General features: G+C 71.5%; 200 protein-coding genes, 1 tRNA gene and 3 pseudogenes (1 of these 204 cut by a window edge). 126 read left to right on the top strand and 78 right to left on the bottom strand.

What is annotated here, in order from left to right; genetic code table 11:
- Nucleotides 1-290: the 3' end of an SDR family NAD(P)-dependent oxidoreductase gene (locus ACIQNG_RS28015; RefSeq protein ID WP_401427123.1), read on the top strand. It extends 451 nt beyond the left edge of the window; the window shows 290 of its 741 coding nt (coding positions 452-741); the start codon falls outside the window, past its left edge; the stop codon is at nt 288-290.
- A gap of 50 nt (nt 291-340) precedes the next feature.
- Here the strand turns inward: ACIQNG_RS28015 and ACIQNG_RS28010 are convergent, their stop codons facing one another.
- Complete coding sequence (locus ACIQNG_RS28010) at nt 341-1471, bottom strand: mechanosensitive ion channel family protein (RefSeq protein ID WP_401488800.1); 1131 nt, start codon at nt 1469-1471, stop codon at nt 341-343.
- A 120-nt stretch (nt 1472-1591) separates the two neighbouring features.
- Between ACIQNG_RS28010 and ACIQNG_RS28005 the strand changes: the two genes are divergently transcribed.
- Nucleotides 1592-2191, top strand: a complete 600-nt coding sequence (locus ACIQNG_RS28005; RefSeq protein WP_401488798.1) for a dienelactone hydrolase family protein — start codon at nt 1592-1594, stop codon at nt 2189-2191.
- 25 nt (nt 2192-2216) lie between these two features.
- Here ACIQNG_RS28005 and ACIQNG_RS28000 read toward each other — a convergent pair whose 3' ends face one another.
- From ACIQNG_RS28000 to ACIQNG_RS27985, 4 genes are all read right to left on the bottom strand, one after another.
- On the bottom strand, nt 2217-3896 hold the full coding sequence (locus ACIQNG_RS28000; protein ID WP_401488796.1) for an alkaline phosphatase D family protein: 1680 nt from the start codon (nt 3894-3896) through the stop codon (nt 2217-2219).
- Nucleotides 3897-4027: 131 nt separating this feature from the next.
- Nucleotides 4028-4867: a thioredoxin domain-containing protein gene (locus ACIQNG_RS27995; RefSeq protein ID WP_401427132.1), complete on the bottom strand. Its 840-nt coding sequence runs from the start codon at nt 4865-4867 to the stop codon at nt 4028-4030.
- Between the two features lie 200 nt (nt 4868-5067).
- Nucleotides 5068-5760, bottom strand: a complete 693-nt coding sequence (locus ACIQNG_RS27990) for a hypothetical protein (RefSeq protein WP_401427134.1) — start codon at nt 5758-5760, stop codon at nt 5068-5070.
- Between the two features lie 99 nt (nt 5761-5859).
- On the bottom strand, nt 5860-7185 hold the full coding sequence (locus ACIQNG_RS27985) for a DUF2252 domain-containing protein (RefSeq protein ID WP_401427136.1): 1326 nt from the start codon (nt 7183-7185) through the stop codon (nt 5860-5862).
- A gap of 234 nt (nt 7186-7419) precedes the next feature.
- On the opposite strand from ACIQNG_RS27985, the gene dnaE reads away from it, so the two are divergent.
- Nucleotides 7420-10959: a DNA polymerase III subunit alpha gene (gene dnaE / locus ACIQNG_RS27980; protein WP_401488793.1), complete on the top strand. Its 3540-nt coding sequence runs from the start codon at nt 7420-7422 to the stop codon at nt 10957-10959.
- Between the two features lie 122 nt (nt 10960-11081).
- Here dnaE and ACIQNG_RS27975 read toward each other — a convergent pair whose 3' ends face one another.
- Nucleotides 11082-11246: a hypothetical protein gene (locus ACIQNG_RS27975; RefSeq protein WP_401427141.1), complete on the bottom strand. Its 165-nt coding sequence runs from the start codon at nt 11244-11246 to the stop codon at nt 11082-11084.
- Nucleotides 11247-11470: 224 nt separating this feature from the next.
- On the opposite strand from ACIQNG_RS27975, the gene ACIQNG_RS27970 reads away from it, so the two are divergent.
- The 4 genes from ACIQNG_RS27970 (at nt 11471) to ACIQNG_RS27955 (ending at nt 15752) form a co-directional block, all read left to right on the top strand.
- Nucleotides 11471-12736, top strand: a complete 1266-nt coding sequence (locus ACIQNG_RS27970; RefSeq protein WP_401488790.1) for an NYN domain-containing protein — start codon at nt 11471-11473, stop codon at nt 12734-12736.
- A 329-nt stretch (nt 12737-13065) separates the two neighbouring features.
- Nucleotides 13066-14040, top strand: coding sequence for an ABC transporter ATP-binding protein (locus ACIQNG_RS27965; protein WP_401427815.1), 975 nt, complete (start codon nt 13066-13068; stop codon nt 14038-14040).
- A 154-nt stretch (nt 14041-14194) separates the two neighbouring features.
- Nucleotides 14195-15019, top strand: a complete 825-nt coding sequence (locus ACIQNG_RS27960; protein ID WP_401427144.1) for an ABC transporter permease — start codon at nt 14195-14197, stop codon at nt 15017-15019.
- A 34-nt stretch (nt 15020-15053) separates the two neighbouring features.
- Nucleotides 15054-15752 (top strand): AAA family ATPase, encoded by a 699-nt coding sequence (locus ACIQNG_RS27955; RefSeq protein WP_401427146.1) that lies wholly within the window; start codon nt 15054-15056, stop codon nt 15750-15752.
- A 146-nt stretch (nt 15753-15898) separates the two neighbouring features.
- On the opposite strand, the gene ybaK is transcribed toward ACIQNG_RS27955, so the two are convergent.
- From ybaK to ACIQNG_RS27935, 4 genes are all read right to left on the bottom strand, one after another.
- A complete protein-coding gene (gene ybaK, locus ACIQNG_RS27950) occupies nt 15899-16429 on the bottom strand; it encodes a Cys-tRNA(Pro) deacylase (RefSeq protein WP_401427148.1) in 531 nt (176 codons plus the stop codon).
- A 118-nt stretch (nt 16430-16547) separates the two neighbouring features.
- Entirely contained in the window at nt 16548-17288 is a 741-nt protein-coding gene (locus ACIQNG_RS27945; RefSeq protein ID WP_401427151.1) for an LON peptidase substrate-binding domain-containing protein, read from the bottom strand.
- Between the two features lie 11 nt (nt 17289-17299).
- Nucleotides 17300-18319, bottom strand: coding sequence for a hypothetical protein (locus ACIQNG_RS27940; protein ID WP_401488787.1), 1020 nt, complete (start codon nt 18317-18319; stop codon nt 17300-17302).
- Nucleotides 18320-18620: 301 nt separating this feature from the next.
- Nucleotides 18621-20201, bottom strand: a complete 1581-nt coding sequence (locus tag ACIQNG_RS27935; RefSeq protein WP_401427155.1) for an oxidoreductase — start codon at nt 20199-20201, stop codon at nt 18621-18623.
- A 237-nt stretch (nt 20202-20438) separates the two neighbouring features.
- Here ACIQNG_RS27935 and hisD point away from each other — a divergent pair, with 237 nt between their 5' ends.
- The 10 genes from hisD (at nt 20439) to ACIQNG_RS27885 (ending at nt 28433) form a co-directional block, all read left to right on the top strand.
- Complete coding sequence (hisD, locus tag ACIQNG_RS27930; protein ID WP_401427157.1) at nt 20439-21764, top strand: histidinol dehydrogenase; 1326 nt, start codon at nt 20439-20441, stop codon at nt 21762-21764.
- Nucleotides 21761-22948 carry a histidinol-phosphate transaminase gene (locus ACIQNG_RS27925; RefSeq protein ID WP_401488784.1) on the top strand — a complete coding sequence of 396 codons (1188 nt, stop codon included), beginning with the start codon at nt 21761-21763 and terminating at the stop codon, nt 22946-22948. The genes hisD and ACIQNG_RS27925 overlap by 4 nt, the downstream gene beginning before the upstream one ends.
- On the top strand, nt 22945-23538 hold the full coding sequence (gene hisB / locus ACIQNG_RS27920; protein ID WP_401427163.1) for an imidazoleglycerol-phosphate dehydratase HisB: 594 nt from the start codon (nt 22945-22947) through the stop codon (nt 23536-23538). Before ACIQNG_RS27925 ends, hisB begins: the two co-directional genes overlap by 4 nt.
- Nucleotides 23535-23699: a hypothetical protein gene (locus tag ACIQNG_RS27915; protein WP_401427166.1), complete on the top strand. Its 165-nt coding sequence runs from the start codon at nt 23535-23537 to the stop codon at nt 23697-23699. Before hisB ends, ACIQNG_RS27915 begins: the two co-directional genes overlap by 4 nt.
- Nucleotides 23690-24337 (top strand): imidazole glycerol phosphate synthase subunit HisH, encoded by a 648-nt coding sequence (gene hisH / locus ACIQNG_RS27910; protein ID WP_401427168.1) that lies wholly within the window; start codon nt 23690-23692, stop codon nt 24335-24337. The genes ACIQNG_RS27915 and hisH overlap by 10 nt, the downstream gene beginning before the upstream one ends.
- A gap of 4 nt (nt 24338-24341) precedes the next feature.
- Nucleotides 24342-25187: a bifunctional 1-(5-phosphoribosyl)-5-((5-phosphoribosylamino)methylideneamino)imidazole-4-carboxamide isomerase/phosphoribosylanthranilate isomerase PriA gene (gene priA / locus ACIQNG_RS27905; protein WP_401488781.1), complete on the top strand. Its 846-nt coding sequence runs from the start codon at nt 24342-24344 to the stop codon at nt 25185-25187.
- Nucleotides 25184-25588: a RidA family protein gene (locus ACIQNG_RS27900; protein WP_401427172.1), complete on the top strand. Its 405-nt coding sequence runs from the start codon at nt 25184-25186 to the stop codon at nt 25586-25588. Before priA ends, ACIQNG_RS27900 begins: the two co-directional genes overlap by 4 nt.
- Nucleotides 25585-26340 carry an imidazole glycerol phosphate synthase subunit HisF gene (gene hisF, locus ACIQNG_RS27895; protein ID WP_401427174.1) on the top strand — a complete coding sequence of 252 codons (756 nt, stop codon included), beginning with the start codon at nt 25585-25587 and terminating at the stop codon, nt 26338-26340. The genes ACIQNG_RS27900 and hisF overlap by 4 nt, the downstream gene beginning before the upstream one ends.
- A 174-nt stretch (nt 26341-26514) precedes the next feature.
- On the top strand, nt 26515-27120 hold the full coding sequence (locus ACIQNG_RS27890) for an ArsR/SmtB family transcription factor (RefSeq protein WP_401488779.1): 606 nt from the start codon (nt 26515-26517) through the stop codon (nt 27118-27120).
- Nucleotides 27121-27173: 53 nt separating this feature from the next.
- Complete coding sequence (locus ACIQNG_RS27885; RefSeq protein WP_401488777.1) at nt 27174-28433, top strand: MFS transporter; 1260 nt, start codon at nt 27174-27176, stop codon at nt 28431-28433.
- A gap of 36 nt (nt 28434-28469) precedes the next feature.
- Here the strand turns inward: ACIQNG_RS27885 and ACIQNG_RS27880 are convergent, their stop codons facing one another.
- The gene (locus ACIQNG_RS27880; RefSeq protein ID WP_401488775.1) at nt 28470-29105 is read right to left on the bottom strand and encodes a TIGR03085 family metal-binding protein; all 636 of its coding nucleotides are present in this window, start codon (nt 29103-29105) and stop codon (nt 28470-28472) included.
- A gap of 178 nt (nt 29106-29283) precedes the next feature.
- Here ACIQNG_RS27880 and hisI point away from each other — a divergent pair, with 178 nt between their 5' ends.
- The 11 genes from hisI (at nt 29284) to lgt (ending at nt 38638) form a co-directional block, all read left to right on the top strand.
- Nucleotides 29284-29730 (top strand): phosphoribosyl-AMP cyclohydrolase, encoded by a 447-nt coding sequence (gene hisI / locus ACIQNG_RS27875; protein ID WP_401488773.1) that lies wholly within the window; start codon nt 29284-29286, stop codon nt 29728-29730.
- An 11-nt stretch (nt 29731-29741) separates the two neighbouring features.
- The gene (locus tag ACIQNG_RS27870; protein ID WP_401488771.1) at nt 29742-31259 is read left to right on the top strand and encodes an anthranilate synthase component I; all 1518 of its coding nucleotides are present in this window, start codon (nt 29742-29744) and stop codon (nt 31257-31259) included.
- A 36-nt stretch (nt 31260-31295) separates the two neighbouring features.
- On the top strand, nt 31296-31946 hold the full coding sequence (locus ACIQNG_RS27865) for a TIGR02234 family membrane protein (RefSeq protein ID WP_401427189.1): 651 nt from the start codon (nt 31296-31298) through the stop codon (nt 31944-31946).
- A 189-nt stretch (nt 31947-32135) separates the two neighbouring features.
- Nucleotides 32136-32408: an HGxxPAAW family protein gene (locus ACIQNG_RS27860; protein WP_401427191.1), complete on the top strand. Its 273-nt coding sequence runs from the start codon at nt 32136-32138 to the stop codon at nt 32406-32408.
- Between the two features lie 154 nt (nt 32409-32562).
- Nucleotides 32563-33027 (top strand): DUF2752 domain-containing protein, encoded by a 465-nt coding sequence (locus ACIQNG_RS27855; protein ID WP_401488768.1) that lies wholly within the window; start codon nt 32563-32565, stop codon nt 33025-33027.
- Between the two features lie 163 nt (nt 33028-33190).
- The gene (gene trpC, locus ACIQNG_RS27850; protein WP_401427195.1) at nt 33191-34000 is read left to right on the top strand and encodes an indole-3-glycerol phosphate synthase TrpC; all 810 of its coding nucleotides are present in this window, start codon (nt 33191-33193) and stop codon (nt 33998-34000) included.
- 21 nt (nt 34001-34021) lie between these two features.
- Complete coding sequence (trpM, locus tag ACIQNG_RS27845) at nt 34022-34348, top strand: tryptophan biosynthesis modulator TrpM (protein WP_401488765.1); 327 nt, start codon at nt 34022-34024, stop codon at nt 34346-34348.
- A gap of 157 nt (nt 34349-34505) precedes the next feature.
- On the top strand, nt 34506-35789 hold the full coding sequence (trpB, locus tag ACIQNG_RS27840; RefSeq protein WP_401427197.1) for a tryptophan synthase subunit beta: 1284 nt from the start codon (nt 34506-34508) through the stop codon (nt 35787-35789).
- Entirely contained in the window at nt 35786-36601 is an 816-nt protein-coding gene (gene trpA, locus ACIQNG_RS27835) for a tryptophan synthase subunit alpha (protein ID WP_401427200.1), read from the top strand. Before trpB ends, trpA begins: the two co-directional genes overlap by 4 nt.
- Before the next feature lie 129 nt (nt 36602-36730).
- Nucleotides 36731-37504 (top strand): DsbA family protein, encoded by a 774-nt coding sequence (locus tag ACIQNG_RS27830; protein ID WP_401488761.1) that lies wholly within the window; start codon nt 36731-36733, stop codon nt 37502-37504.
- Between the two features lie 108 nt (nt 37505-37612).
- The gene (gene lgt, locus ACIQNG_RS27825; protein ID WP_401488759.1) at nt 37613-38638 is read left to right on the top strand and encodes a prolipoprotein diacylglyceryl transferase; all 1026 of its coding nucleotides are present in this window, start codon (nt 37613-37615) and stop codon (nt 38636-38638) included.
- 100 nt (nt 38639-38738) lie between these two features.
- Here lgt and ACIQNG_RS27820 read toward each other — a convergent pair whose 3' ends face one another.
- From ACIQNG_RS27820 to ACIQNG_RS27795, 6 genes are read right to left on the bottom strand one after another with little or no spacing between them, the layout of a single operon-like run.
- Entirely contained in the window at nt 38739-39767 is a 1029-nt protein-coding gene (locus ACIQNG_RS27820; protein WP_401488822.1) for an aldolase/citrate lyase family protein, read from the bottom strand.
- Between the two features lie 14 nt (nt 39768-39781).
- Nucleotides 39782-40996 carry a CaiB/BaiF CoA transferase family protein gene (locus ACIQNG_RS27815; RefSeq protein ID WP_401488757.1) on the bottom strand — a complete coding sequence of 405 codons (1215 nt, stop codon included), beginning with the start codon at nt 40994-40996 and terminating at the stop codon, nt 39782-39784.
- A gap of 33 nt (nt 40997-41029) precedes the next feature.
- A complete protein-coding gene (locus tag ACIQNG_RS27810) occupies nt 41030-42394 on the bottom strand; it encodes an ADP-ribosylglycohydrolase family protein (RefSeq protein WP_401427208.1) in 1365 nt (454 codons plus the stop codon).
- Nucleotides 42382-43743, bottom strand: coding sequence for an ADP-ribosylglycohydrolase family protein (locus ACIQNG_RS27805; RefSeq protein ID WP_401488754.1), 1362 nt, complete (start codon nt 43741-43743; stop codon nt 42382-42384). The genes ACIQNG_RS27810 and ACIQNG_RS27805 overlap by 13 nt, the downstream gene beginning before the upstream one ends.
- Before the next feature lie 8 nt (nt 43744-43751).
- Nucleotides 43752-45197, bottom strand: coding sequence for an ADP-ribosylglycohydrolase family protein (locus ACIQNG_RS27800; protein ID WP_401488752.1), 1446 nt, complete (start codon nt 45195-45197; stop codon nt 43752-43754).
- Complete coding sequence (locus tag ACIQNG_RS27795; protein WP_401488750.1) at nt 45194-46396, bottom strand: ADP-ribosylglycohydrolase family protein; 1203 nt, start codon at nt 46394-46396, stop codon at nt 45194-45196. The genes ACIQNG_RS27800 and ACIQNG_RS27795 overlap by 4 nt, the downstream gene beginning before the upstream one ends.
- Nucleotides 46397-46758: 362 nt before the next feature.
- On the opposite strand from ACIQNG_RS27795, the gene ACIQNG_RS27790 reads away from it, so the two are divergent.
- The 4 genes from ACIQNG_RS27790 (at nt 46759) to ACIQNG_RS27775 (ending at nt 56562) form a co-directional block, all read left to right on the top strand.
- Nucleotides 46759-47490, top strand: coding sequence for a VIT1/CCC1 transporter family protein (locus tag ACIQNG_RS27790; RefSeq protein ID WP_401488747.1), 732 nt, complete (start codon nt 46759-46761; stop codon nt 47488-47490).
- 477 nt (nt 47491-47967) lie between these two features.
- Nucleotides 47968-52686 carry a glutamate synthase large subunit gene (gene gltB, locus ACIQNG_RS27785; protein WP_401488820.1) on the top strand — a complete coding sequence of 1573 codons (4719 nt, stop codon included), beginning with the start codon at nt 47968-47970 and terminating at the stop codon, nt 52684-52686.
- On the top strand, nt 52679-54142 hold the full coding sequence (locus tag ACIQNG_RS27780; RefSeq protein WP_401427218.1) for a glutamate synthase subunit beta: 1464 nt from the start codon (nt 52679-52681) through the stop codon (nt 54140-54142). The genes gltB and ACIQNG_RS27780 overlap by 8 nt, the downstream gene beginning before the upstream one ends.
- A gap of 662 nt (nt 54143-54804) precedes the next feature.
- Nucleotides 54805-56562 carry a cytochrome bc complex cytochrome b subunit gene (locus ACIQNG_RS27775; RefSeq protein ID WP_401488745.1) on the top strand — a complete coding sequence of 586 codons (1758 nt, stop codon included), beginning with the start codon at nt 54805-54807 and terminating at the stop codon, nt 56560-56562.
- 7 nt (nt 56563-56569) lie between these two features.
- Here ACIQNG_RS27775 and ACIQNG_RS27770 read toward each other — a convergent pair whose 3' ends face one another.
- The gene (locus ACIQNG_RS27770) at nt 56570-57625 is read right to left on the bottom strand and encodes an acyl-CoA dehydrogenase family protein (protein WP_401488743.1); all 1056 of its coding nucleotides are present in this window, start codon (nt 57623-57625) and stop codon (nt 56570-56572) included.
- Nucleotides 57625-58764 (bottom strand): acyl-CoA dehydrogenase family protein, encoded by a 1140-nt coding sequence (locus ACIQNG_RS27765; RefSeq protein WP_401488818.1) that lies wholly within the window; start codon nt 58762-58764, stop codon nt 57625-57627. The genes ACIQNG_RS27770 and ACIQNG_RS27765 overlap by 1 nt, the downstream gene beginning before the upstream one ends.
- A 70-nt stretch (nt 58765-58834) precedes the next feature.
- On the opposite strand from ACIQNG_RS27765, the gene ACIQNG_RS27760 reads away from it, so the two are divergent.
- The 3 genes from ACIQNG_RS27760 to ACIQNG_RS27750 are packed head-to-tail and all read left to right on the top strand — an operon-like array spanning nt 58835 to nt 61471.
- Complete coding sequence (locus ACIQNG_RS27760) at nt 58835-59626, top strand: SDR family oxidoreductase (RefSeq protein ID WP_401488741.1); 792 nt, start codon at nt 58835-58837, stop codon at nt 59624-59626.
- A gap of 15 nt (nt 59627-59641) precedes the next feature.
- Nucleotides 59642-60253, top strand: a complete 612-nt coding sequence (locus tag ACIQNG_RS27755) for a TetR/AcrR family transcriptional regulator (protein ID WP_401427229.1) — start codon at nt 59642-59644, stop codon at nt 60251-60253.
- Between the two features lie 60 nt (nt 60254-60313).
- Entirely contained in the window at nt 60314-61471 is a 1158-nt protein-coding gene (locus tag ACIQNG_RS27750; protein WP_401488738.1) for an acetyl-CoA C-acetyltransferase, read from the top strand.
- 66 nt (nt 61472-61537) lie between these two features.
- Here ACIQNG_RS27750 and ACIQNG_RS27745 read toward each other — a convergent pair whose 3' ends face one another.
- From ACIQNG_RS27745 to ACIQNG_RS27730, 4 genes are read right to left on the bottom strand one after another with little or no spacing between them, the layout of a single operon-like run.
- Nucleotides 61538-62584 (bottom strand): NAD(P)H-dependent flavin oxidoreductase, encoded by a 1047-nt coding sequence (locus tag ACIQNG_RS27745; protein ID WP_401488736.1) that lies wholly within the window; start codon nt 62582-62584, stop codon nt 61538-61540.
- Nucleotides 62584-63342, bottom strand: coding sequence for a CoA-transferase subunit beta (locus ACIQNG_RS27740; RefSeq protein ID WP_401488734.1), 759 nt, complete (start codon nt 63340-63342; stop codon nt 62584-62586). The genes ACIQNG_RS27745 and ACIQNG_RS27740 overlap by 1 nt, the downstream gene beginning before the upstream one ends.
- The gene (locus ACIQNG_RS27735) at nt 63339-64223 is read right to left on the bottom strand and encodes a CoA transferase subunit A (RefSeq protein ID WP_401488733.1); all 885 of its coding nucleotides are present in this window, start codon (nt 64221-64223) and stop codon (nt 63339-63341) included. The genes ACIQNG_RS27740 and ACIQNG_RS27735 overlap by 4 nt, the downstream gene beginning before the upstream one ends.
- 45 nt (nt 64224-64268) lie before the next feature.
- The gene (locus ACIQNG_RS27730) at nt 64269-65033 is read right to left on the bottom strand and encodes an enoyl-CoA hydratase family protein (RefSeq protein ID WP_401488731.1); all 765 of its coding nucleotides are present in this window, start codon (nt 65031-65033) and stop codon (nt 64269-64271) included.
- 218 nt (nt 65034-65251) lie between these two features.
- Here ACIQNG_RS27730 and ACIQNG_RS27725 point away from each other — a divergent pair, with 218 nt between their 5' ends.
- Entirely contained in the window at nt 65252-66010 is a 759-nt protein-coding gene (locus tag ACIQNG_RS27725; RefSeq protein ID WP_401427823.1) for an SDR family oxidoreductase, read from the top strand.
- Nucleotide 66011: 1 nt separating this feature from the next.
- Nucleotides 66012-67001, top strand: a complete 990-nt coding sequence (locus ACIQNG_RS27720) for an SDR family oxidoreductase (protein ID WP_401488728.1) — start codon at nt 66012-66014, stop codon at nt 66999-67001.
- 61 nt (nt 67002-67062) lie between these two features.
- Here the strand turns inward: ACIQNG_RS27720 and ACIQNG_RS27715 are convergent, their stop codons facing one another.
- Nucleotides 67063-67965 (bottom strand): hypothetical protein, encoded by a 903-nt coding sequence (locus tag ACIQNG_RS27715; RefSeq protein ID WP_401427243.1) that lies wholly within the window; start codon nt 67963-67965, stop codon nt 67063-67065.
- Nucleotides 67966-68080: 115 nt separating this feature from the next.
- Between ACIQNG_RS27715 and ACIQNG_RS27710 the strand changes: the two genes are divergently transcribed.
- From ACIQNG_RS27710 to pyk, 8 genes are all read left to right on the top strand, one after another.
- Nucleotides 68081-68806, top strand: coding sequence for a GNAT family N-acetyltransferase (locus ACIQNG_RS27710; RefSeq protein ID WP_401488725.1), 726 nt, complete (start codon nt 68081-68083; stop codon nt 68804-68806).
- An 11-nt stretch (nt 68807-68817) separates the two neighbouring features.
- Complete coding sequence (locus ACIQNG_RS27705) at nt 68818-69168, top strand: chorismate mutase (RefSeq protein ID WP_401427246.1); 351 nt, start codon at nt 68818-68820, stop codon at nt 69166-69168.
- 159 nt (nt 69169-69327) lie between these two features.
- Nucleotides 69328-69882 (top strand): two-component system response regulator, encoded by a 555-nt coding sequence (locus ACIQNG_RS27700; RefSeq protein WP_401488723.1) that lies wholly within the window; start codon nt 69328-69330, stop codon nt 69880-69882.
- A gap of 215 nt (nt 69883-70097) precedes the next feature.
- Entirely contained in the window at nt 70098-72599 is a 2502-nt protein-coding gene (gene pepN, locus ACIQNG_RS27695; protein ID WP_401488720.1) for an aminopeptidase N, read from the top strand.
- A gap of 202 nt (nt 72600-72801) precedes the next feature.
- Nucleotides 72802-74160 carry a pyridoxal phosphate-dependent decarboxylase family protein gene (locus ACIQNG_RS27690; RefSeq protein ID WP_401488718.1) on the top strand — a complete coding sequence of 453 codons (1359 nt, stop codon included), beginning with the start codon at nt 72802-72804 and terminating at the stop codon, nt 74158-74160.
- Nucleotides 74157-75551 (top strand): lysine N(6)-hydroxylase/L-ornithine N(5)-oxygenase family protein, encoded by a 1395-nt coding sequence (locus ACIQNG_RS27685; protein ID WP_401488716.1) that lies wholly within the window; start codon nt 74157-74159, stop codon nt 75549-75551. Before ACIQNG_RS27690 ends, ACIQNG_RS27685 begins: the two co-directional genes overlap by 4 nt.
- Nucleotides 75552-75596: 45 nt before the next feature.
- A complete protein-coding gene (locus ACIQNG_RS27680; RefSeq protein ID WP_401427256.1) occupies nt 75597-76298 on the top strand; it encodes an SIMPL domain-containing protein in 702 nt (233 codons plus the stop codon).
- Nucleotides 76299-76444: 146 nt separating this feature from the next.
- The gene (gene pyk / locus ACIQNG_RS27675; protein ID WP_401488714.1) at nt 76445-77875 is read left to right on the top strand and encodes a pyruvate kinase; all 1431 of its coding nucleotides are present in this window, start codon (nt 76445-76447) and stop codon (nt 77873-77875) included.
- A 5-nt stretch (nt 77876-77880) separates the two neighbouring features.
- Here pyk and ACIQNG_RS27670 read toward each other — a convergent pair whose 3' ends face one another.
- Nucleotides 77881-78660 (bottom strand): transcriptional regulator, encoded by a 780-nt coding sequence (locus tag ACIQNG_RS27670; RefSeq protein WP_401488712.1) that lies wholly within the window; start codon nt 78658-78660, stop codon nt 77881-77883.
- 106 nt (nt 78661-78766) lie between these two features.
- A tRNA-Leu gene (locus tag ACIQNG_RS27665) sits at nt 78767-78841 on the bottom strand.
- Nucleotides 78842-78940: 99 nt separating this feature from the next.
- On the opposite strand from ACIQNG_RS27665, the gene ACIQNG_RS27660 reads away from it, so the two are divergent.
- Nucleotides 78941-79624, top strand: coding sequence for an ANTAR domain-containing response regulator (locus ACIQNG_RS27660; RefSeq protein WP_401427263.1), 684 nt, complete (start codon nt 78941-78943; stop codon nt 79622-79624).
- 72 nt (nt 79625-79696) lie between these two features.
- Here ACIQNG_RS27660 and ACIQNG_RS27655 read toward each other — a convergent pair whose 3' ends face one another.
- The 7 genes from ACIQNG_RS27655 to ACIQNG_RS27625 form a co-directional block, all read right to left on the bottom strand.
- Entirely contained in the window at nt 79697-80413 is a 717-nt protein-coding gene (locus ACIQNG_RS27655; RefSeq protein WP_401488710.1) for an ABC transporter ATP-binding protein, read from the bottom strand.
- A complete protein-coding gene (locus tag ACIQNG_RS27650) occupies nt 80410-81339 on the bottom strand; it encodes an ABC transporter ATP-binding protein (protein WP_401488708.1) in 930 nt (309 codons plus the stop codon). The genes ACIQNG_RS27655 and ACIQNG_RS27650 overlap by 4 nt, the downstream gene beginning before the upstream one ends.
- Nucleotides 81340-81344: 5 nt before the next feature.
- On the bottom strand, nt 81345-83147 hold the full coding sequence (locus ACIQNG_RS27645) for a branched-chain amino acid ABC transporter permease (RefSeq protein ID WP_401427270.1): 1803 nt from the start codon (nt 83145-83147) through the stop codon (nt 81345-81347).
- A gap of 5 nt (nt 83148-83152) precedes the next feature.
- Entirely contained in the window at nt 83153-84082 is a 930-nt protein-coding gene (locus tag ACIQNG_RS27640) for a branched-chain amino acid ABC transporter permease (protein ID WP_401427272.1), read from the bottom strand.
- Between the two features lie 110 nt (nt 84083-84192).
- Nucleotides 84193-85425, bottom strand: a complete 1233-nt coding sequence (locus tag ACIQNG_RS27635) for a branched-chain amino acid ABC transporter substrate-binding protein (RefSeq protein WP_401488705.1) — start codon at nt 85423-85425, stop codon at nt 84193-84195.
- 1012 nt (nt 85426-86437) lie between these two features.
- Complete coding sequence (locus ACIQNG_RS27630) at nt 86438-86926, bottom strand: PaaI family thioesterase (RefSeq protein ID WP_401427276.1); 489 nt, start codon at nt 86924-86926, stop codon at nt 86438-86440.
- 66 nt (nt 86927-86992) lie between these two features.
- Nucleotides 86993-89272, bottom strand: coding sequence for an FdhF/YdeP family oxidoreductase (locus ACIQNG_RS27625; protein WP_401488703.1), 2280 nt, complete (start codon nt 89270-89272; stop codon nt 86993-86995).
- Between the two features lie 164 nt (nt 89273-89436).
- Here ACIQNG_RS27625 and polA point away from each other — a divergent pair, with 164 nt between their 5' ends.
- Nucleotides 89437-92163: a DNA polymerase I gene (gene polA, locus ACIQNG_RS27620; RefSeq protein ID WP_401488701.1), complete on the top strand. Its 2727-nt coding sequence runs from the start codon at nt 89437-89439 to the stop codon at nt 92161-92163.
- A gap of 304 nt (nt 92164-92467) precedes the next feature.
- Nucleotides 92468-92851: a hypothetical protein gene (locus ACIQNG_RS27615; RefSeq protein ID WP_401488699.1), complete on the top strand. Its 384-nt coding sequence runs from the start codon at nt 92468-92470 to the stop codon at nt 92849-92851.
- Nucleotides 92852-93254: 403 nt separating this feature from the next.
- On the opposite strand, the gene ACIQNG_RS27610 is transcribed toward ACIQNG_RS27615, so the two are convergent.
- Nucleotides 93255-94106 carry a DUF4184 family protein gene (locus tag ACIQNG_RS27610; protein ID WP_401488697.1) on the bottom strand — a complete coding sequence of 284 codons (852 nt, stop codon included), beginning with the start codon at nt 94104-94106 and terminating at the stop codon, nt 93255-93257.
- 429 nt (nt 94107-94535) lie between these two features.
- On the opposite strand from ACIQNG_RS27610, the gene ACIQNG_RS27605 reads away from it, so the two are divergent.
- The 3 genes from ACIQNG_RS27605 (at nt 94536) to ACIQNG_RS27595 (ending at nt 97771) form a co-directional block, all read left to right on the top strand.
- Nucleotides 94536-96302 carry a lytic transglycosylase domain-containing protein gene (locus ACIQNG_RS27605; protein ID WP_401488695.1) on the top strand — a complete coding sequence of 589 codons (1767 nt, stop codon included), beginning with the start codon at nt 94536-94538 and terminating at the stop codon, nt 96300-96302.
- 326 nt (nt 96303-96628) lie between these two features.
- A complete protein-coding gene (locus ACIQNG_RS27600; RefSeq protein ID WP_401427289.1) occupies nt 96629-96763 on the top strand; it encodes an SPW_0924 family protein in 135 nt (44 codons plus the stop codon).
- A gap of 21 nt (nt 96764-96784) precedes the next feature.
- Nucleotides 96785-97771, top strand: coding sequence for a DUF3068 domain-containing protein (locus ACIQNG_RS27595; protein WP_401488693.1), 987 nt, complete (start codon nt 96785-96787; stop codon nt 97769-97771).
- Here the strand turns inward: ACIQNG_RS27595 and ACIQNG_RS27590 are convergent.
- Complete coding sequence (locus tag ACIQNG_RS27590) at nt 97761-100637, bottom strand: ATP-dependent helicase C-terminal domain-containing protein (RefSeq protein ID WP_401488691.1); 2877 nt, start codon at nt 100635-100637, stop codon at nt 97761-97763. The two genes, ACIQNG_RS27595 and ACIQNG_RS27590, sit on opposite strands and share 11 nt — an antisense overlap.
- A gap of 4 nt (nt 100638-100641) precedes the next feature.
- Nucleotides 100642-101580: a class I SAM-dependent methyltransferase gene (locus ACIQNG_RS27585; RefSeq protein WP_401427826.1), complete on the bottom strand. Its 939-nt coding sequence runs from the start codon at nt 101578-101580 to the stop codon at nt 100642-100644.
- A 275-nt stretch (nt 101581-101855) separates the two neighbouring features.
- Here ACIQNG_RS27585 and rpsA point away from each other — a divergent pair, with 275 nt between their 5' ends.
- Nucleotides 101856-103352: a 30S ribosomal protein S1 gene (gene rpsA / locus ACIQNG_RS27580; protein WP_401427295.1), complete on the top strand. Its 1497-nt coding sequence runs from the start codon at nt 101856-101858 to the stop codon at nt 103350-103352.
- Between the two features lie 128 nt (nt 103353-103480).
- On the opposite strand, the gene ACIQNG_RS27575 is transcribed toward rpsA, so the two are convergent.
- Nucleotides 103481-104491 (bottom strand): right-handed parallel beta-helix repeat-containing protein, encoded by a 1011-nt coding sequence (locus ACIQNG_RS27575; protein WP_401488689.1) that lies wholly within the window; start codon nt 104489-104491, stop codon nt 103481-103483.
- A 194-nt stretch (nt 104492-104685) separates the two neighbouring features.
- Here ACIQNG_RS27575 and ACIQNG_RS27570 point away from each other — a divergent pair, with 194 nt between their 5' ends.
- The 3 genes from ACIQNG_RS27570 to ACIQNG_RS27560 all read left to right on the top strand — a co-directional run bounded on the left by ACIQNG_RS27570 (nt 104686) and on the right by ACIQNG_RS27560 (nt 106899).
- Entirely contained in the window at nt 104686-105624 is a 939-nt protein-coding gene (locus ACIQNG_RS27570) for a PAC2 family protein (RefSeq protein ID WP_401427300.1), read from the top strand.
- A 47-nt stretch (nt 105625-105671) separates the two neighbouring features.
- Nucleotides 105672-106283 carry a dephospho-CoA kinase gene (coaE, locus tag ACIQNG_RS27565; protein WP_401488687.1) on the top strand — a complete coding sequence of 204 codons (612 nt, stop codon included), beginning with the start codon at nt 105672-105674 and terminating at the stop codon, nt 106281-106283.
- Between the two features lie 235 nt (nt 106284-106518).
- Nucleotides 106519-106899: a tetratricopeptide repeat protein gene (locus tag ACIQNG_RS27560; protein WP_401488685.1), complete on the top strand. Its 381-nt coding sequence runs from the start codon at nt 106519-106521 to the stop codon at nt 106897-106899.
- A gap of 120 nt (nt 106900-107019) precedes the next feature.
- On the opposite strand, the gene ACIQNG_RS27555 is transcribed toward ACIQNG_RS27560, so the two are convergent.
- Nucleotides 107020-107346, bottom strand: a complete 327-nt coding sequence (locus ACIQNG_RS27555; RefSeq protein WP_401488684.1) for a DUF6343 family protein — start codon at nt 107344-107346, stop codon at nt 107020-107022.
- Between the two features lie 146 nt (nt 107347-107492).
- Here ACIQNG_RS27555 and ACIQNG_RS27550 point away from each other — a divergent pair, with 146 nt between their 5' ends.
- From ACIQNG_RS27550 to ACIQNG_RS27540, 3 genes are all read left to right on the top strand, one after another.
- Nucleotides 107493-108419 carry an acyltransferase domain-containing protein gene (locus ACIQNG_RS27550; RefSeq protein WP_401488682.1) on the top strand — a complete coding sequence of 309 codons (927 nt, stop codon included), beginning with the start codon at nt 107493-107495 and terminating at the stop codon, nt 108417-108419.
- 111 nt (nt 108420-108530) lie between these two features.
- Entirely contained in the window at nt 108531-109214 is a 684-nt protein-coding gene (locus ACIQNG_RS27545; RefSeq protein ID WP_401488680.1) for a class I SAM-dependent methyltransferase, read from the top strand.
- 259 nt (nt 109215-109473) lie between these two features.
- Nucleotides 109474-109977, top strand: a complete 504-nt coding sequence (locus ACIQNG_RS27540) for a DoxX family protein (protein WP_401488678.1) — start codon at nt 109474-109476, stop codon at nt 109975-109977.
- 163 nt (nt 109978-110140) lie between these two features.
- Here the strand turns inward: ACIQNG_RS27540 and ACIQNG_RS27535 are convergent, their stop codons facing one another.
- Complete coding sequence (locus tag ACIQNG_RS27535) at nt 110141-110710, bottom strand: RNA-binding S4 domain-containing protein (RefSeq protein ID WP_401488677.1); 570 nt, start codon at nt 110708-110710, stop codon at nt 110141-110143.
- A gap of 702 nt (nt 110711-111412) precedes the next feature.
- Here ACIQNG_RS27535 and ACIQNG_RS27530 point away from each other — a divergent pair.
- The 3 genes from ACIQNG_RS27530 to ACIQNG_RS27520 all read left to right on the top strand — a co-directional run bounded on the left by ACIQNG_RS27530 (nt 111413) and on the right by ACIQNG_RS27520 (nt 115456).
- Complete coding sequence (locus ACIQNG_RS27530; protein ID WP_401488675.1) at nt 111413-113014, top strand: M20/M25/M40 family metallo-hydrolase; 1602 nt, start codon at nt 111413-111415, stop codon at nt 113012-113014.
- Nucleotides 113011-114540 (top strand): YfcC family protein, encoded by a 1530-nt coding sequence (locus ACIQNG_RS27525; RefSeq protein ID WP_401488673.1) that lies wholly within the window; start codon nt 113011-113013, stop codon nt 114538-114540. Before ACIQNG_RS27530 ends, ACIQNG_RS27525 begins: the two co-directional genes overlap by 4 nt.
- Nucleotides 114541-114754: 214 nt before the next feature.
- On the top strand, nt 114755-115456 hold the full coding sequence (locus ACIQNG_RS27520; protein WP_401488672.1) for a uracil-DNA glycosylase: 702 nt from the start codon (nt 114755-114757) through the stop codon (nt 115454-115456).
- A gap of 59 nt (nt 115457-115515) precedes the next feature.
- Here the strand turns inward: ACIQNG_RS27520 and ACIQNG_RS27515 are convergent, their stop codons facing one another.
- A complete protein-coding gene (locus tag ACIQNG_RS27515) occupies nt 115516-115929 on the bottom strand; it encodes a RidA family protein (protein ID WP_401488670.1) in 414 nt (137 codons plus the stop codon).
- Between the two features lie 314 nt (nt 115930-116243).
- Between ACIQNG_RS27515 and ACIQNG_RS27510 the strand changes: the two genes are divergently transcribed.
- From ACIQNG_RS27510 to ACIQNG_RS27490, 5 genes are all read left to right on the top strand, one after another.
- Nucleotides 116244-117032 carry a nucleotidyltransferase domain-containing protein gene (locus ACIQNG_RS27510; protein WP_401488668.1) on the top strand — a complete coding sequence of 263 codons (789 nt, stop codon included), beginning with the start codon at nt 116244-116246 and terminating at the stop codon, nt 117030-117032.
- A 48-nt stretch (nt 117033-117080) separates the two neighbouring features.
- Complete coding sequence (locus ACIQNG_RS27505; RefSeq protein WP_401488666.1) at nt 117081-118217, top strand: hypothetical protein; 1137 nt, start codon at nt 117081-117083, stop codon at nt 118215-118217.
- A gap of 11 nt (nt 118218-118228) precedes the next feature.
- Entirely contained in the window at nt 118229-119581 is a 1353-nt protein-coding gene (locus ACIQNG_RS27500) for an amidohydrolase (RefSeq protein WP_401488816.1), read from the top strand.
- A gap of 251 nt (nt 119582-119832) precedes the next feature.
- On the top strand, nt 119833-120522 hold the full coding sequence (locus ACIQNG_RS27495) for a DUF899 domain-containing protein (protein WP_401427333.1): 690 nt from the start codon (nt 119833-119835) through the stop codon (nt 120520-120522).
- 150 nt (nt 120523-120672) lie between these two features.
- The gene (locus ACIQNG_RS27490) at nt 120673-120861 is read left to right on the top strand and encodes a hypothetical protein (protein ID WP_401427336.1); all 189 of its coding nucleotides are present in this window, start codon (nt 120673-120675) and stop codon (nt 120859-120861) included.
- A gap of 117 nt (nt 120862-120978) precedes the next feature.
- Here the strand turns inward: ACIQNG_RS27490 and ACIQNG_RS27485 are convergent, their stop codons facing one another.
- From ACIQNG_RS27485 to ACIQNG_RS27475, 3 genes are all read right to left on the bottom strand, one after another.
- Nucleotides 120979-122841, bottom strand: coding sequence for an ABC transporter ATP-binding protein (locus ACIQNG_RS27485; protein WP_401488814.1), 1863 nt, complete (start codon nt 122839-122841; stop codon nt 120979-120981).
- Nucleotides 122842-123269: 428 nt separating this feature from the next.
- The gene (locus ACIQNG_RS27480) at nt 123270-123647 is read right to left on the bottom strand and encodes a hypothetical protein (RefSeq protein ID WP_401427830.1); all 378 of its coding nucleotides are present in this window, start codon (nt 123645-123647) and stop codon (nt 123270-123272) included.
- Between the two features lie 62 nt (nt 123648-123709).
- A complete protein-coding gene (locus tag ACIQNG_RS27475; RefSeq protein ID WP_401427339.1) occupies nt 123710-124351 on the bottom strand; it encodes an ATP-binding protein in 642 nt (213 codons plus the stop codon).
- Nucleotides 124352-124900: 549 nt separating this feature from the next.
- Here ACIQNG_RS27475 and ACIQNG_RS27470 point away from each other — a divergent pair.
- Nucleotides 124901-125761 (top strand): helix-turn-helix domain-containing protein, encoded by an 861-nt coding sequence (locus ACIQNG_RS27470; protein WP_401427342.1) that lies wholly within the window; start codon nt 124901-124903, stop codon nt 125759-125761.
- Complete coding sequence (locus tag ACIQNG_RS27465; protein WP_401427344.1) at nt 125762-126037, top strand: DUF397 domain-containing protein; 276 nt, start codon at nt 125762-125764, stop codon at nt 126035-126037.
- A gap of 243 nt (nt 126038-126280) precedes the next feature.
- Here ACIQNG_RS27465 and ACIQNG_RS27460 read toward each other — a convergent pair whose 3' ends face one another.
- A complete protein-coding gene (locus ACIQNG_RS27460) occupies nt 126281-127993 on the bottom strand; it encodes a PLP-dependent aminotransferase family protein (protein WP_401488663.1) in 1713 nt (570 codons plus the stop codon).
- 47 nt (nt 127994-128040) lie between these two features.
- On the opposite strand from ACIQNG_RS27460, the gene ACIQNG_RS27455 reads away from it, so the two are divergent.
- Complete coding sequence (locus ACIQNG_RS27455) at nt 128041-128565, top strand: carboxymuconolactone decarboxylase family protein (RefSeq protein ID WP_401488661.1); 525 nt, start codon at nt 128041-128043, stop codon at nt 128563-128565.
- Between the two features lie 95 nt (nt 128566-128660).
- On the opposite strand, the gene ACIQNG_RS27450 is transcribed toward ACIQNG_RS27455, so the two are convergent.
- Together ACIQNG_RS27450 and ACIQNG_RS27445 are read right to left on the bottom strand one after the other, a co-directional pair.
- Nucleotides 128661-130148, bottom strand: a complete 1488-nt coding sequence (locus tag ACIQNG_RS27450) for a glutamate synthase subunit beta (RefSeq protein WP_401427353.1) — start codon at nt 130146-130148, stop codon at nt 128661-128663.
- Nucleotides 130149-130505: 357 nt separating this feature from the next.
- On the bottom strand, nt 130506-130985 hold the full coding sequence (locus tag ACIQNG_RS27445) for a DUF1772 domain-containing protein (RefSeq protein ID WP_401488812.1): 480 nt from the start codon (nt 130983-130985) through the stop codon (nt 130506-130508).
- Between the two features lie 339 nt (nt 130986-131324).
- On the opposite strand from ACIQNG_RS27445, the gene ACIQNG_RS27440 reads away from it, so the two are divergent.
- From ACIQNG_RS27440 to ACIQNG_RS27430, 3 genes are all read left to right on the top strand, one after another.
- A complete protein-coding gene (locus tag ACIQNG_RS27440) occupies nt 131325-131957 on the top strand; it encodes a uridine kinase (RefSeq protein ID WP_401427356.1) in 633 nt (210 codons plus the stop codon).
- Between the two features lie 94 nt (nt 131958-132051).
- Nucleotides 132052-132462 (top strand): PPOX class F420-dependent oxidoreductase, encoded by a 411-nt coding sequence (locus ACIQNG_RS27435; RefSeq protein WP_401488660.1) that lies wholly within the window; start codon nt 132052-132054, stop codon nt 132460-132462.
- Between the two features lie 151 nt (nt 132463-132613).
- Entirely contained in the window at nt 132614-133042 is a 429-nt protein-coding gene (locus tag ACIQNG_RS27430; protein WP_401427362.1) for a CBS domain-containing protein, read from the top strand.
- Between the two features lie 183 nt (nt 133043-133225).
- Here the strand turns inward: ACIQNG_RS27430 and ACIQNG_RS27425 are convergent, their stop codons facing one another.
- Nucleotides 133226-134353, bottom strand: coding sequence for a magnesium and cobalt transport protein CorA (locus tag ACIQNG_RS27425; RefSeq protein ID WP_401427364.1), 1128 nt, complete (start codon nt 134351-134353; stop codon nt 133226-133228).
- A gap of 256 nt (nt 134354-134609) precedes the next feature.
- On the opposite strand from ACIQNG_RS27425, the gene ACIQNG_RS27420 reads away from it, so the two are divergent.
- Entirely contained in the window at nt 134610-135404 is a 795-nt protein-coding gene (locus ACIQNG_RS27420) for a methyltransferase domain-containing protein (protein WP_401488810.1), read from the top strand.
- Between the two features lie 187 nt (nt 135405-135591).
- On the opposite strand, the gene ACIQNG_RS27415 is transcribed toward ACIQNG_RS27420, so the two are convergent.
- From ACIQNG_RS27415 to ACIQNG_RS27395, 5 genes are all read right to left on the bottom strand, one after another.
- On the bottom strand, nt 135592-136512 hold the full coding sequence (locus ACIQNG_RS27415; protein ID WP_401488657.1) for a carbohydrate kinase family protein: 921 nt from the start codon (nt 136510-136512) through the stop codon (nt 135592-135594).
- Nucleotides 136509-137420 (bottom strand): pseudouridine-5'-phosphate glycosidase, encoded by a 912-nt coding sequence (locus ACIQNG_RS27410; protein WP_401488656.1) that lies wholly within the window; start codon nt 137418-137420, stop codon nt 136509-136511. The genes ACIQNG_RS27415 and ACIQNG_RS27410 overlap by 4 nt, the downstream gene beginning before the upstream one ends.
- A 105-nt stretch (nt 137421-137525) precedes the next feature.
- Nucleotides 137526-138752, bottom strand: a complete 1227-nt coding sequence (gene fdhA / locus ACIQNG_RS27405) for a formaldehyde dehydrogenase, glutathione-independent (RefSeq protein ID WP_401488654.1) — start codon at nt 138750-138752, stop codon at nt 137526-137528.
- A gap of 149 nt (nt 138753-138901) precedes the next feature.
- Nucleotides 138902-139456 (bottom strand): methylated-DNA--[protein]-cysteine S-methyltransferase, encoded by a 555-nt coding sequence (locus tag ACIQNG_RS27400; protein WP_401488653.1) that lies wholly within the window; start codon nt 139454-139456, stop codon nt 138902-138904.
- Nucleotides 139457-139555: 99 nt separating this feature from the next.
- A complete protein-coding gene (locus tag ACIQNG_RS27395; protein WP_401488651.1) occupies nt 139556-140440 on the bottom strand; it encodes a glycerophosphodiester phosphodiesterase in 885 nt (294 codons plus the stop codon).
- Between the two features lie 367 nt (nt 140441-140807).
- On the opposite strand from ACIQNG_RS27395, the gene ACIQNG_RS27390 reads away from it, so the two are divergent.
- From ACIQNG_RS27390 to ACIQNG_RS27365, 6 genes are all read left to right on the top strand, one after another.
- Nucleotides 140808-141773 carry an MHYT domain-containing protein gene (locus tag ACIQNG_RS27390; protein WP_401488649.1) on the top strand — a complete coding sequence of 322 codons (966 nt, stop codon included), beginning with the start codon at nt 140808-140810 and terminating at the stop codon, nt 141771-141773.
- 102 nt (nt 141774-141875) lie between these two features.
- Nucleotides 141876-144032 (top strand): excinuclease ABC subunit UvrB, encoded by a 2157-nt coding sequence (uvrB, locus tag ACIQNG_RS27385; protein ID WP_401488647.1) that lies wholly within the window; start codon nt 141876-141878, stop codon nt 144030-144032.
- Between the two features lie 191 nt (nt 144033-144223).
- Nucleotides 144224-144802, top strand: a complete 579-nt coding sequence (locus ACIQNG_RS27380) for a TerD family protein (protein WP_401427384.1) — start codon at nt 144224-144226, stop codon at nt 144800-144802.
- Between the two features lie 344 nt (nt 144803-145146).
- Nucleotides 145147-147123, top strand: coding sequence for a TerD family protein (locus ACIQNG_RS27375; RefSeq protein ID WP_401488645.1), 1977 nt, complete (start codon nt 145147-145149; stop codon nt 147121-147123).
- Nucleotides 147124-147561: 438 nt separating this feature from the next.
- Nucleotides 147562-148569, top strand: coding sequence for a TerC family protein (locus tag ACIQNG_RS27370; protein WP_401427389.1), 1008 nt, complete (start codon nt 147562-147564; stop codon nt 148567-148569).
- 463 nt (nt 148570-149032) lie between these two features.
- Nucleotides 149033-150133 (top strand): calcium:proton antiporter, encoded by a 1101-nt coding sequence (locus ACIQNG_RS27365; protein WP_401488643.1) that lies wholly within the window; start codon nt 149033-149035, stop codon nt 150131-150133.
- A 91-nt stretch (nt 150134-150224) separates the two neighbouring features.
- On the opposite strand, the gene ACIQNG_RS27360 is transcribed toward ACIQNG_RS27365, so the two are convergent.
- Entirely contained in the window at nt 150225-151532 is a 1308-nt protein-coding gene (locus ACIQNG_RS27360) for an MFS transporter (RefSeq protein ID WP_401427395.1), read from the bottom strand.
- A gap of 71 nt (nt 151533-151603) precedes the next feature.
- Nucleotides 151604-152686 carry a S66 peptidase family protein gene (locus ACIQNG_RS27355; protein ID WP_401488641.1) on the bottom strand — a complete coding sequence of 361 codons (1083 nt, stop codon included), beginning with the start codon at nt 152684-152686 and terminating at the stop codon, nt 151604-151606.
- A gap of 117 nt (nt 152687-152803) precedes the next feature.
- On the opposite strand from ACIQNG_RS27355, the gene aroQ reads away from it, so the two are divergent.
- Entirely contained in the window at nt 152804-153262 is a 459-nt protein-coding gene (gene aroQ, locus ACIQNG_RS27350) for a type II 3-dehydroquinate dehydratase (protein WP_401488639.1), read from the top strand.
- Between the two features lie 106 nt (nt 153263-153368).
- On the opposite strand, the gene ACIQNG_RS27345 is transcribed toward aroQ, so the two are convergent.
- Nucleotides 153369-154025 (bottom strand): MBL fold metallo-hydrolase, encoded by a 657-nt coding sequence (locus ACIQNG_RS27345; protein ID WP_401427403.1) that lies wholly within the window; start codon nt 154023-154025, stop codon nt 153369-153371.
- Between the two features lie 151 nt (nt 154026-154176).
- Nucleotides 154177-154965 carry a maleylpyruvate isomerase family mycothiol-dependent enzyme gene (locus ACIQNG_RS27340; protein ID WP_401488637.1) on the bottom strand — a complete coding sequence of 263 codons (789 nt, stop codon included), beginning with the start codon at nt 154963-154965 and terminating at the stop codon, nt 154177-154179.
- A 222-nt stretch (nt 154966-155187) separates the two neighbouring features.
- On the opposite strand from ACIQNG_RS27340, the gene uvrA reads away from it, so the two are divergent.
- Entirely contained in the window at nt 155188-158388 is a 3201-nt protein-coding gene (uvrA, locus tag ACIQNG_RS27335) for an excinuclease ABC subunit UvrA (protein ID WP_401488636.1), read from the top strand.
- A 90-nt stretch (nt 158389-158478) separates the two neighbouring features.
- Here uvrA and ACIQNG_RS27330 read toward each other — a convergent pair whose 3' ends face one another.
- Nucleotides 158479-159063: a YceI family protein gene (locus ACIQNG_RS27330; RefSeq protein WP_401488634.1), complete on the bottom strand. Its 585-nt coding sequence runs from the start codon at nt 159061-159063 to the stop codon at nt 158479-158481.
- 100 nt (nt 159064-159163) lie between these two features.
- On the opposite strand from ACIQNG_RS27330, the gene ACIQNG_RS27325 reads away from it, so the two are divergent.
- Nucleotides 159164-160042: a helix-turn-helix domain-containing protein gene (locus ACIQNG_RS27325; RefSeq protein ID WP_401488632.1), complete on the top strand. Its 879-nt coding sequence runs from the start codon at nt 159164-159166 to the stop codon at nt 160040-160042.
- A gap of 22 nt (nt 160043-160064) precedes the next feature.
- Here ACIQNG_RS27325 and ACIQNG_RS27320 read toward each other — a convergent pair whose 3' ends face one another.
- Together ACIQNG_RS27320 and ACIQNG_RS27315 are read right to left on the bottom strand one after the other, a co-directional pair.
- The gene (locus ACIQNG_RS27320) at nt 160065-160976 is read right to left on the bottom strand and encodes a carbohydrate kinase (RefSeq protein ID WP_401427410.1); all 912 of its coding nucleotides are present in this window, start codon (nt 160974-160976) and stop codon (nt 160065-160067) included.
- Nucleotides 160973-162163, bottom strand: coding sequence for a LacI family DNA-binding transcriptional regulator (locus ACIQNG_RS27315; RefSeq protein WP_401488629.1), 1191 nt, complete (start codon nt 162161-162163; stop codon nt 160973-160975). Before ACIQNG_RS27315 ends, ACIQNG_RS27320 begins: the two co-directional genes overlap by 4 nt.
- A 530-nt stretch (nt 162164-162693) precedes the next feature.
- Here ACIQNG_RS27315 and ACIQNG_RS27310 point away from each other — a divergent pair.
- Nucleotides 162694-163125 (top strand): Rieske (2Fe-2S) protein, encoded by a 432-nt coding sequence (locus tag ACIQNG_RS27310; protein WP_401488628.1) that lies wholly within the window; start codon nt 162694-162696, stop codon nt 163123-163125.
- Nucleotides 163126-163181: 56 nt separating this feature from the next.
- Here the strand turns inward: ACIQNG_RS27310 and ACIQNG_RS27305 are convergent, their stop codons facing one another.
- Entirely contained in the window at nt 163182-164138 is a 957-nt protein-coding gene (locus ACIQNG_RS27305) for a hypothetical protein (protein ID WP_401488626.1), read from the bottom strand.
- A gap of 370 nt (nt 164139-164508) precedes the next feature.
- On the opposite strand from ACIQNG_RS27305, the gene uvrC reads away from it, so the two are divergent.
- The 11 genes from uvrC (at nt 164509) to pgi (ending at nt 179344) form a co-directional block, all read left to right on the top strand.
- Nucleotides 164509-166638 (top strand): excinuclease ABC subunit UvrC, encoded by a 2130-nt coding sequence (gene uvrC / locus ACIQNG_RS27300; RefSeq protein ID WP_401488624.1) that lies wholly within the window; start codon nt 164509-164511, stop codon nt 166636-166638.
- Nucleotides 166635-167705, top strand: coding sequence for an RNase adapter RapZ (rapZ, locus tag ACIQNG_RS27295; protein ID WP_401488623.1), 1071 nt, complete (start codon nt 166635-166637; stop codon nt 167703-167705). The genes uvrC and rapZ overlap by 4 nt, the downstream gene beginning before the upstream one ends.
- Complete coding sequence (gene yvcK, locus ACIQNG_RS27290) at nt 167702-168784, top strand: uridine diphosphate-N-acetylglucosamine-binding protein YvcK (RefSeq protein WP_401488622.1); 1083 nt, start codon at nt 167702-167704, stop codon at nt 168782-168784. Before rapZ ends, yvcK begins: the two co-directional genes overlap by 4 nt.
- Nucleotides 168775-169764, top strand: a complete 990-nt coding sequence (whiA, locus tag ACIQNG_RS27285) for a DNA-binding protein WhiA (protein WP_401427428.1) — start codon at nt 168775-168777, stop codon at nt 169762-169764. The genes yvcK and whiA overlap by 10 nt, the downstream gene beginning before the upstream one ends.
- A 547-nt stretch (nt 169765-170311) precedes the next feature.
- Nucleotides 170312-173290, top strand: coding sequence for a M14 family zinc carboxypeptidase (locus ACIQNG_RS27280; protein ID WP_401488620.1), 2979 nt, complete (start codon nt 170312-170314; stop codon nt 173288-173290).
- 209 nt (nt 173291-173499) lie between these two features.
- On the top strand, nt 173500-174507 hold the full coding sequence (gene gap / locus ACIQNG_RS27275) for a type I glyceraldehyde-3-phosphate dehydrogenase (RefSeq protein WP_401427432.1): 1008 nt from the start codon (nt 173500-173502) through the stop codon (nt 174505-174507).
- 166 nt (nt 174508-174673) lie between these two features.
- A complete protein-coding gene (locus ACIQNG_RS27270) occupies nt 174674-175885 on the top strand; it encodes a phosphoglycerate kinase (RefSeq protein WP_401488618.1) in 1212 nt (403 codons plus the stop codon).
- Between the two features lie 6 nt (nt 175886-175891).
- Nucleotides 175892-176668: a triose-phosphate isomerase gene (gene tpiA, locus ACIQNG_RS27265; RefSeq protein ID WP_401488616.1), complete on the top strand. Its 777-nt coding sequence runs from the start codon at nt 175892-175894 to the stop codon at nt 176666-176668.
- A gap of 167 nt (nt 176669-176835) precedes the next feature.
- Nucleotides 176836-177063 (top strand): preprotein translocase subunit SecG, encoded by a 228-nt coding sequence (gene secG, locus ACIQNG_RS27260; RefSeq protein WP_401427438.1) that lies wholly within the window; start codon nt 176836-176838, stop codon nt 177061-177063.
- Nucleotides 177064-177267: 204 nt separating this feature from the next.
- A complete protein-coding gene (locus ACIQNG_RS27255) occupies nt 177268-177603 on the top strand; it encodes an RNA polymerase-binding protein RbpA (RefSeq protein ID WP_078637775.1) in 336 nt (111 codons plus the stop codon).
- Nucleotides 177604-177691: 88 nt separating this feature from the next.
- Nucleotides 177692-179344 carry a glucose-6-phosphate isomerase gene (pgi, locus tag ACIQNG_RS27250; protein WP_401488613.1) on the top strand — a complete coding sequence of 551 codons (1653 nt, stop codon included), beginning with the start codon at nt 177692-177694 and terminating at the stop codon, nt 179342-179344.
- A gap of 173 nt (nt 179345-179517) precedes the next feature.
- Here the strand turns inward: pgi and ACIQNG_RS27245 are convergent, their stop codons facing one another.
- The 3 genes from ACIQNG_RS27245 to ACIQNG_RS27235 form a co-directional block, all read right to left on the bottom strand.
- Nucleotides 179518-181800 carry an FtsX-like permease family protein gene (locus ACIQNG_RS27245; protein WP_401488612.1) on the bottom strand — a complete coding sequence of 761 codons (2283 nt, stop codon included), beginning with the start codon at nt 181798-181800 and terminating at the stop codon, nt 179518-179520.
- A 4-nt stretch (nt 181801-181804) separates the two neighbouring features.
- Nucleotides 181805-182533 (bottom strand): ABC transporter ATP-binding protein, encoded by a 729-nt coding sequence (locus tag ACIQNG_RS27240; RefSeq protein WP_401427837.1) that lies wholly within the window; start codon nt 182531-182533, stop codon nt 181805-181807.
- 68 nt (nt 182534-182601) lie between these two features.
- Complete coding sequence (locus ACIQNG_RS27235) at nt 182602-183117, bottom strand: PadR family transcriptional regulator (protein WP_401427446.1); 516 nt, start codon at nt 183115-183117, stop codon at nt 182602-182604.
- 112 nt (nt 183118-183229) lie between these two features.
- Here ACIQNG_RS27235 and ACIQNG_RS27230 point away from each other — a divergent pair, with 112 nt between their 5' ends.
- From ACIQNG_RS27230 to ACIQNG_RS27215, 4 genes are all read left to right on the top strand, one after another.
- The gene (locus tag ACIQNG_RS27230) at nt 183230-184504 is read left to right on the top strand and encodes an ABC transporter substrate-binding protein (RefSeq protein WP_401488610.1); all 1275 of its coding nucleotides are present in this window, start codon (nt 183230-183232) and stop codon (nt 184502-184504) included.
- A 193-nt stretch (nt 184505-184697) separates the two neighbouring features.
- Nucleotides 184698-186026 carry an ABC transporter substrate-binding protein gene (locus ACIQNG_RS27225; protein ID WP_401488608.1) on the top strand — a complete coding sequence of 443 codons (1329 nt, stop codon included), beginning with the start codon at nt 184698-184700 and terminating at the stop codon, nt 186024-186026.
- 6 nt (nt 186027-186032) lie between these two features.
- Nucleotides 186033-187394: an ABC transporter permease subunit gene (locus ACIQNG_RS27220; protein WP_401427453.1), complete on the top strand. Its 1362-nt coding sequence runs from the start codon at nt 186033-186035 to the stop codon at nt 187392-187394.
- Nucleotides 187391-188230, top strand: a complete 840-nt coding sequence (locus tag ACIQNG_RS27215) for a carbohydrate ABC transporter permease (RefSeq protein WP_401427455.1) — start codon at nt 187391-187393, stop codon at nt 188228-188230. Before ACIQNG_RS27220 ends, ACIQNG_RS27215 begins: the two co-directional genes overlap by 4 nt.
- A gap of 87 nt (nt 188231-188317) precedes the next feature.
- Here the strand turns inward: ACIQNG_RS27215 and pgl are convergent, their stop codons facing one another.
- Genes pgl through tkt form a run of 5 tightly spaced genes read right to left on the bottom strand, consistent with a single transcriptional unit; the run spans nt 188318 to nt 194971 of the window.
- Entirely contained in the window at nt 188318-189100 is a 783-nt protein-coding gene (pgl, locus tag ACIQNG_RS27210; RefSeq protein ID WP_401427457.1) for a 6-phosphogluconolactonase, read from the bottom strand.
- Nucleotides 189097-190161: a glucose-6-phosphate dehydrogenase assembly protein OpcA gene (opcA, locus tag ACIQNG_RS27205; protein WP_401488606.1), complete on the bottom strand. Its 1065-nt coding sequence runs from the start codon at nt 190159-190161 to the stop codon at nt 189097-189099. Before opcA ends, pgl begins: the two co-directional genes overlap by 4 nt.
- Nucleotides 190158-191705: a glucose-6-phosphate dehydrogenase gene (gene zwf / locus ACIQNG_RS27200; protein ID WP_401488604.1), complete on the bottom strand. Its 1548-nt coding sequence runs from the start codon at nt 191703-191705 to the stop codon at nt 190158-190160. Before zwf ends, opcA begins: the two co-directional genes overlap by 4 nt.
- 4 nt (nt 191706-191709) lie before the next feature.
- Nucleotides 191710-192828 (bottom strand): transaldolase, encoded by a 1119-nt coding sequence (gene tal, locus ACIQNG_RS27195; protein ID WP_401427464.1) that lies wholly within the window; start codon nt 192826-192828, stop codon nt 191710-191712.
- Between the two features lie 34 nt (nt 192829-192862).
- Complete coding sequence (gene tkt, locus ACIQNG_RS27190) at nt 192863-194971, bottom strand: transketolase (RefSeq protein ID WP_401488602.1); 2109 nt, start codon at nt 194969-194971, stop codon at nt 192863-192865.
- Nucleotides 194972-195332: 361 nt separating this feature from the next.
- On the opposite strand from tkt, the gene ACIQNG_RS27185 reads away from it, so the two are divergent.
- From ACIQNG_RS27185 to ACIQNG_RS27170, 4 genes are all read left to right on the top strand, one after another.
- Nucleotides 195333-196301 (top strand): heme o synthase, encoded by a 969-nt coding sequence (locus ACIQNG_RS27185; protein ID WP_401427468.1) that lies wholly within the window; start codon nt 195333-195335, stop codon nt 196299-196301.
- Nucleotides 196302-196473: 172 nt separating this feature from the next.
- Nucleotides 196474-196830, top strand: a complete 357-nt coding sequence (locus ACIQNG_RS27180) for a hypothetical protein (RefSeq protein ID WP_401488600.1) — start codon at nt 196474-196476, stop codon at nt 196828-196830.
- 91 nt (nt 196831-196921) lie between these two features.
- A complete protein-coding gene (locus ACIQNG_RS27175) occupies nt 196922-198028 on the top strand; it encodes an amidohydrolase family protein (RefSeq protein WP_401488598.1) in 1107 nt (368 codons plus the stop codon).
- Between the two features lie 110 nt (nt 198029-198138).
- A complete protein-coding gene (locus tag ACIQNG_RS27170; protein WP_401488597.1) occupies nt 198139-198882 on the top strand; it encodes a nucleotidyltransferase domain-containing protein in 744 nt (247 codons plus the stop codon).
- On the opposite strand, the gene ACIQNG_RS27165 is transcribed toward ACIQNG_RS27170, so the two are convergent.
- The 4 genes from ACIQNG_RS27165 to ACIQNG_RS27150 all read right to left on the bottom strand — a co-directional run bounded on the left by ACIQNG_RS27165 (nt 198837) and on the right by ACIQNG_RS27150 (nt 203036).
- Nucleotides 198837-199949, bottom strand: a complete 1113-nt coding sequence (locus tag ACIQNG_RS27165) for a heme A synthase (protein WP_401488808.1) — start codon at nt 199947-199949, stop codon at nt 198837-198839. The genes ACIQNG_RS27170 and ACIQNG_RS27165 overlap by 46 nt on opposite strands.
- Before the next feature lie 220 nt (nt 199950-200169).
- Nucleotides 200170-200940 carry an ABC transporter permease gene (locus tag ACIQNG_RS27160; protein ID WP_401427477.1) on the bottom strand — a complete coding sequence of 257 codons (771 nt, stop codon included), beginning with the start codon at nt 200938-200940 and terminating at the stop codon, nt 200170-200172.
- Nucleotides 200937-201860: an ABC transporter ATP-binding protein gene (locus ACIQNG_RS27155; RefSeq protein ID WP_401488595.1), complete on the bottom strand. Its 924-nt coding sequence runs from the start codon at nt 201858-201860 to the stop codon at nt 200937-200939. Before ACIQNG_RS27155 ends, ACIQNG_RS27160 begins: the two co-directional genes overlap by 4 nt.
- Nucleotides 201861-202148: 288 nt before the next feature.
- A complete protein-coding gene (locus ACIQNG_RS27150; RefSeq protein ID WP_401488593.1) occupies nt 202149-203036 on the bottom strand; it encodes an aminoglycoside N(3)-acetyltransferase in 888 nt (295 codons plus the stop codon).
- A 382-nt stretch (nt 203037-203418) separates the two neighbouring features.
- Here ACIQNG_RS27150 and ACIQNG_RS27145 point away from each other — a divergent pair, with 382 nt between their 5' ends.
- The 14 genes from ACIQNG_RS27145 (at nt 203419) to ACIQNG_RS27080 (ending at nt 214784) form a co-directional block, all read left to right on the top strand.
- Entirely contained in the window at nt 203419-204225 is an 807-nt protein-coding gene (locus ACIQNG_RS27145; RefSeq protein ID WP_401488591.1) for a helix-turn-helix transcriptional regulator, read from the top strand.
- Nucleotides 204222-205643, top strand: coding sequence for a Fe-S cluster assembly protein SufB (sufB, locus tag ACIQNG_RS27140; protein WP_401488590.1), 1422 nt, complete (start codon nt 204222-204224; stop codon nt 205641-205643). The genes ACIQNG_RS27145 and sufB overlap by 4 nt, the downstream gene beginning before the upstream one ends.
- Before the next feature lie 209 nt (nt 205644-205852).
- On the top strand, nt 205853-207037 hold the full coding sequence (gene sufD, locus ACIQNG_RS27135) for a Fe-S cluster assembly protein SufD (protein WP_401427488.1): 1185 nt from the start codon (nt 205853-205855) through the stop codon (nt 207035-207037).
- Complete coding sequence (locus ACIQNG_RS27130) at nt 207034-207354, top strand: non-heme iron oxygenase ferredoxin subunit (RefSeq protein ID WP_401427490.1); 321 nt, start codon at nt 207034-207036, stop codon at nt 207352-207354. Before sufD ends, ACIQNG_RS27130 begins: the two co-directional genes overlap by 4 nt.
- 7 nt (nt 207355-207361) lie before the next feature.
- The gene (gene sufC, locus ACIQNG_RS27125; protein ID WP_401488587.1) at nt 207362-208126 is read left to right on the top strand and encodes a Fe-S cluster assembly ATPase SufC; all 765 of its coding nucleotides are present in this window, start codon (nt 207362-207364) and stop codon (nt 208124-208126) included.
- Nucleotides 208123-209379 carry a cysteine desulfurase gene (locus ACIQNG_RS27120; protein WP_401427495.1) on the top strand — a complete coding sequence of 419 codons (1257 nt, stop codon included), beginning with the start codon at nt 208123-208125 and terminating at the stop codon, nt 209377-209379. The genes sufC and ACIQNG_RS27120 overlap by 4 nt, the downstream gene beginning before the upstream one ends.
- 16 nt (nt 209380-209395) lie before the next feature.
- Nucleotides 209396-209884 (top strand): Fe-S cluster assembly sulfur transfer protein SufU, encoded by a 489-nt coding sequence (gene sufU, locus ACIQNG_RS27115; protein ID WP_401427498.1) that lies wholly within the window; start codon nt 209396-209398, stop codon nt 209882-209884.
- A complete protein-coding gene (locus tag ACIQNG_RS27110; RefSeq protein ID WP_401427500.1) occupies nt 209881-210213 on the top strand; it encodes a metal-sulfur cluster assembly factor in 333 nt (110 codons plus the stop codon). The genes sufU and ACIQNG_RS27110 overlap by 4 nt, the downstream gene beginning before the upstream one ends.
- A 149-nt stretch (nt 210214-210362) precedes the next feature.
- On the top strand, nt 210363-210683 hold the full coding sequence (locus ACIQNG_RS27105) for a DMT family transporter (RefSeq protein WP_401488584.1): 321 nt from the start codon (nt 210363-210365) through the stop codon (nt 210681-210683).
- Nucleotides 210683-211237 (top strand): TetR/AcrR family transcriptional regulator, encoded by a 555-nt coding sequence (locus ACIQNG_RS27100; RefSeq protein WP_401488582.1) that lies wholly within the window; start codon nt 210683-210685, stop codon nt 211235-211237. The genes ACIQNG_RS27105 and ACIQNG_RS27100 overlap by 1 nt, the downstream gene beginning before the upstream one ends.
- A gap of 53 nt (nt 211238-211290) precedes the next feature.
- Nucleotides 211291-212280 carry a 2,3,4,5-tetrahydropyridine-2,6-dicarboxylate N-succinyltransferase gene (gene dapD, locus ACIQNG_RS27095; RefSeq protein WP_401427506.1) on the top strand — a complete coding sequence of 330 codons (990 nt, stop codon included), beginning with the start codon at nt 211291-211293 and terminating at the stop codon, nt 212278-212280.
- 283 nt (nt 212281-212563) lie between these two features.
- Nucleotides 212564-212806 (top strand): hypothetical protein, encoded by a 243-nt coding sequence (locus tag ACIQNG_RS27090; RefSeq protein WP_401427508.1) that lies wholly within the window; start codon nt 212564-212566, stop codon nt 212804-212806.
- A gap of 203 nt (nt 212807-213009) precedes the next feature.
- Nucleotides 213010-213561 (top strand): SigE family RNA polymerase sigma factor, encoded by a 552-nt coding sequence (locus tag ACIQNG_RS27085; protein WP_401488580.1) that lies wholly within the window; start codon nt 213010-213012, stop codon nt 213559-213561.
- Nucleotides 213558-214784, top strand: coding sequence for a WD40 repeat domain-containing protein (locus ACIQNG_RS27080; protein WP_401488578.1), 1227 nt, complete (start codon nt 213558-213560; stop codon nt 214782-214784). Before ACIQNG_RS27085 ends, ACIQNG_RS27080 begins: the two co-directional genes overlap by 4 nt.
- A gap of 84 nt (nt 214785-214868) precedes the next feature.
- On the opposite strand, the gene dapA is transcribed toward ACIQNG_RS27080, so the two are convergent.
- Nucleotides 214869-215846: a 4-hydroxy-tetrahydrodipicolinate synthase gene (gene dapA / locus ACIQNG_RS27075; protein WP_401427514.1), complete on the bottom strand. Its 978-nt coding sequence runs from the start codon at nt 215844-215846 to the stop codon at nt 214869-214871.
- A gap of 201 nt (nt 215847-216047) precedes the next feature.
- Here dapA and ACIQNG_RS27070 point away from each other — a divergent pair, with 201 nt between their 5' ends.
- From ACIQNG_RS27070 to ACIQNG_RS27060, 3 genes are all read left to right on the top strand, one after another.
- Nucleotides 216048-216740, top strand: coding sequence for a hypothetical protein (locus tag ACIQNG_RS27070; RefSeq protein ID WP_401488806.1), 693 nt, complete (start codon nt 216048-216050; stop codon nt 216738-216740).
- 147 nt (nt 216741-216887) lie between these two features.
- The gene (locus tag ACIQNG_RS27065; RefSeq protein WP_401488576.1) at nt 216888-217604 is read left to right on the top strand and encodes an ArsR/SmtB family transcription factor; all 717 of its coding nucleotides are present in this window, start codon (nt 216888-216890) and stop codon (nt 217602-217604) included.
- Between the two features lie 47 nt (nt 217605-217651).
- On the top strand, nt 217652-218398 hold the full coding sequence (locus tag ACIQNG_RS27060; RefSeq protein WP_401488574.1) for an SRPBCC domain-containing protein: 747 nt from the start codon (nt 217652-217654) through the stop codon (nt 218396-218398).
- Between the two features lie 28 nt (nt 218399-218426).
- On the opposite strand, the gene ACIQNG_RS27055 is transcribed toward ACIQNG_RS27060, so the two are convergent.
- Entirely contained in the window at nt 218427-220250 is a 1824-nt protein-coding gene (locus tag ACIQNG_RS27055) for an endonuclease/exonuclease/phosphatase family protein (protein ID WP_401488572.1), read from the bottom strand.
- 402 nt (nt 220251-220652) lie between these two features.
- Here ACIQNG_RS27055 and ACIQNG_RS27050 point away from each other — a divergent pair, with 402 nt between their 5' ends.
- The 6 genes and pseudogenes from ACIQNG_RS27050 to ACIQNG_RS27025 all read left to right on the top strand — a co-directional run.
- Nucleotides 220653-222161 carry a hypothetical protein gene (locus ACIQNG_RS27050; RefSeq protein WP_401488570.1) on the top strand — a complete coding sequence of 503 codons (1509 nt, stop codon included), beginning with the start codon at nt 220653-220655 and terminating at the stop codon, nt 222159-222161.
- Between the two features lie 620 nt (nt 222162-222781).
- Entirely contained in the window at nt 222782-224227 is a 1446-nt protein-coding gene (locus ACIQNG_RS27045) for an alkaline phosphatase PhoX (protein ID WP_401427526.1), read from the top strand.
- A gap of 109 nt (nt 224228-224336) precedes the next feature.
- Nucleotides 224337-224624: pseudogene (locus tag ACIQNG_RS27040) on the top strand (GntR family transcriptional regulator); the annotation flags it as partial.
- A gap of 61 nt (nt 224625-224685) precedes the next feature.
- Nucleotides 224686-225786, top strand: a complete 1101-nt coding sequence (locus ACIQNG_RS27035) for a 1-aminocyclopropane-1-carboxylate deaminase (protein WP_401488568.1) — start codon at nt 224686-224688, stop codon at nt 225784-225786.
- A gap of 79 nt (nt 225787-225865) precedes the next feature.
- Nucleotides 225866-226420, top strand: coding sequence for a TetR/AcrR family transcriptional regulator (locus tag ACIQNG_RS27030; protein WP_401427532.1), 555 nt, complete (start codon nt 225866-225868; stop codon nt 226418-226420).
- Nucleotides 226421-226463: 43 nt separating this feature from the next.
- Nucleotides 226464-226803: pseudogene (locus ACIQNG_RS27025) on the top strand (HAD family hydrolase); the annotation flags it as partial.
- On the opposite strand, the pseudogene ACIQNG_RS27020 reads toward ACIQNG_RS27025, so the two are convergent.
- Nucleotides 226761-227021, bottom strand: a pseudogene (locus ACIQNG_RS27020) (transposase); the annotation flags it as partial. The pseudogenes ACIQNG_RS27025 and ACIQNG_RS27020 overlap by 43 nt on opposite strands.
- Nucleotides 227022-227185: 164 nt before the next feature.
- Between ACIQNG_RS27020 and ACIQNG_RS27015 the strand changes: the two are divergent.
- Nucleotides 227186-227689, top strand: coding sequence for an NUDIX hydrolase (locus ACIQNG_RS27015; protein ID WP_401427534.1), 504 nt, complete (start codon nt 227186-227188; stop codon nt 227687-227689).
- 48 nt (nt 227690-227737) lie between these two features.
- Here ACIQNG_RS27015 and ACIQNG_RS27010 read toward each other — a convergent pair whose 3' ends face one another.
- The 3 genes from ACIQNG_RS27010 to ACIQNG_RS27000 form a co-directional block, all read right to left on the bottom strand.
- Nucleotides 227738-228274, bottom strand: coding sequence for a GNAT family N-acetyltransferase (locus tag ACIQNG_RS27010; RefSeq protein ID WP_401488566.1), 537 nt, complete (start codon nt 228272-228274; stop codon nt 227738-227740).
- A 716-nt stretch (nt 228275-228990) separates the two neighbouring features.
- Nucleotides 228991-230211, bottom strand: coding sequence for a TerD family protein (locus ACIQNG_RS27005; protein WP_401488564.1), 1221 nt, complete (start codon nt 230209-230211; stop codon nt 228991-228993).
- Nucleotides 230212-230266: 55 nt separating this feature from the next.
- Nucleotides 230267-230500: a hypothetical protein gene (locus tag ACIQNG_RS27000; RefSeq protein WP_401488563.1), complete on the bottom strand. Its 234-nt coding sequence runs from the start codon at nt 230498-230500 to the stop codon at nt 230267-230269.
- Nucleotides 230501-230686 lie beyond the last annotated feature (186 nt).

Here is a 230686-nt window from a genome sequence, read left to right as displayed (position 1 = left end):
CGGCGGCCAAGGCGGCGCTGCACCCGTACGCCCATGATCTGGCCCGGCGGCTCGGGCCGCGCGGGGTCACCGTGAACGTGGTCGCGCCCGGCTATGTCGAGGAGACCGAGTTCTTCGGCGACGCCATGGACGAGGAGCGGCGGGCCCGGCTGGTCGCGGAGACCTCGACCGGACGGGCCGCGATGCCCGGCGACGTGGCGGCCACCCTGCACTGGCTGGCCTCCCCGCACGCCGGGCATGTCACTTCGCAGATCATCCAGGTCAACGGAGGCGCCGAGCGGGGGCACTGACCGGCCGGTGCATCACCGCTCGGGCAATCACCACCGGCCGGGGACGCCGCTCAGCCCCGTTCCGCGCCCCGGTGCGGTTCCACCGCCCGGCGCGGGGCCGGGGCGCCCGCGGGCCGGGCAGGACCGGAGCCGTTCACACCCGGCGGGAGGAGCGCCTCGGCGGTGTTGACCCTGGGCAGCGCGTACGGGTGCTCGCGGACCAGCCAGTCGAGCAGCTGCTCGCGGACCGCGACCCGGACCGTCCAGATGTCGTCGGCGTCCTTCGCCGTCACCAGCGCCCGCACCTCCATGGTGTTCGGCGTGCTGTCGGTGACGCACAGGTCCCACGCGCGGCCGTCCCAGGCCGGGCAGCCGCGCAGGATGTCCTGGAGCCGGGCGCGCATCGCCTCCAGCGGCGCCGAGTGATCGAGCTGGAGGTAGACCGTGCCGGTCATCTGCGGGGTGCCGCGCGACCAGTTCTCGAACGGCTTGGACGTGAAGTACGACACCGGCATGGTGATCCGGCGCTCGTCCCAGGTCCGTACGGTCAGAAACGTCAGGGTGATCTCCTCGACCGTGCCCCACTCGCCGTCCACCACCACGGTGTCCCCGATGCGCACCATGTCGCCGAAGGCGATCTGGAGCCCGGCGAAGAGATTGCTCAGCGTGGACTGGGCGGCCACACCGGCGACGATGCCGAGGATGCCCGCCGAGGCGAGCAGCGAGGCACCGGCGGCCCGCATCGCGGGGAACGTCAGCAGCATCGCCGCCACCGCCATCACACCGACGACGGCCGCGACCACCCGCATGATCAGCGTCGCCTGGGTGCGGACCCGGCGTACCCGGGCCGGGTCGCGCTCGGAGCGGGAGCTGGCGTAGCGGGAGTACGACGCCTCCACGATCGATCCGGCGATCGCCACCGCGAGCCAGGCCGCCGAGCCGATCAGCAGCAGGGTGAGCAGTTGCCCGATGCCCTCGCGGAAGTCGGTGAGCAACCGGGCCTGGTCGTACGAGCCTCTGAGCAGGGCGGCGAACAGGACGAGTTGATAGGGCACGCGCGCCCGGCGCAGCAGACCCCACAGTGAGGTCCCGCCGTGCCGTTCGTCGGCCTTGCGCAGCAACAGATCGGTGGCCCAGCCGATGACCAGGGTCAGCAGGACCGAGCCGCCGATCACGATCAGGGGTCGGAGCAGGTTCTCCATGCCAGAGAACGTAACCGGGGTTCGGGGGGCGTGAACATTTTCCCCCCGGATCCCTCCGGACCTGCGCTCTCCGGTCGCCCGGGAGCGGCGCTGTCGTACCCGGCTGGCACCATGGGAGGCATGAACATCGTGCTCTTTCACTCCGCCTACGGCCTCGGACCCGCGGTGCGTGACGCGGCGGACCGGCTGCGCGCGGCGGGCCACGAGGTCGTCACGCCGGACCTCTACGAGGGCCGTACGTTCGGCACGGTCGAGGAGGGCATGGCCGCCAAGGACGCGATCGGCAAGGACGAGCTGCTGAAGCGGGCGGTGCTGGCCGCCGCGCCCTCCTCCGAGCGGGGGCTGGTGTACGCCGGGTTCTCGCTGGGCGCGTCCATCGCGCAGACCCTCGCCCTCGGTGACGAGAAGGCCCGTGGGCTGCTGCTTCTGCACGGCACCTCGGACATCGCGCCGAACACGTACGTGGACGACCTGCCGGTGCAACTGCATGTCGCCGAGCCGGATCCGTTCGAGACGGACGACTGGCTGAGCGCCTGGTATCTCCAGATGGGCCGCGCGGGCGCGGACGTGGAGGTGTACCGGTACACGGGCGCGGGCCATCTGCACACCGACCCCAACCTGCCGGACTACGACCGGGAGGCCGCCGAGGCCACCTGGCGGGTGGCCCTCGGCTTCCTGGACTCCCTGGACTCCCTGGACTCCTTGGGCTCCGACGCGTAGCGGTACCCCGAGGGGGACCGGGTGGTCAGACCGGGCTGTGGGCGCGTTCGATCCGCTGGGTGCCGCTGCGGGTGCGGTAGGAGCGCTGCCAGGTGGCGGTGGCGTCCGCCCGGGTGCGGTCGGAGAGGGTGTAGTAGTCCATCTGCGCGCGCTCGGCCGTGAGGTCGAGGACGCCGAAGCCGTGGCGGTCGGTGTCGACCCAGTGGACATGGCGGTTGGCGGCGCGGATGAGCGGGGCGGCCACCCCGGAGACGGTGCCCTCGGCCGCGCCGACCAGGTCGTCGAGGTTGTCCGAGGTCACGGAGGAGACGACGAACTCGGTGGCGGCGGACGCGGACAGCGGATAGGTCGCCGCGTGGACCGGTACGTCGTTGGCCCACGCCATGTGGATGTCGCCGGTGAGGAAGACGGTGTTGCGGATGGCGTGGGCGCGCAGATGGGCGAGGAGTTCGCGGCGGTCGTCGGTGTAGCCGTCCCACTGGTCGGTGTTGATCGCGAGGCCGCCCTCGGGCAGCCCCAGCAGTTCGGCGAGCGGCTCCAGCAGTGCGGTGGTGAGCGAGCCGATCGCGAAGGGCGCGATCATCACCGAGTTGCCGACCAGCCGCCAGGTGGTGTCCGACGCCGTGAGCCCGGCCTTCAGCCAGTCGAGCTGGGCGCGGCCGGTCAGGGTGCGGTCGGGGTCGTCCACCCGGCCGTCGCCGGGCGTGACCTGCTGCGAGCGGAAGCTGCGCAGATCCAGCAGGGAGAGGTCGGCGAGCCTGCCGAAGCGCAGCGCGCGGTAGGTCGTACCGGCGAGGGCCGGGCGGACCGGCATCCATTCGAAGTACGCCTGCGTGGCGGCGGTCCGGCGGTCGGCGTAGGCGCCCTCGGTGCCCTCGGTGTGGTTCTGGGCGCCGCCGGACCAGGCGTCGTTGGCGATCTCGTGGTCGTCCCAGATGGCGACGCAGGGCGCGGCGGCGTGCAGGGCCTGGAGGTCGGGGTCGGTCTTGTAGCGGCCGTGCCGGGTGCGGTAGTCGGCGAGGCCGAGGATCTCGTGCGCGGGGGCGTGCGGGCGGATCACCGTGCCGCGGGTGCCGTACCGGCCGGAGCCGTACTCGTAGAGGTAGTCGCCGAGGTGGAGCCAGGCGTCGAGGTCGCCGCGCGCGGCGAGATGGCGGTACGACGCGAAGTGGCCGGCCTCCCAGTTGGCGCAGGAGACCACGCCGAAGCGCAGCCCGGTGACGGTGGCGTCGGGGGCGGGCGCGGTGCGGGTGCGGCCCACGGGGGAGTCGGTGCCGCCGGCGGAGAAGCGGAACCAGTAGGTGGTGGCGGGGGCGAGGCCGCGTATGTCAGCCTTCACGGTGTGGTCGGTGGCGGCTCTCGCGGTGAGCGAGCCCCGGGCGACGACATGCGTGAGCGCCTTGTCGGTGGCGACGAGCCAGCCGACCTCGGTGTCCGGGCCGCGTCCGGAGCCGGGCACGGCCTCGGGCGTGGGGGTCACCCGGGTCCACAGCAGTACGCCGTCCGGGAGCGGGTCGCCGGAGGCCACGCCGTGCGCGAACGCGGGGGCGCCGGCGGCGCGGGCGGGCAGTGCGGCGGCGAGCGGTCCGGCCAGCACCGCGCCGGCCGCCGCGGCCTTCACGACCGTACGGCGGCGCGGGGACGGGGTGAGGGAGGGGGAGTCGGTGGGGGTGGCGTTCTCTGATGCTCTGTCAGGTCTGGTCACGAACCATCAGGTTACTGAGCGGTACGCGAAAAGGCGGGCGAACCCGTGAAGTTCGCCCGCTCTTTCGCGCCTGGACGCCGAAGCGTCGTCGGCTCGGCCCGTGAGGGTCCCGGGCGGGACCCTCACTGCGGTCAGCCCTTCAGCGCCGCCTCGATGGCCGTGTTGAAGTCCGCGACCGTCATCGGCGCGTTGCCGCCCTCGGCGGTGACGTGCTTGCCGTCCATCACCAGGCTCGGGGTGCCCTTGACGTCGTCCTTGTTGGTGTCGAACGACTTCGACATGGCCAGCGCCCAGGCGTCGTAGGTGCCGTCCTTGACCGCGTTCTGGAACGTGGCGTTGCCCTTCAGCTCCGGGACCGAGTCGCCGATCTCGATCAGGTAGCTGTCGTCCTTGAACTTGTCGTCGGACTCCTCCGGGTGGAATTTCGCGGAGTACAGCGCGGTCTTGTACGCCATGAACGCGTCCGGGCTGACGTTCAGGGCGGCGCCCAGCGCGCTCATCGCGTTCTTCGAGCCCTCGGCGTAGCTGCCGATCTTGCCCTCGCCGAGCGAGTCGCCGTCGAGGAAGGTGCCGCCGACGAACTGGACCTTGTACTTGCCGTCCTCGATGCCCTTCTCCACGGTCGGGCCGACCGTCTGCTCGAAGGAGGCGCAGACCGGGCAGCGCGGGTCCTCGTACAGCTTGAGGGTCTTCTTGGCGCTGTCCTTGCCGACGACGACGGTCGTGCCGTCGGTGCCGGTGGTGTGGGCCGGGGCGGTGACCTTCTCGTCCTTCACGGCCTCCCAGTGGCCGGGCTTGTTGGCCTGGACGACGGCGTAGCCTATGCCGCCGGCCGCGGCCAGCACACCGACGACCGTGGCGGCGACGACGATCTGGCGCTTGGTCTTCGCGCGCTTCGCCTCCCGCTCGCGCTCCTGGCGCAGCCGCTCGCGGGCGGCGGTCTTGGCGGCGTTGGTGTTTCGCTTGCTCATGAATGATCTCCGTGTGGGGGTCAGGGGTGTGTGCGTGTGTGCGAGGTCTTCCGGGATGCCTGCGCGCCCGGCGTCCGGCGTCCGGCCTCCGGGGCACGGGTGCCGGTGATCAGCGGTCGGCCGCGCGGCTCTCCGCGCCGCCCCGGAGGGACGTGCCTCGGTGGGGCGTGCCTCGGTGGGGCTTCCGTGCGGGTGCTGGGTCAGCAGGCGGGGGCGGCCGGTGCCGGGGGGCCTCGGCGGGCCACCGTGTGCGACAGCAGCAGAGCGCGGACGGTCGCCCGCAGCGCGGTGGGGCGCGGCAGGCGCCGGGCCACCGGGCGGGGCCGTACGGTGACGGCGGCGACCGCGAGCAGCAGGGGGCGGAACGAGGTCGCGGCGGCGGCGCCGAGCAACTGGGCCAGGGCCCGCTCGCCGCGGCGCAGCCAGGCCGCCGCCAGCAGACCGATGCCGATGTGGGCGCCGAGCAGCAGCCAGGTGGCCTGCGGGTCGGCCCCGGCGATCAGGGCGGCGGGCGCGGAGGCGGTGCCGGCGGTGATGCGGGCCAGCGGGGTGCCGACCTCGCCCGCGCACAGCACGTCCAGGCCGACCGCGCGCAGCGGACCGGTCACCGGGCCGCCCGCGGGGCCGTAACAGGTGTCCTGGCCGGTGGTGAAGACCGTGTCGACGGCCAGCTCCAGCGGGATCAGCAGCGCGGCGATCCGGCCGAGGCTCTGCTCGCCGCGGCCGGTCAGGACGTAGGCGGCGGCGAAGACGGCGACCGCGGCCACCGCGACCGTGCCCAGCGGCAGGGGGACCCCGGACAGCAGCACGTGCGACGCGGCGCCGAGTGTCACGACGAGTGTCGTGAACAGCGCCGCGCGTACGACTCTGATCGGGGTCCCTGATATGTCCATCGCGGTGAGAGTGTGCCACGGAGTCCGTTAAGGGACTCCTAAAGACCGGCTGTGGACGCCGGACCGTTCTCCGTGGGTGACCGGTCCGTCACCGGAACGTCACAGGCCCGGGATGCGGCCGTTGCGGTACAGGTCCACGAAGATCTGGTGGTCCCGGCGGGCGCGGGCGCCGTAGTCGTGGGCGAATTCCACCAGGAGCGGGGCGAAGCCGTCCTCGTCGGCGGCGATCGCCGCGTCGATGGCGCGCTCGGTGGAGAACGGCACCAGGGACTCGCCCGAGGTGTCGTCCGCCGCCGCGTGCATCGCCGCGGTGGCCCGGCCGAGGTCGGCGACGACCGCCGCGATCTCCTCCGGGTCGTCGATGTCGCTCCAGTCCAGGTCGACGGCGTACGGCGACACCTCGGCGACCAGCTGGCCCGCGCCGTCCAGCTCGGTCCAGCCCAGCCACGGGTCGGCGTGGGCCTGGAGGGCGCGCTGGGAGATCACCGTGCGGTGCCCCTCGTGCTGGAAGTACTCCCGGATGGCGGGGTCCGTGATGTGCCGGGAGACGGCCGGGGTCTGGGCCTGCTTGACGTAGATCACCACGTCGTTCTCCAGGGCGTCGCTGTTGCCCTCCAGGAGGATGTTGTACGACGGCAGCCCGGCCGAGCCGATGCCGATGCCGCGGCGGCCCACGACGTCCTTGACCCGGTAGGAGTCCGGGCGGGACAGGGACGACTCCGGGAGCGTCTCCAGATAGCCGTCGAAGGCCGCGAGGACCTTGTACCGCGTGGCCGCGTCCAGCTCGATGGAGCCGCCCCCCGAGGCGAACCTGCGTTCGAACTCGCGGATCTCGGTCATCGAGTCCAGCAGCCCGAACCGGGTCAGCGCGCGGGCGTCGCGCAGCGCGTCCAGCAGCGGGCCCTCGGCGGTGTCCAGGGTGAAGGGCGGCACCTCGTCGCTCTTGGCGCCCGTCGCCAGCGCGTGCACCCGCTCGCGGTACGCCGCCGCGTAGACCGTCACCAGTTCGGTGATCTGCGCGTCGCTCAGCGCCTTCGCATAGCCGATCAGGGCGATGGAGGCGGCGAAACGCTTGAGGTCCCAGGTGAAGGGGCCGACGTACGCCTCGTCGAAGTCGTTGACGTTGAAGACCAGACGGCCGTTCGAGTCCATGTACGTGCCGAAGTTCTCCGCGTGCAGGTCGCCGTGGATCCACACGCGCGAGGTGCGCTCGTCCAGGAACGGACCGCCGCGCCGCTCGACCTCCAGGTCGTGGTAGTACAGGCACGCCGTGCCCCGGTAGAAGGCGAAGGCCGAGGCCGCCATCTTCCGGAACTTCACCCGGAAGGCGGCCGGGTCGGCCGCCAGGAGTTCGCCGAAGGCGGTGTCGAAAACGGCGAGGATCTCCTCGCCGCGCTGCTCGGCGCTGGGCTGCGGAACCGGCATCGGTACGTGCCTCCTGATGCATCTGTACGACTCTGTACGGCTTTGTACGACAGCGTTTCTGTCGTCTCCAACGGGCGGGGCCGACCGAAAGTGCCCGTGGCACCGACGGCGGGCCCCACCCGAGAAGGTACGCGGGGCGGGCGTCGGATTGTCAGTGCCGCGGCATAGACTTCGACGCTGTCCCCAGAAGTGTCCGCCCGCCTGTCACTCAGTGTTTTCCCTGGAGGTCACACCGTGTCAAAGCCGCCGTTCACGCACCTGCACGTCCACACCCAGTACTCGCTGCTGGACGGTGCCGCGCGGCTCAAGGACATGTTCAACGCGTGCAACGAGATGGGCATGACCCATATCGCCATGTCCGACCACGGCAACCTCCACGGGGCGTACGACTTCTTCCACACCGCGAAGAAGGCCGGGATCACCCCGATCATCGGGATCGAGGCGTATGTCGCGCCCGAGTCGCGGCGCAACAAGCGCAAGATCCAGTGGGGCCAGCCGCATCAGAAGCGCGACGACGTCTCCGGCTCCGGCGGCTACACCCACAAGACGATGTGGGCCGTGAACCGCACCGGGCTGCACAACATCTTCCGGCTCTCCTCCGACGCCTACGCCGAGGGCTGGCTCCAGAAGTGGCCCCGGATGGACAAGGAGACCATCTCCCAGTGGTCCGAGGGCATCGTCGCCTCCACCGGCTGCCCCTCCGGCGAGGTCCAGACCCGGCTGCGCCTCGGCCACTTCGACGAGGCCCTCAAGGCCGCCGCCGACTACCAGGACATCTTCGGCAAGGACCGCTACTTCCTGGAGCTGATGGACCACGGCATCGAGATCGAGCACCGGGTCCGCGACGGCCTCCTGCAGATCGGCAAGAAGCTCGGCATCCCCCCGCTGGTCACCAACGACTCGCACTACACCTACGCGCACGAGGCCGGGGCCCACGACGCGCTGCTGTGCATCCAGACCGGCAAGAACCTCTCCGACCCCGACCGCTTCAAGTTCGACGGCACCGGCTACTACCTCAAGTCCACGGACGAGATGTACGCCATCGACTCCTCGGACGCCTGGCAGGAGGGCTGCGCCAACACCCTCCTGGTCGCCGAGATGGTCGACACAGCGGGCATGTTCGAGGCCAGGAACCTCATGCCCAAGTTCGACATCCCCGAGGGCTACACCGAGGTCACCTGGTTCCAGGAGGAGGTCCGCCGGGGCATGGAGCGCCGCTTCCCGAGCGGCGTCCCCGAGGACCGCACCAAGCAGGCCGAGTACGAGATGGACGTCATCATCTCGATGGGCTTCCCCGGCTACTTCCTCGTGGTCGCCGACTTCATCATGTGGGCCAAGAAGCAGGGCATCGCCGTCGGCCCCGGCCGGGGCTCCGCGGCCGGCTCGATCGTCGCCTACGCCATGGGCATCACCGACCTCGACCCGATCCCGCACGGACTGATCTTCGAGCGGTTCCTGAACCCCGAGCGCATCTCGATGCCCGACGTCGACATCGACTTCGACGAGCGCAGGCGCGTCGAGGTCATCAGGTACGTGACGGAGAAGTACGGCGCCGACAAGGTCGCCATGATCGGCACCTACGGCACCATCAAGGCCAAGAACGCGATCAAGGACTCCGCGCGCGTGCTGGGCTACCCGTACGCGATGGGCGACCGGCTCACCAAGGCCATGCCGGCGGACGTCCTCGGCAAGGGCATCCCGCTCTCCGGCATCCTCGACCCCGCCCACCCGCGCTACGGCGAAGCGGGCGAGATCCGCGGGATGTACGAGAACGAGCCCGACGTGAAGAAGGTCATCGACACCGCCAAGGGCGTCGAGGGCCTGGTCCGGCAGATGGGTGTGCACGCCGCCGGTGTGATCATGTCCAGCGAGACCATCACCGAGCACGTGCCCGTCTGGGTCCGGCACACCGACCGCGTCACCATCACCCAGTGGGACTACCCGAGCTGTGAGTCGCTCGGCCTGCTGAAGATGGACTTCCTCGGGCTGCGCAACCTGACGATCATGGACGACGCCGTCAAGATGGTGAAGTCCAACAAGGGCATCGACATCGACCTGCTCGGTCTCCCGCTCGACGACCCCACGACCTTCCAGCTGCTCCAGCGCGGCGACACCCTCGGCGTCTTCCAGTTCGACGGCGGCCCCATGCGCTCGCTGCTGCGGCTGATGAAGCCCGACAACTTCGAGGACATCTCCGCCGTCTCGGCCCTGTACCGGCCGGGCCCGATGGGCATGAACTCCCACACCAACTACGCCCTGCGCAAGAACGGCCAGCAGGAGATCACCCCGCTCCACAAGGACCTGGAGGCCCCCCTCAAGGAGGTCCTGGACGTCACCTACGGGCTGATCGTCTACCAGGAGCAGGTGCAGAAGGCCGCGCAGATCATCGCCGGGTACTCGCTGGGCGAGGCCGACATCCTCCGGCGCGTGATGGGCAAGAAGAAGCCCGAGGAGCTGGAGAAGAACTTCGTCATCTTCCAGGCGGGCGCCCGCAAGAACAACTACAGCGACGAGGCCATCCAGGCGCTGTGGGACGTCCTGGTCCCGTTCGCCGGATACGCGTTCAACAAGGCGCACTCCGCCGCCTACGGACTGGTCTCCTACTGGACCGCGTACCTCAAGGCCAACTATCCCGCCGAGTACATGGCGGCGCTGCTGACCTCGGTCAAGGACGACAAGGACAAGTCGGCGATCTACCTCAACGAATGCCGCCGCATGGGCATCAAGGTCCTCCCGCCGGACGTCAACGAGTCGGTCCACAACTTCGCCGCCCAGGGCGACGACGTGATCCTCTTCGGCCTGGGGGCCGTGCGCAACGTCGGCACCAACGTCGTGGAGTCGATCATCAAGTGCCGCAAGGCCAAGGGGAAGTACGGCTCGTTCCCGGACTACCTCGACAAGGTCGACGCGGTGGTCTGCAACAAGCGGACCACGGAGTCGCTGATCAAGGCCGGCGCCTTCGACTCCATGGGGCACACCCGCAAGGGCCTGACCGCCCAGTACGAACCGATGATCGACAATGTGGTCGCGGTCAAGCGCAAGGAGGCCGAGGGCCAGTTCGACCTCTTCGGCGGGATGGGCGAGGCGGAATCCAGCGAACCCGGCTTCGGTCTGGACGTGGAGTTCGGCACCGACGAGTGGGAGAAGACCTATCTCCTCGCCCAGGAGCGGGAGATGCTCGGTCTCTACGTCTCCGACCACCCCCTCTTCGGCCTGGAGCACGTGCTGTCCGACAAGGCCGACGCGGGCATCGCCCAGCTCACCGGCGGTGACTTCGGCGACGGCGCGGTGGTCACCATCGGCGGCATCATCTCCGGCCTCCAGCGCAAGATGACCAAGCAGGGCAACGCCTGGGCCATCGCCACCGTGGAGGATCTCGCGGGCTCCATCGAGTGCATGTTCTTCCCGGCGACGTACCAGCTCATCTCGACCCAACTGGTCGAGGACGCCGTGGTGTTCGTCAAGGGCCGGCTCGACAAGCGCGAGGACGTGCCCCGGCTGGTGGCGATGGAACTGATGGTCCCGGACCTGTCGAACGCGGGCACCAACGCGCCCGTCGTGCTCACCATCCCGGCCACCCGGGTCACCCCGCCGATGATCAGCCGTCTCGGTGAGATCCTCCAGCACCACAAGGGTGACAGCGAGGTGCGGATCAAGCTCCAGGGGCCCACCAGGACGACCGTCCTGCGGCTCGACCGGCACCGGGTGAAGCCGGATCCCGCGCTGTTCGGCGACCTGAAGGTCCTGCTCGGACCGGCCTGCCTGGCGGGCTGACCGACCGGCTCGCCCTGCGCGGGGCTGACCGACCGGCTCGCCCTGCGCGGCGGGCTGACCGACGGGTGGTGACGACGCGCCGAGGGGCGCACCCCGGATGTGGGTGCGCCCCTCGGCGTACGTCAGTTGTGGCCGAACCTCTTCTGCCGGCCCTTGCGCGCGACATCGCCCGGCGTCACCTGGGAGGCCCGCTGTTCCGCCTGCGACTCCAGCGAGGACTGCTGGGCGGACTGCCGTTCTCGCTCGGACTGAGGCTGCTTGCGATCCTGCTTCTTGTTCTTGGCCATGGTGATCTGCCTCCTGCGGGGGATCTAGGGGCCAGGGCCGGGACCAGATTCACATAGGCTGACAACGATCGCATTTCGGATAATTACCCTGTGTAACAGGAGGGGTGACAGGGAGGGACTCCGAAACGCCACGCCGAAGATCGAGTTCCGGCCGTTAACCTCCGCGAGGTCGGGCAGACTCGAAGAAAGCTCCAAGCAAACCTCCCAGGAAGAGGGTGAGTCGCGTGGACCGCTGCATCGTCCTGGTGGACGCCGGGTATCTGCTGGGGGCCGCCGCGAGCCTCCTCGCCGGAGAGCCCTCCCGGTCCCGCATCACCGTCGACCACACCGCCCTCATCCAGGGCATCCGCGAACGCGCCGAGGCCGACACCCGGCAGCCCCTGCTGCGCATCTACTGGTTCGACGGCGCCCCCGACCGGGTGCCCCAGCCCGAGCACCGACGACTGCGGGTGATGCCCCGGGTCACCGTCCGGCTCGGCGCGCTCACCCGCAGCGACGGGCGCTGGGCGCAGAAGGGCGTCGACGCGGCGATGCACGCCGAGCTGACCGAACTGGCCAGGAACCGGGCCTGCTCCGACATTGTTCTGGTCACCGGTGACGGTGATCTGCTGCCCGGGATGATGGCCGCCAAGGAGCACGGCGTCGCCGTCCACCTCTGGGCCGTGCAGGCCGCCGACGGTGACTACAACCAGTCCGAGGACCTGGTCGCCGAGGCCGATGAACGGCGGGTCCTGGACCGGGCCTGGATCACCCAGGCGGTACGGGCGAAGGAGCTGACCGGGGTGTGCGCGCCGCAGCCCGCGCCCCGGCCCGAGATCGCCGCGATCCTCTCCGCGCCGCTGCCCGAGGGCGCGCTCTCGGCGCCGGAGCGGCCCGCCGACGAGGCGCCGCATGCGCACCCCCACCCTCACCCCCATCCGCATCCGCATCCGCACCCCCATCCGCATCCGGCCGCGGACCGGCCCGGCGGGGGCGAGGAGCGGGTGCCGGCAGCCAAGGGGGTGCCGACCCCCAAGGACCTGGCCGCGCTGCGGGCCCCCGGGGCACACACGGAGAAGCCGCATCCCGCGTCCGCGACGCTGCGGTGGTCCTCCGACAAGGGGTGGGTGGACCGGCCCGGCACCGCCGCGGAGCCGCCCGAGGTGGCGGCCATGCCGACGCTCGCCCAGGTCACCACGGCGGAGCAGCGGTGGGCCGACCGGGAGGAGGACATCACGACGGTGGGCGGCGACCCGTACGAGGTCGGTCAGGTCTTCGCCCGACGCTGGATGTCCCGGCTCGGGGAGCAGGGGCACTTCCAGCGGCTGTCGGGGATGTATCCGCGGATCCCGCACCGGATCGACGGCGAACTGCTGCGGTATGCCGCGCGGTTCGGGTTGCTCGCGCACAAGGACGACCAGATCGACGAGCATGATCGGTACGCGATCCGGGCGGGGTTCTGGCGTGAGGTGGATGTGAGGACGGAGGCGGATGTCGTCGCCGGGGAGTAGGTCGGTGGGGGTGGGGTGTTGTGGGGGTGCGGGGGGTTGGGGGGCCGTGCGCGGTTCCTCGCGCCCCTGGGGGCTTGGGGTGGGGTGGGGTGTGAGGTGCGGGGGATGTGAGGGGCTGTGCGCGGTTCCTCGCGTCCCTGGGGTGGGTTTGGGTGGGGTGTTGTGAGGGTGCGGGGGGTGTGACGGGCCGTGCGCGGTTCCTCGCGCCCCTGGGGTGGGTTTTCGGGGGCTCGGGGTGACCCGGGGAAGGGGGTGGGGTGGGGGACCCCGTAGGCTGCTCCCTTGTGAATACGCGCGCGGCATCGGTCATCCCCGGCAGGGGTGAGGTCGTGTGTGCGGTGCGGGGGCTGAGCAAGACGTATCCGGCGGTGCGGGGGCGGCGCGGTGAACCGGCCACTCCCGAGGTGCGGGCGGCCGACGATGTACGGCTTGAGGTGCGGCGCGGGGAGATCTTCGGGCTGCTCGGGCCGAACGGGGCCGGAAAGTCCACCGTCGTACGGCAGATCACCGGTCTGATGCGGCCCGACCGCGGCAGTGTCGAGATCCTCGGCCACGACATCGTGCGCCACCCCGAGCGGGCCGCGCGGATCCTCGCCTACCTCGGGCAGGAGTCGACCGCGCTGGACGATCTGACCGTCTCCCTCGCCGCCGAGACCACCGGACGGCTGCGCGGCCTCGATGTGAAGCGGGCGCGGGCCGAGCGGGACGACGTACTCGACGAACTGGGGCTCGCGCCGATCGCCGGGCGGGCCCTGAAGAAGCTGTCCGGCGGGCAGCGGCGGCTGGCGTGCTTCGCCGCCGCGCTGGTCGGCGAGCGGCCCCTGCTGGTGCTGGACGAGCCGACCACCGGCATGGACCCGGTCGCGCGGCGCGCGGTGTGGTCCGCGGTGGACCGCCGCCGGGCCGAGCGCGGGACGACCGTACTGCTGGTCACCCACAACGTCATCGAGGCCGAGACCGTGCTGGACCGGGTCGCCGTCCTGGACCGGGGCCGGGTGATCGCCTGCGACACCCCCACCGGGCTCAAGGAGCGGGTCGCCGGCGAGGTGCGGGTGGAACTGGTGTGGCGGGACCGCGCGCCGCTGGACGTGCCCGAGGTCGCCGCGCTGCGCGAGGGCGCGCAGGAGAACGGCCGGCGCTGGACCCTGCGGCTCGCCCCCGACGAGGCCCGCGCGGTCGTCGCCACCGTCACCGGCGGGGCCGCGTTCGCCGCGCTGGACGACTTCACGCTCGCCACCCCCAGCCTGGAGGACGTGTATCTGGCGCTGGGCGGGGGAGCGCGGCAGGGACTGGTGAAGGCGTGAGCGGCGGCCGGACGGACGGCGCCGGTGGCGGTGGCGGCCGGGACGAGCGGCCCGCGCGGATGAGCGTTCCGGGGCCCGCGGCCGTACGCGTGTCCGTGACCACGACGAGCCGGGCCGCCGCAGGAGTGGACCCCGGGAAGGGGAGCAGCGCGACGTGAGTGTCGTACCCGCAGAGGTGCTGCCGAGCAGTGCCGCGGCCACGAAGGAACGCCCCCGGGGCGCCGCCGCCGAGCTGGGGCCGCGGGCGCGGCTGTGGCCGTCGATGGCGGCCGTCTACCGGGCACAGCTCTCGCGGGCGCGGGTGGCGCGGATCCCGCTGCTGTTCGTGGCGACCTTCCAGTCCGTCGGCATCCTGATCATGATGCGGGGGGTGGTGGACGGCGGCAGCCAGGCCGAGGCCGTGGTCGCCGGCTCGGCCATCCTGGTCGTCGCCTTCGTCGCGCTGAACCTGCTCGCCCAGTACTTCGGCCAGTTGCGGGCCACCGGCGGGCTCGACCACTACGCCACCCTGCCGGTGCCGCCCGCCGCGGTGGTGCTGGGCGCGGCGGGCGCGTACGCCTCCTTCACGGTGCCCGGCACCATTGTGACCGCCGTCTTCGGCTGTCTGCTGTTCGGGCTGCCACTGGCCAACCTCTGGGTGCTGCTCGTGGTGATCCCGCTGGCCGGGGCGGCGCTCTCCGGGCTCGGCGCGGCCCTCGGGCTGCTCGCCCCGCGCCCCGAGCTGGCGACGCTGCTCGGGCAGCTCGGCATGTCGGCGGCGCTGCTGCTCGGTGTGCTGCCGCCGGAGCGGATGCCGGAGCCGGTGCGGTTCGCGCGCGATCTGCTGCCGTCGACGTACGGCGTCGAGGCGTACGCGCGGACCTTCTCCGGCCGGGACCAGTGGGCGTACGTCCTCGCCGACCTGGGGGTGTGCGCAGGGGTCGGGGTGGTCTCGCTGGCCGTGGCGACCTGGGCGTACCGTCGGGCGGCCGTCCGGTGACGCGCCGCACAGGCGGGCCTGGCACGATGTCAGAGTGAGCGCTCCGTTGACACCACCCACGCCGCCGCACGACGAGTCCTCGCACGGCGGGTCCGGCGGCGCATGGCACAAGCCGACCGGCACCGGGCACGGCGGCCCGCAGGACGCGGGGCAGGGCCCCGGCCTTCCCGCGCACCCCGCGCCGCTGGAGCACACCGACCCGGACGGGCCCGAGCTGCGCACCGAGATACGCGAGGCCGCGGTGGTCCTGGCCGTCCTCGCCGTGTGCGGGGTGCTGCTGGGGGCGCTGTGGTCCTGGCTGGCCCCCCGGCTGCCGCTGGTGGGGGACGTGGTGGACGACCGGTGGGTGGTCTACGTACGGGACACCGAGGGGGAGCAGGCCATCGGTGTGGACGGCACGTTCACCCTGCTGGCCCTGGGCTTCGGTGCGGTGACCGCGCTCGCGGCGTTCCTGTGGCGGCGGCGCGGCGGAGTGCCGCAGGTGCTCGCGCTGGGGCTGGGCGGACTGGTCGCGTCCTTCGTCGCCTGGCGGGTCGGCATGTGGCTGGGTCCCCCGGACGACGTACTGGCCCAGGCCAAGGCGGCAGGCCAGGGCGGCACCTTCTCCGCACCGCTGGAACTGGGCGCCAAGGCAGCCCTCCTGGCCTGGCCCGTGGCCGCGCTCCTGGTCCACCTGGGCCTGACGGCCCTGTTCGCCCCGAGGGACGAAGAGCCGCCACCACCGGTCCTGTGAGGCGGGGGCGCCCCGGTCGCGCGGGTCGGTCTACGCCGGGCGTCTTCCGTGGTTGGCGCGATGCTTCCGGATCCGCCACTTCCGCTTGCGTGTCCTCTTCGACATACCTCTTCTGATTAACCGAAGAAGCCGGGCGCGTCGAGGCCCTAGACGCGTCCGATGGGGGCGAGGACCGCGTCGGTCAGGGCCGCCAGGTCGGTCGGCGCCACCTCGACCTCCAGCCCCCGGCGCCCCGCCGAGACGCAGATCGTGGAGTGGCCGGAGGCCGACGCGTCCAGCACCGTAGGGAGCTTCTTGCGCTGGCCCAGCGGGGAGATACCGCCCCGCACATATCCCGTCGTCCGTTCCGCCAGCGCCGGATCGGCCATCGCCGCCCGCTTGCCGCCGACCGCAGAGGCGAGGGCTTTGAGGTCCAGCGAGCCCGCCACCGGCACCACGGCCACCGTCAGCGCGCCGTCGACGTCCGCGACGAGCGTCTTGAACACCCGCTCGGGTGACACCCCCATCGCCTCGGCCGCCTCCTCGCCGTACGAGGGACGGGACGGGTCGTGGTCGTAGGAGTGCACCGTGTACGGGACACCCGCCGCCGTGAGCGCCACGGTCGCGGGCGTCCCACCGGACTGCCCTTTCTGCCGCTGCTTCTGCTGCATGTGCTGTTTCTGCTGCTTCTTCGCCATTCGCCTCTGCCGGTCTCCGCCAGGTCTGCCAGGTCTGCCAGGGCCCTCGGGTCCTTCAGGTCCCTCGGGTCCCTCGGGTCCCTCAGGTCCCTCAGGTCCCTCGGGTCCTTCAGGTCTCTCAGTTCAGGCTCGTCGGGCCGCGCGTCAGCTCCGACGCGGGCAGGGAGGGCAGCGTACGGATGATCGCGGTCTCCGAGCGAAGGAGTTTCAGCTCGTCACGCAGCCGGGACGCGGCGTCCGGAGCCTGTAGCAGCCGTTGCTTGGTCGGGGTGTCCAGCATCATCGCGGCGGCCACCAGGTACGACACCACCTGCGGTTCGTCCGGCAGTTCCGTGCCGCCCGCCAGCGACCGCTCGCGCGCCCCCGCCAGTCGCTTCTGGTAGGCCCGGAACGCCCGCAGCACCCCTTCCGCCAGCGCCCCGGCCTCGTCGCCCGGCTCCTCCGGCAGGGTCTCCAGCTCGCCGGTCAGGAACGGACCCGACGCGTCCACGGACAGCAGCCGTACCCGGTTCGTACCGGTCGCCAGCACCTCGAAGGTGCCGTCGGGTCGCTCCCGGATCGTCGCGGCGTCCGCCACACAGCCCACGGCGTGGAACGCCTTCTTGGGGTCGGGGCCGAAGCCCGCCGCCGGGCCGCGCTCGGGCAGCGCGGTCGGGTCGGGCAGGCCGGGCGCGGTCGGCGCCACCTCGTGGCCGTCGCGGATCGCCAGGACGGCGAAGCGGCGCGGTTCGTCCTCAGGTGTCTTGAGCAGGCTGCGCAGCAACGCGCGGTAGCGCTCCTCGAACACGTTGAGCGGGAGCACCAGCCCCGGGAACAGTACGGAGTTCAGGGGGAAGAGCGGGAGCCGGACAGTCGTCACGCCGCAGAAGCCTAGTGGCCGCGGCGGTGGGCGCGTCCGCCGTGCCCACCTGATGGAAGGACGGGCAGGGTCCGCAGCTCGCGTCGGGCCAGCAGAAACAGGCCCAGCGGGTCGTCCGAGACCCGGTCCCAGGGGAACGAGGTGGCGTACGGACCGATGAGCCGGAACTGCTCCAGCGCGTCCGCCCGCCGGTCCAGCCGGATCAGGACATGGGCGAGGACATTGCGGATCTCGGCGGGCCACGGGTCCGCCGCGGCGAAGCGCGCCGACAGGGTGACGGCCCGGTCCGCCGCCGCGTCCAGCCGGGCCCGGGACACGGCCGCCCCGCAGCCGTCGGTGAGGTATGCGAACGCGGCACGCACCGGCAGCGCCTGGAGCAGGGAGTCGGGCGGGGCGTCGTCGGCGGCGGGCTCGGCGAAGTCGAAGCACTCGCGGTGCGAGCCGTGCCAGTAGGCGGCGAGGTACTTGAGGGCGGCGACATGGCAGCCGTAGTGGTGCGGGGCGCGGCGCACCGCCTCCGCCCACAGCCGCTCGAACGCGGCGTGCCCGGCGTTCGCGCCCCGCGCCCGGTCCAGCGCGAGCCGCCACGGCACCGGGTCGTGCGGTACGGCGTCGGCGGCGGCGCTGACCAGGGGGCCGGCCGGGGCGAGCAGTTCGGCACGGGCGGGGGAGCCCCAGACCCGGCCCACCGCGAGCTGAGCGGCGACGAGCAGGGCGTCGGGGTCGTCGGGCGCGGCGGAGCGCCACTCCTCGAACCACTCGGTGCGGGCGCCCGCGAAGGCGGCGAGGCGACGCGCGTAGCGATCGCGGTTCTCCCACTGCGCGCCCGCGCGGGTGGCGGCCAGCAGTCCGGCCGCCGCGGCCCACTCGCCGCGCCCCGCGCCGACCAGGGCGGGGCCGAGCCGGTGGTCGGGCACGTCGAGCAGCACCTCGTCGTCGGCCGGCAGTCCGGGCGGGAGGTGGTCGGTGGACCGGCGCTCGGGGCTCCGGGCACTCCGGGCACCGCGGAGGAAAGGGGGCAGCAGAGCCATGGTGTCGACCATTGAAAGTCCGCGCGTCGCGCCCGCGCCAGCCCCTCCACACAACCTCCGGAAAGTTGTACGCGCCTGGGTCAAAGCCGGGTAAAGAGCGCAAGGGCGCCGCCGAGAGGGAACGGAACGCGCCGGTCCGCCGACCCGCCCACCACCACGCCGGTCCGCCCACCGCCCGCCACCCGGCCGGTCCGCCGAGCCGCCCACCGCCCGCCACCCGGCCGGTCCGCCCGCCACCCGGTACCCGTCCGGTCCGCCGACCCGCCCACTCACCCGGCACCCGTCCCGGCGGGCGGGTGTGTCAGCCCCTGCGCAGCAGCCGGGTCGCCCCCGCCGCCACCGTCGTGGCCAGGATCCAGCCCAGCAGGATCAGGCCCGTGGAGAGCCATTGCCAGGTGCTGTCCAGTTGCCACAGGCCCGTCTGGCCCAGGTCGATGACCGGGAGGAGGAGGTCCAGGGCGAACAGGGCCGGGTTCCAGGGCGGGTCGCCGGCGCTGCCGCCGGGCCGGGGCTCGCCGGCGTAGGCGAAGGCCAGTGAGCCCGCCGCCCACAGGACCGCCATCCAGACCGCGGCCCGCCCCGGGCGGTAGCCGTAGGCCACCGTCAGGTCCTGGGCGAAGCCCCACAGCTTGGCCGCCGGCGGCAGCGTCTCGCGGCGCCGCCGCTGCTTGGCGAGGAGCACCTCGCGCGCGTCCTCGTCCTCACCGCTCGCCCGCAGCACCGCGGCCAGCCGCTCGTACGGCTCCGGGTTGTACTCGGCGGTCGCCGCCGCCACCCACGCCAGCCGCTCGGCCAGCGGGAACGGACCCTGCGGCACCAGGTTCTCGTAGCTGAAGCCGCCCATGTGCAGACTGCCGGGACCCGGCCAGGCGCTGGCCCGGTCCACGAGGTTGACTATCCGCGCGCCCGACAGCACCACCTTGCCGCGCTGCGGACGCTCACCGAGGAAACGCAGCTCCGGCACCTGCGCCCGCCGCAGCGACAGCTCCTGGTCGTCCGTGAAGGTGAACCGCGCCCGCTCCAGGTCCACCGCGTCCCCGAACCGCCCGTCGTCCAGCCGGACCCCGCCCCGGCACTCGAAGCGCTGCATCCGCGTCCCGCGCGCGGGGGTCCGCCCGCTCATCTGCAGGCCGCCCAGCCCCGCCGGGGTCAGATACAGCGTGCGCTCGACCGTCAGCCGGGGCGCGTTGAGCGCGAGGCGCGAGTACGGGTTGACCAGCCGCGCGCCGCGCAGACTCAGCGAGACACCGACCGTCGCGCTGCGCAGACTCAACTCGCCGTGCGACTCCAGCATCTCCGCCTGGAGGTCCTGGCCGACGCTCATCCCGTCCGCCGCGATCGACCGGCCGCTGCGGTCCCGGTACACCACGGCCTGGTTCAGCAGCAGATCCGTGCCGATCTGCGCGTCCGTCAGCCGTACCCCGTTGTGGAACCGGCAGCGCGGCAGATGCAGATCGCCCTCGGTGTGCAGCCGGGCCGCCTCCAGCCGCGGCACCGAGCAGTCCACCAGCCGCACGGTCCGGAAGCGGGCCTCCGGCAGCAGCACCTCGCGATCGAACCGGCAGCGCCGCAGCTCGACGTACGGCTCCACCGTCCCGCCCGCCAGGTCCAGCGTGCCGGTGATCCGCACGCCGGTCAGCTGCAGCGAGGAGACCCGGCCGGCGAGCGCGGGCGGCCCGTCCAGCAGCAGCCAGCACACGATGCGCGCCCGCACCGTGCGCTCGGGTCCCCATGGATGCCCGCCGTGCGGGTCGTCCACCACGGCGTCCCCGCCGCTCAGGTCGTACTCGGTGCCATTGCGGAAGGCCAGCCACATGCCCGCCTCCGCCGCTGTCAGGTCGTCCGGGAGTTCCCCCTCCCGGACGTCGGACCCCTCGGTCACGGTGTGTCCTTCCTCCCCGTCCTCTCTTGCCTTGCGCCACTTCAGTTCGTACAACCGTTCATGCCCACTGGGTGACGGATTGAACGCGGAGAGTGAAAGAGATCTTCGTATTCTCACAGCGCGTCACCGGCGGCCAGGCCGGCCCCTGACCGGAGGGGCCGGTGAGGCGCACGGGCTCTGTATCAACCATTGATACGCGCGGACGACGCCCTTCGGCGGTCTGAGAGAATTGGGCCTGTGATCTCCCGAATCGATCTGCGCGGCGACGCCCTCCCCGAGGGCCCCGCCCTGCGCGACCTGCTGCCCCGAGCCGACTTCGACGTCTCGGCCGCCCTGGAGAAGGTGCGTCCGATCTGCGAGGCCGTGCATCATCGGGGCGACGCGGCGCTGATCGACTTCGCGGAGACGTTCGACGGGGTCACGCTGGAGCGGGTCCGGGTGCCCGCCGAGGCCATCGCCGACGCCCTCGCCACCCTCGACCCGGCCGTGCGCGCGGCCCTGGAGGAGTCCATCCGCCGCGCCCGGCTCGTCCACCGCGCCCAGCGCCGTACGACCCACACCACCCAGGTCGTGCCCGGCGGCACGGTCACCGAGAAGTGGATCCCGGTCGACCGGGTCGGGCTGTACGTCCCCGGTGGCCGCTCGGTCTACCCGTCCTCCGTCGTGATGAATGTCGTGCCCGCGCAGGAGGCCGGGGTGCCGTCCCTCGCGCTCGCCTCGCCCGCGCAGGCCGACTTCGGCGGCCTCCCGCACCCGACGATCCTCGCCACCTGCGCCCTGCTCGGCGTGGACGAGGTCTACGCCGCGGGCGGCGCCACGGCCGTCGCGATGTTCGCGTACGGCACGGAGTCCTGCCCGCCCGCCGCCATGGTCACCGGCCCCGGCAACATCTGGGTCGCCGCCGCCAAGCGCTACTTCACCGGCCGGATCGGCATCGACGCCGAGGCCGGCCCGACCGAGATCGCGGTCCTCGCCGACGACACGGCCGACCCGGTGCACGTCGCCGCCGACCTGATCAGCCAGGCCGAGCACGACCCGCTGGCCGCCGCCGTCCTGGTCACCGACTCCGTCGAACTCGCCGACGCGGTGGAGAAGGAACTCGCCCCCCAGGTCGCCGCCACCAAGCACGTGGACGACCGGATCGTCCCCGCCCTCCAGGGCAGGCAGTCCGCGATCGTGCTGGTCGACGGCGTGGACGAGGGCCTGCGGGTGGTCGACGCCTACGGCGCCGAACACCTGGAGATCCAGACCCGCGACGCCGCCGCCGTCGCCGACCGGGTCAGGAACGCCGGTGCGATCTTCATCGGCCCCTGGGCCCCCGTCTCGCTCGGCGACTACGCGGCCGGGTCCAACCACGTCCTGCCCACCGGCGGCTGCGCCTGCCACTCCTCGGGCCTGTCCGTGCAGTCCTTCCTGCGCGGCGTCCACGTCGTGGACTACACCCGGGACGCGCTCGCCGAGATCGCCCGGCATGTGGTGACGCTGGCGGAGGCGGAGGATCTGCCCGCGCACGGCGCGGCGATCAAGGCGCGGTTCGACTGGAAGGTCCCGGAGAGCAAGTGAGCGGCAACGACACCCGGTCCCCCCGGTCCGGCCCCGGCCCCGACCTCGACCCCGACCCCGTACAGGCCGAGGCCGCCCCCGTCGGGATCGACGACCTCCCCGTCCGGGACGAACTGCGCGGCAAGTCCCCCTACGGCGCCCCCCAGCTGGACGTGCCCGTACGGCTGAACACCAACGAGAACCCCTACCCGCTGCCCGAACCGCTGGTCGAGCGGATCGCCGAACGGGTGCGCGAGGCCGCCCGGACCCTCAACCGCTACCCGGACCGCGACGCCGTCGAACTGCGCACCCGGCTCGCCGCGTACCTCACCGACACCGTCGGGTACCCGGTCGGCCCCGCCAACGTGTGGGCGGCCAACGGCTCCAACGAGGTCATCCAGCAACTGCTCCAGACCTTCGGCGGGCCCGGCCGCACCGCCATCGGCTTCGAACCGTCGTACTCGATGCACGCCCTGATCGCGCGCGGCACCGGCACCGGCTGGATCTCCGGACCGCGCCGGGCGGACTTCACCGTCGATGTCGCCGCCGCCGAGCGGGCCATCGCCGAGCACCGGCCCGACGTCGTCTTCATCACCACCCCCAACAACCCCACCGGCAACGCGGTGCCGCCCGAGACCGTGCTCGCGCTGTACGAGGCCGCGCAGACGGCCGGTCCGTCGATGGTGGTCGTGGACGAGGCGTACGTCGAGTTCAGCCACGGCGACTCCCTGCTGCCGCTGCTGGCGGGCCGCCCGCACCTGGTGATCTCCCGCACCATGTCGAAGGCGTTCGGCGCGGCGGGCCTGCGCCTCGGCTACCTCGCCGCGCACCCCGCCGTCGTGGACGCGGTCCAGCTCGTACGGCTGCCCTACCATCTGTCGGCCGTCACCCAGGCGACCGCGCTGGCCGCCCTGGAGCACACCGCCACCCTGCTCGGCTATGTCGAGCAGCTGAAGACCGAACGCGACCGGCTGGTCGCCGAACTGCGCGCCCTCGGCTACGAGGTCACCGCGTCCGACGCGAACTTCGTACAGTTCGGGCGGTTCGAGGACGCCCACGAGGTCTGGCGCCGGATCCTCGACCGGGGCGTGCTGGTCCGGGACAACGGCGTACCGGGGTGGCTGCGGGTCACCGCCGGGACGCCCGAAGAGAACGACGCGTTCCTCGACGCGGTCCGTGAGCTGAAGAAGGAGCAGAACCCATGAGCCGCGTAGGACGCGTGGAACGGACGACCAAGGAGACGTCCGTCCTGGTCGAGATCGACCTCGACGGCACCGGAAAGGTCGAGGTGTCGACCGGGGTCGGCTTCTACGACCACATGCTCGACCAACTCGGCCGGCACGGGCTGTTCGACCTCACCGTGAAGACCGAGGGCGACCTCCACATCGACTCCCACCACACCATCGAGGACACCGCCCTCGCGCTCGGCGCCGCCTTCAAGCAGGCCCTCGGCGACAAGGTGGGGATCTACCGCTTCGGCAACTGCACGGTCCCGCTGGACGAGTCCCTCGCCCAGGTGACGGTGGACCTGTCCGGGCGCCCCTACCTCGTGCACACCGAGCCCGAGAACATGGCCCCGATGATCGGCTCGTACGACACGACGATGACCCGGCACATCCTGGAGTCCTTCGTCGCCCAGGCACAGATCGCGCTGCATGTGCACGTGCCCTACGGGCGCAACGCGCACCACGTCGTGGAGTGCCAGTTCAAGGCCCTGGCCCGCGCCCTGCGCTATGCCTCCGAGCGCGACCCGCGCGCCGCCGGAATCCTCCCCTCCACGAAGGGCGCACTGTGAACGGGACCGCCACCCTGCTGATCGTCGCCGGTCTCTTCCTGGCCGGCGGTGTCTACTCCTTCGCCAAGCAGAAGATGCCCAAGAACCTGATCGTGCTGCTGTCGGTCGGCGCCGCGATGTGCCTGGTCGCCGGTGTGCTGCGGCTGGAGGTGTGGAATTGACCGCGGCGAGGAGCGTCGTCGTCCTCGACTACGGCTTCGGCAACGTGAGGTCCGCCGAGCGGGCCCTCGCGCGCGCGGGCGCCGACGTCGAGATAACCCGTGACTTCGACAAGGCCATGAACGCCGACGGGCTGCTCGTACCCGGCGTCGGCGCGTTCGCCGCCTGCATGAACGGGCTCAAGCAGGTGCGCGGCGACTGGATCGTCGGGCGGCGGCTGGCCGGCGGACGCCCGGTCATGGGCATCTGCGTCGGCATGCAGATCCTCTTCGCGCGCGGCATCGAGCACGGCGTGGAGACCGAGGGCCTGGACGAGTGGCCCGGCACCGTCGAGCCGCTCCAGGCCGAGATCGTCCCCCACATGGGCTGGAACACCGTCGACACCCCACGGGGCTCCGCACTCTTCGCCGGCCTGGACGCGGACGCGCGCTTCTACTTCGTGCACTCCTACGCGGTCCACGACTGGAACCTGGAGATCACGAACCCGACCCTGCGCGCCCCCCTCGTCACCTGGTCCACCCACGGCAAGCCCTTCGTGGCCGCCGTCGAGAACGGCGCCCTGTGGGCCACCCAGTTCCACCCCGAGAAGTCCGGCGACGCCGGAGCCCAGCTCCTCACCAACTGGATCGGAACCCTCTAGCGACATGGCGAACAGCGACATGGCGAACAGCGACACGGCGCACGGCGACACGGCGCACGGCGACACGGCGCACGGCGACACAGCGCACGCGACGGACACCACGGACACCACGGACCCGACCGGCGCCGCCCGGCTCGAACTCCTCCCCGCCGTGGACGTCCGCGACGGCCAGGCCGTACGGCTGGTGCACGGCGAGTCCGGCACGGAGACCTCGTACGGCTCCCCGCTGGAGGCCGCCCTCGCCTGGCAGCGCGCGGGCGCCGAGTGGCTGCACCTGGTCGACCTGGACGCCGCGTTCGGGACCGGCGACAACCGCGCGCTGATCGCCGAGGTCACCGCGGCCATGGACATCAAGGTGGAGCTGTCCGGCGGCATCCGCGACGACGCCTCCCTCGCCGCGGCCCTCGCCACCGGCTGCACCCGCGTCAACCTCGGCACCGCCGCCCTGGAGACCCCCGAGTGGGTCGCCCGGATCATCGCCGAGCACGGCGACAGGATCGCGGTCGGCCTCGACGTACGCGGCACCACCCTGCGCGGCCGGGGCTGGACCCGCGACGGCGGCGACCTCTACGAGACGCTGGAGCGGCTCGACAAGGAGGGCTGCGCGCGGTACGTCGTCACCGACATCGCCAAGGACGGCACCCTCCAGGGCCCCAACCTGGACCTGCTGAAGAACGTGTGCGCGGCGACGGACCGGCCGGTCGTGGCCTCCGGCGGCGTCTCGTCCCTGGACGACCTGCGCGCGATCGCCGGGCTGGTGCCCCTCGGGGTCGAGGGCTCCATCGTCGGCAAGGCCCTCTACGCGAAGGCGTTCACCCTGGAGGAGGCCCTGGAGGCGGTGGCGTCATGACCTCCGGAGCCGTACGGCGCGCGCAGAGCGGAAGCCCCTGGGAGGAACCCTTCGGTTTCGCGCGCGCCGTCGCGGCCGGCGACCGGGTACTGGTCGGCGGTACGACGTCCTTCAAGGGCACCGTCCTGTACGGCGAGGGTGACCCGTACGAGCAGGCCAGGACCGCCTTCACCACCGCGATCGAGGCCATCGGCGCCTTCGGGCTCGGCGCGGAGTCGGTGATCCGCACCCGGATGTATCTCACCCATTCCCGGGACGTGGACGCGGTGGGCCGCGCCCACAAGGAACTCTTCGACACGGTGCGCCCGGTAACGACCCTGCTGGTCGTCGAGGGGTTCGTCGACCCGCGCATCCTGGTCGAGGTGGAGTTGGAAGCCTTCAGAGGAGCCGTGGAGTCATGACCCTGGCGGTCCGAGTCATTCCCTGCCTGGACGTGGACGGCGGCCGGGTCGTCAAGGGCGTCAACTTCCAGAACCTGCGCGACGCGGGCGACCCCGTCGAGATGGCGAAGGTGTACGACGCCGAGGGCGCCGACGAGCTGACGTTCCTGGACATCACCGCGTCGTCGGGCAACCGGGAGACCACCTACGACGTGGTGCGCCGTACCGCCGAGCAGGTGTTCATCCCGCTGACCGTGGGCGGCGGCGTCCGTACCGCCGAGGACGTGGACAAGCTGCTGCGGGCCGGTGCCGACAAGGTCGGGGTCAACACGGCCGCGATCGCCCGCCCCGAGCTGATCCGGGAGATCGCGGAGCGCTTCGGACGGCAGGTGCTGGTGCTGTCGGTGGACGCCCGGCGCACCGGGTCCGGCTCCTTCGAGGTGACCACCCACGGCGGTCGGCGCGGCACCGGCATCGACGCCGTCGAGTGGGCGCACCGGGCGGCCGAACTGGGCGCGGGCGAGATCCTGCTGAACTCCATGGACGCCGACGGCACCAAGGACGGCTACGACCTGGAGATGATCGCCGCCGTCCGGAAGCAGGTCTCCGTCCCGGTGATCGCCTCCGGCGGCGCGGGCCGGCTCACCGACTTCCCGCCGGCCGTCGAGGCGGGCGCGGACGCGGTCCTCGCCGCCTCCGTCTTCCACTTCGGCGATCTGCGGATCGGCGAGGTGAAGGAGGAACTGCGGGGGGCGGGCCACCCGGTGCGGTAACGGGCACAGCCCTTCGGGCCCCGGCCGGGCGAGGCGGCCGGGGCTTTCGCATGCCCGGATACGCGGAGCCGCCCGAGGAGAGCCGCCCGAGGAGAGCCGCGCAAGGCGAGTTGCGCAACAAATATTGTGCAATAAGTGTTGTGCAATTTATCTTTCGTATCTACGGTGGTGGTCATGACGGAGAACGACGGGCCGAAGCGCGAACGCGACCGCCGGGTCACCGACCTCGGCACCCTCAAGGCGCTCGCGCACCCCCTGCGCATGCGGCTGTACCGGGGGCTGACCGTGGCCAGGGTCGCCACCGCCTCACAACTCGCCGAGCAGGTCGACGAGGCGGTCTCGCTGGTCAGCTACCACCTGCGCAAACTCGCCGAGCACGGGCTCATCGAGGAGGCCGAGCCGCGCAGCGGCGACGGCCGGGAACGCTGGTGGCAGCCCACCTCGGACGGGCTCAGCATCCGCGACGAGGACTTCCGCGACGCCCCCGAGAAAGCGGCCGTCCACACGGCGGCCAGCCGCCTCTTCTTCGACCAGCGCGCGGACATGTACCGCCGCTTCCTGGACGAGCGGGTGCACTGGGGCGACGCGTGGAACACCGCCGCCGAGTCCTCCGAGTCCACCCTGCGGCTCACGGCGGCCGAACTCGGCGAGTTGACGGCGGAGATGCTCGCCCTCTTCCACCGCTACGAGGAGCGCGGACGGGCCGCCGACGCCGCCGGGGAGACCGAGGGCCGCGAGAACGTCTCGGTGCACACGTACGCCTTCCCCTTCCGCGTCTGACCCCCCGGTCACGCCGTCCGCACGACTCCGACAGGCCGAGGGAGGCCACGGTCATGACCGCCACGCCCGCCACGCCCGTCGCGCCCGTCGCGCCCGCCCGTGCCGCGCACCGGGACCCCAATGTGCTGCGCTGGCTCGGGGCCTACACCTCGTCCATGATCGGCGACAACATCTACTACCTCGCACTGTCCTGGGCCGCCGTCCGCTCCGGCACACCCGCCCAGGCCGGGCTCGTGATGGCGCTCAGCGCGCTGCCCCGCGCGGTCCTGATGCTGGGCGGGGGAGTGCTCGCCGACCGGCTGGGGCCGCGCCGGGTGGTGATCGTCAGCGACCTCGTGCGCTGCGGGGCCGCGCTGGCCGTGGCGGCGCTGCTGTTCCTCGGCAGCCCCGGACTGTGGCCGCTGGCCGTGCTCGCGCTGGTCTTCGGCGCGGTGGACGCGGTGTTCGTGCCCGCCGTGGGCGCGATGCCGCCCCGCATCACCGCCCCCGACCAACTCGCCCGCGTCCAGGGCATGCGGGGCCTGGCCACCCGCTGCGCCAGTGTGATCGGCGCCCCCCTCGGCGGCCTCGGCATCGCCCTCGGCGGCGCTGCGGCGGCCTTCGGCGCGGCGGCCCTGCTGATAGCCGTGTCCGTGCCGCTGCTCATGGCGGTCCGGGTACGGCGGCTGCCGGAGACCGAGGACGGCACGGGCGGCGACGGGGGCGGCGCGCGAGGCGAGTTGCGTGCGGGGCTGCGGTACATCCGCCGGCATCCGGTGCTCGCCCCGCTGATGCTGGCGATCGCCCTCGGAGACCTCGGGTTCGTCGGGCCGCTCAACGTCGGCGTGGCGCTGCTGGCCGACGAACGGGGCTGGGGGGCCTCCGGCCTCGGCTGGGTGATCGCCGGGTTCAGCGTCGGCGCGGGCGCGGCCTCACTGCTGCTCACCGCACGCGGGCGGCTGCCGTACGCCGGTCGGCTGGCCGCGTACTCGCTCCTGGGCGGCGCCGTGGCGATCGGCACGCTGCCGTACGCGCCGGGACTGCTCGCGGCCGTGGGGACCGCCCTGGCGATCGGGCTGCTGGCCGGGCTGAGCGGGGTGCTGTGCTCGGCACTGCTCCAGACCCACACCGAGCCCGCCTACCTCGGCCGGGTCACCTCCGTGGCGATGCTCGCCGCCCTCGGCCTGGCCCCCCTCGCCATGCCCGTCGCCGCGGCGGCCATCGGAGTGTGGGGGACCGGCCCGGTCTTCGTGGTGAGCGCGGCCGTCTGCGCGCTGGGCGCGGCGGTGGCCCTGGCGGCCCGCCCCCTGCGACACGCGGAACTGCCCCGGTGAGAGACCGCCACCGGTCGGCCGCCGGCCGTCGGCTGCTCAGATGCCCAGTTGCTTCGCTTCCCGCACCTTGGCGATCGCGTTCTCCTCGCCCTCCAGCTCCATCTTCGCGCTGCCCTGCCGGCCGCAGACGAACATCAGCAGCTCGGACGGCTCACCGGTGGCGGTGACGACCGGGGCGCCCCGGTGCGCGACCGCGGTCTGCCCGTCGGGGCGGCGCAGCACAAGACCGGTCGGCGCGCTACGGCCCATCAGCCGGGCCGTGCGCTCCAGACGGGACCACAGGGCGTCCTGGAAGACGCTGTCCAGCTCACGCGGCGACCAGTCGGGCTGGGCACGCCGCACGTCCTCGGTGTGGACGTAGAACTCGACGGTGTTGGACGCCTCGTCGAGCTGCTTGAGGTTGAAGGGCGAGAACCGCGGCGGGCCGGTCCGGATGAGCTGGATCAGCTCCTCGTACGGCTTCGCGGCGAATTCCTCCATCACCTTGTCCAGGCGCGACGCGAGCTGCTTGATCAGGATCCCGCCGGCGGCATCGGGACGGCGCTCGCGCACCACCACGTGCGCGGCGAGGTCACGGGTGGACCAGCCCTCGCACAGGGTGGGGGCGTCCGGACCGGCGGTCTCCAAGAGATCGGCGAGGAGAAGCCGTTCACGCTTGGCAAAGGTCGACATGGCTTCAGCCTACGACCGCGCCCCCGCTCCGCCCAGCGGGGCGGGCGACCGGCGTACCCGGACGACGTGCCGACGCGCACGCGCCCGGTGTCCGCGCCCCGTGTCCGCGCCCGGTGTCCGCGTCCGGCCACTGGACAGCCGCCCTCGGCCGCCCGTGCGGCGCGGCACAATGGCAGGCATGACCAGTACGCCGCCCCCCGGCCCCTCCAGCGGGCTCGACCCCGAGATCGCCGCCCGCCTCAGGCGCGGCGCGGACGGACTCGTGCCCGCCGTCGCCCAGCAGTACGACACCGGTGAGGTGCTGATGCTGGGCTGGATGGACGACGAGGCGCTGCACCGCACCCTGACCACCGGCCGCTGCACCTACTGGTCGCGCAGCCGCCAGGAGTACTGGGTCAAGGGCGACACCTCCGGGCACTTCCAGTGGGTGAAGTCGGTCGCCCTGGACTGCGACGCCGACACCGTGCTGGTCCAGGTCGACCAGGTGGGCGCCGCCTGCCACACCGGGGACCGGACCTGCTTCGACGCCGACGTGCTGCTGGGGGACACCGGACCCCGGCGCGCGCAGGCCGCCGGTCCCGGGCCCGGGGACGCCGGTTCCGGCGCACCGGCCGCGGATCAGTAGGGTCGGCCGCCATGGACCTAGAGACGTTCCGCAAACTCGCCTCCGACCGCCGGGTCATCCCGGTGACCCGCAAGCTCCTCGCCGACGGCGACACCCCGGTGGCCCTCTACCGCAAGCTCGCCGCCGAGCGCCCCGGCACCTTCCTCCTGGAGTCCGCCGAGAACGGCCGCTCCTGGTCCCGCTACTCCTTCGTCGGCGTGCGCAGCGCCGCCACCCTCACCGCCCGCGACGGCCGGACGCACTGGCTGGGCACCCCGCCCGTCGGCGTCCCCGTGGACGGCGACCCGCTCGCCGCGCTGCGCGCCACCATCGAGACCCTGCACACCCCCCACCAGGACGGCATGCCGCCCTTCACCGGCGGCATGGTGGGCTACCTCGGCTACGACATCGTCCGCCGGCTGGAGAAGATCGGCCCCGGCGAGCGCGACGACCTCCGGCTCCCCGAGCTGACCATGCTGCTGACCAGCGACCTCGCCGTGATGGACCACTGGGAGGGCTCGGTCCTGCTGATCGCCAACGCGATCAACCACAACGACCTCGACACCGGCGTGGACGAGGCGTACGCCGACGCGGTGGCCCGGCTCGACGCGATGGAGGCCGACCTCACGCGCGCGGTGGCCCAGCCGCCCGCCGTCCTGCCGCCCTCCGAGCTGCCCGACTACACGGCCCGCTGGGGCGGACCGGACTTCCGGACGGCCGTGGCGGACATCAAGGAGCGCATCCGGGCCGGGGAGGCGTTCCAGGTCGTCCCCTCCCAGCGCTTCGAGACACCGTGCACCGCCAGCGCGCTGGACGTGTACCGGGTGCTGCGGGCCACCAATCCGTCGCCGTACATGTACCTGTTCCGCTTCGACGGGTTCGACGTCGTCGGGTCCAGCCCCGAGGCCCTCGTCAAGGTCGAGGACGGACGGGCCATGGTCCACCCCATCGCCGGCACCCGGCACCGCGGCGCGACCCCGCAGGAGGACCAGGCCCTGGCCGAGGAACTCCTCGCCGACCCCAAGGAGCGCGCCGAGCACCTGATGCTGGTCGACCTCGGCCGCAACGACCTCGGGCGGGTCTGCGAGCCGGGCTCGGTCGAGGTCGTGGACTTCATGTCCGTCGAGCGCTACTCGCACGTGATGCACATCGTCTCCACCGTCACCGGCCGGGTCGCGCCGGGCCGCACCGCCTTCGACGTGCTCACCGCCTGCTTCCCGGCAGGCACCCTGTCCGGCGCCCCCAAGCCGCGCGCGATGCAGATCATCGACGAACTGGAGCCGTCCCGACGCGGTCTGTACGGCGGCTGCGTCGGCTATCTCGACTTCGCCGGGGACTCGGACACCGCCATCGCCATCCGCACGGCCCTGCTCCGCGACGGCACCGCCCACGTCCAGGCCGGCGCCGGTGTCGTCGCCGACTCCGACCCGGTCGCCGAGGACACGGAGTGCCGCAACAAGGCCGCCGCGGTCCTGCGGGCGATCCACACGGCGAACCGCCTGCCGCGGCACGGGCCTTCCGGCCGGGCGAGTGGGGCCATTGTCACGTGAGCCCCGGGTGACATCAGGTGGGGGAAGGGGGCGATAGTGGAGTACGTGACTGCTCTTCCTTCCCCCCGTTCCGCGGCCGTCGGCCCCGTCCGGGCCACTCGGCTCAGCCTCGCCCTCGCCCTGCTGTTCGGCGCGATCGGCGCGGCCGTGGCACTGCTGGCCACCCGGCAGGAGTGGTCGGCGGGCACCGCGTCCGTGGCCGGCGGCGACTTCCCGCTCACCGCCACCGGCAGCGATGTCACCGGTGTGCCCGCCGCACTGGCCATAGTCGGACTCGCCGCCATGGTCGCCGTCTTCGCCGTCCGCCGGGCCGGCCGCTACGCGGTCGCCGCGCTGCTCGCCCTGTCCGGGGCCGGTACCGTCGCCGCCGCGCTGTTCGGTGCCTCCGACTCCAGCGCGCTGGACGAGAAGGCCGCGCAGGCGTCCGGCGACACCGCCGCCACCGTCGGCACCCTCAGCCACACCGCGTGGCCCTACGTCGCCGCGGTCGGCGGGGCCCTGATCCTGCTGGCCGGGCTGCTCGCCCTGCGCTACGGCCGGTTCTGGCCCGCGATGTCCGGCCGCTACGAGCGCGGCACGGTGCCCCGCGGCCCGCGCCGGGCACCGACCGTCGACCCCGACCGCCCCGAGGACCTCTGGAAGGCCCTGGACCGCGGCGAGGACCCGACGAAGGATCCCGGCCGGTAACCCGTCGAGGACCTACGACCGTACCGGCGGCCCTGGGGTCGGGACCTCCGACCCGGGCCGCAGGTCCCGATGTGGTGAACCGGACACGACCGGGTCGGACCCCCGCTCACGGCACGCGGGTCCGTACGGGACAATGGAGCCAGAGCGTCCGGCTCATCCACGCACGCACACAGCAATGAGGAGCAAGCAATGGCGGGCAACAGCCACGGTCACACCCCGGCCGCCTGGACCGGTGTCAGCATCGCGTTCATCGGTTTCTGTGTGGCGGGCGTCTTCATGGTCGCGGACAACCCGCTCGGCTTCTGGGGCGGCATGGGCATCATCGTCGCGGGCGGCGTGGTCGGCGGCATCATGCGCGCGATGGGCCTGGGCCTGCCCAAGCAGCAGCCGCTGAAGATGACGCAGTCCACGGTCACCACCCAGCGCGCGGTCACCCGCGAGCCGGTCCCCGCGGAGGGCTGACCCCCCGCTTCTCGAACGCCCGCCGAAGGACGGTACCCGCACAGGGACCGTCCTTCCGCGCGTCCCGCACCACCCGCCGGCCCCTGCCCCGGACCCGCCGTACAGCCCCGCCGCCGGGCGTCCGTTCGTGCGGCGGCGTGGCCCGCGCGGCAGAATGCGGGATGTGAGCGCCGACAGCACGCGGGTGAGCCCCGCCCAGGAGCCGAGGGGTGCCGCTCCGCGCGGGCCGGTACGGCGGCTGGCCGCGCCGGTGGGCGTGCTGGCCGGTGCCGTGGCGGCCTTCGCCTACGTGGGTGCCGTGGACCCCAACGAGCCCGGCCACTACCCCGCCTGCCCGCTGCTCCGGTACACCGGCGTCTACTGCCCCGGCTGCGGCGGACTGCGCAGCGCGCACGCGGTGGTGCACGGCGACCTGGCGGCGGCCTTCCAGGCGAACGCGGTGGCCGTCGCCGGCTACGCGGTGTTCGCCGTCGTATGGGCCGTCTGGGTGGTTCGCGCGGCGCGCGGGCGGCCGGCGACCCTCGATCCGCACCCCGCCTGGCTCTGGTCGGCGGGCGCCGCGCTGCTGGTCTTCACGGTTGTCCGGAACCTGCCCTTCGGTGGCTGGTTGCATCCTTGATCATTCTGGGAACGTCCAGGTAGTGGGACCGCCGTCAACCGGATTCGGGCCCTAAGCCCCCCTGCGGATACCATCGCAATGACCACCGGTTCCGCCCCCGTGGCATACCGGCCGCAGTCGGCCGGGGACCGTAAGCCGAACCCTCCGGAAGGGGGCCGCTCGCGTGAGTGTGCTCGACGAGATCATCGACGGAGTCCGTGCCGACCTCGCGGAGCGGCAGGCGCGCGTCAGCCTCGACGAGCTCAAGGAGCGCGCGGCGAAGGCTCCCGCGGCCCGGGACGGCGTGGCCGCGCTGCGGGGCGAGGGCGTCAAGGTCATCTGCGAGGTCAAGCGCTCCAGCCCCTCCAAGGGCGCGCTGGCCGCGATCGCTGACCCGGCCGGACTCGCCGCCGACTACGAGGCGGGCGGCGCGGCCGTCATCTCCGTCCTCACCGAACAGCGCCGCTTCGGCGGCTCCCTCGCCGACCTGGAGGCGGTCCGCGCGCGCGTGGACATCCCCGTCCTGCGCAAGGACTTCATCGTCACGTCGTACCAGCTCTGGGAGGCGCGGGCGTACGGCGCGGACCTGGTGCTGCTGATCGTCGCCGCCCTGGACCAGCAGGCCCTCGAATCACTGATCGAGCGCGCCGAGTCCATCGGGCTCACCCCGCTGGTGGAGGTGCACGACGAGGACGAGGTCGACCGCGCGGTGGACGCGGGCGCCAAGATCATCGGCGTCAACGCGCGCAACCTCAAGACGCTGGAGGTCGACCGCGGCACCTTCGAACGCGTCGCCCCCGAGATCCCGGCCGGACTGGTCAAGATCGCCGAGTCCGGCGTCCGCGGCCCGCACGACCTGATCGCCTACGCCAACGCCGGCGCCGACGCGGTCCTGGTCGGCGAGTCCCTGGTCACCGGCCGCGACCCCAAGTCCGCGGTGGCCGACCTGGTGGCCGCGGGCGAGCACCCCGCACTGCGGCACGGCCGCGGCTGACCACCCGATAGGGTTCCCCCGATGTCCCCGACGACCCTGACGACCCCGGCGCTCCTCGCGATCCCGGCACTCCCGGCGACCCCGGTGCTCCTCGCGGTCCCGGCCGCACGGGTGCCCGCCGCCCGCACCGCGCACCGGCGGCACGCCCGACTGGCCCGCGGCTGCCGCCCGAGGGGCTGCCGCGCCCCCGCGCGCAGGGTCCACGGACGCCGGGTCCGGTATGTGATCGGGGACGAGCCCGGGCAGGTCAACGGCCGCCGATGGCAGCGCCCCTCCCAGGGGCACGGGGACCTGCGCGACCAGAGCGCGTCCACGACGGGACCCGGACGCGACCAGGACACGTCCTGACCCTGTCCGGCCCGCGACCAGGACACGTCCTGGCCACGTCCGGCCCGCGATCGGCATCACGCGGTCGGCATCACGCGGTCGGCGCCATCCTCCCCGCCCCCACGGCGATCCGTGTCTCCGTCCACACCTGTACGCACACGCACCGTGAGGCTCACGCATGCCCAGTACCTTCTTCATCCCCGACCCCGAGGGGCAGATCCCGAGCGCCGAGGGCTACTTCGGCGCCTTCGGCGGAAAGTTCATCCCGGAGGCCCTCGTCGCGGCCGTCGACGAGGTGGCCGTCGAGTTCGACAAGGCCAAGAACGACCCCGAGTTCGCCCGCGAACTGGACGGTCTGCTGGTCGACTACACCGGCCGGCCCAGCGCGCTGACCGAGGTCCCGAGGTTCGCCGCGCACGCGGGCGGCGCCCGGATCTTCCTCAAGCGCGAGGACCTCAACCACACCGGCTCCCACAAGATCAACAACGTGCTCGGCCAGGCCCTGCTCACCCGGCGGATGGGCAAGACCCGCGTCATCGCCGAGACCGGCGCCGGCCAGCACGGAGTGGCGACCGCGACGGCCTGCGCGCTGTTCGGCCTCGACTGCACCATCTACATGGGCGAGATCGACACCCTGCGCCAGGCCCTGAACGTCGCCCGGATGCGGATGCTCGGCGCCGAGGTCATCGCCGTGAAATCCGGCAGCCGCACCCTCAAGGACGCCATCAACGAGGCGTTCCGCGACTGGGTCGCCAACGTCGACCACACGCACTACCTCTTCGGCACGGTGGCCGGACCGCACCCCTTCCCGGCCATGGTCCGCGACTTCCACCGCGTCATCGGCGTCGAGGCCCGCCGCCAGATCCTGGAGCGCGCGGGAAGGCTCCCGGACGCCGCGATCGCCTGCGTCGGCGGCGGTTCCAACGCCATCGGCCTGTTCCACGCCTTCATCCCCGACGCCGACGTCCGCCTCATCGGCTGCGAGCCCGCCGGACACGGCGTCGACAGCGGCGAGCACGCGGCCACCCTGACCGCCGGGGAGCCCGGCATCCTGCACGGCTCACGCTCCTACGTCCTTCAGGACGACGAGGGCCAGATCACCGAGCCGTACTCGATCTCGGCCGGACTGGACTACCCGGGCGTCGGCCCGGAGCACTCCTACCTGCGCGACAGCGGCCGGGGCGAGTACCGCGCGGTCACCGACGACGCGGCCATGCAGGCGCTGCGCCTGCTCTCCCGTTCCGAGGGCATCATCCCGGCCATCGAGAGCGCCCACGCGCTCGCCGGGGCCCTGGAGGTCGGCAAGGAACTGGGCGAGGACGGGCTGATCCTCGTCAACCTGTCCGGCCGCGGCGACAAGGACATGGACACCGCCGCACGCTACTTCGGCCTCTACGACACCGACGCCCAGGTGGCCGCCGACCAGGCCGGCACCGCCGAGATCGAGGAGGACGCCAAGTGAGCGGGAACATCCAGCTGCTGTCGGACACCCTCGCCGCCGCCAGGGCCGAGGACCGGGCCGCGCTCATCGCCTACCTCCCGGCCGGGTTCCCGACCGTGGACGGCGGCATCGAGGCGATCAAGGCGGCGCTCGACGGGGGCGCCGACGTCGTGGAGGTCGGGCTGCCGCACAGCGACCCGGTGCTCGACGGCCCGGTCATCCAGACCGCCGACGACATCGCCCTGCGCGGCGGCGTCAGGATCGCCGACGTGATGCGGACCGTCCGCGCGGCCCACCGGGCCACCGGCAAGCCCATCCTGGTCATGACCTACTGGAACCCGATCGACCGCTACGGCGTCGAGCGGTTCACCGCCGAACTCGCCGAGGCGGGCGGCGCGGGCTGCATCCTGCCCGACCTGCCCGTCCAGGAGTCCGCGCTGTGGCGCGAGCACGCCGCCAAGCACGCGCTCGCGACCGTCTTCGTCGTGGCGCCCAGCAGCAAGGACACCCGGCTCGCCGAGATCACGGCGGCGGGCTCCGGCTTCGTCTACGCCGCCTCCCTGATGGGCGTCACCGGGACCCGCGCGTCCGTGGGCGCCCAGGCGCAGGACCTGGTGGAGCGCACCCGCGCCACCACCGCGCTGCCCGTCTGCGTCGGCCTCGGGGTCTCCGACGCCGCCCAGGCCGCCGAGGTGGCCGGGTTCGCGGACGGGGTGATCGTCGGCTCGGCCTTCGTCAAGCGGATCCTGGACGCGCCGGACGAGGCGGCCGGGATCGAGGCGGTGCGCACGCTGGCCGCAGAGCTGGCGAAGGGCGTGCGCGGACGGTCGTAGCCCGCGTCGTGCCGCGGGCCGTGTGATCACGGAGTGCGACACGGAACGGACATCAGAGGGCAGGTCACTCGAACGGGTGGACCTGGGGCTGGGGAGGCGCTCGGCGCCTCCCCGGTTCGTTTCCGGGGTGTGAGCGAGAAGAACCGTGACGGAAAGCGCACCGCCCGTGAGCGGCTGGCGGTCGAGCGCGAGAAGCAGAAGTCCGCGGACAAGCGCAGGCGGGTGCTGATCGTGGGCGCGAGTGTCGTCTGCGTCCTCGGCCTGGCGGCGGTGATCGGCGTCGTCGCCGCGAACGCGGGGAAGGACAAGGGCGGCAGCGCGGGCCCGGTGGTGGCCCCCTCGGGCGCCCAGGGCGAGGACAGCCTGGCCATCCCGGTCGGCGAGCGGAGCGCCAAGTCGACGCTCACCGTCTGGGAGGACTTCCGCTGCCCGGCCTGCAAGTCCTTCGAGACGAACTACCGCCAGGCCATCCACGAGCTGACCGCCGCGGGCAGCCTCAAGGTCGAGTACCACCTGGCCACGATCATCGACGGCAACATGGGCGGCAGCGGCTCCCGCAAGGCCGCCAACGCCGCCGCCTGCGCCCAGGACGCCGGAAAGTTCACCCCGTACCACGACCTGCTGTACGACAACCAGCCCCCCGAGACCGACGACGCCTTCGCCGACAACGCCAAGCTGATCGACCTGGCCGGCAAGGTGGACGGCCTCGACACCCCCGCGTTCCGCACCTGCGTGCAGGACGGCACCCATGACACCTGGGTCGACAAGTCCAACCAGGCGTTCGCGGGCGGCGGCTTCGGCGGCACCCCGACCGTCCTGCTCAACGGCACCAACATCTACCAGGACCAGTCGATGACCCCCGCCAAGCTCAAGCAGATGGTGGAGGAGGCGGCCAAGAGCTGACCGCCGGGAGCGGGCCCGGTGCGGGCCGCGAGCCCGCCGCCCCGTTATTGACCCGTAGCCGGGCTCCCTGCCGTGCGACGGGTCCGGCACGGTAGCGTCGTCATTGCCATGGAACTTGCCTACATCCCCAGTCCGTCGCGCGGAGTGCTGTATCTCGGCCCCATTCCGCTGCGCGGCTACGCGCTCTGCATCATCGCCGGTGTCTTCGTGGCCGTCTGGCTCGGCAACCGGCGCTGGGTCGCCCGGGGCGGCCGGGCCGGAACCGTCGCCGACATCGCGGTCTGGGCGGTCCCGTTCGGCTTGATCGGCGGCCGGCTCTACCACGTGATCACGGACTACGAGCTGTACTTCAGCGAGGGCCGTGACTGGGTCGACGCCCTGAAGATCTGGGAGGGCGGGCTCGGCATCTGGGGCGCGATCGCGTTCGGCGCGCTCGGCGCGTGGATCGGCTGCCGCCGCCGCGGCATCCCGCTGCCCGCCTACGCCGACGCCGTCGCCCCCGGGATCGCCCTGGCCCAGGCCATCGGGCGCTGGGGCAACTGGTTCAACCAGGAGCTGTACGGCCGCGAGAGCGATCTGCCGTGGGCCCTGCACATCACGTCCTCGGCGGACGGCCGGGTGCCGGGCTACTACCAGCCGACGTTCCTGTACGAGTCGCTGTGGTGCGTCGGGGTCGCGCTGCTGGTGATCTGGGCGGACCGCCGCTTCAAGCTGGGCCATGGCCGGGCGTTCGCCCTCTACGTCGCCGCGTACTGCGCGGGCCGCTTCTGGATCGAGTACCTGCGGGTGGACGACGCCCACCACATCCTCGGCCTGCGGCTGAACAACTGGACCGCGCTCCTCGTCTTCGTCCTCGCCGTCGTCTACCTCGTCGTCTCGGCGAAGAAGCGGCCGGGCCGGGAGGAGATCGTGGAGCCGGGCGCCTCCGGCGACGACCCCGAAGGGGCCGCCGTGACCGACGGTACGGACGACTCCGACGGTTCGGACGGCTCCCAGGGTTCGGAGGGCTCCGACGGTTCGGAAGGCTCCAAGGGTTCGGACGCGGATGACGCCGCGCGGGACGGCTCCGCGGGCACGGGCAAGGAACCGGTGGCCGCGGAGGCACGGGACGAGGCGGGTTCCCAGAAGACCTGACCGAGACCGTCGGTTCCACGGTGATGACACAGGGCGTCCGGGATGATCCGGGCGCCCTGTGTCGTGGCCGGGGGCGGGTCGGCCGTGGCCGGGGACGGGCTCAGCCGCGGTCGGCCAGGGACAGTGTGCGGCGGGCCGACCTCAGGACCGCCTCGTCCACGAAGGTGCCGTCGGGCAGCGACTGGGCGCCCCGCGTCCGGCCGCTCGCGTCGACGACGGTCCGGGCGCGCTCGATCTCCTCCTCGGTGGGGAGGTAGGCGCGTTCGATCACCGGGAGCTGACGGGGGTGGAGGGCGGCCCGGCCCAGGAAGCCCAGGGCGCGACCGTGGGCGCAGGTGGCGGCGAGCCCGGCGAGGTCGCGGGTGTCGGGGTGCACGGACTGCGGCGGGGGCGGCAGCCGGGCGGCACGGGCGGCGAGGACGACCCGGGAGCGGGGCCAGTCCAGGCCCCGGTCGTCGGACACGCCGAGGTCGGCCCGGAGGTCGGCCTCGCCGAGGGAGATGCCCCGCAGCGCCGGATGGGCGGTGGCGATGGCGTAGGCGTGCTCGATGCCGAGGGCGGACTCCAGGAGGGCGTACAGGGGCGGTGTACGGCTGCCTGCGGCGGCCGTGGGGGTGTGCGGGGCCGGGTGGCCGCCCGGGCGCCCGGCGGCGGTCACGGAGCCGGACAGCGAGCCGGCGGCCGGGGATGGGGTCGCGGAGCCGGGCACCGAGCCGGTGGTCATGGAGCCGGTCGCGGAGTCGGACACCGAGTCGGCCAGGGAGCCGGTCACCGGTCCGGACATCGAGCCGGTCACGGCATCGGTCACGGGACCGGTGACGGAGGTGGTCGTCGCCTCGGCTACCTCGACGATCTCGGCCGGGGAGGTGATCTTCGGCAGGCGCAGGGCGGACAGGCCCCTGAGCGTGGCCAGGGTCTTCAGGTCGAGGGCGGCCCAGGGGCCGTCCAGCGCGTTGACGCGGACGTGGACCGGGACGGGCTGCGGGTCGGCGAGGCGTTCGGCGGTGGCGGCGCGGGCGTACTCCTTGCGGTCGGGGGCGACCGCGTCCTCCAGGTCGATCACCACCACGTCGGCCCCGCTCCCGAGCGCCTTGGTGACCCGCTCCGGGCGGTCGCCGGGGACGTACAGCCAGGTCAGCGGGGTCACAGGGCACCTTCCTTACGGAGGTCGGCGAGTTCGGCCGGGGTCAGGCCCAGTTCGGTGAGGACGGTGTCGGTGTCGGCGCCGTGGGGGCGGCCCGCCCAGCGGATCGCGCCGGGGGTGGCGGAGAGCCGGAAGAGGACGTTCTGCATGCGCAGGGGGCCGAGGTCCGGGTCGTCCACGGTGGTGACGGTGTCCAGCGCCGCGTACTGGGGGTCGGTCATCACCTCCCGTACGTCCTGGATCGGGGCGACGGCCGCCTCCGCCTTCTCGAACGCGGCGAGTACCTCGTCGCGGGGGCGTTCCGCGATCCAGGAGCCGACGGCGCCGTCCAGGACGTCGGCGTGTTGGGCGCGCTCGGCGCCGGAGGCGAACCAGGGCTCGGCGATCAGCTCCGGGCGGCCCACCAGGCGCATCACCCGCTCGGCGACCGACTGGGCGGAGGTCGAGACGGCGACCCAGCTGCCGTCGGCCGTGCGGTAGGTGTTGCGCGGGGCGTTGTTGGCGGAGCGGTTGCCGGTGCGCTCCTGGACGTGGCCGAGCTGGTCGTACCAGGTGGGGTGGGGGCCGAGGACGGTCAGGATCGGCTCGATCAGGGCCAGGTCGACCACCTGCCCCTCGCCGGTGTGGTCCCGGGCCGCGAGCGCGGTGAGCACGGCGTACGCCGTCGCCAGTCCGGCGATGGAGTCGGCGAGGCCGAACGGCGGGAGGGTCGGGGGCGCGTCGGGTTCGCCGGTGATCGCGGCGAAGCCGCTCATGGCCTCGGCGAGGGTGCCGAAGCCGGGGCGGTGGGCGTAGGGACCGAACTGGCCGAAGCCGGTGACCCGGGCGAGGACCAGGCGGGGGTTGGCGGCGGAGAGTTCGGGCCAGCCGAGGTCCCATTTCTCCAGGGTGCCGGGGCGGAAGTTCTCCACGATCACATCGGCGGAGGCGGCCAGCCGCAGCAGGGTGCGTCGGCCGCCCGGGGTGGAGAGGTCCAGGGTGATCGTGCGCTTGTTGCGGCCGAGGAACTTCCACCACAGTCCGATGCCGTCCTTCGACGGGCCGTGGCCCCGGGACGGGTCGGGCCGGGTGGGGTGCTCGACCTTGACGACCTCGGCGCCGAAGTCACCGAGCAGGGTGGCGGCGAGGGGGCCGGCGAAGAGGGTGGCGAGGTCCAGGACGCGGACACCGGCGAGCGGGGTGGCGGGGGGTGCGGCGGGGGGTGTGGGGGGCATGAGCGGGGCGTCTCCTAGCGGGGAGGGCGGCGGTCAGCGGGGGAGGGCGGCGGTCAGGTCGGCCAGGGTGTCGAAGCCGACGCCGTCGAAGGAGGCGACGGAGGTGGCCAGGCGGTTCTTGAGCGGGGCCGTCCAGCGGTCGGGGAGGGCGGCGGGGTCCCCGGCGAGCAGGGCGGCGACGCTCCCGGCGGTGGCGCCGTTGGAGTCGGTGTCCCAGCCGCCGGAGACCACCCGGCACACGGAGCCGCTGAAGTCGCCGTCGGCGTGGGTGAGGGCGGCGGCGATCAGCGCGGTGTTGGGGACGGCGTGGACCCAGTGGTAGGCGGCGTGGCGGGTGTGGAGCGCGTCCACGACCGTGTCGAAGTCGCTGTGGGCGCGGGCCAGCCGGATCGCGTGGGTGACGGCCTCGGCGAGGCGGGAGCGGGGTGGGATCACCGTCAGGCCGGTGCGCAGAGCGGTGTGCGCGTCGCCGGTGCCGGTGGCGGCGGTCGCGATGACGGCGGCGGTGAACATGGCCGCGTAGACGCCGTTCGCGGTGTGGGTGAGGGTCGCGTCGCGGTGGGCCTGCGCGGCGGCGGCCCAGGGGTCGCCGGGGTTGGTCCAGCCGTGCACGTCGGCGCGGATCAGGGCGCCGATCCATTCGCGGAAGGGGTTGCGGTGGCGGGCGGTGGCCGGGGGTTCGATGCCGGTGAGGAGATTGCGGTAGGCGACGCGTTCGGCGGTGAAGGTGCGGCCCGCGGGGAGTTCGTCCAGCCAGAGGCGGGCCACGTCGGCGGTGGTGAACGTACGGCCGTGGCGCTGGAGCAGGAGGACGTTGAGCAGGGGGTAGTTGAGGTCGTCGTCCTCGGGCATGCCGTCGATGTTCTCGGCGAGGGAGGTGGGGGCCGAGCGGCGGTTCCAGGGGTACTGGGCGAGGAGGTCCTCGGGGACGCCCCGAGCGGTGAACCAGGTGGTGAGGGGCCAGTTCCCGGTGGCCCGGGCGAGTTGGCGCAGGCCGGTGAGGGGGAGTTTCTCGACGGGTTTGCCGAGCAGGCAGCCCACGGCCCGGCCCAGCCAGGCGGCGTGGAGGCGGGGGCGGGGGACGAGGGCCGTTCCCGCTTCGGGGGAGGCCGGGTCGTGTCGCTGTCCGCAGCTGCGGGCGATGGCGGGCAGGTCGGTCGGCTCGTCGTCGGCCAGGGCGCTGGGCAGTTCGGCCAGTTCGTCCAGGAGGTCGCGGGCCAGGACCCGCAGATAGCGGGAGACGGGGCGCTCGGAGGCACCGGCGCGGGACGGGGCCGGGGGACCGCCGGCGGCGTACCAGCGTTCGGCGATCTGGGACGGTTCGCGGCCGTCCTGGGCCGCCTGCCGGAGTTCGTGGCCGATCAGATCCTCCGGCTGGACCCAGGTCAGCCGGAGCATACGGTGCCTCCCGGCGCCGCCGGCCCTGCCGACTCCCGCTGTTCGTACGGATCTTCCGCCAGGGCCGTGAACCTCTCCTCGTGGGCGCGGCGGCGGTGTACGTCCTGCCGGAAGATCTGCCGGGCCACCTCGGTGAGGGTGCGGGCCGGTTCCCACAGGTCGAGGCGGCTGGCCTCGGCGACCGTCTTCGCCCACTCCTCGGGGGCGGGGGAGCCGAGCGCGCCGCACAGGGCTCCGGTCATGGTGGCGATGGAGTCGCAGTCACGGCCGTAGTTCACCGCGCCGAGGACGGCCCGGCGGTGGTCGCCGCCGGACACCACCAGCATGCCGAGCGCGACGGGGAGTTCCTCGATCGCGTGCAGCCGGGAGGGGCGGCGGGCGCCGAGGGAGGGGGCGCGGTAGTCGGGGCCGACGGTGTCGTACGGGGCGACCGCCTCGCGCAGCGGGACGAGCGCCGACTCGAAGTCCTGATGCCGGGCGGCCACTTCGCACACCGCCTCGATCGCCGCGCGCGTGCCGTCCTTGGCGAGGGAGAGGCAGGCGGCCACGACCGAGTCCGGGGTGGCGCCCGGGGCGCAGGCCGCGGCGACCGCCGCCGCGAACACCCCCGCCGCCTCACGGCCGTACGACGACTGGTGCGCGCCGGTGATGTCCAGCGCCTCGGTGTACGCGCCGCGCGGGTTCGCGGCGTTGACCAGGCCGACCGGGGCCATGTACATCGCGGCACCGCAGTTGACGATGTTGCCGGTGCCGGCCTCGCGTGGGTCGACATGGCCGTAGTGGATCCGGGCGACCAGCCATTTCTCGGCGAGGAAGACCCGCTGGAGGGGGAGGGCCTCGGCCTCCAGCTCGGGGATCCAGCGCGGGTTGGTCATCAGGTCCGGGACCAGGTGGTCGGCGACCGCGTACGCGTCGAGGTGGTCGCGGACGCGGTCGTAGACCCGTACCAGCGCGTGGGTCATCAAGGTGTCGTCGGTGATGTGTCCGTCGCCCTTGTGGTACGGGGCGATGGGGCGGGCGGTGCGCCAGGCGTCGCCGTTCCAGGGGCCGACGACGCCGTGCACCCGGCCGCCGTGGCGTTCGAGGATCTGGTCGGGGCTGTAGCCCTCGACGGGGCCGCCGAGCGCGTCACCTACGGCGGCGCCGACGAGGGCGGCGGTGATGCGGTCGGCGAGCGCGGGGCCTTGCGGGACGGGGCTGTGCGGGGCGGGACTGTGAGGGGTGGGACTGTGCGTGACGGGACTGTGAGGGGTGGGGCCTTGTGGAGCGGGGCCTTGTGGAGCGGGGGAGTTGGGTGTGGGGGTGTGGGCTCGGGTGGGACTGTGGGTTTCCGGTTCTTTGGGCGTCATGCCCTGAATCATCCTCCTGGTGGGGGTGGTTGCACGGCTTCCAGGAGTTCGGCGAGTTCCACCAGGTCGGTGCCGGTGAGGCGGGGGAGGGTGCAGCCGGGGAGGGTGCGGCAGGTGTCGCGCCAGGACGCCGGGATCGCGGCGCCGCCGCCGAGGGCGCCGGTGAGCGCGCCGGCCAGCGCGGGCGCGGAGTCGGCGACCCGGGAGAGACAGGCGGCGGCGGGGACGGCGGCGGCGATCCGGCCGCGCGCGGCGGTGGCCAGGGCGAGGGCGACGGGGACGGTCTCGGCGGCGGCGATGCCGTAGCTGTAGACGTGGTCCACGATCTGGTGCTCCAGGAGCGGGACCAGGCCGAAGGCGTCGTCGGCGGTGCGGGAGAGGGCGAGGGCGTGCCGGGCGTTGCGACCGATCTCGGTCTCCTCGGGGAGTTCGCGCAGCGCGGCCCGTACGCAGGTGTCGACATCGCTGCCGGTGAGGGCGAGGGAGAGGGCGGCGGCCATCGCGCGGGCGCCGTGCACCCCGTCGCCGTCCTGGGTGTAGCGGGCGTCGAACTCGGCGAGTTCGGCGGCGGGTCGGGGGTCGCCGGGGTGGGCGACGGCGAGCACACAGGCGCGGACGCAGGCGGCGTCGTCGAAGTAGTGCGGGTTGTCGTGGCCGGTGGCGGGCGGGCGCAGTCCGGCGGCGAGATTGCCGAGGCCGGCGCGGACGGAGATACGGGCGCGCAGGGGGAGTACGGCGGACTCGATCTCGGGCGCGCGGTCGGCCGCGGCGGCGACCTCGCTGGCCACGGCGTTCCAGGTCAGGTCGATCGCGGCCCGCATACGGCGGGCCCGGCTGAGGTCGCCGAGGGCCGTGTCGTCACCGGCGCGCAGGACGGCCTCGGCGGCGAAGACGGCCCACTCGGCGTCGTCGGAGGGGCCGAGGCGCAGGGGTTCGGGGGGCTGGTTGAGGGCGATGGGGACGGGGAGGGTGGTGGTGGCGTTGTGCTCGGCGAAGGTGTCCAGTTCCCGGGTGAGACGCCGGGTCCACTCGGGCATCCGGGCGGCGCGGTGCCGTGCGGCGGGCCACCCGGCGGCGTCGCCCGCGGCAAGCCCGAGCAGCAGTCCTTCGACCCGGCGGGGGGTGGGGGTGGGGGACGGTCCGCTACGGGGGCGGGTGTTGCGGGTGTCGCGGGTGCGGGTGTTGCGGGTCCCGGCCGTGCGGCTCGTCCCGCCCGTCCCGCCCGAGTCGCCGGTCTCCCGGTCGGATGCCGGTGTCGGTGTCGGTGTCGGTGCTGCTGCGGGTGCGGGTGCGGGTGTCGGTGCCGCTGCGGGGGCTGGTGCTGGTGCCGGTGCCGCTGCTGCCGTCGGTGCCGGTTGGCCCGGTGCGGGGTCTGCGCCGGTGGGGGTTCCCCGGCCGCCCCCGGGGGTGTACGTCCCGGGCGTCCCCTCGTCCCAGGGCGGTCCGGGCCTCATGCCACCACCTCCGGCTCGCCGGCCGAGGTCATCGACCGTCCGGCGGCCGGGGCGGCCGGTGCGGCCGGGGCGGGCGGTGCGGGCGGCACGGCCGGCCGGTGGCCCCGGCCCCCCGGGCCCCGGCCGACCGGATCCGGCCGCTCACCGTCCCGCGTCAGCGGCGGCCCCGGCTCCCCCGAGGGCGCCGTCGGCAGGGCACCGCCCGGGGGCGCTGTCAGCAGGTCCGCGACCTCCACCACATGCTGTCCCGCCATCGACGGCAGGCAACTGCCCCGGGCCGGCCCGATGGCCTGCGCCCAGGCGGACGGGATGGCGCGGGCGCCCTGCGTGGCACCGGCCAGCGCGCCCGCCACCGCCGCCGTCGTATCGGCGTCGCGGCCCATGTTGACCGCGGTCAGGACGGCTTCGCGGAAGTCGCCGTCCGCCGCCGCGTACGCGCCGAAGGCGAGGGCCACGGCCTCGGGGGCGAGGTCGGTCCAGGGGTAGCCGCCGATCACGACGGCGGAGCGGACGGCGCGTTCGCCGCGGTGGGCGACGGTGACGGCGCGGCGCAGGGAGCGGGCCGTCCAGGAGTCGTCGGGGATGACGGCGAGGGCGGAGGCGACCACGCAGATGGTGGAGGCGCCGCTCATCGCCGCGGCCACCCCGGCCGCGACCGCCTGGCCGCCGTAGATGCCCTCGCCCTCGTGGCTGACCGAGCCGTCGATCGCGACCAGCCGGGCCGCCTCCGCGGGACGGCCCGCCGCGAAGACACCGAAGGGCGCCGCCCGCATCGCGAGCCCGTCGCTCCAGGCGTGCCGGTGCTGCGCGGAGATGGGTGCCGCGAGGCCCCGGCGCAGATTCTCCAGCGTGCCGCGTTCGCTGAAGCCCGCCCCCCGGAAGGGGCCTTCAGCGCGGTCCGCGATCCACTCGTGCCACGCCGCCTCCACATGGGCGGGGGTGAGGGCCGAGCCGTGTCGGGCCAGCAGCAGACCCGAGAAGATCGCGTACTCGGTGTCGTCCGTGCCGGCCGGGTGGTCCACGACGTAGCCGGTGATACGGCCCCACCGGGCCCGGATCTGCGAGGGCTTCAGGTTCTCGGCGGGGGCGCCGAGCGCGTCCCCCACGGCCAGGCCGAGCAGTGCTCCTCGCCCCCGCTCACGGAGTCCGGCGGCGTCCCCGGGGGCCGGGACCGAGGGAACGCGGGCGATCGAAGCCATGGCGGCCTCTCCTCTCCGGGCCCGCCGAGCCTTCGCCGAACCTCGCGGAGGCGCTCCGGGCCCTTTGCGGAACTGTCCCCGTAGCCGGGGGCCACACAGCCTCTCCGGTCCCAGCATCACCCGTACGACATATGAGCGAGCTAGTTATCGAATGAGCATCCGAGGGTAAAACCGCAGGTTAGCCGAGCCTTTCCTTGCTGGCGAGAGATCCGGGAGGTGCGTATTCTGATGGCTGTCGAGAAGTGGAATCTGTCTAAAAACCTGCCCGGGGGCTGTCCGATCGGCCCTCCGGGAGCGTTCTGAACAAGCCCTCCCGGAGCAGTGGGAAGAGCCCTCCGGGGGCGGCGCACGAGGGGACCGTCATGGCCGTCATCGAGACCGAGGCCGCGCTGCACGAGGCGCACCGCGACAACCACACCCACCGCGACGTGAACGGCGGCTGGCTGCGCCCCGCCGTGTTCGGCGCCATGGACGGACTGGTCTCCAACCTCGCCCTGATGACCGGTGTCGCGGGCGGCGCCGCCGGTCAGCAGACCATTGTCCTGACCGGGCTCGCGGGCCTCGCCGCCGGGGCCTTCTCGATGGCCGCGGGCGAGTACACCTCGGTCGCCTCGCAGCGCGAGCTGGTCGAGGCGGAGCTGGCCGTCGAGCGGCGTGAGCTGCGCAGACACCCGGAGGACGAGCAGGCCGAACTGGCCGCGCTGTACGAGGCCCGCGGCGTCGAACCGCACCTCGCGAGCGAGGTCGCCCGGCAGCTGTCGAAGGACCCCGAGCAGGCGCTGGAGATACACGCCAGGGAGGAGCTGGGCGTGGACCCCGGTGACCTGCCCTCGCCGCTGGTGGCCGCGGTGTCCAGCTTCGGCGCGTTCGCGCTGGGCGCGCTGCTGCCCGTGCTGCCGTATCTGCTCGGCGCCGGCGCGCTGTGGCCGGCGGTGCTCCTCGCCCTGCTGGGGCTGTTCGCCTGCGGCGCGGTGGTGGCCAAGGTGACCGCGCGGACCTGGTGGTACAGCGGTCTGCGGCAGCTCGCGCTGGGTGGTGCCGCGGCGAGTGTGACGTACGCCCTGGGCACCGTGATCGGAACGGCGGTAGGGTAACGCGGCCGGAACATGTGCGCCGTCGCGCACGAGCAGCCGTTACTCGCTGGTTTCGAGCGAGTGACCATTGGGCATGAGCCGTAAGCGCTGTGGGCAAAGAAGCCCGCCGTGTGCCGGTGGGGTGGGCGACGACGCCCGCTCCTCCCCTCCCGGGCCGAGGGACACCGATCTGTCCGCGTCGGTCCCCGTACGCCTTCGCCGCCGAGTGCGGTGTCCGATGTCGTCCTCACCCCTGTCGATGTCGCGCACCCCGCGGGCGGTGCGCACCTTCGGGCGCCGACGCGCCCCCTGGCGCCGCAGCCCCGGCGGTGTCCGCATGCTGGAACGGTCTATCCCGGTTCCCGAGAACCGTCCCATCATGTAACCTGCACGAAATTTTGCACTCTCGCAGAGGGCCAACGTCGTCCCTCGGCACCTCCCCAGCGCGCGAAAGCCCTGGTGAGCACCCTCAGCCACATGACGACGACGGGAGAGCCGATGCGTACGCCGCACCAGCCGTCCCAGCACTCCGCGGATGGCCAGAACTGGTCCTTCATGGATGCTCGCCCTGCCGCGCAGGGACTGTACGACCCCCGTAATGAGCGCGACGCGTGCGGCGTCGGTTTCGTGGCCACCCTCACCGGAGAGGCAAGCCACACCCTGGTCGAGCAGGCACTCACCGTGCTGCGCAATCTGGAGCACCGTGGCGCCACCGGCTCCGAGCCCGACTCCGGGGACGGCGCCGGAATCCTCTCCCAGGTGCCCGACGCGTTCTTCCGCGAGGTGGCCGGATTCAAGCTGCCCGCCGCCGGCTCCTACGCCGTCGGTATCGCCTTCCTCCCCGAGGACTCCATCGACGCCGCCGTCTCACAGATCGAGACGATCGCGGCCGACGAGGGACTGACCGTCCTCGGCTGGCGCGAGGTGCCCGTCGCCCCCCAGCTCCTCGGCGCGACCGCCCGCTCCACCATGCCGGTCTTCCGTCAGCTCTTCGTCGCCGACGGACCCACCGCCACGGCCCCGGACGCCACCACCACGGCCCCGGACGCCACCGCCCCGGACGCCACCGCCCCGGACGCCTCCGCGCCGGACGCCCCTGCCTCGGACGCCGCCGCCACCACCGGGCCCGCCACCGGCATCGACCTGGACCGCAAGGCGTTCGTGCTGCGCAAGCGCGCCGAACGCGAGGCCGCGGTCTACTTCCCGTCGCTGTCCGCGCGGACCGTCGTCTACAAGGGCATGCTGACCACCGGCCAGCTGGAGCCCTTCTTCCCGGACCTGTCCGACCGCCGCTTCGCCTCCGCGATCGCGCTCGTGCACTCCCGGTTCTCCACCAACACCTTCCCGTCGTGGCCGCTCGCCCACCCCTACCGGTTCGTCGCCCACAACGGCGAGATCAACACCGTCATGGGCAACCGCAACTGGATGCGCGCCCGCGAGTCGCAGCTCGTCTCCGACGTCTTCGGCAGCGGCCAGCAGGCCCTGGAGCGGGTCTTCCCGATCTGTACGCCGAGCGCCTCCGACTCCGCCTCCTTCGACGAGGTGCTGGAACTCATCCACCTCGGCGGCCGGTCGCTGCCGCACTCCGTGCTGATGATGATCCCGGAGGCGTGGGAGAACCACGACTCCATGGACCCGGCCCGCCGCGCCTTCTACCAGTTCCACGCCACGCTGATGGAGCCGTGGGACGGCCCCGCCTGCGTCACCTTCACCGACGGCACCCAGGTCGGCGCGGTCCTCGACCGCAACGGACTGCGCCCCGGCCGCTACTGGGTCACCGACGACGGCCTCGTCGTCCTCGGCTCCGAGGTCGGCGTCCTGGACATCGACCCCGCCAAGGTGGTCCGCAAGGGGCGGCTCCAGCCCGGCCGGATGTTCCTCGTGGACACCGCCGAGCACCGCATCATCGAGGACGACGAGATCAAGGCCGGCCTCGCCGCCGAACGCCCCTACGCCGACTGGCTGGAGGCCGGCGAGATCGAGCTGGCCGACCTGCCCGAGCGCGAGCACATCGTCCACACCCACGCCTCCGTCACCCGCCGCCAGCAGACCTTCGGCTACACCGAGGAGGAGCTGCGGGTCATCCTCGCCCCGATGGCCAAGACCGGCACCGAGCCGATCGGCTCCATGGGCACGGACTCGCCGATCGCCGCGCTCTCCGAGCGCCCCCGGCTGCTCTTCGACTACTTCACCCAGCTCTTCGCACAGGTCACCAACCCGCCGCTGGACGCCATCCGCGAGGAACTGGTCACCTCCCTGCGCTCCCCGCTCGGCCCCTCCGCCAACCTGCTCGACACCACGGCCGCCTCCTGCCGCACGGTCACCCTGCCCTTCCCGGTGATCGACAACGACGAGCTGGCCAAGCTCATCCACATCAACGCCGACGGCGACATGCCCGGCTTCAAGGCCGCCACCCTCTCCGGCCTCTACCGCGTGCACGGCGGCGGCGACACCCTCGCCGCCCGCCTCGACGAGATCTGCGCCGAAGCCGACGCCGCCATCGAGAACGGCGCCCGGCTGATCGTCCTGTCCGACCGGCACTCCGACGCCGAGCACGCCCCGATCCCCTCGCTGCTGCTCACCGCCGCCGTCCACCACCACCTCATCCGCACCAAGCAGCGCACCCATGTGGGCCTGCTGGTCGAGGCCGGCGACGTCCGCGAGGTCCACCACGTCGCCCTCCTCATCGGCTACGGCGCCGCCGCCGTCAACCCGTACCTGGCGATGGAGTCCGTCGAGGACCTGGTCCGGGCCGGCACCTTCCTGCCCGGCGCCGAACCCGAGCAGGCCATCCGCAACCTCATCCACGCCCTCGGCAAGGGCGTCCTCAAGGTGATGTCCAAGATGGGCATCTCCACCGTCGCCTCCTACCGCGGCGCCCAGGTCTTCGAGGCCGTCGGCCTTGACCAGGCGTTCGTGGAGGAGTACTTCAACGGCACCGCCACCAAGATCGGCGGCGTCGGCATCGACGTCATCGCCAAGGAGGTCGCCGCCCGCCACGCCAAGGCGTACCCGGCCTCCGGCATCGCCCCCGCGCACCGCGCGCTGGACATCGGCGGCGAGTACCAGTGGCGCCGCGAGGGCGAGCCGCACCTGTTCGACCCGGACACCGTCTTCCGGCTCCAGCACTCCACCCGCACCGCCCGCTACGACATCTTCAAGCAGTACACCGAGCGGGTGAACGAGCAGTCCGAGCGGCTGATGACCCTGCGCGGACTCTTCGGCCTCACCTCCGACCGCCCCGCGATCCCGATCGACGAGGTCGAGCCGGCCGAGGAGATCGTCAAGCGGTTCTCCACCGGCGCCATGTCCTACGGCTCCATCTCCCGCGAGGCCCACGAGACCCTCGCCATCGCCATGAACCAGCTCGGCGGCAAGTCCAACACCGGCGAGGGCGGCGAGGACCCCGACCGCCTCTACGACCCGGCGCGCCGCTCCTCCATCAAGCAGGTCGCCTCCGGCCGCTTCGGCGTCACCAGCGAATACCTGGTCAACGCCGACGACATCCAGATCAAGATGGCCCAGGGCGCCAAGCCCGGCGAGGGCGGCCAACTGCCCGGCCACAAGGTCTACCCGTGGGTGGCCAAGACCCGGCACTCCACACCCGGCGTCGGCCTGATCTCCCCGCCGCCGCACCACGACATCTACTCCATCGAGGATCTCGCCCAGCTGATCCACGACCTGAAGAACGCCAACCCGAAGGCCCGCATCCACGTCAAGCTGGTCTCCGAGGTCGGCGTCGGCACCGTCGCCGCCGGTGTCTCCAAGGCCCACGCCGACGTCGTCCTGATCTCCGGCCACGACGGCGGCACCGGCGCCTCCCCGCTGACCTCGCTCAAGCACGCGGGCGGCCCCTGGGAGCTGGGCCTGGCCGAGACCCAGCAGACCCTGCTGCTCAACGGGTTGCGGGACCGGATCGTCGTCCAGACCGACGGCCAGCTCAAGACCGGCCGGGACGTCGTCATCGCCGCCCTCCTCGGCGCCGAGGAGTTCGGTTTCGCGACCGCGCCGCTCGTCGTCTCCGGCTGCGTCATGATGCGCGTCTGCCACCTGGACACCTGCCCGGTCGGTATCGCCACCCAGAACCCGGTGCTGCGCGAACGCTTCTCCGGCAAGGCCGAGTACGTCGTCAACTTCTTCCGCTTCATCGCCGAAGAGGTCCGCGAACTCCTCGCCGAACTCGGCTTCCGCTCCATCGAGGAGGCCGTCGGCCACGCCGAGGTCCTCGACGTCAGCCGCGCCGTCGACCACTGGAAGGCCCAGGGCCTGGACCTGGCACCGCTGCTCCACGTGCCCGACCTGCCCGAGGGCGCCGTACGCCACCAGATCGTCGAGCAGGACCACGGACTGCAGAAGGCGCTCGACAACCAGCTGATCAAGCTGGCCGCCGACGCGCTCGCCGCCGACTCCGCCACCGACGCCCAGCCGGTGCGCGCCCAGGTCGCCATCCGCAACATCAACCGCACGGTCGGCACCATGCTCGGCCACGAGGTCACCAAGAAGTTCGGCGGCGCCGGACTGCCCGACGACACCATCGACATCACCTTCACCGGCAGCGCGGGCCAGTCCTTCGGCGCCTTCGCCCCCCGCGGCGTCACCCTGCGCCTGGAGGGCGATGCCAACGACTACGTCGGCAAGGGCCTGTCCGGCGGCCGGGTCATCGTCCGCCCCGACCGCGGCGCCGACCACCTCGCCGAGTACTCCACCATCGCCGGCAACACCCTCGCCTACGGCGCCACCGGCGGTGAACTCTTCCTGCGCGGCAAGGTCGGCGAACGCTTCTGCGTCCGCAACTCCGGCGCGCTGGTCGTCTCCGAGGGCGTCGGCGACCACGGCTGCGAGTACATGACCGGCGGCTACGCCGTCGTCCTCGGCGAGACCGGCCGCAACTTCGCGGCCGGCATGTCCGGCGGCACCGCCTTCGTCATCGACCTCGACCGCGACAACGTCAACACCGGCAACCTCGGCGCCGTCGAGGCCCTCACCGACGACGACCGGACCTGGCTGCACGACGTGGTGCGCCGCCACGCCGAGGAGACCGGCTCCACCGTCGCCGGGAAGCTGCTCGCCGACTGGCCGGCCGCCGCCGCCCGCTTCAGCAAGATCATCCCCAGTACCTACAAGGCAGTGCTCGCCGCCAAGGACGCCGCCGAGCGAGCCGGTCTCTCCGAGACCGAGATCACCGAGAAGATGATGGAGGCGGCGATCAATGGCTGACCCGAAGGGCTTCCTCACCCACGGCCGCGAGGGCGCCACCTCCCGCCCGGTCGACGTCCGCCTGCGGGACTGGAACGAGGTCTACGTCCCCGGCTCCCTGCTGCCCATCATCAGCAAGCAGGCCGGCCGCTGCATGGACTGCGGCATCCCGTTCTGCCACAACGGCTGTCCGCTCGGGAACCTGATCCCCGAGTGGAACGACTACGCCTACCGCGAGGACTGGGCCGCCGCCTCCGAGCGCCTCCACGCCACGAACAACTTCCCGGAGTTCACCGGCCGCCTGTGCCCCGCGCCCTGCGAGTCGGCGTGCGTGCTCGGCATCAACCAGCCGGCCGTCACCATCAAGAACGTCGAAGTCTCCATCATCGACAAGGCGTGGGAGACCGGGGAGGTCGCCGCACAGATCCCCGAGCGCCTCTCCGGCAAGACGGTCGCCGTCATCGGCTCCGGCCCCGCCGGGCTCGCCGCCGCGCAGCAGCTCACCCGGGCGGGCCACACCGTCGCCGTCTACGAGCGCGCCGACCGCGTCGGCGGCCTGCTGCGGTACGGCATCCCCGAGTTCAAGATGGAGAAGCGGCACATCAACCGCCGTATCGAGCAGATGCGCGCGGAAGGCACCCGCTTCCGCACCGGCGTCGAGATCGGCCGCGACCTCAAGGCGACCGACCTGAAGAAGCGCTACGACGCCGTGGTGCTCGCCGTCGGCGCCACCACCGCCCGCGACCTGCCGGTGCCCGGCCGGGAGCTGAAGGGCGTCTACCAGGCCATGGAGTATCTGCCGCTGGCCAACAAGGTCCAGGAGGGCGACTACGTCACCGCCCCCGTCACCGCCGAGGGCAAGCACGTCGTCGTCATCGGCGGCGGCGACACCGGCGCCGACTGCGTGGGCACCGCCCACCGGCAGGGCGCCGCCTCGGTGACCCAGCTGGAGATCATGCCCCGCCCGGGCGACGACCGGAACCCGGTCGCCCAGCCCTGGCCGACCTTCCCGATGCTCTACAAGGTCACCAGCGCGCACGAGGAGGGCGGCGAGCGGGTCTACTCCGTCTCCACCACCCACTTCGAGGGCGACGAGGACGGCAACGTCCAGTGGCTCCACCTCACCGAGGTCGAGTTCATCGACGGGAAGCTCACCCCCAAGCCGGGCACCGAACGGCGGATCCCGGCCCAGCTCGTCACCCTCGCGATGGGCTTCACCGGCACCGACCGGGAGAACGGGCTGGTCGACCAGTTCGGCCTCGACCTCGACGCGCGCGGCAACGTCGCCCGCGACGACGAGTACCAGACCAATGTGCCGGGCGTCTTCGTCGCCGGTGACGCCGGACGCGGCCAGTCGCTCATCGTCTGGGCGATCGCCGAGGGCCGCTCGGCCGCCCGCGGCGTCGACCGCTTCCTGACCGGCGCGAGCGATCTGCCCGCCCCGATCCGCCCGACCGACCGCGCGCTGACGGTCTGACGGACCGTCCGACGGGCGAGACCTCCCTACGGCGGTCCGCCCGGCGGCGGTCCGACGGACCGGCACCGGACCTCCCGTACAACGGCGTACGGGCGGGGACGTCCGGAAGACCTTCCTGGGGCCGCTCCAGGAAGGTCCCTCCGGACCACCCGCAGACGGCGTCTGCCTTCACGTCCCCGACCGGACACAGGGCAGGCGCCGCCTCTTGTCTCCGACGGGGCAGGGGTGGGCGCTGGCTCTTTGTCTCTCTCCGAGGGGGCGCGGGTGGGTGCTGGCTCTTTGTCTCTCTCCGAGGGGGACGCGGGTGGGTGCTGGCTCTTGTTTCTCTCCGAGGGGACGCGGGCGGGCGCTGGCTCTTGTCTCTCTCCGAGGGGGACGCGGGCGGGCGCTGGCTCTCGTCTCCCTCCGACCGGACGCGGGTAGGCGCCGCCTCTTGTCTCTCTTCCACCGGACACAGGCTGGCGCTGCCTCTTGTCGCCGACCAGGCACGGGCAGGCGCCGCCTCCTTTCTCCGACCGGCTTCGACCGGCTCCGACCCGCTCCGGTCGGCTCGGGACGCTTCCGTCGGCTCCGGATTCCCGCTCACCCGGTTGCTGGCACCGTTGGCCTGGCCCCTGACCCCGTGTCACCCTGGGGGGCATCCGACGGGGAGGCGACGGCTGATGGACGGCGCGAGAGCGGAGAACGCGGCGGCGGGGGCCGGGGATTCCGGCCCGGCGGGCCGCGCGGGTCCGGCCCCGCGCGGGGAACGCGTGGCCGACTGGGTCGACGGCCGCCTCGGCGTCCACTCCCTCGCCAAGGCCAACATGCGCAAGGTCTTCCCCGACCATCCGTCGTTCCTGCTCGGCGAGATCTGCCTCTACAGCTTCGTCGTGCTGCTCCTCACCGGCGTCTATCTGACGCTGTTCTTCGAGCCCAGCATGGTCGAGGTCGTCTACGACGGTTCCTACGAGCCGCTCAACGGCGTCCTGATGACCCGCGCCTTCGAGTCCACCCTGGAGATCAGCTTCGATGTGCGCGGCGGGCTGCTGATCCGTCAGATCCACCACTGGGCGGCGCTGGTCTTCGTCACCGGCATGCTCGTCCACATGATGCGGGTGTTCTTCACCGGCGCCTACCGCAAGCCCCGCGAGATCAACTGGCTGTTCGGCTGGACCCTGCTCTTCCTCGGCATCATCACCGGTCTGACCGGCTACTCGCTCCCCGACGACCTGCTCTCCGGCACCGGCGTCCGCTTCGCCCAAGGCGCGATCCTGTCCATCCCGGTCGTCGGGACGTACATCTCGTTCTTCCTGTTCGGCGGGGAGTTCCCGGGCACCGACATCATCTCGCGGTTCTTCCCCATCCACGTCCTGCTGCTGCCCGGCATCATGCTCGGCCTGATCGTCGCCCATCTGATCCTGATCGTGTACCACAAGCACACCCAGTACCCCGGCCCCGGCAAGGACCAGAAGTCCGTGGTCGGCATGCCCTTCCTGCCGGTCTACATGGCCAAGGCGGGCGGGTTCTTCTTCCTGGTCTTCGCGGTGCTCACCGTCATGGGCGGCATCGCCCAGATCAACCCCGTCTGGGCGTTCGGCCCCTACCGCCCCGACCTGGTCACCACCGGCGCCCAGCCCGACTGGTACCTCGGCTTCTCCGAGGGCCTGATCCGGGTGATGCCGGGCTGGGAGATCAACCTTGGGGGCCACACCCTCGTCCTCGGCGTCTTCATCCCCTTCTCGCTGTTCCCGCTGATCCTGCTCGCCATCGGCGTCTATCCGTTCATCGAGGCGTGGATCACCGGCGACAAGCGTGAGCACCATCTCCTCGACCGGCCGCGCAACACCCCCGTACGCACCGGCCTCGGCGTGGCCTGGCTCAGCCTCTACGCGGTGCTGCTGATCGGCGGCGGCAACGACATCGTCGCCACCCATCTGCATCTGTCCATCAACTCCATCACCTGGTTCGTGCGCGTCGCCGTCTTCGTCGTCCCCGTCCTCGCCTTCCTCCTCACCAAACGGATCTGCCTCGCCCTCCAGCACCGCGACCGGGACAAGGTGCTGCACGGCCGGGAGACCGGCACCATCAAACGCCTCCCGCACGGCGAGTACGTCGAGATCCACGAGCCGCTGCCGCAGGACCAGCTCTTCGCCCTCACCCAGCACGAGCAGCCGCGGGCGTACGAGATCGGGCCGCGCGAGGACGCCCGCGGCGTACGGCGGCGGGTCACCGTGGGACAGCGGGTACGGGCGCGGCTGGCCCGCTCGCTGTACGGGCCGGACACCCAGATCCCGAAGCCGACACCCGAGGAATACCGGGAGCATCAGGACCAGCACGGGCAGCACGGGCAGCAGGGGCATGAAACGGGTGAGGGGCATCTGGATCACCAGGGGGACGAGGAGCGGCAGGAGCTGACCGGCGGCGAGCAGCGGCAGTGAGCCGCCGTCACCGCCCGGCTCTGCCGCCGTGCCCGGCGAGCACCTCGGCCCTGCACTGCTCCGGTGTGCCCCACGCGTGGCGCAGCGCGCGGGCCTTGGTCAGCCACAAGGAAAGGTCCAGCTCGGCCGTGTAGCCGATCGCGCCGTGCAGGTGGAGCGCCGTCAGGGCCGTGCCGTAGGCCGCCTCGCAGGCGCTCACCTTCGCGGCGGCGACATCGGCCGGATCCATGGTGAGCGCGGCGCCCAGCACCAGCGGCCGGGCGAACTCCAGGGCGATCTTCGCGTCCGCCAGCCGGTGCTTGACCGCCTGGAACGAGCCCACCGGCACCCCGAACTGCGTCCGCCGCCGCACCTGCTCCACCGTCCGCTCCAGCAGCGCGAGCCCCACCCCGAGCGCCTGCGCGGCGGTCGCCAGCCGCGCCCAGGCCACGGCGGCGCCGAGCGGCGGGTCGGCGCAGAGCAGCTCACCGCCGGGCAGGAGCGGGGTGAGGCGCCGGGCCGGATCGAGGGAGGGACGCACGGGACCGTGCCCGGGGGAGAGCCGGAGCCCTTCGGGGGACAGGGCGAGGCGCAGGGCCGCCGCGTCACCGTCCAGAGCGAGATGAGTGGAACCGCCGCCCCGGGCCGTGGTCAGCGGCGTCGGATCCGGCGGCGTCGGCGGCGTCGGGGGCGTCAGGGGCGTCGGATCCGGCGGGGTCAGGGTCGCCAGGGTCTCGCCCCGGGCCAGCGGCGGCAGATGGTGTGCGGCCGGGGCCGGGTCGGGGAGGGCGGACAGGAGCGCGGCCGTGGCGACCGTCTCCACCAGCGGGCCCGGTACGGCGTGCCGGCCCAGTTCGACGAAAGCGAGGGCGAGTTCGGCGGGGCGGGGGCCCAGACCCTCGTACGCCTCCGGGACGGCCAGCGCGAACACGCCCGCGTCCGCGATCCGGGACCACAGCGCCCGCCCGCGCGCGTGCTCGCCCCGTCCCCACTCCCGGGCCACCCCGGGCAAGTCGGCGGCGCTCAGCAGGGCGTCCAGGGAGGCGGCGAAGGCGCGTTGCTCGGGGTCCGGGCGCAGACGCATCAGCGGCGTCCCTTCGGCAGGCCGAGCAGCCGCTCGGCGATGATGTCGCGCTGGATCTCGTTGGTGCCCGCGTAGATCGGCCCGGCGAGCGCGAAGACATACCGCTCGGCCCAGTCGGTGTCGGCGAGTTCGCCCTCCTCGCCGAGCAGGTCCAGGGCCGTCTCGTGGGCCGCGAGGTCGAACTCCGACCAGAACACCTTGTTCAGGCTGGACTCCGGGCCGAGCGGCTCACCCTCCAGGAGGCGGGAGGCGGCGGCGTAGGTGAAGAGCTGGTACGCGCGGGCGCCGATCACCGCGTCCGCGACCCGCTCGCGCGCCCCGGGCGGGCCGCCCCGGGAGCGCCACAGGGCGGCCAGCCGGTCCGCGGTGGCGAGGAAGCGGCCGGGGGAGCGCAGGGTGAGCCCGCGCTCGTCGGCGGCCGTGGACATCGCGATCCGCCAGCCCTGGCCGGGCGCCCCGATGACGTCCTCGTCGGGTACGAACACCTCGTCCAGGAAGAGTTCGGCGAAGGCCGGCTTGCCGTCCAGCCGGGCGATCGGACGGACCGTGACCCCCGGCGCACGCAGGTCGAACATCAGATACGTCAACCCCTGATGAGGCTTCGGGGTGTCCGGATCGGTGCGGAACAGACCGAACGCGCGATCCGCGAACGCCGCGCGCGAGGACCAGGTCTTGTGCCCGCTCAGCCGCCAGCCACCGGCCGCCCGCCGCGCCGTGGACCGCAGCGCCGCCAGATCCGACCCCGCCTCCGGCTCGGACCACGCCTGCGCCCACACGACCTCGCCCGACGCCATCGGCGGCAGCACCCGCGCGCGCTGCTCCTCGGTGCCGTGGCCGAAGAGGGTCGGGGCGAGCAGACTGATCCCGTTCTGCCCGACGCGGCCGGGGGCGCCCGCCGCCCAGTACTCCTCCTCGAAGACCAGCCAGCGCACCAGCTCCGCGTCCCGCCCGCCGAACCGCCGCGGCCAGGACACCACCGACCAGCGGTCCGCCGCCAGTTCGGCCTCCCACGCGCGGTGCGCGGCGAACCCCTCGGCGGTCTCCAGGGACGGCAGCGGGGTCCTCGGCACATGCGCGCGCAGCCACGCACGGGCCTCGGCCCGGAACGCCTCGTCGGCGGGGGAGTGGGTGAGATCCACGGTCACCGTCCTTCCCTGTCTTCCCCGACACATCTTCCCTAACAAGTGTTTGGTAGGTTACCGTGAGGCTATGACAGACGTCGAGAGCCCGGCCTACGTCGCAGGTCACGGGCTACTGACCGGCCGAACGGCCGTCGTCACGGCGGCGGCAGGCGCGGGCATCGGCGGCGCCACCGCCCGCCGCCTCCTGGAAGAGGGCGCCCGCGTCCTGATCAGCGACAGCCACCCGCGCCGCCTCAAGGAACACCAGGACCGACTGGCCGACGAGTTCGGCACCGACCAGGTCACCGCCACCCCCTGCGACGTCACCGACGACACCCAGGTACGCGCCCTGTTCGACACCGCCGTCACCACCCACGGCCGACTGGACATCGTGGTCAACAACGCGGGCCTCGGCGGCACCGTCGAACTGACCGACATGACCGACGACCAGTGGACCCGCGTCCTCGACACCACTCTGAACGGCACCTTCCGCTGCCTGCGCGCCGCCCTGCGCCTCTTCCGCACCTCCGGCACCGGCGGAGTCGTCGTCAACAACGCCTCCGTCACCGGCTGGCGCGCCCAGGCCGGACAAGGCCACTACGCCGCCGCCAAAGCCGGAGTGATGGCCCTGACCAGAACCGCGGCCATCGAGGCGGCGGCCTACGGCGTCCGCGTCAACGCCGTCTCACCCAGCCTCGCCCTGCACCCCCACCTCGCCAAGGTCACCACCCCCGAACTCCTCGCCGAACTCACCGCGCGCGAGGCATTCGCACGGCACGCCGAACCCTGGGAAGTGGCCAACGTGATCGTGTTCCTCGCCTCCGGCTACTCCTCGTATCTGACCGGAGAGGTCCTCTCCGTCAGCAGCCAGCATCCCTAGGACCACAATGTGCACGTGCCGACACAGAAGAAGCCCCAGGTGACCGCCGCCCCCGAACGGCGGCGCGAACTCCTCCACACCGCCGCCGAGGTCTTCGCCGAACAGGGCTACAACGCCACCACCGTACGCAAGATCGCCGACCACGCCGGAATGCTCGCGGGCAGCCTCTACTACCACTTCGACTCCAAGGAATCGATGCTGGAGGAGATCCTGCGCACCTTCCTCGACGAACTCTGGGACGGCTACGACACCGTCCTCCAGGCCGGACTCGACCCCCGCACGACGCTGGAGGCACTGGTCACCGAATCCTTCCGGGAGATCGACCGGCACCGCGCCGCCGTCGCGATCTACCAGAAGGAGGCCCGCCACCTCGTCACCCACGAACGCTTCGAGTTCCTCGCCGAGTCCCAGCGCCGGTTCGAGAAGGCGTGGCTGACCACACTGGAACGCGGCGTCACCGACCGGGTCTTCCGCGCCGACCTCGACGTCCGGCTCACCTACCGCTTCGTCCGCGACACCGTCTGGGTCGCCGCCTCCTGGTACCGGCCCGGCGGACAGCACAGCCCCGAGGAGATCGCCCGCCAGTACCTCTCGATGGTGCTCGACGGGATCGCCCTGCGCGCATAACCCACCCGAGGGCCACCCACCGCCCACCCCACCCCTTCCCACGAGGGAGCCGTCATCGCCATGGCCGAGGCATACATCGTCGAAGCGGTCCGCACACCCGTCGGACGGCGCGGGGGAGGACTGAGCACCGTCCACCCGGCCGACCTGGGCGCCCACGTCCTCAAGGAACTGATAACCCGCGCCGCGGTGGACCCCGCCGCCGTCGAGGACGTCGTCTTCGGCTGCCTCGACACCGTCGGACCACAGGCCGGCGACATCGCCCGCACCTGCTGGCTGGCCGCCGGACTGCCCGAGGAGGTACCCGGCGTCACCGTCGACCGCCAGTGCGGATCCTCCCAGCAGGCCGTGCACTTCGCCGCCCAGGGCGTGCTCTCCGGCACCCAGGACCTGGTCGTCGCCGGCGGCGTGCAGAACATGTCCCAGATCCCCATCGCCTACGCCACCCGCCAGGCCGCCGTCCCCCTCGGCTTCACCGAGGGCCCCTTCGCCGGCAGCGAGGGCTGGCGGGCACGCTACGGCAACCGGGCGGTCAACCAGTTCGCCGGCTCCGAGACGATCGCCGCGAAATGGGGAATCAGCCGCGAGGACCAGGAACGCTTCGCGCTCCGCTCCCACCGGCGCGCCCTGCGCGCCCAGGACGAAGGACGGTTCGACCGCGAGACCGTCCCCTACGGCGACCTCACCGCCGACGAAGGCCCCCGCCGGGACACCTCCCTGGAGAAGATGGCCGCGCTGAAACCCGTCATCGACGGCGGCACCATCACCGCCGCCTGCTCCTCCCAGGTCTCGGACGGCGCCGCCGCGCTGCTGCTCGCCTCCGAACGCGCGGTCCGCGACCACGGACTCCGGCCCCGCGCCCGCGTCCACCACCTCTCCGTACGGGGCGAGGACCCGATCCGCATGCTCACCGCACCCATCCCCGCCACCGCGTTCGCCCTGAAGAAGACCGGGCTGACCATCGACGCCATCGACCTGGTCGAGATCAACGAGGCGTTCGCCCCCGTCGTGCTCGCCTGGCTGAAGGAGACCGGAGCCGACGAGGAGCGCGTCAACGTCAACGGCGGGGCCATCGCACTGGGACACCCCCTCGGAGCGACCGGGGCACGACTGATGACCACACTGCTGCACGAACTGGAGCGCACCGGGGGCCGCTACGGGCTACAGACCATGTGCGAGGGCGGCGGCCAGGCCAACGTGACCATCATCGAACGACTCTGACGGGAGCCGCCGGGACCGCGGGAACGCGGCGTCGGGAGCACGAGGTCGGGAAGGCGCACGGGTCGGCTAGGACGAGGGCAGGGAACCCAGGGTCTCCTCGGCCTCTCTCATGATGCGGGTCACCAGGTCCTCGCAGGACGGCAGGTCGTCTATCAGACCCGCCACCTGACCCGAGGCCATCACCCCCGCGTCCGTCCTGCCGTCCACCATCGACGCCTTCAACAGCATCGGAGTGTTCGCGGCCAGCAGCACCTGACTCCAGGACAGACTCTTGCCGTGCCTCAGGGAACGGCCCTCCTGAAGCATCGTGCGCCACGTCAACCCGGTCAACGCCCGAAGACGCGAAGCCCGGAGCAACCCCTCGACCAGAGCCCTCGCCCGCCCCGAACGCTCCAGCGCGGCCACCAGATCCGTGCGAAGCATCCGATGCGGCAGACCGTCCACGGCCCGGGTCACCGTGATGTCCCGCACCCCCGCCGCGAGATATCGCGCCTTCACCGCGTCCGGCACCGTCGAGTCCGACGTGAGCAGGAACCGGGTCCCCATCGCGATCCCCGCCGCCCCGTACGCCAGCGCCGCCACCAGACCCCGCCCGTCATAGAACCCGCCCGCCGCCACCACCGGTATCCCCACCGCATCCACCACCTGCGGCAACAGCACCGTCGTCGCCACCTCACCGGTGTGCCCGCCACCCTCCGCCCCCTGCACGATCACCGCGTCCGCACCCCACGCCGCCACCTTCTCGGCATGCCGCCGCGCCCCGACCGTCGGCACCACCACCACGCCCGCCTCCTTCAGCGTCCCGATCAGCTCACGGGACGGAGCCAGCGCGAACGACGCCACCCGCACCCCCTCCTCCACCACGATCCGCACCCGCTCCGCCGCGTCCGCCGCGTCGGCCCGCAGATTCACCCCGAACGGCGCCCCCGTACGGGACTTCACCTCCCGGACCGCCTCGCGCAACCGCCCGGGCGTCATGGTCGCCGAGGCCAGGATCCCGAGCGCGCCCGCGTTCGCCGCCGCCGACACCAGCCGGGGCCCCGCGACCCAGCCCATACCCGTCTGCACGACGGGACACCGGACACCGACCAGCCGGGTGAGAGGAGTGTCCATCAGATACCGACCTCCCGCGCCCGCGTGTTCCCCGGATCCAGCACCTCGCGGATCAGCCGCAACTCCTCCACCACCGGAGCGCGGGTGCACGGCACCCCGTCCCCGATCGACAAGGGGAAGCCCGTCGCCTCCACGATCTCCCCGACCGTCACCCCCGGATGCCGCGCCGCCAGCCGCATCGAACGGTCCGGCGTCGCGAAGTCGAAAACCCCCAGATCCGTCACCACACGCGGGATGCGGTGATACCGGGCCCCCACCGCCCGGTCGTACCCCACCCCGCACACCATGTCCACCCGCTCCACGAACACCCGCCGCGAGTGCCGCGGGATCCAGTAACTCGTCGGATTATTCAGCGTGTTGACCGGCGCCCCCCGCACCCCCAGCAACTGGCGTCTCGGCCGACGCCAATCACCGATGCACGAGATGTTCTGATTGCCGTACCGGTCGATCTGACTCGCCCCCATCATCACGTGCCGCCGACCCCCCGCGACCAGCTCCAGATGCTGCCGGTAGGGCAACCAGCCCTCCACCGTGCCCTCCGCGTCGACCAGCATCGCCTCGCCGTCCGTCAGCAGCAGCTCCGGCGCGAACGTACGACGGGCCAGCCGCGCCCCGATCGAAGGGATCACCCCCATCGGACTCGCCAGGATCTCCCCGCTCCCACGCCACGCCTCGGCACACGCCACGACGCAGTACTCCGCACGGGTGACCTCACCCCCGCTCACCCCCCGCGTCGGCTCACTCCGCTCCGTACTCACGTCGCCCCCTCCCCTTCCCCCACCGCTCGCACCCGCGCGTCCCGGTCGTGCCAGTCCCGCACCGCCGACCGGTACGCCTCCTCGTCCCCACCCAAGAACCGCGCCTCGAACTCCTCCCACGGCGTGGCCGCGTACTCCCGCTGGAACGCCTCGTCCCGGGCGTGGTCCGGAGCGCACGAGGTGAAATGCGCCCCGTTCGGCGCCTCGATCACCCCCGTCACCACATGGCGCTTGATCAGCAACGCCTGCGGCCCCGACCCCGTCGTCAACCGGGCCGTGTCCACGATCCGCTCGCACGAGACGTACGCCGCGTCCGCCGCCGCGCAGAACAGGTCGTCGAAGTACGGATCGGGCCCCAGACAGCTGCCGTTGCCCCGCCGGTCCGCGCGATTGACATGCACCAGGGCCGCGTCCAGCCGCAGGGCCGGCATGGCGACGAACGTCTCACCGTCCTCGTAGGGCGAGGTCACCGTCCGCAGAGCGGGGTTCACCCGCATCACGTCCGAGCCCACACCCGCCCGCACCGGCAGAAACGGCAACCGGTTCGCCGCCGCGCGCAGCCCCCACATGAACATCGCCTCGTCGACCTCCATCAACTGGAACGCCCCCCGCTCCCGCGCCGCCCGATAGTGCGGTTCCAACGGGACGGAGTCGAGCGTGACGAACGCCGCGACGAGCTTGCGGATCCGGCCCGCAGCCGCCAGCATCCCGACCTCCGGACCGCCGTACGAGACCACCGTCAGATCAGTGACGTCGGTCCGCAGCAGCGCTCTCACCAGAGCCATCGGCTTACGGCGCGAACCCCAGCCGCCGATACCGACCGTCATCCCGCTCTCCAGCCCGCCGACCGCCTCCCGCGCGGTCATCGTCTTGTCACCCACGGCCCGCCCTCCCCTCACCCGTCACCACACGCCCCGCCTCCCCCTTCATCGCCCGCCCCCCGCCCCACCGGCCCGAGAACCGCCGAAGGTGTCCCGGACCCGGTCCGCCACCCCGCTCACACTCGCCTCGTACGTGAAGCCCTGCTCGAAGCGGTAGCTGCGCCGCACGTCCACCGGGTCGATACCGTTGATCGCCGCCTTGGCCAGGCGGAGCAGGTCCCCGTCCTTGGCGGCCATCTCACGGGCCAGGCCCAGCGCCGCCGCGCGCACCTCCGCCCCGGGGACCACGTCCCACACCGAGCCGTGCGCGCGCAGCTCACCCGCGCCCACCGTGCGCGACGTGAAGTACAGGACACGCATCAGGTGCTGCGGCACCAGCCGCGACAGATGCGTGGCCGCCCCCAGCGCCCCTCGGTCCAACTCGGGCAGCCCGAACACGGCGTCCTCGCTCGCCACGATCGCGTCCGCGTTGCCCACCAGACCGACACCCCCGCCCAGACAGTGGCCCCGCACCGCCGCCACCACCGGCACCTCGCACTCGTACACCGCCGAGAAGGCCGCCGAACAGCCCCGGTTGGCGCCGATCAGGGCCGCCCGCCCGCCCGCCTGTATCTCCTTGATGTCCACCCCCGCGTTGAACCCCCGGCCCTCGGCCGCCAGCACCACACACCGGACCTCCGGATCACGTCCGGCTGTGCGCACCGCGTCGGCCAGCGCGTACCAGCCGTCCACCGGAAGTGCGTTGACCGGAGGGAAGTCGACCGTGACGACCGAAATCCCCTTTTCCGGGGACGAGGTGGAGACACCCATGGACGCATCAGCTACCTTCGCACTCGACTGCCTTTCCACCAAACATTTGTTAGGTGTCAGGCTTCGAAGCTAGCAGCAGCCGGATCCCGGCGGGAGGCCCTGTGGAAAACCCGGCACCCGACCCTGTGGAAAACTCCGACAACTCCCCCCACCACCCCCCCGACCCCTCAGCCGTCCCCACCTCGACCCCCACCACCCCCCACCCCACCCACACCCCCCTGCACGGCCGACTCGCCGTCGTCACCGGCGGCACCCGAGGCGTCGGCTCCGGTATCGCCCGAGCCCTCGCACAGGCCGGAGCCCACGTCGTCGTCTGCGCCCGCCGACCCCCCGAAACCCCCCTCCCCGGCACCGAGTTCGCCCCCCTCGATCTGCGCGACCCCCACGCCGTACGCGACTTCTTCGCCGCGCTGCCCCGCCTCGACGTCCTGGTCAACAACGCCGGCGGCACCCCCCACCGACGCCTCACCGACGCCGACGCCACCCGCCACGCCAAGGTCGTCGAGCTGAACCTGACCGCCCCGCTCACCGCCTCCCTCGCCGCGTACGAACACCTCCGGCACCGCGGGGGCGCGATCGTGATGATCGGCAGCGTCAGCGGGACCCGCCCCTCACCCGGAACCGCCGCGTACGGCGCGGCCAAGGCGGGACTGGAGAGCCTCGCCCGATCCATGGCGGTGGAGTGGGCGCCCGACATCCGCGTCAACACGCTCGTCGTCGGCATGGTCCGCACCGAACTCGCCCACCTCCACTACGGCGGCCCGGACGGTGTCGACGCCGTCGCCCGCACCGTCCCGCTCGGCCGCCTCGCCGAACCCGCCGACATCGGCGCCGCCGCCGTCTTCCTCGCCTCCGACGCCGCCGCCTACATCACCGGGGCGAGCCTCCTCGTCCACGGCGGCGGCGAACGCCCCGCCTTCCTCGACGCGGCCACGACCGACCACCCCACCGGCCCCCCACCCCCCAAGGAGCCCTGACATGAGCGGAATCTGCGACGGACGGGTCGTCGTCGTCACCGGCGCGGGCCGCGGCCTGGGACGCGCGCACGCGCACGCGTACGCCGCCGAAGGCGCCCGACTCGTCGTCAACGACCTGGGCGTCAGCCTCGACGGCACCCCAGCCACCCCCGACACCCCCGACACCCCGGCCACCCCCGACACCCCGGCCCACCCCGGCACCCCCGACACGCCGGGCACCCCAGCCACCCCCGACACCCCAGCCGCCCGCGTCGTCCAAGAGATCCGCGCGGCCGGCGGCGAGGCCATCGCCCACACCGGTGACATCGCCACCACCGAAGGCGCCGCCTCCCTCATCCACACCGCCCTGCAGACCTACGGCCGTCTCGACACCCTCGTCAACAACGCCGGCTTCCTACGCGACCGGATGCTGGTCAACCTGGACGAGGACGACTGGGACGCCGTCGTACGCGTCCACCTCAAAGGGCACTTCCTGCCCCTCAGACATGCCGCCGCGCACTGGCGCGCCGAGACCAAAGCAGGCCGCACCCCCGTCGCCCGGATCGTCAACACCGGCAGCGGAGCCGGGCTCCTCGGCTCGCTCGGACAGGGCAACTACAGCGCCGCCAAAGCCGGCATCATCGGTCTGACCCTGGTCGCCGCCGCCGAACTGGCCCGCTACGGCGTCCAGGTCAACGCCATCGCACCCGCCGCCCGCACCCGTATGACGGAACGCGCCTTCGCCGACACCATGGCCGCCCCCGGCACCGGCTTCGACGCCATGGCCCCCGACAACGTCTCCCCGCTCGTCGTCTGGCTCGGCTCCGCGGCCAGCGAGGGCGTCACCGGCCGCGTCTTCGAGACCGAGGGCGGCCGGATCACCGTCATGGAGGGCTGGCACCCCGGCCCCACCGCCGACAAAGGCACCCGCTGGACCCCGGCCGAGGCGGGAGACACCGCCCGAGCCCTGCTCACCCGCACACCACCACCAAGACCCGTGTACGGAACGTAGAACCGAACACCACCCAGCACCGCACGAAGAAACGAAGGCAAGAACGGAACAGCACCAACGCCTACGTGTCGCACTCCAGCACCGTCCGGCACAACCCGCACCGCGCCCGCACCCGCCCCCGCACCGGCACCCGGATCCGCTGAAGGCACGTCGGACACGGGAACGACACCCGCAGCGGCTCCGCACCGTCCGAGAACGCATACGACACGCCGGGAACGACGGCCGAAGCGGGCTCCCGCGCGCGGTCCCGCGCCTGACGCCGATCGCGCGCGTAGCGGCGGCGACCCACCCACCCCGCCGACGTCAACGGCGGCTGCCGCTCATCACCCCGGGCCTTCGCCATGCCCTTCTCGTACGCCGTGAACGCCTGCGCACTCGTGAACCAGGGAGACGGGTCCTCCCCGAACACCAGCGCACGCTTGGCCAGGACATACCCGAACTCCTCCGGCGTGAGGTAACCCAACTTCTGCGAGGACGCCGCATCCTCCCGGTACGCGTCCAGCAGCAGCCAACCCGCCCCCAGATACGACGCCGCCGTGTCCGTGAGGATCTCGTTGTCCCGCGTACCGGGGAACGACAACCCCATACGATGCAGATACACATGCATGGTCTCGTGGGCCAGCGCCGCCCCGATGTCCCGCCGATGCTCCCGGAACCGGTCGTTCAGTTCCACGAAGTACTCGGGCCCGGCAGCCAGCTCCACATTCGCCGCATGCCGCATCACCCGGAACGCCACGATCAACCGCGCGTCCGGCAACCGGTAGTGCCGCACCATCTCGCGCGCCACCCGCTGCGCCCCCAGATGCACATCCTCACCGTCGTCGAAGGCCACATCGGCCGGAAGCACACTGGTCGAGAAAGTCTGGATCGTGTCGTACGACAGCCTCCTGTACAGCGCGGTGACGGCCGCCCGCACCGTCTCCAGATGCGGAAAGCCGTGCTCCACCGGTCCATCGTTCGCCACGCCTGCACCCCCAGGACGCCATGACCACCGCATTCCACTCTACGAGTGCGCAACGGTCCGGGTACGAGAAGAAAACCAGGTGCCGCGTGCCGGGCCCCCGATTACCGTCAGGCGGATGACCACCGAACCCCCCAGCGGCCCGGTCCTGCGCGTAGGCGCCGAGGACGAAGCCCTCCAGCAGCGGCTCGACGACGAACTGACCGCCTACAACAACCAGGCCGCCGGCACCGACGTCCCCGACGAACTCTCCGTCTCCGTCACCGACGAGGACGGCGAACTCATCGGCGGCCTCACCGGATGGATCTGGGGCACCCTCGGCGGCGTCGACATGCTCTGGGTACGGGAGGACCGGCGCAAGGAGGGCTGGGGGAGCCGGCTGATGCGGGCGGCCGAGGAGGAAGCCGTACGACGCGGCTGCACCGACATGACGGTCTCCACGTACACCTTCCAGGCACCGGACTTCTACCTGCGCAGGGGATACCGCGAGACCGGCCGGATGGACGGCGTCCCCGGCGGCCACCAGGACATCTACTTCCACAAGACCCTCCCGACCACCCCACAACCCTCAGAGCCCCTCCCGACCACCCCAGAACCCTCAGAGCCCCTCCCGACCACCCCACAACGCTCAGAGCCCCTCCCGACCACCCCACAACCCTCAGAGCCCCTCCCGACCACCCCACAACCCTCAGAGCCCCCCCCGACCACCCCACAACCCTTAGAGCCCCCCCCGACCACCCCAGAACCCCAGAACCCCCCGACCACCCCCGATCCTGGACACCCCCTGTCCGCCCCCTGGGACGTTCCCCCTCCACCCCACCCCCGGCCCCCCTCCGCCCCGTAGGGTGTTCGCCCATGACCACCAGCACCACCGGTACCGGAGACGTCGACCCCGCCGTCCGCGAGGAACTCGACCGGCTGCGCGACAGCATCGACAACATCGACGCGGCCGTCGTCCACATGCTCGCCGAACGCTTCAAGTGCACCCAGCAGGTGGGCCTCCTCAAGGCCCGGCACCAACTCCCCCCGGCCGACCCCGACCGGGAGGCGCGACAGATCGAGCGCCTCAGAACACTCGCCGAGAACGCCAAGCTCGACCCCGCGTTCGCTGAGAAGTTCCTCAATTTCATCATCGCCGAAGTGATCCGCCACCACGAGAGCATCGCCGAGGACACCGTCGCCGGACAGCCCCCCACACCCCGCTGACCTCGGCCGACCCACAGCCTCCCGCGCCCCGCACCCCCCAGGGGCGAACACGCGCCCGCGCGGGAGGCCACTCTCATCGAGCACCCCACGTCAAGGGACGGATACTCCCCGTAGGGGTCGAGGGCTTAGGCTGTGGCGAGGTGGAGGGGAGGTCCGGCCATGACGTCGGAAGCCAGGATCCTCATCGTCGACGACCACAAGGACACGCTGTACGCGCTGGAGAGCGCGCTCACCCCGCTCGGCCACCCACTGGCCCGCGCGACCAGCGGCGACGAGGCGCTCAAACAGGTACTGCGCGGCGGGATCGCCCTCCTGCTGCTCGACGTACGCACACCCGACGCCGAAGAACTCGACGTCGTCCGCTACCTGCGCCGACTGGAACAGACCCAGCACATCCCCGTCCTGCTCCTCACCGGCCTCGACCCCGACCACGAACTCACCGGCGCCGCCTTCGCACTCGGCGTCGCCGACCTCCTCGTCAAACCCATCGACCCCTGGGCCCTACGCACCAAGGTCCGCTACCTCTACGACACCCACCAGCGCCACCACGCCCTGGAACAAGAGGTCCGCACCCTCCGCGCCCGCCTCAACGCCACCCCCGACCCCACCACCCCAGACCTCCGCACCACCCCCGACCTCCGCAGCGCCCCCACCCGCCCCGGCCGCGTCCCCCTCCAACGCGACACCGACATCCCCAGAGCCACCTCCGCCTGACCGCCCCACCCCCCGCCCCAGAACGCACCCGCACCGCCCGTCCGACCCCCGACGTCCGGACACCCCCCAGCCCCGACGACGGCCCCGCCGCACGGAAACCACGCGTACACACCCCGGCACGGAACGCTCGCACACAGACGGCACATACGTCACGAACCGAGCGCGACCCCGGCTGCCCCTGTGCGCCACCCGAGCCATCGGGCAGCATGGCCTGCATGTCCGTTCTCACGCGCGACGAAGCGCAGACCCGTGCACAGCTCCTCGACGTCCAGCGGTACACGATCGACCTCGATCTGACCACCGGAGACGAGACCTTCGACTCCCGCACCGTGATCACGTTCAGCGCACGCACGGCCGCGGACACCTTCATCGAAGTCAAGCCCGCCGAGCTGCGAGCGGTCACCCTCGACGGACACCCCCTCGACCCCGCAGACCTCGTGGACAACCGCCTGCCCCTGAAAAACCTCACCCCCGGCGACCACGAACTGACCCTCGACGCCACCATGCACTACTCCCGCACCGGCGAAGGCATGCACCGCTTCACCGACCCCACCGACGGCGAAACCTACGCCTACACCCAACTGTTCCTCGACAACACCCAACGCGTCTTCGCCGCCTTCGACCAGCCCGACCTCAAAGCCGTCTTCGACCTCACCGTGACCGCCCCCGACGGCTGGACCGTCCTCACCAACACCACCACCACACCCCACGACGACGGCCGCTGGCACACCACCCCCACCCCACCGATCTCCACCTACCTCGTCGCCGTCGCCGCCGGCCCCTGGCACTCCGTCCGCACCGAACACCGCGGACTCCCCTTCGGCCTCCACTGCCGCCGCTCCCTCGCCCCCCACCTCGACACCGACGCCGACGAACTCCTCGACATCACCCGCCAATGCTTCGACCGCTACCACGAAAAATTCGAGGAACCCTACCCCTTCGACTCCTACGACCAGGCATTCGTCCCCGAATTCAACCCCGGCGCCATGGAGAACCCCGGCCTCGTCACCTTCCGCGACGAATTCATCTACCGCTCCGCCGTCACCGACGCCGAACGCCAGACCCGCGCCATGGTCATCGCCCACGAAATGGCCCACATGTGGTTCGGCGACCTCGTCACCCTCACCTGGTGGGACGACATCTGGCTCAACGAGTCCTTCGCCGAATACATGGGCTACCAAACCCTCATCGAAGCCACCCGCTTCACCGACACCTGGACCGACTTCGCCGTCGTCCGCAAAAGCTGGGGCTACGACGCCGACCAACGCCCCTCCACCCACCCCGTCGCCCCCGACGCCGTCGACGACACCGCCACCGCCCTCCTCAACTTCGACGGCATCTCCTACGCCAAAGGCGCCTCCGCCCTACGCCAACTCGTCACCTGGCTCGGCGAAAAAGACTTCCTCGCCGGCATCAACACCCACATCGCCCGCCACAAATTCGCCAACGCCACCCTCGCCGACTTCATCGACTCCCTCGCCCACACCACCGAACGCGACGTCCACACCTGGGCCGACACCTGGCTGCGCACCACCGGCGTCGACACCCTCACCCCCCACATCACCCGCGGCACCGGCGGCCAGTGCACCCTCACCGTCGACCACACCGGCAACCGCCCCCACCGCATCGCCATCGGCCTCTACGACCTCGACCACACCGACGACAACGGCCACCTCGCCCTACGCGACCGCCTCGACCTCGACCTCCCCCACCCCGACCCCACCCCCATCGGCAAACGCCCCACACTCCTCGTCCCCAACGACAGCGACCTCACCTACGCCAAAATCCGCTTCGACCCCGAAACCACCACCGCCCTCCACACCCACCTCTCCGGACTCCCCACCCCCCTCACCCGCGCCGTCGTCTGGAACGCCCTACGCGACACCGTCCGCGACGGCGAACTCCCCCCCACCACCTACCTCGACACCGCCCGCGCCCACCTGCCCCGCGAAACCGACCTCTCCCTCGTCCACGGCGTCCTCACCTTCGCCACCCAACAGATCACCAACCGCTACCTCACCCCCCAAACCCGCCCCCACGCCCTCACCACCCTCGCCGCCCTCTGCCGCGACCTCATCCGCCGCACCGAGGACGGCACCCACCCCGGACTACGACTCATCGCCGTACGCCACCTCATCGACGTCACCACCCGCCCCGACACCCTCACCGCCTGGCTCGCCGACGACAGCGTCCCCGGCGGCCCCGAACTCGACCCCGAACTACGCTGGCGCATCCTCACCCGACTCGCCGTCCTCGGCGCCACCGACGACACCGCCATCACCGCCGAACTCGCCACCGACCCCAGCGCCACCGGCCGCGAAGCCGCCGCCCGCTGCCGCGCCGCCCTCCCCGACCCCGACACCAAACACACCGCCTGGCACGCCATGTTCACCGACGACAACCTCTCCAACTACCACTTCACCGCCACCGCCCAAGGCTTCTGGCAACCCGAACAAGCCGACCTCCTCCGCCCCTACGTCACCCGCTACTACGACGACGCCACCGCCCTCGCCGCCCGCCGCGGCCCCGCCCTCGCCGAAGCCGCCGGACGCTGGGCCTTCCCCACCCACGCCGTCGACACCCAAACCCTCCACCTCGGCCGGACCTGCCTCGCCGAAGCCGACCCCACCCCCGCACTCCGCCGCAAACTCATCGACCAACTCGACGACCTCGAACGAGCCCTCACCGTACGGAAAGCCACCACCACCCCCACCTGACCCCACCACCCCCCAACCACCACCAAGCCCACCCCCGCCTGACCCCACCACCACCAGGCCCACCCCGGGGGCTGCCACACGCCACCCCAGCCCACCGGCAGCCCCCGAACCCCCTACCCCCTTTCGGGTTCTCTCCCACCACTTCCCCCACACACCACCCCCACCCCATACACCCTGGAACTCCGCTGACCACGGAGGACCCATGAGCACCCCGCCCCTCGCCTCAGGCCCCGACGGGCCGAACGCGCTGCGGCCACTGCTCCACACCGTCCTCCACGCCCTGGACGACGGACGCCGAGCCCGCGGCGGCCCCCTCCCCGCCGGCGGCCCCACCGCCATCACCACCCGCGTCCGCGACATCGTCGGCGACATCCTCCCCGACCAAGGCGACCCCGACGCCCTACGCGCCCTCGTACAACTCCTCGCCGAAGGCGCCGCCGACCCCGCCGACCCCCTCTGCGCCGCCCACCTCCACTGCCCACCCCTCGCCGTCGCCGCCGCCGCCGACCTCGCCGCCGACATCCTCAACCCCTCCCTCGACTCCTGGGACCAAGCCCCCGCAGCCTCCGCCCTCGAAAACCACGTCACCACCGCCCTCGCCCACACCACCGGCGCCGCCGACGCCCTCATCACCACCGGCGGCACCGAATCCAACCTCCTCGCCCTCCTCCTCGCCCGCGAAACCCACGGCCCCACCCTCCGCCTCATCCACGGAGCCAACGCCCACCACTCCCTCCCCCGCGCCGCCTGGCTCCTCGGACTACCCGAACCCATCATCGTCCCCGCCCCCGCCGGCACCCTCGACCCCGTCGCCCTCGACGAAGCCCTCACCACACTCCCCGGCCCCCACCTCGTCGCCGCCACCGCCGGCACCACCGACGCCGGACTCATCGACCCCCTCCCCGACATCGCCGCCCGCTGCCAAACCCACCACACCCGCCTCCACATCGACGCCGCATACGGCGGCGCCCTCCTCTTCAGCGACCGCCACAACACCCTCCTCACCGGAATCGACGCCGCCCACACCGTCACCCTCGACCTCCACAAACTCGGCTGGCAACCCCTCGCCGCAGGCGCCCTCACCATCCGCGACCCCACCGACCTCACCGCCCTCCACCACCACACCAACTACCTCAACGCCCCCGACGACACCGACGCCGGCCTCCCCGACCTACTCAGCCGCTCCCTACGCACCAGCCGCCGCCCCGACGCCCTGAAAATCGCCGTCACCCTCAAAACCCTCGGCCGCACCGGACTCGGCGCCCTCATCGACCAAGTCCTCGACCTCGCCCACCACTTCGCCACCCAGATCGAACAACACCCCCACTTCGAGCTCTACGACCACCCCGTCATCAGCACCGTCCTCTTCCGACCCCACAACGCCACCGACACCACCGTCGCCGCCGTACGCCGCACCCTCCTCCACAACGGCCACGCCGTCCTCGGCCGCGCCCACACCGACGGCCGCCTCTGGCTCAAAGTCACCCTCCTCAACCCCCACACCCGCCCCGCCGACCTGACCACCCTCCTGGAACTGGTGGAAGGAAACACCCCCACATGACCCCCCACACCCCCCGCGACCTCGTCGGCATCGGCATCGGCCCCTTCAACCTCTCCCTCGCCGCCCTCGCCCACCCCCTCACCGAACTCGACACCGTCTTCTACGAACAACGCCCCACCTTCCACTGGCACCCCGGCCTCCTCATCGACGGCGCCACCATCCAAGTCCCCTTCCTCGCCGACCTCGTCACCCTCGCCGACCCCACCAGCCCCTGGACCTTCCTCAACTACCTCAAAACACGCCAACGCCTCTACCCCTTCTACTTCGCCGAACGCTTCCACCTCCACCGCGCCGAATACGACGCCTACTGCCGCTGGGTCGCCGAACACCTCCCCGCACTCCACTTCAACCACCAAGTCGACGCCATCCGCTGGAACCCCGAACACGACCTCTTCGAAGTCGACCACACCCACCTCGACAACAACGGCCAAGCCCAAGCACTCGGCCGCACCTACACCCGCAACATCGTCCTCGGCATCGGCACCGAACCCCACATCCCCGACCCCCTTAAACCCCTCGTCGACGCCCCCACCGTCCCCGTCCTCCACGCCGCCCACTACCTCGACCACCGCGACACCCTGCTCACCGCCGACCACATCACCATCATCGGCACCGGCCAATCAGGCGCCGAAATCTTCCTCGACCTACTCCGCAACCGCCCCCACGGCCGCGAACGCCTCCACTGGCTCGGCCGCACCCAAGCCTTCGCCCCCATGGAGTACTCCAAACTCGGCCTCGAACACTTCACCCCCGACTACACCCACTACTTCCACGCCCTCCCCGAACCCGCCCGCGACCGCCTCATCACCACCCAATGGCAACTCCACAAAGGCATCGACGCCGACACCGCCGCCGCCATCCACGACGAGCTGTACCGCCGCACCCTCCACGGCGGCTGGCCCGACACCGTCCTCACCCCCGGCGTCCACGTCCGCACCGCAGGCCGCATCGCCACCACCAAAATCGAACTCCACCTCGAACACACCCAACAGAACACCCGCACCCGACTCACCACCGACGCCGTCATCCTCGCCACCGGATACCGCGAACGCCCCCTCGACCGCATCCTCGCCGGACTCGACCCCTACCTACGCCGCGACAGCCACAACCGCCCCCGCATCGACACCCACTACCGACTCCTCCTCGACCCCACCATCACCGGCGCCCTCCACGTCCAGAACGCCGAAACCCACACCCACGGCATCGGCACCCCCGACCTCGGACTCGCCGCCTGGCGCAGCGCCACCATCCTCAACGCCCTCACCGGCAAAGACACCTACCCCCTGCCCACCCGCACCGCCTTCACCACCTTCGGCCTCACACCACACCACCCCCACATCCCCGCCGCCCGCACCCCCACCACCCTCACCCCCCTCACCGACGCAACCTGAACCCAACCCAAGACCCCACCCACGAACCACTGACAGAGTGACCCCATGACCACACCCCCCGCCCACCCCTACGGCACCCCCGACGCCCCCCGCATCTCCGTACGCGGCGAAGCCCACCTCGAAGCCGACCCCGAACTCGCCCGCATCGACATCACCATCACCGCCCGAGGCCACGACCGCCGCACCACCCTCCACGACCTCACCACCCGCAACACCACCGCCCTCGACCTCATCAAGTCCTACGGCCCAGCCATCGAACGCATCGAAACCAGCACCCTCACCCTCACCCCCGAACTCGGCAAACGAGGCCGCGGCGAACGCATCCGCACCTACCGCGGCACCGTCCACATCACCACCGCCCTCACCGACTTCACCGCCCTCGGCGAACTCACCACCCGCCTCGCCGACCTCGACCTCACCCGCGTCGACGGCCCCCGATGGTCCCTGCGCCCCGACTCACCCACCCGCCGCCAAGCCCGCAGCGAAGCCGTCCGCGAAGCCGTCCAACGCGCCCGCGAATACGCCGAAGCACTCGACACCACCCTCGCCGCACTCGTCGAACTCGCCGACATCGGCGCCGACACCACCGAACCCGACTACCAACGACCCGCCCACGGCGGAATGCGCAGCGCCGCCTTCGCCACAGACACCGACGAAACCACCCCCACCCTCGACCTCGAACCCAAACGACAGCAGATCTACGCCGCCGTCAACGCCCGCTTCACCATGAATCCCCCAGCCCTCTGACCACCCACCACCCACGCTCATCGGAGCAACTAGCCGCACACACGACGATTGTCAACACCCCCTCACCTAAAGGTTGTTGATTCGAAACCCCCGCCCCAAACCCCCGCCCCAAACCCCTACCCACCAGTAAGCTCTAGGCTCGAACCATGCGCCGAGCGAAGATCGTCTGCACCCTGGGCCCCGCCACCGACACCTACGACCAGATCAAAACCCTGATCGACACCGGAATGGACGTCGCCCGCTTCAACCTCAGCCACGGGACGCACACCGATCACGAAAACCGCTACCACCACGTCCGCAAAGCCGCCGACGAAACCGGCCGCAACATCGGACTCCTCGCCGACCTCCAAGGCCCCAAAATCCGCCTCGGCCGCTTCACCGAAGGCCCCGCCCTCCTCGAACACGGCGACACCTTCACCATCACCACCCACCCCGACACCCCAGGCGACCGCGAACACTGCGGCACCACCTACCACAACCTCGCCACCGACATCACCCCCGGCGAACGCATCCTCATCGACGACGGCAAAGTCACCCTCCAAGTCACCGCCATCGACGGACCCCACATCCACACCACCGTCCTCGAAGGCGGCATCGTCTCCGACCACAAGGGCCTCAACATCCCCGGCACCCCCCTCTCCATCCCCGCCCTCTCCGACAAAGACGAAACCGACCTCCGCTGGGCCCTACGCACCGGATTCGACATCATCGCCCTCTCCTTCGTCCGCAACGGACACGACATCGAACCCGTCCACCGAATCATGGACGAAGAAGGCCGCCGCCTCCCCGTCATCGCCAAAATCGAAAAACCACAAGCCGTCGACGCCATCGAATCCATCGTCGCCGCCTTCGACGGCATCATGGTCGCCCGCGGCGACCTCGGCGTCGAAATGCCCCTCCAACACGTCCCCATCGTCCAAAAACGCGCCATCAAAATCGCCAGACGCAACGCCAAACCCGTCATCGTCGCCACCCAAATGCTCGACTCCATGATCGAGAACTCCCGCCCCACCCGCGCAGAAGCCAGCGACGTCGCCAACGCCATCATCGACGGCACCGACGCCGTCATGCTCTCCGGCGAAACCAGCGTCGGCAAACACCCCATCGAAACCGTCCGCACCATGGCCAAAATCGTCACAGCAGCCGAAGAAGACCTCACCGCACAGGGCCTCCCACCCCTCACCGAACACAACAAACCCCGCACCCAAGGCGGCGCCGTCGCCCGCGCAGCAGCCGAAATGGGCGACTTCCTCGCCGCCAACTACCTCGTCGCCTGCACCCAATCCGGCGACACCGCCCGCCGCCTCTCCCGCTACCGCTCCCCGATCCCCCTCCTCGCCTTCACCCCCGACCCCGCCACCCGCTCCCAACTCAGCCTCACCTGGGGCGTAGAAACCTTCCTCGCCCCCCACGCCGACTCCACCGACACCATGGTCGACCAGGTCGACGAACTCCTCACCCAATACGCACGCTGCGCCGAGGGCGAGACGGTGGTCATCACCGCCGGCTCCCCACCCGGAGTCTCCGGCACGACCAACATGGTGCGCGTGCACCACATCGGCGAATCGTCCGGCTGACCGGGTCAGTACTTGGGGCCGATGTACTGGTCCATGAGGGCGACGGAGGCTTTGCGGGCGATGGAGATGTTGAATGCGCCTCCGCTGCGGGGACAGGCGGTCCACTGGACGCCGAGCGCGTCGAGGACATCGGTGAAGAGGCGTAGGACGTCCTCAGACTTGTTGGTGAAGAAATACCGGGGGTATTCGTAGCGCTTGGTCACCCCGGCGACGACACGGGTCGTCCAGTTGGTGATCCGGCAGCCGTCGGAGTGGATGAGACCTCGGATGAACTCCCAGGGGTTCGCGTCGACGATCTGCTGCTGCCAGGGTTCGAGGACGATGCGACGCTCGTGCTTCTTGCCGGAGGCGTGCTGGGGGAAGAAGCAGGGCCAGTGAACGCTGTAACCGACGACTGAGGTGCAACCCACGGCTTGGACCCGCCAGGATTTGCCACCGGGGCTGATGGCTTCCACTGCGGCAGCGCAGGCATCAATGAGGCCAGGCCAGGAGTCGGCGCAGGCGATGCGTAGAAAGTAGCCCGTCCTCCCCATTCCGGGGCTGACGCATCCGTCGCCGAGATAGAGGCCGAGTAGGTAGCTGTACGTGGCCTGGTCGGCAGGTGGCTCGGGAGTCGGACCGCATAAGCAGCACGGCTGGGGCATCATCCGGGGAAGCGGCGTGATCCGCTCCTGCCAGGATCGGATCGCCGCGCGTGAGATCCCGGTCTGCTTGCTGACGGAGTTCAGGCTGTGCCCCTGCGCTACCAGGGCCAGGGCCCGCTCGCGTGTGCTGATGTCGTACATGTGAGCACTGTGGGTCAGTGATCGCGGCGGCACGCAGGAAAAAGCGGATGTTCACGGGAACGTGGACATCCGCTTACGGTCGGCAACCTTGGAATCCAAGGAAAAGTGCCCCGGGTGGGACTCGAACCCACACTGTATGGTGTTTGAGACCATCGTCTGCTGCCAATTGGACTACCGGGGCCAGGGAATCGAAGGTATTCCTCCACTCCGTGCGAACTACCTTACCGCAGCTAGGTACGCTCTTGTCAGCAGTACCCCTGCCCCTGAACGAGGAGCCCGAGTGACCGCCCCCGAGTCGCCCCAGCCCGTAGACGTGTCCGATGACGACAAGTCGCACGTGCCTCCGATGACGACCCGTGTCGTGATCGCCGAGGACGAGGCACTGATCCGGCTCGATCTCAAAGAGATGCTGGAGGAGGAGGGGTACACGGTCGTCGGTGAGGCCGGCGACGGTGAGGAGGCCGTGGCGCTGGCCCGCGAGCATCGCCCCGATCTGGTGATCCTGGATGTGAAGATGCCGAGGCTCGACGGTATCTCCGCGGCCGAGCGGATCGCCGAGGAGTCGATCGCGCCGGTGTTGATGCTGACCGCGTTCTCGCAGCGTGATCTGGTGGAGCGGGCGCGGGACGCGGGGGCCATGGCGTATCTGGTGAAGCCGTTCAGCAAGAGTGATGTGGTTCCGGCCATTGAGATGGCGGTCTCGCGGTACACGCAGCTGAAGGAGTTGGAGAAGGAGGTCGCGGATCTCGCTCAGCGGCTGGAGACGCGCAAGCTGGTGGATCGTGCGAAGTCGATTCTGCAGACGGAGTACGGTCTGACGGAGCCGAACGCGTTTCGTTGGATCCAGAAGACGTCGATGGATCGTCGGATGTCGATGCAGCAGGTCGCGGAGGCGGTCATCGAGGACGCGGCTGAGAAGAAGGCGGCGAAGGCGGAGAAGAACGAGAAGGGGGAGAAGGGCTGAGGCTCTTTTCCTGATCCGAACGAGGCCCGCGTCCCTGTTTTCAGGGGCGCGGGCCTCGTTGTGGGTGGGGGGTCAGTCTTCGCCGAGGTATGCCTTTCGGACGGATTCGTCGTGGAGGAGGTCCTGGCCGGTGCCGGAGAGGACGATTCGGCCGACTTCCATGACGTGGCCGTGGTCGGCGAGGGAGAGTGCGGCTTGGGCGTTCTGTTCGATGAGCAGGATGGTGGTGCCTTGGGATTTGAGTTCGGAGATGGTTGCCATGATTTTCTGCATCATGATCGGGGAGAGCCCCATGGAGGGTTCGTCGAGCATGAGGAGTTTGGGTTTGGACATGAGGGCCCTGCCCATGGCGAGCATTTGTTGTTCGCCGCCGGAGAGGGTTCCGGCGGCTTGTTTGCGGCGTTCTCCGAGGATGGGGAAGAGGTCGTAGGCGCGTTGGATGTCTTTCTCGATGGCTTCCTTGTCGTTGCGGAGGAAGGCGCCGAGGCGGAGGTTGTCTTCGATCGTCATGCGGGGGAATATGTGCCGTCCCTCGGGGGAGTGGGCGAGTCCCAGTGCGACGATTTTGTGGGCGGGGATTTTGTTGAGGTTCTGGCCTTCGAAGCGGATGTGTCCGGAGAGTGGTTGGAGGAGTCCGGAGAGGGTGCGTAGGGTGGTGGTTTTTCCGGCGCCGTTGGTGCCGATGAGGGTGACGACTTCGCCTGCTGCCACGGTGAATGAGATGCCTTTGACCGCTTCGATCTTGCCGTAGGCGACTCGGAGGTTTTCGACTTCGAGGAGTGCGGTCATTTCGCGTCTCCTTCCGTGGTGCTGTGGGGGTCGGAGGCGTCGGTGGGCTCTTCTGTGTCCTCGGTGCCGGTGCCGGTGCCGGTGCTGGCTGCTTGCGCTTCGGCGGCTTCGACTTCGGCGATTTCGGCGGCGCCGGGGGCTCCTTCGAAGGGGGTGCCGAGGTAGGCGGCGATGACGCGTTCGTCGGACTGGACGACGTCGGCGGTGCCTTCGACGAGTTTTTCGCCTTGGACGAGGACGGCGACGCGGTCGCTGAGGTTCATGATGAACCGGATGTCGTGTTCGATGACGAGGACGGCGATTCCCATGTCCCGGATGGCGAAGACGAGTTCTTCGGTGGCGCGGGTTTCTTGGGGGTTCATGCCGGCGGTGGGTTCGTCGAGGAGGAGCAGGCCGGGGTCGCTGGCGAGGGCTCGGGCGATTTCCAGCTTGCGCTGTTCGCCGTAGGGCAGGTTGCGGGCGAGGTGGTCTGCTTTGGCGGCGAGTCCGGTGAATTCGAGGAGTTCCATGGCGCGGGCGCGGGATGCTTCTTCGGCGCGGTGGAAGCGGGGGAGGCGGAGGAGGGCGGACCAGAGTCCTTCGTTGGTGCGGGTGTGGCGGCCGACGAGCACGTTTTCCAGGACGGTCATGTTGGCGAAGAGTCGGATGTTCTGGAAGGTGCGGGCGATGCCGGCTTGGGTGACGAGGTGGGGTTTGGGTGGGAGGACGGTGCCTTTGTAGGTGACGGTTCCGCTGGTTGGTATGTAGAGGCCGGTGAGGCAGTTGAAGAAGGTGGTTTTTCCGGCGCCGTTGGGTCCGATGAGTCCGACGATTTCTCCGGTGTTGACGGTGAGGTCGACGGAGCGTACGGCGGTGAGGCCGCCGAAGCGCATGGTGACGTCGTTGGCGTCGAGGACGGTGGTGGTTTGGGTGGTTGTGGTGGTCATGTGCGTCACGCCCCTGCCTTGGCGACGCCGGTCGCTCCGTCGGGCAGTGCTGTGCCGTCGGGTACGTCGAGCTGTCCGGTTTCGTGGAACTCCAGTTGTTTGCGGCGGTCGGCGACGAGGCCCTCGGGGCGGAAGCGCATGAGGAGCATGAGGGCGATGCCGAAGAGGAGGAGCTGGTATTCGGCCATGAACTGGAGTTTGGCGGGGATGAGGTAGAGGAGTGCGGCGCCGATGAGGGGGCCGCTGATGGTGCCCATGCCGCCGAGGATGACTGCGGCGAGGAGGAAGGCCGAGTTGGGTGGTACGGAGCCGGCGAATTGGTATTGCTCGGGGGTCACGCTGTAGGAGACGTGGGCTTGGACGGTGCCGGCGAGTCCGGCGAGGGCGGCGCCGAGTGCGAAGGCGAGGAGTTTGAGGCGGAAGCCGTTGATGCCCATGGCGGTGGCGGCGGTTTCGTCTTCGCGGATGGCGACCCAGGCGCGGCCGATGCGGGATTCGGCGGAGCGGCGGAAGACCATGACGACGATGGCGGTGAAGACCAGCATCAGCAGGTAGTAGTTGGCTGAGCGGGTGAGTTCGTGGCCGAGGATGGTGTGGGGGACTCCGAGGTTGAATCCGAAGATCTCCAGGTCGGGGATCTGTGGGATGCCGTTGGAGCCGTTGGTGACGTCGGGGCCGCTGTTGCCGTTGAGGTTGTTCATGGTGATGCGGAAGATTTCGCCGAACCCGAGGGTGACGATGGCGAGGTAGTCGCCGCGCAGTCGGAGGGTGGGGGCGCCGATGACGACGCCGAAGATGAGTGAGGCGGCGGCGCCGGTGAGGACGGCGGCCCAGAAGGGGAATTGGACGCCGATGGTGGAGGAGGGGGAGCCGGATACGAGGGCGGCGGCGTAGGCGCCGACGCCGAGGAAGGCGACGTATCCGAGGTCGAGGAGGCCGGCGAGGCCGACGACGACGTTGAGGCCGAGGGCGACGGTGGCGAAGATCAGGATGTTGGCGCCGATGAGGGCGTATTGGTCGTTGGTCTGGGTGAAGGGGAAGCAGATTGCGGCGACGAGGGCTGCGGTGAGGGTGATGTTGCGGTGTTTTGCGGTGAGGGTGGAGAGTCGTTTGAGGAGTCCGGCGCGGTTGAGGCCGGTGAATCCGAAGGCGGCGGTGATGAGGAAGCCGATGAAGAGTTCGGAGTATTCGGTGCCGATGCCGTAGGCGAAGACGTAGAGTCCGGCGCCGAAGCCGGCGGCGATGATGAGGATTTCGGTCCAGGCGGGGAGGTCCTTGGCGCGGCCGGGGTCGGGGGCGCTGAGGGCGTGCCGGATTCGTTCTTTGAGGGTGGGGGTGGTGTCGGTGGGGTGGGGTTGGTCGGCGGGGAGTCCGAGGGCGCCGATGACGGCGATGAGGGCGCCGGTGCCGGAGGTCCAGGCGCCGGGTTCGAGGTTGACGAGGCCGCCGAGTGTGTCGCTGATGGCGCCGATGGTGTAGCCGGTGGTGCCGAGGACGCCGAGGGCGAGGAGGAGGACGGGGCTGTTGGTGCCGCCGGGGGTGAGCCAGCGTAGTCCTCGTGTTCCGTAGCCGGAGAGGGTGAAGAGGAGGGTGAGGAGGGATCCGGCGAGGGTGAGGATTTGGAGTCCGCCGGGGTAGCCGGTGACGGTGAGGTCGCCGGGGAATTCGGAGGTCCAGGTCCAGGGGAGGAAGGTGCCGGCGAGTGCGATGGTGGTGCCGGCGAGGGTGAGTGCGCGGGCGGTGGTTTCGGGGAGTGGCAGGAGGGGCGGCGCGGTGGTCGCCGGGGCTTTGGTGGTGTGTGTGGTCATGGGTATCACGCCCGATCCGCGACGCGTTCGCCGAGCAGGCCCTGGGGGCGGAAGAGGAGGACGAGGATGAGCAGGCTGAAGGCCCATACGTCCTTCCAGGCGCCGCCGCCGAAGAGGTCCATGCCGGGGATGTCGCCGATGTAGCCGGTGGCGAGGGATTCGGCGACGCCGAGGACGATGCCGCCGAGCATGGCGCCGTAGATGTTGCCGATGCCTCCGAGGACGGCGGCGGTGAAGGCTTTGAGTCCCATGAGGAAGCCCATGCGGAAGCCGACCTGGCCGTTTTTGAGGCCGTAGGCGACGGCGGCGATGGCGGCGAAGGCGGCGCCGATGGCGAAGGCCATGACGATGATGCGGTTGGTGTTGATGCCCATGAGTTTGGCGGTGTCGGGGTCTTGGGCGGTGGCTTGCATGCCGCGTCCGGAGCGGGTCTTGTTGACGAAGACGCCGAGGGCGACCATGCAGAGGGGGGCGGCGATGATGACGAAGAGGTCGCCGCGTTGGATGTTGGCGCCGAAGACGTCGATGGGGCCGCCTTCGAATTGTGGGAAGGGGTGGTCCTTCTTGGCGTCGGGGTACCACATCCATACGGCTTGTTGGAGGACGATGGAGAGTCCGATGGCGGTGATGAGGGGTGCGAGGCGTGGTGCGGTGCGCAGGGGGCGGTAGGCGAACCGTTCCGCTGCTGTGCCGACTGCGACGGAGACGAGGATGCCTCCGATGATCATGAGGGGGACTGCGGCGCCGAGGGCGAAGCCTTCGGGTAGCCAGAGCCATACGGTGAGGGCCCCGAAGCCCCCGACCATGAAGATCTCGCCGTGGGCGAAGTTGATGAGCTGAACGATGCCGTAGACCATCGTGTAGCCGATCGCGATGAGTCCGTACATCGCGCCGAGGATGAGTCCATTGGCCAGCTGTTGCGGCAGTTCGTTCACCGCAGGGCCTCCGTGGGAGTGGTTCGGATATGGCGCCGCGCGGGAGCGCTGTGGGCGCTACCCGCGCGGCCTGGGTCAATGTGTGAGGGAGCTGGTGGCTCGTCCTCTGGTCAGCTCAGCTTGGGGGCTCCGCTGTATTCGGAGGCCCATGCGTTCTTGGTGATCTTGTAGGCGGTCATGGTGGTGTTGGTGGTGTCACCGAATTCGTCGAAGGAGATGGTGCCGGTGACGCCGTCGAACTTGACCTTGCTCATGGCGTCGAGCACGGCCTTGCGGCCGTCGTCCGGGACCTTTCCGTCGTTGCCTTCGACGGCGAGTTTGACGGCTTCGATGATGGACCAGGTGGCGTCGTAGGTGAGGCCGCCGTATGCCTCGTAGGGGTCTTCGAAGCCTTCGGCCTTGTAGTTGTCGATGAACTCCTTGGCGGAGGGGAGTTCCTCGACGGGCTTGCCGACGGAGGTGGCGAGGTCGCCTTCGGCCTTCTTGTTGAGCTTGGGGTACTCGCCGGAGTAGATGCCGTCGCCGCCCATGAGGGGTATGTCGCTGCCGCTGTCCTTGAGCTGCTGGCTCAGGGGGGCGGCGGCGGGGTATTCGCCGCCGTAGTAGAGGGCTTCTGCGCCGGTTTTGTCGACCTTGGCGACGACGGCGTTGAAGTCGCGGTCGTCGGGGTTGACGTTGTCCTCGCCGACGATCTTTCCGCCGAGTTTGGTGAAGTTGGTCTTGAAGGAGGCGGCGAGTCCGGCGCCGTAGGTCTTCTGGTCGCTGATCAGGTAGACCTTCTTGATGCCGGCCTTGGAGTAGAGGTATTCGGCGGCGAAGGCGCCTTGGATCTCGTCCGTGGTGGCGGTGCGGAAGAAGGTTTTGAACTGGCGGACGGAGTCGCCGGTCTTCCAGCCGTCGCCCTGGGTCAGCTCGGTGCCGGTGTTGGCGGGGGAGACCTGGGTGAGGCCGGCGTCGTTGAGGGGCTTCTGCATCTGCTGGGAGACGCTGCTGTTCAGGGGGCCGACGACGCCGAGGACGTCCTTGTTGCTGATGAACTTCTGGGCGTTCTGCTGGCCGACGGAGGGCTGGGCCTGGTCGTCGAGGGCTTCCAGCTCGAATTCGACGCCTTCGACCAGTTCGTCCTTGTTGGCGGTGTCCACGGCGAGCTGGGCGCTGTTGCGGATGCCGAGTCCGAGGGCGGAGAGGTCTCCGGTCAGGGGGGCGTCGACGCCGATGACCACCTTGGTCTTGTCCCCGCCGCCGCTGCCGCTGTTGCCGTCGTCTCGTGATCCGCAGGCAGTGAGTGTCAGTGATCCCGCCGCGAGGGCGGCGGTGATCGCGATGATCGAACGTTGACGCACGAATCAGGTCCTTTCCCTGGCACGGCGGCCCCTGGTGGAACAACGCCGAGTCGAGCGCCGGGTCGAAATGGCTTCGAATCCGAAGGCGCGGTGACTGGCGGTGACTCTAAGCGCGGGCGGGGAACGTGGAGGAGGGTCTGACCAAGGCTGTGACTCTCTTGTTATGACACGACGTAATGCAGAGCGGTACTCGGCGGGCGGAAGCGTGGAATTCCAGCCGATTCGCCCCGTCCACATCGTGAGACTTGCAGGACCACGCCGCTGTCATCAGGAGTGTTCTTGGCATTTGGTAATGTCACTAACTCGTTGCCGCGGGCGACTTGAAGGGCATCCGAGAAGTCCTGCGCATAGCGCTCACCGGGGGAGGAAACCCGCTCCGTTTCATTGCGCGCGTATTACGCAGAGTTACGTCGGGGAAAGGGAGTCCGGCATTCCGTGGCACTTTTTCGCAATCGGTGACCTTCACGGTGAACATGATCTTGCGTCGCATTCCGGTGGCCGGCCGGGGGATGTGCTGAAACGTTCGCTCATGGAATCGCGGCCGGGAAATCCGGGCGGGAAACCCGCTGGTCGGCGTCCTGGGGACGGGTGTTCGGGCCCGGACGCGCCGCGGCCCGTCACCGTGCGCCGACGCCCGGAGGCGGGGCGCCGTACGGCAACGGGCCGGTGCGGGTCCGCCCGTTGGGACGGGGGCCGCCGGGCGGGGCGGCGGCCTCCCGCCGGGCGGGAACCGCATTGCTGCGGCAACGAGGGGGCGGCCGTGGGGGGTTGGAGAAGCCGCCGGACGGGGCGTCAGCCGCCGGGAGGAGCGGCCTGGGCCTGTCCGAGACGGGGTGCCCGTCTGTCCGGGAAGGGGTAGCCGCCTGTCCGAGAAGGGGTGGCCGCCTGTCCGAGAAGTGGTGCTCCCCGTCCGGGAGGGGTCTCTGTCTGCCGGGAGGGAGTCCCTCTGTGGTGGCCCTCTGTGGTGTCCCTCTGTGTGGGATGGCGGGTCCGTCTGCCCGGGAGGGAGGTGTCAGCCCGTGGCGCCGGCGCGCTCGGTGTCGGCGGGGTTGACCTCCCGCAGCAGGCAGGTCAGGCGGGCCGTGCACACGCGGTGGCCGGACTCGTCCGTGATCACGATCTCGTACGTCGCCGTCGAGCGCCCCCGGTGCACCGGTGTGGCGACCCCGGTCACCAGGCCGGAGCGCGCTCCGCGGTGGTGGGTGCAGTTCAGGTCGACCCCGACGGCGATCTTCCGGGTGCCGCCGTGCAGCATCGAGCCGACCGAGCCGAGGGTCTCGGCGAGCACCGCGGACGCGCCGCCGTGCAGCAGTCCGTACGGCTGGGTGTTGCCCTCGACCGGCATCGTGCCGACCACGCGTTCCGCCGACGCCTCCACGATCCGTACGCCCATCCGCTCGCCCAGATGCCCCGCGGAGAACAGCGCCGGCAGGTCGACGCCGAGCGCCGCGTACTCGTCGATGACCTCTTGCGGGAACTTCACTTGCTGCTGCTCGCCCATGGGGCCCGACTCCGTTCGTCGTTCCGGATCCAGCGTCCGCGCGCGCGGGCGCGGCTGAGCAAACGCTCAGTCGGTTGCCGATTGTTCCAGACGCACCACGACGGACTTGCTGGCCGGGGTGTTGCTGGTGTCCGCGGTGGCGTCCAGGGGGACCAGCACATTGGTCTCCGGGTAGTACGCGGCGGCGCAGCCGCGGGCGGTCGGGTAGTGCACCACCCGGAATCCGGGTGCCCGGCGCTCCACGCCGTCCCGCCATTCGCCGACGAGATCGACGTAGGTGCCGTCCGCGACGCCCAGGGCATGTGCGTCGTCGGGGTTGACCAGGACGACCCGGCGGCCGTTGCGGATGCCCCGGTAGCGGTCGTCCAGGCCGTAGATCGTGGTGTTGTACTGGTCGTGGGAGCGCAGTGTCTGTAGGAGCAGTCGGCCTTCGGGCAGTTTCGGGTACTCCACCGGCGCGACGGTGAAGTTGGCCTTGCCGGTGGCGGTGGGGAAGCGGCGCTCGTCCCGGGGGGCGTGCGGCAGTGCGAATCCGCCGGGGTGGGCGACGCGGGTGTTGAAGTCCTCGAAACCGGGCACTACGCGCGCGATGCGGTCGCGGATGGTGGCGTAGTCCTTCTCGAACTCTTCCCATGGTGTGTGTGATCGCGGGCCCAGGACGCGGCGGGCCAGGCGGCACACGATCGCGGGTTCCGACAGCAGGTGGCGGCTGGCGGGCTCCAGTCGGCCGCGTGAGGCGTGCACCATGCCCATGGAGTCCTCCACGGTCACGAACTGTTCGCCGGCGCCTTGGAGGTCGCGTTCGGTGCGGCCCAGCGTCGGCAGGATCAGGGCTCGCGCGCCGGTGACGACGTGGCTGCGGTTGAGTTTCGTGGACACGTGCACCGTCAGTCGGGCGCGGCGCATCGCGGCCTCGGTGACGTCGGTGTCGGGGGAGGCGGAGACGAAGTTGCCGCCCATCGCGAAGAAGAGCTTGGCTGTGCCGTCCCGCATGGCGCGGATGGCTCGTACGACGTCCAGGCCGTGTTGGCGTGGGGGAGCGAAGCCGAACTCCTTCTCCAGGGCGTCCAGGAAGGCGGGTGCCGGGCGTTCGAAGATGCCCATGGTGCGGTCGCCCTGGACGTTGGAGTGGCCGCGTACCGGGCACACGCCCGCGCCGGGGCGGCCGATGTTGCCGCGCAGCAGCAGGAAGTTGACGATCTCGCGGATCGTGGGTACCGCGTGTTTGTGCTGGGTGAGGCCCATCGCCCAGCACACGATGGTGCGTTTCGAGGCAAGGACCATGGACAGGGCCCGCTCGATCTCCGGGCGGGTGAGGCCGGTCGCGGTGAGTGTCTCGTCCCAGTCGGCCGCGCGGGCTGCCGCCGCGAACTGTTCGTAGCCGTGGGTGTGGTCGTGGACGAAGTCCTCGTCGATGGCGCCCTCGGTCTCCAGGACCAGCTTGTTGAGGAGGCGGAACAGGGCCTGGTCGCCGCCGATGCGGATCTGGAGGAAGAGGTCGGTCAGGGTGGCGCCCGCCGTGAGGCCCTTGGGGGTCTGGGGGTTCTTGAAGCGCTCCAGTCCTGCCTCGGGCAGTGGATTGACGCTGATGATGCGGGCCCCGCCCGCTTTCGCCTTCTCCAGTGCGGACAGCATCCGGGGGTGGTTCGTGCCCGGGTTCTGGCCGGCGACGATGATCAGGTCCGCCTGGTGGAGGTCCTCCAGCAGGACGCTGCCTTTGCCGACGCCGATGGTCTCGTTCAGGGCGGAGCCGGAGGATTCGTGGCACATGTTGGAGCAGTCCGGCAGGTTGTTGGTGCCGTACTCGCGTGCGAAGAGCTGGTAGAGGAACGCGGCCTCGTTGCTGGTGCGCCCGGAGGTGTAGAAGAGCGCCTCGTCCGGTGAGCCGAGCGCGGTCAGTTCCTCGGCGATGATGTCGAAGGCGCGTTCCCAGGTGACCGGCTCGTAGTGTGTGCCGCCGTCGGGGAGGTACATGGGGTGGGTGAGGCGGCCTTGCTGGCCCAGCCAGTAGCCGCTGCGGTGGGCGAGGTCGGTCACCGGGTGCGCGGCGAAGAAGTCCGGGGTGACCCGGCGCAGGGTGGCTTCCTCGGCGACCGCTTTCGCGCCGTTCTCGCAGAACTCGGCCGTGTGCCGGTGTTCGGGCTCGGGCCAGGCGCAGCCGGGGCAGTCGAAGCCGTCCTTCTGATTGACGCGCAGCAGGGTCAGGGCCGTGCGTCGCACGCCCATCTGCTGTTGGGCGACGCGCAGGGTGTGTCCGACCGCGGGCAGCCCGGCCGCCACGTGCTGGGGCCCGGTGACCTCCGGCGCGTCCTGCACGGGGTCGGCCTTCGGAGGCTTCGTCGCCATCGCGGGGCTCCTTACGGCTGCGTGAGTGAGCTGTGTCCTCGATCCTCCCACGGGGTACCGACAGCCGGCACGGCCCGTGATCACCGGGGGTGGGGGTCGGCTGTGCGCGGCGCGGGGGCGGTGGACGGGGCCGACTGTCAGTGGGGCGTGGCAGGATCGGGGGCGTGGCAGAGAAAGCATCGAAGAAGACCGAGACCACCCCCGGCGGCGGCCGTCCCCGGCTGATGCTCATGGACGGGCACTCGCTGGCCTACCGCGCGTTCTTCGCGTTGCCCGCGGAGAATTTCACGACCGCGACGGGTCAGCCGACGAACGCGATCTACGGCTTCGCGTCGATGCTGGCGAACACGCTGCGTGACGAGGCGCCGACGCATTTCGCGGTGGCGTTCGACGTCTCCCGCAAGACGTGGCGCTCGGAGGAGTTCAGTGACTACAAGGCGAACCGTTCCAAGACGCCGGACGAGTTCAAGGGTCAGGTCGAGCTGATCGGTGAGCTGCTCGACGCGATGCACGCCCCGCGTTTCGCCGTCGACGGCTTCGAGGCGGACGATGTGATCGCGACGCTCGCCACGCAGGCCGAGGCCGAGGGCTTCGATGTGCTGATCGTCACCGGTGACCGTGACTCCTTCCAGCTGGTCAGCGAGCACACCACGGTGCTGTACCCGACCAAGGGTGTGTCCGAGTTGACCCGTTTCACCCCGGAGAAGGTGTTCGAGAAGTACGGTTTGACGCCCGCCCAGTACCCCGACTTCGCGGCGCTGCGCGGCGACCCGTCCGACAATCTGCCGGGCATTCCGGGGGTGGGTGAGAAGACGGCCGCGAAGTGGATCAACCAGTTCGGTTCGTTCGCCGAGCTGGTCGACCGGGTGGACGAGGTCAAGGGCAAGGCCGGGCAGAACCTCCGTGACCATCTGGAGGCCGTGAAGCTGAACCGGCGGCTGACCGAGCTGGAGCGCGGCGTCGAGCTGGAGCGGGCCGTCCCGGATCTGGAGCGGGCGCCGTACGACCGCAAGGCCGTCGCCATGGTCCTGGACACCCTGGAGATCAGGAACCCCTCGCTGCGGGAGCGGCTGTTCGCGGTGGACCCCGGCTCGCAGGAGGCGGAGACCACCCCGGTCGTCGCGGACGGGGTGGAGCTGGACGGCACGGTGCTGGGCACCGGGGAGCTGGCCGCCTGGCTCGCCGAGCACGGCACGGTGGCGCTCGGTGTGGCCACGGTCGACACCTGGGCGCTGGGCAGCGGCTCCGTGGCCGAGGTGGCGCTGGCGACGGCGACCGGGCCGGCCGCCTGGTTCGACCCGGCCCAGTTGGACGAGGCCGACGAGACGGCGTTCACGTCCTGGCTGACGGACGCGGAGCGTCCCAAGGTGTTCCACAACGCCAAGGGCGCCATGCGGGTCTTCGCCGAGCACGGCTGGAGCATCGCCGGGGTCGGCATGGACACGGCGCTCGCCGCGTATCTCGTCAAGCCGGGCCGCCGCTCCTTCGACCTGGACGCGCTGTCCCTGGAGTATCTGCACCGTGAGCTGGCGCCCGCCGCCGCGGCCGACGGCCAGCTCGCCTTCGGTGCCGACGAGGGTGCCGAGGCCGAGTCCCTCATGGTGCAGGCCCGCGCCGTCCTCGACCTGGGCGAGGCGTTCGAGAGCCGGCTGCGGGAGGTCGGCGCCGCCGATCTGCTGCGGGACGTGGAGCTGCCGACGTCCGTGCTGCTGGCCCGGCTGGAGCGGCACGGCATCGCCGCCGACCGGAGCCACCTGGAGGACATGGAGCAGATGTTCGCCGGGGCCGTCCAGCAGGCGGTGAAGGAGGCGCACGCCGCGGCGGGACACGAGTTCAACCTCGGCTCGCCCAAGCAGCTCCAGGAGGTCCTCTTCGGTGAACTGGCCCTGCCGAAGACGAAGAAGACCAAGACGGGGTACACGACGGACGCCGACGCCCTGGCCTGGCTGGCGACCCAGACGGACAACGAACTGCCCGTCATCATGCTCCGCCACCGCGAGCAGGCGAAGCTGCGGGTCACCGTCGAGGGCCTGATCAAGACCGTCGCGGCGGACGGCCGGATCCACACCACGTACAACCAGACCGTCGCCGCGACCGGCCGGCTCTCCTCGACCGACCCCAACCTGCAGAACATCCCGGTGCGCACGGACGAGGGCCGCGCCATCCGCCGCGGCTTCGTCGTCGGTGAGGGCTTCGAGTCCCTGATGACGGCCGACTACAGCCAGATCGAACTGCGCGTGATGGCCCACCTCTCCGAGGACGAGGGCCTCATCGAGGCGTTCACCTCCGGCGAGGACCTGCACACAACCGCCGCCTCCCAGGTGTTCGGGGTCGAGCCCGGCGCCGTGGACGCGGAGATGCGCCGCAAGATCAAGGCGATGTCGTACGGCCTGGCGTACGGTCTCTCCGCGTTCGGGCTCTCCCAGCAGCTCAACATCGAGGCGGGCGAGGCCCGCGCGCTGATGGACGCCTACTTCGAGCGGTTCGGCGGGGTACGGGACTATCTGCGCCGGGCGGTCGACGAGGCCCGCGCGACCGGATACACGGCCACACTCTTCGGGCGCCGCCGCTATCTGCCCGACCTCAACAGCGACAACCGCCAGCGGCGGGAGGCGGCCGAGCGGATGGCCCTCAACGCGCCCATCCAGGGCACCGCTGCGGACATCGTGAAGATCGCCATGCTCCAGGTGGACCGCGCCCTGCGCGAGGCGGACCTCACCTCCCGCATGCTCCTCCAGGTCCACGACGAAATCGTCCTGGAGATCGCCCCGGGCGAACGCGCCGCCACGGAGGAGATCGTCCGCCGTGAGATGACCGACGCGGTGCATCTGCGCGCGCCGCTGGACGTCTCGGTGGGCGTGGGGCCGAACTGGGAGTCGGCGGCGCACTGACCGACGGCGAGCAGCCGGGCCGGGGCCGGGGAGGTGCCGGGGGGCGCGGGCCGACCGTCCGGCACCCACGGTGCAAGGACTCGGAGTGTCGGAGTGAGGACCCCGAGCGGGCGGGGGCCCGGTCGACCTCCGGTCGGGAGGGGTGCTGGACCGAGGCCGCCGCTGCGTGCCGTGACGCAGGGTGACGGGCGGCGGCCTGACATGTGGGGCCGGGAGGCTGACGGGTGGGGCCGGGAGGGGGACCGTCACTCACCTGGCCCTCGCGAAGACGCCCCCGGCGCTCCTCCCCGTGCAGGATGCCGCCATGGGTATACGCATGCTCAACCGCCGGCCGGTGTCCTCCACACCGCTCGCGCCGGTGCCGGCCTTCGCGGCCGGTGCAAGCAGCGCCCGCCTCGCCCTAGGCCCGGCCGAGGCCCTGCGTCACACGGTGAAGGAGTTCCGGCACCGGTTCCCGCCGGCCCGCGAGCCGGACCCGGTCCGACCGGACGACCCGGCCGCCTGGCGGCTCTGGACCGAGCTGGCCCGAGGCCGCCTGGCCCTGCTCCTCACCCTGCTGCCCCGCACCCGCCGCTCCCGCACCGTGACGGTGTTCATCGCCCCCGCACTCACCCCGCCCCCACCCGACGCCCCAGCCGGGCGACATCTCCCCTGGAGCGGCGGCCCGGGCCCGGGCACCACGCACTGACAGCGGCCTGAGCCTTTTGACGCCGGGGCCAGGGGTGGGCCCGGGTGTGGCCCCGGGCCAGGGGTGGGCGGTGAGGCCCGCGCGCCCCACCCCGCCGGCCGGCCCGACCTTCCGGTGGGCCCGCCAGCCCCACCCGCCCGAAGGCTCACCAGCCTCCCGGCGAGACCCTGCCCGATCCGCGCAGAAGCTCACCGACAGACCTGACGGACCCGGGGCATCTGGGCACCTGGCGGACCCGGTGGACCTGACGGACTCGGTGGACCTGACGGACTCGGTGGACCTGACGGACCCGGTGGACCTGACGGACCCGGTGGACCTGGCGGACTCGGTGGACCCGGCGCACCCGGCCCGCCCGGCGGACCCCCCCCGCACCCGCCGCACCCGGCCCACCCAGCGCACCCGCTCACCGCACCCCCACCCGCCCCCGTCGCTGACCTTCCCCGCCGTCGGTGGCCGCGGGGGCCGGGCGCCACCCCCGTACCGCCACGCCGTACACCACCACGCCCACCACGAGCCCGGCGCCCGCGCCGAAGCAGAGGGTCGGGATCAGTTCCCACGGTTTCGCGACGGCGTGGTTGGCCGCCCACCAGCTCGTCGCCCGCTCCACCGCCGCCAGCGCCGCGCAGCCGCCGATCACCAGCGCCGCCAGCCACCGGTCCCGCGCGGACAGCGCCGGGACCCCGGCCGGATCGGCGGCGGGCACCCGCCGTAGCCCACGGGCCACGAACAGCGCGATGACCACCGCGGCCACCGCCGAACCCCCGTACTGGAGGTACCAGTACAGCGGCGACCCCGCGATCTCCTCGCCCAGCACCGGGAACACCCGCATCCCCCACCGGTCGAGGTGCGTGAACTCGTCCCACACCACATGCGTCAGCGACCCCAGCGCCGCCGACACGTACCACCACATGACGGTGGACGGCCGCACCCGCGCGCGCGGCGCCCCACAGCGCAGCAACGGCGCCACCCGCCGCTGGGCGGAGCGCGGCAGCAGGGCCACGAGCGGTTCACGGATCAGCAGCCACAGCCCGACCAGCGCCCACGCCACGGCCACATCGACGGTGAGGATGCCCGGCAGCGAGTGAGTGACGTCGCCGAACCTCATCGCGGCGGAGACGACACTCGCCGCGTAGTAGGTCATGTCGGGCGCGAACGTCCCCGCCACCAGCACCGCCGGGATCAGCGGGCCGCGGGCCCTCCCGTCGGTGCGGAGCAGGGGCAGCACGGCCGCCGCGTGGCTGAGGGTGAACGGCAAGACGGGCTCCCCCGGAGTCGGATGATCGCTGTGCGCTCTTCAGTATCCGGGACGGTCATGAAAACCTTGGTGGCGCGCAAGGGGACCCCGGGCGACGCCGAGTGGACGACGGTATATGGCCAAGTGGTGAAAATCGGTCAGGAACGGGTCCCCGCGCAAAGGAAGTTGTCGTAGGGTCACGTGCGTCGACAAGCGGAACGGTCCCCCGTGCGCCTTTGCGCGACGCGGGTGCAACTTTCGGTCCGCCTTGCTCGTCAGACAAGAGGGGCGCGAAAGCCGGTCGGGAGAGCAGCGCGAGAGCCGGCGAGAGAGCAGCGCGGGAACACCGGCAAGAGCAGTAGCGGGAACAGCGGCAAGAGCGGCAACGGCAGGCAGGGAACCGAAGGAAGAGGAGGGCGCTGGGGGCGCCCCATGGGAGGGATTCCGTACATGGCGGCGTATTTCGGCAGTCGGTTGCGCAAGGGGGCGGCGACCACCGCGGTGGCCGCGGCGGCGGTCGCCGCCCTGTCCGCGTCCCAGGCACCTGGGGCCACCGGGGACCAGGGCAGACAGACCACGGCCGACTCCCAGTCCGCGCCCGACGCCGGGACGGAGGACAGCGCCACCGGCAACTCGCCGTACTACACGGACCTGCCGCCGCTGACCACCCCCACCCCCGCGCCGTCCTCGTCCTCCAGCGGCACCCCGGCCGCGACCGGGGACTCCCAGTCCGGCATACCCGCCACCGTCCTCGACGCCTACCAGCAGGCCGCCGCCGAACTCGGCAGCGCCAAGCCCGGCTGCAACCTGCCCTGGGAACTCCTCGCCGCCATCGGCAAGGTGGAATCCGGCCAGGCCCGCGGCGGCAACGTCGACGCCGAGGGCACCACCCTCAGCCCCATCCTGGGCCCCCAGCTCGACGGCAACGGCTTCGCCCTCATCCGCGACACGGACGACGGCGCCTACGACGGCAACTCCCGGTACGACCAGGCCGTCGGCCCCATGCAGTTCATCCCGTCGACCTGGGCCTGGGCCGGCCGCGACGGCAACGACGACGGCGTGAAGGACCCGAACAACATCTACGACGCCGCGCTCGCCGCCGGGCACTACCTGTGCCGCTTCGGCTGGGACCTCTCCCGGTCCGGCGACCTGCGCAGCGCGATCCTCAGCTACAACAACTCGACGGAGTACTACAACACGGTCATGTCGTGGCTGGAGTACTACCGCAAGGGCACCCACGAGATCCCGGACGGCACGGGCACGGTCCCCGTCGACCGCAGCGACGCATCAGACAACGGCGCCGGTGCGGGATCGGGCTCGGGATCGGGTGCGGGATCGGGCGGTACGGCGACCACCCCGCCCCCCTCCAGCGACCCCAAGCCCAAGCCCCCCAAGCCCCCGACGTCCGGCGGACCGACCACCCCGCCCACGAAGCCGCCCACCACCACCCCGCCCACCACCACCCCGCCCACGCCGACCGACACGGTCCACCACCTGGAGAACGCGGGCACGCCGAAGCTCACGGCGATGGCCGGCGACACGTTCGGCGACCGGCCCACCGCCCGGGCGGAGACCAAGGCCGGCAAGGCCGTCGCCAAGGTCCGCGTCCGCTTCACCATCGTCGGCGGCACCGACACCACCTTCACCGGCGGCGAGAAGGTCGCCGTGGCCGTCACCGACGCCTCCGGCAAGGCGGTCGCCCCCGCACTGCGGGCGGGCGAGCGGACGGGCGACTTCACCGTCCGCGCCACCCTCGTCGGCCGGATCATCGAGGGCCTGGACCACGATGCCACCGTCACCGCCCGCGCCGCCGACACCCTCGCCCGGGTCGGCACCGAAGACCTGACCTGCGTCGCGGACGGTGAATTCGCCGAGCAGGTCACGGTGAAGGCGACGTACCAGGACGAGATCGCGGACGGCGTCGCCGCCACCGCCACCCTCATCAAGTCCGCCGACGACCCGACCGCCAACGACAAGGGCCCCTACTTCAAGGACGCGGACGGCAAGGCCGTACGCACCCTGTCCGGTCTGACGACCGACGCGAAGGGCCGGCTCAAGCTGCCCAAGCTCTACGCGGACAACACCGTCGGCACCTTCAAGCTCCTGGTCACCACCACCGGCGGGGCCACCCTCACCCTGGACCTGACCGTCACCGAGCCCGCGCCGACCCCGTCCGAGAGCGCCACTCCCTCGCCCTCTTCCTCGCCGTCCGCCTGACGCCCCGAGGGCCACAACGGCACGACGACAAGACGACACGGCGGCACGACAAGACCGTAGATCCGAGCGCGAGCGGCACGACAGGGTCGTAGGTCCGAGCGCGAGCGGCACGACAGGGTCGTAGGACCGAGCGCGAGCGGCACGACAGGGTCGTAGATCCGTGCGGCATCCCACGAGGGCGCCCCCACCGCCACGGCGGCCGGGGCGCCCTCGTCGTCGTGCGGCGAGGCACCGTCTGCGCAACGTGTTCTCATCTCGCCCCCGCGTTGCTACGGTGCCGGATCTGACACCCCATCAGCTCCTCCGTCCGCCGCCAGGAGTCCCGTATGCGTGCCCTGATCGCCGCCGCGACCGGTCTCGTCCTCGCGTTCGCCCTGGTCCTCACGGTCACGGCGGTCGGCTCACCGACCGGTGAGACCTCGCCGAAGCCGCTCCTCACCACGGTGCCCGCCCACCCGTAACCGCTCCGGAGGGAGCCCGAGATGCGCCGCAAGGCCGGCCTGATCCTGCTCGCCCTCGCCGTGTTCTTCGCGGCGCTCGCGCCCCTGACGCGCTGGTACGCGTTCCCGCGCCTCGCCAAGATCCCGCCCGGCCAGTACCAGGACATGGTCCTGGAGGCCAAGGACGCCACCCTCCTCGACTACGGCACCATGCGGGCCCGCACCGTCCCCAAGGTCACCATCGTGCAGACCCTCAAAGGCAACGTGGAGGAGTCCGAGAAGATCGAGAAGAGCGCGGACCGGGACGTCGTGGTCTGGGACAGCCTCTCCTACGTCGCCGGACCCGACGGCGAGATGGTCTCCAAGATCCCCGAGCGGTACATCTTCGACGCCCACACCCAGGAACCCGTCAACGCCACCGGCGAGATGGTCGACGGCGACGCCGTCCGCCGCGAGGGCATCGAGTTCAAATGGCCCTTCCTGACGGAGAAACGGGACTACGAGTACTTCGACGCCCAGACCCGCGCCACCGCCCCCATCCACTACCGGGGCACCCAGGACTTCCGTGGCGTCGAGGTCTACTACTTCGAGCAGACCATCCCCTGGACCAAGGTGCCCTTCCCCAAGGAACTGCCGGTCGAGGGCATCACCGCCGAGTCGGTCGAGAAGACCGGCACGACCCGCTGGTACACCACCGTCCGCAAGTTCTGGGTCGAGCCCCTCACCGGCGCACCCGTCTACGGCGAGGAGATCCACCAGGAGGAACTGCGCGGCGGCACCCTCCTCGGCGACCGCGCCAAGGTCACCGCCTTCGCCGGTCACGTGAAGATGCGCGAGGACTACATCGACTCCACCGTCGACCTCGTCACATCCAACCGCACCCTCGTCCTGCTCCTCACCTCCTACCTGCCCTGGGGCTTCCTCACCCTCGGCGTGCTCCTGCTCGCCCTCGCGCTCCACCTGGAGGCCCGCAGCCGACGCGGGCCCGCCCCCGAGGGCACGGCCGACCCCACGCCCGTCAGCGCCTGAGGCGCGCGTTGGTGTGCTGCGTCGGTTCGGCGGTCGCCGGGTCCTCCGGCCACGGATGCTTGGGATACCGTCCGCGCAACTCCGCCCGTACGCCCTTGTAGCCGTCCTTCCAGAACGAGGCGAGGTCGGCCGTCACCGCCGCGGGACGCCCCGCCGGCGAGAGCAGATGCACCAGCAGCGGCACCCCGGCCACCGTCGGCGACTCCTGGAGCCCGAACATCTCCTGGAGCTTCACCGCCAGCACGGGCCGCTCCGGATCGCCGTAGTCGACCCGCACCCGCGACCCGCTCGGTACGGCGATCCGCTCCGGCGCCAGCCCCTCCAGCCGCGCCGCCTCACCCGAGGCCCACGGCAGCAGCCGCGCCAGCGCCTGTCCGGCGTCGATCCGCCCGAGGTCGGCCCGCCGCCGGGCCCGGCCCAGTTCCGGCTCCAGCCATTCGTCCACGCGCGCGTGGAGCACGGCATCGCTCACCTCGGGCCACGGCGCCCCCAGGTGCCGGTGCACGAACGCCAGCCGCTGCCGCAGTACGACGGCGTCGGGCGTCCACCGCAACAACCCGAACCCCTCCCGCCGCAACCCCTCCAGCAGCGCCTCCCGCACCAGCGCGGGATCCGGGTCCTTCAACGGCCGTACGGTCAGCTCGACCGCCCCCAGCCGCGCCACCCGCCGCGCGACCACGTCCCCGTCGGCCCAGCGCACCTCCTGCCCCTCGGCGTACAGCGCACCCGCCGCGGCCCGCGCGAGTTCCTCGTCCACCTCGGCGGCGAGCCGTACGCGCGCATGCCCCTTGCCCACCGGCCGGTCGGCCACCGCGACGGCCAGCCAGGACGCCCCGCGCAACGCCGACCCGTCCCCGACCTCGGCCCGCGTCCCCGCGACCATCAGATACGACCCCCCGTCCGCCTTGGCGACCCGCTCGGGAAAAGCGAGCGCGGCGACGACACCGACGGCACGGGCGGCGGAGGCAGAGCCCGTGGCCGACCCGGCGCCGGGGCCCGCAGCCGACCTGCCGCCGGGATCCGTAGCCGACCTGCTGCCGGGGTCCGTGGCCGACCTGCTGCCGGGGTCCGTGGCCGACCCGGCGCCGTGATCCGTAGCCGACCTGCCGCCGGGATCCGTGGCCGGCCCGCTGCCGGGGTCCGCGGCCGACCCGGCGGCAGAGCCCGCAGCCGGTCCGGCGGCAGAGTCCGCAGCCGGTCCGGCGGCAGAGTCCGCAGCCGGTCCGGCGCCGGAGTCCGCAGCCGGTCCGGCGACAGAGCCCGCAGCCGGTCCGGCGCCGGACTCCGCAGCCAGCCCGGCGGCAGCGTCCGCAGCCGACCCTGCGCCGGAGTCCGCGGCCGGTCCGGCGGTGGCGTGGGGGGCCGACCCGGCGACCGCTCGCAGGCGCCGTACCTCCGCCCGCCATCGCGCCGCGTACGCGTCCCCGCCCCGCCGCGCGGCCCGCAGCGCCGCGGCGAGGTCGTCCCCGTACTCCCGGGGCGCCTCCTCGCTCAACAGGGCCACGACCTCGGCGGAGCGCTCCGCGCCGATGAGGGGCGTCGCGTCCAGCAGGGCCCGGCCCAGCCGGGGGTGCAGCCCCAACCCGGCCAGCCGGAGCCCGCGGCCGGTCGCCCGCCCGGCCGCGTCCACGGCCCGCACGGCGGTCAGCACCTCCCGCGCCGCCGCCATCGCCCCCGCCGGCGGCGGATCCAGCAGCGCGAGACCGGAGGCGTCCGGATCGCCCCAGCACGCCGCCTGGAGCGCGAACGCCGTCAGATCGGCCACCTTGATCTCCGGCGCCGGGAACCGCGGCAGCCGTACGTCCTCGGCCTCCGCCCAGCACCGGTACACGGACCCCGGCGCCTCCCGCCCGGCCCGCCCCGCGCGCTGCCGCCCGGCCGCCTGCGAGGCCCGTACCGTCGTCAGGGCGCTCAGCCCCCGCGCGTGATCCACCCGCGGCTCGCGCGCCAGCCCCGAGTCCACGACCACCCGCACCCCCGGAACCGTCAGCGACGACTCCGCCACGGCCGTCGCCAGCACCACCCGGCGCCGCTCCCCGGGCGCCAGCACCGCGTCCTGCACGGCCGCCGGAGCCCGCCCGTGCACCTGAAGCACCTCGACGTCCCCGAGCCCGCCCAGCAGCCCCGCGACCCGCGCGATCTCGCCCACGCCCGGCAGGAAACACAGCACGTCCCCGGACCGCTCGGCCAACGCCCGCCGCACCACCGACGTCACATGCGCGAGCAGCGCCGGATCGACCCGCATGCCGTGTGGTGGCCGCACCCCGCGCGCGGGCGGCGCCCAGACCACCTCCACCGGGTGCGCCACCCCCTCCGCGGCCACCACCGGGGCCCCGCCCAGCAGCCGGGACCAGCCCTCCGCGTCCGTCGTCGCCGACGCCGCCACCAGCCGCAACTCCGGCCGCAGCGTCTGCCGTACGTCCCACAGGAACGCGGCGACCGTGTCCGCGTCCAGATGCCGCTCATGGCATTCGTCGAGCACGACGACATCGACACCGGTCAGCTCCTGGTCCCGCTGGAGCCGCTGGAGGAGCACACCGGTGGTGACGACCTCCACGCGCGCGTGGCGCCCCACGACCCGCTCACCGCGCACCGTGTAGCCGACGCTGTCGCCGACCTTCTCGCCCAGCAGCCACGCCATCCGCCGAGCCGCCGCGCGGGCCGCGATCCGGCGCGGCTCGGCCACGACCACCCGCCGCGCGGGAGCGTCCCCGAGCAGTCCGGCGAGCACCAGCGGCACCAGCGTCGTCTTGCCGGTGCCGGGTGGCGCGACCAGCACCGCCGTGCCGGGACCGGCCAGGGCCCCGGTCAGCGCGGGAAGGGCACCGCGTACCGGAAGGGCGTCCAGAGCGTCGTAACGGATCACGCGCTCAGTCTCGTACGCAGACGAAGATCGCCGTCCCCGGGATCAGATTCCCGCGCAGCGGGGACCAGCCGCCCCACTCCGTGGTGTTCCAGGACGGCCACTCCGGCTCGACCAGGTCCACCAGACGCAGCCCCGCCGCCACGACGTCCCGGACCCGGTCGCCGAGGGTGCGGTGGTGTTCGACGTACACCGCGCGGCCGGCGTCGTCCTGTTCGACGTAGGGCGTGCGGTCGAAGTAGGAGGAGGACACGCTGAGCCCCTCGGGGCCCGGCTCGTCCGGGAACGCCCAGCGGATCGGATGGGTCACCGAGAACACGAACCGCCCGCCCGGCCGCAGCACCCGCCGCACCTCCCGGAGCACCAGCACCGGGTCCGCGACGAACGGCAGCGCCCCGTAGGCGGAGCAGGCCAGGTCGAAGGAGCCGTCCGCGAACGGCAGCGCGCCCGCGTCGGCGCAGACCAGGGGGAAGGACGTACCGATGCGCAGGGCGTGCTGGAGCTGGCGGTGGGAGAGGTCCAGGGCGACCGGGCGGGCGCCCCGGGCGGCCAGCCAGCGCGCGCACTGGGCGGCGCCGGCGCCGATCTCCAGGACGTCCTTTCCGGCCAGTTCCCGCGCCGGGCCGAGCAGCGCCGCGTCCGCCTCGTCCAGGCCCTCGGGGCCCCAGACGAAACGGTTGTCCCCCAGGAAGGCGCCGTGCTCGATCTGATAGTCGTCCGCGTTCCGGTCCCACCAGCCGCGATTGGCGCGGGAACTCTCCGTGACACCGGCGTCGCGGCGCGTGGCCTCCGGCTCGTCCGGCGCCGCCGGGTCCTGGTGGGTGGTGGTGGCCGGTTGCGGTGCTACGGGCTCTTGGATGGTCGGCTCCCTCGTCGTACTCTTCCGTCCAGCCCCGGGGGCGGCACCGGAGAGGTCTGCCGGGCCCGCGTGGCCTCGTGGGACGATTCTTGTGCCGGGTATGCGGCGATCCGCCCCGGGTGTGCGTCTTCGCGCATTGACCCTGCCCGGCTGCCCCCGTATGCTACAAGTTGCGCTGCGGGCCTGCGCTCCTCAGACGTAGCAGGCTGCGCTCGCATCTGTATGTATGTCCCCTCGGTTGTCGAGGCGTCACCGGCTTTTCGGGTGGCGCTTCCTAGGCTGTCCGGCTTCTGCAGAGCGAAATGGGCTCCCGGCGTAAGCAGTACCTACGACTCAATGTCCGTACCGGAGCCCTTTCCCACATGACGAGCAGCACCGAGACCACCGCCACCACTCCGCAGGTAGCGGTCAACGACATCGGTAACGAGGAAGCCTTCCTCGCCGCGATCGACGAGACGATCAAGTACTTCAACGACGGCGACATCGTCGACGGCGTCATCGTGAAGGTCGACCGGGACGAGGTCCTGCTCGACATCGGTTACAAGACCGAAGGTGTCATCCCGAGCCGCGAACTCTCGATCAAGCACGACGTCGACCCCAACGAGGTCGTCGCCGTCGGCGACGAGATCGAAGCCCTTGTTCTCCAGAAGGAGGACAAGGAAGGCCGCCTGATCCTCTCGAAGAAGCGCGCCCAGTACGAGCGTGCCTGGGGCACCATCGAGAAGATCAAGGAAGAGGACGGCATCGTCACCGGTACCGTCATCGAGGTTGTCAAGGGTGGTCTCATCCTGGACATCGGCCTCCGTGGCTTCCTGCCGGCCTCCCTCGTGGAGATGCGCCGAGTCCGCGACCTTCAGCCGTACGTCGGCAAGGAGCTTGAGGCCAAGATCATCGAGCTGGACAAGAACCGCAACAACGTGGTTCTGTCCCGCCGTGCCTGGCTGGAGCAGACCCAGTCCGAGGTCCGTCAGACCTTCCTCACCACCCTCCAGAAGGGCCAGGTGCGGTCGGGCGTCGTCTCCTCGATCGTCAACTTCGGTGCCTTCGTGGACCTGGGTGGCGTCGACGGTCTGGTCCACGTCTCCGAGCTTTCCTGGAAGCACATCGACCACCCCTCCGAGGTCGTCGAGGTCGGCCAGGAGGTCACGGTCGAGGTCCTCGACGTCGACATGGACCGCGAGCGTGTCTCCCTGTCGCTGAAGGCGACCCAGGAAGACCCGTGGCAGCAGTTCGCCCGCACCCACCAGATCGGCCAGGTCGTGCCCGGCAAGGTCACGAAGCTGGTTCCGTTCGGTGCGTTCGTCCGCGTGGACGAGGGCATCGAGGGTCTGGTCCACATCTCCGAGCTGGCCGAGCGCCACGTGGAGATCCCGGAGCAGGTCGTCCAGGTCAACGACGAGATCTTCGTCAAGGTCATCGACATCGACCTGGAGCGTCGTCGGATCTCGCTGTCCCTCAAGCAGGCCAACGAGTCCTTCGGTTCGGACCCGGCCTCGGTCGAGTTCGACCCGACCCTGTACGGCATGGCCGCGTCCTACGACGACCAGGGCAACTACATCTACCCCGAGGGCTTCGACCCCGAGACCAACGACTGGCTCGAGGGCTACGAGTCCCAGCGTGAGGTGTGGGAGAACCAGTACGCCGAGGCGCAGAGCCGCTTCGAGCAGCACCAGCAGCAGGTCATCAAGTCCCGCGAGGCGGACGCTGCCGCTGCTGCCGAGGGTGGCGAGGCTGCCGCTCCGGCCGCGACCGGTGGCGGCGGTTCGTACTCCTCCGAGGGCGCCGACAACTCCGGCGCGCTGGCCTCGGACGAGGCGCTGGCCGCGCTGCGCGAGAAGCTGGCCGGTGGCCAGAGCTGAGCGCACCCGCTGAGGGTTAGCTAGCCGAAAGCCGAAGGGACCGCACCTCTTGGAGGTGGGGTCCCTTCGGTGCTTTCCCGAGGCGTTCTCACTGAAGCGTTCCCCCGACGTTCTCCCTGACGTTTCCCTTAGGGCGTGACGGGGATGTTGGTCAGGCCCTTGCCGCCCGTCGTGGTGTTGCTGCTGTGGACCGTCGTCCGGCAGCCGGCGCTGTTGTTGGTGACGTTGATGGCCAGTTGGGTGGAGCCCGTCGCGCCGGTCAGCGTCGAACGGTTGCCGCGGAAGACCGTGCCGCACCCCCAGCCGGGCTGCTGGGAGTGGGTCTGGAAACCGTCGTTCGTGGTGTTCTTGCCGGTGTTGTACTCCACGAGCACGTCATTGCCCTTCACATCGACCCAGGAGTCGTCGTAGTTGGCGCCGGTCAGACCGCGCCCGTCGAAGGTGTTGCCGACGATCTGCGCGCCCGTGGTGCCCTCCTTGATGTCGATGGCCTCGCCGCCGACATCGGGGCCGAAGGTGTTGTTCCTGATCTGCACCCGGTCGCTCCTGTCGGAGAGGGTGTTGGCGGTGCCGACGTAGACGCCCTCGCCCATGCCCCGGCCGTCGTTGCCGGTGTCGTAGATCAGGGAGTTCCTGATCAGGCCGTCCGTGCTGGACTTGCGGAAGTGGACGCCCTCCATGTCGAGGCCGTGGACCGTGACACCGTCCACGACGACGCCCTGCGCCGCGTCGATCATGATGCCCTTCTGGCCGCCGGTCACGGTCAGCCCGCTGACCGTCCAGTACGACGCCCCGTTGAGGTGCAGTCCGTAGCCGCCGCCCGCGGTCAGGACGGCGCCGGGCGAGCCGGTGAGGGTGACACGGGCGCCGGAGGTGGCCGGTGTCGTCGCCTTGAAGTTGCCGGTGTAGACACCGTCGGCCAGCCGGATGCTGTCACCCGGGGCGACCGCGGCCAGCGCGGATTTGAGCTGGGCTGCGGTCGATACGTCGATGACTGTTGCTGTTGTCGTTGCTGGTGTCGTGGGTGGTGTGCGGTCCGGGGCCGCGGGGGTGGGGGCGGCGGCGGTGAGCAGGGCGCCGGTCGTGGTGGTGAGGGTGAGCAGGGCGAGCAGGGAGGTGAGCAGCGGACGCGTGCGCATGGGGACCCTCCTGTCGGTATGCGGGATCGTGTTTACGTACATGAACTGCGAGTGGGAATGTGAACGATGGAGTGTTCGAGAAGGTAAAGGCGGGGTGACGGGGCGTCAAGAGGGCGGTCAAGAGTGACGGAGGGCGGGAATGCGGGTGCCCCGGGTCACGTTGTGGAGAAGGAACACGAGGAGGGGCGGTCACAGTGCTTGATCCGCAGGATTTGTACACGTGGGAGCCGAAGGGCCTGGCCGTCGTCGACATGGCGCTCGCCCAGGAGTCGGCCGGCCTTGTCATGCTCTACCACTTCGACGGATACATCGACGCGGGCGAGACCGGCGACCAGATCGTCGACCGGCTCCTCGATTCGCTGCCCCACCAGGTCGTCGCCCGCTTCGATCACGACCGACTGGTGGACTACCGCGCGCGCAGGCCGCTGCTGACGTTCCGCCGCGACCGGTGGACGGGCTACGAGGAGCCCACCATCGACGTACGGATCGTCCAGGACGCCACCGGCGCGCCCTTCCTGCTGCTCTCCGGCCCAGAGCCGGACGTGGAGTGGGAGCGCTTCGCCCTGGCCGTACAGCAGATCGTGGAGCGGCTCGGCGTCCGGCTGACGGTGAACTTCCACGGCATCCCCATGGGCGTCCCGCACACCCGCCCCGTGGGCCTGACCCCGCACGGCAACCGCACCGACCTGGTCCCCGGCCACAAGAGCCCCTTCGAGGAGGCCCAGGTCCCCGGCAGCGCCGAGTCCCTGGTGGAGTACCGGCTGATGGAGGCCGGGTTCGACGCCCTCGGCGTCGCCGCGCACGTGCCGCACTACATCGCACGCTCCCCGTACCCCGACGCCGCGCTGACCGTCCTGGAGGCCATCACGGCGGCCACCGGACTCGTCCTTCCCGGGATCGCCCACGCGCTGCGCACGGAAGCGCACCGCACCCAGACCGAGATCGACCGGCAGATCCAGGAGGGCGACGAGGAACTGACGGCGCTGGTGCAGGGGCTTGAGCACCAGTACGACGCCGTCGCCGGGGCGGAATCCCGGGGGAACATGCTCGCCGAACCGGTGGAGATCCCCTCGGCGGACGAGATCGGGCGGGAGTTCGAGAAGTTCCTGGCGGAACGAGAAGGGGACGGGTGAGGGCCGACCGGCCTGATCGTCCCGCTCGCGGCACTAGGCTTCAAGACATGCTGAAGGTGGGGCTGACCGGCGGAATCGGCGCCGGCAAGAGTGAGGTGTCACGGCTGCTCGTGGAACACGGCGCCGTCCTGATCGACGCGGACCGCATCGCGCGCGAGGTCGTGGCGCCGGGTACGCCCGGACTCGCGGCGGTGGTGGAGGCGTTCGGCCGCGAGGTGCTGGCGCAGGACGGCACCCTGGACCGGCCCCGGCTGGGTGCGATCGTCTTCGCCGACCCCGAGAAGCGGGCGTTGCTGAACTCGATCGTCCATCCGCTGGTGGGCGCGCGGTCCGCGGAACTGGAGGCTGCCGCCGCCGCGGACTCCGTGGTCGTCCACGACGTACCGCTCCTGACGGAGAACGGACTGGCCTCGCTGTACGACCTCGTGATCGTGGTGGACGTGTCCCCGGAAACCCAGCTCGACCGGCTCGTACGGCTGCGCGGCATGAGCGAGGAGGATGCCCGCGCCCGGATGGCGGCCCAGGCGACACGCGAGAAGCGGCTGGAGATCGCGGACATCGTGATCGACAACGAGGTGCCCCTGGAAGAGCTGGGCCGGAGGGTACGGGAGGTCTGGGGGGAACTCAGGGGGAGAGCGGCGGCGGATCGGCCGGGGTGAGCGGGCACGCTGTAGGGGGTCCGTCGGCCTATGGGTGTGTCCTACGGGTGTGTCCTACGGGGATGTCGTGCGGGTGCGTCTTCGGATGCGTCCTGCGGGCGTGTCGTACGGGTGGGTCCTGCGGGTGGGTCCTGCGGGCATGTCGTACGGGTGGGTCCTACGGGTGCGTCGCTGGCGTGGAATACGGGCGTGTCGTGCGGGCGTTGAATCCTTCTGTTGAGGGAAGGACTGTGCCGTGGCCGAAACCAGCGGATCGACCGGACGTACGCCGGAGACGCATGTCATCGACTTCCGCGCCGCCGAGCAGTTGCTCGCCGCACGGGATCCGCGGGGGGCGGTGAAGTTGCTGGACGGGGTCATCGCCGCGCACCCCGAGAACACCGCCGCACGGCTGCTGAGGGCCCGTGCGTTCTTCGCCGCAGCGCAACTGAGGCCCGCCGCACTGGAGTTCACCATCGTCCTGGAGCGCGAGCCGGACAACGCCTACGCGCACTTCGCCCTCGCCCGCACCTACGAGCGCCAAGGGCGGCCCGACCTGGCCAAACGCCACTTCCGGCTGGCCGCCGCGCTGGACCCGAACCCGCAGTACCTGAAAGAGGCCCGGTTCGACCTCTGAGGGCCTTCGAGCGCTTTCTGGGTGTGCCGGGGTGCCGGGGTGCTGCTTTGGATGCTGTTGGGTCGGTGTGCCCGCGCCTGACCGTCTGCCACTCCCTGTGATCGCCCGAGGCGTGCTGCGTCACGGATGGTTTCGATCCGGAGGCTCGTAGGGCCGGCGGCTGTGGGGGACCGTGTGCGGGGTGTGGTCGTGGAGCGGCTCGTACGGGGGGACATCAGGGCCGGGCTGGTAGTGAGGGCCTTGACGGATGTGCCGGATGATCATGGTCATGTCGATCACGACCACCACCCACAGGACACCGCAGGCGATGGCCCACCCCGGGTGCCGGGTCAGGACGAAGAGGACTGTTCCGAAGATCGCCCAGATCAGGCCCCACACGCTCAGCCAGAGGCGGGCCCGCAGCGCACTGCGCGCCGTCCGCGGTTCGTTGCCCGTACGCATCGGCATCCGGATCACTGCTCCTCCTAGCAACGTACTCTTCGATGGGGCGTTCTCAAAGGGCGGTCCCGGGAACGAGCCGGGCCGCGCGACGAGGGCGCGCACTGCTGTGACCTGGGCTTGGTGGCGGGCCCTTTTGATGTGGGGGTGGCTGTATGTTGCCGGACGCCGTGGACCTTCCCGAGGTGCTGCTGGACCTCGCCGTGTCCCATGAGGACATCAACGAGGTGATCGCCCGGAGACGCGAGCTGACGTCGGACGCCGGGGCCATGCGTCTGCTGGAGGAGTGCGTCGAGGAACTGGTAAGGGACATCGGTGAGGTCCCTGTGCGCGACCCCGAGCGGATCGAGGTCACCCGGTTCACGGAACTGGTCGACGAAGGGCCACAGGCGTTGGGCCGGCTGTTCCCGGTGTACGTGTTCCTCGCCGCGCTGCCTTTCGCGCGCGCCTACCACAAGGAGCGGGGCATTCCGGAGGACGTGTCCCGTCGCACTCTCGCCGACCTGGGGCGGAACATGGCGGTGCACCGTCGCCGGTACGGGTCGGCCGGGCTGCACGTGCCGTTCTGGATCAGGCTCCACTTCCGCGGTGAGCTGTACCAGACGGGGCGGTTGCAGTTCGAGCGGGCGCTGCTCGGTGAGCGCAGGGCGTCGGTGGTCGCGGCGGCGGGCATCGAGGCGGGCCCGGAGACACCGTGTCTGAGCGTGCACATCCCCGACTTCAGCGGGCCTCTGTCCGCGGCGGCCTGCGATCGCTCGGTGGCGCTGGCACGGGAGTTCTTCGCCCGGTACTTCCCCGAGGAGCCGTACGCGGCGGCGGTCTGTCACTCCTGGCTGCTGGACGGGCAACTGAGGCAGTACCTTCCCGCGCAGTCCAACATCGTCCGCTTCCAGGAGCGGTTCCAACTGGTGAACACGCCGGACTCGGACCCGTCGGACCACGCGCCGGTGCAGTTCGTGTTCGGGAACCCGGATCTGGAGATCGCGGGGCTGCCGCGCCGGACGGCGCTGGAGCGGGCGGTCGGGGACCATCTGCGCGACGGGGGGCACTGGTACACGGGGCACGGGTGGTTCGCCTGGTGAGAGCGCTGCCCGATGAGGCCCGACCTACGGGCGTTCACTCGAACGGGTGAACGGGGACGGGTGGGGAACGGGTGTGCGGGGGCGGGGCGTTGAAGGGGCATGAAGGTCGAAATGCGAGAGGGATACGAAGGTACGGGTCCTGGAGCCATCACTCCGGACGGCTGCGCGGTGGAGCTGTACTCGCGGCTGCCGGTGGGGAAGGAGCCGGACATCATCGCCGCGGCCGTTCCGGCGGGCGCGCGGATCCTGGAACTGGGCAGCGGGGTGGGCCGGATGACCCACCCGCTGCTGGAGCGGGGGTTCACGGTCACCGCGGTGGACGAGTCCGCCGCCATGCTCGAACGCGTCCGCGGGGCACGGACGATATGCAGCCCGATCGAGAGCCTCGACCTGGGGGAGACCTTCGACGTGGTGATGCTCGCGTCGTTCCTGGTCCACACCGGGGACCGCGAGGTCCAGCGCGGCTTCCTCCGGACCTGTGTGAAGCATCTGGCGCCGGGTGGCTCGGTGCTGATGCAGCGGGAGGGAGCGGACTACCACAGCAATGTGCCGCGCGAACGCGTCGACCCCACCGGTTTCACCGTCCGCATCGTGTCGTCCGAGCCGATCGGTGACGGCGTGCATTCGGTTCACGCCACGTATGAATTCCCGGACGCGATATGGACCCAGACATTCCGGGTCCGGCCGATGAGCCAAGAGGAGTTCGAGGAGGTTCTGGCGGAGTCAGGGCTGAGAGTCGACAAGTATCTGACGGAGGACGGGATATGGGTGAGGGCGGTGCTGGCGGACGGATGAGACGGCGGTACGCGTGAGGGCGTGAGGGCGTGGGGCCTTTGAGCCGTGGGGCCGGGGTGGCGGAGCCAGCGGTGGCAGAGCCGGAGCGCTGAGCCGAGCCCGGGACCGCTGACCCGTGCGCACTGAGCCCACGCAGATGCGCCGGGATCGTTGAGTGGCTCGGCGAGGTGGAAAGGCGCCTCGGCAGCGATGAGTTCTGGGTATGGGGAGGGTCTACCCCTGTGACTGAAGGACGGACCGCTTCACACAGGAGACCCAGATGCGTAGGACCACTAATGCCGTTACTGCTGCCGCCGCCGTCACCGTCGGCGCCGAGGGACCCCGTCCAGTCCTCGCCGAGTCGGAGACCGCGCGTGGCCGCCGGGCCCGGATCGCCCTGCGCGGACTCCAGGTGCTGCTCGCGCTGTTCTTCGGGATCGCCAGCGCGCTGCCCAAGCTGCTCGCGCTCCCGGCAGCCGCGGAGATCTTCGACGAGATGGGCTGGGGCAGCATCGGGATGTACCTCGTCGGAGCATTGGAACTGGCCGGGGCGATAGGGCTGTTGATCGCGCCGCTTCAGTCGGCGGCGGCCGTGGGCTTGAGCGGGCTGATGATCGGGGCGTTCGTGGTACAGCTCACCGAGCTCAACGGTGAGAACGCGGCCACGCCGCTGATCCTGCTCGTCCCGCTGGCCCTGATCGCCTGGGCGCGGAGAGAGCAGAACGTGGAGCTGGTGCGGCGGGTGGGGGCGGGGGCCGGGGTGGGGGAGGGGGAGGGGGAGTGAGACGGGGGGGGGAACCCCCTCCCGGCGGTGATCGGCAGGGGCGTGAGGACTGCTCCCGCCCCAGGTGATGCCCCTGCCTCCGAGCCACGTCACGGCACCGGTGACGTGGCTCGGAGGCAGGGGCATCGGATCGCGGGATCGCGGGCGCGTCGTCGGCCTCGGGTCAGCGTTCCCGAGGCCGGTCCGGGTCGGGGAAGTGGGGGCCGAGGCTGTGGAGGGCGCGGAGGCGTTCCAGGTCGCGGCGGTCGCGCTTGGTCGGGCGTCCGGTGCCGCGGTCGCGGATGCCGGCCGGGGCGACGGCCTCGCGGGGCGGGGGCGGCGGGCTGTTGTCGACGTAGCACTGGACGGCCACCTGGGCACCCACCCGCTTGCGGATCAGGCGCTTGACGACGACGACCCGCTCTCGGCCCTCCTGGCGGACGCGCACCTCGTCGCCGACGCGGACCGCATGGGCGGGCTTGACGCGCTCGCCGTTGACCCGGACGTGGCCGCCCTTGCAGGCGGTGGCGCCGATCGAGCGGGTCTTGACCAGACGTACGGCCCAGATCCAGCTGTCGATCCGGACGTTCTCCCCCTGGGCCGGCCGGGCGGCCTCGGCGGCGGCGATGGCGGCGGCGACCTTGGGGTCGTCGGCTTCGGGAGTGGGCGCCTGGCCGGGTGCGGCGGGTGCAGAGGCGTTGTCCTGCCGGGTCGATTCCTCGCCGGGCCGGCCGTCGCCGTTCCGTCCGGGCACGGCTGACCGGGCTGTGCCGGTCGCGTCGCCGAGACCGGGAGCCGCGTTTCGCGCCGGGCGGGGTCGGGTCTCTGCTCCGGCTTCAGCTGCGGCCTCGGCTTGATTCCCTGCCTTGGCTGCTGCCTCGGCCTTGGCTCCGGTCCCTGCCTCGGCCGCTGCCCCGGCCCTGACCCCAGCCCCTGCCCCTGCCCCCGTCCCTACCTCTACCCCAGCCCCCGAGCCTGCCCCCGTCTTGGCCCCGGTCCCGGCCTTGCTCCTGGCCTTGCTCCCGGCGTCAGCCCCGGCGTCGCTGTCGAGGTGCCGGAGTGCGTCGCCCGGCGGCACGGTGTGCGCGGGGTGCACGGAGTTGTCGTCGCGTCGGCCGGTCCTCGCCCGGGTCATGTCGGTGTCCCCATTCCTTCTGCCCCCACTACTGCCCCTTGCCTGGCCCTCGCCTGGCCCTTGCCTGGCCCTCGCCGGGATTCCTTCTGCCCCTGCCCGGCCGCCCGAGCCCCTCCCGGACCCACACCCCGACCCTATCCGCCCCCCGCCGAACCCCCCGAGAGGTTTTGCGACGTCCACTTACCCCACTGGGTCACTCCGGATGCGCCGTAGGAGTGGGGCGCTGAGGCTGTGGGGCGAGGGCTGGTCGGGCTCGGTCGACGTCGGTCGAGGGTGAGTGAGGGAGTCGGCGTGGAGATCGCTGGCAGGGTCGATGCACTGATGGATGGCCTCAGGGCCGATCTGGAGCGGCTGGCCGCGATTCCCTCCGTGGCGTTCCCGGGGTTCCCGGCCCAACCGGTGGAGCAGGCGCACGATCTGCTGGTCGCGTTGTTGCGGGACGTGGGTGTGGCGCACGTGGACCGGATCGAGCTGCCCGACACCGCGCCCGTGATCTACGCGGAGATCCCGCCGCCGCACCCGGACGCCCCGATCGTGCTGCTGTACTCGCACTACGACGTGCAGCCGCCCGGTGACGAGTCGCTGTGGCTGTCGCCGCCGTTCGAGCCGACACCGGTGGAGGGCGGGCTGCGGGCGCGCGGCATCGCGGACGACAAGGCGAATGTGATCGCGCATCTGGGCCTGCTGCGGGTGTACGGGGGGCGACCGCCGGTCGGGGTGAAGGTGGTGTTCGAGGGGCAGGAGGAGTACGGGAGCCCGTTCGACGGGTATCCGCCGACCGATCCGGAGCGGTTCGCCTGCGATGCCATGGTCATCGCCGACCTCGGGAACCTCCGGCCGGGCACCCCGACCCTGACGACCGGGCTGCGGGGCGCTGCCGAGGTGGTCGTGGAGGTGCGGACGCTGGCCGAGCCGCGGCACAGCGGGGAGTTCGGCGGGGCGGCGCCGGACGCGCTGCTCGTCCTGGTCAACGCGCTGGCGACCCTGCACGACGTACACGGCGATGTGGCGGTGGAGGGGCTGCGACGGGAGGACTGGGCGGGGGCCGGGTACACCGAGGAGGAGTTCCGGGAGCTGGCCGGGATCGTGGACGAAGTCCCTCTGATCGGCAGCGGCAGCCTCGGTGAGCGGCTGTGGAGCGGGCCGGCGATCACCGTCGTCGGGCTGGACGCGCCCGGCGTCGAGCACGCCGCGTCGGCGGTCGTGCCGTACGCGCGCGCGAAGCTGAACCTGCGCTTCCACCCCCGGCAGGACGCGGCGGAGGCGCAAGGGCTGTTGGTGGAGCATCTGCGGGCGCTGCGGCCGTTCGGGGTGCCGCTCACCGTGACGCCCGGGGACACCGGGCCGGGGTACGAGGCGAGGACGGACGGGCCCGCCTATCGGGCGGCGCGGGAGGCGCTCGCGCAGGCGTGGGGCACGGATGCGTCGTACGTCGCCACGGGCGGGTCGATTCCGCTGGTCAACGGGTTGGCGCAGGCCGTGCCCGAGGCCGAGGTGCTGCTCTTCGGCGCACAGGACGGCAGATGCAATCTGCATGCCCCGAACGAGCGGGTGCTCTTCTCCGAGTTGCGGAACACGGTCGTGGCGATGTGCGGGTTCGTGGAGCGGTACGCGGCGGATTTCCAGGGCGAGAGGTACGTGGCGAGTTCCCAAGGCGAGGGGTACGCGGCGGATTCCCAGCCCGCTCCGGGCGGGTCGGCCGACGCGCAAGCCGCCCGCGAGGCGGCAGGAAATCCCGAGGCGGGACGAGGTCACGAGGCGTCCGACGCCGCCCGCGAGGCGGCAGGGGATCCCGAGGCGGGACGAGGTCATGAGGCGTCCGATGGCGCCCGCGAGGCGGCAGGGGATCCCGAGGCGTCCGATGCCGCAGGGGAGGCGACGGGGACCGGCCCGGCGGGCGCTGGTGAGGCGGGTGGCGGATGACGGTCACCGGTGCCGGGCCGGAGGCGGGGACCGAGGAGCCGCCACCGGGGAAGCGGAAGTTCACGTTCCCAAGCGCGCTCACCGTCCTGGCCCTGGTCACCGTAGCCGTCTGGCTGCTCGCGTTCCTCATCCCCTCCGGCCTGTACGACCGCGACAGGTCCGGCGCCCCGATCCAGGGCACGTACCACCGCGTCGACTCCGGGCAGAGCTTCGTCGACCGGCTCAACGACCTCTTCCTCTCCCCGGTCAACGGCCTGTACGGCATCCAGGACGAGCGGTCCGGGCGGGTCGGTCCCGAGTTGGTCGGGGCGCTGTACGGCAGCGCGGGCGTCTTCCTCTTCGTGCTGGCGATCGGCGCGTTCATCACCGTCGTGTTCGCGACCGGCGCCCTGGACCGGGGAATCGCCCGGCTCGCCCACCGGCTGCGCGACCGTGGGGCGCTGCTCATCGCCGGGATCATGGTGGTCTTCTCGGTCCTCGGCACCGTCGAGGGGTTCGCCGAGGAGACCCTCGGCTTCTACGGGCTGGTCGTGCCGCTGATGCTCGCCCTCGGCTACGACCGGATGGTGGCCGTCGGCACCATCATCCTGGGCGCCGGCATCGGCGTCCTGTGCTCGACCGTCAACCCGTTCGCGACCGGCGTCGCCTCCTCGGCCGCCGACATCTCGCTCGGCGACGGGATCGCGCTGCGGTTCGTGATGTGGGTGGTGCTGACGGCGGTGACGGTGCTGTATGTCATCCGGTACGCGCGCCGGGTGCGGCGCGATCCCACCCGCTCGCTCACCGGATTCCTGCCCGGCGACCGCGACCGGAAGCCGACCGACGAGGCACCGGAACTGACCGGACTGCACAAAGCGGTCCTGGTTGTGATGGTGCTGGTCTTCGCCTTCATGATCTTCTCAGTGGTGCCCTGGTCCAGCGCGCTCACGGGTGACGCGAACGCCATCCCGTACGGGTTCGAACTGGGCTGGTCCTTCCCTGAGCTGGCCGCCCTGTTCCTGTGCGCCGCGGTGCTGGTGGGGTTGGTGGCACGGATGGGGGAGCAGAAGCTCAGCTCCACGATCGTGCAGGGCGCTGCGGACTTCATCTCTCCGGCGCTGGTGATCGTGCTGGCCCGCGGCGTCACCGTGATCATGAACAACGCCCAGATCACCGACACCGTGCTCCACTCCATCGAGGGTGTCGTCAAGGACACCTCCTCGGGTGTCTTCGCGATCCTCGTCTTCGTCGTGAACCTACCGCTGGCCTTCCTGATCCCCTCCACCTCCGGCCACGCGACCCTCGCCATGCCGATCCTCGCCCCGCTCGCCGACTTCGCGGGTGTCTCGCGTGCGGTCGTCGTCACCGCGTGGCAGTCCGCGAGCGGCTGGATGAACCTCTGGGTGCCGACCACTGCGGTCACCATCGGCGGCGTCGCCCTCGCGAAGGTCGGCTACAACAAGTACCTGCGCTTCGTGGCGCCCCTGCTGGCGATCCTGTTCGTGCTCATCTGCGTGTTCGTGGGGCTCGGGGCGGCGTGGACGTAGCCGCGGTGGCCGGGATCGTAGGGGGATGCCGTCGTACGGTGATGTCATGGACGTCAGCCGGAGCGCTGAAGGTGCTGAAGATGTTGAGGGGGCCGGCCGTGCCAGGCCGGACCACGGCGACCCTCCCGCCGAGCGACCCGAGCGACCCGAGCGACCCGAGCGACCCGAGCGACCCGAGCGGCCCAAGCGGCCCAAGCGGCCCGAATTGGTAGATTTGGCGGATTTGGCCGCGCTGGACCGCCGTATCACCGACTGCCGCGCCTGTCCTCGGCTCGTCGCGTGGCGGGAGGAGGTCGCGGCCACCAAACGCGCTGCCTACGCGGAGTGGACGTACTGGGGCCGCCCCGTCCCCGGCTTCGGGCCCCCGGACGCGTCGCTGCTGATCGTGGGGCTGGCGCCGGCCGCGCACGGCGGGAACCGGACCGGACGGATGTTCACCGGGGACCGCTCCGGAGACGTGCTGTACCAGGCGCTGTACGACGTCGGTCTCGCCTCACAGCCGACGTCCGTCGCGGTCGGCGACGGGCTCGAACTGTACGGCGTCCGCATCACCGCGCCCGTCCACTGCGCCCCGCCCGACAACAGACCGACCCCCGTCGAACGGGACACCTGCCGGGCCTGGCTGGTCGATGAACTGCGGCTGCTGCGGCCGACCCTGCGGGCCGTGCTGGTCCTCGGCGCGTACGGCTGGCAGGCCACCTTGCCCGCGCTGGCCGAGGCGGGCCGGCCCGTACCGCGCCCGCGCCCGGCCTTCGCCCATGGGGCGCACGTACGGCTGGCCGACGGACTCCACCTGCTCGGCTGCTACCACGTCAGCCAGCGCAACACCTTCACCGGCCGCCTCACCCCCGAGATGCTCCGCGAGTCGCTGCGCACGGCGGCGAGGGCCGCGGCAGTCGAAGCCCCAGACCCCTGACCCCTGACCCCAGACCCCTGGACCCCTGGACCCCTGGACCAGGAACCCAGGACGGGAACTCAGGACTCCGGGCTGTCGGGTACGACGGCGGTGGCCGTGATCTCCACGAGCTGCCCCGGGTAGCCGAGGGAGGCCACTCCGATCAGCGTCGAGGAGTGCGGCCCGTCGCTGAGGCCGGAGTCCTGGACGACCTCCCACACGGCGGCGAGCACGGTCGGGTCGGGGCTGACGACGTACACGTCCGTCGATACGACGTGCTCCAGGCCGCTGCCGACGGCACGCAGCTGCTCGTCCAGGTTGGCGATCACCTGACCGGCCTGCCGTACGGCGTCCTCCTCCCCGACCAGGTTCCCCTCGCTGTCGAGCGGAACGGACCCGGCGAGGAACGCCAGCCGGGTGGCGGCCTCGACCACCGTGGCGTGGGAGTAGGTGGGCGGCGTGAAGAGAGACGGGACGGTGACGCGCTTGAGCAAGGGGGGCTCCTGGTCGTGGGGGCGTAGAGGTGGCGGTGACGGAGACGGGAAGCCGGACCGACCGACCCGCACGGGCCAGGTCGACACCCGACAGCCCCCGAAGGCCGCCACCGCCCCGATCTTGCCCATGGCAGGCGGCCTACCGCATCCGAATTATCGGCGGAGCGACGCATATGCCCCTCCGGACAGGCCCCCCGCACCGACTCACCCGAATCGACTCGCGCCACAGAAGATCCTTCTCCTACGCTGCCCAGAACCGCCCGACACACCATCCACGTACTCTTCCCCCTCCCCTCACCCTCACGGGAGCCCAAGTGCCCACCCTCTCCGACGAGACCTTCCTGGAGACCACGGCCGACCGCCTCGCCGCCCTCCCCACCGTCCAGGCCGTCACCCTCGGCGGCTCCCGAACCCAGGGCACCCACCGCCCGGACAGCGACTGGGACATGGCCGTCTACTACCGCGGCCCCTTCACCCCCGCCGACCTGCGCGCCATCGGTTGGCGGGGCGAGGTCTCCGAGATCGGCGACTGGGGCGGCGGCGTCTTCAACGGCGGCGCCTGGCTCACGATCGACGACCGGAGGGTGGACGTGCACTACCGCGACCTCGATGTCGTGGAACACGTCCTGGCGGAGGCGGAGGAGGGTCGGTACGAGGTGGAGCCACTGCTGTTCCACCTGGCGGGCATCCCGACGTACCTGCTGGCGGCGGAGTTGGCGATCAACCGTGTTCTGCGCGGCACCCTGCCCCGCCCGGCCGCCTTCCCGCGGAGGCTCCGCGCCACCGCCCACGCACGCTGGCTCGATGCCGCCCGGGCGACCCTCGCCTACGCCCTCGCCAACCACGCCCCGGCCGGCCGCCGCACGGAGGTCGCGGGCGCCGTCGCGGTGGCGGCGACACAGGCGGCCCACGCCGTCCTGGCCGCACAGGGAGAATGGGTGACCAACGAGAAACGGCTGTTGGAACGGGCGGGGTTGCGTGCCGTGGACGACCTCATCGCCTCCCTGGCCGACGACACCGGCGAGAAGGGGCCGACGGACGCGCTCACCACCGCGCGGCAGCTCATCGAGTCGACGAACCGGGAACGTTCGACGACCCTCTGACCGTTCGACAGGACACTGGACAACAGATCTGCGGAGAAGGCGGAACGGATGGCGCGGGTACTCATTTCTCCGTCGTACGGCAGCGTTGCGACCCGACGGCACTGGGCGGACACGGTGGACCGTCGGATCGCGTTCACCGAGCCGAGCTACGACGGTCTGCTCACGCCGGACCAGCGCACTTGGCTGCGCGAGCTGCACCCGGAGGGAACGGCCCGGTTCTGGGGTGCGACCCCCACCCACGACAAGAAGTTCGCGGATGTGCGGTCGGGTGACGTGGTCCTCTTCACCGGGCGGAACCAGGTACGGGCGATCGCGGAAGTCGGCGCCATCTTCCGCAACGGCGCGCTCGCGGATGTGCTGTGGCCACCGGAGACCGGGGAGCCCAGCTGGCACACGGTCTACAGCCTGCTGGACCTGGTGGAGGCCGAGATCCCGTACGCGGAACTCAACGCGTCCATCGGCTACAGACCGGCCCACAATTTCCCCGGCCAGATGGTCCTGCGCGGGGACAAGGCACGGTCGGTGCTCGAAGACTTCATGATCACGTCCAGCGTGGACTGGGATGCGGCAGTGTCCTCCACCGACCCGCGCCCCGCGGGGGACGAATCTGCCGGGGACGATGCCGAGGAAGACGAAGCCGCGGGAGACGAAGTCGCTTGGGACGACGCCGACTCCGCTCGCGGGGCGGACGGCAGGGACCCGGTGCGCGTCGCGGCGGCCGAGATGATGCGTACGCACCGGACGCAATATCAGCGTATGCGCCGCATGGTCGTCGTCGACCGTCGGGAGGCACTGCTCGTCAAGGAGTACCGGGACCACGTCCTCGCCCCCGGGGAGGACGCGGAGCGCTTCTACTGCACCTCGGGGATCAGCGACCTCTACATCCAGGGCCCCGAGGGCGCGGAAGTGATAGAGGCGAAGAGCAGCGCCGGGCACCAGCACGTCAGACAGGCCCTGGGACAGCTCCTGGACTACGCGCCCCACAGCCCCAGCCCGGCGCAGCGACTCGCCGGACTCTTCCCCGAGGCCCCCCGCCCGCAGGACATCGCGCTCCTGCACCGCTACGGCATCGACTGCATCCACCGCGAGGCCCCGACGCGCTTCCGCAGACTGCCCGCGCCGAGGGAGCGGCGTGAACTCATGAGAGGCGTCTGGTCGTCGGGGAGAGAGGCGCTTGTGGAGTGAAGCCAAGCGGGATTCGGGGCGCGGGTGCTGATCTGGTGATCCGGTCCTGCACGGTTCTCGTTCATGGGGAGGACGAGGGGATCGGGTTTCGGGAGGATGCGGCGATCGTCGTGCGCGGTGGGGTCGTCGAGGCTGTCGTCGATGCCCGTGAGGGGGCGGGGGTCGAGGCTGCCGAGGTTCTCGACGCGCGGGGGCTGGTCGCGTTGCCGGGGCTGGTCAACTGTCATACGCATGCCCCGATGGTCGCGCTGCGGGGGCTCGCGGAGGATCTGCCGACGGACGAGTGGTTCAACGACGTCGTCTGGCCCGTGGAGTCGAATCTGGGCGCACGGGATGTGGAGTTGGGGGCGCGGCTCGCGTGCGCCGAGATGATCCGGGGCGGGGTGACCTGCTTCGCCGACCACTACTTCGCGATGGACGAGGTCGCCGCTGTCGTGGCGGAGTGCGGGATGCGGGCCCACCTCGGGCAGGCGTACTTCTCCTCGCAGGGGCGTGAGGGGCGCGAGCGGTCGCTGGAGTTCGCGTTGCGGCACCGGGGGAGCGCGGGCGGCCGGATCACCACCACGCTCGCCCCGCACGCCCCCTACACCGTCACCGACGCCGATCTCGCCGCCACCGCCGTCCTCGCCCACGAGCACGGACTCCCCGTCCACCTCCACGCCGCCGAGAACCGCGACCAGTCCGAGACCAGCCTCGCCCGGCACGGAGCCACCCCCGTCGAGGTGCTCGAACGCACCGGACTGCTCGACACCGAACTCCTCCTCGCGCACGGCACCGGGATCCTCGACCGCGACCTCCCCGTCCTGGCACGCGCGGGCGGTCGTACGGCCGTGGCCACCGCACCCCGGGTGTATCTGCGGTTCGGCTGGCCGGACACCACCCCCGTCCGCGCCCTGCGCGACCTCGGCGTCCCCGTCGGACTCGCCACCGACGGCGCCGCCTCCAACAACTCCCTCGACGTCTGGGAGTCCATGACGCTCACCGCGCTGCTCCAGAAGTCCACGACCGGCGACCCCCGTTGGCTCACCGCCCGGCAGGCCCTTCACCACGCCACCCTCCAGAGCGCCCGCGCCGTCGGCCTGGGGGAGGTCGTCGGCTCCCTCGCCCCCGGCCGCCGGGCCGACATCATCCTCGTGGACCTCGACGGACCGCACACCCAGCCCGTCCACGACCTCGCCGCCACCCTCGTCCACAGCGCCCGTTCCGCCGACGTACGCACCACCGTCGTGGACGGCCGCGTGCTCATGCGCGACCGCGAACTGCTCACCCTCGACGTGCCCGAAGTCGTACGGGAACTCCGGCAACGCCTGCCCGCGCTCCTCGACCGCCGCCACGGGCGGCGGATCCAGGACTACGACACCTGAGCGTCCGCGCGCCGAGACCGCGCTCGCCGCGCTGCTCGAACGGCTCCCGCATCCCGCCCTCGCGGACACCGACGTACGGTGGCGGCGCCCCCCGCGGGCCCGGGGGCCGGTCGAGCTGCCGGTGTCGTACCGCACCTGACCTGCGGAGAAGACAAATCTCGCCGGGTTCTTGAAAAATCTTCGGGCGGCGCGATGAGTTTCCGCGTGTGCGGCGGTCTGCAGGTCGACGGGACTGTTGCACAGGAGGACCCATGTCGCTTCCGGAAGTCGTCTCGCGCGAAGAGTGGCGCAAGGCGCGGCAGGAACTGCTGGTCAAGGAGAAGGCGGTGACCCGCGCGCGGGACGCGCTCAACGCCGAGCGGCGCGGACTGCCCATGGTCGAGATCGACAAGGAGTACGTGTTCGAGGGCGGCGACGGCAAAGCCACCCTGCTCGACCTGTTCGAGGGGCGCAACCAACTCGTCGTCCACCACTTCATGTTCGCGCCCGAGTGGGAGTCCGGCTGCCGCAGCTGCTCCTACCTCCTCGACCAGATCGGCCATCTCGCCCATCTGTACGCCCGCCGGACCTCCTTCGCGGCCGTCTCCCGGGCGCCGTACACCAAGATCCTGCCGTTCAAGGCGCGGATGGGGTGGACGCTGCCCTGGTACTCGTCCTACGACAACGACTTCAACGCCGATTTCGAGGTGACGGACGAGCACGACGGGGAGTCCTTCGAGCAGCCGGGGCTGAGCAGCTTCCTGCGGGACGGCGACCGGATCCTCCACACCTACTCGGCGTACGACCGCGGACTGGACGGGCTCGGCTCGACCACCAGCCTCCTCGATCTGACCGTGCTCGGCCGGCAGGAGGAGTGGGAGGCCCCCAAGGGGCGCGCGTCCGTGTTCGGCCCCGCCGCGCCCAGCGTGGCCGCCTACTACCACGACGAGTACGAGGACTGACGGCCGGTACGGGGCCTGACGCCGGTGACGGGGGAGGGGTGGGGCTGGGCGGCGGGGTGTCAACTCGGTCTCGGTCCGGTGACAGTGGGCGCCGTTTCGCTCCCGGAGGGCGTTGACTCCTACGAGTTCGACGTTTTGTGGAGGTGCGAGATGGTGAACGGGCGAAGGGTGCTCGAACGCTTTCCCGCGGGTGGGCCGCGCGGATCGTGGCCCGCGGAGGAGTTCGCGCGGGCACGGCAGTTGGAGGGGCTGGCGGCGGAGGTGGTCATGGACCTGGCTTCGGACGCCTTTCTGGTGATCGTGCGCGGTGGTGGGGACGGGGCACGGGGTGGCGGGTGACGCCGGTCTGCCGAGACCGGCGGTCGGGGCGTGTCCGGTGGGCGGGGCCGGGCGGGCGGGGCCTCGGCGGGATGGGGCGTAGCGGGCCGACAGGGTCGACCGGGTCCGGGGCTGTCCTCAGCCCTGTTTCGGCGCAGGCACCCGTGCCGTGAACTGTTCCGCCTGGAGCGCGTACAGCTCGGCGTAGATGCCGCCGCCGGCGAGCAGTTCGTCCGGGGTGCCGGACTCCACGAGGCGGCCGTGGTCCAGCACATGGACCAGGTCGGCGTGGCGGACGGACGCCAGGCGGTGGGTGATCAGGACGACCGTCTGACCGGTACCGGCCAGGGCGCGGATCTTGTCGAAGACCTCCGCCTCGGCGCGGGCGTCCAGTGCCGCCGTCGGCTCGTCCACGATCAGGATCCGGCCCCTGCGGTAGGCGGCCCGGGCGATACCGAGCCGCTGCCACTGGCCGCCGGAGAGCTCATGGCCGCCGCTGAAGTGCCGGGCGAGCAGGGTGTCCAGTCCGTTCGGCAGGTCCGCCACCACCTCGTCGGCCCCGGCCTCGCCGACCGCCGCCGTCAGCCGCTCCTCGGTGATCGGCGCGGCCGACCGCCCCACCGCCACATTGACCCGGGCCGTGAACGGCCAGCGCTTGAAGTCCTGCGCCACCATCGCGATCCGCTCGGCCAGCTCACGGCGGTCGGCGCCCGCGACGTCGACGCCGTCCCACAGGATCCGGCCGCCGTCCGGCGCGTAGAGCCCGGCGAGCAGCTTGACCAGGGTCGTCTTGCCGGAGCCGTTCTCGCCGACCAGCGCGACGATCTTCCCGAGCGGCACGGTGAGCGTCACGTCAGCCAGGGCGGGCCGCGGCCGTTCACCCGGATAGGTGAAGCTGACGTGCTCGAAGCGGATCTCGCCCGGGTCCTCCGGCAGCGCCGTACCGCCCGCCGGGATCATCCGCGGTTCCGCCTCCCGGTGCAGCCGCTGGAGGTCGCCCACGAACAGGGCCTCCTCGTGCAGCGCGTTCAGCTCGACCACCAGGGTGTCCAGGTTGCCCGAGCCGGTGCGGATCGCGATGACCGCCGTACCGGCCACGGACAGCGCCATCGCGCCGCTCAGCAGCAGCGCCCCGAGTGTCGAGTACGTCGCCACCGTCGCGAGGCCGGTCCAGGCCGCCGCGATCAGGCCGGTCCGGGCGGCGAGCCGGGCCAGCCGGGCCTGTTCGGCCTCCGCGGTCTCCGACATCGAGCGGAAGTGACGCAGCAGGAACGGGCCGACCCCGTGCAGCCGGATCTCCGGCGCCGCCTCGGGCTCGATCAGCAGCTGACCGATCAGTCGGCCCGCCCGCGCGTGCTGCACCCACGCGTGGAAGGACTCGTACCGGCGTCGGGCCAGGGTCAGTGCGCTCCAGGCGCTCGGCAGCGTCATCGTGATCAGCAGCGGCAGCAGCGCGGGATGCAGCACGGTCAGCACTCCGGCCGCCGCGATCAGGGAGATCGCCGCGTTCACCACGCGCGCGGAGTAACTGATCATCCGGCGGGCGGAGGAGGCGCCGTACTGCGCGGTGTCCAGCAGTTTGTGGAAGGTGTGGTCCTCGATGGCCGCCAGTTCGACGGCCGCCGCCCGTTCCAGGTACTGCTCGGTCGCGACCCGCTCGACCTTGGGTTCCAGGCGGCCGGTGGCGTAGGTGGAGGCGGCGCGCAGCAGCGCGGCCAGCATGGTGACGGCGGCGACGGCGGCCAGTGCCGGGACGGCGTCACCGAGCCGGTCCCCGATCGGGCCGGAGCCGATCAGCCGGGCCAGCACACTGTTGACGGCGAGCAGTCCGACCGCCTGGGACAGGCCCCGGCCGATCTCGGCGGCCAGCACGGTCCGCGTGGCACGCCGGTCGGCCTCCAGGGCGAGCCGGAAACTGGCGGAGAGCAGGGCGGGGAGGCGGACGATCATCGCCCGGAAGCCGAGTTCGAGGAAGGCGTCCTCGTGTGTGCTCCAGCCCATGTCGTAGCGGAGCGGGCCGCCGAAGAGCAGCCGCTCCGACTCGGACGTCGTCGTGGGCTCGGCCTTCTCGTGTCCGCGCCGCCGTGCGCTCAATCCCGGCCTCCCCGCACCGACGCCGGACCAGGTCCGTTCCGACCCGTCTCGACCCTGGACGAACGGCCACTATCGCGGCAGGGGGCGTGAGGGGGGAGGGCGCGGTGGGGCGTCCTGGGAGGAGCCGGGGGTGCGACGGCGTACGCCGGGGGCATGTGCGCCGTACCCGGGGGGCAGGCCCCGCCGTACCGGGGGCAGCCCCGTGTCGGGGGATCAGGTCGCGGGTGGGGTGGGGTGGGGTGGAGTGGCGGGGGGTGGGGTCGGGGCCCGCGCATCGGGGTGGTTGTACGGGGGCGGAATCGGGGTGGTACGAGCGCCGGAAGCGGGCCGGTGGCCTAGGCGGTGACCGACCGGGACCAGCTCGGTGTCGTCCCCGTCAGCCGGCACAGGGCCAGGTACAGGGGGATCGGCGGGGTGTACGGCAGGGTTCCGTCCGGCCGGTGGATCAGCCGGGGGTCGTCCGCGACCAGGGCGCCCGTGGTGTACTCGGCCGGGGCGGGCCAGTCGAGGGCGTAGTCGGAGTCGGACGGGACCAGCCACCACCAGTGCGCCTCATCGGCGTAGACGCAGCCCACACGGGGCAGCCGGGGGATGACGAGCGGGCCGAGATCGGCCGGTACCGCGACCGCGTCGCAGCCCATCGGGGCCGTCATGCCGTCCGGGACGGACAGTCTGCGCGGCGCCGGGTGCGCGGAATGACCGGGCACCCGCATCTCGCGCCCCAGTCGGACCAGCGTGTCCAGGCTGACCGCCTGGCCTCCGCAGGACGCGGCTTTCACGGCCTCCCCCTCTCGCCGAACTCCCCGTTCCGCTCGCGCGGCATCATGATCCGGCCGAGTCGCCCCTCGGTCTCCTCGTCGTCCGAGCCACCCTGGGCGGGGCCGGGCTTGGGACGGGCGCCCCAGCCGAGGTCGCCCTGTGGGGCGTCGGTACGGCGCGGCAGCTCCGCCCAGACCAGCAGCCCGGGGCCGTGCTCCTGAGCGCCCCATGCCCGGCACAGGGCGTCTATGAGGAGCAGTCCCCTCCCGTGCTCCTCCTCGGGGCGCTGCGGCGACGGCATGGGCTCACCGGGCGCACAGCCCTCGTCACGCACGGCTATCCGCACCAGATCGTCACCGTCGTGCAGCTCGCAGACGACGACATCGCTCGCGGTGTGCACGATCGCGTTGGTGACCAGCTCGGAGACCACCAGGGCCGCCGTGTCGCAGGTGTCCTCGCACACCGACCAGCCGGTCAGCCGGGCCCGCGTCAGCCGTCTGGCCTGCGCGGGTGAACCCGGATGAGCGGCCAGTTCGAAGCGGAACCGGCGCTCGGCGGCGGCCTCGGCGGGGCCTGCCGACGTAGCGGCGCCGTCGAGGCCGAAGCGGCCTGCGGCGGCGTCTGCTCCTAAGGGCGGGGACGGAATCACGCTTGCCACTATCGCCCCGCCGTGAACACTTGGCAAGTGTCACTCTGAAAATTGCAGAGTGCTGTGTGACTCTCTGGACGGGCGTGGCACACTGCACGCAACAGCATGTCGAGCGGCGCCAGTTCGGGACCGAAGGCCGTATCTGCCTTCGAAAATGTCTTCGAACGGCGCCGCACGGCCTGTTGGCTCCTCGGTCGGCCGTCCCGGCCGGTGCCCCTCCGGGCCCCGGGCTCGGGGCGTCGGACGGTGCGCGGGGCGTCGGGTGGCGGTCCGGGTCCTCGGATGGCGGTCCAAGCTTCGGGCGGCGCTCGGGCTTCGTGCGGCCGGTCCGGGTGTCGGGCGGCGCTCGGGCTTCGCGTGGCGGTCCGGGTGTCGGGTGGCGCTCGGGCTTCGGGCGGCGGCTCGGCGAGGGCGGCCTGTCGGGGTTCCGGACAGGTCGCGGTGGGCTGCCCGACGGGTCATCCGGCGGGCACTGCAAAATGTCCGTATGTCAGTACGTCCGTACGCGCATGTCGCGTAGGTCGGTAGGTCCCTCAGTCGCTTGTGTGGAGGTGCAGCGTGAGTGAGCCGCGGTCAGCGCCGACGGTCGGCCAGGTCGTCCTCGGCCGACGCCTGCTGGACCTACGGGAGAACGCCGGGCTCAAGCGCGAGGAGGCCGCCAAGATCCTCCGCGTCGCGCCCGCCACGGTCCGCCGTATGGAGATGGCCGAGGTCGCGCTCAAGATCCCGTACCTCCAGCTGCTCCTGAAGGCGTACGGCATCCCGGAGGACGAGGCGGACGCGTTCGTCCAGCTCGCCGAGGAGGCGAACAAGCCCGGCTGGTGGCAGCGGTTCCACGACATCCTGCCCGGCTGGTTCTCCATGTACGTCAGCCTGGAGGGCGCCGCCCGGCTGATCCGCAGCTACGACCCGCACTTCGTGCCCGGACTGCTCCAGACCGAGGACTACGCGCGCGGGGTGCTCAAAGCGGGCGCCGTCGGGCAGACCCGCCCCGACGACATCGAACGCCATGTCGCCCTGCGCATGCAGCGCCAGGCCCTGCTCACCCGCGAGGACGCGCCCCGGCTGTGGGTCGTCATGGACGAGACGGCGCTGCGCCGCTCGGTCGGCGGCCCCGAGGTGATGCGCGCCCAGATCGACCGGCTGCTGGAGGCCACGGAGCTGTCGCACATGACGCTCCAGCTCATCCCCTTCGCGTCCGGGCCCCACCCCGGTACGTACGGACCCTTCGTCCTCTTCCGATTCGCCATGCCCGAACTTCCGGACATGGTCTACAGCGAGTACCTGACCGGCGCCGTCTATCTGGACGCGCGCGCCGAGGTAGCCACCTACCTGGAGGTCATGGACCGCATGGCGGCGCAGGCCGCTACGGCACAACGCACGAAGGAGATCCTCAGGGATCTCCGCAAGGAGCTGTGAATGGATGGCACCACGTCCCAGCCGAAGCCGCTGAGCCGCGTCGCGCGGATCTACAACGGCATGCCCGCGCGGGAGCTGGGCAGCGAAGGCTGGCACAAGCCGTGGAGCGGCGGCAACGGGGGCAACTGCCTTGAGGCGATGAAGCTCGCCGACGGTCGGATCGCGGTCCGGCAGTCCACCGACCCCGACGGGCCGGCCCTGATCTACACCACCGACGAGATGACGGCGTTCATCGAGGGCGCCAAGGCGGGGGAGGCCGACTTTCTGCTCTCCTGACCGGTGTTGCTGATTTTTTGCTTCTCAACTCCCTTAATTTGGCACTGAATTGGACACCTTGTAGTGGGCTCCGAGCACTGACCGTACTGTACCGATCATCGTCGTATCGTTCGACCTTTTCGCAACTGATCGACTCCGCATCGTGACGCAGGGGCCGCCCGAACCTCCGGGCGGTCCCTCTCTCTGTCGGGGCCGCGGGCCGAACTGCGGGCCGAACCGCGGGCCGACCACAGGCCGACGCGCTCAGGGCTGGGGTGGCGGCAGCACCTCGCACAGGGCCTCCAGCGCCGCGGCGTACGCGTGTTCCGGCGGGGTCGCATACCCGACGACGAGGCCGTCGGTGACCATTCCGCCGGCGGCGGGTCTGTCTGCGGCGGGTCTGTCCCCGGTCGGGCTGCCTGCGGTCGGTCTGTCGGTGTGCGGTCCATGAGTGGGCGGTCCATGAGTGGGCAGTGCGTGGGCGGGCAGTGCGTGGGCGGGCAGTGCGTGGGCGGACGGCCCGTCGGTGGCCCGGGGTGGTGCCGCGCGGTGGCGGAACGCGGGGTGGCGGAACGCGGACAGGCCGTCCAGGGCCACGCCCTGCCACGCGGCGGCCTTGACGGCGGACGCCTCCGTGCCCGGCGGCAGCCTCAGCACGGCGTGCAGCCCGGCCGCCACCCCGGTCACCTCGATGTGCGGCGCCCGCTCGGCGAGCGCGGCGACCAGCCGGTCCCGGCGACCCCGGTAGCGCTGCCGCATACGCCGCACATGACGGTCGTACGCGCCGCAGCGGAGGAAGTCGGCGAGGGCCAGCTGGTCCAGGACGCTCGCCCACGCCTCCCGTTCGCCCTTGGCGGTGACGACGTCCGCGACGTACCGCTCGGGCAGCACCATCCAGCCCAGGCGCAGCGCGGGGGACAGGCTCTTGCTGACCGAGCCGATGTAGATGACGTGCTCGGGGTCGAGCCCCTGCACCGCGCCGACGGGTCTTCTGTCGTACCGGAACTCGCCGTCGTAGTCGTCCTCCAGGACCACGCCGCCCCGCGCGCGTGCCCACTCGATCACCGCCGCGCGGCGCGTCGCGTGCAGCGGGCCGCCGGTCGGGAACTGATGGGCGGGTGTCAGCAGGGCCGCCCGCTCCCGGCCCAGGTGGTCCACCCGCGCCCCGTGCTCGTCCAGCGGCAGTGGAACGGTCCGTACGCCCGCCTCCGCCAGCAGCGCCCGGTGGAAGCCGAGGCCGTACTCCTCCACGGCCAGCGGGCCGCGCAGGACGCGCCCCTGGAACAGCAGCCGCAGGGCGTGGGCGAAGCCCGAGCAGACGACGATCCGGTCGGGTTCGGCGCGTACGCCACGCGCGCGGGCGAGGTATTCGGCGAGCGCCAGACGCAGTTCCGGGCGGCCCGCCGGGTCACCCGGCCCGAAAGCCTCGTTCGGCGCCTGCTGGAGCGCCCGCCGGTACGACGTGCTCCAGGCCGCGCGGGGGAACGACGACGCGTCCGGGGTGCCCTGGAGCAGGTGATGGCGTGATCCCCGCGCGCGTGGAGGGGGCGTTCGGGGCGTTCGTGCGGCGCGTCGGGAGGATTCCGCGGGGTGCGGGGCCGCTCTGCCTGTGGCGGGGCGCGGCGATCCCGTGGCGGGGCGTGGCGACCCCGTGGCGGCGGGTCGCGGCGATCCCGTGGTGGGGCGTGGGGGTGCGGCCGGGCGCATCGCGACCCGGGTGCCGGATCCCTGCCGGGCGGTGAGCCACCCCTCCGCCACCAGTTCCGCGTAGGCGTCGGCGACCGTGTTGCGGGCGACGCCCAGGTCTGCGGCGAGCGAGCGGTAGGGCGGCAGCCGGGTGCCCGGCGCCAGTCGCCCACTGCGTACGGCGTCCCGCAGCGCCCGGATCAACGCCGCCCGCCGCCCACCCGGACCGGTCAGCTCCAGATGCAGGTCAGCACCGATGCGCTCCGCTGAATTGACCCATGATTCCGCCATGAAATTGCACCCTACAGGGGGTCTTTCAGGCACGTAGGTTGGTGGACATGACGACGAACACCGCAGACCAGGCCCACACCGTGCACGCGGCGGAGAAGGCCCCCACGCCCCGGACGCCGCAGACGCCCCGGATCGACCTCGCGCGAACCGCCCCGAAGGTCTTCCGCGCGATCATCGGTCTGGACGCCGCCGCCCGCGAGGGACTCGACCCCGCCCTGGTCGAGCTGATCCAGATCCGTGCCTCGCACCTCAACCACTGCGCCTACTGCCTCCACATGCACACCAACGACGCCCGCAAGGCCGGTGAGAGCGAGGACCGGCTCCACATGGTCGCCGTGTGGCGCGAGGCCGGGCACTTCTTCACCGCGCGTGAGCGGGCGGCGCTCGCGCTGACGGACGCGATCACGCTGGTCGCGGACGGTGGCGTCCCCGACGAGGCGTACGCCGGGGCCGCCGCCGCGTTCGACGAGCGGGAACTGGCCCAGGTGATCTCGCTGATCCTCACCATCAACACATGGAACCGGGTGGCCCTGGCGACCGGAAAGGTGGCGGGGACGGACGAGCGGCGCTGACGGCCCACGGCCCACGGCCCACGGCCGACGGCGTCGGGCTCGGCTCGGGCTCGCCTCGGCTCGGGCTCGGCTCGGGTCGCCTCGCCTCGGCTCGCTCAGACGGTCATCGGGCGGTCGTACGGCGATATCGGCGTCGGCAGGGTCGAGGTGCCGGTGAGGGCGTGGTCGACGGCCGCCGCCACCGCCCGGCCCTCCGCGATGGCCCAGACGATCAGGGACTGCCCGCGCGCGGCGTCACCCGCGGCGAACACGCCGGGGACGTTGGTCGCGAAGTCCCGGTCACGGTTGATGGTGCCGCGGGGGTCCATGGCCAGCCCGAGCTGGTCCACGATCCCGTCGGCGCGGTCCGGCCCGGAGAAGCCGAGGGCGAGCAGCACGAGGTCGGCGGGGAGAGTCCGGCCGCTGCCCGGAAGGGGGCGGCGCGCGGCGTCGACCTCGACCAGACGCAGCGAACGCACCCTGCCCTCGGCGTCCCCGGTGAAGCGGAGCGTGGACGCCGCGAACAGCCGGGCGTCGGCATCGGCCGCGGGCGCCGTACGCAGCTCTCCGGCCTCCTCGTGGGCGGCCGACAGCCGGTAGATCCTCGGGTACGTCGGCCAGGGCTCGGCGTCCTCGTCGCGCTCGGTGCCGGGTTGCGCGTAGATGTCGAGCTGGGTGACGGACGCGGCCTGTTCGCGCACGGCCGTGCCGAGGCAGTCGGCCCCCGTGTCACCACCGCCGACGATCACGACATGCTTGCCGGCGGCCGACAGCGGTGAGGTCTCCAGGTCGCCCTCGCAGACGCGGTTGGCGAGCGGAAGGTACTCCATCGCCTGGTGTATGCCGGTCAGTTCGCGGCCCGGGACGTCCAGCTCACGCCACGCGGTCGCTCCGGTGGCGATCACCACGGCGTCGTAGCGGGTACGGAGTTCGTCGGCCCGGATGTCCCGGCCGACCACCGTCGACGTACGGAACTTCGTCCCCTCCGCGCGCATCTGCGCCAGCCGCCGCTCCAGATGGTGCTTCTCCATCTTGAACTCGGGGATGCCGTACCGCATGAGCCCGCCGAGCCGGTCGTCCCTCTCGAACACGGCGACCGTGTGCCCCGCGCGCGTGAGCTGCTGCGCGGCGGCGAGTCCGGTGGGGCCGGAGCCGATCACCGCGACGGTCCACCCCGAGAGCCGGTCGGGCGGGCGGGGCGGCGCGAGACCGTCCGTCCAGGCGCGATCGGCGATGGCGCACTCGACGTTCTTGATGGTCACGGCCGGCTGATTGATGGCGAGCACACACCCGGCCTCGCACGGCGCCGGACACAGGCGGCCGGTGAACTCGGGAAAGTTGTTCGTCGCGTGCAGCCGGTCGGACGCGGCCCGCCAGTCCTCGCGCGAGACGAGGTCGTTCCACTCGGGGATCAGATTCCCGAGCGGACACGCGTCATGGCAGAAGGGGATGCCGCAGTCCATGCAGCGATCCGCCTGCGCGCTGACGATCGGCAGCAGCGCGCCCGGGACGTACACCTCGTGCCAGTCGCGCACCCGCTCCCCGACGGGCCTGCGCGGCCACTCCTGCCGGGGCGTGTTCATGAAACCCTTGAGGTCTGCCATGGCCGTCTTCCTCGGGGGTGGGTGACGGGCCGTGCGGGGAGGGTGATGCCTGGGTGTGCTCGGTGCTCGGTGCTCGGTGCTCGGTGCTCGGTGCTCGGTGCTCCGTGTCCGTGCTCGGTGTCCGTGCTTGGTGCTCCGTGCCCGGTGTCGGGGGGATGGCGCCGCCGGGTGCAGGAACGGTGCAGGACGGTTCTCGGGGCCCAGGGCGGCTCTCCCTGCCCCTTCGGCCACCATACGACCGTCCGCCACCCACGACGACTCCTCGGGGACCCGACGATCCGGGCGGTGGCCGACAACCGGCCCCCAGGCGGACGAGACGATCCAGGTGATTTAGGTGATCCAGGTGATTTAGGTGATCTAGGCGATGGCCAGCACGTAGCAGATCGCGGCGGCGGCCGAGGCGACGGTGCGGACGTGGTTCCAGAAGGTCCACTCCCGCAGGTACGTCGACCAGTACGACGACGCCTCCGCCGTACCGGCCTCCAGCTTCGCCAGAGCCTCGTTGCGCGGCACGTTCGCCACGATCGTCAGCCCGAAGGTGCCGAACAGGTACAGCGCGCTGCCCAGCAGCAACTCGACCGTGCCCTCGTCCGGCCACAACACGAACGTCACCACCGCGATCACCGCGCTCAGCACCGCCGTACCCGCGAACACGGTCATGAACGGAGGTCTGACCGCCGTCACGTTGATCGACTGCATCGCGGCGACGCCCTGAGCGGGCGGCAACCCGGCCAGCCCTCGCATCACGAAGGTCGAGAAGCCGCAGAAGACTCCGGCGATCAGGCCCGTGCCGAGCACGCCCAGCATCGTCAGCACGAAGTACGGTCCCTCGATCATCTCGACTCCCACGTCCACTCCTGCGAAGTACCGGGCCCGGCCAGGCCCGGCCGTTCCATCCGTACCAGCCGTTCCAGCCGTCTCCTCCAGTCAATGCCCACCCGCCCCTCCGCAACATGGCCGAACGGCGCGGGGACATACGCGAGCGTCCAGGGCCGCCGGCCGGACGAAGCCGTTCCGCCCGGCGACCGAGCGACCGAGCGACCGAGCGACTGGTCGAGTGGACGGCTGAGGGACCGGGCGACTGGGCGACTGGGCGGGGTGAGTGATCGGGCGGCCGGGCGGCCGGGCGACCGGGACTCCTTGGGCCCGCCCCGCGCGATGACCGATCATGGCCGGGTGCGACTCGAAGCGATCACCTGGGACCGGCTCGCCGATCTACTGGCCGACCGGCTGCTCGACCTGCAACCGGCCGACGGCAGCCCCTGGCCCCGGATCGCCTTCGACGGCGCCCCGGCGGCCGACCCGGGAGCCCTCGCCGAACGGGTCGGAGAGGCCCTGCGCGTCCGGGGCCGACCGGCGCTCGCCGTGGCGACCCAGGGCTTCCTGCGCCCCGCCTCCCTGCGCCTGGAGCACGGCCGCCATGACGTGGACGCCTACTACGACGGCTGGTTCGACAGCGGCGCCCTCTGGCGCGAGGTGTTCAACCCGCTCGAACCCGACGGCGACGGCCGCGTCCTGCCCGACCTGCGCGACCCCGTCACCGACCGCGCCACGCGCAGCCCCTACGTCCGACTCCCGCCCGGCGGGGCGCTGTTGCTGCACGGCCCCCTGCTCCTGCGGCACTGGTTCCCCTTCGACCTCACCGTCCATGTCCTCCTCTCCCCGGCGGCCCTGCGCCGCCGCACCCCCGAGGCCGACCACTGGACCCTGCCCGCCTTCGCACGCTACGAGGACGAGACCGACCCCGCCGCCACCGCCGACGTCCTCGTCCGTGCCGACGACCCACGCCACCCGGCCTGGAACGGTTGAGCCCGCTGAGCCCGTTGAGCCCGTTGAGCCGTTGAGCCGCACCAGTCTCACGAAAACAGCACTCTATGCGCGTGCATATACATAAGCTGTGCCCATGACTGCGTCCACTACCCCCGTCACCTTCGACGACTCCGTCCGCGCCCTCCTCGACGGCAAGAACTTCGCCGGTGTCGCCACCCTCGGCCCCGACGGCGCTCCACAGAACTCGGTCGTCTGGATCAAACGCGACGGCGACACCGTCCTGTTCTCCTCCCTCGACGGCCGTCAGAAGGTGCGCAACCTGCGCCGCGACCCGCGCATCAGTCTCTCCGTCTACGACATCACCAACCCCTACACCTCCATCGAGATCCGCGGTACCGCCGAGATCCTCCCCGACGAGGGCAAGCGCCTCCCGCTTGAGCTGTCGCACAAGTACCTCGGCGTCGACCCGCCCGCCGAGAAGGACGACGAGACCCGGGTCATCATCCGCGTCGTGCCGCACAAGGTCATCGGTTTCGCTGCCTGACCGGCGTCTTCGGTCCCGTCGCCCGACCCGGTGTCCCCGGTGCCCGCCCGCTCCGGGTGCGGGTGCCCGGCGGCCCGGCGAGAATGAAGGGCGCCGGGACTAGCGGTGCGTCCCGCCCCGCGCCGGCCGTCCGGCAACCGGGAGGTACTTCATGACCACTGCCGGAGACATCATGCACCGTGGTGCCCAGTGGATCCCCGTTCACGAGACCCTCGACCGCGCCGCCCAGCTGATGCGTGATCTCAATGTCGGCGCCCTGCCCATCGGCGATCCGGACGACCGGCTCTGCGGCATCCTCACCGACCGCGACATCGTGGTCGGCTGTGTGGCCATGGGCCACGATCCGGCCAAGGTCACCGCGGGCGAGATGGCCCAGGGCACCCCCCGCTGGATCGACTCGGGCGCCGATGTCAGCGAGGTGATCCACGAGATGCAGGAGCACCAGATCCGCCGCCTGCCGGTCATCGAGGACAAGCGCCTCGTCGGCATGATCAGCGAGGCCGACCTGGCCCAGCATCTGACGGACGACCAGATCGGCTCCTGGGCCGAACGCGTCTACGCCAGGAGCACCGTGAGCTGAGAAGAGCGGTCGGGCAACGGGACAGGACGGGGCGTGGCGGGCCCGGGCGGCCGGAGTATCGGACGGACGCGACAGACCGCCCGAGCCTCTTCCGGTGTGACCTGTGACCCGTGACCTGTGACCCGTGACCTGTGACCCGTGATCTCTGGGCCCCGATCCGACGCCTGGGTTCCGTCCCAGAGATCACAGCCACCCGTTGCGCCGGAACCCCCGGTACAACGTCACGCAGGCCACGGATATGACGGCGATGACCATGCCGTAGCCATAGCGCCAGCCCAGCTCCGGCATGTGCTCGAAGTTCATCCCGTACATCCCGCAGACCATCGTCGGCACGGCGATGATCGCGGCCCAGGCGGTGATCTTCCGCATGTCCTCGTTCTGCGCCACCGTCACCTGCGCCAGATGCGCCTGCAGAATCGAGTTGAGCAGCTCGTCGAAGGCGGCGATCTGATCCGTGGCCCGCTGCTGATGGTCGGAGACATCGCGGAAGTACGCCTGTATCTCCGCGTCGACGATGCGATGGGTCCGGTCGGACAGTTCGAGCAGCGGACGGCCCAGCGGCACCACCGCCCGCTTCAGTTCGAGCAGTTCACGCTTGAGCTGGTAGATCCGGCCGGGGTCCGCCCGGGCGCCGTTCTCCGCGAAGACATCCGTCTCCACCTGGTCGATGTCCTCCTGCATCGACTCCACGACATTCAGATACTCGTCCACCACATGGTCCGCCACCGCGTGCAGCACCGCCGAGGGGCCCTTGGCCAACTGCTCGGGATCCGACTCCAGCTCCTCGCGCAGCGGCCCGAGCGAACCATGGCTGCCGTGCCGCACCGTGATGGCGAAGTCCTTGCCGACGAACACCATGATCTCGCCGGTGTCCACCACCTCACTGGTCGCGGTCAGCTCCTCGTGCTCCACATAGCAGACCGTCTTGAACACCGCGAACAGCGCTTCCCCGTACCGCTCCACCTTCGGCCGCTGATGGGCCTCGACGGCGTCCTCCACGGCCAGCGGATGCAGATCGAACAGCTCGGCTATCCCCGCGAACTCCCTGGTCGTCGGCTCATGCAGCCCCAGCCACACAAACCCGTCGCCCGTCCTGCGCACCCGCTCCACCGCGGTCACCAGATCCACGCACGCCGGAACCCGACGACCGCGCTCGTACGCCACGCAGTTGACCACCGAGGAGCCCAGCGGCGAACGGGCCGGGTGGCTCAGATCCACCCTTGGTCGCCGTCGCGCCAGCCGCGCCACCCTGCGAAGGCCGTCGACCGTGCCGAGGCTCGTCACCTTCCGCAGATTCCCTGCCATGGACATCGTGCTCTCCCCACCTGGATTCCCCCGCACAGCGTCTCCGCCGCCCTGTCGCGCCAGTCTGCCAGCCCGGAGTCAACCGTGGGGAAGCCTGTGGAAACGGCACATTCCGCTTGGTTCCCGCCTGTGGACAAGCACGTTCACCCACCGCCCCGATCCCTCCGGGGCGGCCCGCGAGGTGCACCTCACCGGGGCAACCGGAGCATCGACAACCTCCCTTAATCGGAACAACTGGGATGATCAGCACATGACTCGCCCCATGCTCCCCACCGACGGGTACCTCCTCGACAACCGCCGGGCGGAGGCGGGCGAGCGCTTCGCGGCCCTCGCCACGCTGTTCGACCCCTCGACCTTCCGGCACCTCGAACGATGCGGCGTCGGCCCCGGATGGCGCTGCTGGGAGGTGGGCGCGGGCGGCACCTCCGTGATCTCCTGGCTGGCCAAGAAGGTAGGGCCGACCGGCAAGGTCGTCGCCACCGACATCGACACCGCCTGGATCTCCTCCGCCGCGCGCCCGCCGGTCGAGGTCCGCCGCCACGACGTGGCCACCGACGACCCGCCGGAGGAGGGCTTCGACCTGGTGCACGCACGGCTCGTCCTGCTCCATGTCCCGGACCGCGAGCGCGCCCTGCGCTCCATGGTCCGCGCCCTGCGCCCCGGGGGCCGGCTCCTGATCGAGGACGCCGACCCCGGACTCCAGCCGCTGCCGTGCCCCGACGCACACGGCCCCGAGCAGCACCTGGCGGACCGGCTCCGCCAGGCCGTACGCCGACTGCTCGGCGACCGCGGTGCCGACCTCGCCTACGGCCGTACCCTGCCGAGGCTGCTCCGCGAGGCCGGGCTGCGTCACGTGGAGGCCGACGGCTACTTCCCCGTCGCCTCACCCGCCTGCGACACCCTGGAGTCGGCCACCGTCCGTCTGGTCCGCGACGCCCTCGTCAAGGCCGGCCTCGCCACGGACGAGGAGATCGACCGCCATCTGGCCAACATCGCCACAGGCACCCTGGACCTGGCCACGGCCCCGATGATCTCGGCGTGGGGGAGGACGGCATGACCGCGCGGAGACGGCCGTAGAACCGATGCCCCCGCGCCCGGGCCGACGTACCGCCACGACCGACGGACCACGAGCCTGGGAACGCACCCCGGGCCGGGGAGCGGACCCCGGGCCGAGCCCCACCCAGACGCCCCACCACCACCTCACCCCACCTCTCACCCTGCCCCACCCCACCCCACCCCACCCCTCACCTCATCCCCACCGGCCTCCCTCCCACCCCCTCGACCGCCACCGCGCCCGCGCGGCAACCCTCCGTCACCGCCGGCTCGACGTCCGCCCCGGCCACCAGCGCCGCGAGGAACGCGCCCGTGAAGGCGTCCCCGGCGCCGGTCGTGTCCCGGGGTGCCGCCGGAACGGCCGCTACCCGCGCCCGCACCTCGCCCGACCGCGCGATCAACGCGCCTTCCGCCCCCAGCTTGGCGACCACCAGCGGGAAGCGGTGGCTCAGTTCGGCCGCCGCGGCCCCCGCGTCCGGCGCCCCCGCCAGCAGACACGCCTCCGCCCTGCTCGGCAGCAGCACGTCCACACCCCCGACCCGGGCGAGGAACCGCTCGGGGCCCAGTTCCTCCAGGAACCCCACCGACGCCGGGTCCAGACTCACCGGTACGCCCCTCGCCCGCGCCGACTCCAGCGCCACCGCCACCAACGCCCGCCCCGAATCCGAGAACAGCAGATAGCCCGACAGATGCAGTCGTACGACGCCGTCGAGCAACGCGTCCGACCAGTCACCGGGACCGATGCGCAACGACGCCCCGCTGTCGGTCAGAAAGGTCCGCTCGGCCTCGGCACCCGTGTCCACCAGGCAGATCACCGTCCCGGTCGGCGCCCCCGGGTCCACGACCAGCCGCGGCCGTACCCCGCTCGCCGCCAGTTCCCGCTCGTGCCACTGGGCGGCGTCCGCGCCGACCCGCCCCAGCAGCCGTACGTCCGCACAGCCCCAGTGGGCCGCCCAGCAGGCGACGTTGGCGCCCGCGCCGCCGGGCACGGTCCGGATCACGGCACCCGTGTCCGTACCGGCCGCCAGTGGCCCGCGATGCCGCGCCACCACGTCCGTGATGACATCCCCGACGATGAGCAACGCCCCGGGCCCGACCCCGGCCCCGCTCACGTCACCTCGGTCCAGGCCGCCGCGATCTCCGCCGCCAGCCGTACGTTCCCGCGCACCGCCGCCAGATTGGCCTCCAGGGAGGCGCCGTCCGTGTGCCGCATCAGATGGTCGAGCAGGAACGGGGTGACGGCCTGCCCGCTGACGCCCTCCGCGTCGCACGCGCGCAGCGCGTCGGCCAGGACGCGCGCGTGGAGCGCGGGATCCAACTGGTCCTCCTCCGGCACCGGATTGGCGACGATCAGTGCCGCGTCGGGCCCGTCGAGCAGATCCTGCGCCCTCATGACCTCGGCCACCCGCTCGGGCGTGTCGATCCGCCAGTCCACGGGGTGACCGGAGTCGGAGAGATAGAAACCGGGGAAACGGTCCGTGCCGTAGCCGGCGACCGCCACCCCGAGCGTCTCCAGCCGTTGCAGCGTCGCCGGGACGTCGAGGATCGACTTGACGCCCGCGCACACCACCGTGATGCGGGTGCGGGCGAGCAGCCCCAGATCGGCCGACTCGTCCTGCGTCACCGTCCACTCCCGGTGCACCCCGCCGAGCCCGCCCGTCGCGAACACCCTGATGCCCGCGAGCGCCGCCAGCAGGGCCGTCGCCGACACCGTCGTGGCACCGCTCGCCCCCGACGCCACCGCGAGCGGCAGATCCCGGTGGCCCAGCTTGCGGATCCCGTCCTCGGTGGCGATCCGCTCCAACCGCTCCTTGTCCAGCCCGATGTGCGCCCGCCCGTCCAGCACGGCGATCGTGGCCGGTACGGCACCCTGCCGCCGGACGAGCGCCTCCAGTTCCTCCGCCACCCGCAGATTGCGCGGACGCGGCAGCCCGTGCGCGATGATCGTCGACTCCAGGGCCACCACAGGTCGCCGCTCGGCGACCGCCTCGCGCACCTCCTCCGACACCACCAACGTCACGTCCGCCTCCCGTCAGTCGTCCTGCCTCATCTCTGGCGGGTGGCGGACACCCTCAAACCCGTGACCCGCGCCGGACGGCGGGAGACCGACGGAACACCCCGCCCGTCACACGGGCCGCACGCCCTGGAGCGCACCGTGCGGATCGAGGACGTACTTCCGGCTCGCGCCCTGGTCGAACTCGGCGTAGCCGCGCGGCGCGTCGTCCAGGCCGATCACGGTCGCGTTGACCGCCTTGGCGATATGCACCCGGTCATGGAGGATCGCCATCATCAGACCCCGGTGGTAGCGCATCACCGGGCACTGACCGGTCGCGAACCGGTGGCTCTTCGCCCAGCCCAGCCCCAGCCGCACCTTCAGCGTCCCGGACTTCGCGTCCGCGTCGACCCCACCGGGGTCGTCCGTCACATACAGGCCCGGAATGCCCAGGGCGCCGCCCGCGCGCGTGAGCCCCATCAGCGAGTTGAGGACCGTGGCGGGCGCCTCGGGGGCGTCGTGACCGTGGGCGCGCGCCTCGAAGCCGACCGCGTCGACCGCCGCGTCCACCTCCGGCTCCCCGATGATCTGCGCGATCTGCTCGCCCACGTCGCCCTGCGAGACATCGACCGTCGCACAGCCGAAACTGCGTGCCTGCGCGAGCCGCTCGGCGTTGAGGTCCCCCACGATGACCACCGCAGCGCCGAGCAGTTGGGCCGAGGCCGCCGCCGCCAGCCCCACCGGGCCCGCCCCGGCGACGTACACCGTCGACCCGACGCCCGCGCCCGCGGTGACCGCGCCGTGGAAACCGGTCGGGAAGATGTCCGAGAGCATCGTGAGATCCAGCAGCTTCGCCCGCGCCTGGTCCGGGTCCGGGAACCGCAGCAGATTGAAGTCCGCGTACGGCACCATCACGTACTCGGCCTGTCCGCCGACCCAGCCACCCATGTCGACATAGCCATAAGCGGCGCCCGGTCGGGCCGGGTTGACGTTCAGGCAGATCCCGGTGTCGCGCTCCTTGCAGTTGCGGCACCGGCCGCAGGCGATGTTGAACGGTACGGAGACCACGTCACCGACGTCGATGAACTCGACGTCCGGCCCGCGCTCGACCACCTCCCCGGTGATCTCGTGTCCCAGGACCAGCCCCTCGGGCGCCGTCGTCCGCCCGCGCACCATGTGCTGGTCGCTTCCGCAGATGTTGCTGGCGAGCACTTTGAGGATCACCCCGTGCCGGCAGTGGCGGCCCACGTTCGCGGGTGCCACTCCCGGACCGTCCCGGAGTTCGAGGCCCGGGTAGTCGATGGTTCTGACCTCGACGGTGCCCGGCTTGATGTACGCGACTGCCCTGTTTCCGCTCATGCCTGATCGCCGTCCCTTCGGCTCCGGGCCTTCCCGGACGCCAGTCGGATGCCAGCGGCTGTGCGCACGTCCGAGTCTGCTACCGGCGGCGCCGCCCTGCCACCTGTCGGACGGCCCCCGACACGGTACGGCCCGGCCTGAACACGGGATCAGAACAACGGCTCGGGAAGCACCCCTTCCAGGGCGAGCAGCTTCCGCTTGGTCTCCAGACCGCCCCCGAAGCCCCCGATGCCGCCGTCTCTCTCCACCACCCGGTGGCAGGGCACCACCACGGGCAGGGGATTCGAGCCCATCGCCACGCCGACCGCCTGGGCGGCGCCGGGCTGACCGACACGGCCGGCGAGATCGCCGTAGCCGACCACCGCCCCGTACGGCACACCGGAGGCCAGCTCCCGCAGCACCTGCCGGTTGAAGCCCGAGATCAGCGACCAGTCCAGCGGCAGCTCGAAGTCCTGCCGATCACCCGTGAAATACGCCCTGAGCTGGCGTATCGGCTCGGCCAGCAACGGCGAGTCCGGCGCCTCGACCGGGGCGGTGCCCAGCCGGGAGGCGAGCCGGTCGAGCGCCGCGTCCCGCACGGCGTCGGTGGCGTGGAAGACGACGTTGACCAGGCCCTCCGGGGTGGCGGCCAGCAGCAGCGGACCGATGTCGCTGCCGACCACCGCCCACACGACCCGCTGCTCGTACTGCCCATCGCTGTTCATGAGCCCACCGTACGACCCACCACTGACAACGCCGCCCGCCGCACGTGTCCGGGGACCTGCCGGCTACCGGCTACCCCCCGGTCACGGGACCGGGGGGCCTCAGCGGCCGTCCACCGCCCGCTCCACCACGTCCGGCTTGTTGGTGATGATCCCGTCCACCCCGGACCCGGCCATCGTGCGGGCGCGGTCCGCGTCGTCCACGGTCCAGGTGAAGACCTCCAGCGACCGGCCGTGCGGACCCTTGAGGGCTTGGACTGCCGCGACGTAGTCCGCTGTCACCGTGGTGTGCGAGGGGTTGATCTGGTCGGTGAACCGGGCGTACTCCGCGAGCCGGTCCACCGCCGGAGTGCCCAGGAAGCCGGTCTTCACGGCGGGTTTCACCTCGTGCACGGTCCGGATACTGTCCGCGCTGAAGCTCTGCACGACCAGCCGCTTCGACACCTGCCGCCGCTCCAGCCAGCCCTCGTTCGCGAGCACCTCCAGCGTGTCGCGCTCGATGCCCGGGTAGAGCTGCGGATGCTTGATCTCCAGCAGCAGCTTCTGGTCGTGGCGGTCGATCCGCCGCAGGAACTGCTTCAGCGTCGGCACGCGCGCGCCCGCGTAGCGCGCGCCGAACCAGCTCCCGGCGTCCAGGCGCGCTATCTCCGCCGCGGTGAAGTCCTTGACCTTCCAGGGCGCCCGGTCGGGGAAGACCTGCTCGACGTCGGTGGTGCGGGCCAGGCTGTCGTCGTGCAGGACGACCAGCTCGCCGTCCCTCGTGCGCTGGACGTCGTTCTCCACCCAGGTGATGTCCAGCTCGGCGGCCTTGTCGACGGCGGCCAGCGTGTTCTCGGGCGCGTAGGCGGAGGCCCCGCGATGGGCGATCACGGTGGGACCGTCCCCACCCGCCCGCTCGGCGGCCTGGGCCCCGGAGACGGGCACCACGAGCACGGTTCCCAGAAGTGCGGTCGTGGTGGCGGTGGCGGCGGTAACGCGCGCGTGCATGCGTACTCCTCGCTTCGGCTTGCTCGGCGACTCGTTCCGTACGGTGCGGCTTCGGCTTGCCCGGCGACTCGTTCCGTACGGTGCGATTCGCATCGACGATCACGGACAGCCGCCACTCTGACACCGGATGACCAACAACGAAGGGGTGGGAAATGGATACGAATTGAACGCACTCGCGCAGGGTTCTCACACGCGGAACGCACAAGTGAGATGACGTCGTGCCTGTTTCTCATCTCTTTGTCGGAAAGTCGTTCGATCAGTCCCGGCGAGTCATACTCTCTGCGTCAACCCTGACCGACGGGGCGGTCCGGGGAGGGGGCACACTTCACACAGTTGCGGGACGCAAAGGGCGGAAGGGCAACCGCGCATGCACGGCACGGTCGACGGATTCAACTATGGCCTCGTCACCCCACTGGTGGCCTATCTCATGGCCTGCCTGGGCGGCGCGCTCGGTCTGCGCTGCACCTGCAGGTCCCAGCTCGTCTCCCGCACCTGGCGCCCCGGCTGGCTCGCCCTCGGCTCGGCGGCGATCGGCTCCGGCATCTGGACCATGCACTTCATCGCGATGATGGGCTTCGCGGTAGAGGAGGCGCCGGTCCACTACGACATGCCGACCACGTTCGCCAGCCTCGCCGTCGCCGTCGTGATGGTCGGCGTGGGGATCTTCATCGTCGGCTACAAGGGCGCGCGGGGCACCGCGCTCTTCACCGGCGGCACCCTGACCGGGCTCGGCATCGCCACCATGCACTACCTCGGCATGGCCGGTATGCGCCTGGACGGCACGCTGGAGTACAACACGCTCACCGTCGCCGCCTCCGTCGCCATAGCGATGGCCGCCGCCACCGCCGCCCTGTGGGCCGCGGGACAGGTCCGCGGCCTCCTGTGGAGCGTGGGCGCGAGCCTCGTCATGGGACTGGCCGTCACCGGCATGCACTACACCGGCATGTCCGCCCTCAGCGTCCATCTGCACGGCACCTCCGCCCCCGCCACCGGCGACTCGCCCGCCGAACTGCTCGCCCCCATGCTGATCGGCCCGCTGGTGTTCCTCGTCCTGGCCGCGGCCGTCGTGATCTTCGACCCGCTGCTGTTCGCCGGCCCCCCCGACCGGCCGCGCGCCGAGGAGCGGCCCGGCGTCCCCGCCCACGCCCCCGTCCCGCCCCGCCAGCCCCGCCGCCCCACCCTGGGCCCCCGCCGCGACCCGAAGCCGGATCCGAACCCGAACCCGGATCCGAGCCCGAAGCCGGATCCGAGCCTGAACCCCAACCCCAACCCCAACCCGGACCCGGGTGCGGGCCCGCAACCTGAGCGCGCCCGCACCCCCCAGCGCCACTGATCCACGCCACCCCTCCCCACAGCCCGCACGAAACCGCAGGTCAGCGCCGCCTGCCCGGTCGAACGCCACCGGTTGTCAGTGGTGGGTCGTACGGTGGAACCCATGCGGCCCGTTTCCCAGATCGAACGCACAGCGGCACCCATCAAGGTCGTCAGCTCCTACCAGCCCAACGGCGACCAGCCGACGGCCATCGCCGACCTCGCCCGGCGTATCGAGGCGGGCGAGAAGGACGTCGTCCTGCTCGGCGCCACCGGCACCGGCAAGTCCGCCACCACGGCGTGGATGATCGAAAAGCTTCAGCGCCCCACCCTCGTGATGGCGCCGAACAAGACCCTGGCCGCCCAGCTGGCGAACGAATTCCGCGAGCTGCTGCCGAACAACGCGGTCGAGTACTTCGTCTCGTACTACGACTACTACCAGCCCGAGGCGTACGTCCCGCAGTCGGACACCTACATCGAGAAGGACTCCTCGATCAACGAGGAGGTCGAGCGACTGCGCCACTCCGCGACGAACTCGCTGCTCACCCGGCGTGACGTCGTCGTGGTCGCCTCGGTCTCCTGCATCTACGGCCTCGGCACGCCGCAGGAGTACGTGGACCGCATGGTCCCGCTGAAGGTCGGCGAGGAGATCGACCGCGACCAGCTGCTGCGCCGCTTCGTCGACATCCAGTACACGCGCAACGACGCCGCCTTCACCCGCGGCACCTTCCGGGTCCGCGGCGACACCATCGAGATCTTCCCGGTCTACGAGGAGCTGGCCGTCCGCATCGAGATGTTCGGCGACGAGATCGAGGCCCTGTCCACGCTCCACCCCCTCACCGGCGAGATCATCAGCGACGACGAGTCGCTGTACGTCTTCCCGGCCTCCCACTATGTCGCCGGCCCCGAGCGCATGGAGCGCGCCGTCAACGACATCGAGAAGGAGCTGACCGGGCGCCTCGCCGAGCTGGAGAAGCAGGGCAAGCTCCTGGAGGCCCAGCGCCTGCGCATGCGCACCACGTACGACATCGAGATGCTCCGCCAGATCGGCACCTGCTCCGGCGTCGAGAACTACTCGATGCACTTCGACGGCCGGCTCCCCGGCTCCCCGCCGAACACCCTGCTCGACTACTTCCCGGAAGACTTCCTGCTCGTCATCGACGAGTCCCACGTCACGGTGCCGCAGATCGGCGCGATGTACGAAGGCGACGCCTCCCGCAAGCGCACCCTGGTCGACCACGGCTTCCGACTGCCCTCCGCGCTGGACAACCGCCCGCTGAAGTGGGAGGAGTTCCAGGGCCGCATCGGCCAGACCGTGTATCTGTCCGCCACCCCCGGCCAGTACGAGATGTCCCGCTCCGACGGCGTCGTGGAGCAGATCATCCGCCCCACCGGCCTCGTCGACCCCGAGGTCGTCGTCAAGCCCACCGAGGGCCAGATCGACGACCTGGTGCACGAGATCAGGAAGCGCGTCGAGAAGGACGAGCGCGTCCTGGTCACCACCCTCACCAAGAAGATGGCCGAGGACCTCACCGACTACTTCCTGGAACTGGGCATCCAGGTGCGCTATCTGCACAGCGACGTCGACACCCTGCGCCGCGTCGAACTGCTGCGCGAGCTGCGCGCCGGCGAGTACGACGTCCTGGTCGGCATCAACTTGCTCCGTGAGGGACTCGACCTGCCCGAGGTGTCCCTGGTGGCGATCCTCGACGCCGACAAGGAGGGCTTCCTGCGCTCCGGCACCTCCCTGATCCAGACCATCGGCCGCGCGGCGCGCAATGTCTCCGGCCAGGTCCACATGTACGCCGACAAGATCACCCCGGCGATGGAGAAGGCCATCGACGAGACCAACCGCCGCCGGGAGAAGCAGGTCGCCTTCAACAAGGCCAACGGCGTCGATCCGCAGCCGCTGCGCAAGAAGATCAACGACATCGTGGCCCAGATCGCCCGCGAGGAGGTCGACACCGAGCAGTTGCTCGGCTCCGGCTACCGCAGAGCCGCCAAGGACGGCGGGGGCACCAAGGCACCCGTGCCCTCGCTCGGCAGGGCGGGCACCGGCGCCAAGGCCACCGGATCCGCCAAGGCGGCGAAGGGCAAGGCCCAGGAGACGGTGCCGACCGACCGTCCCGCCGCCGAACTCGCCGGGCAGATCGAGGAGCTGACCGAGCGCATGCGGGCCGCCGCCGGCGACCTCCAGTTCGAGATCGCCGCACGGCTGCGTGACGAGGTGTCGGAGATGAAGAAGGAGTTGCGTCAGATGAAGGAGGCGGGCCTGAGCTGAGGCCCGCCACGGGTGCCGGTCACACCCCGGGTCCGGCACCCTCGGACCGCCCGCCGTAGGGCGGGACGGCCTGTGTTGCAAGACCGACACAAAGTTCGACCGGGGTACGTCACTGTCAGTGCCCCTGCGTAGGGTTCGTGCAACCGCGGCTTCGCGGAACAGGGGACAGCTCGAAAGAGGGGAATCAGCGCGTGACCGTCAACATGACCAAGGGTCAGGCCATCAGTCTGCAGAAGAACGACGGCGGCAGCCTGACCGCGGTGCGCATGGGTCTCGGCTGGCAGGCGGCCCCGCGGCGTGGCCTGTTCGGCTCGCGCACGCGGGAGATCGACCTGGACGCCTCCGCGGTGCTGTTCGCGGACAAGCAGCCGGTGGATGTCGTCTTCTTCCGTCACCTGGTGAGCGACGACGGCTCGGTGCGCCACACCGGTGACAACCTCGTCGGCGGTGTCGGTCAGGGCGGAGACGACGAGGCGATCCTGGTCGACCTCTCCCGCGTGCCGGTCCACATCGACCAGATCGTCTTCACCGTCAACTCGTTCACCGGTCAGACCTTCCAGGAGGTGCAGAACGCGTTCTGCCGCCTGGTGGACGAGACCAACGGCGATGAGCTGGCCCGCTACACCCTGGCCGGCGGTGGCTCCTACACCGCCCAGATCATGGCCAAGGTGCACCGCACCGGCAGCAACTGGACGATGACGGCGCTCGGCACACCCGCCAACGGCCGCACCTTCCAGGACCTGATGCCGGCCGTCCTGCCGCACCTGTAGGCAAGAGGCGATCAGGGGCCGGTGCCGCCTCCGGGCCGGTGCCGTACACAGGCCGCCCACGACGGACCGGCCGAGACGCGGGGCCCGGCCAGGGCACGGGGCCCGCGTACGCGGTGCGGACCGGCCACCCACGAGGGTGCAGGCCGGCCGCTCCCCCTCGGTACGAACCCGACCGCTCACGACGTACGGGCCGACACGCTGAGCAACGACACACCGAACAGCTAGACACACCGAACAGCAACACCCACCGATCATCGACCCACCGATCATCGGCGCATCAATCATCAACCCACCAATCATCGACACACCGATCAGCGACACAGCGACACAGGGGGACTGACGCGATGACGGCCGAGCTGGTGCGGGGGCAGAACCATCCGCTCTCCCAGGCCCGTCTGGAGATCCGGGTCTCGGCCGGCCGGCCGATCGTGGCCGCCGCCACGCTCAGCGACGAGCAGGGCACGGTGCACGGGGTGGAGTGGGTGGCCCACCCGGGCTCGCCCACCCTGCCCGGCCTTGAGGTCTCCCGGCAGGCGGCGGCGGACCACCGGCTCGCGGTGGACCTGGACGCCATGCCGGACCCCGTGCACCGGATCCATGTGCTGCTCGGCCTCCCGGTCGGCGTCGGCGGCCCGCTCTCCTTCGGCGCTGTGGCGGCCCCCTTCCTCGCGGTCACCGGCCTCGACGGCACCGAGGTCGCCACGTACACGGTCACCGGCCTGGAGGCCGAGTCCGCCGTGGTCGCCCTGGAGCTGTACCGAAGGCAGGGCGCCTGGAAGGTGCGGGCCGTCGGCCAGGGCTACGCCGGCGGTCTCGCCGAACTGCTCACCGACCAGGGGCTGCCGGAGGCGGCCCAACTGGCCGGCGCGATCAACGACGCGGTGGCCTCGGGCCTCGCCCGCTCGGTCGCGGCACCGCCCCCGCGGACCTCGGACGGCGACCGCACCCGCCAGACGGCGGCCCCGGCCCGCAACCCGGACCAGCAGGGTTCGCCCTACGGCACCTCCCCGGGAGCCCAGCCCACCGGTCCGGGCCGGCCGGGGCAGACCCCGCCCGGCGACCCGTCCACCGTCCCGCCGCGGTCGGCGCCCACCGACGGCCCCATCGACTACAGCCACCCGCGCCGACGGAACACCGCCCCGCCGCCGCCCCCGCCCGCCGCGCCCCCGGCCGCGCCCGGACGGCCCACCCAGCCCGTCGCGGGTGACGCCACCGGCTGGTCGATGGAGGAGCGGCTCTACAACCAGGTGTGGGGCATGTTCGAGGACCTGGCCCGCACCACGGCCTCCTACCGGAGCGCCGCGGACTTCGCCGAGTCGCGGATGGAGAAGGAGCTGGACCAGGTCCTGTCGGACCCGCGCGCCCGCCTAGGGGGCCAGGGCGACGCCGCCCGCGCCGCCGCCCGGGCCAAGCACGATCAGCTGGTCGACCAGGCCCGGCAGTCCCTCGACCGGGACGTGGCCCAGCTCGTCGCGGAGTCCCAAGTGGTCGAACCCGCCCTGCCCGCGGCGTACGCGGGCTGGGACAACCCCGCCTGGCACGCCTACCAGGTCCCCATGGAGCTGCCGATGGCGATGCGCCTCGGGGACCTCCATCTGCCCGAGAGCCCTCAGCTGCGTATCCCGCTGCTGGTCCGGCTGCCGCTGGAGCGCGGGATCTGGGTGGACGCCGGCCGGGCGGGCTCGCCCGACGGCTCGTTCACCGACGCCCACGATCTGCGGCGTCTCGCGATGGAGGCCGCGGTCGCCCACACGGCACGGCTGCTCGCGGTGCACCCGGCGGGCGAGTTCACGGTGCATGTCATCGACCCGGCGGGCTCCGGCGCACAGGCGCTCGCCCCGCTGGTGCGGACCGGTGTGCTGGCCGCCCCGCCGGCCGTCGGCGCCGCCGGGGTCACGGAGACCCTGGGCCGGCTCACCCAGCGGGTGGACCTGGTGCAGATGGCGATCCGCGGCGGAGCCTCCGACGCGCTCCCGCCCGACCTCGACACCGCCCAGCAGTTGCTGGTGGTCAACGACTTCCCGCACGGCTTCGACGACCGGGCCGTGACCCAGCTGCGCTACCTCGCCGACGAGGGTCCCGCCGTGGGGGTGCACCTGATGATGGTCGCCGACCGCGAGGACGCCACGGCCTACGGTCCGCTGCTCGACCCGCTGTGGCGTTCGCTGCTGCGGCTGACCCCGGTGCCCGACGATCATCTGGCCGACCCCTGGGTGGGACACGCCTGGACGTACGAGCCGCCGCTGGTGCCGCCCGACAGCCTGGTGTTCCAGCAGGTCCTCACCCAGGTCGCCACCGCCCGCCGGTCCTGGAACCGCTGACGGCCGCCCCCCACCGGGGCCGTACGCCACACCGTGCAGGGGCAGGGGCGAGGCGGAGGCAGGGACAGAGGCGAGGCGGATGCAGAGGCAGGGGCCGTGGCGGCCCGTGGCCACCTCACGTCAAGCCCCGCCGCCGGAACGGCTGAAAACCGTCGCTGCTTTTGCTCAAAGTCGAGCAAAACTCCCCTGACCAGCGAACTTTATGCTTAGTTTACCTAAGGCTTTACCTTTCCTTGGTCGTGGGGGTATGCTTATCTCCATCGGAGGGGAGTACTCCCTGCCAACTGCGGCGTACCCGTCAATACGGATCAGGCCAGATCCCGGGGCGCCGGCCCGCGGCTTCCGTGTGCGTCCTGCGCACGGAGGATCGGGTGGAAGAGACCTCCGGCAGCGACGACGCTGACTGACAGCTTGCCGTTACGTACTGCCGGAGGCGCAGTGGATGTTTCCCTGACCCTATGGGTCCTCACCGTGGTCGGCCTTGCCGCCCTGATCGCAGTCGACTTCTTCATCGGGCGCAAGCCCCATGATGTGTCGATCAAGGAAGCGGGCATCTGGACCATCGTCTGGATCGCCCTCGCCGTCCTGTTCGGACTCGGACTGGCGGTGTTCGGCGGCGGACAGCCCGCCGGTGAGTTCTTCGCCGGATTCATCACCGAGAAGTCGTTGAGCGTCGACAACCTCTTCGTCTTCGTACTGATCATGTCGAAGTTCGCCGTGCCGTCCCAGTACCAGCAGCGCGTGCTGCTGATCGGTGTACTGATAGCCCTGGTGCTGCGCGCGATCTTCATCGCGGCCGGTGCCGCGGTCATCGCCAACTTCTCCTGGGTCTTCTACATCTTCGGTGCGTTCCTGATCTACACCGCCTGGAAGCTCATCCAGGAGGCGCGTGCGGACGAGGACGACGAGGACTGGGAGGAGAACAAGCTCCTCAAGGCGGCCGAGCGCAGGTTCGGCGTGGCCGACCGCTACCACGGCACCAAGCTGTGGATCGAGCGGAACGGCAAGCGCGTCATGACGCCGATGCTGGTCGTCATGCTCGCGATCGGCACCACCGACCTGCTGTTCGCCGTCGACTCGATCCCGGCGATCTTCGGTCTCACGCAGGACCCGTACATCGTCTTCACCGCCAACGCCTTCGCCCTCATGGGTCTGCGACAGTTGTACTTCCTCCTGGGCGGACTGCTCAAGAAGCTGGTCCACCTGAGCTACGGCCTGTCGGTCATCCTGGGCTTCATCGGCATCAAGCTGGTGCTGCACGCACTGCACGAGTCCGGGGTGCACGTCCCGGTCATCTCCACGCCGGTGTCCCTGGGCGTGATCTGCGTCGTGCTGATCGTCACCACGATCACCAGCCTGCGCGCCTCCAAGAAGAAGGCGCTGGAGGAAGCGGCGGAGGCCGAGCAGTCGGGCGGCGACGGCCCGAAGGACAACATCGGCGTCTGACCCGCCCACGGCGTCCGACGACGCCGTACGGTGTGACGTCACCCGTCGTATCCCGAGACGTCGTCCGCCGTCCGCAAGGATGGCGTACGACGGACCCGGGGAGGATCACCACCAGAGCGGCGCCCGGCCCGGCCGGACGCCGCCCCGGTATGTGAACAGTTCATCCAGATTCACGATCGAGCGCAGGAGGAGATGAGGGACCGGCCCCGCAAGGCCGGTTCGGGTCCACGGCGGCGGCAGCCGCCCACGGGCCCGGTGACGGCCCGAGCCCCGGTGCGACGGCCGGAACGCTTCCTCTCGCCGTTCGAGACGCAGGGGAGGCTATGTGCAGCAGCAGCGACCGCAGGACAGACAGAACGACCGGGCGGACCACCACGACCCGCACCGGACGGCCGAGAAACCGCAGGACACGGGCGGTGCGCACCAGAGTGCGAAGGCCGGGGCCCTCTGGCAAGATCGCAGCATGACCGCTCGGTTGAGGCCGCTCGTCACCCAGTGGACATACGCGGTGCCCGTACTCGCGGTCATCCTGCTGGTCTTCACCTGGGGACGCGATCTGTCGGGCGCGGTCGTCGTTCTGGTCACCCTCGTACTGGCCGGATCCGTACTGGCCGCCGTGCACCACGCCGAGGTCGTCGCCCACCGGGTGGGTGAACCCTTCGGCTCCCTCGTCCTCGCCGTGGCCGTGACGATCATCGAAGTCGCCCTGATCGTCACGCTGATGCTGGACGGCGGCGACAAGAGCGCCACGCTGGCCAGAGACACCGTCTTCGCGGCGGTGATGATCACCTGCAACGGCATCGTCGGCATCTGTCTGCTCGCCGCCTCGCTGCGGCACGGCACGGCCGTCTTCAACTCCGAGGGCACCGGCGCCGCCCTCGCCACCGTCGCCACGCTGGCCACCCTCAGCCTGGTGCTGCCGACCTTCACCACCAGCAAGCCGGGACCCGAGTTCAGCGGGATCCAGCTCACCTTCGCGGCCGTGTCGTCACTCGTGTTGTACGGCTTGTTCGTGGCGACCCAGACCGTCAGACATCGGGACTACTTCCTCCCGATCACACGCGACGGCGAGGTGATCGACGCCGACGACCACGCCGACGCGCCCACCTTCCGCACCGCCATGATCAGCCTGAGCATGCTGGGCCTGGCCCTGATCGGGGTCGTCGGGCTCGCCAAGGGCGTCTCGCCCACCATCGAGTCGGGCGTCGAGGGAGCCGGCCTGCCACAGGCCGTCGTCGGTGTGATCATCGCGCTGCTGGTGCTGCTGCCCGAGACCATCGCCGCGCTGCGCGCCGCCCGCCGCGACCGGGTGCAGACCAGTCTCAACCTCGCGCTGGGCTCCGCCATGGCCAGCATCGGCCTGACCATCCCGGCCGTCGCCCTCGCCACGATCTGGCTGTCCGGCCCGCTGGTCCTGGGCCTGGGCGCGACCCACATGGTCCTGCTCGCCCTGACCGTCGTGGTCAGCTCCCTGACCGTGGTCCACGGCCGGGCCACCCCGCTCCAGGGCGGCGTCCACCTGATCCTGTTCGCGGCGTACCTGGTGCTGGCGATGAACCCCTAGTCGAAACCGGCGGCGTACTCCCCTCAGGGAGCGCGGAGGGGGTGGCGCGGACGACCGTCCGCACCACCCCCTCCCTGCCGTCCGCCCCGCCTCACCCCGAGACCGGCTGCGCGGCCTGTTGCACCGGCACGGGCCGGGTCTCCGGCAGCAGGGCGAAGCACACCAGGCTGAACAGCGCGATCCCGGTCAGATACGCGGCCACCCCCCACGGCACCCGGCCCCCCTGCTCGGCGAGGGCGGTCGCCACGATCGGCGTGAGCGCGCCGCCCAGCACCCCGCCGAGGTTGTAGCCCACCGCGGCGCCCGTGCAGCGCACCCGCGGCTCGTACAGCTCGGGCAGATACGCGGCGATCACCGCGAACATCGTGATGAACGCGAGCAACGCGCCGAGGATCCCGAGGAACATCAGCAGCGGCGCGCCGGTCGACAGCAGCGCGACCATCGGGAACATCCACAGGGCCGCCGCCGTGCACCCGGCCAGACACAGCGGCCGTCGACCGTGACGGTCCCCGAGAACGGCCACCACCGGTGTCAGGGAGCCCTTGACCAGGACCGCGGCCATGATGCAGGCCAGCATCACGGTACGGCTGACACCGAGCCGCTCCGTGGCGTACGACAGCGACCAGGTCGTCACCGCGTAGAAGATCGCGTATCCGACCGCCAGCGCCCCGGCCGTCAGCAGGACCAGCCGCCAGTGATCACGCGCGACCTCGACCAGTGGTACCCGCGCGCGCTCGTCCATCGCCAGGAACTGCGGGCTCTCCGCGAGCGACGAACGCAGCCACAGCCCCGCGAGCGCCAGCGCCCCCGCTGCCCAGAACGGGATCCGCCATCCCCAGGCCGCGAACTGCGCGTCGGAGAGCGTCGCGGACAGCGTGAGCATCACCCCGTTGGCGAGGAGGAAGCCCAGCGCGGGTCCGACCTGCGGAAAGCTGGACCATAGTCCGCGGCGTCCGGGAGGCGCGTGCTCGGCGGTCAGCAGCACCGCCCCGCCCCACTCGCCGCCCAGCCCCAGGCCCTGGAGGAACCGCAGCACCAGCAGCAGTACGGGGGCGGCGACACCGATGGTGTCGTACGTCGGGACGAAGCCGACCGCGACTGTGGAGGCGCCGGTCAGCAGCAGCGAGATCACCAGGACCGGGCGTCGTCCCCGCCGGTCCCCGATGTGCCCGAACAGCACCGATCCCAGCGGCCGGGCGACGAATCCGACGGCGAACGTCCCGAAGGCGGCCAGCGTTCCCGCGACCGGCGAGAACGTCGGGAAGAACAGCGGCCCCAGGACCAGCGCCGCCGCCGTCCCGTAGACGAAGAAGTCGTAGAACTCGATGGCCGTCCCGGCGAGCGAGGCCATCGCGAGCCGCAGCATGCCGGGTGGTCTTGCGGTGCGTACATCGTGCATGCCGCGTCAACTAGCCACGGTGACCCGGGGTTACGGGGGCACGTGGTGGCGTGCGGTGGTGTGCGACGCGCTCAGTACATGACGGTGATGCGCCGGGCGGGGCCGTCGACCCGGACCTGACCGCCGTAGGGGATCACCAGCTGTGGATCGGTGTGGCCGAGATCCACGTCGAAGACGATCGGCATGGTCGGGGCATACATGCGCAGGGCGCGCAGTACCGCCTCGCGCTGCCCGGCGGCGTACCGTGCGCCTTCCTCGGGGCTGTGGGGCCGCTCGAAGGACCAGGTCTTGGGGCGGCCCATGAGCAGTGCGGAGAAACGCGCCAGCAGACCGCGCTCACCCATGGTGCGCAGGATCCGGAAGACCTCCTCGGCGCTGGGCAGTTCCTCCGAGGTCTCCAGGAACAGCACCCCACCGTCGTAGGCCGACAGATCAGGGGCGATCTCGCGGTCCGCCATCAGCAGCGGGGCGAGGATCTCCAGACAGCCGCCCCAACTGCGGCCCTCCACCACTCGATCGGCGTTCACCCAGGTCCAGCCGGTGCCCGGCCGGGACTCCGGCTCGGCGTCGAAGGTCGCGGGATCCGCCCAGTCCCGGTCCACGTCGTTCCACCGCTCGGCGGGCCGCAGTTCGTACGGGCCCGAGGTGAACAGGGCGGCGCGCAGCGAGTCGGCGGTCTGCGGGTGCAGGGCGCCCGGCCGGCCCAGTTCGGTCATCACCGAGGCGCCGTGATAGCCGACGATCCCGGTGCGGTGCAGAAAGGCGAGCAGGTTGGTGTTGTCGCTGAAGCCGAAGAACGGCTTCGGACGGGCCCTGATCAACTCCCGGTCGAGCAGAGGCAGTACGGTGATCTGGTCGTCCCCGCCGATCGACGCCATGACCGCCTTGATGTCGGGGTCCGCGAAGGCCGCGTGGAGATCGTCCGCGCGCTCCTGAGGCGTCGAGCCCGTCTTCCGGGTCGCCGGATACTCGACGGGCTCCAGCCCGAAGTCCTCCCGCAGCCTCTTGAGGCCCAGCTCGAAGGGGAGCGGAAGGAGACCGGGCAGCCCGGAGGAGGGCGAGACGACGGCGATCCGGTCACCGGGCACGGGCTTCTCGGGAGTGACGGGGGGAACAGTTCTGCCGGGCCTGTCGGGCCTGTCGGGTGTGATCATTTCGCGAGGATACGAGGGCTGCCCGAGCGGCGCACCGTGATAAACCGGGTCCCGAGACCCACCGGGGCCGAGCAGCGGTTCCGGCGGACGCATCCGCGCGACCGGACCGGAGGAACCGTGCCCCGCAGCCTGGCCAACGCCCCGATCATGATCCTCAACGGCCCGAATCTGAACCTGCTCGGGCAGCGCCAGCCGGAGATCTACGGCTCCGACACGCTGGCCGACGTCGAGGCCCTGTGCGCCGAGGCCGCGGCGGCCCACGGCGGCACGGTGGACTTCCGCCAGTCCAACCACGAGGGCGTACTCGTCGACTGGATCCACGAGGCCCGGCTGAACCACTGCGGCATCGTGATCAACCCCGCCGCCTACTCGCACACGTCCGTCGCGCTCCTGGACGCCCTCAACGCCTGCGACGGTCTGCCGGTGGTGGAGGTCCACATCTCCAACATCCACCAGCGGGAGGCGTTCCGGCACCACTCCTACGTCTCCCAGCGGGCGGACGGGGTGATCGCGGGGTGCGGGGTGCAGGGGTATGTGTTCGGCGTGGAGCGGGTCGCCGCGCTGGCGGGCGCGTAGCCCCGGGCGGCAGCCGGCCCGCCCCCGGGGTGTGGTTCTGGGGTCTGCTCCCGGGGTGTGCCCCTCCGGAGGGTGGTCCAGGGTGGTCCCGGAGGGTGGTCCGGCGTCACCACCCGCGCGCGTGCCACTCCGGAAGGTGGGGGCGCTCGGTGCCCAGGCTGGTGTCGTCGCCGTGGCCCGGATAGACCCAGGTCTCGTCCGGCAGCACGTCGAAGATCTTCGTCTCCACGTCGTGGATGAGGCTGGCGAACGCCCGGGCGTCCTTACGCGTGTTGCCCACACCCCCCGGGAACAGGCAATCCCCCGTGAACACATGGGGATGACCGTGCGGGTCGTCGTAGACGAGCGCGATCGAGCCGGGTGTGTGGCCGACCAGATGGCGCGCGGTCAGCCGCACATGCCCCACGGTGATCGTGTCGCCGTCGTCGACCAGGACGTCCGTCGGTACGGGGATGCCCTCGGCGTCGTCGCGGCCCGCGTAGGTGCGGGCGCCGGTGGCCTCGACCACCTCGGCGAGCGCCTGCCAGTGATCGCCGTGCTGGTGGGTGGTGACGACGGACGCGATGCCGTCGTCACCGATCGTGCCGAGGAGCGTACCGGCGTCGTTCGCCGCGTCGATCAGCAACTGCTCGTCCGTGGCCCGGCAGCGCAGCAGATAGGCGTTGTTGTCCATCGGACCGACCGCGATCTTGGTGATGATCAGGTCCTTCAGCTCGTGCACATCCGCCGGGCCGCCGACCGTCACCTGTCCCCTGTACGTCATGCCGGCCAGTCTAGGGCGGGGCAGTGACAGGGGAGGGGCGGACCGTGAAGGCGAGCGAGGCTGTCGGACGTCGCCTACCGGTGCCGAGGCTCCCAGGGCGGCGGCGACGCCTCTTGCAGCGGCGGAAGACGCCTTGCACGGTGGCAGCGTCCTACAGCGGCGGCAGCGCGGGGAGTGCCCCGCCCGTCACCGTGAGGGCGGTGCCCTCGCGGCGGCCGGCCAGCCAGCCGAGGAGGTCGGCGGGCGGACCCGTGACGGTGATCTCCTTGGTGATCTCCGCAGCCCCGGCCCCTCCTGCCGCCCCGGTCTCCTCCGCCACACCTGCCTCTCCTGTCCCTCCTGTGTCCCGTGTCTCTCCTGTGTCCCGTGTCTCTTCCGTCCGCCGTCCCGTGCGCCACGCGCGCGTACCGTCGGTCAGCCGGGTCGGCGGCACGTCCGGGTGCCCGGCGAAGCGGTCGGCGAGGAACGCGATCTCCCGCTCGGTGAACTCCTCCGGGAGATCCTCCAGCTCGTAGCCGATACCCAGGTCCACGTGGTGCAGCTCGACCTCGACCCAGCGCCGGAACGGCACCCGGGACGCGGAGTCGGTGACGCCGTTGCGCAGCTCCACCGTGCGTGACCAGTCGGCGGGGACCGCGGCGACGTCCCGCATCCGGGCCGCGGTGTCGCGCACATCGGCGACCTGGACGTCCAGGGGGCGCGGCGCGTCCCGCTCGATGTCGGCATCCCGGGCCCGGGCGGAGACATACATGGGACGCCCTTGCAGAACATTCACCAGGGCGTCCGCGTTGCGGGCGAGGTGGGCGAGGACGTGGCCGCGGGTCCAGCCGGGCAGCCGTGACGGTTCTGCCGTGGAAGCGTTGTCCAGTGCGGCGACCGCGCTGAGCAGCCGCTCCGTCGCGTCCCGTACAGAGGCCAGGTCACGCACGTGATCAGTCATGGGACCGACCCTAATCCCGCCACTCCTTCGGGTGAAGGTGGCTCTCTCAGGCCGTAAATCGAATACACGTGCTATAAGGTCGTCCGTGGCGTCGGGCATGCTGGATGGCTGGGGATTGTTATGCAACCCGGAATCCGACCGGCGTTGTCAGTGGCTCCCCCTAGTCTGAGAAAGACGGGGGCCTCGCCCCTGTCACTTCTCTCAAGAAAGGTGCGGACCGGCGTGGCCGACCGTCTCATCGTCCGTGGCGCGCGCGAGCACAACCTGAAGAATGTCTCGCTCGACCTGCCTCGCGACTCGCTCATCGTCTTCACGGGCCTGTCCGGGTCGGGCAAGTCCTCCCTGGCCTTTGACACCATCTTCGCCGAGGGCCAGCGCCGGTATGTGGAGTCGCTCTCCTCGTACGCCCGCCAGTTCCTCGGCCAGATGGACAAGCCGGACGTCGACTTCATCGAGGGACTGTCCCCGGCGGTCTCCATCGACCAGAAGTCCACCTCGCGCAACCCGCGCTCCACGGTCGGCACCATCACCGAGGTCTACGACTATCTGCGCCTCCTCTTCGCGCGCATCGGCAAGCCGCACTGTCCCGAGTGCGGGCGGCCCATCTCGCGCCAGTCGCCGCAGGCCATCGTGGACAAGGTCCTGGAACTGCCGGAGGGCAGCCGCTTCCAGGTGCTGTCGCCGCTGGTGCGTGAGCGCAAGGGCGAGTTCGTGGACCTCTTCGCCGACCTCCAGACCAAGGGCTACTCCCGCGCGCGGGTGGACGGCGAGACCATTCAGCTCTCCGAGCCGCCCACGCTGAAGAAGCAGGAGAAGCACACCATCGAGGTGGTCGTGGACCGTCTCACGGTGAAGGACTCCGCCAAGCGTCGGCTCACCGACTCCGTGGAGACCGCCCTCGGCCTGTCCGGCGGCATGGTCGTCCTGGACTTCGTGGACCTCCCCGAGGACGACCCCGAGCGCGAGCGCATGTACTCGGAGCACCTGTACTGCGCGTACGACGACCTGTCCTTCGAGGAGATGGAGCCCCGCTCCTTCTCCTTCAACTCGCCCTTCGGCGCCTGCCCCGACTGCACGGGTATCGGCACACGCATGGAGGTCGACCCCGAGCTGATCGTCCCCGACGAGGACAAGAGCCTCGACGAGGGTGCGATCCACCCCTGGTCGCACGGACACACCAAGGACTACTTCGGCCGGCTGATCAGCGCCCTCGCGGACGCGCTCGGATTCCGTACGGACATCTCCTTCGCGGGCCTGCCCCAGCGCGCGCGCAAGGCCCTGCTGTACGGCCACAAGACCCAGATCGAGGTGCGCTACCGCAACCGGTACGGCCGCGAGCGGGTCTACACCACACCGTTCGAGGGCGCAGTCTCCTTCGTCAAGCGGCGGCACAGCGAGGCCGAGTCCGACGCCAGCCGTGAGCGCTTCGAGGGCTACATGCGGGAGGTGCCTTGCCCCACCTGCCAGGGCACCCGCCTGAAGCCGATCGTCCTCGCGGTCACGGTCATGGGGAAGTCGATCGCCGAGGTCTCGGCGATGTCGATCAGCGACTGCGCGGAGTTCCTGGGCGAGCTGAAGCTCAACGCCCGTGACAAGAAGATCGCCGAGCGCGTGCTGAAGGAGGTCAACGAACGGCTGCGCTTCCTGGTCGACGTCGGCCTGGACTACCTCTCGCTGAACCGCGCCGCGGGCACCCTCTCCGGCGGCGAGGCCCAGCGCATCCGCCTCGCCACCCAGATCGGCTCCGGACTCGTCGGCGTGCTCTACGTCCTGGACGAGCCCTCCATCGGTCTGCACCAGCGCGACAACCACCGGCTGATCGAGACGCTGGTCCGGCTGCGCGACATGGGCAACACGCTGATCGTCGTGGAGCACGACGAGGACACCATCAAGGTCGCCGACTGGATCGTGGACATCGGCCCCGGCGCCGGTGAGCACGGCGGCGAGGTCGTGCACAGCGGCTCGCTGAAGGAGCTTCTCGCCAACGAGAAGTCGCAGACCGGGCTGTATCTGGCGGGCCGGAAGGCCATCCCGCTGCCCGAGATCCGTCGCCCGCACGACCCGTCCCGGCAGCTCACGGTGTTCGGCGCCCGGGAGAACAACCTCCAGGACATCGATGTGTCCTTCCCGCTGGGCGTGTTCACCGCGGTCACGGGTGTGTCCGGCTCCGGCAAGTCGACCCTGGTCAACGACATCCTGTACACCCACCTGGCGCGTGAGCTGAACGGTGCCAAGAGCGTGCCGGGACGCCACACGCGCGTGGAGGGCGACGACCTGGTGGACAAGGTCGTCCATGTCGACCAGTCGCCCATCGGCCGCACCCCGCGCTCGAACCCGGCGACGTACACCGGTGTCTTCGACCACATCCGCAGACTCTTCGCGGAGACCACCGAGGCGAAGGTCCGCGGCTACCAACCGGGACGCTTCTCCTTCAACGTCAAGGGCGGTCGCTGCGAGAACTGCGCGGGCGACGGCACGATCAAGATCGAGATGAACTTCCTCCCGGACGTCTACGTCCCGTGCGAGGTCTGCCACGGAGCCCGGTACAACCGGGAGACGCTGGACGTCCACTACAAGGGCAAGTCCATCGCCGAGGTCCTGAACATGCCGATCGAGGAGGCCCTGGACTTCTTCGAGGCCGTCCCGTCGATCGCCCGCCACCTGCGGACCCTGCACGAGGTGGGTCTCGGCTATGTCCGCCTCGGTCAGTCGGCCACCACCCTGTCCGGCGGTGAGGCCCAGCGGGTGAAGCTCGCCAGCGAACTGCAGAAGCGATCCACCGGACGCACGGTCTACGTCCTGGACGAGCCGACCACCGGTCTGCACTTCGAGGACATCAGCAAGCTGCTGACGGTGCTCGCCGGTCTGGTCGACAAGGGCAACACGGTCATCGTCATCGAGCACAACCTCGATGTGATCAAGACCGCCGACTGGGTTGTCGATATGGGCCCCGAGGGCGGGGCCGGAGGCGGCCTCGTGGTCGCGGAGGGCACCCCCGAGGCGGTCGCCGGAGTGTCGACCAGCCACACCGGCAAGTTCCTGCGGGAGATCCTCGACCCGGACCGGATCAGCGACGCCGCCCCCATGAAGTCCCCGCGCAAGGCGGCGGCCAAGAGGACGGTCGCGGCGAAGACCGCGGCGAAGCGGACGGCGACCGCCCGCACCACCCGGGCCACCGGGGCGGCGAAGTCGGCGGGAGCGAAGTCGGCGGGAGCGGTGACATCGGCCGGGGCCGTCAACAGCACGGCGTCGAAGAAGGCGGCGGGCGTCACGAAGAAGACGGCGAGTGCTGCCAAGACGGCCGCCTCGAAGACGACGGCCTCGAAGACGACCGCCACGAAGACGACTGCCGCCACGAAGACGACCGCCGCCTCGAAGAAGCCGGCTGCCGCGAAGAAGGCGGCGCGGACTCGGAAGGCGTGAGGCCGAGCGGACCGTGTCACTCGAACCGGTGACATTCGGTGCGGGCGGTGTGCTGCGGGAACTCCCCGCGGCACACCGCCCGTTGTCGATTCAGTGCAGCTCAGAGCCGTTCTGTCCCACCGGCTCGATGAACTGCATGTCCAACTGCACCTTGACAACATCACCGAGTAGTCCGGCCGCGAAGCCCAGCCCGAACTCGCTGCGCCGGATCTCCCCGGTCGCCTCGAAACCGGCGTGCCTGCGCTCGTCCCCGGGAGCGTCGCTCACCCCGCCGAACTCGATGGCGAACGGCACCGGGCGGGTCACGTCCCCGATGGTCACGTCGCCCTCCATCGTCCAGTCCCCGCCCGCGCCGTACACCCGCGTCGAGTGGAACGTCATCGTCGGACGCTTCTCCACGTCCAGCAGATCGGCGGCCCGGGTGTGCGCGTCCCGGTCGGCGTTCCCCGTGTCGATCGAGGCGAGGGCGATCTCCGCGCGGACCCGCACCTCCTCGGCCGTCCGACCGATGTACAACTCGGCCTGTACATCGGCGAACCGTCCACGCACCTTGGCGATCCCGAGGTGGCGGATGGTGAAGTTCACAGCCGAGTGGAGCGGGTCGAGCACCCACTCACCGGGCGACAGGGGCAGGGCGGTGGCGACCGGCGAGCCGGAGCGGTTGTCATCAGTCATGCCCCCACCATCGGGCGGGCCCGCGCCCGGAGGGAGACCGTGCCGATGGTGGTAGTGACAGGGCCACCCTGTGCGGCGGACCGCGTTGTACGTTCGACCGGTGAGCGACATCAACCCACTCGGCGTCTTCCTGCGCACCCGCCGTGAAGCCGTCACCCCGGCCGCGGTGGGACTCCCCGAGGGCCCACGGCGCCGTACCCCGGGGCTGCGCCGGGCCGAGTTGGCGACGCTCGCCGGCGTCAGCGTCGAGTACCTCATCCGGCTCGAACAAGGGCGCGACCGCAACCCCTCGCCGCAGGTCCTGGGCGCGCTCGGGGACGCGCTGCTCCTCAAAGCGCCCGAGCGGATCCTGCTCTACCGGCTGGCCAAGGAGTCCGGTGCCGACAAACTGCTCTGCACCGCCGTCCCGCCGCCCGCGCTGACGGTCCGGCCCACCGTGCGGGTTCTCCTGGACCGGCTGGAGCCCACCCCCGCCGTGCTGGTCAACTGGCTCGGCGACATCGTCGCCCACACGCACGGCTACGAGCGGTTCGCCCGCCCGCTCGGCGTGCTCGACCGGACCGAGGACCGACCGCCGAACCTGGTGCGGTGGGTGTTCACCGACGACCGGGCCCGTGCCGTGTTCCCCGGCTGGGGCCGGGTCGCCGATGAGCAGATCGCCTATCTCCGCAACGAAGTGCCTCGGCACGACCCCCACGTCAAGGCACTGGCGGACGAACTGACGGTCACGGCGGGGGCCGAGTTCACCGACCGGATCGACGCCGTACCGGCGATGCCCGTACGGTCCGGGATCGATCTGGTCGAGCACCCCGAGGCGGGCAGGCTCCGGCTGTCGTTCGAGTCCCTCGCCCTGCCCGACGACGGCCAGCGCCTCGTGGTCCACCTCCCGGCCGACGAGGCGACCGCGCGCGCCCTCGACACCCTCAACGGGCGCACGCCGGGGGCGCTGCGGGCGGTCGGCGGGCGCAACCGTCTGTGACCCGGCCCCGGTCCGGCGCGGGTCAGAACCGGCCCACCTCGGACGCATAGGGCGGCTCCGCTCCCGCGCGGGAGCAGGTGATCGCGGCGGCGCGGGCGGCGAAGCGCAGCAGCCTGGTCCAGCCGTCCCGGCCCAGGGCGGCCAGGGCCGGGACGGAGAGGGCGTCCTGTTCGGACAGCCCGTGGAGCAGGGCGGCGTTGACGGTGTCACCGGCGCCGATGGTGTCGACCACCTCGACCTTCTCGCCGGGGACGGAGTACTCGGAGCCGTCCCGGGTGAAGACGCTCATACCGTCCCCACCATGGGTGACCACCACGGCGGCGGGTCCCTCGGCGAGCCACGCGCGCGGGGTGCCGCCCAGCCAGTGGGCGTCCTCCTCGGAGAGCTTGAGGAGGTCCACGGACGGCAGCCATCCCCGGAACCGGGCGCGGTAGGCGTCGGCGTCGGGGATCAGGACGGCACGGATGTTCGGGTCCAGAGCGGTGAACACGCCTCGGGCGGCGGCGGACCGCAGCAGTTCCTCGTAGGCGGTGGCGCCCGGTTCGAGGACGAGTGAGCAGGTGCCGAAGGAGACGGCGCGGGTGGCGGCGGGAAGCCGGTCGGGGGCGGTGAAGAGGCGGTCGGCGGTGCCGTCCACGTAGAACCCGTAGGCGGCGGAGCCGCCGGCGTCGAGGGTGGCCACGGCGAGGGTGGTGGGCTCGGTGCCGCGTTGCACGGAGGAGACGTCGACACCGGCCCGGCGCAGCCCGTCGAGGAGGGCCTCGCCGAAGGCGTCCCGCGAGACGCGGGAGGAGAAGGCGGTGGGCGAGCCGAGGCGGCCGAGGGCGACGGCGGTGTTGTAGGGGCCTCCACCGAGGGCGGGCCGCAGGGGCGCGAGGGCGCCGGTGTCCTGGGGCACCAGATCGATCAGGGCTTCACCGGCGACGACGATCACGGGAGGGTTCCTCTCTCGGGCTCCGGGCGGAGGGACGGCTGTGCGGACGGACGGCGCCCGTCGGTACCCGCCCCGATCGGCTCGTCCGGGCAGCCGCAGGAGGTGCGGTGGACGAAGGCGCAGGGGAGACGGACGGTACGGGCGGGGCGGTGCGGGTCGGCGAGACGGTCCAGCAGGATCCGTACGGCCTGGGCGCCGATCTCCTTGCTGGGCTGGGCGATCGCGGTGAGGCGGGGGGAGAAGAGATCCGCCCAGGCGAAGTCGTCGAAGCAGCACAGGGCGAGGTCGTGGGGGACGGAGAGTCCCCGGGCGCGCAGGGTGCGCAGGGCGCCGATGGTCATGGCGTTGTTGCCGGTGACCAGGGCGGTCGGCGGGGTGGGCAGGGAGAGCAGGGTGTCGGTGGCCCGCTCGGCGGCCCGCGAGGTCGAGTCGCCGTGGACGAGGAGACACCCGTCGTGGGGGAGTCCGGCGAGGGTGAGGCCCTCGCGGTAGCCGACGATGCGCTCGCTGGTGGTACTCAGTCCGGGAAGGCCCGCGACCAGGGCGATGCGGCGATGGCCCAGGTCGGCGAGATGGGTGACGAGCCGGCTCATGGGCTCGGTGTTCTCGGCGCAGACCTGGTCGAAGCGGGGGCCGGCGGGACCGGGGTCCTCGGTGTCCCTGCGGTCCTCAGGGTCCCTGGTGTCCCTGGGGTCTCTGGTGTCCCTGGGCTCCCCGGGGTCGCTGTGGGCCGTGGGGGAGTGGACCAGGCGGTCCAGGAGGACGGTGGGGACGTTGTGGCGGAGGAGATGGGCGAGGGCCGCGTGCGGGTCGGCCGAGGGGGCGAGGATCAGGCCGTCCACGCGGCGTTCGTGCAGCAGCCGGACGACCTTGCGCTCATGGTCGGGGTCGTCGTGCGGATCGGCGATGAGCAGGCTGTAGCCGTGTTCCAGGGCCGCGGCCTCGACGCCCTGGAGGATCTCCGTGAAGTAGGGGTTGCTGATCGCCGACACGGCGAGCCCGATGGAGCGGGTGCGGGAGGTCACCAGGGAGCGGGCCAGGGTGTTGGGGGTGTAGCCGAGTTCCTCGACGGCGTCCAGGACGGCCTGGCGGGTGTGGGGGAGGACGGGGCGGGTGCCGTTCAGGACATGGGAGACCGTCGCCACGGAGACACCCGCGCAGCGCGCCACATCGGCCATCGTCGCCATGGTGCCGTCCCCCTCCGGGATGTCCGATCACGCCGTCGAGCCGTCGAGCCGTCGAGCCGTCGAGCCGTCGAGCCGTCGAGCCGTCGAGCCGTCGAGCTGTTGAGTTGCCGAGCCGCCAGCCGCCAGCCGCCAGCCGCCAGCCGCCGAGCCGCCGCCCGCCGACTCTGCGCGCCGCCGAGCTGCCGCCGAGCCGGGCTCGTCACGTCGGCTCCTCACCTCGGCTCGGCACGCTGTTCAGGCCCGGAACGTATCCCATCCCGGCCCCCGCGTAAACGCTTGCGCAAGCGTTTACGCCACCCGGCGGGCCCTTCCCGCGCCTCTCCCTGCTCCCCGCGCCTCTCCCTGCTCCCCGCGCCTCTCCCTGCTCCCCGCGCCTCTCCCTGCTCCCCGCGCCTCTCCCTGCTCCCCGCGCCTCTCCCTGCTTCCCGCGCCCCCTCGGCCCGACGTCGGGCCGTACCCCCGCCCTCCGGCCCTCTGACCGTCGGTTATCGTCGTCCCGCACCGCTCGAACACCCGCACGTGGAGACCTCATGCCCGGCACCAGTCCCTCAGCGAGCCGTCGTACCGTTCTGCGGGGAGCGGTGGTCGCGCCGGTCGCGGCGGGGCTGGGGACGGCCGCCTGCTCGCCCGGGGACAAGGGGGCGAGGCCCGCCACGCCGACCGGGCCGGTGGAGGTCGGGGCGGAGGGCGAGGTCGCGAGCGGCGGGGCCGCGTTCTACCGGGACCACAACGTGGTCGTCAGCCGGTCCTACGACGGCGCGATGACGGCGTACGGCACGGTGTGCACGCACGCGGGCTGCGCGATCCACAAGATGGAGGGGACGCGGCTGATCTGCCCCTGCCACGGCAGCGAGTTCGACGCGATGACCGGTGAGGTGCTGGAGGGCCCGGCCACCGTGGCGTTGCCGAAGCTGTCCGTACGCGCGGAGAACGGACGACTGGTGGTCGGGCCGGACGCCTAGCTATAGCCAGGGCCTGTCGTTCGGATCAGCCCGGTCGGCGTGGGGTGGTGGGGGTGTCACTCCCAGTCCCAGTCGATGCCGAGGATGCCCGAGCGGACCCTAGGCTCGACGAAGTGCACCGAGTGGTGGGCGGTGAGGGGCAACTCCTGACGGCCGCTGCGGGGTGCCGCCGCCGAGTGCTGGGCGAAGCGGTGGCAGCGCACCGGGAGGGTGTGCTCGTGGAAGCGGATCTGGAGCGCGTACTGACCCCCCGCGGGGCCGAAGCCACGGACGTACTCGCCGCAGGCGTCCGCGGTGCCGTCCTCGACGGCGTACCGGAAGAGATGGGTGTCGCCGGCGCGCAGACGGGTGTCGAAATGGAGTTCGGCGACGAGGACGCCGGTGTCCTGATGGCGGCGGACGCGGCCGGTGCGGCAGTTCTCCAGGGCGTGCACGGCCATCCGGTCGGGGAGGCAGCCGGGGTCGCCGTGGTGGACGGCGACGAAGCGGTCCACCCCGTCGCGGTGGGCGCGCACGATGTGGTGGGAGTCGCGGCCGAGGAGTTCGCGGCGCGGGCCGATGTCGACGCGCTCGTGGTGGCCGAGCATGTGCAGCCCGCCGTCAAGGGGGATGCCGAGGTCGTCGAGGAGTTGTTCCAGGACGCCGGAGGCCGCGACGAGGGAGCGGTAGGAGCGGGCGGCGGCGCGTGAGCCGGTGGGGTGGCGTTCGTCGGCGTCGCCGAGGAGCCGTATCAAGGACTCCTCGGGCAGTTGCAGGATCTCCTCCAGGGCGCGTACGGCACGCAGGGACTCGGGGCGCTGCGGGCGGCGGGCGCCCTGCTGCCAGTAACTCAGGCTCGTGACGCCGACCTTCACACCGTGCCGCGTCAGATGGTGCTGGACGCGCTGGAGCGGCAGTCCCCGGGCGGCGATCGCGGCGCGCAGGGCGACGTGGAAGGGTCCGCCTCGCAGGGCCGAGTCCAGTTCCGTGGTGGTGATGTCCTGCTGTTCCACGGGCTGAGTGGCGTGCGGCATGCAGGGGCCTTTCTGTCACTGTTCGCTACGGCTGGTCGGACCGTTCGCGCCGGTCGTGGGGCCACCCCCGTCGGCGCCGGGCCGTGCTTCGCTCCGTCGCGCCGTCGTTCTCTGCCCCGAGTTCCCCCGCATTGAAGCGTGTTGACCAAGTCCCGACAACACCTGTTGCCCAACAGGGTCGTACTTCCGGACGGGGTGTCCTGGGTGTGGTCGGGTTGTCCGGGGGTGGGGCCCGGGGGTGCCAGGGGACCGGAACGGCCTCCCCCGGCGGGGTGGGGGAGGAGACGGTCGAACATGATTACGCAGAGTGATGGCCGGGGTGGTTCGCAGGCAGCACGGAGTGTCACTGCTCGCCAGTAGGGTTGGAGACATGGCCGATCCCTCCAGCTACCGCCCCAGGCCGGGTGAGATCCCGGACTCCCCGGGGGTGTACCGATTCCGCGACGAGCACCGCCGGGTGATCTACGTCGGGAAGGCGAAGAGCCTGCGTCAGCGCCTGGCGAACTACTTCCAGGACCTGGCCGGACTCCACCCGCGCACCCGCACGATGGTCACCACGGCCACGTCCGTGGAGTGGACGGTGGTGTCCACGGAGGTCGAGGCCCTCCAGCTGGAGTACTCCTGGATCAAGGAGTACGACCCCAGGTTCAACGTCAAGTACCGCGACGACAAGAGCTACCCGTATCTCGCGGTGACGATGAACGAGGAGTTCCCACGCGTCCAGGTGATGCGCGGTCAGAAGAAAAAGGGCGTCCGCTACTTCGGACCGTACGGACACGCCTGGGCGATCCGCGACACCGTCGACCTGCTCCTGCGGGTCTTCCCGGTGCGTACGTGCTCGGCCGGTGTCTTCAAGAACGCCTCCCGCACCGGCCGCCCCTGTCTGCTCGGCTACATCGGCAAGTGCTCCGCGCCCTGCGTCGGCCGGATCTCCCCCGAGGACCACCGGGAACTCGCCGAGGAGTTCTGCGACTTCATGGCCGGCCGCACCGGCACCTATCTGCGCCGCCTGGAGAAGCGGATGATGGAGGCGGCCGACGAGATGGAGTACGAGCGGGCCGCCCGGCTGCGCGACGACATCGAGGCCCTGAAGAAGGCCATGGAGAAGAACGCGGTCGTGCTCGCCGACGCGACCGACGCCGATCTCATCGCGGTCGCCGAGGACGAGCTGGAAGCGGCCGTGCAGATCTTCCATGTGCGCGGCGGACGGGTGCGCGGCCAGCGCGGCTGGGTCACCGACAAGGTCGAGGAGATCACCACCGGCGCCCTGGTCGAACACGCCCTCCAGCAGTTGTACGGCGAGGAGAGCGGGGACGCCGTGCCCAAGGAGGTGCTGGTCCCGGCCCTGCCCGACCCGGTCGAACCGGTCCAGCAGTGGCTCGCCGACCGGCGCGGCTCCCAGGTCTCCCTGCGGATCCCGCAGCGCGGCGACAAGAAGGCGCTGATGGAGACCGTGCAGCGCAATGCCCAGCAGTCGCTCGTGCTGCACAAGACCAAGCGCGCCTCCGACCTGACCACCCGCTCCCGCGCGCTGGAGGAGATCGCCGAGGCCCTCGATCTGGACAGCGCCCCGCTGCGGATCGAGTGCTACGACATCTCCCATCTCCAGGGCGACGACGTGGTGGCGTCCATGGTCGTGTTCGAGGACGGCCTCCAGCGCAAGAGCGAGTACCGCCGCTTCCAGATCAAGAGCTTCGAGGGCCAGGACGACGTCCGGTCCATGCACGAGGTGATCACCCGCCGCTTCCGGCGCTACCTCGCCGAGAAGGAGCGCACCGGGGAGTGGGGCGACGAGGGCGGCCTGACGGCGGACACCCCCCTCACAAACGGCGCCGACACCGACCTGACCAGCACGGACGGCGACGACCTGCTGCCCGTCGCGGGGCTCAAGGACGACGACGGGCGGCCGAAGAAGTTCGCCTATCCGCCGCAGCTCGTGGTGGTCGACGGCGGACGCCCCCAGGTGCTGGCGGCCCGCCGTGCCCTGGACGAACTGGGGATCGACGACATCGCGGTGTGCGGGCTGGCCAAGCGGCTGGAGGAGGTGTGGCTGCCGGACGACGAGGACCCGGTCGTCCTGCCCCGCACCAGCGAGGGCCTCTATCTGCTCCAGCGCGTCCGCGACGAGGCGCACCGTTTCGCCATCACCTACCAGCGCAGCAAACGGGCCAAGCGCTTCCGGGCCGGCCCGCTGGACGAGGTCCCCGGACTGGGCGAGACCCGTAAGCAGGCGCTCATCAAGCACTTCGGTTCGGTGAAGAAGCTGAGATCCGCGACAATTGATCAGATCTGTGAGGTCCCGGGCATAGGCCGTAAGACGGCGGAGACCGTGGCCGCGGCCCTCGCCCGGGCGGCCCCGGCCGCACCCGCCGTGAACACGGCGACCGGGGAGATCATGGAGGACCAGGACGACGAGGCGCCCGAGACGACGGCGGGGGCCTCACCAGGGGAGCCCGTGACAGCGAGCACCCCGGACGAGCGACGGGGGATGGAGACATGAACGAGCACGAGAAGCAGAGCACATCAGAACAGGGAACCGCGCCCCATGAGACAGGCGCGGACGCCACCCGCCCCGGTGCGCGGCAGCACGACCCCGAGCCGGGCGCGCAGGGCGCCGGGCAGGCGGCCCAGGGCGACAGCGGGCCGCAGCAGCGCGAAGGAGAGCAGGTGAGCGCGGACGCCTCGGCGCCGGGCATCCCGGACACGGCCATCCCCGAACTGGTGATCATCTCCGGTATGTCCGGGGCCGGCCGGTCCACCGCGGCCAAGTGTCTGGAGGACCTCGGCTGGTTCGTGGTCGACAACCTGCCGCCCGCGCTGATCCCCACCATGGTGGAGCTGGGCGCCCGCTCGCAGGGCAATGTGGCGCGGATCGCGGTCGTGGTCGACGTACGGGGGCGGCGGTTCTTCGACAACCTCCGCGAGTCGCTCGCCGACCTGGAGTCCAAGCACGTCACCCGGCGGATCGTGTTCCTGGAGTCCTCGGACGACGCGCTGGTGCGCCGCTTCGAGTCGGTGCGCCGCCCGCACCCGCTCCAGGGCGACGGCCGGATCGTGGACGGCATCGCCGCCGAGCGCGAACTGCTGCGCGAGCTGCGCGGTGACGCCGACCTGGTGATCGACACCTCCAGCCTCAATGTGCATGAGCTGCGCGCCAAGATGGACGCCCAGTTCGCCGGGGAGGAGGAGCCGGAGCTGCGGGCGACGGTGATGTCGTTCGGCTTCAAGTACGGGCTGCCGGTCGACGCCGACCTGGTGGCGGACATGCGGTTCCTGCCCAACCCGCACTGGGTGCCGGAGCTGCGGCCCTTCACCGGCCTCAACGAGGAGGTCGCCGGGTATGTCTTCAACCAGCCCGGCGCCAAGGACTTCCTCGACCGCTATGCCGAGCTGCTGCGGCTGATCGCGGCCGGGTACCGCCGTGAGGGCAAGCGGTATGTGACCATCGCCATCGGCTGCACCGGCGGCAAGCACCGCTCGGTCGCGATGTCGGAGAAGCTCGCCGCACGCCTCGCGGCCGAAGGTGTGGAGACGGTGGTCGTCCACCGGGACATGGGACGCGAATGACCGACCGTAATCCCCGGCTGGGCCGACTGCGCCGGACGGCGGCCGAGGGCCGTCGGACGGCGACCGAAGGCCGGTCGGCCCCGGCCGTGCGCGGCGGCCGGACGCGCCGCAGGGGCGCCCAGCCCAAGGTGGTCGCGCTCGGCGGTGGCATGGGCCTGTCCGCCTCGCTCGCCGCGCTGCGCCGGATCACCGGCGACCTCACCGCCGTCGTCACCGTGGCCGACGACGGCGGCTCCAGCGGGCGGCTGCGCGACGAGATGGGTGTGCTGCCGCCCGGCGATCTGCGCAAGGCGCTGGCCGCGCTGTGCGGGGACGACGACTGGGGGCAGACCTGGGCCCGGGTCATCCAGCACCGCTTCCAGTCCGAGGGCGAGATGCACGGCCACGCCGTGGGCAATCTGCTGATCGTCGCCCTCTGGGAACAGCTCGGCGACCATGTGCAGGCCCTCGACCTGGTCGGCAGACTGCTCGGCGCGCACGGCCGGGTACTGCCGATGTCGGCCGTGCCGCTGGAGCTCCAGGCCCTGGTGCGCGGCCACGACCCGGTCCTTCCCGAACAGGTCGACACCGTGCGCGGACAGGCCAATGTGGCGCTCACCCCGGGCGAGGTCCAGTCGGTCCACCTGGTGCCGAACGACCCGCCGGCCGTGCCGGAGGCGGTGGCGGCGGTGCTGGACGCCGACTGGGTGGTGCTCGGCCCCGGCTCCTGGTTCTCGTCGGTCATCCCGCATCTGCTGGTGCCCGAGCTGCTCGACGCGCTGACCGAGACCAAGGCCCGCCGGGTACTCTCGCTGAACCTCGCCCCGCAGCCCGGAGAAACCGACGGCTTCTCCCCGCAGCGTCATTTGGAGGTTTTGGGACGACACGCCCCTAAACTCGCCCTGGACGTGGTGCTGGCCGACTTGGCCGCCGTACCCGACCGCGACTCGCTGACCGACGCCGCCAAGCGGTTCGGAGCCGCGGTGGAGCTGGCGACGGTGGCCCGGACCGACGGCACTCCGCGGCACGACCCGGAGCTGCTGGCCGCCGCGTACGACCGTATTTTTCGGATGCATGGAAGGATCGGCCCATGGCGATGACGGCAGCGGTGAAGGACGAGATCTCCCGGCTCCCCGTCACCCGGACCTGCTGCAGAAAGGCGGAGGTCTCCGCGATTCTGCGGTTCGCCGGCGGCCTTCACCTGGTGAGCGGGCGCATTGTGATCGAGGCGGAGCTGGACACGGCGATGGCGGCCCGCCGCCTCAAGCGGGACATCCTGGAGATCTTCGGGCACAGCTCGGAACTGATCGTGATGGCACCGGGCGGGCTGCGCCGCGGTTCGCGGTACGTGGTGCGGGTGGTCGCCGGCGGCGATCAGCTGGCCCGGCAGACCGGCCTGGTCGACGGACGGGGCCGGCCCATCCGGGGGCTGCCGCCGCAGGTGGTCTCCGGGGCCACCTGCGATGCCGAGGCGGCTTGGCGGGGCGCGTTCCTCGCCCACGGTTCGCTCACCGAGCCCGGCCGGTCCTCCTCCCTGGAGGTGACCTGCCCCGGCCCCGAGGCCGCGCTCGCGCTGGTCGGCGCCGCGCGTCGGCTGTCGATCGCCGCGAAGGCCCGTGAGGTGCGGGGCGTGGACCGGGTGGTGGTCCGCGACGGCGACGCGATCGGCGCGCTCCTCACCCGGCTCGGCGCGCATGAGTCGGTGCTGGCGTGGGAGGAGCGCCGGATGCGGCGCGAGGTCCGTGCCACCGCCAACCGGCTGGCCAACTTCGACGACGCCAACCTGCGGCGGTCGGCCCGCGCCGCCGTCGCCGCCGGGGCGCGGGTGGCCCGCGCGCTGGAGATCCTCGGCGACGAGGTCCCCGAGCACCTCGCCGCGGCCGGGCGGCTGCGCATGGAGCACAAGCAAGCCTCGCTGGAGGAGCTGGGCGCGCTCGCCGACCCGCCGCTGACCAAGGACGCCGTGGCCGGCCGGATCCGCCGGCTGCTCGCCATGGCCGACAAGCGCGCCACGGACCTGGGCATCCCGGGCACGGACGCCAACCTCAGCGAGGACCTGGTCGACACGGTCGCCGGCTGACCCCGAACGGACCCGACCCCACGCAACGGGGCCGGGTCCGGGCCCGTACACAACGGGGGCGCTCGCAGGAGTCGGAGCCGGAGTCGGAGCCGGAAACGGTCCGGTCGTACCCGACGAGGCCGTTCCGACCGTACGCAACAACCCTCGGGTCCGATCCGGTCATGCCCGACGGCGCCGAGGCGGCGCTCCCCCACGAAGCCCGGCCCGCTCGTACGCGACAGCGGCCAGCCCCTTCGTACGCGACAGCGGCCGACGCACACATACGCGACAGCGGCCGGCCCGCACACACGCGACAGCGGCCGGCCCGCTCGTACGGCACACGGATCAGGCCAGTCGTACGCCACGGAGACAGGCGGTGGAACGCCGAGTCCAGCCCACCCCACCGCCCCGCCACCCCCTTCCCCCACCCCCTTCCCCCACTCCCCTCGACCGCACCCCCACCGCCCCCGGTGTGTCGCAGTCTTGATCCGCACCCTTGACTCGATCATGAGGTGTCATGAGCCTTTCAGGCATTCGCCACTGTGGCGGACACTTGCTAGGGGGGTTCATGAGACCTAGAGCGAGATCGATCCTCGCTGTCGGCGCGCTCCTGACCAGCGGAGCGCTCATCGCACCCATCGCCCAGGCACAGCCCGGCAGCGCACCCGCCGCCGTCCCGACCTCGTCCGGCGCGGACGAGGTCAAGGTGTTCCGGGCCGAGGTCACCAAGGAGCAGATCCCGCTCCTGCTGGCCGCGGGCCAGGACGCGCACGAACTCACGGAGCAGGCGCCCGAGCAGGGCACCGCGTCCGTCGAGGTCTTCCTCACCGACGAGCAGGCCGACGCGCTGCAGGACCAGGGCGTCGATCTCGCCGAGCACAAGGTCTCGGCCAGGGCCGAGGCCCGGACCGAGTCCAACGCCGACGGCGTCTTCCGGCCGTACGGCGGCAGCGGGGGGCTCAAGGAGGAGATCCTGCGGACGGCCCGGGAGAACCCGGGTCTCGCCAAGGTCGTCTCCATCGGCAGGACGGTCCAGGGCGAGAACATCCTCGCCCTCAAGCTGACCAAGAACGCCAAGACGTCCAAGGACGGCTCCAAGCCCTCCGTGCTGTACATGTCCAACCAGCACGCCCGCGAGTGGATCACCCCGGAGATGACCCGGCGGCTCCTCCACCACTACGTGGACAAGTACGACGACGACCGGCGGATCAAGAAGATCGTCGACTCCACCGAACTGTGGTTCGTGCTCTCGGCCAACCCCGACGGCTACGACTACACGTTCGAGCACGAGGACAACCGCCTCTGGCGCAAGAACATGCGGGACGTGAACGGCGACGGCGCCATCTCCACCGGCGACGGCGTCGACCTCAACCGCAACTTCGCCTACAAGTGGGGCTACGACAACGAGGGCTCCTCCCCGAACCCCACCAGCCAGACGTATCGCGGCGCGAGCCCGGGTTCCGAGCCCGAGACCAAGGCGATCGACGCCTTCCAGCGCCGGATCGGCTTCGACTACGGCATCAACTACCACTCCGCCGCCGAACTCCTCCTCTACGGCGTCGGCTGGCAGGTCGCCACCTCGACCCCGGACGACGTCGTCTACAAGGCGCTCGCGGGCACCCCCGAGAACTCCGCCATCCCCGGCTACCGCCCCCAGGTCTCCTCCGAGCTGTACACCACCAACGGCGAGGCGGACGGACACGCGGCCAACGTCAACGGCGTCGCGATGTTCACCCCGGAGATGTCCACCTGCCAGACCGTCTCGGCCAGTGACCCGGACGACGAGTGGAACGCCGCCGACTGTCAGTCCGGCTTCAACTTCCCGGACGACGAGGGGCTGATCCAGAAGGAGTTCGAGACCAACATCCCCTTCGCGCTCTCCGTCGCCGAGTCCGCCGCCACCCCGGACCGCCCCAAGTCCTCGGTCGGCATCGACGCCCCCGACTTCACCCCGGCCCCCTTCACCACCTCCTACGCGCGCGGCGGCGACCAGGAGGTCTCCGTCGTCGCCCGCAAGTCCGTGCGGGACAAGGAGCTGAAGTATCGGGTCAACGGTGGCCGCACCCACGACCAGAACCTGAAGCCCTGGAAGGGCGGCGAGGTCTACGGCGGTGAGGACAACCTCCACTTCGACGAGTACCGGGCCGAGGTCGAGGACGGCGGGCCCGGCGACCGGGTCGAGGTGTGGTTCACCGGCGAGACCCGCTCCGGCAAGGAGGTCAGGAGCCAGCGCTTCACCTACACCGTCGCCGAGCGGCCCCGCGCCGACACCCTCGTCGTCGCCGAGGAAGGCTCGGCCGGTACCGCGGCCACCCAGGCCCGGACCTACGTCGACGCCCTGAAGGCCAACGGCCGCAAGGCGGTCGTCTGGAACGTCGCCCAGCAGGGCGCCCCCGACGCGCTCGGCGTGCTCGGCCACTTCGACACCGTCGTCCACTACACGGGCGCCGCCGTCCCCGGCAACCCCACCCAGCTCCAGCTGCGCGCCTACCTCAACGAGGGCGGCCGGCTGATCGAGGCGGGCGAGCGCGCCGGCGGCAATGTCGACCTCGGCGGCGGCACCCCGTCCAACGACTTCGGCCAGTACTACCTCGGCGCCTACTCCCGGACGAGCCTGCCCGGCGCCACCGCCTTCCAGGGCGGCGGCAGACTGGCGGGCGTCTCCGGACCGCTCGGCGCCGCGCCCGGCAACCCGCTCGACACCGCCGGGTCCTTCAGCGTGACCTCCGACACCCTGCCGGTGACCGACTACCCGCAGTTCCGCAGCGCGGGCGCGGGCGGCTACCCCGGCACAGTCAACCCGTACGGGCCGTACGCGGGCTCCTCCATGGCCGCCGTCAAGCACTCCGACTACGCCTGGAACCGCCTCACCCGCACCATCGACCTCACCTCGGTGACCGCCGCCGACCGGCCCAGCCTCAGCACCCGGCTGCTGTGGGACACCGAGGAGGGCTACGACCACGCCCTGCTGGAGGCCCGTACCGCGGGCGGTGACGACTGGACCACGCTCCCCGAGGCCGGCGGCGCCACCGGCACCACCGTGCCCGCCGAGTGCGAGGCCGGGTTCCTCCTCCAGGCCCACCCCGCGCTCACCCGCTATCTGACCCGCGGCGCGGACGGCTGCACCGCCTCCGGCACCAGCGGCTCCTGGAACAGCCTCACCGGCGCCTCCAGCGGCTGGCAGCAGGTCTCCTTCGACCTGTCCGCCTACGCCGGGAAGACCGTCGAGCTGTCCCTGAGCTATGTCACCGACCCGGGCACCGGCGGTCGCGGTGTCCTCGCCGACGAGGCCGGACTGGTCGTCGGCGGCACGGCGACCGGCACCGAGGGCTTCGAGACCTCGCTCGGCGCCTGGGCCGTCCCGGGACCGCCCACCGGCAGCCCCGCCGTGGTCGAGGACTGGGCCAGGACCGGAGAGCTGTTCCGCACCCACGGCGCCGTGACCACCGACGACACCGTGCTCCTCGGCTTCGGCCTGGAGCATCTGACATCGGCGTCCGACCGGGCGGCCCTCGTCCGCCGGGCCCTCGCCTCGCTCGACAGTTGAGCCGTCGGCCGCACATCTGAACAGCCTCCGGCACGGCGATCGCGGCGGCCCGTACCCCCTACCGATGGGTACGGGCCGCCGTGTCGTGTATAGGCCGTCTCGATGTCACCCCGGCGGCATCGGAGAGGTAGGGTCGGTGGTGGTCGGGGACATCCCAAATACAGCTCGCCGGTAGCTAGAGCCGGCGTAGGCAACGAGGAGATCGGTTCGTGACGATCCGCGTAGGCATCAACGGGTTTGGCCGCATCGGTCGTAACTATTTCCGCGCGCTGCTGGACCAGGGCGCCGACATCGACATCGTGGCTGTCAACGACCTGGGTGACACCGCCACCACCGCGCACCTGCTCAAGTACGACACCATCCTGGGCCGCCTCAAGCAGGAGGTCTCGCACACCGCCGACACCATCACGGTCGACGGCCACACCATCAAGGTGCTCTCCGAGCGCAACCCCTCCGACATCCCGTGGGGCGAGCTGGGCGTCGACATCGTCATCGAGTCGACCGGCATCTTCACCAAGAAGGCGGACGCCGAGAAGCACATCGCCGGTGGGGCCAAGAAGGTCATCATCTCCGCCCCGGCGAAGAACGAAGACGTCACCATCGTGATGGGCGTCAACCAGGACCAGTACGACCCGGCGAACCACCACGTCATCTCCAACGCCTCCTGCACCACCAACTGTGTGGCGCCCATGGCGAAGGTCCTGGACGAGAACTTCGGCATCGTCCGCGGTCTGATGACGACGGTCCACGCGTACACCAACGACCAGCGGATCCTGGACTTCCCGCACTCGGACCTGCGCCGCGCCCGCGCCGCCGCGGAGAACATCATCCCCACCACCACGGGCGCCGCGAAGGCCACCGCGCTGGTGCTGCCGCAGCTCCAGGGCAAGCTCGACGGCATGGCGATGCGCGTGCCCGTGCCCACCGGCTCGGTCACCGACCTGGTCGTGGAGCTGAGCCGCGAGGTCACCAAGGACGAGGTCAACGCCGCGTTCAAGAAGGCCGCCGACGGCGAGCTGAAGGGCATCCTCTACTACACCGAGGACCCGATCGTGTCCTCCGACATCGTCAGCGACCCGGCCTCCTGCACCTTCGACTCCTCCCTGACCATGGTCCAGGAGGGCACCTCGGTGAAGGTCCTCGGCTGGTACGACAACGAGTGGGGCTACTCCAACCGCCTCGTCGACCTCACGGTCTTCGTCGGCGACCAGCTCTGATCCCCAGCGCGGGCCACTTCGTGTGAGGCAGGGCTCGGGCAGCGCACGGCCGCGCTGTCCGAGCCCTGACGCACGTACGGACCCCGCCGAGCCGCGGACGGCCCCCGGCGCGCACGCGGCCCGACCCGCTCTCCTACGATCAAGAGTCCCTGACCAGGAGTAGTCCATGAAGACGATTGACGAACTTCTCGCCGACGGTGTGGACGGCAGGCGGGTCTTCGTCCGCGCCGACCTGAACGTTCCGATGGCGGACGGCCTCATCACCGACGACGGCCGGATCCGCGCCGTGCTGCCCACCGTCAAGGCGCTGGCCGACGCGGGCGCCAAGGTGATCGTCGCCTCCCACCTCGGCCGCCCCAAGGGCGCCCCGGACCCGAAGTTCTCCCTCCTCCAGGCCGCCGAGCGGCTCGGTGAACTCCTCGGCGCCCCCGTCGCGTTCGCCGAGGACACCGTCGGCCCCGCCGCCCACGCCGCCGTCGACGGACTGGAGCCCGGCCAGGTCGCGGTCGTCGAGAACCTGCGCTTCAACGCCGGTGAGACCAGCAAGGACGACACCGAGCGCGGCGAGTTCGCCGACCGGCTCGCCGCCCTCGCCGACGTCTACGTCGGTGACGGCTTCGGCGCGGTCCACCGCCGGCACGCCTCCGTCTACGACCTCCCGGCCCGCCTCCCGCACTACGCCGGCTTCCTGATCGCCACCGAGGTCGGCGTCCTGAAGAAGCTCACCGAGGACGTCAAGCGCCCCTACGTCGTCGTCCTCGGCGGCGCCAAGGTCTCCGACAAGCTCGCCGTGATCGACGAACTGCTCGGCAAGGCCGACCGCATCCTCATCGGCGGCGGCATGGCGTACACCTTCCTCAAGGCCAAGGGCCACGAGATCGGCACGTCCCTCCTCCAGGAGGACCAGATCCCGGCCGTCCTGGAGTACGTCGAGCGCGCCGAGAAGACCGGCGTCGACCTGGTGCTGCCCGTCGACGTGGTGGTCGCCCCGCGGTTCCCCGACCTGTCGGACCAGGCGCCCACACACCCCACCACCGTCGCCGCGGACGCCGTCCCGGCCGACACCATGGGCCTGGACATCGGTCCGGAGACCCGCAAGCTGTACGCCTCGAAGCTCACCGACGCCGCCACCGTCTTCTGGAACGGCCCCATGGGCGTCTTCGAGCACCCCGACTACGCCGAGGGCACCAAGGCGGTCGCCCAGGCACTCCTCGACTCCCCGGGCTTCACCGTGGTCGGCGGTGGCGACTCCGCCGCCGCCGTGCGCACCCTGGGCTTCGACGAGGGCGCATTCGGCCACATCTCGACCGGTGGCGGCGCCTCCCTCGAATACCTTGAGGGCAAGACGCTCCCCGGCCTCGCCGCACTGGAGGACTGACCCCGCATGACGACCCGTACGCCCCTGATGGCGGGCAACTGGAAGATGAACCTCAACCACCTTGAGGCCATCGCGCACGTCCAGAAGCTCGCCTTCGCCCTGGCCGACAAGGACTACGAGGCCGTCGAGGTCGCGGTCCTGCCGCCCTTCACCGACCTGCGTTCCGTGCAGACCCTGGTCGACGGCGACAAGCTGAAGATCCGCTACGGCGCCCAGGACCTCTCCGCGCACGACTCCGGCGCCTACACGGGCGAGATCTCCGGCCCGATGCTCGCCAAGCTGAAGTGCACCTATGTCACCGTCGGTCACTCCGAGCGACGGCAGTACCACGCCGAGACCGACGACATCGTGAACGCCAAGGTCAGGGCCGCCTTCAAGCACGGTCTGACCCCGATCCTGTGCGTGGGCGAGGAACTGGAGGTCCGCGAGGCGGGCCACCACGTCACCCACACCCTCGCCCAGGTCGAGGACGGCCTCAAGGACATCACCGCCGAGCAGGCCGCCACCCTCGTGATCGCCTACGAGCCCGTCTGGGCCATCGGCACCGGCAAGGTCTGCGGCGCCGAGGACGCCCAGGAGGTCTGCGCGGCGATCCGCGGCAAGCTCGCCGAGCTGTACGCCCAGGACGTCGCCGACCAGGTCCGCATCCAGTACGGCGGCTCCGTCAAGGGCGGCAACGTCGCCGAGATCATGGCGCAGGCCGACATCGACGGCGCGCTGGTGGGCGGGGCCTCGCTGGACTCGGACGAGTTCGTGAAGATCGTCCGCTTCCGTGACCAGTGATGATCGCGCAGTGAGGAGCAGTGAGTAGGCGCTAGCGGCGTTACGTCGTACCCTTGCGGGGGCCGTAGGCTTGGCCACCGGTCCGGCCGCCTCCGCGCGGCCCGGCCCCGGGCTCCGGCCCCCGTCGTCGTCGATCCAGATCCGAGGAAGTTGGTCCAGCCGTGGTAATGGGGTTCTCGATCGCCCTGATCGTCTTCAGCCTGCTGCTGATGCTGCTGGTGCTGATGCACAAGGGGAAGGGCGGCGGCCTCTCCGACATGTTCGGTGGCGGTATGCAGTCCTCCGTCGGCGGCTCCTCGGTCGCCGAGCGCAACCTCGACCGCATCACCGTGGTCGTCGGTCTGATGTGGCTCGCGTGCATCATCGTCCTCGCCCTGCTCATGAAGCTGGACTGACGACCCCCGCGAACCCGATCCGTACGTAACGCCCCATGTTCGGTACGCGCTGCTGAGCGCGGCCTATCATGGGGCGTGCGTCTATGTGCGGGGTCTGTAACTCCAATCACTGGACGCGCGTTGGGCCTTACGTAGACTGAGGCGCTCGCAGCGGAGCGGAACGCCGACTCGCTTCGCGGCACCATCACGCAGGGAGTTACGACCGTGGCAAGTGGCAACGCGATCCGAGGAAGCCGGGTCGGGGCGGGGCCGATGGGCGAGGCCGAGCGCGGTGAGTCCGCTCCGCGTCTGCGCATCTCCTTCTGGTGCTCCAACGGGCACGAGACACAGCCCAGCTTCGCCAGCGACGCACAGGTGCCCGAGACCTGGGACTGCCCGCGCTGCGGCTTCCCGGCCGGGCAGGACCGGGACAACCCGCCGGCCCCCCCGCGCACCGAGCCGTACAAGACCCACCTGGCGTACGTCCGGGAACGGCGCAGCGACGCGGACGGGGAGGCGATCCTCGCCGAGGCCCTCGCCAAACTGCGCGGCGAGATCTAGAGGGAGAGACCGGCCGGGTGCCCACAAGGTGCCTGGCCGGAGCTGGTTGCGGGCCGGCCGCGGCTTTGCGCTGGGCTAGGTTGGGACCATGAACGCAGACGGCCGTACCAGGCTCCATCAGACGCCCGAGTGGACCGCTCTGGCCAACCACCGCGACCAGCTCGCGGACACCCATCTGCGGGACCTGTTCGCGGCCGACCCGGACCGCGGAACCGGCTACACCGCACAGGTCGGCGACCTGTACGTCGACTACTCCAAGCACCTCGTCACCGACGAGACCCTGCGACTGCTGCGTGAGCTGGCCGCCGCCACCGATGTCTTCGGGCTGCGCGACGCCATGTTCCGCGGCGAGAAGATCAACACCACCGAGCACCGGGCCGTGCTGCACACCGCGCTGCGCGCCCCGCGGGACGCCGTGATCGAGGTTGACGGCGAGAACGTCGTCCCGAAGGTGCACGCCGTCCTCGACCGGATGGCAGGCTTCGCCGACCGGGTCCGGTCGGGGGAGTGGACCGGCTTCACCGGCAAGCGGATCAGGAACGTCGTCAACATCGGCATCGGCGGCTCCGACCTCGGCCCCGCGATGGCCTACGAGGTGCTGCGCGCCTTCACCGACCGCGCCCTCACCCTCCGCTTCGTCTCCAATGTCGACGGCGCCGATCTGCACGAGGCCACCCGCGATCTGGACCCGGCCGAGACCCTGTTCGTCATCGCCTCCAAGACCTTCACGACCATCGAGACGGTCACCAACGCCACCTCCGCCCGGACCTGGCTGCTGAACGCGCTGGGCGACGAGGCGGCCGTCGCCCGGCACTTCGTGGCGCTGTCGACCAACGCCGAGAAGGTCGCGGAGTTCGGGATCGACACCGCCAACATGTTCGAGTTCTGGGACTGGGTCGGCGGCCGTTACTCGTACGACTCGGCCATCGGGCTCTCTTTGATGATCGCCATCGGACCCGACCGCTTCCGGGAGATGCTGGACGGCTTCCGCACCGTCGACGAGCACTTCAGGACCGCCCCCGCGGAGTCCAACGTCCCGCTGCTGCTGGGCCTGTTGGGCATCTGGTACGGCAACTTCCACGACGCCCAGTCGCATGCCGTGCTGCCCTACTCGCACTACCTGTCGAAGTTCACCGCGTACCTCCAGCAGCTCGACATGGAGTCCAACGGCAAGTCGGTGGACCGCGAGGGCCGCCCCGTGGAGTGGCAGACGGGACCGGTGGTGTGGGGGACCCCCGGCACCAACGGTCAGCACGCCTACTACCAGCTCATCCACCAGGGCACCAAACTGATCCCGGCGGACTTCATCGGCTTCGCGGAGCCGGTGGCCGAGTTGAGCGACGAACTGAAGGCCCAGCACGATCTGCTGATGGCCAACTTCTTCGCCCAGACGCAGGCCCTCGCCTTCGGCAAGACGCCGGAGGAGGTACGGGCCGAGGGGGTGCCGGAGGACCTGGTCGCGCACAAGACGTTCCGAGGCGACCACCCGACCACCACCCTCCTCGCCCGTGAGCTGACGCCGTACGTCCTCGGCCAGTTGATCGCCCTGTACGAGCACAAGGTGTTCGTGCAGGGGGCCGTGTGGAACATCGACTCCTTCGACCAGTGGGGCGTGGAGCTGGGCAAGGTCCTCGCCAAGCGGGTCGAGCCCGCGCTGACCGAGGGGGCCGAGGTGCCGGGCCTGGACGCGTCGACCCGGGCGCTGGTGACGCGGTACCGCACCCTGCGCGGACGGGACTGACCCCGGCCGGACGTACGGGGGCGGGCGTCGTACGGGGGCGGGCGTCCGCCCCCGTACCCCCGGAGCGACGCCACCGCGCTCAGGCCCGGGGCTACGCGGACCGCGCTCAGGTCCGGGGCTACGCGGACCGCGCTCAGGTCCGGGGCTACGCGGACCCGTGCTCAGTTCCGGAGCTACGCCACCGCGCTCAGCGAGTCCGCCAGCCGGCGCCGTGCCGCGCGGGCCGCCGGGAGGGCCGCCACCGCCGCCGCGCCCAGCACGGCCGCCGCGCCGAGCAGCACGAGCAGCGCCACCGGCGGGCCCTGGGCGATCCCGGCGCCCATCCCGCTGGAACGGCCCTGGGCGTCGATCAGCCAGTGCGCCAGCGGCAGCCCCAGGGCCGTGCCGAGGAGCACCGAGGCCAGCGCCGTACAGCCCGTCGCCGTCACCGTGATCGCGGTGATCTGGCGCGGGGTGAGCCCGATCGCCTTGAGGGCGAGCAGATCGCGCTCGCTCTCCCGGACCGTGCCGCCGATCGCGGTGAGCAGTTCGATCAGCCCGATCAGGGCGAGGATCGCGATCAGCCCGAGGACCACCCCGCGCAGGGTGCTGAGCCCGTCGGCGGGGTTGGTGACCGTGTGCGCGTCCAGATGGCCGTCCGCCGCGTCCGCCAGCCGGGCCGCCACCACGGTCGGGTCGGCGCCCGGGTCCAGCCGGACCTGGTGGAGGGTGGGCCGCAGCGCCGGGTCGTTCTCACGCAGGGTCTCCAGCGAGGTGGTGATCACCCGCCCGGCGTTCTCCGGTTCGAGGCTGCGGCCCACGATGTGCAGCACCTGCGGCTGGTCGCCCACCGTCATCCGCACCCAGTCGCCCACCCGTACGTCGAGCAGGTCCAGCAGCCCCTGTCCGGCCACGGCCTCGTCCCGGTCCACGGCCCGACGGCCCTCGGCGAGGGTGTACGGGTAGGGGGCGTCCGCGGTGCCGAGGCCGCGCAGGGCGATCGTCGCGGTCTGGCCGGGCACCAGCGCCGCCACCTCCACCCCCGGGTAGGCGGCGGCGACCTGCGGATCCCGCTCCAGCAGGGCACGGGTGTCGGCCTCGCCGAGGGTGGCGTCGGCCCGCACGGTGAGCGCGGCGGGCAGGCCCATCCGCTCGGGCTCCCCGTGGAAGCGGTCGATGGTGGTCCACGCGGAGAGGGCCACCACCATCAGCAGCAGGGGAAGGGTGAGCCGGCCGACCGTGGCGAGGGTACGGGGGCGGCGGGTGAAGGCCCGGTGCCAGCCCAGGACCAGCGCGGGCGGCACCCGCAGCCCCAGCGCCCGGCGGGCCGCGCCGGACAGCCGGCCGCCGGCCGCGGCGGTCGGGCGGGGCAGCGGCACCGGCGGGATCCGTCCCGCGCGCCAGGCGGCGAGGCCGGTGGTGGCGCCGATGAACAGCACGGCGAGGGCGGGCGCGGCGAACAGGGTGCCGGTCTGCCCGGGCAGCCCCTGCCACACCCCGACCGCGTCGCCGAGCCGCCCGGGGATCCGGCTGCCCAGCCCCGCGGTGAGCGCGGCGGCGGCCAGCGCGCCCAGCACCGCGTACGCCAGATGCTGGAACAGGAAGACCCGCACGACCTGGGAGGGGGTGAAGCCGATCGCCTTGAGGACGGCGATGTCCCGCAGATGGCCGCGGATGCGGGTGCTGATCGCGCCGTGCACGGCGAGTCCGGCCGCCAGCAGCGCGCCCAGCCCGAACAGGCCGAGGACCTGGCCGAGCAGCCGGTTGTCGCCCTGTGCCTCCGACCGGGCCTGCTGCCAGGTGGCGACCTCGCCGATCGCGCCGGCGCCCAGCTCGGTCACGGCGCGCTGCACGGCGTACCCGGTGTCCTCCGGGTCGCTCAGCCGCAGCCCGATCACCTGGCCGTCGGGGGCGGGCACGGCGGCCGGCGGCGCCCAGATCAGACCCCGGCGCTCACCGGGCCGGTAGCGGGGTTCGGCGCTGTCGGCGACCCCGAGGACCCGCAGGGTGCGGGCGGTGCCGGGCAGGGTGAGGGTGTCACCGGGTTCGGCGACCAGCGCGCGGGCGAGCCGGGTCTCCAGCACCACCCCGTCGCGGTCGGCCGGATCGAGCCACCGCCCGGAGACCAGCAGCGGCCGGCCCACCTCGGGCCGCCCGGCGACCCCGCGCAGTTCGACGGAGGCACGGGCGCCACGGGAGGCGACGGCGACCGAGGCCGTGGGGTAGGGCCCGGCGACGGCCGTGACCCCCTCCTGGCCGGTGAGCGCGTCCGCGTCGGTGGCGGCGCCGGTGTGCAGCCACACATGCGCCCCGTTGGCCTGGGTGAAGACCCGCTGCCACGGATTGGTGGCGTAGCCGAACAGCGCGGCGGCCAGCAGCAGGCACATCACGATCCCGGCGGTCGCCAGCACCAGGAACAGCGCCTCGCCCCGATGGGTACGCATATCGGAATGGGTCCACCGCAGCATCGCCCGCACGGCGTCAGTCCTTCAGCTCCAGCACGCCCGACAGCCCGGGGCCGTGCCGTGTCGGGGCGCCGTCCAGCCGGGCGTCGTCGGCGATCCGCCCGTCGAAGAAGCTGATCACCCGGTCCGCGGCGCTGGCCAGCCGGGCGTCATGGGTGACCAGGACGATGGTCTGGCCGCGCTGGTGGAAACGGGAGAGCAGCCGCAGGACCTCCCGGGTGCCCTTGCTGTCCAGGCTGCCCGCGGGCTCGTCGGCCAGCAGCAGCGGCGGCCGGTTGACCAGGGCGCGGGCCAGGGCCACACGCTGCTGCTCCCCGCCGGACAGTTCGCCGGGCATGCTGCGTTCCTTGCCCGCCAGCCCCAGCTCGATCAGAAGCTGCTCGCGCTCGGTCCGGGCCTGGCGCGGCGGCACCCCGGCGAGCAGCGCGGGCAGTTCCACGTTGTCGGCGACGGACAGGTTCGACACCAGGTTGAAGAACTGGAAGACGATCCCGATGCGTGTGCGGCGCCGGGTCGCCCAGCGGGCCTCGCTGTAGCCGCCGGTGCACTCGCCGTCCAGCCAGATCCGCCCCGCGTCCGGGCGCTGGAGGCCGCCCAGCAGATGCAGCAGGGTGGACTTCCCGGCGCCGGACGGGCCGGTGACCGCGACGAACTCGCCCCGCTCCACGCTCAGATCGACCCCGCGTACCGCGTGCGCCGGGGCGCCCTCGCCGTAGTGGGTCTTGACCAGGCCCTCGGCGCGCAGCGCCGGGACGGCCGTGCCGGGCCCGCCGTGCGGGTCCCCGACCTCCGGTGCCGGAGCCGTGGTGTCGCTCACTCCAGCTCCTCCAGTTCTTCCTGGCACCTCTCCAGCCAGTCGAGGTCGGCCTGCAGATGCAGCATGGCGCCCTCGATCAGCAGGTGGGCCGTGCGATTGTCCCGGTCCGCGGTCGCGGCCAGCTTCGACAGCGCGCGCATGGTGTTGAGGTACTGGCGCCGCTGTCTGTTGATCAGGGCGACCTGGTCGGCGAGGCCGGTGCGCGGCGCGAGCGCCAGCTTCATGAAGAACTCGTCCCGCACCCGGGGTTCGTCCGCCACCTCGTCGTACCAGACGCGCAGCGCTTCCCGCCCGGCCTCGGTGAGGTGGTAGACCTTCTTGTTGGGCCGGCCGGCCTGCTCGATGTCCTCGCCCTCGATCAGTCCCGTCTTCTCAAGGCGACCGAGAGTGACGTAGATCTGGCCGACGTTCGGCTGAGGGTACGCGGCACCCAGCAGTTGCTCAAGGTCTTGCTTCAGCTCGTAGCCGTGGGCCGGGCCACGGGCCAGCAGGGCCAGGAGGGGCAGCCGCACCAGCGCTCTCCTCCTCGCGTCCAGGGCCTGCCTCTAGTATCGCCCATACCTAACAGGTATACATGGCAGCGACCGGGCGACGAGGCCCGGAGGGTGGTGCTGGGAGGAACCTATGCGGTGGACGTGGGCCGCGGGTAGGGGTCTTCTGGCCCTCATGGTGGTCCTGACCGGCTATGTGGCCGCGGGGGCGAGCGCGGACGACCGCGCGCCGGACGGGCGCGGGCCGCTCACCCTGGCCACCGGCGGCGACCTCACCGGCTATCTCGGGCCCCTCCTGGCGGGCTGGAACCGCGACCGTCCCGGTGAGCGGGTCACCCTGGTGGAGCTCCCGGACTCCTCCGACGAGACCTACGCGCAGATGACCACCGATCTGCGGGCGGGGGAGCGCAGCCGGTTCGACATCCTCAACATCGACGTCAACTGGACCTCCCAGTTCGCCGCCGCGGGCTGGATCCGTCCGCTGCCGCGCGAGAGGTTCCCGCTGGACAGCTTCCTGCGCCCGGTGGTCGCCACCGCGACCTGGGACGGCCGGCTCTACGCCGTCCCGTACGTCACCAACGCGGGACTGCTGCTCTACCGCGCCGACATCCTGGAGAAGGAGGGGCTGGCGCCGCCGCGCACCTGGGCCGAGCTGGAGAACGCGGCGCGGACGGTCGCGCCGCGGTACGGGCTCGACGGCTACGCCGGTCAGTTCCTGCCGTACGAGGGGCTCACCGTCAACGCGGCCGAGGCCGTCTATTCGGCGGGCGGCACCATCCTCGGCGACGAGGGCGAGCGGGTCACCGTCGACTCCGAGGCGGCCCGCGAGGGCATCGGGTTCCTCGCCCGCGGGGTGCGCGACGGCTGGATCCCCGCACAGGCGCTGACGTACAAGGAGGAGGAGTCCAAGCAGTCCTTCTCCGACGGCGAACTGCTCTTCCTGCGGAACTGGCCGTACGCGTACGTCGGCGCGTCCGGGCCGGGTTCGGCCGTCGCCGGGAAGGTGGGCGCGGTGCCGATGCCCGGTCCCGACGGTCCCGGCACCAGTGTGCTCGGCGGCTCCAACCTGGCCGTCAGCAGCCACACCCCGCACCCCGACACCGCGGCGCGGCTGCTCGCGCACCTCAGCGGCGAGGAGGTGCAGCGCCTGGTCCTCACCCGGGGCTCGCTGCCGCCCGTACGGGCCGACGTCTACGAGGACCCCGCGCTGATCCGGCGGTTCCCCTATCTGCCGACCCTGCGCGAGGCCGTGCTCGCCGCCGCCCCGCGCCCCAAGAGCCCGCGCTACGACCAGGTGAGCCTGGTGGTGCAGGCGGTGGTGCAGGACGCGCTGACCGGACGGCTGACGCCGGAGGCGGCGGTACGGCGGCTGGCCCGGGAGCTGAACGCGATCTCCTCCGGTTCTTAGTTTCATGTTAAGTAACGCGGATGTCTCATCTGCTCTCTCGCTGCCCTGACATGTCCTGACTTGGATGGTCAACCACCCGATATCTTCCGCGCATTCATTGACACCTCCGCGACACGCTTACCTAACATGCATGCATAACCGTCGGCCCGCCCGCACGGACAGCTCAACGCCGAACGCCGAAGGGACAACGACGATGACACGTCCACGCACCACCCTGCTCACGGGGTGTATCGCCCTCGTACTCGCGATCGGGGCCACCGCCTGCGGAGGAGGCGACGACATCTCGGCCGGGGGCGGCGACAAACCGCTCAGCGGCAAGACCGTCTCGGTGGCCGGGGTCTGGTCCGGCACCGAGCAGGAGAACTTCCAGAAGGTGCTGGACGCCTTCGGTGAGAAGACCGGCGCCGCCACCGAGTTCGTCTCCACCGGCGACAATGTCTCCACTGTCGTCGGCAGCAAGATCGAGGGCGGCAACGCCCCCGACGTCGTGATGGTCCCGCAGGTCGGCGTGCTCCAGCAGTTCGCGAAGGAGGGCTGGCTCCAGCCGCTGTCCAAGACCACCCAGGGCGCGGTGGACACCAACTTCGCCCCCGTGTGGAAGAACTACGGCAGCGTCGACGGCACCCTCTACGGCCTCTACTTCAAGGCCGCCCACAAGTCGACCGTCTGGTACAGCCCCGACGCCCTCGCCCAGGCCGGCGTCGAGGCCCCCGCCACGTACGACGAGATGCTGGAGGACGGGCGGACGATCTCCGACTCCGGGCTCGCCGCGTTCGCCGTCGCCGGACAGGACGGCTGGACCCTCACCGACTGGTTCGAGAACATCTACCTCTCCCAGGCCGGACCCGACAAGTACGACGCCCTCGCCGCGCACGAACTGAAGTGGACCGACACCTCGGTGGTCAAGGCCCTCACCACGCTCGGCGATCTCTTCAAGGACGAGCAACTCGTCGCGGGCGGCCGGCGCACCGCCCTCACCACCGACTTCCCCGGCTCGGTGGAGAAGGTCTTCGGACCCGAGCCCGAGGCCGGCATGGTCTACGAGGGCGACTTCGTCGCGGGCGTCGCCAAGGCCGAGTTCGGCCGCGCCATCGGCGAGGACGCGAACTTCTTCCCCTTCCCGGCCGTGGACGGCGGCGAGCCGCCCGTGGTCAGCGGCGGCGACGCGGCCGTGGTGCTCAAGGACGGCAAGAACCACGAGGCCGGCATGGCGCTCGCCGAGTACCTCGCCACCCCCGAGGCCGCCGCCGTGTGGGCCGAGGCCGGCGGCTTCCTCTCCCCGAACCGGAAACTCGACCTCGCCACCTACGGCGACGACGTGACCCGCGCGACCGCCAAGTCCCTGATCGACGCCGGTGACTCGGTCCGCTTCGACATGTCCGACCAGGCCCCCGCCGCGTTCGGCGGCACCAAGGGCACCGGCGAGTGGAAGATCCTCCAGGACTTCCTGCGCGACCCCTCCGACCCCGCGGCCACCGCCCGACAACTGGAGGCCGCGGCGGCCAAGGCGTACAAGGACTGACCCGCCATGACCGCCACCCTCGTGAAAGAGGCGGGCACCCCGCCGCCGGACCCACCCGCGCATCCCGTGCGCCGGGCCCGGCGGCGGGGCCGGGCCGTCGCCCTGCTGTTCGTGCTGCCCGCGCTGCTGCTCCTCGGCGCGCTCGTCGTCTACCCGGTGCTGTTCTCCGTCGGCCGCAGCCTCTTCGACGCCACCGGCGACCGGTTCGTCGGCGCCGACAACTACACCCGGATGTTCCAGGACCCCGCCACCCTCAAGGCCGTCCGCAACACCGCGGTCTGGGTGGTCGTGGCGCCCGTGCTGCTCACCGGACTCGGCCTGATCCTGGCCGTCCTGGTGGAGAAGATCCGCTGGGCGACCGCCTTCAAACTGCTGCTGTTCATGCCGATGGCCGTCTCCTTCCTGGCCGCCGGCATCATCTTCCGGCTCGCCTACGACGAGAACCCCGACAAGGGCGTCCTCAACGCGACGGCCGTCGCCGTGCACGACGCCTTCAAGGGCACCTCCTCCTACCCGACCGCCCGCGCCCGCGACGGCCAGGGCCTCACCCCGGGCGCGGACGGCTCGTACACCACCCGACAGACCCTCACCCCGGGCGGTTCCGCCACCCTCGGCCTGGTCGGGGTGCTCCCGCGCGACCTGCCCGACGGCGCCGTGCCCGCCCGCGACGCCGCCACCGCCACCGCAGGCCCCGGCGAACTGCGCGGCGTGGTCTATCTCGACTTCACCGCGGGCGGCGGCGGCCAGCAGGGACAGGTCGACCCCGGCGAGAGCGGACTGCCCGGCATGACCGTGGAGGCCGTACGGGACGGACGTACCGTCGCCGGGACCAGCACCGGCGACGACGGGGCGTTCCGCTTCACCGGACTCGACGACGGCTCCTACACCCTGCGACTGCCCGGCTCCAACTTCGCCCCGCCCTACGACGGTGTCTCCTGGCTCGGCCCGGCCCTGGTCACCCCCGCCATCATCGGCGCCTACCTGTGGATCTGGACCGGGTTCGCCATGGTGCTGATCGGCGCGGGCCTGGCCACCCTGCCGCGGGACGCGCTGGAGGCCGCGCGGATCGACGGGGCCGGCGAGTGGCAGATCTTCCGCAGGATCACCGTGCCGCTGCTGGCCCCGGTGCTGACGGTCGTCTTCGTCACCCTCGTCATCAATGTGATGAAGGTCTTCGACCTCGTCTACATCATCGCCCCCGGCCCCGTGCAGGAGGACGCGACCGTGCTCGCCACCCAGATGTGGCTGGTGTCGTTCGGCGGCGGCAACGACCAGGGACTCGGCAGCGCGCTCGGAGTGCTGCTCCTGCTGCTGGTGATCCCCGCGATGGCCTTCAACGTCCGCCGCTTCCGAAGGAGTCAGCGATGAACACGCTCAGGCGCTGGCTGAGCAGTGCCGTCGTCCAGGCGTTCCTCGTGGTGGTCGGACTGGTGTGGATGACCCCGCTGGCCGGGCTGTTCCTGTCCTCCCTGCGCTCCGCCGAGGACAGCGCGAAGGGCGGCTGGTGGACCGTGTTCACCAGCCCCACCCAGCTCTCCTTCGACAACTACTCCGCGCTCCTGGACAACTCCGGCATCACCCGCGCCTTCTGGAACACGGTCCTGATCTCGGTCCCCACCACCGTGCTGGTCGTGGTGGTCGCCGCACTCGCCGGATACGCCTTCGCCTGGCTGGACTTCCCCTTCCGCGAACCGCTGTTCCTGCTGGTGGTGGCGCTGCTGGTGGTGCCGGTACAGATCGGTCTGCTCCCGGTGGCCAAGCTCTTCGGCCAGCTCGGGCTGTTCGGCACGATCCCCGGCGTGGTGCTCTTCCATGTCGCCTACGGGCTGCCGTTCGCGGTGTTCCTGCTGCGCAACTACTTCGCGGAGATCCCCAAGGAGATGCTGGAGGCCGCCCGGATGGACGGCGGCAGCGAGTGGCGGATCTTCACCCGGCTGGTGCTGCCGGTCGGCCGCCCGGCCGTCGCCAGCCTCGCCATCTTCCAGTTCCTGTGGGTGTGGAACGACATGCTGGTGGCGCTGCTCTTCGCCGACACCGCCTCCCAGCCGCTCACCGTGGAACTCCAGTCCCAGATCCGGCAGTTCGGCAGCAACATCGACGTCCTCGCCCCCGGCGCGTTCCTCTCACTGGTCGTCCCGGTCGTCGTCTTCTTCGCCTTCCAGCGCCACTTCGTCCAGGGTGTGATGGCCGGCTCCGTCAAATGAGCCGCACCGACGCGGAAAGACGCCGGGCCCGTCCGCAGCGGCGGACGGGCCCGGCGTCGTCCGGTTCTCCCGGTCAGCGGGCGGGCGTCACGCGGACGCCTGCGGATACAGCGACCGCGGCAACTGCGAGGCCGCCGCCGAGTCCAGCAGCCACAACGTGCGGGCCCGGCCCCTGGCGCCCGCCGCGGGTGCCTGGATCTCGCCCGCGCCCGACAGGGCGATGGCCACGGCGTTCGCCTTGTCCTCACCGGCCGCCAGCAACCACACCTCACGGGCCGCCCGGATCGCCGGCAGCGTCAGCGTCACCCGGGTCGGCGGCGGCTTCGGCGCCCCGTGCACCCCGACCACCGTACGGTCCGTCTCCCGCACCGCGGGAAGCTCGGGGAACAGGGACGCCACATGCGTGTCCGGCCCCACCCCCAGCAGCAGCACGTCGAACACCGGCACCGGGCCGTGGTTCTCGGGCCCCGCCGCCCCCGCCAGCTCCTCGGCGTAGGACGCCGCCGCCGACTCCACGTCCGCGCCGAACGGGCCGTCCGACGCCGGCATGGCGTGCACCCGCTTCGGGTCCAGCGGCACGGAGTCCAGCAGCGCCTGCCGGGCCTGGGTGACATTGCGCTCCGGGTCACCCTCGGGCAGGTAGCGCTCGTCACCCCACCACAGCTCCAGCCGCGCCCAGTCGATCGCGTCCCGCGCGGGCGCCGCGGCCAGCGCGGCCAGCAGACCGTTGCCGTTGCGCCCGCCCGTCAGCACCACCGAGGCGCTGCCGCGCGACGCCTGCGCGTCCACGATCCTGGTGATCAGCCGGGCCGCGGCGGCCTGCGCCATCAGCTCCTTGTCGCGGTGCACGACCAGCTGCGGAGTGCTCACTTGGCCGCCGCCTTCTTCGCCGGAGCCTTCTTCGCGGCCTTCCGGCCCGCCGCCGCCCCACCCGGGGAATCGGCCGTGGCCCCGGCCGCCGCCTCCGGCGCGTCAGCGGCCTCGGCCGCCGCCGCTTGCGCGGCCTGCGCGTCGAGCCGCTCCACCCCGAACCGCAGCGCCGAGGCGTACGTGTCGTCCGGGTCGAGCCGCCGCAGCTCCTCCGCGATCAGCTCGGCCGTCTCCCGCCGCTTCAGCGCCACCGCCCGGTCCGGCTGGCCCTCGATGGACAGCGTCGCCAGCGAGCCGTCCGCCCGGTCCAGCACGATCGGACCGCAGTCCGTCTCCATCCGTACGGCGGTCAGCCCCGGCCCACCGGACAGCGAACGCTTCACCGGCACGCCCAGCCGGTCCGCGAGCCACATGGCGAGCAGCTCACAGCTCGGGTTGAACTCCTCGCCCTCGACCTCCACGCCCTGCACCTCGCACACGACCTGGTCCAGCGCCGCGGCCAGCATCGAACGCCAGGGCGTGATCCGGGTCCACGACAGATCCGTGTCGCCGGGGGTGTAGTTCGCGGCCCGCTCGGTCAGCTCCCGCACCGGCTGCTCGGCCGCGTAGGTGTCGGTGACCCGGCGCTGGGCGAGCGCGCCCAGCGGATCCTTCGCCGGGTCGAGCGGCGCGTTGACCGGCCACCACACGACGACCGGGGCGTCCGGCAGCAGCAGCGGCAGCACCACCGACTGGGCGTGCCCCACCACGTCGCCGTACAGCCGCAGCACCACGGTCTCCCCGGTACCCGCCTCCGCGCCCACCCGCACCTCCGCGTCCAGCTTGGACTGGGTGCGGTCGCGCGGCGAACGGGCCTGCCGCTTGATGACCACCAGGGTGCGCGAGGGGTGCTCGCGCGAGGCGTCGTTCGCGGCCTTCAGGGCGTCGTAGGCGTTCTCCTCGTCGGTGACGATGACGAGGGTGAGGACCATGCCGACGGCGGGCGTGCCGATCGCGCGGCGGCCCTGCACCAGCGCCTTGTTTATCTTGCTGGCCGTGGTGTCGGTGAGGTCTATCTTCATGGCCGGCGCCAGCTCCGTCCGTCTCGTTCGAGCATCTCGTCCGCCTCGACCGGACCCCAGGTCCCCGACGGGTACTGCGCGGGCTTCCCGCTCGCGTCCCAGTACTCCTCGATCGGGTCGAGGATCTTCCAGGACAGCTCGACCTCCTCCGTACGCGGGAAGAGGTTGGAGTCGCCGAGCAGCACATCGAGGATCAGCCGCTCGTACGCCTCCGGGCTGGACTCCGTGAACGACTCGCCGTACGCGAAGTCCATGGACACGTCCCGGATCTCCATCGATGTGCCCGGCACCTTGGAGCCGAAGCGCACGGTGACGCCCTCGTCGGGCTGGACGCGGATCACGATCGCGTTCTGGCCCAGCTCCTCGGTGGCGGTGGTGTCGAACGGGGAGTGCGGGGCGCGCTGGAAGACCACCGCGATCTCGGTGACCCGCCGCCCCAGCCGCTTGCCGGTGCGCAGATAGAAGGGGACGCCCGCCCAGCGGCGGTTGTCGATCTCCAGCTTGACCGCCGCGTAGGTGTCGGTGGTCGAGCGCGGGTCGATGCCGTCCTCCTCCAGATAGCCGACGGCCTTCTCACCGCCCTGCCAGCCCGCCGCGTACTGGGCGCGCACGGTGTCCCGGCCCAGGTCCTTCGGCAGCCGCACCGCCCCGAGCACCTTGGTCTTCTCGGCGGCCAGCGCGTCCGCGCCGAAGGAGGCGGGCTCCTCCATCGCGGTCAGCGCCAGCAACTGGAGCAGGTGGTTCTGGATCACATCACGGGCGGCGCCGATGCCGTCGTAGTACCCGGCCCGGCCGCCGATGCCGATGTCCTCGGCCATCGTGATCTGCACATGGTCCACGAAGGACCGGTTCCAGATCGGCTCGAACATCGTGTTGGCGAACCGCAGCGCCAGGATGTTCTGGACGGTCTCCTTGCCGAGGTAGTGATCGATCCGGAACACCTGGTCCGGGGCGAACACCTCGTGCACGACATGGTTCAGGTCCTCGGCCGACCGCAGATCGTGCCCGAAGGGCTTCTCGATCACCGCACGGCGCCAGGAGCCGCCCGTCTGGTCGGCCAGCCCGTGCTTCTTGAGCTGCTGGATGACCACCGGGAACGAGCGCGGCGGCACCGACAGGTAGAAGGCGAAGTTGCCGCCCGTGCCCTGCGCCTTGTCCAGCTCGTCGATCGTGTCGCGCAGCCGCTCGAACGCCTCGTCGTCGTCGAAGGTGCCCTGCACGAAGCGCATCCCCTGGATGAGCTGCTGCCAGACCTCCTCACGGAACGGGGTACGGGCGTGCTCCTTGACGGCGTCGTGGACCTCCTGCGCGAAGTCCTCGTTCTGCCACTCGCGGCGGGCGAACCCGACCAGCGAGAAGCCCGGCGGCAGCAGACCCCGGTTGGCGAGGTCGTACACCGCGGGCATCAGCTTCTTCCGGGACAGGTCGCCCGTGACGCCGAAGATCACCAGGCCCGACGGCCCCGCGATACGCGGGAGCCGTCGGTCGGCGGGGTCACGGAGCGGGTTGGCCCCGCTGCCGGCAACGCCAGGAAGGGGAGACAAGGGGTCAGCCCTCCGAAGGCGCGAGCCGCTTGAGTACCGCCTCGGTCGAGGCCAGCAGGTCGTTCCAGGACGCCTCGAACTTGTCGACGCCCTCGTCCTCCAGGACCTGCACCACATCGTCGTACGCGATCCCGAGCTTCTCGATCGCGGCGAGGTCGGCGCGCGCCTGCCCGTAGGTCCCGGCGACGGTGTTCCCGGTGATCTCGCCGTGGTCCTCGGTGGCGGTCAAGGTGGCCTCCGGCATGGTGTTCACCGTGTTCGGCGCCACCAGGTCGACCACGTACAGGGTGTCCTTGTACGCCGGGTCCTTCACACCGGTCGACGCCCACAGCGGACGCTGCTTGTTGGCGCCCGCCCGCTCCAGGGCGGCCCAGCGCTCCCCGGCGAAGACCTCCTCGTACGCCTCGTAGGCGAGCCGGGCGTTGGCGACGGCGGCCTTGCCGCGCAGCGCCTTGGCCTCGTCGGTGCCCAGGGCGTCGAGCCGCTTGTCGATCTCGCTGTCCACCCGGGACACGAAGAACGACGCCACCGAGTGGATCAGCGACAGATCCAGGCCCTTGGCCCGGGCCTGCTCCAGCCCCGCCAGGTAGGCGTTCATGACCTCCCGGTAACGCTCCAGCGAGAAGATCAGCGTGACATTGACGCTGATGCCGTTGCCGATCACCTCGGTGATGGCCGGCAGGCCCGCCTTCGTCGCCGGGATCTTGATCAGGGTGTTGGGCCGGTCCACCAGCCAGGCCAGCTGCTTGGCCTCGGCGACCGTCGCCCGGGTGTGGTGGGCCAGCCGCGGGTCCACCTCGATGGAGACCCGGCCGTCCTGCCCGTTGGTGCTGTCGAACACCGGGCGCAGGATGTCGGCCGCGTCCCGGACGTCCGCCGTGGTGATCATCCGGACCGCTTCCTCCACGGTCACCTTGCGCGCGGCCAGATCCGTGAGCTGCGGCTCGTAGCCGTCACCGCTGCTGATCGCCTTCTGGAAGATCGTCGGGTTGGTGGTGACGCCGACGACATGGCTCTGGTCGATCAGCTCGCCCAGATTGCCGGACGTGATCCGCTTGCGCGACAGATCGTCCAGCCAGATCGCGACGCCTTCCTCGGAGAGGCGCTTCAGTGCGTCCGTCATGGAAATTGCATCTCCTACGTGTCGTATGTCAGCGTCAGCGCCGGGCGGCGGCGATCGATTCCCGGGCGGCGGCGAGGGACTCCCTGGCCTTGTCCACCACGTTCTCCGCGGTGAAGCCGAACTCCTTGAAGAGCACCTTGCCGTCCGCGGACGCCCCGAAGTGCTCCAGCGAGACGATCCGGCCGTCCTCCCCGACGTACTTGTGCCAGGTCAGCCCGATCCCCGCCTCGACGGAGACCCGCGCCCGCACCGACGGCGGCAGCACACTCTCCCGGTACGCCCGGTCCTGCTCCTCGAACCACTCCACGGACGGCATCGACACCACCCGCGTCGCCACCCCGTCGGCCTCCAGCGCCTCCCGCGCCTCCACGGCGAGGTGCACCTCGGAGCCGGTCGCGATCAGGATCACCTCGGGCGAGCCGGAGCCCGCCTCGGCGAGCACGTACCCACCGCGCGCGGCGTCCTCGTTCAGCTCGTAGGTCGGCACCCCCTGCCGGGTCAGCGCCAGACCGTGCGGGGCGCCCTTGCCGAACTCCTTGGTGTAGCGGCGCAGGATCTCCCGCCAGGCGATCGCCGTCTCGTTGGCGTCGGCCGGCCGCACCACGTTCAGCCCCGGGATGGCCCGCAGCGACGCCAGATGCTCCACCGGCTGATGGGTGGGACCGTCCTCGCCGAGCCCGACCGAGTCGTGCGTCCACACGAACGTCACCGGCAGATGCATCAGCGCCGACAGCCGTACCGCGTTGCGCATGTAGTCGGAGAACACGAGGAACGTGCCGCCGTAGATCCGGGTGTTGCCGTGCAGCGCGATGCCGTTGATCTCCGCGCCCATGGAGTGCTCGCGGATACCGAAGTGGATCGTGCGGCCGTACGGGTCGGCACCCGGCAGCGGATTGCCCTCGGGCAGGAACGACGACGTCTTGTCGATCGTCGTGTTGTTGGAGCCCGCGAGGTCGGCCGAGCCGCCCCACAGCTCCGGGATCACCGCGCCCAGCGCCTGGAGCACCTTGCCGGACGCGGCCCGGGTGGCGACACCCTGGCCGGTCTCGAAGACCGGGATCTTCTCCTCCCAGCCGGTCGGCAGCTCGCCCCGGGCGATCCGGTCGTACTCGGCGGCGCGCTCCGGGTTGTTGCCGCGCCACTCCTGGAACGACTTCTCCCACTCGGCGCGGGCCTGCCGGCCCCGCTCCACGGCCCGCCGGGTGTGGTTGATGACCTCGTCGGCGACGTGGAAGGACTGCTCCGGGTCGAAGCCGAGGACCCGCTTGGTGGCCGCGACCTCCTCAGCGCCCAGCGCCGAGCCGTGCGCGGCCTCGGTGCCCTGCGCGTTCGGCGCGGGCCAGGCGATGATCGAGCGCATCGCGATGAACGACGGCCGGTCCGTCACCCGCTTCGCGGCCTCGATCGCGTTGTAGATCGCGTGTGGGTCCAGATCGCCGTCCGGCTGGGGCGCCACGCGCTGCACATGCCAGCCGTACGCCTCGTACCGCTTGGTGGTGTCCTCGGAGACCGCGGTCTCCGTGTCGCCCTCGATCGAGATGTGGTTGTCGTCCCACAGCAGCACCAGGTTGCCGAGCTTCTGGTGGCCCGCCATCGAGGACGCCTCGGCGGAGATGCCCTCCTGGAGGCAGCCGTCACCGGCGATGCAGTAGATGAAGTGGTCGAACGGGGACGTGCCCTCGGGCGCGTCCGGGTCGAACAGCCCACGCTCGTAGCGCGCGGCCATCGCCATGCCCACGGCGTTGGCGACCCCCTGCCCCAGCGGACCGGTCGTGGTCTCCACCCCGGTGGTGTGCCCGTACTCGGGGTGCCCCGGGGTCTTCGAGCCCCAGGTGCGGAACGCTTCCAGATCGCCCAGCTCCAGACCGAAACCGGCCAGGTACAGCTGGGTGTAGAGGGTCAGGGACGAGTGTCCGGCGGACAGCACGAAACGGTCGCGCCCGACCCAGTCGGCGTCCGCAGGGTCGTGCCGCATCACCTTCTGGAACAGGGTGTACGCGGCGGGCGCCAGGCTCATGGCCGTACCGGGATGGCCGTTACCGACCTTCTGTACGGCGTCGGCGGCCAGGACGCGGGCGGTGTCGACAGCCCGCTGGTCCGTTTCGGTCCAGTCGAGGTCTGTGGTGGTCGGCTTGGTGCTCACCCTGAGTCAGGGCTCCTCTCCACATGTCGCGCATGTCGAATGCCGGTGCATCGCGCACCCGGCCGTTGTCGAGCCTACCCTTGTGCGTACGTGCGTTTTTCGCGTCATTCCAGACTGCCGGGACTCTCGGGGATCCGCCTCCCGACGGGGCCCGCCGACCCTCCCTCCCGACCGACGCGCACCCCTCGACACATGAATACGACGGCCCCCGCCCCGCTGCTCGGACAGGGCCCGACCGGCTCTTCCGGGGGCACCTCCGGACACGACCCCACCCCCGCGAATATCCGGGTCTGGGCAACGTCTAAAGTGGCGTGGTACGCGCGAGCCTTTACCGGGACTTCACACGGGGAGGCTCGCTGGGATGTCTCTGTCAGGGGTGTGCGTGACGGCCGTTGAATCCCGTCCTGCGGGGGTAATCGGGACGAGCCAGAGCCCGAGTCACCGGCCGATCGGGGCCCGTGTCAAGGCGTTCGTGGCGCTGACCAAGCCACGGATCATCGAGCTGCTGCTCATCACCACCGTTCCGGTGATGTTCCTGGCGGAACAGGGCGTACCCGACCTGACGCTGGTGCTGCTCACCTGCGTCGGCGGCTACCTCTCCGCGGGCGGCGCCAACGCGCTCAACATGTACATCGACCGCGACATCGACGCGCTGATGGACCGCACCTCCCAGCGCCCCCTGGTCACCGGCATGGTCAGCCCCCGCGAGTGCCTCGCCTTCGGCATCACCCTCGCCATCGGCTCCACCCTGCTCTTCGGCCTGACCGTCAACTGGCTCTCGGCCTGGCTCTCCCTCGGCGCGCTCCTCTTCTACGTCGTCGTCTACACGATGATCCTCAAGCGCCGCACCTCGCAGAACATCGTCTGGGGCGGCATCGCCGGCTGTATGCCGGTCCTCATCGGCTGGAGCGCCGTCACCAACTCGTTGACCTGGGCCCCGCTCATCCTCTTCCTGGTCATCTTCTTCTGGACCCCGCCGCACTACTGGCCGCTGTCCATGAAGGTGAAGGAGGACTACGCCCGCGTCGGCGTCCCGATGCTGCCGGTGATCGCCTCCAACAAGGTCGTCGCCAAGCAGATCGTGATCTACAGCTGGGTCATGGTCGCCGTCTCCCTCCTGCTCACCCCCCTCGGCTACACCGGCTGGTTCTACACCCTGGTCGCGCTGGCCGCCGGCGGCTGGTGGCTGTGGGAGGCCCACGCCCTGCACCACCGGGCGAAGGCCGAGGTCACGGGCGGGAAGCTGAAGGAGATGCGGCTGTTCCACTGGTCGATCACCTATGTCTCCCTGCTCTTCGTCGCCGTGGCGGTGGATCCCTTCCTGCGGTAGCGGTGCGGGGGCAGGGCGGACACCCTTCCTGCGCAGGGGCAGGCGCTGACACGCTTCCTGCGGCAGGGGCAGGCGCTGACACCCTTCCTTCGGCAGGGGGCGGGCGCGGACCGCTGCCACTGAGGCACGGGTCACCTACCCACCCCGCCTACCCATCGGTAGCATCCTGGTCATGGCAGACACGCAGCAGGTGGACGGGGCGTCGGGCGCGAAGGACGCGAAGGACGCGAAGAGGGCCGAGCGCGACGCGGCCCGGCTCGCCCGGCAGATCGGCTCCTTCGCCAGGAAGCACGGCGGCGCCGAAAGCCAGATCGCCTACCTCGGTGAGCGCGGCGCCCGTATCGTGCTCGTCGGCGAGGACGGCGGCTGGGGCGACCTGGTCGCCCCCACGTACGCCGTCGCCGAGCGGGCGGTCGAGACAGCGGGCATCACCCGCCACGAGACCTTCGACGGCGAGTTCGCCGCCAAGGTGCGGACCGGCGCCTACGAGTGGAAGCGCATGGCCGGCATCCAAGTGGGGAACGGCTGACTGACACCGCCCCGGGGGCGCGCAACACCTGAACCCCGGCTCACCCGTTAGGACTCCCGGAAGGCGACGCGACGCCCACCCGGGAGCCCACATGATCAACACCCCGTCACTGGTGGACCAGCACTGCCACGGAGTGCTCCGCACGGAACTGGGCCTCGGCACCTTCGAGGCCCACCTCTTACGCACCGAGGGCCCACCCGCCGCCGGCACCACCCTCTTCGACACCCAGACGGGCTTCGCGGTCCGCCGCTGGTGCCCCCCGCTCCTCGGCCTGGAACCGCACTGCTCCCCCGCCCGCTATCTGGCCCGCCGCCGCGAACTCGGCGTCCTGGAATCCAGCCGGCGGCTGCTGCGCGGCAGCGGCATCACCACCTACCTCGTCGACACCGGACTCCCCGGCGACCTCACCGACCCCGACGAACTCTCCGCCACCGCCGACGCCGAGGTCCGCGAGACCGTCCGCCTCGAACCCCTCGCCGAACAGATCGCCGACACCTCCGGCACGGTCGAGTCCTTCCTCGCCAACCTCGCCGAGTCCGTGCACGGCGCCGCCGCGCAGGTGGCCGCCTTCACCTCGGTCGCCGGACTGCGCCACGGCCTCGCCCTGACCCCCGAACCGCCGGGACCCGGCGAGGTGCGCGGCGCCGCGGCCCGCTGGCTGGCCACGCGCCGGGTCGGCGAACCGCTGCACGACCCGGTGCTCCTGCGCCATCTGCTGTGGAGCGCCGTCGCCTCCGGCCGCCCCCTGCAACTCCCCGCCGGGATGGGGGAGCCCGGCGCGCGCCTCGACCGTACGGACCCGGTGCTGCTGACCGACTTCGTACGGGCCACCGCGGGCCTCGGCACCGATCTGGTCCTGCTGCACGGCTACCCCTACCACCGGCACGCCGCCCATCTGGCCGGGGCCTTCCCCCATGTGTACGCCGACTCGGGCGCCGCCCTCGCCCGCACCGGCGCCCGCGCCGCCACCGTCCTCGCCGAACTCCTGGAACTCGCCCCCTTCGGCAAGCTCCTCTTCTCCAGCGGGGCGAGCGGGCTGCCCGAACTGCATGTGGTCGCGGCACGGCTGTTCCGGGAGGCACTGGGCCGGGTGCTGGGCGGCTGGGTGGCCGACGGCGCCTGGTCGTCGGGGGACGCGCACCGGGTCGCCGGGCTGATCGCGTCGGGCAACGCGGAACGGGTCTACGGCCTGGGGTGAGCCGGAGTGAGCCGGAGGCGGGTGGGGGGTCACTGGAGCAGGTGGGGGGCACCGGAGTCAGGTGTGGGAAACAGCGGCCCGGCCGCCGCCTCCTCGTGAACAATGGGCCCATGCCGATCACCCAGCACCTGCTCGACCGCTTCGTCGCCGATCTCGCCCCGCACCGACCCGTCGCCGTGTGGGTGCACGGCTCACTGGCCGGCGGTGACTACCAGGAGGGCCGCAGCGACCTCGACCTGGTCGCCGTCCTCCCCGCGCCGCTCACCGCGCGCACCGTCTGGCGGCTGGCGCTGCTCCACGCCCGGCTGCGGGCCGAGCCGCTCGCGGCCGAGCTGCACTGCTCGTATCTGACCCCGCAGACCGCGGCGGGAGCCGGGCGCCGTCATCTGACCTGGGCGCACGAGGAACTGTTCCGGCGCCCCGTCACCCCGGTCGCCCGCCGGGAGCTGCTCGACTTCGGCCGGGTGCTGCACGGGGCGCCGCCCGCCGCGTTGCTGCCGCCGGTGCCGGACAGCGAGCTGGCCGCGTTCGTCGTACGCGACCAGCGGGAGTTCTGGCGGCCGATGGTCGACAAGGCGGAGCTGTGGACCCGGGACATCTGGGTCGACCACGGCCTGATCACCCTGGCCCGCGCCACCGTCACCCTTCAGGACGGCCGGCTGATCTCCAAGGGAGAGGCCCTGGACCTGCTGCCCGGGATGGGGGCGCCGGAGGAGGTGGTCGCGGACGTCAGGAGCCGCCGCTACGGCGCTCCCGCGCGGGCCGCGGACGAGGAGTGGTCGCAGCGCCGCGCCCGGCTGACCCGGGACTACCTGGGCCCGGCCATCGACGCGCTGGTGGCCTCGTACGGCTGAGGGGTGGGGGCGGGAACCGGCGTCGATCCCCCGGCCGCCTGCGAGACGTCCCCGGACCCCCCGGCCGCCCCGGATCCTGCTTCCCCTGCTTCCCCGGATTCCTCGGCTTCCCCGGACCCGGAGTCTTCGGGCAGGGGGCGCTCGCGCAGGGACAGCAGCACCCGCAGGGTGGCGATCCACACCAGGCAGGAGCCGAACATGTGGGCGCCGACCAGGACTTCGGGAAGGTCCGTGAAGTACTGGACGTACCCGATCACGCCCTGCGCCAGCAGGATCAGGAACAGGTCCCGGGTGCGGTCGAGCGGCCCCTTCGGGGCGTCCACGGCCTTGAGGACGAACCACAGGGCGAAGGTCAGCGTCACCACGATCCAGGCCAGCACCGCGTGCAGCCGGGAGACGTCGTCCCACGGCACGTCCATCCGCGGTACGTCGCTGGAGTCACCGGCGTGCGGACCGGCGCCGGTGACGACCGTGCCGACGGCGATCAGCAGCACCGTCACCCCGACCAGCACCCACACGAGCTGCTGGACCACGCTGCCGACCAGGGGGCGCGGCGGGGTGTCGCCCTCGCGGGCGCGCTGCCACATCACCGTCGCGACCGCGATCAGCGCGGTGGAGAGCAGGAAGTGCAGGGCGACCGTGTACGGGTTGAGGCCGACGAGGACGACGATGCCGCCGAGCACCGCGTTGCCCATGACCACCCAGAACTGCGCCCAGCCCAGCCGGGTCAGTTCACGCCGGTACGGCTTGGTGGAGCGGGCGGCGATGATCGCCCAGCCGACGGCCGCGCACAGCACATAGGTCAGCAGCCGGTTGCCGAACTCGATGATGCCGTGCAGGCCCATCTCCCGGGTGGCGGTGAGCGAGTCGTCGGTGCACTTGGGCCAGGTCGGGCAGCCCAGACCGGAGCCGGTCAGCCGGACGGCGCCGCCGGTGACGACGATGGTCACCGCCATGACGAGCGCGACGAGCGCGGCCCGCCGGACCGTTCGCGGGTCGGGCGTCCAGCGCGCCGCGATGAAGGCGAGGGGGTTGCGCAGGGCGGCTTGGGTGTCCGCGCGGGTCAGCTTTGGCACGGTGCCTATCGTAGAAGGCGGCTTGTGCACTCGTTCACGAGGGGGCCGATGGCGGGCCTGTCGGTCGGGTGCGCCCGCCCGGCCACCCGCCTGACCAGGCAGTCACCGCCGCCGTCACCGCCGCGGATCACTCCCGCCGTCACTCCCGCCCTCACTCCCGCCGTCACTCCCGCCGTCACTCCCGCCGTCACTCCCGCTGTCACTCCCGCAGTCACTCCCAGCGGAAGAACCGCCCGGCCGCCGCCAGCCCCGCCACGGCCCAGCCGGTGAGGATCGCGAGGTTCCCCCAGGGCGGCCCGGCTCCGTGCTGGAGCACCTCGCGCAGCCCGTCGGACAGCGCGGTGATGGGCAGCAGACCGAGCACGTCCTGGGCGGCGTCCGGGAACCGGTCCAGCGGCACGATCACCCCGCCGCCGACGAGCAGCAGCAGAAAGACCAGGTTGGCGGCGGCGAGCGTCGCCTCGGCCTTGAGGGTGCCCGCCATCAGCAGCCCGAGCCCGGAGAACGCGGCGGTGCCGAGCACCAGCAGCAGCAGGACGGAGAACGGGTCGCCCTGCGGCGACCAGCCGAGGGCGAGGGCGATCGCGGTGACGAGGAGCACTTGCAGTACCTCGGTGACCAGCACCGCCAGCGTTTTCGCGGTCATCAGACCCCAGCGCGGCAGCGGCGAGGCGGCGAGCCGCTTGAGCACGCCGTAGCGCCGCTCGAAGCCGGTCGCGATGGCCTGGCCGGTGAACGCGGTCGACATCACCGCGAGGGCGAGGATGCCGGGCGCGAGGAAGTCGACGGACTCGCCCGCGCCGGTGTCCACGACGTCGACCGTGCTGAACAGCACCAGCAGCAGGGTCGGGATGATCACGGTGAGCAGGAGCTGTTCGCCGTTGCGCAGCAGCATGCGGGTCTCCAGCGCCGCCTGCGCCGCGATCATGCGGGGGAGCGGGGCCGCGCCGGGCCGGGGGGTGTAGGTGCCCGTGCCGCTCATCCGCGCAGCTCCTTGCCGGTCAGTTCGAGGAAGACGTCTTCGAGGGTGTGCCGCTCGACGGAGATACGGTCCGGCATCACCCCGTTCTGGGCGCACCAGGAGGCGACCGTGGCGAGGAGCTGGGGGTCGACCGTGCCGGTGACCCGGTAGGCGCCCGGGGTCAGCTCGGCCGCCGCGCTGTCCGTGGGGAGCGCCTTGAGCAGCGAGGCGATGTCGAGGCCCGGGCGGCCGGTGAAGCGCAGGGTGTTCTCGGCGCCGCCGCGGCACAGCTCCTCGGGGGAGCCCTGGGCTATGACCCGTCCGGCGTCGATGATCGCGACATCGTCGGCGAGCTGCTCGGCCTCGTCCATGTGGTGCGTGGTGAGGATCACGGAGACCCCGTCGGTCCGCAGCTCGCGGACCAGGTCCCAGGTGGCGCGGCGGGCCTGGGGGTCGAGACCGGCGGTGGGCTCGTCCAGGAAGACCAGCTCGGGGCGGCCCACGACGGCCATCGCGAGGGCGAGCCGCTGCTTCTGCCCGCCGGAGAGCCTGCGGTAGCCGGTACGGCCGCAGGAGCCGAGGCCGAGGCGCTCGATCAGCGCGCCCACGTCGAGGGGGTGGGCGTGCAGCCGGGCCACATGGCGGAGCATCTCCTCGGCGCGGGCGCCGGAGTAGACCCCGCCGCTCTGGAGCATCACCCCGATCCGGGGCAGCAGCTCGCGGGAGTTGCGCACCGGGTCCAGTCCGAGCACGCGTACGGTGCCCGCGTCGGGCCGGTGGTATCCCTCGCAGAGTTCGACGGTGGTCGTCTTGCCGGCGCCGTTGGGTCCGAGCACGGCGGTCACGCCGGCCCGTGCCGTCAGGTCGAGCCGGTCGACCGCGGTCTTCTCGCCGTACCGCTTCACCAAGGCGTCGGCCTGGACCACGGGCTCACTTCGCATGGGTCCAGAGTCTAGGGTCTGTCGTTTGGATCAGCCCGGCTGTGAGGAAGCGGTGCTGTCCGGTCGGGCCGAGCGGGGTCTGGTGCGTGGAGCTGCAAGGCGGAGGAGGGCGGCGACGCGGAGCGTCGGCAACCGACGACAACGCCGCAGATCCGCGTGCCAGACCCCGCGACGCCGGGATGATCCGAACGACGGGCCCTAGGTTCCGCCGCCGGGGTTCCGGACGGGCGGGGGCGGGAGCGGTGGGGGTGCGCGGGGGAGCGGCCGGGGCGCGGGGCCGTCGGGCGGCTACTCGGTTCCCTCCACCATCAGCTCCTCCTCCCGTGGCCGGTGCACCGCCAGCCACTTCTCGGCGTAGGCCACGGCGTCGGCGACCGGGAACAGCCGGAGGTCGGCGGCGCCGGCGGTGGCCCGTACGACGGGGCGGTCCCGCTCGAAGTCGTGGCCCAGTTCGTCGAAGCGCTCGGAGGTGATGGCAAGTTCGGTCACCACTTCCCAGCCGCCGGGTGCCGGACGGCCGACCAGGGCGCGGGGGGAGGGCACGCGGTACTCGGCGAGATGGAAGCTGGTGCAGGCGTCGTAGCCGACGCCGAGCAGCAGCACCCGGGCGCCGAGCCGTTCCAGCCGGGCCAGCGGGCTGCGCTCGCCGAGCCGGCAGTCGGTGGCGTGGCCCTCGGTGATCTCGGCGGCGCGGGGGCCGAGGGCGGCGAAGGAGGTCTGGGGGTGGGCGCTGCGCAGGGCACCGGGCCAGGTGCGGACGGCCTCCGGGATCGCGCCCATGCCGCGGGACGGGGTGATCAGGGGGTCGTAGGCGGGCAGGGTGGCGCGGATGGTGTCCCACCACTCCTCCGGCACCGGCGGGGCGCTCCAGGCCGCCGGGTCGGAGAGACCGCCGGTCTGGGTGGGGACCACCAGGGTGCCCTCCGGGCCGAGCACGTCGAGCAGCGCCCGCACCACCGCGACGGGCCCTCCGCAGACCCACCCGAGCGAGCGGAGCGAGGAGTGCACGAGCAGGGTCTCGCCCTCCCGCACCCCCGCCTCGCGCAGTTCCCCGGCGAGGGAGCCACGGGTGACGAGCGGCCCGATCGGCGCGACGTCGGCGTAGCCGCCGGTGCCGCCGGTGCTGTCGGTGCCGTCAGGGGTGTCAGGGGTGTCGGGGGCGCTGGTGGCAGACATGATCCGGCAGTTTCCCCGCTCGAACCTCACGTATGCCACCGAATATCCACCACGCCCCCTTCCCGACTGGACGCCCCCCCGGACCGCCCCGCCGGAGTTCCGCTGCCGGAGGCCGTCCCGCCGGACCCGAGCCCCCCGATCGGCCCCCGATCAGCCCCGTCCTCACCCCCCTGCCGGAGGTGAATCCATGGGCTCGGCGGGTCCCGGGCACCCGGTCCCAGCCGGTGCTCGCGCGCCGCCCACCCCCCGTCTGACCGGCGAGAATGATCGATCAGAGATCGTTTCCGCAGGTCAGCTTAGGTATGCCTAAGTGACGCAGGGCACCGTTCACCCCCGCGGACGCGGCTTGTCAGGGTCTGAGGAATTACGCAACAATGGCGTTGTGAAAAACGTCGGCGAGGCCCCGCAGGAGGAGCTCGCGGCGGGGCTGCGCTCGGACCGTCCCACGCGCAACCGCGTCGCGCGATCCATCCTGGACCACGGCCCCTCCACCGTCACCGAGCTGGCCAAGCGGCTGGGGCTCACCCCGGCCGCCGTCCGCCGGCACCTCGACGGACTGCTCACCGACGACGTCGTGGAAGCCCGCGAGCAGCGCGTCTACGGCGCCCGTACGCGCGGCCGGCCCGCCAAGGTGTTCGCGCTGACCGACTGCGGCCGGGACGCCTTCGACCAGTCCTACGACAAGCTCGCCGCCGACGCCCTGACCTGGATCGCCGAGCGGCACGGCGGCGGCGAGGCGGTCGCCGCCTTCGCCCGCGCCCGGATCGCCGCCCTCGCGGACGCGTACCGCGCGGCCGTCGACGCGGCGCCCCCCGAGCAGCGCACCGAAGCCCTGGCCAAGGCCCTGAGCGCCGACGGGTACGCTGCTACCGCGCGCAGCGCCCCCGAGCCGCGCACGGGCGAGCAGCTCTGCCAGCACCACTGCCCGGTCGCCCACGTCGCCGAGCAGTTCCCCCAGCTGTGCGAGGCCGAGACGGAGCTGTTCGCCGAGCTGCTCGGCACGCACGTCCAACGGCTGGCCACCATCGCCCACGGCGACGGCGTCTGCACGACGTTCATCCCGAAGATCTCCACGACGACCGGGATGTCCGAACCGCATACCGATACCTCTGATACCTCCGATACCTCCGATACCTCCGAATCTCATACCCACGCATCCGCACGCACGGCCGGGAGGAACCCCGCATGACGCTCCCCACGGAGACTGCCCACCCCGAACTCGAAGGACTGGGCAACTACGAATACGGCTGGGCCGACTCCGACGCGGCCGGTGCCGCGGCCAAGCGCGGCCTCGGCGAGGAGGTCGTCCGGGACATCTCCGGGAAGAAGTCCGAGCCGGAGTGGATGACCAAGCTCCGTCTCAAGGGCCTCCGGCTCTTCGAGAAGAAGCCCATGCCGAACTGGGGCTCGGACCTGTCGGGCATCGACTTCGACAACATCAAGTACTTCGTGCGCTCCACGGAGAAGCAGGCGGAGTCCTGGGAGGACCTGCCCGAGGACATCAAGAACACCTACGACAAGCTGGGCATCCCCGAGGCCGAGAAGCAGCGCCTCGTGGCCGGTGTCGCCGCCCAGTACGAGTCGGAGGTCGTCTACCACCAGATCCGCGAGGACCTGGAGGAGCAGGGCGTCATCTTCCTGGACACCGACACGGCGCTCAAGGAGCACCCGGAGCTGTTCAAGGAGTACTTCGGCACCGTCATCCCGGTCGGTGACAACAAGTTCGCCTCGCTGAACACCGCGGTGTGGTCCGGCGGCTCCTTCATCTACGTCCCGCCGGGCGTCCACGTGGAGATCCCGCTCCAGGCGTACTTCCGGATCAACACCGAGAACATGGGCCAGTTCGAGCGCACCCTGATCATCGTCGACGAGGGCGCCTACGTGCACTACGTCGAGGGCTGTACCGCGCCGATCTACAAGTCGGACTCGCTGCACAGCGCCGTGGTCGAGATCATCGTCAAGAAGAACGCCCGCTGCCGCTACACGACCATCCAGAACTGGTCGAACAACGTCTACAACCTGGTCACCAAGCGCGCCGTCGCCTACGAGGGCGCCACCATGGAATGGGTCGACGGCAACATCGGCTCCAAGGTGACGATGAAGTACCCCGCCGTCTACCTCATGGGCGAGCACGCCAAGGGCGAGACCCTCTCCATCGCCTTCGCGGGCGAGGGCCAGCACCAGGACGCCGGCGCCAAGATGGTCCACATGGCGCCGAACACCTCGTCCAACATCGTGTCGAAGTCCGTGGCGCGCGGCGGCGGCCGTACCTCCTACCGCGGTCTGATCGAGATCGGCGAGGGCGCCTCGGGCGCCAAGTCCAACGTGCTGTGCGACGCGCTGCTCGTGGACACCATCTCCCGCTCCGACACCTACCCCTACGTCGACGTCCGCGAGGACGACGTCTCCATGGGCCACGAGGCGACCGTCTCCAAGGTCTCCGAGGACCAGCTCTTCTACCTGATGAGCCGGGGTCTGAGCGAGTTCGAGGCGATGGCGATGATCGTGCGCGGCTTCGTCGAGCCGATCGCCAAGGAACTGCCCATGGAGTACGCCCTGGAGCTCAACCGGCTGATCGAGCTGCAGATGGAAGGCGCGGTCGGCTGAGGCCCGCCCCCACCGGCCCGCCTCCACCGGCTCGCCCCCACCGGCCCGTCGCCCCACCGGCACCGCGGCCGAAGCTCCCGGCGCGGCGGCCGGACCGCCCCGGCACAGCGGGGCCCGTCCGGCCCGCCCGCCGGCCCAGCAGCAGGCGGCCCGCCTCCCCAAGGCGGGCCGAAGATCGCAATCGTATGGAAGAGAGCAGACCGACAGCCATGGCTGAGGCTCAAAGTATCCCGGTGGGCTCCACCACCGCCGGCTCGATCGCGGTGGCCGCCGAGTCGACCGTCGCCACGCGCATGAGCGCGCCCCCGTCCTTCGACGTGGCGGACTTCCCCGTCCCCCACGGCCGGGAGGAGGAGTGGCGGTTCACCCCGCTGGAGCGCCTGCGCGGGCTGCACGACGGCACCGCCGTGGCCACCGGCACCGGAGTGAAGGTCGCCATCGAGGCCCCCGAGGGCGTCACCGTCGAGTCCGTCGGCCGCGACGACGCCCGCCTCGGCCGGGCCGGTGCCCCCGTCGACCGGGTCGCCGCCCAGGCGTACTCCGCGTTCGAACAGGCCGGGATCGTCACCGTCCCCAAGGACACCCAGCTCACCGAGCCCATCCGGATCGCCGTGCACGGCGAGGGCGGGGTCGCCTACGGCCACCAGGTCATCGAGCTGGGCGCCTTCGCCGAGGCCCTGGTCGTCATCGACCACACCGGTGACGCGGTCCTCGCCGCCAACGTCGAGTACGTCCTGGGCGACGGCGCCAAGCTCACCGTCGTCTCCGTCCAGGACTGGGACGACAAGGCCGTCCACATCGGGCAGCACAACGCCCTCGTCGGCCGCGACGCCTCCTTCAAGTCCGTGGTCGTCACCTTCGGCGGCGACGTCGTACGGCTGCACCCGCGGGTGGCCTACGCGGGCCCCGGCGGCGAGGCCGAGCTGTTCGGCCTGTACTTCACCGACGCCGGCCAGCACCAGGAACACCGGCTGCTGGTCGACCACAACGTCCCGCACTGCAAGTCCAACGTGGTCTACAAGGGCGCCCTCCAGGGTGAGAACGCCCACGCGGTGTGGATCGGCGACGTCCTCATCGAGGCCGCCGCGGAGGGCACCGACACCTACGAGATGAACCGCAACCTCGTCCTCACGGACGGCGCGCGGGTCGACTCGGTGCCCAACCTGGAGATCGAGACCGGCGAGATCGTCGGCGCCGGCCACGCCTCCGCCACCGGCCGTTTCGACGACGAGCAGCTCTTCTACCTGATGGCCCGCGGCATCGCCGAGCAGGACGCCCGCCGTCTGGTGGTGCGTGGCTTCTTCGCCGAGCTGGTCCAGCAGATCGGCATCGCCGACGTCCAGGAGCGGCTCATCACCCGGATCGAACAGGAGCTGGAGGCCGCCGTCGCATGAGCACCTACGTACGCGTGTGCGGGCTCAGCGAGCTGGAGACGGACACCCCGAAGCGGGTGGAACTCGACGGCACGCCGGTCTCCGTCGTGCACACCGAGGGCGAGGTGTTCGCCATCTACGACATCTGCTCGCACGCCAACGTCTCGCTCTCCGAGGGCGAGGTGGAGGACTGCTCCATCGAGTGCTGGCTGCACGGCTCCACCTTCGACCTGCGCACCGGCAAGCCGTCCGGCCTCCCCGCGACGCGTCCCGTCCCCGTATACCCCGTAAAGATCGAAGGCGACGACGTACTCGTCTCCCTCACCCAGGAGTCCTGAGACACCCATGGCTACGCTTGAAATCCGAGACCTGCACGTCACCGTCGAGACCGACAACGCCACGAAGGAGATCCTCAAGGGCGTCGACCTCACCGTGAAGCAGGGCGAGACCCACGCCATCATGGGCCCCAACGGCTCCGGCAAGTCGACCCTCGCCTACTCCCTCGCCGGTCACCCCAAGTACACGATCACCAGCGGCACCGTCCTGCTCGACGGCGAGGACGTCCTGGAGATGTCCGTGGACGAACGCGCCCGCGCGGGCCTGTTCCTCGCCATGCAGTACCCGGTCGAGGTCCCCGGCGTCTCCGTCTCCAACTTCCTGCGCACCTCCGCCACCGCCATCCGCGGCGAGGCCCCCAAGCTGCGCACCTGGGTGAAGGAGGTCAAGGAGGCCATGCAGCGCCTCAACATGGACCCCGCCTTCGCCGAGCGCAACGTCAACGAGGGCTTCTCCGGCGGTGAGAAGAAGCGTCACGAGATCCTCCAGCTCGAACTGCTCAAGCCGAAGATCGCGATCCTCGACGAGACCGACTCCGGCCTCGACGTGGACGCGCTGCGGGTGGTCTCCGAGGGCGTCAACCGGGTCCGCGAGAGCGGCGAGGTCGGCACCCTGCTGATCACCCACTACACGCGCATCCTGCGCTACATCAAGCCCGACCACGTCCATGTCTTCGCGGGCGGGAAGATCGCCGAGTCCGGCGGCCCGGAGCTGGCGGACAAGCTGGAGAACGAGGGCTACGAGGCATACGTGAAGGGTGGCGCATCCGCGTGACACAGCTGCCGGGCCTCCTCGACATCGAGGCGATCCGCAAGGACTTCCCCATCCTGGACCGCCAGGTCCACGACGGCAGGAAGCTCGTGTACCTGGACAACGCGGCGACCTCGCAGAAGCCGCGCCAGGTGCTGGACGCCCTGAGCGAGTACTACGAGCGCCACAACGCCAACGTCCACCGCGGTGTGCATGTGCTCGCCGAGGAGGCCACGGCGCTGTACGAGGGCGCGCGCGACAAGGTCGCGGACTTCATCAACGCGCCCAGCCGTGACGAGGTGATCTTCACCAAGAACGCCTCCGAATCGCTGAACCTGGTGGCCAACATGCTCGGCTGGGCCGACGAGCCCTACCGGGTGGACGCGGACACCGAGATCGTCATCACGGAGATGGAGCACCACTCCAACATCGTCCCCTGGCAGCTGCTGTCGCAGCGCACGGGCGCGAAGCTGAAGTGGTTCGGCCTCACCGACGACGGCCGGCTCGACCTGTCCAACATCGACGAGGTCATCACGGAGAAGACGAAGATCGTGTCCTTCGTCCTGGTCTCCAACATCCTGGGCACGGTCAACCCGGTCGAGGCGATAGTGCGCCGCGCGCAGGAGGTCGGCGCGCTGGTCTGCATCGACGCCTCGCAGGCCGCGCCGCACATGCCGCTGGACGTCCAGTCGCTCCAGGCCGACTTCGTGGCCTTCACCGGCCACAAGATGTGCGCCCCGACCGGTATCGGTGTGCTGTGGGGCCGCCAGGAGCTGCTGGAGGACCTGCCTCCGTTCCTGGGCGGCGGCGAGATGATCGAGACCGTGTCGATGCACTCCTCGACGTACGCCCCCGCGCCGCACAAGTTCGAGGCGGGCACCCCCCCGATCGCCCAGGCGGTCGGTCTGGGCGCGGCCATCGACTACCTCGACGCCCTCGGCATGGACAAGATCCTCGCCCATGAGCACGCGCTCACCGAGTACGCGGTCAAGCGGCTTCTTGAGGTCCCGGACCTGAGGATCATCGGTCCCGCCACGGCCGAGGACCGGGGCGCGGCGATCTCCTTCACGCTCGGTGACATCCACCCCCATGATGTGGGCCAGGTCCTGGACGAGCAGGGCATCGCGGTCCGGGTCGGCCACCACTGCGCCCGCCCCGTCTGCCTGCGCTACGGAATTCCCGCGACCACGCGAGCGTCGTTCTATCTGTACTCCACGCCGGCCGAGATCGACGCACTGGTCGACGGCTTGGAGCACGTACGGAACTTCTTCGGCTGAGGGGCGTGCTGAAACGGTGAAGCTGGACTCGATGTACCAGGAAGTCATCCTGGACCACTACAAGCACCCGCACGGGCGTGGTCTGAGGGACGGCGACGCCGAGGTGCACCATGTGAACCCGACCTGCGGCGACGAGATCACGCTGCGGGTGAAGTACGACGGCACCCGGATCGACGACGTCTCCTACGAGGGCCAGGGCTGCTCGATCAGCCAGGCCAGCGCGTCCGTCCTGAACGATCTGCTGGTCGGCAGGGAACTGGCCGAGGCGCAGAAGATCCAGGAGACCTTCCTGGAGCTGATGCAGTCCAAAGGCCGGATCGAGCCGGACGACGCCATGGAGGAGGTGCTGGAGGACGCGGTCGCGTTCGCCGGTGTCTCCAAGTACCCGGCGCGGGTCAAGTGCGCCCTGCTGAGCTGGATGGCGTGGAAGGACGCGACCGCCCAGGCCCTGGGCGCGGACGCCGTCACCGCCGACCCCGACGCCGCTGAAAGGAAAACGGCATGAGCGAGACCGTCGAGATCAAGCCCGCCTCGGAAGAGGAACTGCGCGAGGCACTGATGGACGTGGTCGACCCCGAGCTGGGCATCGACGTCGTCAACCTCGGTCTGATCTACGGCATCCATGTGGACGAGTCCAACATCGCCACCGTGGACATGACCCTGACCTCGGCGGCCTGTCCGCTGACCGATGTCATCGAGGACCAGGCCAAGTCCGCCACGGACGGCCTGGTCAACGAGTTGCGCATCAACTGGGTCTGGATGCCGCCGTGGGGCCCCGACAAGATCACGGACGACGGCCGTGAGCAGCTGAGGGCCCTGGGCTTCAACGTCTGACCCTCTGACCCTCTGCCCCACACCCCGCACTTCGCGCCCCCCCCGACGCACCGCCGTGCGGCGGCGACCGTGGCGAACCGGCCCCCGGCATGCGCCCGGGGGCCGGTTCGCTGTGTACGCCCGTACGCATGATGTGTACGCTCGTACGCATGGGATTCCTGCTGCTGGCCGGCGCCATCGCCGCCGAGATCGCCGCGACCACCTCGATGAAGTACAGCGAGGGCTTCACCCGGCTGTGGCCCTCGGTGATCACGGCCGTCGGGTATGTCGTGGCGTTCGCGCTGCTCGCGCAGACGCTGCAGACGGTGTCGGTGGGCACCGCGTACGCGATCTGGTCCGGCGCCGGAACCGCGGCGATCGCGGTCATCGGCACCCTGTTCCTGGGGGAGGGGATGACGGTGACCAAGGCCGCCGGGATCGCGCTGATCGTCATCGGCGTCGTGGTCCTCAACCTGGGCGGTGCGCACTGATGGTGCGGCGCTACGACCCCGAGCGGCGGCAGCGGATCATCGACGCCGCGATCCGGGTGGTCGAGGCCAGGGGCATCTCCGGCCTGAGCCATCGCACGGCCGCCGCCGAGGCGGACGTACCGCTCGGCTCCACGACGTACCACTTCAAGACACTGGACGAACTGCTCGTCGCCGCGCTGCGGCAGTGCAACGAGAGCTTCGGCGCGCTGATGGCGACCCGCGCCGCCGGGTGGGGCGCGGGGACCGACCTCGCGGCCGAACTCGCCACGGTCCTCGGCCGCTGGCTGGCCGGGGACCGCACGGGGGTGGAGCTGGAGTACGAGCTGTATGTGGGCGCGCTGCGGCGGCCCGCCCTGCGGCCGGTCGCCGCGGAGTGGTCCGACGGGGTGGTGGAGTTGCTCACCCCGCACACCGACCGGCTGACCGCGCGCGCGGTCGTGGCCCTGATGGACGGCATCTGCCTCCAGGTGCTCCTGACGGACACGCCGTACGACGAGGCGTACGCCCGGGAGGCACTGGGGAGGCTGCTGGCGGCTGCGCCGCCCGTCGGTTGAGACGCCGCCGGGCTGGTTGGCTTCAGCGGGGTCCGGTTGGTTAGGTTGCCCTCATGACCGACACGACTGCTTCCCGTACCACCGGTGCCGTGGCCACCGGGCTCGCCACCGTCGCCGCCGACGGCACGGTGCTCGACACCTGGTTCCCCGCGCCCGAACTGACCGCCGAGCCCGGCCCGGCCGGTACCGAGCGGCTCGACGCCGACCGCGTCCGCGAACTGCTCGGCGAGCACGCCGTCGCGGCGCTCGCCAAGGACGGGGTGCGCGATGTGGAGACCGTCGCGGTCCGTACGGTCATCTCCTCGCTGGACGACAAGCCGCTCGACACGCACGACGCCTATCTGCGGCTGCATCTGCTCTCGCACCGCCTGGTGAAGCCCAACGGGCAGAACCTGGACGGCATCTTCGGTCTGCTGCCCAATGTCGCCTGGACCTCGCTCGGCCCGGTCGCCGTCGAGACCCTGGAGACCGTCCGGCTCGCCGCGCGCGCCCGGGGGCTGCATGTGAGCGTGTTCGGCGTGGACAAGTTCCCGCGGATGACGGACTACGTGGCTCCGGCGGGCGTCCGTATCGCCGACGCCGACCGGGTACGGCTGGGCGCCCACCTCTCCGCGGGCACCACGGTCATGCACGAGGGCTTCGTCAACTTCAACGCGGGCACGCTCGGCACGTCGATGGTCGAGGGCCGGATCTCGCAGGGTGTCGTCGTCGGGGACGGCTCGGACATCGGCGGCGGCGCGTCCACGATGGGCACGCTGTCCGGGGGCGGCAAGGAGCGGGTCGCGATCGGTGAGCGCTCCCTGATCGGCGCCGAGGCGGGCATCGGTATCGCCCTCGGCGACGACTGCGTGGTCGAGGCGGGCCTCTACCTCACCGCCGGCACCCGCGTGACCATGCCCGACGGCCAGATCGTCAAGGCCCGTGAACTCTCCGGCGCCGACAACGTCCTCTTCCGCCGCAACAGCGTGACCGGCACGGTGGAGGCCCGCCCGAACAACGCCGAGTGGGGCGGCCTGAACGACATCCTGCACAGCCACAACTGACCCCACCGCCAGCCCGCCTTCGCCCCCGCTCGCCGATACCCCTTCGGTCGGCAGGGGGCGGTGTCGGTCCGGGGGGTTCAAACCTTACCCTGCTCGTGCGACTCGGGGCCGCAACGGAACGTACACCTTCGCGGGACCGATGGCGGACGTCCACCTGACGACCCCGACGATCACTTAAAAGGATTAACGCTCGTTACCTCAGGGTCGCTCTGACAGATGAAGGGGTGGGCGCGGTGCCACCGGGTCTGATGAGAGTGGCCGGGGCGAGACGAAGGGCGGAGTGATGATGGACGAGCGGGCGAGGAATGTGGCGCGGCTGCTGACGGGGGCTGTTGCCGCGGTGACGGTGTGTTGGGGGTCGGCGGGGGTCGCGCAGGCCGACGAGGTCACCTCGGGCTCGCACAACGGTCCGCGGTTCGGGCTCGTCAACATCCACATCGGCCAGGTCGACGACCCTGCGGAGGATGTGCTGGAGCACTTCCGGCTGATCGGGGACGAGCAGTTCACGGAGACCGCGGCGGGCTGACCTCCCGCCCGGCGGCATCCTTCGCACCTACGGCACGCAACGGCCCGGGTCCCGTCTCCACCGTTCTTCTCGCGGTGGGGGCGGGACCCGGGCCGTCCGCGTACACCCGTCCGACCGCGCAGGCATAGCGGCGGGCCGGTGCGGGCGTCAGGAGGGGCAGGAAGGGCCAGGCACCACGCCGGCCCGGAGAAGAGAAGGTGACGATGGATGCCGAAGCACAAGAAGACTTCCGGGAGTTCGTTGCGACCCGTTCCACCGCCCTGCTGAAGACCGCGGTGCTGCTCAGCGGCGGCGACCGGCACGCCGGTGAGGACCTGCTGCAGAACGCCCTGATCAAGGCCGCCGGCCGCTGGCAGCGGATCGACCAGCCCGAGGCGTACGTACGGCAGATCCTCTACCGCCAGCAGATCGGCCGCTGGCGGCTGAAGTGGCCCCGCCGGGAACTGACCGTCGCCGAGCCGCCCGAGCACGGCACCGCGGTGGACAGCACCGCCGACCTCGCCGAACTGCGGCTGCTGATCCGAGACCTGCTCGCCCGGCTCACCCCGCGCCAGCGGGCCGTCCTGGTGCTGCGCTACTTCGAGGATCTGCCCGAGGCCGAGGTCGCCCGGGTGCTGGGCTGCTCGGTCGGCACCGTACGGTCCACCGCCCACCGCTCCCTGGCCCGGCTGCGCGCCCTCGCCCCCGGCGAACTGGGCGCGCCCGCTTCCGCTCTTCCGTCTCTCGCCCGTACGCCCGTGGAGGTACGTTCGTGAACACCGAGGAACTCGTACGTTCCGCACTGCGTGAACAGGCCGCCGAACAGACGCCCCTCGACTCGGGCTTCGCCGACCGGGTGCTCGGACTGCGGCGCCGCCGACACGGTCGTAGGCTCGCTGTCGCCGCCGTCGCCACCGCCGCCGTGGTGGCCGTGGGCCTCGGGGTGCCCCGACTCGACACCACCACCGGGGGCGGCGGGACCGGGTTGGCCGGGGTCGGCGCCGGGGGCGACGACGTGCTCGCCCACCCGGACCAGTCGCCGCCGCGCGATCAGGTCGCCGTCGGGAAGACGCTGCTCGGCGCCCACTACACCACCGAACCCGTCGCCGGGTCGGGCGACAGCGGCGTGCTGACCCGGACCTACTCGCTGCTCGACCCCGACACCCGCACGTACCGGAAGGACGACCGGTGGTCGTACGTCGCCCTGGCACCGGGCGGCCGGACCGCGGCCGTCCTGGAGCGGGAACTGCCCACCCGACGGATCGGGCTGCTCGACCTCGCGACGGGGGAGGTCGAGCGCTGGATCCCGGTCCAACGCGGGGTGGCCGCGGTCGGGTTCTCGGCCGACGGGCGGCGGATCGTCGCCACGACGTACAGCGAGAACCCGGACCAGCTCCGCAGGAGCGCCGACGCGCCGGAAGGGAGCGGCGGCTGGGAGCAGCGCTGGGACCTCTCGGGCCGCACCGGCTTCTACGCCGTCGATGTCCCGGACGGCAAGGCCGACTGGACCCGCGTCGACGGCGAGACGGGCTTCGAGGCCCGCGGAGACTTCGGGTTCAGCGAGGACGGCCGGTCCTTGTGGACGGTGCTCACCGAGGAGGGCGTCGGCGAGACGAGTGGGGAGGAACCGCGGTACTACAACCTCTCGGGGGACCGGATCGACCAGCTGACCGGCAAGCAGACGCTGGGGTCAGAGGCCGGCATGTGGCGGGGCCCGCACAGCGCTCTCGGGACCTATGACCAGATCGTCGAGACGACCGAGCGGGTGGACAGCAAGAACCCGGACCTCCCCGATCTCGCGGCCGGCACCATGGCGATCGCCCCGATCGGCGGGGGCCGATGGCTCGCCTGGGACATGAAGGACGGCGCCCCCGACCGGATCAGGCTGGTCGTGACGCCCGAGCGTGGCGACCGGTCCGTCCCGCTCACCGGCTACCGCCGGCCCCCCGAGAAGCCCGGACAGCAGCCGTGGGAGCCGCTGTTCACCACGGGGGGCTGAGCAGGCGATCCGAAGCGGGTCCGTTGGACGCGGGTGCGTCGGACGCGGGTCCGTTGGACGCGGGTCCGTTGGACGCGGGTCCGTTCATCGGCCCGGTCCTGTTCCCGTCCCCGACCTCCACCCCGCCAGCGCCTCGTACTCCGCCCGCAGTCCCGCCACCGCCTCCGGTCCCGCCGGACGCAGGGGCGGGCGGACCGGGCCCGCCGGGAGGCCGAGGTCGGTCAGCAGGGCCTTGGCGGTGACCGCACCGGGCAGACCCGCCGCCATCATCGCCTCGATCAGGCCGTTCGCCTCCCGCTGGAGACGGGCGGCCTTCGGCGTGACCCCGGTGTCGAAGGCGTCGAGGACCGCGCGCAGATGCTCCGGGATCACGTTGGCGACCGTGCTGACATACCCCGCCCCGCCGACCGCGTACAGCGCCAGATTGTGCTCGTCGCAGCCCGCGTAGTACGCCAACTCCGTGCGCGCCAGCACCTTCTGGGCGCCGAGGAAGTCGTAGGAGCAGTCCTTGACCGCGACGATCCTCGGGTGGGCGGCCAGCCGCAGAACCGTCTCCGGTTCGACCCGGGTGCCGGTGCGGACCGGGATGTCGTACAGCATCACCGGCAGCCCGCAGCCGTCGGCCACCTCCAGGAAGTGCGCCTCGACGGCGTCCTGCGGGGGCCGGCTGTAGTACGGGGTCACCACCAGCACCCCGTCCGCGCCCGCCTTCTCCGCCGCCCGCGCCAGTTCCACGGTGTGCCGGGTGTCGTACGTGCCCACACCCGCCACCACCGTGCCACGCCCGCCCACCGCCTCCCGCACCGCCCGCACCAGCTCCGTTTTCTCGGCGTCGGACGTGGTCGGCGCCTCGCCCGTGGTGCCCGACAGCACCAGCCCGTCACAGCCCCGGGCCACCAGCCGGTCGGCGAGCCGCTGCGCACCGTCCAGATCCAGCTCCCCCGACGCGGTGAAGGGCGTCACCATCGCGCACAGAGCACGGCCGAACGGCGAGTCCGCGGTGAACGGGGAGAGGGAAGGGGAGGGGGCGGTGGGGGCGGCGGGGGGCGGGGGTGTCGTCATGTGAGTAGTGTCGGGGGGGCTTATCATGAAGCTCCACTTAAATCTGCTTAGGGGTAATGTGCAGCGGTGCTGCGAGATGGTGGTGGAGGGTCGGCGGTGTCCCGAGTGGGCCGGGTTGACCTGAAGTCCGGTCGAGGTCCGAGGCTGGTCGCTGTCCGTACCGAACGGCGTCCAGGAGGAGCCATGCCCCGCCGCACCGCCATGCCCCGCCGCACCGACACCCACCCCGACCTCCGGCACCCGGACGTCGCCGCGCCCTTCTTCAGCGTCTGGCGACTGGGCACGCCCGAACGGCAGCGGCAGGCCGTCGACGCCTTCGCCGCCGCCTGGGAACGGCGGCCGTGGCCCGCCCGCGAGCTGATCTCCCATCATGTGTACGTCGGCCAGGACGGCAGCACGCTGATGCATCACGCGCAATGGGCGACCGAGGTCGGCTACGAGGGGTTCTTCAAGACCCGGCGCCAGGAGACGGTGGACGAGATCGACACCGCCGTATCCGGTATCGAGCGGCTCACCCTCGACCGCTACCACCGCCCGCACAGCCATGAGCGCGCCGTCGGTGACACCCGGGTGCCCGGGCTGATCGTCACCGTACGGATCGACTTCGAGCCCGGCGCCGCCGCGCGGCGCCCCGGTTGGGCCGACACCGTCCGCAAGGCTCTCGCCGACGACCCCGAGGGGCATCGCGGGCTGATCTCCGCCCACTTCCACCTCTCGCACGACGGCACCCACGTCCTGAACTACGCCGAGTGGGAGAGCGATGCCGCCTACGACGCCGTGCTCGCCGGCACCGCGGAGCCGACGGAGTCGTGGCGGCGGGTGCGGACCTACCCGGGCGTGCGGGGGTTCACCTCGGCCCGGTACCGGCACGCGCTGGGGCTGGCGCCGGACTGAGCCCGACCGGACTGAGCCCGACCGGACTGAGCCCGACCGGACTGAGCCCGACCTGACTGAGCCCGGCCGGACTGGGCCCGGCCGGGCCGACCTGCCGAAGGTTTCGCCCTTCTGGACAATAAAAGTGTTCGGTGGGAGGCTGGAGCCATGTTGGACGTCACCGTGATCGAGGATCCCGAGGCCGCGGCGGTCAGTCTGGACCCGGTACGGGCCCGGCTGCTGGCCGAGCTGGCCGCCGGGCCCGCGTCGGCCACCATGCTGGCCGGACGGGTCGGACTGCCCCGGCAGAAGGTGAACTACCACCTCAAGGCGCTGGAGCGGCACGGGCTGGTCGAGCTGGCGGGCGAGCGCCGCAAGGGCAATGTCACCGAGCGGCTGATGCGGGCGACCGCCGCGTCGTACGTCATCTCGCCGGTCGCGCTGGCCGCCGTGCAGCCGGACCCGGACCGGTTCCGCGATCAGCTCTCCGCGCGCTGGATGCTGGCGCTCGGCGCCCGCCTCGTGCGCGATGTCGGGGCGCTGATCACCGGCGCCACCCGGGCCCGCAAGCGGCTCGCGACCTTCGCGCTCGACGGCGAGGTGCGGTTCGCCTCCGCCGCCGACCGGGCCGCGTTCGTGGAGGAACTGGCGGCGGGGGTCGGCGCGCTGGTCCGCAAGTACGACGCCGCGGGTGCCGAGGGCGGGCGGGACCATCGGATCGTCATCGCCGTACATCCCATGGTCAAGGCCGTACATCCCACGGTCAAGGCCGTGGACCCGTCGGTTCGGGGTGGGGGAGAGGGGGAGGCGTCCTCGCCTTCGCCTTCGCCTTCGCCTTCGCCCTCGTCCTCGCCCTCGCCTTCGGCCGAGGTGGAGGGGGCGTAGACCTCCCCCCTGTCCGACATCCGCCCCCCAGGAGGAGTGCACGCACCATGTCCGAGTCCAGAGAATTCGAGATCGCCCGGGAGTTCGAGGTCGACGCCACGCCCGAGCAGGTGTGGGAGGCGTTCACCAGCGCCACGGGTGGCTGGCTGTGGCCGACGGAGCCGCCCGAGCCGCGGGTCGGCGGCGCCGGGCCGCACGGATCAGAGGTGCTCGCCTGGGATCCGCCGCACCGCTACACCAACCGCGTCGAGGACACGGGAACGGCGCGGCAGAGCGCCAATCAGCTCGACTACACGGTCGAGCCGCGTGACGACGGACAGCGGGCCTGGGTGCGGTACGTGCACAGCGGGGTCTTCGTGGAGGACTGGGACAACCAGTACGACGGAGCCAACCGGCACACCGACTTCTACCTCCACACCCTGCGCCAGTACCTGACCCGGTTCCCCGGGGCCGCGGTCGTCGGTTTCGCCGCCTTCGACGGGCCCGCGGCGGCCGGCGGCCCCGACGCCCTGCGGGTCGCGGAGCGCGCGCTCGGGCTCACCGAGGACACCGCCGTGGGCGCGGGCGTACGGGTCACCGGCCCCGGGGGACGGGCGCTCGACGCGGTGGTGGACTACCGCGACGGGTACTTCCTCGGGCTGCGCACCGACAGCGCCCTGATCCGGTTCTTCGGCCGCAACCACTGGGGTCATGTCGTCGGCATGGCGGTGCACGACTTCGCGCCGGACGCCGACTCCCAGCGGGTCGGGGCCGCCTGGCAGGGCTGGCTGGACGGGGTGTACAGCCGGCCCTGACCGGCGGACCGGACGGTCGGTCAGGACCTCACGGGCGGAAGCGCAGCACCTGCGGGTCGTGGTCGCTGATCTGGTCGTTGAACTCCGCGTTGATGTGCACGCTGTCGTACGTGAAGTCGCCGCGCCGGATGGACGGGCTGATCAGGATCTGGTCCAGCGCCTGGCTGTTGCCCTGGTAGACGTACGAGTAACGCTCGCTCCTGGGCAGCGACTTCATCGCCGACCACAGCTCGCCGTCGCCCTCCAGCAGTTCGACGGTCTCGGAGAACTCGAAGTCGTTGAAGTCGCCGAGCGTGACGACGTCCGCGTTCTTCTGGGTGCCGAGCAGCTTCTGGACGAAGGCGTTGACGGCCGTGGCCTGCTGGTGGCGCTGGGTCTCCGAACCGCGTGTCGGCGGCTGGTACTGCGAGGTCAGGCCCTGGTCGCCGCCCTTGGAGTTGAAGTGGTTGGTGATCACGAAGACGGTCTCGCCACGGAACACGAACTCACCCACCAGCGGCTTGCGGCTGCTGGCCCAGGCGGCGTTCGCGGGGTCGATCCGGCCGGGGGAGACGGTCAGCGTCGCCTTGCCGCGCACCTTGGTCACCTCGGTGGCGGTCGTCGCGTCGCCGCCCGCGCGGTCGGTGAAGGAGACCCGCTCGGGGTTGAACAGGAACACCTGGCGGATGTTGCCGCCCGGTTCACCGCCGTCGGCGTTGTTCACGGGGTCGATCGAGCGCCACTCGTAGGCCGGGCCGCCCGCGGCGACGATCGCGTCCGTCAGCTTCTTCAGCGTCTGGTCGGCGGCGACCGTACCGTCGTTGGTCGCGCCGTTGTTGTCCTGGATCTCCTCCAGGGACACGATGTCGGGCGCGCTGAGGTTGCCGACGATCGCGGCGGCGTGGTCCGCGAACGAGTCGTCGGACGGGTCGAGGTTCTCGACGTTGTACGTGGCGACCGCCAGTTCGCCGCGCCGCTGCTCGCGGGTCGTCTCGCGCTCCGGCCCGCCCTGCTCCAGGGCGCCGATCCGGTTGGCCACCAGGGTGTAGCCGCCGAACTGGTTGTAGTCCAGCGGGCCGGCCGTGGTGCCGGTGAGCCAGTCGCCGACGTTCGCCTTCGGGAAGTCGGCGACCGCGCCGAGCGACTGGATCTGGAGCCGCCCGGTGTTCTGGGAGCCGTAGGAGCCGTAGACCGTGCCGCCGCTGCGGTTGCGGTTCTCGTGCGGCTTCACCGTGACCCACAGTGCGGTGTACGGGTCGGTGGCGCCGACCACACGGGCGTCGGTGACCTGGACGTTCATGCCCTCCAGGGACTCGTAGCGGTCGAGGGCGTACGTCGACGGGCGCAGGGGCAGCGCGTTGACCGAGCCGTTCGCGGCCGGGTCGCCCGCCGGGGCGTAGCGCGCGGGCACCGAGCGTCTGTCGATGGTCGTGGCGGCCGGGACCGGGTTGCCGCTGGAGAGCACGGTCACCGTCGGACGGGTCAGCTCGGTCAGCGACTGGTTGCCGGAGGAGGTGCCGCCCGGTACGAACTCGGTCACCGTGGCGGAGACGGAGACCGAGTCGCCGACGGCGACCCGCGGCGCCGAGGAGGTGAAGACGAAGACGCCCTCGCTGGTGGCCGGGTCGGCGTCGGGGTTCGGGTCCTGGATCCAGAAGCCTCTGGAGGAGCCGTAGCCGCGCACCCCGGTGACGATGCCGGTCACCTCGGTGACCTGCTGTCCGGCGTACGGGGATATCCGGGACGTGCCCTGGATGTCATGGATGCGGACCGAGTCCGCCTGGGCGGGCGAGGTCAGTACCAGGGTCGACGCCGCCGAGCAGACGGCGGCGACGGTGAGCGCGGCGAGACGCGCGGAAGACTTGCTCGGCAAGGGATCCCTCCGGGGGACGTGTGTACGGAAGTGCCGGGGCGAGGTGACGACGGCAGGTGCGTGGAGCAGCAGGTGGAGCAGGTGGAGCAGGTGGTGGAACCGGTGGTGGAGCAGGTGGAGCGGCAAGTGCGTGGAGCAGAGGAAAGGCGGAACAGCGGAGGATCGTGTTCTACGCGCGTCAATTTCTAGCGTGCCCCGGCCAGTTGTCAAGGTTTCGGCCATGGACGGGAGCGGCCGGGGAGATGAACCGGGCGGCATGGGTGGATATCCGTCTAGGCTGAGGCGTGTCACCAGGGTCGATCCGCTGTGCGGGGACCGGTCCGGGTGATCTGCCGTTTCCGAGTGACGTGCCGTGCTCCGCCCGTGGCGTACGGCCTGAAGGCGCCCTAGGAGTACCCGCCGATGTCAGACAGCTCCTCCCTGCCGCCCCTGCGGCCGACCCCCCGAGCGGAGCTGGCGCGTGACGCGCTGTCCACCCCGTTGCTGTCCCGGGCCGCCCGGCTCGCCCGCTGGGCCGGTCCGGGTACCCGGGTCGACGCGGGGGGCGGACTGGTGGACGAGGAGCTTCCGGCGGCGGCCGAGGTGCTCGGGCTGACCGGCGCCGACGCGGCGGCTCTGGCGAGCGAGGCATGGCGGGTCGCCGTCGACGCCGGGCTCGTGGAGATCGTGGACGAGGAGGCCGGTACGGTCGCCGCCGGCGCCGAGCTGACCCGGCTCACCTCCGGCGCCCCCGACGACGTGCTGGCGGTCTGGCTCGCGGCGCTGGAGACCGTACTCGCCGACGCGAGCGTGCCCGACCTGGACGATCTGGTCGACTCCCTGGGGGAGAGCGGCACCGTCGACTTCTCCAAGCTCGACTGGGACCCGGAGGCCGAGGCCGACTTCCTCGACGGCGTCCTCGGCAATCTCTATCTCCTCGCCGTCAGCGAGGACGGCCCCGGCGACGCCCCGATCCCGCTGCCCGCGCTGGCCGCCTCCGTCATCGTCCCCAGCGACATGGGCGAGCCCACCGACGATGTGCTCGAACAGGTCTCCGACGCGATGATGCGGCTGGACGACCAGTTCCGGCTGCTGGAGCCGATCGGTCTGGTCGCCTACCGGCCGGTGGACGAGGCGCTGATGGCCGACGCCGACGAGGAGCCGGCCGCCTTCGGGAACGGCGCTGATGGCTCCGACGGCCTCGAAGGCTCGGCGGACACCGAGGACATCGCGGACACCGAGGACACCGCGGACGCCGACGACGCCGACGTCTCGCGGTACGGGATGGTCCGGCTCACCGCGCTCGGCCGCCACGGGCTGCGCGCCCGGCTGCTGGAGAGCGGGGTCGACGCCCCGCTGGTCGGTGAACTCGCCGACAAGGACGCCCACGCGCTGTTCGACGGCACCGCCGCGTTCGGTCCGCGTGCCGCTCTCGCCGAGACCGAGCAGTGGCTCGCCCGGCGTGAACCGCTCGCCGCCGCGAGGGAGCTGCTGACCGCGGCGCGCGGCACGGACCCGGGCGGGCCGCTGCGGCGGCTGCGCTGCCAGCAGGCCCTGTCCCTGGTCGGCGGCGCCGCGGAACCCGCGCTGCGGGAGGTTCTGGACGATCCGGAGCTGGGCGGACTCGCCCGGGTCTGGCTCACCGAGCACGGCGCCACCGACGTACCGCCGCCCTCCGAGGCCATGATCTTCTGGCTGACCGTCGACACGGTCGCCGCACAGCTCGCCGCCGAGGGCAACTCCGAGGAGCTGCGCGAGCTGGTCGCCGGGCTGGCCGCCCAGCACAGCGGGTTCTTCGCCGCCGCGTGGCGGGTGGACCACCCGGCCACCGCCGATGTGCTGGAGGCGATGGGACGGCTGCATCCGGACAAGAAGATCGCCAAGGAGGCCCGGAAGGCGGCCTTCAAGGCACGGTCGCAGCAAGGGGGCTGACCGGCTGCTGACCGGCTGCTGACCGGTGGTCGACCTGCGGTTGACCGGCGGCTGTGTGGCGGCTGTGTGGCGGCTGCGCGGGCGGGACCGCGGCGGCCGACGGCGGGCGAGGCGGGCGGCACCGGTGGGCCGGGCGGCCGGAAATGGTCGGTCGGGATCACGGGTGTCTCCCCAGCCTCTGCCGTACTCCGGTGTCGCTGACGTACCCTGCGTCCGAACGGGTTCACGGTATGGATGTCCGTCGGTCGCCCGATGTTCAACTCCCGTTCAGGCATGGCCGGGACATCGGCGACGCTTCAGCAGATCACCGTGCATGTCCGGCCGCGATCCGCCACGGCACCCCCGCCGCCCACCGCACCTCGCGCACCGCCCGCCCCGCCTGGCTCACCGCACTCCGAGCACCGCTCACCGCACCCCGAGCGCAGCACTCCGAGCACCGCACGCCGCGCACCGACGCCGTACCTCGCGCACCGCACCTCCGCACCGCACCTCGTACCCCGTGCACGCACCTCGTACCTCGCGCACCGCATCTGTACCTCGCACGTCCGCAGATCACGGCACGCCCATGCTCACCGCACCCCCCACGTACCCGACACGCCCCACTGTTCACAGGAGGCAGCATGTCGCTCACCCGCAGGGACTTCACCCGGAACTCCGCGATCACCGGCGCCGGAGTGGCGCTGGCCGGCAGCGTCGGCGCCCTCGCCACCGCGCCGAACGCGCTCGCCGCCACCGGGACCGACGCCCCGGACGACTCCGCCGACCGGCACGACGACATCGGGTACGGTCCGCTCCTGCCCGACCCGGACGGCCTGCTCGCGCTGCCCGCCGGATTCACGTACCGCGTCCTCACCTACACCGGCCGCACCACCCTGGAATCGGGTGAGTCCACCCCCTCCCGCCACGACGGCACCGCCGCCTTCGCCGGTCCGCGGGGCGCCACCCTGCTGGTCAACAACCATGAGATCGGCGGCCCGCGCTCCCGCGCCGAGTACCCGGTGCCGCTCGCCGAGGGCCTGGTCTACGACCCCGCCGCGGCCGGTGGCTGTACGGTCGTGGAGGTCCGCGGCGACCGGGTCGCCGAGTGGGTCGGCATCACCGGCACCTCCACCAACTGCGCGGGCGGCAGCACCCCCTGGGGCACCTGGCTCACCTGCGAGGAGACCGAGGACCTGGCCGGCGTCAACGGTATGACCAAGGACCACGGCTATGTCTTCGAGGTCGACCCCCAGGACCGCCGCGCCAACCGGGATCCCCGGCCCGTCAAGGCGCTCGGCCGCTACGCCCACGAGGCCGTCGTCATCGACCCCCGGCGCGGTCACGCCTATCTCACCGAGGACGCCTCCAAGCCCAACGGCCTGCTCTTCCGCTGGACCCCGCCCAAGGGCTTCCGCCACGGCCGCGGCCGGCTGCGCACCCTCGCCGACGACGCGGGCCGCTACCAGGCGGCCCGCTGCCTGGACTCCGACGGCCGGTACGTGGACGACCTCACCCGCGCCACGAGCGCCGGCACCGTCTACCGCGTCGAATGGGTCGATGTGCCCGACCGCGACGCCCGCAGTGTCCCGGTGCGCAAACAGTTCACGGACGGTCAGGTCACCCGGGGCCGCAAACTGGAGGGCATGTGGTGGGGCGACGGCGGCGCGTACGTCGTCTCCTCCTACGCCCGTGCCGAGAGCCCCGGCGTGCCGCACGACGGGCAGGTCTGGTTCTACGACCCCAAGCGCCACACCCTGACCCTCAAGGTGCTCCTCGGTGTCGCCCCGGGCACCGCTGACGACCCGCACTTCGACGGCCCCGACAACATCACCGTCTCCCCGTACGGCGGCCTGATCATCGCCGAGGACGGGGACGGCTCCCAGCATCTGTTCGGCGCCACCGACACCGGGCGGACCTACCCCATCGCCCGCAGCGAACTCAACCTCGGCACCGAGGAAGCGCCGCAGTACAGCGAGTTCGCCGGGGTCACCTTCTCGCCCGACGGCCGCACCCTGTTCGCCTGCCTCCAGTCGCCCGGCATCATGATCGCCATCGACGGGCCGTGGAAGCGGCAGCGGCGGCAGTAGCCGACCGGTGGGTGGCCGGTCGGGGGGTGCGTCCGTGGCCGGTCGGCCGCACCCGGCTCAGGGACCGTGCCCGCACCGCCATCCGGGACGCGATCGTCGCCGGGGAGATCGCACCCGGCTCAGGGACCGTGCCCGCACCGCCATCCGGGACGCGATCGTCGCCGGGGAGATCGCCCCCGGCACGGTCGTGCGCGACACCGACCTCGCGGCACGGCTCGGACTGTCCCGCGCGCCGGTGCGCGACGCGTTCGCCCGGCCGGTGGACGAGGGGCTGCTGGAGCGCACACCGCAGAGCCACACCCGGGTCACCCGACTGGAGCGGCGGCGCTTCGGCGAGGGCGGCGCCTGCCGCTCGGCCGGGCTGCAAGAGCGGCTGATCGAGGCGTGCGCCGAGGGGGGTCCGGAGTCGGGGGCCGCCGCACGCTCCGTCCGACACCGAGTGACACCTGGAGGCCCGTATGCCCGGCATATCCCCTGTCCCGTCCGCTGTCCCGTCCCCTGCCTCGTCCCCCACCCCGTCGCCCGCCTCGTCGCCCGCCTCGCCCTCCCTCGCCTCCTACGACCGCTACCCCCTGCTCTTCGGGCCGTCGCCCGTGCACCCCCTGGAGCGGCTGTCGGACCATCTCGGCGGTGCCGCGCTGTGGGCCAAGCGGGAGGACTGCAACTCCGGGATCGCGTACGGCGGGAACAAGACGCGCAAGCTGGAGTACCTGGTGGCCGACGCCCTCGCGCGGGGCTGCGACACCCTGGTCTCGATCGGCGGCGTCCAGTCCAACCACACCCGGCAGGTCGCTGCCGTCGCCGCCCGCGTGGGGCTCAAGTGCGTGCTGGTCCAGGAGAGCTGGGTGGACTGGCCCGATCCGGGTTACGACAAGGTCGGCAACATCCTGCTCAGCCGCCTGGCCGGAGCGGACGTACGGCTCGTGCGGGCGGGCTTCGGGATCGGCTTCAAGGAGAGCTGGGAGCAGGCGCTGCGGGAGGTCGAGGAGGCGGGCGGCCGGCCGTACGCCGTTCCCGCCGGTGCCTCCGACCATCCGCTCGGCGGGCTGGGCTTCGCCGGGTGGGCGTACGAGGTCGCCGAGCAGGAGCGTGCGCTGGGTGTCTTCTTCGACACGGTGGTGGTCTGCTCGGTGACCGGATCGACGCAGGCGGGGATGGTCGCCGGGTTCCGGGCGCTGGAGGAGGCGGGTGGCCGGCCGCGCCGGGTGCTCGGCGTCGACGCCTCCGCCGCACCGGCCCGGACCCGCACCCAGATCGCCCGGATCGCCGAGCGCACCGGCCGGCTGATCGGCGTACGCGGGGAACTGACCGAGGCGGACGTGGAGCTGGACGAGCGCTACCACGCGGGCACCTACGGCGTCCCCGACGCGACCACCCTGGAGGCGATGCGGACCGCCGCGCGCACCGAGGGCATGGTCACCGATCCGGTGTACGAGGGGAAGTCGATGGCCGGGATGATCGATCTGGTGCGGCGCGGGGAGATCGGGCGGGAGTCGACGGTGCTGTACGCGCATCTGGGCGGGCAGCCCGCGCTCAACGCCTACAGCGCGCTGTTCTGAGGCGGGGCGCCGGCCGGGAGTGGGTAGGGTGCGCGGTGAGTCCGATGGGCGAGGAGCAGACGAGGAGCAGGTCAGGGTCATGCGCGCGGATGCCCGGCGTAATCATGAGCGGCTGCTGAGGGTGGCCGCCGAGGTCTTCGCCGAGCAGGGCGAACGGGCCTCGCTGGACGAGATCGCCAAGCGCGCGGGGGTCGGTTCCGGCACCCTCTACCGCCACTTCCCGACCCGTCAGGCCCTGCTGGAGGCGGCCTACGTCGGCCGGATCGAGGCACTCGCGGCCCGTGCGGACGAGTGCGCCGCCGCGCTGCCGCCCGGCGAGGCCCTGCTGGCCTGGCTGGGCGAGATCGGCCTCGGCATGATCCAGGTCGGCGGGCTGAAGTCGCTGCTCGGGTCGGCGGTCACCGACGGCGCGTCCTACGCGGCGACCGTGTGCGGGACGACCCTCAACGGTGCCGCGGAACGCCTCGTGCGCGCGGCCCGCGAGGAGGGCACTCTGCGCCGTGATGTGGAGCCGATCGAGATCCTCCGCCTGGCGCACGGGTTGGCGACCGCGTCCGAGCTGGCGGACGGCGAGGGGCGGCACCTGGAGCGCTATCTGAGGCTGCTGATGGAGGGGTTGCGGGCGCCGGGCTGACGGGCGTGGCCACGCGGGGGCGCCTGGACACCGGGAGGCGCAGAGGGACGATCGCTACTGGGCCGCATGGGCAGACTGGCTCGACATCCCGAAGCACACCGTCTCCGCTCCCGTCGGCGCGGTGGTCGCTCGCAGCGCTCCGCGGCCTCGGCATGCGGGTCGTCATCGCAGGCAACCGGACGGCACTCGCAGGCGAACTGCTGCGCGGGCTCGACCTGCCCGCCGATCTCGTCGTCACGTCCGGAGAGCTGGGAGTGGCGAAGCCAGAACCCGAGTTCTTCGAACGCGTGCTGGCCAGTGCCGACCTGGACGCCGCGTCCACCCTGCACGTCGGGGACCACCCCGTCTCGTCTACGACCAGTACCGCCGCCTCGTCGTGGAGGTGCTCCACTACGTATTCGCGCACGTCGTCGCGCACGGCGTCGGCGTCCCAGACGGCCCGGGTCAGCAGATGCTGCATGCCGTGTGGGCTGGCCTCTCCGGCCCACTCCGCGATCGTCCAGCAGTTTTTGCGCGGCAGGTCCGACAGCATCCCCAGCACCGGCCGCCCGGCCCGGCGCCGGGGTTCAACCCGCTTGAACCGGCCTGCGATCCGCGCCATCAGCCCCTCGAACGCCTCTCGCCGACGCGCAGGATCTATGCCGTGGCCTGCGGCCACCGTCTCGTCGTCGCGGCGATACCACTTACGGTGATCAACGGTGGCTGTACCTGTCTCCGCATCGGCGCTGGCTGTCCGCGGACTGGCCATCACGTACGGTCTGCGGCATGACGGCAGAGGATTCGAAGGCCCCAGAACCCCGGGTGCAGTTGGTCATTGGCATCATCCGCCAAGGCAACGAGGTCCTGCTCGTGCGAGAGAGTCTCGGCGCGAGCGACGAGATCCTCTGGTCGCTGCCCGGTGGTGGGGTCGAGGACGGCGAGCTCATGCACGAAGCCCTCCGGCGCGAGCTACGGGAGGAGACCGGCCTGCTGGTAGGCGACCCGGTGCGGACCGCATTCCTCATGCACATCGACTCAGAGCCCTACCCTTCGGCGCTGGCCGTTGCCTTCGAGGTCGACGAGTGGTCGGGGGACATCGCGCCACAGGACGACGACATCGAACAGGCCGCCTTCTTTCCCTTGCCCGATGCTCTGAAGCTGCTCGGCGAGCTGGACAGCGCGACGCAGCGGGAGCCCATCGTCGGCTATCTGACCGGGGATGTTGCGCCCGGGACCACCTGGCTGTACCGCAACCGATGTGGAGACGAGACCCTGGTCGCCCGCTGGTGACGCCAGACCGTGGCCACCACATGAAGATCACGATCTACAGCTGGACTATTAAGGCGTGAGAGGCCGCAGCATTACCGCGAACATCGGGGAATCGTCGTACGGTTTGGAGTGGTCGACCTTTTCATATCCCCAAGATTCATAGAGGGCTACGACCTTGGGGTGAGAAAGGTCGACAAAGAGTGTCACCGCCTCTTCATCCCTGCTGGCGAGAAGCGCCTCGTGGAGTTTCAGGGAGGCGCCGGTTTTTCGCCACCGAGGCAGCACCATCAGTTCAGATAGCGCGAAGGCTCGATCCTGGTCCCCGAGGGACTGAGGGCGATCTGACCCCCGCCACCAGCCGCCGGGGCTGAAAGGCGCACCGGAGATGTAGCCCACCGGCTCGCCTTCATCGAAGCCGATCAGGCAGACCCAGTCGGGGCGACTGCTCCAGCCGTCAACGAATTCCGCGAATCTCTCACGGGAGTCGAACGCTTCCGTTGATCCCTCATAGGCTGCATCGTGGATGTCCAGGAGCATTGTCCGGATACTCTTCGCATCCTGCTGCCCGTAGTGCTTCACTTCCATTGCCGAGACCTTTCGATCCATGACGTCACCCCAGGTGCTTTGGTCCCCGTCGATGCGAAGGTCATGCGACTGCTGACCTGTAGCGCAGGCCAACTCTGGCTCTCCCTGACTTGCTTGGGCCAGAGCCAGGTGTGCCGTGCACAAAGCCCGGTTCCGGACCCATTCGGGGCGAATCTCTGAAAGCGTTTGATGAAAGAAGTACTCAGCTTTCCCAAAGTCGCCCACAGAGAATCAGATGCTGGCCGAGAGTCCGCTCAATTCACTCTGATCATAGAACTCGATCCAGGCTGGCCGCTCTCTGCCCCCAGCCCTGCCAAAAGAACTCTCGGCTGCGGTCAAGGCCCGGAGGGCCTCGCTTCGCTGTTGACTCCGAGCCAGCGCCTTTGCGTTGCGGATATGACCAAGGGAAGCGTACAGCGGATCACGTCGGGCGACCCATAGCCCTTTCATGGTCTCGGCAGTCTCTGGAGGTGCTGACCGATGCTCAGGTGCGTGGCGCGGTCTGCGTCTGGGACGCCACGGAACCGCCGCTGACGGCCGAGACGGCTGTCGACCTCGGCGCGGCGACAGGAACGTCGAGTGCGTCGGACCCAGTCGGGCATCAGGTCGAGTGGCACCCGACCACGCGTTTCTTCACCCCCCAGGAGCCCGGCGCGGACGCAGTCGGCGTGCGCCCGCGCTGAGCGCCCGTACGGCACACACAGGCCCCTGAACCTGCACTTGACCAGCGCAGACGGTCAGAGGGCCTGGGCCGCCGGCTTGACCATCTGGCGGACCGTGCGGCCCTTGACGAACTCGCCCATGGCGGTCATCTCCCACTCACCGGAGTACTGCCGGATCAACTTCGCCATCATCACGCCCGTCTGCGGCTCGGCGCCCGTGAGGTCGAAGCGGACCAGTTCCTCGCCGGACGCCGCGTCGATCAGACGGCAGTACGCCTTGGCGACCTCGGTGAACTTCTGCCCCGAGAACGAGTTGACCGTGAAGACCAGACCGCTGGCCTCCTGGGGGAGCCGGCCGAGGTCCACGGTGATCACCTCGTCGTCCCCGCCGCCCTCACCGGTGAGGTTGTCGCCGGAGTGGCGGATCGCACCGCCGAGGATCTGGAGCTTGCCGAAGTAGCAGCTGTCGAGGTGGTTGCGCTGCGGTCCGTAGGCGATGACCGAGGCGTCCAGGTCGATGTCCTTGCCCCGGTAGGCGGGCTCCCAGCCGAGGCCCATCTTGACCTGGGAGAGCAGCGGGCGTCCGCCCTTGACCAGGGACACGGTCTGGTTCTTCTGGAGGTTGACCCGGCCCTTGTCGAGGTTGATCTTCCCGGCGCCGGGCGCGGCGGCCGGCGGGGCCGGGGGCGCCGCGGGGGCCTGGGGCGCGGCGAGGCGCGGGTCCACCGGCGCGGCGGCCGGGGGCGGCGGGGTCGCGGGCGCGGCCGGCTGCTGCGGCGCGGCCGGGGCGGCGGGCTCCTCGACCGAGACGCCGAAGTCGGTGGCGATGCCCGCCAGTCCGTTCGCGTACCCCTGGCCCACCGCGCGGGCCTTCCAGGCGCCGTTGCGCAGATAGATCTCCACGATCACCAGGGCGGTCTCGCCGCCGAGCTGCGGGGGTGTGAAGGTGGCCAGCACGCTGTTGTCGTCGGCGTTGCGGATCGTGGCCGTGGGCTCGACGCCCTGGAAGGTCTGCCCTGCCGCGTCCGGGCTGGCGGTGACCACGATCTTCTCGATGCCGGGCGGCACGGCCGTGGTGTCGACGGCGATGGCGTCGGGGGAGGCGCCACCGCCGGAGCGGTAGGTCACACCGGGGCCGCTGGGCTGGTTGTAGAAGATGAAGTCGTCGTCGGAGCGCACCTTGCCGTCGGCGGTGAGCAGCAGGCCCGATACGTCGAGCCGCACCGGGGCGGCGACGTCCACCGTCACACGCGGGGCGGCCAGGGGGATGTTCGAGCCGGGGGTCATAGCTGTCATGCCCCCTCAACGAGCGAGGAGGTTTTGCCGTTCCCTTACCCGACGGCCGATCGGGTCATCTTCCCCGATGGGAGCGGTTGCGGGGGTGATCGCGCGCCGTGCGTTCGTTGCCCCGCCGGTAGTTCCCGGTCCAGCGGGCCATGACCAGCTGGGGGTCCGCCCCCTGCACCTCGGCGAGAAACCGCTCGGCCCGGTCGCCGCGCAGCGTCCCGGCGGGGCGGCCGTGATGCGTGATCGTCACGGAGCCGTCGGACTGCTCGACGTAGGCGAAACCCTCGGGGCGCGGCATGCCCGGCATGCTAGTACGACCACCTCGGCACGGACTGCCGCGCCCGCTCCCCGGGGGATGCAGGAGCGGACACGACAGCCCGGTCGGGGGGGCGACCCCACGGAACCGCCCGATCGGGCGCCCCGACCCCCCCCCCCCCCGGGGGGGGGGCCGGGCCCCCCCCCGGGGGGGGGGGCGGGGGCGGGG

It is taken from the genome of Streptomyces sp. NPDC091377 (genome assembly GCF_044757045.1).
GTDB lineage: Bacteria > Actinomycetota > Actinomycetes > Streptomycetales > Streptomycetaceae > Streptomyces.
The sequence above is the reverse complement of the archived record's forward strand: the minus strand, read 5'-3'. Positions and strand labels throughout refer to the sequence as shown.

What these genes read in the sequence shown, in the direction of transcription:
- opcA (WP_401488606.1), bottom strand. Translation starts at nt 190,161, where the DNA reads ATGAAGATAGACCTCACCGACACCACGGCCAGCAAGATAAACAAGGCG.
- ACIQNG_RS27215 (WP_401427455.1), top strand. Translation starts at nt 187,391, where the DNA reads ATGAACACGCTCAGGCGCTGGCTGAGCAGTGCCGTCGTCCAGGCGTTC.
- ACIQNG_RS27655 (WP_401488710.1), bottom strand. Translation starts at nt 80,413, where the DNA reads ATGACCGCACTCCTCGAAGTCGAAAACCTCCGAGTCGCCTACGGCAAG.
- ACIQNG_RS27880 (WP_401488775.1), bottom strand. Translation starts at nt 29,105, where the DNA reads ATGTCGACCTTTGCCAAGCGTGAACGGCTTCTCCTCGCCGATCTCTTG.
- ACIQNG_RS27885 (WP_401488777.1), top strand. Translation starts at nt 27,174, where the DNA reads ATGACCGCCACGCCCGCCACGCCCGTCGCGCCCGTCGCGCCCGCCCGT.
- secG (WP_401427438.1), top strand. Translation starts at nt 176,836, where the DNA reads ATGGGGTTCTCGATCGCCCTGATCGTCTTCAGCCTGCTGCTGATGCTG.
- hisI (WP_401488773.1), top strand. Translation starts at nt 29,284, where the DNA reads ATGACCAGTACGCCGCCCCCCGGCCCCTCCAGCGGGCTCGACCCCGAG.
- ACIQNG_RS27090 (WP_401427508.1), top strand. Translation starts at nt 212,564, where the DNA reads ATGATGGACGAGCGGGCGAGGAATGTGGCGCGGCTGCTGACGGGGGCT.
- sufC (WP_401488587.1), top strand. Translation starts at nt 207,362, where the DNA reads ATGGCTACGCTTGAAATCCGAGACCTGCACGTCACCGTCGAGACCGAC.
- ACIQNG_RS27045 (WP_401427526.1), top strand. Translation starts at nt 222,782, where the DNA reads ATGTCGCTCACCCGCAGGGACTTCACCCGGAACTCCGCGATCACCGGC.
- ACIQNG_RS27185 (WP_401427468.1), top strand. Translation starts at nt 195,333, where the DNA reads ATGTCTCTGTCAGGGGTGTGCGTGACGGCCGTTGAATCCCGTCCTGCG.
- ACIQNG_RS27490 (WP_401427336.1), top strand. Translation starts at nt 120,673, where the DNA reads ATGGTGAACGGGCGAAGGGTGCTCGAACGCTTTCCCGCGGGTGGGCCG.
- rapZ (WP_401488623.1), top strand. Translation starts at nt 166,635, where the DNA reads ATGAACGAGCACGAGAAGCAGAGCACATCAGAACAGGGAACCGCGCCC.
- ACIQNG_RS27050 (WP_401488570.1), top strand. Translation starts at nt 220,653, where the DNA reads ATGTCAGACAGCTCCTCCCTGCCGCCCCTGCGGCCGACCCCCCGAGCG.
- ACIQNG_RS27670 (WP_401488712.1), bottom strand. Translation starts at nt 78,660, where the DNA reads ATGTACGACATCAGCACACGCGAGCGGGCCCTGGCCCTGGTAGCGCAG.
- ACIQNG_RS27975 (WP_401427141.1), bottom strand. Translation starts at nt 11,246, where the DNA reads ATGGCCAAGAACAAGAAGCAGGATCGCAAGCAGCCTCAGTCCGAGCGA.
- ACIQNG_RS27420 (WP_401488810.1), top strand. Translation starts at nt 134,610, where the DNA reads ATGCTCCCCACCGACGGGTACCTCCTCGACAACCGCCGGGCGGAGGCG.
- ACIQNG_RS27985 (WP_401427136.1), bottom strand. Translation starts at nt 7,185, where the DNA reads ATGCCGGTTCCGCAGCCCAGCGCCGAGCAGCGCGGCGAGGAGATCCTC.
- ACIQNG_RS27170 (WP_401488597.1), top strand. Translation starts at nt 198,139, where the DNA reads ATGCCGATCACCCAGCACCTGCTCGACCGCTTCGTCGCCGATCTCGCC.
- ACIQNG_RS27615 (WP_401488699.1), top strand. Translation starts at nt 92,468, where the DNA reads ATGGGTATACGCATGCTCAACCGCCGGCCGGTGTCCTCCACACCGCTC.
- ACIQNG_RS27860 (WP_401427191.1), top strand. Translation starts at nt 32,136, where the DNA reads ATGGCGGGCAACAGCCACGGTCACACCCCGGCCGCCTGGACCGGTGTC.
- ACIQNG_RS27990 (WP_401427134.1), bottom strand. Translation starts at nt 5,760, where the DNA reads ATGGACATATCAGGGACCCCGATCAGAGTCGTACGCGCGGCGCTGTTC.
- ACIQNG_RS27495 (WP_401427333.1), top strand. Translation starts at nt 119,833, where the DNA reads ATGTCGCTTCCGGAAGTCGTCTCGCGCGAAGAGTGGCGCAAGGCGCGG.
- ACIQNG_RS27220 (WP_401427453.1), top strand. Translation starts at nt 186,033, where the DNA reads ATGACCGCCACCCTCGTGAAAGAGGCGGGCACCCCGCCGCCGGACCCA.
- ACIQNG_RS27465 (WP_401427344.1), top strand. Translation starts at nt 125,762, where the DNA reads ATGGATGGCACCACGTCCCAGCCGAAGCCGCTGAGCCGCGTCGCGCGG.
- ACIQNG_RS27525 (WP_401488673.1), top strand. Translation starts at nt 113,011, where the DNA reads ATGACGGTCACCGGTGCCGGGCCGGAGGCGGGGACCGAGGAGCCGCCA.
- ACIQNG_RS27270 (WP_401488618.1), top strand. Translation starts at nt 174,674, where the DNA reads ATGAAGACGATTGACGAACTTCTCGCCGACGGTGTGGACGGCAGGCGG.
- ACIQNG_RS27605 (WP_401488695.1), top strand. Translation starts at nt 94,536, where the DNA reads ATGGCGGCGTATTTCGGCAGTCGGTTGCGCAAGGGGGCGGCGACCACC.
- ACIQNG_RS27575 (WP_401488689.1), bottom strand. Translation starts at nt 104,491, where the DNA reads ATGCGCACGCGTCCGCTGCTCACCTCCCTGCTCGCCCTGCTCACCCTC.
- ybaK (WP_401427148.1), bottom strand. Translation starts at nt 16,429, where the DNA reads ATGGCGAAGAAGCAGCAGAAACAGCACATGCAGCAGAAGCAGCGGCAG.
- hisF (WP_401427174.1), top strand. Translation starts at nt 25,585, where the DNA reads ATGACCCTGGCGGTCCGAGTCATTCCCTGCCTGGACGTGGACGGCGGC.
- gltB (WP_401488820.1), top strand. Translation starts at nt 47,968, where the DNA reads ATGCGTACGCCGCACCAGCCGTCCCAGCACTCCGCGGATGGCCAGAAC.
- ACIQNG_RS27805 (WP_401488754.1), bottom strand. Translation starts at nt 43,743, where the DNA reads ATGACGCCCAAAGAACCGGAAACCCACAGTCCCACCCGAGCCCACACC.
- ACIQNG_RS27505 (WP_401488666.1), top strand. Translation starts at nt 117,081, where the DNA reads ATGGCGCGGGTACTCATTTCTCCGTCGTACGGCAGCGTTGCGACCCGA.
- ACIQNG_RS27485 (WP_401488814.1), bottom strand. Translation starts at nt 122,841, where the DNA reads ATGGGCTGGAGCACACACGAGGACGCCTTCCTCGAACTCGGCTTCCGG.
- ACIQNG_RS27225 (WP_401488608.1), top strand. Translation starts at nt 184,698, where the DNA reads ATGACACGTCCACGCACCACCCTGCTCACGGGGTGTATCGCCCTCGTA.
- ACIQNG_RS27775 (WP_401488745.1), top strand. Translation starts at nt 54,805, where the DNA reads ATGGACGGCGCGAGAGCGGAGAACGCGGCGGCGGGGGCCGGGGATTCC.
- ACIQNG_RS27425 (WP_401427364.1), bottom strand. Translation starts at nt 134,353, where the DNA reads ATGTCCATGGCAGGGAATCTGCGGAAGGTGACGAGCCTCGGCACGGTC.
- ACIQNG_RS27305 (WP_401488626.1), bottom strand. Translation starts at nt 164,138, where the DNA reads ATGCCGCACGCCACTCAGCCCGTGGAACAGCAGGACATCACCACCACG.
- tal (WP_401427464.1), bottom strand. Translation starts at nt 192,828, where the DNA reads ATGACGGACGCACTGAAGCGCCTCTCCGAGGAAGGCGTCGCGATCTGG.
- ACIQNG_RS27365 (WP_401488643.1), top strand. Translation starts at nt 149,033, where the DNA reads ATGACCGCTCGGTTGAGGCCGCTCGTCACCCAGTGGACATACGCGGTG.
- ACIQNG_RS27395 (WP_401488651.1), bottom strand. Translation starts at nt 140,440, where the DNA reads ATGCACGCGCGCGTTACCGCCGCCACCGCCACCACGACCGCACTTCTG.
- uvrB (WP_401488647.1), top strand. Translation starts at nt 141,876, where the DNA reads ATGCGGCCCGTTTCCCAGATCGAACGCACAGCGGCACCCATCAAGGTC.
- ACIQNG_RS27160 (WP_401427477.1), bottom strand. Translation starts at nt 200,940, where the DNA reads ATGAGCGGCACGGGCACCTACACCCCCCGGCCCGGCGCGGCCCCGCTC.
- ACIQNG_RS27730 (WP_401488731.1), bottom strand. Translation starts at nt 65,033, where the DNA reads ATGGGTGTCTCCACCTCGTCCCCGGAAAAGGGGATTTCGGTCGTCACG.
- ACIQNG_RS27150 (WP_401488593.1), bottom strand. Translation starts at nt 203,036, where the DNA reads ATGTCTGCCACCAGCGCCCCCGACACCCCTGACACCCCTGACGGCACC.
- rpsA (WP_401427295.1), top strand. Translation starts at nt 101,856, where the DNA reads ATGACGAGCAGCACCGAGACCACCGCCACCACTCCGCAGGTAGCGGTC.
- coaE (WP_401488687.1), top strand. Translation starts at nt 105,672, where the DNA reads ATGCTGAAGGTGGGGCTGACCGGCGGAATCGGCGCCGGCAAGAGTGAG.
- ACIQNG_RS27015 (WP_401427534.1), top strand. Translation starts at nt 227,186, where the DNA reads ATGACGGCAGAGGATTCGAAGGCCCCAGAACCCCGGGTGCAGTTGGTC.
- ACIQNG_RS27390 (WP_401488649.1), top strand. Translation starts at nt 140,808, where the DNA reads ATGCACGGCACGGTCGACGGATTCAACTATGGCCTCGTCACCCCACTG.
- ACIQNG_RS27630 (WP_401427276.1), bottom strand. Translation starts at nt 86,926, where the DNA reads ATGGGCGAGCAGCAGCAAGTGAAGTTCCCGCAAGAGGTCATCGACGAG.
- ACIQNG_RS27375 (WP_401488645.1), top strand. Translation starts at nt 145,147, where the DNA reads ATGACGGCCGAGCTGGTGCGGGGGCAGAACCATCCGCTCTCCCAGGCC.
- ACIQNG_RS27005 (WP_401488564.1), bottom strand. Translation starts at nt 230,211, where the DNA reads ATGACAGCTATGACCCCCGGCTCGAACATCCCCCTGGCCGCCCCGCGT.
- ACIQNG_RS27855 (WP_401488768.1), top strand. Translation starts at nt 32,563, where the DNA reads ATGCGGGATGTGAGCGCCGACAGCACGCGGGTGAGCCCCGCCCAGGAG.
- ACIQNG_RS27445 (WP_401488812.1), bottom strand. Translation starts at nt 130,985, where the DNA reads ATGATCGAGGGACCGTACTTCGTGCTGACGATGCTGGGCGTGCTCGGC.
- ACIQNG_RS27645 (WP_401427270.1), bottom strand. Translation starts at nt 83,147, where the DNA reads ATGACCACACACACCACCAAAGCCCCGGCGACCACCGCGCCGCCCCTC.
- ACIQNG_RS27085 (WP_401488580.1), top strand. Translation starts at nt 213,010, where the DNA reads ATGGATGCCGAAGCACAAGAAGACTTCCGGGAGTTCGTTGCGACCCGT.
- ACIQNG_RS27480 (WP_401427830.1), bottom strand. Translation starts at nt 123,647, where the DNA reads ATGCGGGTGCCCGGTCATTCCGCGCACCCGGCGCCGCGCAGACTGTCC.
- pepN (WP_401488720.1), top strand. Translation starts at nt 70,098, where the DNA reads ATGTCCGTTCTCACGCGCGACGAAGCGCAGACCCGTGCACAGCTCCTC.
- ACIQNG_RS27680 (WP_401427256.1), top strand. Translation starts at nt 75,597, where the DNA reads ATGACCACACCCCCCGCCCACCCCTACGGCACCCCCGACGCCCCCCGC.
- ACIQNG_RS27010 (WP_401488566.1), bottom strand. Translation starts at nt 228,274, where the DNA reads ATGGATCGAAAGGTCTCGGCAATGGAAGTGAAGCACTACGGGCAGCAG.
- ACIQNG_RS27600 (WP_401427289.1), top strand. Translation starts at nt 96,629, where the DNA reads ATGCGTGCCCTGATCGCCGCCGCGACCGGTCTCGTCCTCGCGTTCGCC.
- ACIQNG_RS27900 (WP_401427172.1), top strand. Translation starts at nt 25,184, where the DNA reads ATGACCTCCGGAGCCGTACGGCGCGCGCAGAGCGGAAGCCCCTGGGAG.
- ACIQNG_RS27795 (WP_401488750.1), bottom strand. Translation starts at nt 46,396, where the DNA reads ATGGCTTCGATCGCCCGCGTTCCCTCGGTCCCGGCCCCCGGGGACGCC.
- ACIQNG_RS27340 (WP_401488637.1), bottom strand. Translation starts at nt 154,965, where the DNA reads ATGACTGATCACGTGCGTGACCTGGCCTCTGTACGGGACGCGACGGAG.
- ACIQNG_RS27280 (WP_401488620.1), top strand. Translation starts at nt 170,312, where the DNA reads ATGAGACCTAGAGCGAGATCGATCCTCGCTGTCGGCGCGCTCCTGACC.
- trpM (WP_401488765.1), top strand. Translation starts at nt 34,022, where the DNA reads ATGTCCCCGACGACCCTGACGACCCCGGCGCTCCTCGCGATCCCGGCA.
- ACIQNG_RS27030 (WP_401427532.1), top strand. Translation starts at nt 225,866, where the DNA reads ATGCGCGCGGATGCCCGGCGTAATCATGAGCGGCTGCTGAGGGTGGCC.
- ACIQNG_RS27780 (WP_401427218.1), top strand. Translation starts at nt 52,679, where the DNA reads ATGGCTGACCCGAAGGGCTTCCTCACCCACGGCCGCGAGGGCGCCACC.
- ACIQNG_RS27155 (WP_401488595.1), bottom strand. Translation starts at nt 201,860, where the DNA reads ATGCGAAGTGAGCCCGTGGTCCAGGCCGACGCCTTGGTGAAGCGGTAC.
- ACIQNG_RS27690 (WP_401488718.1), top strand. Translation starts at nt 72,802, where the DNA reads ATGAGCACCCCGCCCCTCGCCTCAGGCCCCGACGGGCCGAACGCGCTG.
- ACIQNG_RS27800 (WP_401488752.1), bottom strand. Translation starts at nt 45,197, where the DNA reads ATGAGGCCCGGACCGCCCTGGGACGAGGGGACGCCCGGGACGTACACC.
- ACIQNG_RS28010 (WP_401488800.1), bottom strand. Translation starts at nt 1,471, where the DNA reads ATGGAGAACCTGCTCCGACCCCTGATCGTGATCGGCGGCTCGGTCCTG.
- ACIQNG_RS27890 (WP_401488779.1), top strand. Translation starts at nt 26,515, where the DNA reads ATGACGGAGAACGACGGGCCGAAGCGCGAACGCGACCGCCGGGTCACC.
- ACIQNG_RS27940 (WP_401488787.1), bottom strand. Translation starts at nt 18,319, where the DNA reads ATGGCTCTGCTGCCCCCTTTCCTCCGCGGTGCCCGGAGTGCCCGGAGC.
- ACIQNG_RS27460 (WP_401488663.1), bottom strand. Translation starts at nt 127,993, where the DNA reads ATGGCGGAATCATGGGTCAATTCAGCGGAGCGCATCGGTGCTGACCTG.
- ACIQNG_RS27705 (WP_401427246.1), top strand. Translation starts at nt 68,818, where the DNA reads ATGACCACCAGCACCACCGGTACCGGAGACGTCGACCCCGCCGTCCGC.
- ACIQNG_RS27400 (WP_401488653.1), bottom strand. Translation starts at nt 139,456, where the DNA reads ATGAACAGCGATGGGCAGTACGAGCAGCGGGTCGTGTGGGCGGTGGTC.
- ACIQNG_RS27180 (WP_401488600.1), top strand. Translation starts at nt 196,474, where the DNA reads ATGGCAGACACGCAGCAGGTGGACGGGGCGTCGGGCGCGAAGGACGCG.
- lgt (WP_401488759.1), top strand. Translation starts at nt 37,613, where the DNA reads ATGGAACTTGCCTACATCCCCAGTCCGTCGCGCGGAGTGCTGTATCTC.
- ACIQNG_RS27345 (WP_401427403.1), bottom strand. Translation starts at nt 154,025, where the DNA reads ATGACGTACAGGGGACAGGTGACGGTCGGCGGCCCGGCGGATGTGCAC.
- ACIQNG_RS27650 (WP_401488708.1), bottom strand. Translation starts at nt 81,339, where the DNA reads ATGACCACCACAACCACCCAAACCACCACCGTCCTCGACGCCAACGAC.
- ACIQNG_RS27595 (WP_401488693.1), top strand. Translation starts at nt 96,785, where the DNA reads ATGCGCCGCAAGGCCGGCCTGATCCTGCTCGCCCTCGCCGTGTTCTTC.
- yvcK (WP_401488622.1), top strand. Translation starts at nt 167,702, where the DNA reads ATGACCGACCGTAATCCCCGGCTGGGCCGACTGCGCCGGACGGCGGCC.
- ACIQNG_RS27315 (WP_401488629.1), bottom strand. Translation starts at nt 162,163, where the DNA reads ATGGCGACGATGGCCGATGTGGCGCGCTGCGCGGGTGTCTCCGTGGCG.
- ACIQNG_RS27035 (WP_401488568.1), top strand. Translation starts at nt 224,686, where the DNA reads ATGCCCGGCATATCCCCTGTCCCGTCCGCTGTCCCGTCCCCTGCCTCG.
- pyk (WP_401488714.1), top strand. Translation starts at nt 76,445, where the DNA reads ATGCGCCGAGCGAAGATCGTCTGCACCCTGGGCCCCGCCACCGACACC.
- ACIQNG_RS27070 (WP_401488806.1), top strand. Translation starts at nt 216,048, where the DNA reads ATGCCCCGCCGCACCGACACCCACCCCGACCTCCGGCACCCGGACGTC.
- ACIQNG_RS27745 (WP_401488736.1), bottom strand. Translation starts at nt 62,584, where the DNA reads ATGGACACTCCTCTCACCCGGCTGGTCGGTGTCCGGTGTCCCGTCGTG.
- ACIQNG_RS27360 (WP_401427395.1), bottom strand. Translation starts at nt 151,532, where the DNA reads ATGCACGATGTACGCACCGCAAGACCACCCGGCATGCTGCGGCTCGCG.
- trpB (WP_401427197.1), top strand. Translation starts at nt 34,506, where the DNA reads ATGCCCAGTACCTTCTTCATCCCCGACCCCGAGGGGCAGATCCCGAGC.
- ACIQNG_RS27760 (WP_401488741.1), top strand. Translation starts at nt 58,835, where the DNA reads ATGACAGACGTCGAGAGCCCGGCCTACGTCGCAGGTCACGGGCTACTG.
- ACIQNG_RS27545 (WP_401488680.1), top strand. Translation starts at nt 108,531, where the DNA reads ATGCGAGAGGGATACGAAGGTACGGGTCCTGGAGCCATCACTCCGGAC.
- ACIQNG_RS27870 (WP_401488771.1), top strand. Translation starts at nt 29,742, where the DNA reads ATGGACCTAGAGACGTTCCGCAAACTCGCCTCCGACCGCCGGGTCATC.
- ACIQNG_RS27710 (WP_401488725.1), top strand. Translation starts at nt 68,081, where the DNA reads ATGACCACCGAACCCCCCAGCGGCCCGGTCCTGCGCGTAGGCGCCGAG.
- uvrC (WP_401488624.1), top strand. Translation starts at nt 164,509, where the DNA reads ATGGCCGATCCCTCCAGCTACCGCCCCAGGCCGGGTGAGATCCCGGAC.
- ACIQNG_RS27995 (WP_401427132.1), bottom strand. Translation starts at nt 4,867, where the DNA reads ATGAGCAAGCGAAACACCAACGCCGCCAAGACCGCCGCCCGCGAGCGG.
- ACIQNG_RS27355 (WP_401488641.1), bottom strand. Translation starts at nt 152,686, where the DNA reads ATGATCACACCCGACAGGCCCGACAGGCCCGGCAGAACTGTTCCCCCC.
- ACIQNG_RS27100 (WP_401488582.1), top strand. Translation starts at nt 210,683, where the DNA reads ATGGTGCGGCGCTACGACCCCGAGCGGCGGCAGCGGATCATCGACGCC.
- ACIQNG_RS27175 (WP_401488598.1), top strand. Translation starts at nt 196,922, where the DNA reads ATGATCAACACCCCGTCACTGGTGGACCAGCACTGCCACGGAGTGCTC.
- ACIQNG_RS27530 (WP_401488675.1), top strand. Translation starts at nt 111,413, where the DNA reads ATGGATGGCCTCAGGGCCGATCTGGAGCGGCTGGCCGCGATTCCCTCC.
- ACIQNG_RS27110 (WP_401427500.1), top strand. Translation starts at nt 209,881, where the DNA reads ATGAGCGAGACCGTCGAGATCAAGCCCGCCTCGGAAGAGGAACTGCGC.
- dapA (WP_401427514.1), bottom strand. Translation starts at nt 215,846, where the DNA reads ATGACGACACCCCCGCCCCCCGCCGCCCCCACCGCCCCCTCCCCTTCC.
- sufD (WP_401427488.1), top strand. Translation starts at nt 205,853, where the DNA reads ATGGCTGAGGCTCAAAGTATCCCGGTGGGCTCCACCACCGCCGGCTCG.
- ACIQNG_RS27310 (WP_401488628.1), top strand. Translation starts at nt 162,694, where the DNA reads ATGCCCGGCACCAGTCCCTCAGCGAGCCGTCGTACCGTTCTGCGGGGA.
- ACIQNG_RS27230 (WP_401488610.1), top strand. Translation starts at nt 183,230, where the DNA reads ATGCGGTGGACGTGGGCCGCGGGTAGGGGTCTTCTGGCCCTCATGGTG.
- ACIQNG_RS27555 (WP_401488684.1), bottom strand. Translation starts at nt 107,346, where the DNA reads ATGCCGATGCGTACGGGCAACGAACCGCGGACGGCGCGCAGTGCGCTG.
- ACIQNG_RS27810 (WP_401427208.1), bottom strand. Translation starts at nt 42,394, where the DNA reads ATGCTCCGGCTGACCTGGGTCCAGCCGGAGGATCTGATCGGCCACGAA.
- ACIQNG_RS27815 (WP_401488757.1), bottom strand. Translation starts at nt 40,996, where the DNA reads ATGCCCCCCACACCCCCCGCCGCACCCCCCGCCACCCCGCTCGCCGGT.
- pgi (WP_401488613.1), top strand. Translation starts at nt 177,692, where the DNA reads ATGAACGCAGACGGCCGTACCAGGCTCCATCAGACGCCCGAGTGGACC.
- ACIQNG_RS28005 (WP_401488798.1), top strand. Translation starts at nt 1,592, where the DNA reads ATGAACATCGTGCTCTTTCACTCCGCCTACGGCCTCGGACCCGCGGTG.
- sufB (WP_401488590.1), top strand. Translation starts at nt 204,222, where the DNA reads ATGACGCTCCCCACGGAGACTGCCCACCCCGAACTCGAAGGACTGGGC.
- ACIQNG_RS27060 (WP_401488574.1), top strand. Translation starts at nt 217,652, where the DNA reads ATGTCCGAGTCCAGAGAATTCGAGATCGCCCGGGAGTTCGAGGTCGAC.
- priA (WP_401488781.1), top strand. Translation starts at nt 24,342, where the DNA reads ATGGCGAACAGCGACATGGCGAACAGCGACACGGCGCACGGCGACACG.
- hisB (WP_401427163.1), top strand. Translation starts at nt 22,945, where the DNA reads ATGAGCCGCGTAGGACGCGTGGAACGGACGACCAAGGAGACGTCCGTC.
- ACIQNG_RS27330 (WP_401488634.1), bottom strand. Translation starts at nt 159,063, where the DNA reads ATGACTGATGACAACCGCTCCGGCTCGCCGGTCGCCACCGCCCTGCCC.
- ACIQNG_RS27430 (WP_401427362.1), top strand. Translation starts at nt 132,614, where the DNA reads ATGACCACTGCCGGAGACATCATGCACCGTGGTGCCCAGTGGATCCCC.
- ACIQNG_RS27130 (WP_401427490.1), top strand. Translation starts at nt 207,034, where the DNA reads ATGAGCACCTACGTACGCGTGTGCGGGCTCAGCGAGCTGGAGACGGAC.
- ACIQNG_RS27000 (WP_401488563.1), bottom strand. Translation starts at nt 230,500, where the DNA reads ATGCCGCGCCCCGAGGGTTTCGCCTACGTCGAGCAGTCCGACGGCTCC.
- ACIQNG_RS27790 (WP_401488747.1), top strand. Translation starts at nt 46,759, where the DNA reads ATGGCCGTCATCGAGACCGAGGCCGCGCTGCACGAGGCGCACCGCGAC.
- tpiA (WP_401488616.1), top strand. Translation starts at nt 175,892, where the DNA reads ATGACGACCCGTACGCCCCTGATGGCGGGCAACTGGAAGATGAACCTC.
- ACIQNG_RS27450 (WP_401427353.1), bottom strand. Translation starts at nt 130,148, where the DNA reads ATGGCAGACCTCAAGGGTTTCATGAACACGCCCCGGCAGGAGTGGCCG.
- ACIQNG_RS27685 (WP_401488716.1), top strand. Translation starts at nt 74,157, where the DNA reads ATGACCCCCCACACCCCCCGCGACCTCGTCGGCATCGGCATCGGCCCC.
- dapD (WP_401427506.1), top strand. Translation starts at nt 211,291, where the DNA reads ATGACCGACACGACTGCTTCCCGTACCACCGGTGCCGTGGCCACCGGG.
- fdhA (WP_401488654.1), bottom strand. Translation starts at nt 138,752, where the DNA reads ATGAGCGGAAACAGGGCAGTCGCGTACATCAAGCCGGGCACCGTCGAG.
- ACIQNG_RS27540 (WP_401488678.1), top strand. Translation starts at nt 109,474, where the DNA reads ATGCGTAGGACCACTAATGCCGTTACTGCTGCCGCCGCCGTCACCGTC.
- ACIQNG_RS27435 (WP_401488660.1), top strand. Translation starts at nt 132,052, where the DNA reads ATGACTGCGTCCACTACCCCCGTCACCTTCGACGACTCCGTCCGCGCC.
- ACIQNG_RS27455 (WP_401488661.1), top strand. Translation starts at nt 128,041, where the DNA reads ATGACGACGAACACCGCAGACCAGGCCCACACCGTGCACGCGGCGGAG.
- ACIQNG_RS27065 (WP_401488576.1), top strand. Translation starts at nt 216,888, where the DNA reads ATGTTGGACGTCACCGTGATCGAGGATCCCGAGGCCGCGGCGGTCAGT.
- ACIQNG_RS27550 (WP_401488682.1), top strand. Translation starts at nt 107,493, where the DNA reads ATGTTGCCGGACGCCGTGGACCTTCCCGAGGTGCTGCTGGACCTCGCC.
- ACIQNG_RS27770 (WP_401488743.1), bottom strand. Translation starts at nt 57,625, where the DNA reads ATGCGTCTGCGCCCGGACCCCGAGCAACGCGCCTTCGCCGCCTCCCTG.
- ACIQNG_RS27750 (WP_401488738.1), top strand. Translation starts at nt 60,314, where the DNA reads ATGGCCGAGGCATACATCGTCGAAGCGGTCCGCACACCCGTCGGACGG.
- ACIQNG_RS27105 (WP_401488584.1), top strand. Translation starts at nt 210,363, where the DNA reads ATGGGATTCCTGCTGCTGGCCGGCGCCATCGCCGCCGAGATCGCCGCG.
- ACIQNG_RS27700 (WP_401488723.1), top strand. Translation starts at nt 69,328, where the DNA reads ATGACGTCGGAAGCCAGGATCCTCATCGTCGACGACCACAAGGACACG.
- ACIQNG_RS27625 (WP_401488703.1), bottom strand. Translation starts at nt 89,272, where the DNA reads ATGGCGACGAAGCCTCCGAAGGCCGACCCCGTGCAGGACGCGCCGGAG.
- whiA (WP_401427428.1), top strand. Translation starts at nt 168,775, where the DNA reads ATGGCGATGACGGCAGCGGTGAAGGACGAGATCTCCCGGCTCCCCGTC.
- ACIQNG_RS27720 (WP_401488728.1), top strand. Translation starts at nt 66,012, where the DNA reads ATGAGCGGAATCTGCGACGGACGGGTCGTCGTCGTCACCGGCGCGGGC.